Raw genomic sequence first — 230,686 nt, 5'->3', positions numbered from 1 at the left:
TGCTCACCCAGTACGGCGGTAAGACCGTCGAGGTGCTGAACACCGATGCCGAGGGCCGCTTGATCCTGGCCGACGCGATCGTGCGCGCGAGCGAGGACGATCCCGACTACCTCATCGATGTCGCAACCCTCACCGGCGCGCAGATGGTCGCGCTCGGCACCCGCACTCCCGGTGTGATGGGCACCGACGAATTCCGCGACCGTGTCGCGCGGCTGTCCCGGCTGGCCGGTGAAAACGGCTGGGCCATGCCGCTGCCCACCGAACTGCGCGCCGATCTGAACTCCAAGGTCGCGGATCTGGCGAATGTCGCACCGCACCGCTGGGGCGGGATGCTCTCGGCCGCGATCTTCCTCAAGGAGTTCGTCCCGGAGAGCGTGCAGTGGGCACACCTGGACGTCGCGGGTCCGGCCTACAACACCGGTGGCCCGTTCGGCTACATAGGTAAGGGTGGCACCGGGGTTCCGGTCCGCACCCTGGTCTCGGTGATCGAGGACATCGCGCACGAGGATCGAGCCGACGCGGCGCAGTGACCGAATGCCGGTGCGGCGTCGGGATTGCCGGGCGTCGCACCGCGGTCCGCGAACCGATCGAATGAAAAGAACCGTCCTACAAGTCGCCCAATTCGCGTTCCAGCGCCCGCTGGCGCTCGATCCGCTTGCGGGCATCGTGGTCGCGCATCCGTTGCGGATAACCGGTCTTACGGACGTCGTAAACGGGAATCCGCAAATCCCCGGCTAGCCGCTGCGCGCCGCGCTCGCCGACGACGCGGCGGGTCCATTCGCCATCGGCCGCGATCAACACGACAGTGACATCGGTCACGGTTGTCTTGGGCTCCACGTAACCCTCCACCCCGGCGTGGGTGCGCACCCACGCGGCGAGATAGCGGGCATTATCACCACTACCCGAACGCGCACGTAAAGCCCTCCCACCCCGGGTCGCGCCGCCTCGGAAACGATCCAGCAAACCCAACGACGTCGACCTCCTTCCACCGATGACCGAATGCTCGGCACCGGCCATTCCATCTTGCCAGCCCCGTGCAGTTCGCTGCCCTGTGCTACGCGCCTCGCGGGCGAGTGCAAGGATGGATCGCGGTACAAGAACCACCAGATCTCCGGTGCCACGCACAATGACCGGTGGCTTTCGGACACCCACCGCGACCGTGGTGGGTGTCCGCAGTGGGATCAACTGTTGTAGAACCCGTCGAGCAGTCAGAGGAGTCAACGGACATGGCCTTCTCCGTCCAGATGCCGGCTCTTGGTGAGAGCGTCACCGAGGGAACGGTGACCAGGTGGCTGAAGCAGGAAGGAGACACGGTCGAGGTCGACGAGCCACTGCTCGAGGTCTCCACCGATAAGGTCGACACCGAGATCCCGTCGCCGGCGGCGGGTGTGTTGTCGAAGATCGTCGCCGCCGAGGATGACGTCGTCGAGGTCGGCGGTGAGCTCGGTGTGATCAGCGAAGCCGGCGAAGCGCCCGCGCCCGCCGCCGCTCCCGCACCTGAAACCGCACCCGCCCCGGCACCGGAGCCGGAACCGGCCCCCACCCCTGCCGCCGCCGCGGCCCCCGCACCCGCGGCCGCCGCACCCGCGGCCGCCCCCGCCGCCGCGTCGGGCACTCCGGTCAAGATGCCGGAACTCGGTGAGTCGGTTACCGAGGGCACCGTCACCCGCTGGCTCAAGCAGGTCGGTGACCAGGTCGCCGTCGACGAGCCGCTACTCGAGGTCTCCACCGACAAGGTCGACACCGAGATCCCCTCGCCCGTCGCGGGCACCCTGCTGGAAATCTCGGCGCAGGAAGACGATGTGGTCGCCGTCGGTGGACAGCTCGGCGTGATCGGCAGCGGCGCCGCCGCGGCCGCCGCACCCGCACCGGCTGCTCCCGCACCTGCACCGGCTGCTCCCGCACCTGCACCGGCACCGACTCCCGCGGCCGCCGCTGCGGCACCTGCCCCGGCTCCTGCTCCCGCCGCCCCGGCCCCCAAGCCTGCTCCGGTCCCGACCGCCACGGCTCCGGCGCCGCAGGAAACCTCCGGCAACGGCGCCACCCCGTACGTCACCCCGCTGGTCCGCAAGCTGGCCGAGGACAACGGCGTCAACCTCGCCACCGTCACCGGCTCCGGTGTCGGCGGACGCATCCGCAAGCAGGATGTGCTCGCCGCTGTCGAGGCCAAGAAGGCACCGGCACCGGCACCGGCCGCCCCTGCGGCCGCCGCATCGGCCGCGAAGGCGCCCGCCCCCGCGGCCCCGTCGCAGCTGGCGCACTTGCGCGGCACCGTGCAGAAGGCGAGCCGCATCCGCCAGATCACCGCGACCAAGACCCGGGAATCGCTGCAGACCACCGCGCAGCTGACCCAGGTGCACGAGGCGGATGTCACCAAGGTCGCGGCACTGCGCAGTCAGGCCAAGGCCGCGTTCAAGGACCGCGAGGGCGTCAACCTGACGTTCCTGCCGTTCTTCGCCAAGGCGGTTGTCGAGGCGCTCGGCGTACACCCGAATGTGAACGCCAGCTACAACGAGACCACCAAGGAGATCACCTATCACGCCTCGGTGCACCTCGGCATCGCCGTCGACACCGAACAGGGCCTGCTGTCTCCGGTGATCCACAACGCCAGCGACCTGTCGCTGGCCGGACTGGCCCGCGCCATCGCCGATATCGCCAACCGCGCCCGCACCGGCGGCCTCAAGCCGGACGAGCTGGCAGGCGGCACCTTCACCATCACCAATATCGGCAGTCAGGGCGCGCTGTTCGACACCCCGATCCTGCTTCCGCCGCAGGCGGGCATGCTCGGCACGGGTGCGATCGTCAAGCGTCCAGTGGTGGTGACCGATGAGACCGGCAACGAGTCCATCGGTGTCCGGTCGATGTGCTACCTGCCCCTCACCTACGATCACCGCCTCATCGATGGCGCCGACGCCGGTCGCTTCCTGACCACGATCCGGCACCGGCTCGAGGAAGCGGCGTTCGAGGCGGACCTCGGTCTGTAGTCGGAAAGGGGCGTCTGTCGCGCATGAAGGTGGTGATCGCCGGATCGTCCGGTCTGATCGGGACGGCACTCGTCGCGGCGTTGCGCCGCGAGGGGCATGAAGTCGCCAGATTGATACGCCGCTCACCGAATGCGCCGGACGAATACCGCTGGGATCCCGCTCGCGCCGATCTGGACGAGCGGGCCCTGCGGGGCGCCGACGCGGTGGTCAACCTCTGTGGGGCGAGCATCGGCGGGCGGCGCTGGAACGGCAGCTACAAACAGCAGTTGCGCGACAGCCGACTCACCCCGACCGATGTCCTGGCCAATGCGGGCGCCGCCGCTGGTGTGCCGGTGCTGGTGAATGCCAGCGGCGTGCACTACTACGGCGGTGCCACCGGCAACCGCGTGGTCGACGAAACCACTCCCGCGGGAACGAGTTTCCTCGCCACCCTCTGCCGGGACTGGGAGGCCGCGACCAAACCCGCCGTCGACGCGGGCGTGCGCACGGTGCTGCTGCGCAGTGCCGTGGTGCTGTCCCAGCACGGCGGTATGCTCGGCATGTTGCAGCCGCTGTATTCATTCGGACTCGGCGGCCGACTCGGCAATGGACGGCAGTACACCCCGTGGATCTCGATGGCCGACGAGATCGGCGCGATCATCTTCGCGCTCACCCACAACAGCCTTGCCGGGCCGGTCAACTCGGTCGGTCCGGCACCGGTCACCAATGCCGAATTCAATCGGGTACTCGGCCGGGTACTGCACCGGCCGACCCCATTTGTGGTGCCCGCATTCGCATTACGCGCGCTGATCGGCGAATTCGCCGATGAGGCGATCCTGAACGGGCCGCGCGCGATTCCGACGGCGCTGGAAGAGGCGGGGTATCAGTTCCAGCACCAGACGATCGGTGCGGCGCTGGCGGCCGCCGTCGGCCGTGATGACGACCGTTGACGCGGAATCCGAAGACCGACCATGGAGTAGTTCGATGACCGAGCTCGACACCCGACCCGCCACCGTCATCCGTGACGCGCACGAGGGCGATCTGCCCGAGATCATGGTCATCCACAACGCGAATATCGCCACCTCCACCGCCATCTGGGACCATGAGCAGGTCGATCTCGACGATCGACGGGCCTGGTTCCGCGGCCGCACCGCCGCCGGGCTGCCTATTCTGGTCGCCGATATCGGCGGCGAGGTCGCTGGTTACGCCGGCTACGGCCCGTGGCGGACCCGATCGGGTTACCGATTCACCGTGGAGAATTCCGTCTACGTGGCCGACCGTTTCCACCGTCGCGGTATCGCGAGCGCTCTGCTCACCGAACTGATCGAACGCGCCCGCCGAGCAGGCGACGTGCACGCGATGGTCGCCGCCATCGAATCCGGCAATTCCGGATCCATCGCACTGCACAAGCGATTCGATTTCCGCACCGTCGGGGAACTGCCGGAAGTCGGCCGCAAGTTCGGTCGCTGGATGAACCTGACGCTGATGCAGTTGACCCTGCCGATCCAGGGCGACTGACTGACGGTCGCCGAACCCCTGCACCAGGGCACACACTTGCCCTGGACGCCAAACCCGGCAACCCTGTGGCATCGCCCACACCGGGTTGGTTTATCGAATTGTCACACTCGGCGTACCGTCAAGGACGTGAACGACACGCGTACCACTTGGTCCGCCAGATTCGATGTGACCCCGATCGTGGTCGAGGATCTCGGACTCATCGATTACCACAGCGCCTGGGACCTGCAGCGGTCGATCGCCGCGCAGCGGGCCGAGGGCCGGGGAGCCGACCATCTGCTCCTGCTCGAGCATCCGTCGGTCTACACCGCGGGTCGCCGCACCGGGGCCGAGGATCTGCCGATCGATGGCAGCCCGGTGGTACAGGTCGATCGCGGCGGCAAGATCACCTGGCACGGGCCGGGCCAGCTCGTCGGCTATCCGATCGTGCGCCTGGCCGAGCCGGTGGATGTCGTCCAGTACGTGCGCAGGCTGGAAGAAGCGCTGATCACCGTCTGCACCGACCTCGGCCTGGGGTGCGGCCGGGTCGAGGGCCGCTCCGGTGTCTGGCTGCCCGCCACCGAGCTCTACTCCGAGCGCAAGGTCGCCCAGATCGGCGTGCGGGTACAGCAGGGCGTTGCGCTGCACGGCATCTCGCTCAACTGCAACTCCGCCCTCGACGGCTTCCAGGCCATTGTCCCGTGTGGCATCCGCGACGCCGGGGTCACCACGCTGACCCGCGAGCTCGGCCGCGAAGTCACGGTGGCCGAGGTGAAGCCGCTCGTCGCGGATGCGATCACCCGCGCACTCAATGGCGAACTCCCGGTGACCGCACGCGATATCGTCCGCGCCGCACCAGCTGTGGAGCCTGCGAAAGCCGAATGACTCGGCTGTTGCGGCGTTGCCCGGGACAGTGATGGACTGCATCCGACGGCGGCGCGGCGCAAGCGTAAGGTCGATCGGGTGACCTCAGCTTCAGCACCGGCAGGACGCAAACTGCTACGCATCGAGGCGCGCAACGCGGAGACCCCGATCGAGCGCAAGCCTCAATGGATTCGGACCCGAGCCAAGATGGGCCCCGAGTACACCGAACTCAAGGGCCTGGTGAAAAGTGAGGGCCTGCACACGGTGTGCGAGGAGGCGGGTTGTCCCAATATCTTCGAATGCTGGGAAGACCGTGAGGCCACCTTCCTGATCGGCGGTGAACAGTGCACCCGCCGCTGCGACTTCTGCCAGATCGACACCGGCAAACCCGCCGCACTCGATCGCGACGAGCCGCGCCGGGTCGCCGAAAGCGTGCAGGCGATGGGCCTGCGCTACTCCACCATCACCGGCGTCGCCCGCGACGATCTCGATGACGGCGGCGCCTGGCTTTACGCCGAAACCGTCCGCGCCATCAAGGCTTTGAACCCGAACACCGGCGTCGAACTGCTCATCCCGGACTTCAACGCCGTCCCTGAGCAGCTCGCCGAAGTCTTCTCCGCGCGCCCGGAAGTACTCGCGCACAACCTGGAGACGGTGCCGCGTATCTTCAAGCGGATCCGCCCGGCATTCCGCTACGAGCGCTCCCTCGCCGTGCTGACCGCAGCCCGCGAAGTCGGCCTGGTCACCAAGTCGAACCTGATCCTCGGCATGGGCGAAACCCCCGAGGAGGTCACCCAGGCCATGCGTGACCTGCACGACGCGGGCTGCGACATCCTCACCATCACCCAGTACCTGCGGCCCTCCCCGCGCCACCACCCGGTCGACCGCTGGGTCAGGCCGGAGGAATTCGTCGAGCACTCCCGCATGGCCGAGGAAATCGGCTTCGCCGGTGTCATGGCCGGACCGCTGGTTCGCTCGTCCTACCGCGCGGGCCGCCTCTACGCCGAGGCCATGGCCCACCACGGCCGCGAAATCTCCCCCGCCATGGCACATCTCGCTGAGGAGGGCACTGCCTCCCAGGAGGCCAGCTCCGTCCTGGCACGGTTCGGCAGCTAGACCGCGACTCGGATCCCCACACACCTTCCGCCGGGTGTGCGGGGATCCGTCTCATTACGCGGTAGCACCTCCATTCGGCCGGGCACCACCTCCAGAGGGACCGGTACTGCCCGCGCGCCGACGATGTCGACAAAACACCGACCCGTTGAAGCCTGCTACCTCGGGTCCGCGTAGCCCCTGGCTGAACCGCCGGTGCACGCCACCCCACGCGCACCTGAACACACCGGATCGCCCGATCTGCACACGCGACGGGACCGCTGGTGGGAAGCTCGAAGGACCGTAAGTGTCGACCGAGAAAGCGAGACACATGGTCGAGAAAGCGAGTGCGTCCGCAGGGACCAACGGTAGGGCTGTGACGGCGCAGCGGCCGGAGGATATCCGGAATGTGGTGCTGGTCGGGCACAGCGGTTCGGGAAAGACCACGCTGGTGGAGGCGTTGGCGCTTACCGTCGGCGCGGTGAATCGCGCGGGCCGGGTGGAGGACGGGACGTCGCTATCGGATTACGACGAGATCGAGCACCGCCAACACCGATCGGTGCAGCTGTCGGTGGTGCCGATGGTGTGGCGCGGGATCAAGATCAATCTGCTGGATACGCCCGGATACGCCGATTTCGTCGGTGAACTGCGCGCGGGTCTACGGGCGGCGGATGCGGCCCTGTTCGTCATCTCCGCGGCCGAGGGCGCCGAGGCCGTGAGCGGCGCGACGCGCGCGCTGTGGGAGGAGTGTGCGGCGGTCGGGATGCCGCGGGCCATCGTCATCACCCACCTCGATACCGCTCGTGCCGATTTCGAGGAAATGACCGAGACCTGCCGGCAGGTACTCGGCGGCGGATCCTCGGAAAACATTCTGCCGCTGCATCTTCCGGTGTACGGGCCGAAGAGTCCGGACGGTCATCGCCCGGTGACCGGCTTGGTCGAGCTGCTGCCGCACTGCATCGCGGACTACTCCTCCGGCGAGGAAGTCCAGAGCGAACCGTCCGCCGATCAGCTGCCACTGCTCGAGCAGGCGCGCGACCGGCTGATCGAGGGCATCATCGCCGAGAGCGAAGACGAGACCCTCATGGAGCGCTATCTCGGCGGCGAGGAGATCGAGCTGGCGACGCTGGTCGAAGACCTCGAGCGCGCGGTCGCCCGCGGCAGCTTCCATCCCGTGCTGTTCGGCGCGCCCGCCCCCGAAGGCGCCAAACAGGGCCTCGGCACGATCGAGCTGTTGGAACTGATCACCGGCGGATTTCCCACGCCGTCGGAACATGCGGTCACGGCGGTCACCACATCCGACGGTGCGGCGCCGACACCGCTGCGCTGCGATCCCGACGGCGCGTTGGCCGCCGAGGTGATCCGCACCGCTTCGGATCCGTACGTCGGGCGAGTCTCGCTGGTCCGCGTCTTCTCCGGCACCCTACGACCCGATGACACCGTGCACGTGTGCGGTCACGGGCTGGAGGACCGCGGCCACGAAAGCCACGATGTGGACGAGCGCATCGGCGCAATCACCGCCCCCTTCGGCAAACAGCAGCGCCCACTCGGCCAGGCCATCGCCGGTGATATCGCCTATGTCACCAAACTGAGCCGGGCGGAAACCGGCGATACCCTGTCCGGTACCGCCACACCGCTGCTGATCGAACCATGGCAGATGCCGGATCCTCTGCTGCCCATCGCCATTCGCGCACACAGCAAGGCGGATGAGGACAAACTTTCCAACGGCCTGGGGCGACTGGCGGCCGAGGATCCCGCGATCCGGCTGGAACAGAATCCCGATACCCATCAGATCGTGCTGTGGTGTCTGGGTGAGGCACACCGCGACGTCGCGCTGGAGCGCTTGCGCACCAGGTTCGGCGTGCAGGTGGACGTGATCGACCACCAGGTCGCGCTGCGAGAAACGTTCGCGGGCAAGGCAACCGGTAAAGGCAGGCACGTCAAACAGTCGGGCGGGCACGGACAGTACGCGGTCTGCGAGATCGAAGTGGAACCACTGCCGGGTGGTTCGGGTATCGAATTCGTCGACCGGGTCGTGGGCGGAGTCGTACCGCGCCAGTTCATTCCATCGGTGGAGAAGGGGGTGCGCGCCCAGGCCGCGCGCGGGGTGGCGGCCGGGTACCCGCTGGTCGATATGCGCGTGACACTCTTCGATGGCAAGGCGCATTCGGTCGACTCCTCCGATGCCGCATTCCAGACCGCGGGCGCGCTCGCATTGCGCGAGGCCGCGACCGCCGCCGGTATCGACCTACTCGAACCGATCGCCGAGGTATGGGTGGTGGTAACCGATGATTACGTCGGCCCGGTACTCGGCGACCTGTCCGGACGTCGCGGACGCGTCCTCGGTACTGAACCGCACGGCACCGGCCGCACCCGAATCCACGCCGAGGTGCCAGAGCTCGAACTCACCCGCTACGCAATAGATCTGCGTTCGATCTCACACGGCACGGGTGATTTCACGCGGTCGTATATCCGGCACGAGCCGATGCCGAATGCGCTGGCGGGCGCCGTCCGCGCACAGGCGGGGAAGTCTGGCTGATACCAAGCGCCACAGGATATTTCGCCAGCGTCGAAGGAGCCGGGTGGTCAATCCAGAGCGTTTCGTTGTCGATACCGAGCATTTCGGCAAGATCGTGATCACACGGACCGACGAAAGGGTGGTCACCACACCGGTATTCGACGATGCCACCGTAGTGACTATCGAACGCATCGGTCCGCGCACCCGTCAGCGTGTTCCCATCGGTACGCGTAATGCCAAGCGGCTACGGGCAATGCTCAATGATCGCCCCATCAGGCTGACGGTCGGACCCGGGCATTTCTACCACCGGCGGACCTATCGCGCGGTCGCCGAGGTGGATGGCAAGATTTGGCGGCTCATGCCGACGAATCTGCACTCCAGCACAGTGATACTGGGACAAAAACACCAGGGCGATCATGTCCTCGGCGAATTCATGCTGACCGGGACGCACCACATCGAAGTGGTGTGGGCCTTGCCGTTCACCTCCCGCGATCCCGAGCTCACTGTTCGACAGCCGACCGCACAGGACGCGCTCATCGCCTACGCCTTGGTCACGGCATTCGGCACGGGTGGTGTCTCATTGTGGGAGATCGTCCACATGGTGCTCCCGATCTGAATCTCTGCTGCCGCACAACCTCCGAGGAGTTCGCGCAGGCTATGCGATGTGCGCGGTCGTGACAGATTGTGCGTCGCCGTGCCAGTCGGTGTCGCCCCAAAGATCAGTGGATGCGGCACCGACAGTGTGAGCAGTTATGGGTCGATGAGCTTTTCAGCATGCGGCCGGATACGGACGAGTCCACCCGCCGAGTGATCGCGGCTGTGATCACTGAGCGGATGGACTCGGAACCGACTACTGCGTACCCACTGCGTACCGAACGCCGGAATTAACGGCATTCGCGCAGGTCAGTCAGGCTTACACGTCGAAGTAGAGCTCGAACTCGTACGGGTGCGGACGGAGGTTCACCGGCGCGATTTCGTTTTCGCGCTTGAGGCTGATCCAGGTCTCGATGAGGTCCGGGGTGAAGACGTTGCCTTCGGTCAGGTAGTCGTGGTCCTGCTCGAGGCGGTCGATGACCGAGGCCAGGCTGGTGGGGGCCTGCGGGATGCCCTTGGCCTCCTCCGGCGGGAGCTCGTAGAGGTCCTTGTCAACCGGGGCCTTCGGCTCGATCTTCTTCTTGATGCCGTCCAGGCCGGCCATCATCATGGCGGCGAAGGCCAGGTACGGGTTACCCGAGGAGTCGGGCGCGCGGAACTCGATGCGCTTGGCCTTCGGGTTGTTGCCGGTGACCGGGATGCGGACCGCGGCGGAGCGGTTGCGCTGCGAGTACACCAGGTTGATCGGGGCCTCGTAGCCCGGGACCAGGCGGTGGTAGGAGTTCACGGTCGGGTTGGTGAACGCCAGCAGCGACGGCGCGTGGTGCAGGATGCCGCCGATGTAGTGACGCGCCAGGTCCGACAGGCCCGCGTAACCGGCCTCGTCGTGGAACAGCGGCGTGCCGTCCTTCCACAGCGACTGGTGCACGTGCATACCCGAGCCGTTGTCACCGAAGAGCGGCTTCGGCATGAAGGTGACGGTCTTGCCCTCGGCCCACGCGGTGTTCTTGACGATGTACTTGAACAGCTGCAGATCGTCGGCCGCATGCAGCAGGGTGTTGAACTTGTAGTTGATCTCGGCCTGACCGGCGGTACCGACCTCATGGTGGCCGCGCTCGAGTTCGAAGCCCGCGTTCTGCAGGTTGGTCGAGATCTTGTCGCGCAGGTCGACATAGTGGTCGTACGGCGCGACCGGGAAGTAGCCGCCCTTGTTGCGGACCTTGTAGCCGCGGTTGCGGGTGCCGTCCGGGTTGAACTCCTTACCGGTGTTCCAGGAGCCCGAGATCGACTCGATCTCGTAGAAGGCGCCATTCATTCCCGAGTCGTAGCGGATCGAGTCGAAGATGTAGAACTCCGCCTCTGCGCCGAAGTACGCGGTGTCGGCGATACCGGTCGAGCGCAGGTACTCCTCCGCCTTGCGCGCGATGTTACGCGGGTCGCGGCTGTAGGCCTCCCGGGTGAACGGGTCGTGCACGAAGAAGTTGAGGTTCAGCGTCTTGGCCTGACGGAACGGGTCGAGGCGCGCCGTGCTGAAGTCGGGGAGCAGCAGCATGTCCGACTCGTCGATGGACTGGAAGCCACGGACGGAGGAGCCGTCGAACGCTAGCCCTTCCTCAGCGAGGTCAGCGGTGAAAGCCTTCGCGGGGATCGAGAAGTGCTGCTGCACACCGGGAAGATCACTGAAGCGGATGTCGACGTATTCGACTTCTTCTTCCTTGATGTGCTGGATGACCTCGTCGGCCGTGCTGAACGTCACTTGTTCTCCTTACGGATCGGTTCCCAGCCAGTGTCGATTGCATGGGTTCGTCGCGTCCAGACGGTATGGACGCGATGTTTCCCAGCAATCAAGGCTATGTTTCGCCAGTGTTACACGTGCGGCTGAGCGGGTGGTGAACGCCACCTGGGCTCGAACAGCATGGTAATCGTGCGATTGTTTCCCGCGCTCGCCGAGGTCACCTTGGGTCGATGTGGTGTCCTACGACCGGTCGTAGGGGCCTATCCTGGGGGTCATGGCACGCATCAGCGGATCCTGGCTCTCCGGACCTTCGGCGGACCCAGGTGATCCGGCAACCCCCGAGTTCCCCGGTCAGCACCTGGGTCTGCCGCGCTCGGGCGCCGGGTCGCTGGTCGGCATGCTGCGACGCATCGTCGCGCTCGTAGTCGACTGGTTCATCTCGCTCGGTGTGACCACGATCATCATGCGACCCAACCCGGACAAGATCATCGACCGGATGAATATCCCGGCCGGGCAGCCGCGTCCCTCGAACTTCGAGGCGATTGTGAGTGTACTCACGACGCCGAATCTGCTCGTCTGGTTCGTGATCGGTGTCGTCGCGGTGTCGTTGTTCGGCTACACGCCCGGCCAGTACTTCCTCCGGCTGCGTGTCATCCGCATCGATGCGCCGGTGGCCGTCGGATTCGTGCGTGCGTTGGCCCGCCAGGTGCTGCTGGTCTTCGTGGTTCCGGCCCTGTTCACCGACGCCGACGGTCGCGGCATGCACGATCGCGCCACCGGCACCGCGGTCGTCCGCTCGCGCTAGCCCCCGGAGCGGAGGCCGGAGCAGTGCGTGCCGGCGGCGTCATCGAATCCGGTCATGCCGACGATGCGGGCCCGAAAACCGATCAGCGCCGACGGATGCTGCGCTGCACCCCGCGCATCTTGGCGCCCGCGGGCATGGGTCCCTTGGGCAGTGCGGGACCGCTGCGCGAGCTCAGCGCGGTCAGCCGGCCCTCGATGAGGTCCATGCGCTTGGCATCGATATTGCGGGGCAGCTTGGTGAGGTGCTTCTGCAGCTCCTTCAACGGGATCTGGCCCTCGTCATTGCCGATGATGATGTCGTAGATCGGGGTGTCGCCGATGAGCCGCGCGGTGCGCTTCTTCTCCTGCGCCAACAGTGACTTGAGCCGCTGCGGGGAACCCTCGCCGATCAGGATGACGCCCGGCAGGCCGATCACCCGATGTACCGCATCCAGCTGGGTGGTCGCGGCGATGCCTTTGCTGACCCGCCATTTGCCCTGCAGGTTGTCCAGCACCCAGGCCGCGGCACCGGCCTGGCCCTCGGCCTTGGCATAGACATTCCGCTGCACCCGGCGACCGAAAATGATGAACGCGACGAGCACACCGAGCAGCAGACCGAGCGGCAGCAGGAACCACTGCAGTCCGAAGATCAGGCCGACGACCAGGAAAACGACGGTGATGCCGACGACGGCGCCGATCATCAAGGGCAGCAGCAGCTTGTCTTCCTTGCGCTGCATCTGGAACGCCTGCCAGAGCTGCTGGCGGCGTTCTTTCGACTGCTGCCTGCGGGCCGCCTTCGCCGCGGCCTTCGCTTCCTTGGACGGCGTACCGCCCTTGCCTACTGCCATGTTCACAGAATAGTGCCACGTCGGGTGGGTCTTCCCACCGCGTCAGTTCACGCCGCGACGCCCGATTTCGCCCAATGTGGTGAGATCCAGATCACCCGAGGACTCGGTCCAACCCATGGCGCGCAGCTCCGCGGGCGCGCCGACACCGAGCACGTCGTGTAGGCCGACGGCGACCGAGCGCGCGAGGCCGAGCAGGGTGTTCGACGACAGTGGCCAGAGCAGGGTGCGGGTCCAGTTGTCGATCTCGCGTCGCGCGACGGGTTCGCGCCAGCCGAGATCGCGCAGCGTGCGTTCACCGGTCGGCGAGATGGGCTGCGCGAGATAGGAATTGCCCGCCAGTTCGACGGACAGTTTGATGTCGTATTGCACGAATTGGACGTATCGATTGCCGGGCGCGCCGATAATCAGCGTTGCCCGCGAAGGCAGTTCGGAAAGGCATTGCGCCAGCGACCGCACGAATGGCTCCCAATCCGTGGTCACCGGCTCACTCATACTCCCCCCGGGGACTCGCACTGGCCCGATCATACGCCGCGCCTGAGGCACCAGCCGAATCTTTTGGCCGAGCGTGTCCTTCGTCCTGGGGCGATACCTAGCAGGTTCGCGCCCTCGGACCCGACGTGTTGAACAATGCAGTGATGCCCATGAATTTGCCAACCGAGACCGGCCCTCGATGACCGGTAACGCCACGCCGACCCACACCACGCCGGTGGCCGTCGATAAGCATGTCGCCGAACGCCTCGCACAAGCCCTGCGCTGCGCGACGGTGTCCTACGAGCCAGCCGATACCGCCGAGCTCACAGCGATCGATACCGAACCCAGCGACGCCGAATTCGTCCGACTGGGCGCGCACCTGGAACAGTCGTTCCCGCTGGTCCACGCCGAACTGGAAGTGGAGCGGTTCGGCCACAGCAGGCTGTATCGCTGGCCGGGCGTCGAACCTGATCGGGTGTCGGCGATTCTGCTCGCCCATCAGGATGTGGTGCCGGTCGATGATCTACAGCGGTGGACGCATCCGCCCTTCGCGGGTGTCGTGGATGACGAATTCATTTGGGGCCGTGGCGCAATCGACGACAAGAGTCGGTTGATCGCGACTCTGGAGGCGGTCGAATCCGCACTCGCCGCGGGAATTCGCCCGCGGCACACCATCTATCTGGCATTCGGGCACGACGAGGAGGTGTTCGGGGATCACGGCGCGGTGCGCATGGCGCAGCGGCTGCGCGAAGCCGGCGTGCGCGCGGATCTGCTACTCGACGAGGGCGGTGTCATTGTCGACGATATCGCCGACGATATCGACCGCCCCGTGGCTTCGATCATGGTGGGCGAGAAAGGCTATGCGACCGTTCGCCTTTCGGTATCGGCGGTCGGTGGACATTCGTCCATGCCCGGCAGACAGACCGCGGTCGGCCGGATCGCCCGCGCGGTGGGCCGGATTCAGGACCATCCGATGCCGTTGCGGTTGACGCCGGTGGTATCCGACATGGTCACCAGGCTGCGGGAGGTCATGCCCGAATATCGCCGCCGCTTGCTCCGATTCGCCGGACTGGCCACACCGGTGATCACCCGGATACTCGCGGCCCGTCCGCAAACCGAGGCGCTGGTGCGCACCACGACCGCGCCGACGGTAATCCGCGGCGGCATCAAACCCAATGTGCTGCCACAGCAGGCCGAGGCCCTGGTGAATTTCCGCATCCTGCCCGGCGATTCGGTCGCATCGGTGCTCCAACACTGCCGCAAGGTGGTGCGCGATGCGGAGGTACGGATCGAACTAGTCGGCATGACCTCCGAGCCCTCCCCCGGTAAACCACCCGGCCCGGCCTTCGACATGATCGCGAGACTGGCCGAGTCCGTCGTCCCGGGCATCGCGGTGACCACCGGCATCGTCCCCGGCGCCACCGATTCCCGGCATTACGACGATCTCGCCGCGACCCGCTGCAACTTCGCCCCGATCCTGCTCAGTAAGACCGACGTGGACACGATCCACGGAACCGACGAGCGCATCTCCCTGGTGAACTACGCTCGGCTCATCGAGTTCAATCGGCGGCTGATCGATCAGCTCGCAGCGCCGCCACGCACCCAAGGAGCCGATGTATGACAAACGATCCGACCATCGGCGAGTCCCCTGAGCCGACACCGGCCACCGAGGGCGAATTCGACGGCATCGGCAGCCGAATCGCTTGGCGCGCATGGCTTCCCGGTAACACCGCACGCGCGGTAATCGTGCTCGTGCACGGCGTCGCCGAACATTCCGGCCGCTACGCCCATGTCGGAAAGCGCCTCGCGGACAACGGTTTCGCGGTCTACGCACTCGACCACCTCGGCCACGGCAAGTCGGCGGGCAATAATGCGAATATCGGTTCGATGTCGGGCGCCGCCGATAATGTCGCGGAGATGCTGAAGATCGCGAGCCGAGAGCATCCGGAGGTGCCGCGGTTTCTGCTCGCGCATTCGATGGGCAGCCTGATCACGCTGTATCTCGCGGTCCGGGCACCGATCGACGTCGCCGGAATCGTATTGTCGGCGCCGCCGCTGGATATCGCCGTCGGCAATCCACTGCAGCGCCTGGTCGGTCCACTGCTGTCCCGCTTCGCGCCGAATATCGGTGTGTTGAAACTGGATTCATCGATGATCAGCCGGGATCCCGAGGTGGTTCGCGCCTATGACAACGATCCGCTGGTCTTCCGCGGCAAGCTCCCGGCCCGCACGGGTATGGAAATGCTGAACGCCACCGAATTCGTCAAGAGCCGTCTGGACAAGCTCACGGTGCCGCTGCTGGTGCTGCACGGCACGGCGGACACCATCGCGGCACCGTCGAGCAGCGATCTGATCGAGCGCGGCGCGGGCTCGAAGGATCTCACGGTGATCCGCTACAAGGGCCTCTACCACGAGGTTTTCAATGAACCAGAACAGGACAAGGTGCTCTCCGATGTCCTGGAGTGGCTGCAGGCCCGCGTAGCGCAGGAGTGAGTCGCGCTAGCGGTAGTTCTTCAGGCAGGTCTGCTCGCCGTCGAGGACTCCGGTACGGAACGCCTCCAACCGCTGGAAGCCACTCGCTACCACCTTGCCGTCCACATCGCTGGCGACCAGACCGTCGGAGAGCAGTCCGGAGACGGCCTCGTCGAGATCGTTCGCCGACAGGCGCGGATCGCTGCCGGGCTCGCTCAGTTTGGTCGTCACCACGCCGGTGAGGCAAGCGGTGCGCAGTCCGGCGGTCTCGGCTCCCGAGATCGAGAGCTTGCGTTCCTGTTGCACCGCAAGGACATAGCGGGAGATGAAGACGGCGAAGGCGTTGTAATCACCGTCCACCACCGCCGAGAGCGGTTGATCGTCGCCCTTCATCGCCCCGCCGCGTTTGGCGAGTTCGGGCACATCGGTGCCGATCTTGTTCGAACTCGGGCAGTACGAAACCGGCTCGGTGGCGGTCACCTTCGAGCAGTTCTTGACGATCCCGCTGTAGTCGTACTGCGGTGCCTGCCGCAGTGGGAAGATCTTCGCCAGCGCGTGGCTCAGACTGGTCAGCGACGCCACGTCGACCGGAAGCTGGGCGTCCTGTTCGCCGTCCTCATATGTCGTCGGCAGGGTGCCTCTGCGCTGCTCGATCTCCTTCTTATTGATCTTCTTGCAGCCCTGGGTGCCGTCGGTGTAACCGATCTGCACCGCGGTCACCCGCTCGAAGGCGGAGCCGTGCACATTCTTCGGGTTGTCCGGATCGGTATCGCGCACCGCGATGGTGGCGCCGAGGACCGCATTGAGCCCGTCGGTCATATTCAGCGTGAAATGCGCCGAACTCCCTTCCGCTACATGGCGCAGGAAGACACCGGCCAGGCAGTCGGCCTGCTGCTCCTTCACCAGTGTCCCGGTGAAGAATCCGGCGAGCTTGGCCTGGCCCTGGATGGAGTGACCGTATTCGTGCGCGAGCACCATCACGATCGCCATATCGCTGTACTTCTGCCGCAGCAGCGGCAGCAACACACCGCGGTCCCAGCCGATGGTGTGGTCCAGACCGCAGTAGGCCGCGTTCACCAGGTGATAGGTGCTGGACCTGCAGAACTTGATCGCCTGCTCTTCGGATGCCCTCGCATCCCAGGAGATGTAGCGGCTCACCGGCTTGAAGGTGCCGGGAAAGTTCTTGCCGTACTCGGTCTTCCAGAAATCTTCCAGATCGGCGATGGTGTTGAGGGCGAGTTTGTCGACCGCGCCGCCGTCGCCGTTGTCCGCGGTGAGCGGTGCGTCCGGCACACCCTTGCGCGGGCCGCTCGGCCCATTGTTGGAGACCGCGCCGGTAAGGTCCCACGGATTATCCGCGGTCACCGCGCTCGCCCCCGGCTGGCCCGCCTTGCCGTCGCAGCCGACCAGCGCCGCGCCGACCAACATCAATACCGCGACCACCCCGATCCGCAGCCGTCTAGTCCTCATCAGGTCTTTCCTCCCCGCACTCACAGTGGGTCCGTCCTCGGCGAACCCCGACCCGATAGGTGCGGCGCATCGCGTGCGCCGGCCCGTCGAGCGATCACATGGTAATCGCACAAACCCCTGCGCGCGTATACGTCTGCGCGTATTCGCCCGTCAGGCGTTGAGTTGCACCTGCGCCAGTATCGCGCGATGATCCGATCCGGGAATGGTGAGCGAGCGGACATCGGCCGCCGTGCCGTCGGCGACCAGAATGTGATCGATGCCGATCACCGGACCCCACCGGCGGTCGCCGGATAGGTGAACAGCGGCCCGGCACCCGCCTGGTCTGCCGCCGCGACGAACCGCCCGCGCAGCAGATCACGGAATGCCGAATGATCGCGTGTGGCATTGAAATCCGCGCCGACGATGGCGGGCCCCTGTTGCGCGTCCAGTATTTCGCGAACTCAGCCCCCGAAGACGCGCTCCACCACCGCTTTCGCCCGCCGCGTGACGCGCATGTAGTTGTCCAGGAACTCGCTGCCGTCATCGTTGGGCCACCCCGCGACCCGCGCGACGGCCGATAGCAGACGGCCCGGGCCGGGTAGTTGATCGGCGGGCTTGCCACGCACCAGCACCAGTGCGTTGCGCGCCTTGGTCGCGGTGATCCAGGCTTCACGCAAGAGCGAAACGTCTTCGACCGCAAGCAATTCGGTCTGCTCGATGACATCGAGGGCTTGCAGCGTCGAGGTGTTGTGCAGTGCGCCCACATCGTGGGCGTAACGCAGCTGCATCAGCTGTACGGTCCACTCGATATCGGCGAGGCCACCGCGCCCGAGTTTGGTGTGGGTCGCCGGATTCGCACCGCGCGGCAGGCGTTCGGCATCCACTCTGGCCTTGATCCGACGGATCTCGCGCACCGCCTCCGCCGATACCCCGCCCTCGGGATAGCGCACCCTATCGATGGTGTGCAGGAACCGGACACCGAGGTCCTGATCGCCGGCCACCTGATGTGCGCGCAGCAGGGCCTGCACCTCCCACGGCTGCGCCCACTGCTGGTAGTAGGCGGCGTAGGCGGCCAGCGTGCGCACCAGCGCGCCGTTGCGGCCCTCCGGGCGCAGTCCCGCGTCGACCTGCAGCGGCGGATCCGTACTCGGCGCGCCGAGCAGTCGTTGTACCTTCTCCGCGATGCCGATCGCCCATTTCACGGCAGTGGTCTCGTCCGCGCCCGGACGCGGATCACAGACGAACAGCACATCGGCATCGGAGCCGTAGCCGAGTTCCAAACCGCCCAGTCGCCCCATGCCGATCACCGCGAAATCGGCCGGTGCCGGTGCCCCGAGTTCGGCCTCGCTGGCCCGAATCACCGCGCGCAGTGCGGCTTCCAGCACCGCGACCCACACCGTCGACAGTGCCCGGCACACCTGCGGGACATCCAACATGCCCAGCAGATCGGCCGAGGCGACCCGCGCCAATTCGTGTCTGCGCAGCGAACGAGCCGCGGCCACCGCACGTTTCGGATCCTCGTAGCGCGCCGCCGCGGTCAGGATTCCGCGCGCGACGTCTTCTGGCTGCGGGCTGAGCAACAGCGGCCCACCCGGGCCGTCGGCATACATCCGAATCGTGTCCGGCGCATTGATCAGCAGATCCGGCAGATACTCCGAGGAGCCGAGCACGATCATCAGCCGCTGTGCGATCGCGCCTTCGTCGCGCAATTCGCGCAGGAACCAGATCTGATCGTCCAGTCCCTCCGAGACCCGCCGGTAGGCGAGCAGTCCGGCATCGGGATTCGGTGTGTCCCCGAGCCATTCGAGCAAAGTCGGCAACAGCAGCGCCTGAATCCGGCCCTTGCGCGATACTCCGCCGGTGAGCGCTTTCAGATGGCCCAGTGCGTTTTCCGGCGCCGCGTAGCCGAGCGCCGCCAACTGCCGGATCGCCGCGTCCGGGCTCAGCCGCAGCGCGTCCGGATCCATCTTGACCACCGATTCCAGCAGTGGCCGATAGAAGAGTTTGGCGTGTAAGCGCCGCACCCGCACCGCATTTCGGCGAATCTCGGTGCCGAGCACGCCGACCGCGTCCTGGCGACCGTCCGGGCGGATATGGGCCGCGCGGGCCAGCCAGCGCATGCCCTCCTCGTCATCGGCGGCGGGCAGGGTGTGGGTACGCTTGAGTCGCTGCAACTGCAGCCGGTGTTCGAGCAGGCGCAGGAATTCGTAGGAGGCGGTGAGGTTCGCGGCATCGTCGCGGCCGACGTACCCACCCGCGGCCAATGCCGTCAGCGCTTCCACGGTGCCCTGCACGTGCAGTGTCTCATCCACCCGGCCGTGCACCAATTGCAGTAGCTGCACGGCGAATTCGACATCGCGCAGGCTGCCGTGGCCGAGTTTGAGTTCACGCTCGCGCAGATCGGCGGGCACCAGATCCTCTACCCGACGCCGCATCGCCTGCACATCCGCGACGAAGTCGGGACGCTCGGCAGCGGTCCACACCATCGGCATCAACGCGCCGCGGTACTGGTCCCCCAGCGCCAGATCGCCGGTCACCGGCCGCGCCTTGAGCAGCGCCTGGAACTCCCAGGTCCGGGCCCAGCGCTTGTAGTACGCGATATGCGAGTCCAAGGTGCGCACCAGCGCACCCGCCTTGCCCTCGGGCCGCAGGGCCGCATCGACTTCGAAGAAGGCCGCGCTGCCCACGCTCATCATCTCGGCGGCCAGCCGAGTAGCCGTGGCATCGGCCGGTTCGGCCACGAAGACGACATCGACATCGCTGACGTAGTTGAGTTCGCGGGCACCACTCTTGCCCATGGCGAGCACGGCCAGCCGCACCGGCACCGGCCCGTCCTTGCAGACCCGGGCCACCGCCACCGCCAGTGCGGCGGTCAATGCGGCATCGGCGAGATCGGTGAGATGGCGACCGACCACCTGATACGGCAGCACCGGCTCGTTCTCCACGGTCGCCGCCAGATCCAGCGCGGCCAAGAGCATGAGCTGATCGCGATACCTCTTGCGCAGCAGTGCGATCGCCTCGGGACCCGACAACTCGGCCCGGTACAGCACGGCATCCGCGTGCGGACTCTGCGCCGGTAGGGCCCGCACCGCCGCCAATAGGTCCGCGATCAGCTCCTCGCGCGCGGGTAGCTTGTCCCGCAGCAGAATTCGCCATGCGGCTGGGTCGGCGACCAGATGATCAGCGAACGCACTCGACGAGCCGATGAGCGCGAAAAGTCTGCCACGCAAGGCGGTATCGCCGCGCAGTGTCGAATCGAGCTCGGACCAGTGCTCGCCCAGCGCGGCCTGCAACCGCGTCAGCGTCAGCAGTGCCAGGTCGGCATCGGGCGCGCGCGACAGCGCCCACAGCAGCGGAATGCTGTCGATATTGTCCCACGCCAACTCTCGTAACGAGGCGACGGCGGTCGGCTCGAGCAAGCCGAGCCGACCGACACCGGGGATAGCTGAACGAGCAGACGGCGGCCGGACCATGAGTCCAACTTAGTTGCCCGCTCATCCGTTTCCACCCGGCACGGTCGAAAGGAGTCGTAAACGTAGCCGACGCGCCGGTTTAACCGGCTAGAGGCCGAGGTACTCCTTCAGCTCGAACGGCGTCACCTGACTGCGGTAGTCCGCCCATTCCCGACGCTTATTGCGCAGGAAGAAGTCGAAGACGTGCTCGCCGAGCGTTTCGGCGACCAGTTCCGAGCGCTCCATCGCGTGCAGCGCCTCGTCGAGCGTGCCGGGCAACTCGCGGAAGCCCATGGCGCGCCGCTCGGCGGCGGTCAGCGACCACACGTCGTCCTCGGCCTCCGGCGGCAGCGTGTAGCCCTTCTCGATGCCACGCAGACCGGCTGCGAGCAGCACGGCGAAGGCCAGGTAGGGGTTGCAGGCCGAATCCGGGCTGCGGATCTCGACCCGACGCGAGGATGCCTTGTTCGGGGTGTACATCGGCACTCGCACCAGAGCGGAACGGTTGGACCGGCCCCACGAGGCCGCGGTCGGCGCCTCGCCGCCGTGGATGAGTCGCTTGTAAGAGTTCACCCACTGGTTGGTGATCGCGCTGATCTCCGAGGCGTGCTCCAGGATGCCCGCGATGAACGCTCGCGCGGTATCCGAGAGGTTGATCGGATCGTCGGGATCGTGGAAGGCATTGGCCTCACCCTCGAACAGGCTCATATGGGTGTGCATGGCCGAGCCCGGGTACTGGGTGAACGGCTTGGGCATGAAGGTCGCGCGCACACCCTCGTCGATGGCCACTTCCTTGATCAGGTAACGGAAGGTCATCACATTGTCGGCCATGGACAGCGCGTCGGCGTAGCGCAGGTCGATCTCCTGCTGCCCCGGGGCGCCCTCGTGGTGGCTGAACTCCACCGAGATGCCCATCGACTCCAGTGCGTCGATGGCGTGGCGACGGAAGTTGGGGGCCGAATCGTGGACGGCTTGATCGAAGAAGCCGCCGGTATCGGCGGGGGTCGGCGTGGAGCCGTCCTGCGGGCCGTTCTCCAGTAGGAAGAATTCGATCTCCGGGTGGACATAGCAGCTGAACCCGACGTCACCGGCCTTGTTGAGCTGACGGCGCAGCACGTGGCGCGGGTCGGCCCAGGACGGCGATCCGTCGGGCATGGTGATATCGCAGAACATGCGCGCGGAGTGCTGGTGGCCCTTGCTCGTCGCCCACGGCAGCACCTGGAAGGTCGAGGGATCCGGCCGCGCCACCATATCGGCCTCGGACACTCGGGCGAACCCCTCGATGGCCGAGCCGTCGAAGCCGATGCCCTCTTCGAAGGCGCCCTCCAGCTCCGCCGGAGCGATGGCAACGGACTTCAGATAGCCCAACACGTCGGTGAACCAGAGACGCACGAAGCGGATATCGCGTTCTTCGAGCGTCCGCAGCACGAATTCCTTCTGGCGATCCATGCCGCCGAGCGTAAGCATCCGGCGTTAAATCCGTGTTACATACACGCTTAGGGATTGCAATCCCATCCTCCGGAATGAAAAGCGCAGGGTACGAGATCGCGTTGTGCGCGAGCGAACCACCAGCACAGCACGCTCCCAGGCACGACAGCGCCGAGCACGACGAGGCGTGGTCGTGAGCGGAGTCAGCAGGTCAGAGCGGGCTCCGGGATCTTCAGATCGACGAGATAGGAAATCACCGCGTCGTCCAGGCACTGATCCCCGGCGACCAGTGCCGCGGTGTGTCGGGTACCACGGTAGGTGATCAGTGCGGCGCCGAGTTGGTTGGCGAGATCGACACCAGCCTGATACGGCGTCGCGGGATCCTCGGTGGTCGAGACCACCACTGTCTTCGGCAGACCCGGCGCCGACACCTTATGCGGTGTGCTCGTGTTCGGCACCGGCCAGACCGCGCACAACTCCAGCGGGGCCGCCCCGGTGCCGCGACCGTCATCCAGGAACGGTGCCGCCTTGCGGTATTCGGTGTCCTGCCGGCCCGCCACCGCACGATCGTTGATCGGCGGATCGTCGACACAGCGGATGGCGTTGAAGGCCTCCTGCGTGTTGTCGTAGTTGCCGTCCTCGCGGCGACCGTCGTACAGATCGGCGAGCTTCAGCAGCGTGTCGCCGCGTCCGTCCCGCAGTTCGGACAGGCCGAGGGTGAGTACCTTCCAGAAATCATCGGAGTAGAGCGCCTGCTGCACACCGGTGATGGCGTCGCCGTAGCTGAGTCCGCGCGGATCGGTGGTCGCGGCCGGCTTGGTCTCCAGCGGATTCACCAGCGCGCGGAACCGCGCGACCGCCTGGGCCGGATCGGTGCCGAGCGGGCAGTCCGCCTGCTTGACGCATTGCGCGGCGTAGGCGTCGAACGCCTGCTGGAAGCCCGCCGCCTGCCGCAGCGATTCCTGCACCGGATCCTGGGAGGAGTCCACCGCGCCGTCGAGCACCAGTGCGCGCACATTGTCCGGGAACTTCTCGGCGTATGCCGAGCCCAGTTTGGTGCCGTAGGAGTAGCCGAGGTAGCTGAGCTTCGGATCGCCGAGCACGGCACGGATCACATCCATGTCCTGTACCACCTCGCGGGTGCCGACATGGGCCAGAAATTCGGTGCCCGTGCGCTCGACGCAGTGGCCGACGAGCTGATGGTTCTCGTCCTCGGCCTTGGCGATACCCGCCGGGGAGTTGTCGGTCGGCGGTTCGGCGCGCTCGGCATCGTTCTGCTGCGGGGTCAGACAGGCGATAGTCGGGATCGAGGAGCCGATACCGCGCGGATCGAAGCCGACCCGATCGAAGCGCTCGGCCAGCGGCGTCTTGCCCGCGATACCCGCCATCGACAGGCCCGATACGCCGGGCCCGCCCGGGTTGAGCAGCAGGGAACCGATCCGCTTACCGCCGGCCGGGATTCGGGCCAGCGCGATCTGCGCGGTCGCGCCGTCGGGCTTGGCGTAGTCGACGGGCACGGTGATGCGGGCGCATTCGGTATTGGGCGCGGGGCGCTCGTCCGGGGAACCGAAACCGTCGCAGGAACCCCAGTTCACAGTCTGGCTGTAAAACTTCTCGAGACCCGCGGGTGGTGTGGGCAACGGATTGCCCGGCTCGTCCTTGGACGCGCTACATCCGGCCGCCACCACCGCCAAGGCCACCGCGACCAGAACGCCACGTGACCCACTCCGCACCACAGACATGTGGAAGATCCTGGCACGGTTCCCCGTCCCTTCGACACCTGTGCCGGTCGGGAATTCCGCTGATCTTCGTCGCCGGGCCGACGGGTCGGTGAAATCAGTTCGTTGCGCTGGGATTGTGATGTGACCAATTGCACCGCTCACGGCCTTAAGCGGGCCGTGCGGAGGGTGCACACTGGATGCGTCATACACACCCGGGGACCCGGACGGGCCTCGAGGCGACAACCACGAAAGGGACGATGATGTCCATATCCGAATCGGAAACCCCTGCCTACGGCGCTGCCCCGGCCACAAAGTCGGCCAAGCGCAAGACGCGGGTACCTCATCTGCGGCAGATGAAGGCCGATGGCGAGAAGTGGTCGATGTTGACCGCCTACGACTATTCCTCCGCTCGTATCTTCGAAGAAGCCGGTATTCCGGCCCTGCTGGTGGGTGACTCCGCCGCCAATGTCGTCTATGGCTACGACACCACCATGCCGATCACCGTCGACGAACTCATCCCGCTGGTGCGCGGTGTGGTCCGTGGTGCACCGCATGCGCTGGTGGTGGCCGATCTGCCGTTCGGCACCTACGAATCCTCGCCACAGCAGGCGCTGGCCACCGCGACCCGGTTCATGAAGGAGGGCGGTGCGCACGCGGTCAAGCTGGAGGGCGGCGAGCGGGTCGCCGAACAGATCGCGCTGATCACCTCGGCCGGCATTCCGGTCATGGCGCATATCGGCTTCACCCCGCAGAGTGTCAATACCCTCGGTGGTTTCCGCGTGCAGGGTCGCGGCGACGGCGCCGAGCAGCTCATCGCCGATGCCATCGCGGTTCAGGAGGCAGGTGCGTTCTCCGTGGTGATGGAGATGGTGCCCGCCGAATTGGCCGGCCAGGTGACCCGCAAACTGACCATTCCGACCGTCGGCATCGGTGCCGGCGCGGAATGCGATGCGCAGGTGCTGGTCTGGCAGGATATGGCGGGCTACACCAGTGGCAAGACCGCCAAGTTCGTCAAGCGGTTCGGCCGGATCGGCGATGAATTGCGTTGCGCCGCAGCCGCTTACGCCGACGAGGTGCGTCGCGGGACCTTCCCCGGCCCCGAGCACAGCTTCTGATTTCACGATGAGCGGCCCAGCGGTGCACGCACCGGCGGCGCTGCTCGGCCAACCCGTGCGGCCGATGCTCGACTGGGCCACGCGAGCTCTCACCGATCGCGGCCTGAAAATCGTTGGGACGCCGGAGGAAACGCGACGGCGGGAATGGTCTTTGTGGCGCACCATCGACGCCTCGCCACCTCGGCTCGCACGCGTTCTGAACGGCTTGCTGGACGATCTGCGCGCGGGCTTCGACCAGGTTTGATCGGCGGTTCCCGGTAAACTCGCGCGGGCCACGCGCGGCAAATAATGGCAGACTCGAAACCGACAATGCCGACACGAGCAGAGGTACCGATGCCGCAACCCCGTTGGATTTCACGCTGCACGCTACTGGTAGCGGGCGTTTTCGCCGCCGCGGCGCTCACTGCCTGCGGGAACAACTCGAGCCCTGCGCCCACCGGCAGCTCGAGCTCGACCACCGCATCGGCGACGGCCACCAGCGCGGGTAAAACCACCAGCGCGCCGCCGACGACACTGGAGATCTCCGACGCGTCGGCTACCCAGCTGTGCGACATGATCCGCCCGGAGCTGTCGAATTGGCGTGTGCAGGGTCCGACGCTGGGCCGGATCGGGCTCAACGCGCTGGTACACGAATGGGCGCTGCGCAATGGCGGTATCAACGGGCATGTGCTCGCCGATAAGGCGATGATCGACCGGATCACCACCAAGAGCTGCGCCGATGTGCACCAGCAGGCGATCGAGGCGCTGGAGCTGCCCGATCTGGCTTCGGGGCTTGCCTTCTGATGCGCACTCTCTACCCCGCGATTGCGCCGTACGAAACCGGCATGCTCGATGTCGGCGCGGGCCAATCCGTGTACTGGGAGATCAGCGGCAATCCGGATGGTAAGCCCGTGGTGTTCCTGCACGGCGGACCCGGTGGCGGCACCGAACCATTCCACCGGCAGTTCTTCGACCCGGCCGCTTACAAGATCGTGCTGTTGGATCAGCGTGGCTGCGGGCGGTCCACTCCGCATATCGCGGACGGGGCGAGTCTGGAGACCAATACCACCGGACACCTGATCGCCGATATCGAGGCGCTGCGCATACATCTCGGCATCGACCGCTGGCAGGTATTCGGCGGCTCCTGGGGTTCCACTCTCGCGCTCGCCTATGCGCAGCAGTACCCGGAACGAGTCACCGAACTGGTGCTGCGCGGGATATTCCTGTTGCGGCGCAAGGAAATCGACTGGTACTACAACGGCGCCGCGGGCAATATCTACCCCGACGAGTGGGAAAAGTTCCTGGCCCCGGTGCCCGAGGACCAGCGCGACAGCGATCTGGTGCAGGTGTATCACCGGCTGCTGCACTCCCCCGACGAGAAGGTCGCCGAAGCGGCCGCCGTCGCCTGGTCCACCTGGGAGGGTGCGACCAGTTCGCTACTGCCGAACTCGGATCGGGTGCAGGAGAGCGCCCAGCCGCGGTTCGCGCTGGCATTCGCCAGGATCGAGAACCACTACTTCGTCAATCGCGGATTCCTCGACGAGGGACAGCTGCTGCGCGATATCGACAAGATCGCGCATATCCCGGCCGTCATCGTGCAGGGTCGCCACGATGTCGTCTGCCCGACGACCAGCGCGTGGGAACTGCATCGCGCCTGGCCCGGTTCGGTACTGCACATCGTGGACGACGCCGGTCACGCCGCTGCGGAGCCGGGCATCACCCATCATCTCGTCGAGGCGACCGACGGATTCGCGAAGGTAAGCTGATCATGGTCAAGGCCCGAACCGCTGTTGTCGCCGCACTGCGCGACGACGTCGACCGGCTGCTGGCCGCCGAACCGGACGTCCGCGCCGACGCCTGGGATTCGGTGCACCAGATGCGGGTCGCGACACGCAGACTGCGCAGTGTGCTGCGCTCGTACCGCACGCTGTTCGAGGCCACGCCGGTCGCCGAGATACAGCAGGAACTGAAGTGGCTGGCCGACCTGCTGGGGGTGGCGCGGGACGCCGAGGTGCGGGCGGAACGGTTCACGGCGCTGCTGGACGCGCACGCCCCCCAGAGCGAATTGCCCCAAGGGGAATTGCCACCGGGCGAATTCGCCGGGCTCGCAACGCAATCTGCTGTTGCGCCGAAGACGGCAGACGAGGGCCACGTGCCCGGCGCGGCCGACTCCGTGCGTACCGAACTGGTCGACGCGGAGCGAGACCGGTACCAGAGCGCGCATGCGCAGATCATCGACGCCCTCGATCACCATCGCTATCACGCACTGCGCCACCAACTTTCGGCCTGGCGCACCGAGCCGCCCCTCGCTGCCGACAATTCGAAACGGCCCGCCGCCGAGATCTTCGAACGCATCCTGCGCAAGGACCGCAAGCGCTTGCGGCGGCTGGTCTACGCCGAACCCGCCGTTTCACCCGCTGAGCGCGTCGAACTGCTGCACGATATCCGCAAGGGCGCCAAGCGCCTGCGCTACTCGTGCGAAGGCGCGATCGACGTGCTCGGCAGTGCCGCAAAGGATCTCGGTGCCCAGGCGAAACGCCTGCAAACCGTACTCGGCGACCACCGCGACGCGGTCGAATCCCGCGAAGCGATCCTGGCGCGAGCCGCCGAAACCCACGCCACCGGCGCCAGCGCCACCATCTACGAACTCCTCGCCGACGCCGAAGAAATCGCCGCAGGCGAAGCGCTGGCCAAATATCCCGCCGCAGCGTCGTTCGTTTCCATCTGAGTCGGGTCCCGTCATTCCCGAGGTCGACCTCGCCTCGACTCGAGTGTTGTTCGGATCAGTGCTCGCGCGGATTCACCTTCGGCCGACTGGCCGAGGAGAGTCTGAAATTTCTTCTTCGGGCCGTCAGACGGGGTAGCCGAAGCTGATCTTGCGGGCGGCGGGATCGGCGGCGACCAGGCGGACCTGTACCTGAGCGCCCTCCGGGGGTGCGCCGATGCAGGGGCCGACGACCGGTGGGTCCGCTATGAAGACCTCGGCGGGGCGGGTGCCGTTGGCTTCGCGTACCACCACGGCTTCGAAGATCGAGCCGCTGCGTTCGGCGAGCAGGGTGGATTCGGTGAGGTCGATGCAGGCTCGTTCCACCTTGCCTGCGATGCTGTCGCTGCGCTTCATGGACTCGGCGGTGGAAACCAGGCCATCTCGAACCCATTGCGGCACTTCGGTTCCGGCGCAGCGAGCCAGGCAGATCTCGGTGGCGAAACGGTCGGCGAGGCGGCGCAGCGGTGCGGTGACGTGTGCGTAGGGCGCGCCGATTGCGCTGTGTCGCAGGTTGTTCATGTGCGGGCTGCTCGCCGGCTTGGCACCAGTCCGTCCGACGCCCACCGGACCTGCACCACCGACCACACCCGCGCTGTCCACCGCGCCCGCACCACCAACGGAACCCGCACCACCCACCACACCCGCGCCGCCCGACGACTCGGCCTCACCTGCCGACCGCGAATCGGCGTCCGCACTACCCACCGACGGCGCACCACCCGCCGATCGCGCACCCGCCACCCGAGAACCATTCGTTCCCGCGGCAATCCCACCATCGACCACCGTGTACCCCGCGCCGCGCAGCAACCCGGTCGCCTCGGACATCAGCACCAATGTCGCGGGCGCATTCGGATCGAGCCCGGCCAGCATCCGACCGACGGACTGGTCAGCGGGCCAGACAACCCCCAACGCCGCGGCCGTCCTGCGCATCGAATCGATCGCCGAATCGGCGGGCGGCGGCATAGTCCGCAAGAATGCGATGCGTTCACCGGCACCGGGCGCACCATCGGGTCCACTGCCGTTCAACATGATCCGTGCCGCGCACATGCCGGTCAGCAGGGAAATCTGTTCGTTCCAGTCATCGGCGGCGGTACGCGGTTCCACCACCAAACGCCAGTGCCCGATGGCGTTGTCGTCACGGATAACACTCTGGGCGGGCAAGCGCAGTCCGATCGCACCGCGGGCCAGCCCGGCCTCGATGCGCCGCATGCCGAATTCCGGCAGGGCCGCGATCGAGGGATGCAGGCGGTTCGTGTCGGCGTCGGCCTGGACGCCGGCGTAGTCGAGTCGGGCTCGCGAGCGCACGGTGGCTCGGATCACCGAGAATCGCTGCGGCTGCGCGTTCTCATCGCATTCGATGGTCCACAGAGCGGCCGGTCTGGTCTGTTCGGGGAGCAGGCTCGCGGAATTCTCCGAGAGGATCGGCGGGTGCAGCGGTACGGCGCCATCGGGGAGATAGAAGGTCTGGCCGCGCGTGCCCGCTTCCTGGGCCAGCGGGCCGGCGGGATCCACTACCGCGCCGACATCGGCGATCGCGTAGTGGACGGTGAAACCGGAAGAGGTGCGTTCGATATGCACCGCCTGGTCCAGATCCATGGCACCGGGCGGGTCGATCGTGACGAATGGAATATCGGTGCGGTCGGCGCGAGTGCCCGCGAACGCGTCGATCGCGTCGCGGGCCGCCGCGGTGGCCTCGGCGGGATACGCCGAGGACAATCCGAATTCGAATCGAATGGCGCCGAAATCTACCGGCGCCGACACGATCCGCTGGTGCAGTTCCACGCTGGCGCGGTCGTTCTCTACTGCAGTGCCAACATGGTGCCGTTCAGTTCATTGAACGGGCCGTACACGGTGAAGGTCACCCGCCCACCCGGGACGCTGGCGGAGACGTCCGCCGCCGCGTCCAGCGCCTCCCCGAACGACGCCGCCGACGGATGCGGCAGACCGGCGATGGCCTGCCCGACGTGGTTCTGGTGCACCCAGGCGGTGTCGGCCGCGCTGAGGTCGACCTGGACCCCACCCGCCAGCGGGGTGATCGCGACCGCCGAGGCGGACCCGGTGCCCAGCATGGCGAAAACCGATGCGGCCCCGGCGATCAGCGCACCGGCGACCAGTGAACGAACAATCCGCATAGAGTTGTGACCTGCTTCCATGATCGAAGAATGTGGGGATCGTGGCGGACCGGCAACGGGTCTTACCAACGGCGCCTACTCTATGACGTCGCTCACGCTCTGGGCCAGTTCGACCCGGGTCGCCATGCCGGACACGCCGCACCCGGCGACGTCACACGCCCGGCTGCTATGGTTCCCCGGCGTGGCGGGGTCGAGCTTTTTCCCGTATGCGCAGGTCACCTGTACGTCGACAATTGGGAGTTATCCACTGATGTCAACGATTCTTTTCGATTATCTGATGCCGCTGCTCGGTCCCGAGCAGGCGTCTTATTGGGCGCAGGTCTTCGTGGTCAACCCGCTCTGACCTCATCGTCACCGATGCGGTCTTCGTCGCCTTCCGTTAACCAGACGGGAGGCGACGTTTCCCAAGTGCCGCTAGCATCCCGCTTCGTGACCAGAACTACCGCCGCAATCGCGGCCAGCTCCACCATATTCGCCCTGCTCCTCGCCGGTTGCGGCGATAATAAAGACTCTTCCGCCGCGCCCGCCGCCGCGACGACTTCGGCGGCCAAGGCTGCCGGCGCCGATACCGTGGACAGCGTTAAGGCGGGGACGTTCGTCGTCAGCTACCGCAGCGCCTTCCCCAAGCTCGCCGAGGGCAAAGACGACGCCACCCTGCGCGACATCCTGGTCGAAACCTGCAAGGACATCAAGGGCGGCAAGAGCGAGGACGAGGCCGTCCAGAACGTGATCAAGCGCACCAAGGGCACAACCGAGGCCTCCAAGGAAGAGGCCCAGGCGATCTATCAGATGGCGAAGATGCTCTGCTGAGCCGAAACCCTCAATCCTTCAGCCACGGTAAATAATTGGGCAGGTATTTCAACACATACCCCACGATGATCATGACGATGATCGCGATCACGGGAATCAGTATGGACATCGGCCCGGTTTCCTTACGTTGTACTACCGATGCGGTCGTACGGCGCGGACGGCCATAGCGACCGAGTGCCGGTCGCCACACATGGTCAGCCGTACCCGTATCGGTATACGCCTGTTGTGTTACGGGCGTATACCGTCTTGTTCGGCCGTTGGCGTGTTGCCCCGATCGAGTGCCGGTGTCGGCTCGGGCGGGGTGATCTCCGGTGTGGTTTCGGGTGCGGTCGGGGTCGAATCGGCCGCGGTCGCGTCAGACGGCGTGCCGCGTTCCAGGAACCGCAGCAACTCCACCGGAAATGGCAGCACCAACGTCGAATTCTTTTCCGCCGCAACCTGAACCACGGTCTCCAGCAGCCGCAACTGCAGTGACGCCGGGGATTGCGACATCTGCGCGCCCGCCTGTGCCAACATCTTCGACGCCTGCAATTCGCCCTCGGCGGAAATAACCCGCGCCCGCCGTTCCCGCTCGGCCTCGGCCTGTCGCGACATCGAGCGCTTCAGCGAATCCGGTATCGACACATCCTTGATCTCCACCCGATCGATATGAATACCCCAGCCGAGCGCCGGGCTATCGATCATGATCTCCAGCCCCTTGTTCAACTCCTCGCGGTTGGACAACAGGCTGTCCAGATCGCTCTTTCCGATAATCGACCGCAAGGACGTCTGCGCCACCTGCCCCACCGCGAACAGATAGTTCTGCACCTCCACTACCGCGCAGACCGGATCGATCACCCGGAAATAAACCACGGCATCGACGCGCACCGTCACGTTGTCGCGGGTGATGCCGTCCTGTGCGGGCACCGGCATGGTGACGATCTGCGTCGAAATCTTGCGCATCCGGTCCACGAACGGAATCAACATGCGCAGTCCGGGATCTCGGGTTCCGACCACCCGGCCGAACCGGAATACCAGTCCCTTCTCATATTGGCTGACCACGCGCGCGCTCATCGCGGTGAGCACCCCGCCCGCGATCGCTCCCACCCCGAAAATCGCCCCGATTACGGAAAGAATATCCATGGCTACACCCCGTACGAAGTGCCTGACCGCACCGAATTCCGGCTCAGCGGTCCACTTCCATCATGGCACCGGTGAGCACCGGATTGCAGGGGCGGACGAGTTGGCCTGTAAGCCGGATCCTGTCCCCGGTTTGCACCGGGTGACGGCCATCCATCTGGACACACCGTTGCCGGGTGCCTCGAGCGGTCCACCCGCAGGCTCGGGCGAGCAGCCCTCGAACACCTGCGCAGCCGCACCGCGAACGATGCGACCTTCGACCTTGCTCCGGGCGGGGTTTACCTAGCCGCCCCGGTCACCCGGAGCGCTGGTGCGCTCTTACCGCACCGTTTCACCCTCACCGCATGATCCCGAGGGATCATGGGCGGTCTGTTTTCTGTGGCACTTTCCCGCGGGTCACCCCGGGTCGCCGTTAGCAACCGCCCTGCTCTGTGGAGTCCGGACTTTCCTCGGCGACGGGCTGCGGCACTCGTGTGCCCGTTCCCATCGCCGCGGCCGCCCGGCCAACTCGTCCGCAGCGTTTAGCCTACTGTGATCAAGGGGTACTTTGTTCATCGGCCTGACCTGGTGACCGGTCGGGGGGTAGTAGTTCGGACCGAAACAGTACGGTGAGGTGCCATGGAACGTGTCGAGGTCAGTTTCCCCTCGGGTAGCGAGCAGTGCGCTGCCTGGCTGTATCCGCCCGCCGGCATCCCCAAACCCCGCCCCCTCGTCGTCATGGGGCACGGTCTCGGCGCGAACCGGGAGATGGGGCTGGATCGGTACGCCCGGCGCTTCGCCGCCGCCGGAATGGGTGTGCTGGTATTCGATTACCGGCATTTCGGGGCCAGTCAGGGTGCCCCGCGTCAGCTGGTGCATATCGCCCGGCAGCGCGAGGACTGGCGCTCGGCCATCGCTTACGCGCGCACGCTGCGCGGCTTCGACGCGACCCGAATCGCATTGTGGGGCACCTCTTTCGGTGGCGGCCATGTGCTGTCGATCGCGCCCGACGACGACTACATCGCAGCCGTTGTCGCCCAGGTTCCGTTCACCAGCGGCTGGGCCTCAGCCATGGCGAAAGGGCCGACCAGCCTGACCAAGGTGGCCACCATCGCGGTCACCGATCTGCTCGTCGGTCCGGTCCGGCGCAAGCCCGTTCGCGTCCGGCTGGCCGGTCGCAAGCGTTCCGCGGCGCTGATGAGCGCGCCGGACGCGCCGGAGGGTTACGGCAGGCTCGCCGACGAGAGCGCGACCTACGAATCGAAAGTCGCTGCCCGCGTGGCCTTCTCGACACTGTTCGATTCCCCCGGCCGCCGGGCCAAGGCATTGAAGATGCCGGTCTTGTACGCGGTCGCCGACAACGACACCATCGCACCGCCGAAGCCGACACTGCGGGCGGCCGAACGCACCAAGCACGCAATCGTCAAGCGTTATCCGGTAGGGCATTTCGATGTCTACTTCGACGATATCTTCGAGCAGACGGTATACGACCAGACCGAATTCTTGGTGTCGGTGCTGCGGCCCTAGAAATCCATTCGACTCGCCGATCTGCCCGTCGCGCGCAAACGCACCATGATCGTGCTCGGCCACGAATCCACCGGCATCCCACCCGAAGGGCTGGACCTGCTGGATACGGCCGTCGAGATCCCGGTGCTCGGCACCGGACACAGTCTCGACGTGGCCGTCGCCGGATCCCTCGCGCTCTACAAACTCGCGGGGCTGTGCTGAGTTCGCGCAGATACTAGCCTGAAACCACGATCACCTCCGCGGGAGGCTTCGATGTGGCGGATGAGTTTGGTTTGCGCGGTTGTCATGGTGGCGACCGGGTGCGGTGTCTCCGCGCCATCCGACACACTGCCGCTGCGTCAGGTCGGTCAGCTCAACTTGCCCGGCGCGGCGGTGCGATTCGATTACCTGAGCCTCGATGCCGGACCGGGCCTGCTGTGGGTGGCGCATATGGGCGCGGGTGCGGTTGTCGAGGTCGATCTTCGTGCCCATCGGGTGGTGCGCACCATCTCGGATCTGCCGGATGTGCACGGGGTGCTGGCGGTCCCGCAGCGTCGGCGGGCCTATGCGACCGCGACCGGACGCAACGAACTCGCGGCCATCGATTCGGAGACCGGCGCGATTGTGTGGACCACACCGACCGGCGACTATCCGGACGGACTCGCCTACGATCCGCGACGCGGTGCGGTGTGGACCACCAATCAACGCGCCGGGACCGAGACGGTTGTCGACGCGGATACCGGAACCGTCCGTGGCACAGTGCCATTGGGCGGGGAGGTCGGCAATGTGGTCTATGACGCCGATGCCGATCGCATGGTCGTCGCGGTGCAGGGCAAGGACGAGCTCGCGGTCATCGATCCGCAAACACTGGCGGTGACCGATCGGATCCCGGTGCCCGGCTGCGCCGGACCACACGGCCAGGCATTGGATGCGGCCGATCGGCTGATGTTCGTGGGGTGCGAAGACAATGCCCGGCTGGTCACGGTTGATCTCACCCATCGGCGCGTGGCCGACGCGAACAGCGTCGGCAAGACTCCCGACGTGCTGGTCTACGACGGCTCGGTTCGGCGGCTGTATGTGGCCGCCGAAAGTGGTTGGGTGAATCTGTTCGAGCAGCGTGGTGGGCACACCACCGCGCTGGGATCACGCCATCTCGCTGACGGCGCGCATACGGTTGCCGTCGATCCGGATACCCATCACAGTTACTTCCCACTTCCGAAGGGGCGCGGCGGTGGACCGGTGCTGCTGGAGTTCGAGCCCTCGACCTAGGTCGCGGTAGATTGCGATGGAGTTCACCTCGGAAGTGGGGAGCATGCGATGACGGATCCATCGGCACTGGAGATGCGCCGGCAGCGGCTGTTTCATCGGCTGCGGGAGCTGCGCGGGGAGTTGGCCGAGCTCGATGCCGATTACGGTTCGTTGCAGGCCTCGGGGATATTGGTCGACACCGAGGGGATCGGGGCCCTCACGACTGCGGCCTACTGCATCGCCGGTGCGCGAGAAGTCTTCGCGGAGACCACGATCGAACTCGACGCTGCCGCCGATGCGCTCGATCGCGCCGGTGTCTACACCACCCGGCTACGCCCGGTCGTCCTCGAGTAGTCCGCGCTGGGCAAAACCTGTCGGTGCCTGCGGCTACAGTCGCCTGTCATGAATCTCGCGACCGCTACCGTCGCCGATATCGTCGACGGGATCACGCCGCTCGATGCGCTCGAGCGGCAGCATATCGAGGACACCAGGGCCTGGCTGGCCTCGACCGATGATGTGTTCCGGCGCGCCGAACCCGACACTCCCCCACGGCATCTGGTCTCGTATGCGGTGCTCGTCGACCCGCGAGCGCACAGCGTGCTGCTCGGCCGACATCTGCTCGCCGGACTGTGGCTGCCGACCGGCGGACATATCGCGCCGGGGGAACATCCGCTGGCCGCTGCCGGACGCGAGGCGGCGGAGGAATTGGGTATCGATCCCGAATTCACCGTCATCGGGACCGAACCGCTGTTGCTCACCGTCACCACGACGGTCGGCACGCACAGCGGTCATCAGGATGTCAGCCTCTGGTATGTCATCCGCGGCGACCGCACCCGCGAATATGCCTTGGACCCCGGTGAATTCGGCGCGGCACGCTGGTGGGATATCGACACGTTCGATCGCACCGACGCCGATCCGCATTTCGCGCGCTTCCTCGCGAAACTCGAACCGCTACTCCCCGAAAGGGTTCCGGAACTTTGAGCAGCTACCGATCGGTCGCTTCCGGCCCACGTACACTCGATTTCGGTGACGATATCGCAGGAATCTGGGGTCACGCGATCACCCGCACCGACCGTGCGAGCGGGCAAAAACTGTTGATAGTACGCGATTTCGTGTTGGTCGCGCACGTCGATAGACCCTCGCCGGGAAGTTCCCCTGGCGAGGTGGAACGCCTCGCCGGGACAGACCCACACTCCCCGGGGCGGGCAGGGTCGATGAAGCGGGAGCAGTCCCAGCGAAACGATCGCTGAGACTCACGCAACGGGTCCCGAAACGTGGCCAGCAATACGAATCAACGACTCAGGAGGATTTCGATGCGCGACGATGTGCGGTCGAGCTCGCGGACCGACGCCCGCGTAGGCAGCAGCCGAGGCCCGTGGCATAGGCCACGACGATCACTCGGCCCCACCAAGGAGCTATCCGGAACCGGTGCCGCGTTGGGCGATTCCAGCGATCGGCTGCTGCGCCGTCTCCTCGATACCGGGCTGCGGCTGCACAAACTCCGCATGGTTTTCGATCGGCCGGATCCGAGCCCCACCGAATTGCGGACGGCCAGCGATGCGATTGCCGTGATGCTCGACGATCTGGATGGGCTGATCCGCGAAACCGGACTCGCCATGCTGGCTCTCACCCATGAACGGGATGCGGAGACGACCGAATCGCTGCACAACCAAGCGATGCACGATCGACGACTGACGAATCGTCGGGGCCGACTGCGTTGAGCCCGAGGGTGCGGCAGTGGGCCCGGACGAGTGGACGGTCGCCCAGGCCCGGCGAACTTCGTCGCCGTCTACAGTCGTTAGCCTTGGACGAATTGGTAGGCGTAGAAGACCAGGCCCTCACCGAGCTTTCGTGTGTTGACCAGGTGCAGCGGCTTCTTGTCGCTGGTCTCGTCGAACAGGCGTAGGCCGGATCCCACGACGACCGGGAAAACTACCAGCCGCAGTTCGTCGAGCAGGTTGTGTTCTATCAGTGTGCGCGCGAGCTGATAGCTGGCGTAGATCAGGATTTCCCCGTCCACTTTCCGCTTCAGCTTCGAAACCTCCTTCACCACCTCGCCGCCCAGGACTGTGACGTTGCCCCAACGCGGATCTTCCAGAGTCGACGACACGACGTACTTGGGCATGCTTCTCACCCTGTTCGCCCACTCGGGGCTCACACGGCCCTCCGCCACATTGCGCTCTGTCATCCGGTCCGCGAACCACTCATTGGTACGCCCGCCCAGCAGCAGCACCTCGGCATCGAGGGCTTCCTGCGTCTCGCGGGCGGTCCAGTCTTGGAGGTCCCCGGCCCCGACGAACTGGTGGAACCAGCCGCCCCGCTCGAAGCCCTCCGCGCCGTCCGGGTCTTGGACCACTCCATCGAGTGTCAGATTCGAGGTGAGGATGATCTTTCCCATTTCCATGCTCCTTTGACAATGTTGTCGGCTGTCACGGGTATGGACGCCGCAGCGTCTGAAAAGGGGGCGCTGCGCGACCGCCCCGTTCGCGCCTTGTCCGGCGTCCATACAGGATGGAACCGCATACAGGGAATGAGGTGGCGGGAGTGGAGCTGGCGAGAACGGACCTGCTGTCCAGGGCGCGGGCCGGCGACGGCGAGGCGTTCCGAGCGCTGACCGAGCCACACCGTCGCGAACTACAGGTGCACTGCTACCGGATGCTCGGATCGTTTCAGGATGCCGAGGACGCTCTCCAGGACACGATGCTCGCCGCTTGGCGGGGTCTCGAACGATTCGACGGGCGCGCCTCGGTTCGCACCTGGCTCTACCGCATCGCCACCAACCGGTGCCTCGACGCGCTGCGCTCTGCTCGCCGACGCCCTGCCAAGCAGTGGGACATCCCGGGAATGGAACCACCGGAACCCACCGGACTCGGCGAAATCCACTGGCTCGAGCCCTATCCCGACGCCCTTCTGGACGGTGCGATCAGTGTGCCGCTCGGTCCGGAGGCGCGCTACGAGCAAACCGAATCCATTTCCCTGGCCTTTGTGACCGCCCTGCAGATCCTGCCGCCTCGCCAGCTCGCCGTCCTCATCCTGCGTGACGTCCTCGGATTCCACGCGAACGAAGTCGCCGACATGCTGGACACGACCGTCGAATCGGTCAAAAGCGCCCTCAAACGCGCGCGTGCGGGAATGCAGCGCCCACTGCCGGTGGCTGCTGCCCGAGAGCAGCCGCCTGCCGGCGACTCACCCGCCGAGCACGCGATCGTGGCGAAGTTCGTCAGCGCCTACGAATCTGCCGACATCGACGCGTTGGTGGCACTGTTGACCGACGACGTCTTCATGTCGATGCCACCGATACCGCTGGAATACCAGGGCCGAGACAACGTGGGCCGCTTCTGCGCCTTCATCTTCGGCTCGATACAGAGATTCGAACTGATGCCGACGCGAGCCAACGGCCAGCCGGCATTCGGCGTATACCGACATACCCCCACTGGCATCCACGGAGCCGGCCTCGTCGTCCTCGCTCTCGCCGGCGACCGAATCGGCGCCATGACCATCTTCGAAAACACTGTCCTGCCCACGTTCGGCCTGCCGCAAACCCTCCCGCCGCCCAGTTTTACCGGCGCGGGGAATCTGTCTGGGTGACGAGTCATCCGGCTGCACGCGCCGCCGTCACAAACCGACAGGAGCTCGTATGACCCCGCCCAGATGTCGCCCATTCCGGTCAGATATTTCACGGACAAACTCGACCTCGAAACGTTTCACGAGCTGGTTGCTTCCGGAGGACCGCAAGCCAGTTACGTGAATCCGATCAGCGACTTCGCGCTGCCGCCCGGCGAATACGCCTCCTTCGCGCGGTTCGCCCAGCGATTGGGTCCACTTGCCCGGACCCTGCAGATTCCGGGCTCCCACTACGTGATGTTCAGCCGACACGCAGAACTGGCCGATACCCTCGTCTCGGCAGGCCGCGACCGAGCCCGACGCCCGCACCGAATCCGTCACCGACCGCTACGCCGCACTGGTCGGCCGACTCGAAACGAGGACGATGCGGTGACAGCAGAGTTGATCGCCAGGTGCCGGGCCGGTGACGCCGAGGCGTTCCGCGAGCTCGTGGCACCCTTCCGCCGGGAACTGATGGTGCATTGCTACCGGTTCCTCGGTTCGATGCACGACGCCGAGGACGCCCTGCAGGAGACCTTGCTGGACGCCTGGAAGGGACTCGGCGCGTTCGAGGCGCGGTCCTCGGTCCGGACTTGGCTCTACCGCGTCGCGACGAACCGCTGCCTCAAAATGTTGAGGACGGCCGACAGGAGGCCTCGAATCGCGATTCCCGGTGAAGGCTCAGCCAGGTTCGATCTGCCCGAGCCGTCCGCCCACGGCGAGGTGGTGTGGCTCGAGCCGTATCCCGACGTCCTGCTCGAGGGCCTCGGCGACCCAGCTCCCGGCCCCGAAGCACGCTACGAGTCCAAACAGGCGATATCCCTAGCCTTCGTGACCGCCGTCCAGTATCTGCCGCCACGTCAGCGCGCCGTGCTGATCCTGCGCGACGTGCTGGGCTACCGCGCCGCCGATGTCGCCGAATTCCTCGACACCACAGAGGAATCGGTCACCAGCGCCCTCAAACGCGCCCGCGCGGGCATGCAGCAGCGGGCACCCCGACTCGGCGCACAGCAACCACCCCCGCCGCCCGACTCACCAGCCGAGCGGCGGCTCGTCGACCGGCTCACCCAGGCCTTCGAATCCTGCGACGTCGACGGTGTCGTCGCTTTACTCGCCGACGACGTCCGACTGACGATGCCGCCGCTGCCGGTCGAATACCTTGGGCGCGAGGCGGTCACCCGCTTCCAGTCCGCCGTTTTCGCCCAAGCCCGCAACTATCGTCTGGTCGCGACGCGAGCCAACGGCCAACCCGCCTTCGGCGTTTATCTCCTGGACTCCCGCACGTCCCTCTGGCACGCGACGGGTCTGATGGTCCTTACCCTCGCCGCCGACCGCATCACCGCCTTGACCCGGTTCGACAACAGCATCCTGGCCCGATTCGGCCTTCCCCGCACACTCGCTGGATAAGCACCCGAATGCGCATGATGGCCCGGCGCAGTAGCACCGCCCAGTTCTGCCCAACGGTGGGATCTGAACAGATGACGCGCACTCCACAGTGCACCGAACCGTCCAGACGAGATCGAAGGAGCCGACAATGGCCAAGTTGGTGTTCACCTACCGGATGCCCCCAGAATTCGCGCCCGGCAAGCCCGAAACTCTCTCGGCGTGGTTTGCCTGGTTCGGCGGCCTGGGAGACCATGTCATCGATCAGGGTCTGCCGACACATGGAACTACCGCCGTAGGCGAGTGCGGGACAGGCAGCTCGCCCAGCGGCTATTCGGTCGTGGAAGCCGAGAATCTCGATGCGGCGGTCCCGATCGCCGAGAGCTGCCCGGCATTGGCCGAGGGCGGCGGAGTCGAGGCCGGCACAGCGGTGGAGTTCGACGCGGGCGCCGCACCGGCCGGTGGTGCGGCATGACTACCGACAGGGCTTCCGGCGCGTCGGAAGGTTCCACCACGGAGGCAGGCGCTACGCGGAAAGTGATCGAGTACGTCCTGGTTTCGGCCGACGGCGTCTACGAAGACCCGGTGGGCATGGGGGTCGGCGAGTACCAGGACGAGGCATACCTGCGCGACGGCTTGGGCTTACTGACGGCATGCGACGCGATCCTGTTCGGCCGTCACACCTATGAGGCGTTCGCCAAGCTCTACGGCAGCGGGAACCACAAGCCGATGTGGGCCGACCGGCTCAACGCAATCCCGAAGTATGTGTTCAGTTCCACGCTGGAAAAGGCCGATTGGGGCAATCCCACCATCGTTCGAGGCGACGTCGTCGTCGAGGTCACCCGGCTCAAGCAGAAGGACGGGGGGAACCTGCTGATCCTGGGCCACGGCCTGTTCGGGGAGACGCTGCTGCGGGAGCGGCTGATAGATGTGATAGACCTCACCATCTACCCCCTACTGCTGGGACGCGGTAAGCAGTACTTCCAAGAAGGTCAAGACGCCAAACTGAAGCTCACAGCCGTCAAGACCTTTTCAAAGGTCGTGAAACTGACCTACGAGACAACGAGCTGAGATCCGCGTCCGTCGCCGCGCCACCGACGACGGGCCTGTCCTCGGCTGCGATCGTGGCGGGGTCGGTCATGATCCAGCTGACCACGCGGCGGACTGTCGGTGGTTTCGGTAGTGCCCTCGCTGATCGGGTCCGCGGTCATCTCGTCCATGGCGGCGGTGACGTGGAACGAGAACCGCCCGGCCGGAGTGGTGGTGGAGTCGATGCCCTGTTGGCGGACGATCAGATCGATTCCGCGCTCATCGAGCTGGGCAGCGAACTCGGTTATATGCCAAGGTTGGCGCGCCACGTCCTCGATGCCACCGGACACGGAGACGGTGAGGACTACGGTCCCTGATCGTCTCCCGACCGTTACGCGGATCGCATCTCGTAACGGTCGGGCCACACCGATCAGGCGTCCAGCATTTCGGCGCCCAGCTCCCGGTCCAGATCCGGATCGGCCGCCGCGAGCGCCGAATCCAGCTGCACCGCGACCTCGCGAACATGCGGTTCCGTCATCATGTGCAGGTGATCACCGGGCACCGGGACCAGTGTGAAGCGCCGGGCCGCGTATTGCTCCCACCCGTTGTTCGCACTGTCGAACATGCTGCCGACGGCCTGGTGCGCGAGATCCACACCAGGTGGCAGCCCCTCTTCGGCACGCAACAGGGTGATATCGCGGTCGTAGGGTTCGAGCTGGTACTCCAGCAGCGCCGTGTAGTTGGCGTAGAACACCTCGTAGAGCCGCCGGATGGCCTGCGGTGAACTGTCGGCGGGCAGGATGCCGGACCGGATCGCCTCGGCGAGCATCGCGTCGAAAAGCTCCTCGCAGCCGTGCACGTCGGGTTCGAAATCGACGAGCGCGGCCTGATTTCCGCGGGCGTACCACAGCAATTCCAGGAAGAACCAGCGAATGAGCTGTTCCTCGGCAATGGGTTCGCGGGCCTGCTGACGCAATGCCATGGTGTCCAGCAGCGTGACGCTGGCCACCTCCCGCTCGGGCAGTTGGCGCGCCATCTCGAGCGCGACATTGCCACCGAAGGACCAACCGGCCAGGTGATACGGCCCCTCCGGATGCACTCGACGCACCGCGGCCAGATACGACTCGGCCATCGCGACGACCGACTTCTCCGGTGTACTGCCCGGATCGGCGCCGGCGGCCTGCAGGCCGTAGATCGGGCGGTCCGGATCGAGGTAGCGGGCAAGTGCCAGGTAGCACAGCACATTTCCGCCGATCGGGTGCACCAGGAACAGCGGCGACTTATGTCCACCGACGGTGATCGGCACCAGCGGATCGAAGGTGCGCCCGGTATTTCCGGACCGGATCAGCGCCGCGAGTTGGGCGGCCGTCGGCGCGCTGATGAACGAATCCAGTGGTACGTCGGTGCCGAAGCGCCGGGACAGCCCCATCACGACACGCATAGCGCCGATGGAGGTGCCACCCGCGGCGAAGAAATCGTCGTCGAGACCGATCGAACGTAGTCCGGCGTATTCGGCGAGCAGTTCGACCGCGCAGTGCTCGTATTCGTCGGCCGGTTCCCGCTGTGCGGTAACCGAGGCCGGTGCCGATTCGACCATCGAACGCAATGCGCCGTCGTCACGCTTACCGCTGGGGGTGCGGGGCAGTTCGGCGAGGAAGACGAATCGAGACGGCACCATATGCATGGGCAGCACGCCGCGCAGATCATGGCGCAGCGCGGCCAGATCGGTCTGCTCGGCGTCGCCGACCAGGAAGGCGATCAGCGCGCCGTCGATGCCGCCGAATCCCCGTGCCACCACGGCCGCTTCGGTGATGGTCGGATACTTCTCGACCAGTCCGAGGATGCACAGCTCCACCTCGGCGGGCTCTACCCGGAAGCCGCGGATCTTCACCTGAGTGTCACTGCGGCCGAGGCAGACGAGATCGCCGGAGGCCAGCCGTACACCAAGATCACCCGTGCGGTAGAGGATGCCACCGCCATGGGTAGCCACGAATCGCTGTGCGGTCAATGCCGCCCGGCCCTGGTAGCCACGGGCGAGAGAACGGCCGCCCAGATAGATCTCACCGATCACCCCCTCGGCCACCGGACGCAGCGCGCTGTCGAGCAATTCGACGGTATCGCCGTCGACCGGGCGTCCGATGGGCGGCAGCGCCGGATAGTCGTCGGGTGCGCCTGTGAGTGGGAATATGGTCGCGACGTGGGATTCCGTTGGGCCGTATTGATTTTCCAGCAATAGCCCCGGCACCGCCTTGCACAGTGCGCGGATCTCATCGGTGATGCGCAACTGCTCACCGGAGGACGAGAGCACTTTGAGGTTGACCGGGAACGTGCGCCGCGCGACCACGGCCTCCGCGAAGGCCTGCAGTGCGACATAGGGTAGGAACAGCCGCTCGATGCCCTCGGCGACAACGATATTCAGCAGTTCTTCGACATCGGCGCGCAGATCCGCCGAACTCACCCGCAGCGTAGAGCCCGCTGCCAAGGTCGTGAAGATCTCCTGGAACGACACGTCGAAACTCAGTGGCGCCAACAGCAATGTGCTGGCCAGGTTCACTCCTGATGGGCTGCGGTTCTGCCAGTCCACCAGCGTGGTCAGGCCGCGATGCGGCATGGCTACGCCCTTGGGCTCGCCGGTGGAGCCGGAGGTGAACAGCACGTAGGCGAGCGCATCGGGCGAAATGAAGTCGGGGACAGCGAATTCCATCTCGCTGTCGTCGGTCGGATCGAACAGCTCCGCCGTATCCAACACCAATCGAGCGTTGTCGACGATCTCGGCATAGTTGGCATCGGCGATCACCCGGTGCGGGCGTGCCCGGTCGATCATGAGATTCAGCCGGGCCCGGGGGTAGCTGACATCGAGCGGCACGCACGCCGCGCCGATGCGCATGAGTGCCAGCACCAGCAGCACCAATTCCGGACGACGACTCATCAGAATGCCGATCCGGTCACCGGGCCGGATGCCGAAACCAGCGAGCCGCCGGGTGAGTCGTTCGCCGCGCTCGATCAGATCGTCGTAGGTGATGCTGGATTCGTCACCGCGCACGGCGATAGCGTGCGGATTGAGCGCGGCCACGTCGGCGACCAAGGTGCCGACATCGCGCGCGGTCGCCGGACCGGCGCCGCGATCGATCGCCGCATCCGGATCCGTGACGATCGCCGCCAACATCCGCAGCTGAGTCACCGCGACGGTCTCGCATTGATCCTTGGTCAATGTGTGATCACCATTGACCCGCACCCACATTCGGCCGTCGCGCGGATCATGGGCCGCCGTTACCAGCAGCTGGAAATTGGTGTTCTCGCGAACGTCGAACTCGCGCAGGGTCACTCGGTCCGCACCGAGAATCGGTGCGAAGACGTGGTAGTTGATGAAGTTGAATGCCGTTTCGAAGGCGGGGCCGCCATCAGCCAGGATCGACCGCAGCGGATAGCGCCGGTGCGGGTAGGCGTCGCGATCCCGGCGCGCTACCTGTTCGACGGCCGCGCGCCAGGTTGTGGCGGTGTCGTCCAGCCGCATCGGCAGCGTGTTCAGGAACAGGCCCGCAATGCTTTCCGCGCCCGCTCGATCCGGTCGGCCGTGGCTGACCACACCGGTGGTGATATCGGCGCGGCCGGTCATCGTGCGCAGGGTCAGGCAGTGTGCCGCCAGGTAGACCGCCTTCTCGGGCACCTGGTGCCGGGCCGCGAATGCGGTGACCCGCTCGGCGAGCCGGCGCGGCACCACGGCGGCGGCCTGCGGTTCGTCAGCGCCCGCACCCTGGTGGACCCCCAAGGCCGTCAGCGCGGTCGGCTCGGCTCCGGCCAGTGCCGCCCGCCAGAATTCACGGGCCGAATCATCCTGCACCGCGGCGATTTCGGACTGGGCGTACTCGGCGAGGACGGTGGCCGCGTGCGACGCGTCATCGATACCGGACTCGAGCAGTCCGAGCTTGTTCAGATAGTCGACCAGCAGTTCGAGCACCGAGGTCGCGACGCTCCAACCGTCGAGGATCGCGTGGTGGAAGCTGAGCACCAGATCGACGGTCTGTAGCGCACTTTCCGACGGCCGTAGGAATACCCGGACGGCATGTAGCGGGGCTCGGGTGAGGTCGTACTCGGCACGCCTGCGGTCCTGGATGTAGTCCTCGACCTCCTGATCGGCCAGCACCGGAACTTGATCGGAGACATCGACGATATCCAGCTCGTACTCGATCGCGGTGTGCACGACCTGTAGGGGCACCGAATACTTGCTGAGGTCGAACGAGGAGCGCAGTGCGGGCTGACGGCGTACGAGCCGGTCGAATGCGGCGCGGAATTCGGCGGCATCCCACGGCATCTCGAAACGGTAGCGGAATACGTCCTTGTAGGTCACCGAATCCGCGCGCTCGATGCTGTGGAAGAGCATGCCGAGCTGCAGTGCGGTGGCCGGGAAGGCATCCTCGGCGCGGTGCAGTGCGGCGCGATCGATCAGTGGCACGGTCGCCAACCGATCGGCAATGCGAATCCGGTTGCCGTCCGGGCCATCCGAAACGATCCGGGCCAATTCGGCAATGGTCGGACGCTCGTAGAAGGCATCCACATCGAAGAACAGGCCGGCGCGTTCGGCGGCGGTGCGTACCGATAGCGCGAGTATGGAGTCGCCGCCGTGGGTAAAGAAGTTGTCGTGTACACCGATGGAGTCGATACCGAGTACGGTCCGCCAGACCTGCGCCAGCTCGGCCTCGACCGGTGTCCGCGGTTCGATCGGCACCCCGACGGAGTCCGCATGCTCGGAAACCGCCGCCGCACGCGCCAAGGCCTTGCGATCGGTTTTGCCATTGGGTGTCAACGGAATCCGGTCGACGCGCAGCAACCGAGTCGGAATCATATAGCGGGGCAGGCGAGTCGCGATCTGGTCGGCGATCTCGTCACCGGTCACGGTATCGCCGACGAAATATCCCACCAGATGCAGTCCATGCGTTTCGGACTGCTCATCGACGACAACCGCGGCGCGCACCCCCGGGCAGCCGAGGATGGCGTTGTGGACTTCGCCGAGGGTGATCCGGTTGCCCCGGATCTTGACCTGATCATCGAATCGGCCCAGGTATTCCAGGGTGCCGTCGGCCAGCCAGCGCGCCAGGTCACCGGTGCGATAGCGGCGACGGCCCGGCACGGTCAGATCGTCGACGAAGGCGGCCGCGGTCAGGTCGGGCCGGCCGCGGTAGCCGCGCGCGAGGCCGACGCCGGCGATATTGAGTTCACCGGGAACACCGATCGGCATGCGGCGACCGGACTCGTCGAGCACCAGCAGGTCGATATTGTCGATCGGACGGCCGATCGGCACCAGATCGATCGAATCGTGTTGCGTGCAATCGAAATACGAGACGTCGACGGTGGCCTCGGTGGGACCGTAGAGGTTCACCAACTGCGGCGGCCGCTGGCCGACCGCGGCGAACGCGGCGTGGAAGCGCCGGACCAGCGCGGGCGGCAGCGCCTCACCGCTGCAGAACACCCGCCGCAGACCCGCGATGCGCGCCACGACGGTGCGATCGGCCTCCAACTCGTCTACGAACGCCGCCAGCATGGACGGCACGAAGTGCATGACGGTCACCGCATTCGCCTCGATGGCCTCGACGATGCGGCGCGGATCGCGCTCAGCGCCGACCTCGAGCAGAGCGACCTTGGCTCCGGCGACGGCCCACCAGAACAACTCCCACACCGAAACGTCGAAGGTGACGGGCGTCTTCTGCAGGATCACGTCATCGGCGGACAGTGGATAGCGGCGCTGCATCCAGGTCAGCCGATTGACCACCGAACGGTGCTCGACCATCACCCCCTTGGGCACACCGGTCGAGCCCGAGGTGTAGATGAGATAGCTCAAATCGTGTGGATGCGAGACATTTTCGACGGTGCCGGACGCAGTGTCGGCCACCGTGACCCGGGTGACGCCGAGGTCCTGGTAGACCGGCGCATGCTCACTTCCCGCGACCACGAAGCGCGCTTCGCAGTCCGCGAGAACCGTTTCGATACGCGCCGCCGGGTAATCCGGATCGAGCGGCACATATGCGCATCCGGCACGCAGGATGCCGAGGATCGCGATGAGCATGTCGGTCGAACGGGGCAAAACCACCGGAATGCACTCGTTGCCGGTGGCACCGAGCTCATGCAGCCGAGCGGCGAAACCGTCCACCAGACCCGACAGTCGGGCGTAGGTCAGTTCGCTGGTGTCGGCGGACACGACCGCCACTCGGTCCGGATGATCGGCGGCCGTTGCCGCGAAGAGCCGATCAATGGTGGTGTAGGGGAACTCGATGCGCGGTCCCGCTTCGAAGGCCGCCACTTCGGCACTCGCCCGCTCCGAAAGCAGCGCAAGTGCACGCACCGGGGTGTCCGGACGGTCCAGCGACGCGGTGACAATCTCGCCGACGCTGCGCAGCGCCGATTCGATCGGGAAGCTCGCGTCGAAAATATCTTTGTCGTAGAACAATTGGACGCTGAACGAGCCGTCCCGGCCGTTTTCCGCGGTGACGATGGTCAGTGCGTTGGTCACCGAACCCGGATTGTGCACGGTCCACTTCGAAAGCAGCTCGTCGACGTAATCGGCATCCGGCAGCTTCGTGTGGGAGAAGGCGACATCGTAGAGCGGCGGCGCGGCCGGATCCGGGTTCAGCGCGCGGGCCAGCTCGCCGTACGGGAAACGCTGATGCTTCTTCAGCTTTCGAATCTGCTGAGTGACCTGCTCCGCGATCCGCGCGAGCGGCACATCACGGTCGACACGCACCGGCAGCGGCACGACATTGGCGCGATGGCCCTGTGTGCGATAGGTCTCCGCGGAGTGCCGGTTCAGCATCGGGACGCCGATCACCACCTGATCGGTGCGGTGGATCGTCGCGAGATAGGTCGCCACCGCGGCGGTCAGATACGCGAAGACGGTGACACCGGTGGCGCGGACGCGATCGAGGTACTCCCCCGAGATCATCGTGCTGTAGTGGCCACGGGCGATTCTCGGCGAGCTGGTCCGGTTCGGGAAAAGCGCGGGTTCGATGCCGTCGAGTGCGGCGAGCAGACCGTCACGGTCGGCCGTGTATTGCTCGGAGGCCCGATACGCCTCGTCGTCCTCGATGATCCGCCGGTAGGTCGCCACCGAACGATCGCTGTGCTCGTTGGCGGGCTCGGGCACGGCGAGCTGGTCGAGCGGAACGTCTTTCATCTTATAGCTGGTATCGAGCGTGGCGATGATCGTGTTCATGCCGTAGCCGTCGGCCAGTGCGTGATGGAAGGACATGAACAGGAAGAACCGATCCGGCCGGTCCACCACCGCGGCCAGCCGCGCGGGCCGATCCGGTCGCTCGGGCGCGCCGACCTCGCGCCACAACCACTCCTGGGTCGCGGCCTCCGGATTCGGTGCACCGGTCAGGTCGACGACCTCGACCGGCGGAATCTCATTCGAGATCCATTGGCGGAATTCGCCGTTATCGAAGGCGAAGCGCAATCGCAATGCGTCATCGCCCATCAGGGCCCGCTGCAAGCACGCCTGCAACCGCTCGATATCCAGCGGCTCGTCCATGCGCAGGCTATAGGTCTGTTGCGCTACCGGTTCCGGGGCCAGACGGAATGCCAGGCCGAGTACGTCACGCTGATACGCGCTGACCGGCCATGCCTCGATGGGGCTTTCGGGATTTGTGCTGGGTTCCGACGTCACAGTCACTCCTATCGCGACAGTCGCGGCACAGACCGTGCGCGAACTGTCCAGGACCCACCCTCGACGACGCCGAAACGCAAAGCTGTTACCACTTGTATCCAGTTTTCAGATAGCGCGAATAACCGGCGTCGACATCGATACCGGGATTCGCCCTCGTCAATCGGTGCTGACCATTTCCAGCGATCTGCGAACAGTCGCTACGGCCGCGCCCGTCAGATCACCGACAGCAACGCGCGCACACTCTCATCGGCAAGGAGCTCGGCCCGCTGGCGGGATACCGCGGGCTCGACATAGCCGACGTTGAACGACAATTCGCCGTGCGTGGCATTGGCGGTGGCCATGATGAAACCGCTCACCGACATGCCCGAGACGAATTGCGCGCCCGAGAGCTGCCACGCGCCGATCTTGTCCGGGAATGCGTAGCGACCCAGGTAAGTCATACACAGGTGACCTGGACCGCGGGTGTCCATCAGCTTGACCGTGGATGCACTGGCGGCGACCGATTTCGGCCCGACCACCTCGAGCAGGCTCAGTGCCGCGAGATGGTCACGACGGTCCATCCGTGCGCCGTACTCGCGCTCGATCTCCCCGGCGATCTGCCACAGCGACGACCACGGCGCGTACTTCGCCGGGGTCGCGATCATGCCCTGGTAGGTCCCGACCTCGGTATCGGCGACCGCGCCGTCGAGATGGCCGCGGAAGTTCACCGAACTGCCGACGGTGTACCAGGATTCGGTGTATGTGCCCGACTCACGGGCCGCCGCGATGAGCAGCGCCGCCGAAAGCGCGGCCTGCAAGCCGACGCCATGGCGTTCACAGCCCGCGATCAATGCCTCGAGTCGATCGGCGTCCAGGCTGCGGTGCACAACCCGGCTGCGTCGCTGCGACGGCGGCGCAAGCCTGGTCGGCTCCAGCCGGTGCGGGCGCTTGAGCTGCGACTTCTGGTCGCGCAGCAGCGATCCCACGGTGCGGCCGAAACCCTTGACGCCCCGGAACTTCGCCGGGAAAAGGTCCTCCGGACCCGGCCGGACCGGGGCGGGTTCGAGCCCGGTGTCATCGCCGGCGGCGACCTGCAGCACCTGCTTGGCCACCGACATCGCGCTCTCGCCGTCGGCGATCGCGTAGTGCAGGGTGACGATCAGATCGCTGGTCTCACCGGTCGCATCGGTGATGAGCACGGCGCGAGCGAGCGGGCCGCAACGCCAGTCGAAGGGCTCGCGCAATTCGACGTCGTCGATCTCGGTCAGCCACGCATCCGGATCGGCGGATTCGACGAGGCGCAGCGGAATCGGTGTCGCTACCGGCACGAAACGCGGTGCGGTGCCGTCCGGTTCGGCGGCCACCGCGACCGCGAGCAGCGGATGCCGGTGCTGCACTTCGTCCAGGCCGGTACGCACCTGCTCCACGCCGATCGAGCCGTGCACCCGCACGCGGGCCAGAATATGCAGCGGCGCAAGCTGATCCGCGATCCAGTGCCAGCGCTCCACCGGGGACAGTTGGCGCGGCAGCTGCGCGGTCGGTCCCGCCAGCGGCGGGAACGACATCGGCTTACCCAATTCCCGCAGGAAGAATTCGGTAGGTGCGTGCCGGAAGTAGGTGTCGCGCACCTTCACCAGCCTGGGGTCGGTCGCCTGCTCGATCTTGCCGAGCGACCACGAGCCATTGACGAACATGGCGGTGCGCTCGGCACGTAGCTGCTCGTAACGACGCAGGCCCGCAACGGGATCCAGCGACGTCTTCAAGCTGTGGGCGAGTACGACCGCGTCCTCGATAGCCGAGTTGGCGCCCTGACCGAGGCTGGGCAGCATGGGATGCGCGGCATCACCGAGCAGGGTGACCCGGCCGCGGCCCCAGTCCGCCAGCGGCGGACGGTCCTGGCAGGGCACGGCGAGCACATCGGCCCATTCGGTCTGATCGATGCAGGCGCGCACCTCCGGTGCCCAGTCGGCATAGATCCGCTGCAGATCTTCCTTGGTGCCCTGCCAATCGGCGGCCTCGTCGCCCGGCATGGTCATGGTGCCCCACCAGTACACCCGGCCGTGGCCGATGTCGTGGATGCCGAAACGCGTTCCGGTCCCCCAATAGTGGGCCGAATAGCCGCGCGGCACGGCTGGGTGTTCGAACGGGATGCAGGCCAGCCAGGCGACGAAATTGCCGGGACGCGGTTCGGCACGACCGTGTAACTGGGCGCGCACCACGGAATGGATACCATCGGCACCGATCAGCAGATCGCCCTCGGCGACCCGGCCGTCGGCGAATTCGACGCGCACGTGCTCACCGTCGTCGGTGAACCGAGTCGCGTGTGCGCCGACATGAGTCGCGGTATCGCCGATCGCGCGCAGCAGGACCGCGTGCAGATCCTTGCGGTGCAGGGCGACGCTCGCCGCGCCGAGCCGGTCGTCCTGGCGGTGCACCGGAAGCACCCGGATGACAGTGCCGTCCGGGTTGTTGAAACGGAAGGTCTCGACCTTGCCGCCACGCTCGAAAAGTTCCTCCTCGATACCGAGGCCGAGTGCGCGCAGCGCCTTGATTCCATTGGCCTGCACCGAAAGTCCGAATCCCTGGCCACGCAGTTCGGGCGCGGCCTCATAGAGTTCGACCGCGAAGCCCGCCTGTCGCAGTGCGGCGGCGGTGGTGAGCCCTCCGATCCCCGCACCGAGCACGATAACCTTGATCGGACTACTCATTCGAACCTGCGCTTCCATCGACACACTCGACGGCACAGGGCGCCTTCATCTTTCGAAGCGACCATCGAGCGACACTGCTCGCCGGTTCTCATCCCCCCGAGCAGCACTGTTCGAAGACCTTCGTCATCCCCGACCAGACAGGCGGGGCGGGATGCCTGTGCCTGACCGATCCGAAGCCTACCGCTATAACCGTGTCTGAAACGTTACCGTGTGAGATTCGCCGCAATGGAGCCGATTCGACAGGCCGAATCCATTGCTATACGCCATAATTCGCGGTTCGCGGAAACATGCGGGTTGGTCCGATGACCGAGTCCCTCAGAGGTAGGACGTGTCGTTGACCAAGCGAACCGACGAACCGCCATCCGGGTAGAACTCCGCGATCGACAGCGACGCCAGGTCCAGATGCAGGCGATACAGCAGCGACGGACCGACGCCGAGTGCGAGCTGCAGCAAGGTTTTGATCGGGGTCACATGACTGACGACCACGATGTTCTGGCCCGGATACAACGCGACCAGATCGCGGCGGGCCGCCTCCACCCGCTCGCGGACCTGGTCGAAGCTCTCACCGTTCGGCGCGGGCAGCGAGGGATCGCCGAGCCAGCGCGCGTGCAGCTGCGGATCTCGTTGTGCCGCTTCCGAGAAGGTGAGACCCTCCCAAGTGCCGAAGTCGGTTTCGGTGAGGCCATCGACAATACGCATCGGCACGTCGAGTGCGGTGGCGGCGGCGTCGGCGGTCTCACGAGCCCGGCTGAGCGGGGAGGTGACCACCGCGGCGATACCGCCCTTCGCGGCGAGCATTTTCGCGGCGCGGGCGGCCTGTTCGCGGCCGTGATCGGTGAGCGGCGGGTTGCCGCGGCCGGAGTAGCGGCGCTCGAGCGAGAGCGCGGTCTGGCCGTGGCGCAACAGCAGCAAGCGGGTCGGGCGGCCGGCCGCACCGGTCCAACCGGGGGCCTTTTCGGCGGCGGTCGGCGTCGGAGCTTCGGCGGCTCGAGAATCGGCCACGGTCGACTGCGCGTCCCTGACTTCATCGATCCAGCTCGGCTGCGCGTCGGTAGCGCGCGCGGACGCCGGGGGTTCGTCCGTCCAGCCGAGCAGTTGTTCCTCGACCTCGCGCACCTCCCCCGCCATGGTCGCGGCGACCGCGCCCGCATCGAGCAGCTGCCGTTGCGCGGCATGCACCTCGCCGATCAGCGTGCCGTCATCCATCGCCTCGTTCGCCAGCCGATCGGCATGCGCGTTCTCGGCGCGTGGGATCCAGGCGAAGGTGACCGTGTCGAATCCGGCGACCAGTCCGCGGGCCCGTTCCGCCAGCGGAATCATGGACGCGTGCTTGACCTTCCAACGTCCGGACATCTGCTCGACGACCAGCTTGGAATCCATACGCACCGACACCACCCGCGCGCCCAACTCCGCCGCCGCCTCCAAGCCCGCGATGAGCCCACGGTATTCCGCGACATTATTGGTGGTGATGCCGACGTATTCCCTGCGTTCGGCGAGGATTCGGGTGTGATCGGCAGCGAAGACGACCGCGCCGTAACCGGCCGGACCCGGATTGCCCCGGGAACCGCCGTCAGCCTCGACGATCACCTCGCGCTCGGTCATTGTTCCCCTCGTCCTCTTCGGCGGCCGGCCATCCGTCGCTGGGAGCGGACCGCCGCGAGTACTGATACCCGCACCGGAAACCTCACAAACCCGACTCTTTGGTGCGCACCAGGATCGCACCGCATTCCGGGCACCGCACGATAACGTCGGGCGCCGTCTTGGTGATCCGCGCGATCTCACCGCGACCCAGTTCGATCCGGCACGCACCACACCGGCGGGCCTGCAGCAGCGCGGCGCCGACACCGTGCTGGGTGCGCTGCCGGTCGTAAATGCTCAGCAGTTCGTCCGGGAACAGCGCGACCAGACCCTTGCGATCGGAATCGCAACGGCCCTGCGCGACATCCAGATCCGCCAGCGCCTCATCGCGCAGGCGCTCGGCACCGGCCAGCTCCTGTTCGGTCTTGCTGAGCCGCGCACCCGCGTGATCGTGATCGGATGCCGACGCCTCGCGCCGCTCCATCACCTCGAGCAGCTCGTCCTCGAGCACCGAACGACGCCGCTGCAGACTGCCCAGCTCGTGTTGAATCTCCGAAAGCTGTTTGGCACCCACCGAACCGGCGGTCAACATGCCGCGGTCGCGCTCCTCGCGCTTGCGCACCGCCTCTATCTCGCCCTCCAGCTTGCGGATATCGCGGTCGAGATCGTCGAGCAAGATCTCGACCGCCACCGCCGCATCCTTGTGCGTATTCCGCTCGGCTTCGAGCCGCGCGACCTCCTGCTGCTCGGGCAGCACGGTGCGCCGATGCGCGATCCGCGTCAGTTCGGCGTCGACGGCGGCGAGCTGGAGCAGCTTGGCCTGGACAGGTGGTTCGACATTCAACGCGGATAAACTCCTGGACGCTGTGGACGGATGGAGGCATGCGAGGTGGCGATGCCGGTCTTCAACCGTACCCCGGATCGCCGGTGATTCGGTCCGGGCCACGTGTGGCGGCGCGTAAGCGCGTGGAATCGAGGGGGCTTACCCGGCGTTCGTAGGCATTGGACCTGTCGACCCGCCCAGCCGCGAGGATGTTGAAACTGCAATCTCGCATCGACGCGACGATCAGCTCGTCCGGCGGTGGTAGCCGCGGCGGTCAGTTGCCGGGGGCGCGGGTTTTGATGGCGTCGCGGGAGATGAAGACGTCGTAGGTGCCGGGGGTGGCGATGACGGCGTTGCCGTAGGCGGAGCGGACGAAGGGATCGGTCCACCATGTGTGGTTGCGCATATCGTTGAAGAAGTCTTGGTCGTCACCGTTGACGAAAATCTGATTCTGGGTGGTGGCGACGCCGTCGAGGCGTTGGCCGTACAGGCGGGTGACCTTGTAGCCGGAGTGAAAGCCGAGGGCGTTCACCCAGGGCTCCAATTCGACGATATCGGCCTGCAGCACCCACAGGTCACCCTCGACCTGTACTTCTCGTGTTGGTCGGGATGGTGGTCGTCGCCGTAGAGGGTGAGGTCGACCTCGAGCCGATGGTCTTGGCCCTTGACCTGATTCACCACTACGTGCGCCGCTTTGATCTCTCCGCTCAGCCCTAGGAATGTCTGCATGAGCGTCACCACCCACAACAGCAGTACCGCGACGATCAGCAACGCGAATCCGCCCGCCCCGTGCCCGATCAAAACCCGCAATCCGACCTGGCGCACCCTGACGAGCGCCGATATCAGCAACGCGACCGCGACCACGATGATCAGCATCAGGCCGATCTGCACGATCCCGAAGTCCACCGGGAAACTCATGGGGTAGTTGTACCCTGAGCGGGAGTGTCAACTCACCTGAACCAGCTCCCCCTTCGGCAATCGATCACGACACGCGCCGAACACGCCGTCACACAGGATGGTTCGGCGCTGCCGTGCACCGCAACCGATGCGGCCCCGAAGGCGTACATCCGTTGCGTGAACCGCACATTCGGTATCGGGGATGCGGATCCGCGCACTGATCAACGGAGTTCACGCAGGCGATCAGAGATTCACTGGGCGGCGCTGATCGTCCAGGGATCGGTGCGCAGGGTGCAGACTCGAGTTTCGAGGTCGGGCAGCGCGGTGCGGACCACCGTCTGTGCCTGTGCGCACCAAGGGAATTCGGTAGCCCAATGGGCCGCATCGATCAGGGCGGGACCATTGCGCCGCAGGTGTTCGTCGACCGGGTGGTGGCGCAGATCGGAGGTGAGGTAGGCGTCGACACCGAGGCGCGCCACCGTAGTCAGATAGGAGTCGCCCGCGCCGCCACATACCGCGACGGTCTGGATCATGCGGTCCGGGTCACCGGCTGCGCGAACACCCCAGGTAGTCACGGGCAATGCGGCAGCGACCCGTGCGGTGAACTCGCGCAAGGACTCCGGTTCGGCAAGCGTGCCGACCCGACCGATGCCGAACCCCGATGGCAGCGCGGCGCGCTCGGTGACGTGATAGGCGGGGTCTTCGTAGGGATGGGCCGACCGCAGCGCCGCCAGCACGTCCGTGCGCGCCGACGGCGGTGCGATCACTTCGAGGCGGTCCTCGTCGACCTGTTGTAATTCCCCGATGGCGCCGATAGCCGGATTCGCCCCGTCGACCGGACGAAACTGCCCGACGCCCGGCACCCGTAAAGCGCAGTCACGGTAGGTCCCGCTCCCACCGGCACCGGCCGCGAACAGTGCCGCGAGCACTGCATCCGCATGCGAGCGCGGCACCTGGACCACCCAATTATCCACGGCAGCTTGTGGTTTCGAGTCCAACGGGCCCGTGACAGTGAGCCCCAGCGCATCGGCCAGCGCATCGGAAACCCCCGGATCAGCAGAGTCCGCATTGGTGTGCGCCGCGAACAGCGCACACCCGGATCGGATGAGCCGATGCAGCAGAGCACCTTTGGGTGTATCGGCTGCGACAGTGTCCACCCCACGCAGCAGCAGCGGATGGTGCACCACCAAAGCCTGTGCCCGCCAATCGATCGCCTCATCCACCACGGCCGCAGTCGCGTCCACCGCGAATAGCACCCGAGTCACCTCGTCGGCCGGGTCGCCGCAGACCAACCCCACCGAATCCCAGGACTCCGCCAACTTCGGCGGATAAGCCGCGTCGAGCACCCCGATGAGATCCGCCAGCGTCGTCGCCATCCGCCTACCTCCATATCGTCTGGGCCGACATCAAACTCCTGCCGCGCGAATTCCGGCTACCAACCGATCGACCTCGGTGCGACCGCGAACGGCAACGCGCACGTAATCTGGTCCCAGACCTGGGAAGGTGTCGGCGCGGCGGACCGCGATTCCCCGGTCTGCCAGGTGTTTTCGCAGGAGTTCACCGTCCGGCACACGCAGCAACAGGAATGGTCCGTCCGCGGGAGTATGAACGTGTACCCCCAGCGCGGTCAGTCGCTCGATCATCGCATCGCGGTCGACGGCGATCGCGTGTGCTCGCTGTTGTGCCGCTGCAACCGCATCCGGCTCGGCGGTCGCGGTGATCGCTTCCAGTTGCAGTGTGCCCAGCGGCCAGTGTGCGCGGCCGCGATTCAGACGGGCCAGCAGTTCCGGTGCGCCGAGGAAGTAGCCGCAGCGCAGGCCCGCCAACGCCCAGGTTTTGGTGAGGCTGCGCAGGACGAGGATGTCCGGGGTGGCCGAAGCGGCCAGCGACTCCGGTTCGCCGGGGACCGCGTCGGCGAAGGCCTCGTCGACCACGATGACGCGGCCCGATCGGCGCAGCGCGCGAATCGTGTCGGCGGGGTGCAGCACCGAGGTGGGGTTGGTCGGGTTGCCGAGCACTACCAGGTCAGCGGCGGCGGGGACGAGCGCCGGGTCGATGGTGTACGGCGGTTCGAGTACGACGCGGGTCACCGGGATATCGGCTTCACGCAGCGCCAGTTCGGGCTCGGTGAACGAGGGGTGCAGCACCGCGGCCAGTCGCGACGCGAGTCTGGGCAGCATCGCGAACCCCTCGGCCGCACCCGCCAGCAGCAGTACTTCCTCGGTGGTGCGGCCGTGGCGGGCCGCAACAGCCCTGCGTGCGGCGAGTTCGTCGGCCGCGCTCGGATATTTGCCGAGGTCGTCGAGCCGCGCGGCCAAACGGTTCCGCAGCCGGTCCGGCGGCGCGCTGCCCTGCACATTGACCGCGAAGTCGAGCATGCCGGGGCGTGCGTCGACGTCACCGTGGTGACGCAGTTTCGCGTGATCGACACTGTCGGCTGACACGAGAAAACACCCTACGTGGCGGTCCATCGGGACGACCGGCCAGAATGGCTGTCGTGGGTGAGTTGCACGTGTCGTTCGTCTGTACCGGCAACATTTGTCGATCGCCGATGGCGGAGAAGATGGTCGCGGTACACCTGTACCGTGCGGGGCTCGCCGACCGCGTGCGGGTCAGCAGCGCGGGCACCGACGGCTGGCACACCGGAGCCGACGCCGATGCCCGTACGAATGCCACCCTGCGCCGCCACGGCTACCCGACCGGCCACATCGCCGCGAAATTCGGCGACCAGCACTGCGATGCCGACCTGCTGGTCGCCCTCGATTCCGGCCACGAGCGCCGCCTCGCCACGCTCGGCATCCCGTCGGACCGCCGCCGCCTGCTCCGCAGCTTCGACCCCGATGCCGACACCCTCGATGTCCCTGACCCTTACTACGGCGACACGGCCGACTTCGACCTGGTCCACGATCAGATCGCCGCCGCCATTCCAGGACTGTTGGACTGGGTCCGCACCGCCCTCGCCGCGCGAACGACCCCCGCCGATGAGTCCGCAGACAGATCAGACCACGCAGTTTCTTACGAACCCCTTCCCGACGGACGCCCGTGATACGCCGACTGACCTTCCTGCTGCGCCCGAGCTGGCTGATCCTGGCCGTACTCGTGGCGGCCTTCGCCTACCTCTGCTTCACCGTGCTCGCACCGTGGCAACTCGGCAAGAACACCACCACCGCACACCGCAACCAGCTGATCGCCGATTCGGTGGACGCCGCTCCGATCGATATCACCACCGTCCTGGACGACCAGCGCACCGATTCCCATGCCGAATGGCGACGCGTCACAGCGAAGGGCAGCTATCTGCCGAATTCGACCGTGCTGGTCCGTCTGCGCCACCTCGACGGCGCGCCCGGCTATTCGGTACTGACCAGCTTCGAACTCGACGACGGCCGCATCCTGCTCATCGATCGCGGTCTCGTCGCGGCCGTCGACGGCTCCCGCCCGCCGCACATTGCGGACCCGCCCGCCGGGCCGCAGCGGATCGAGGCGCGAATCCGGATGTCCGAGGGCGTCACCCCCGGTAAGGACCCGACGGTCGAGGACGGGTACCGCCAGGTGTACTCAGTGGACACCACCCAGGAAATGGCCGTCCTGCAGGAGCCCCTCACGGTCATCCCCACCGGTGAACGCGGCGGCTACCTGCAGCTCAGCGAGAACCAGCCCGGCGCCTTCACCCCCACGCCCCTCCCGCAACTCGATGCGGGTCCGTATTTGTCCTACGGCCTGCAATGGCTGGCCTTCGGCATCATGGCTCCCCTGGGCCTCGGCTATTTCATCTACGCCGAGATCCGCGAGCGCCGCAAGGAAAAGTCCACCGCGACCTCGAAAACTGCGCCGAGCGAAACCCCGGCCCCCGCACCGGTATCTACCAATGAGCAGCGCCTGGCCGACCGCTACGGCGGTACTCGCTGACCTCACGCCCGAAACGAGGTCCGGTGGCGGATTGTCGCCGGTGCCGGACGAGGAAGTGAGCCGGCCAGCTGAAATCTGCTCCGAACCGATGAACGCGTCCGAAGGCGCAACTCCATCCGCGCGAAGTGCGTCAACGGAATGGGCACACCCAGGACCGGATCGACGGTGAACGGGGTCAGCGGCGCAAGATCGACCAGAGCGCGGCGCTCAGCACCGCACCCAACTGAATTGCCTCGGACATGCGTACAGCACGACGCAGATCCGCCACCTGAGGTGCAGGCCCGTCGCCGAGAGTTGGCCGCAGTTCGGTGCCATAGCGGTACTGGGTCCGCCCCCCGAGACGCACGCCGAGCGCACCTGCCATCGCAGCCTCGGCGACTCCGGCATTCGGGCTGGGGTGCTTGCCCGCGTCCCGTCGCCACGCATGCAGCACGTCGGCCGGGTGGCCACCCACCACAGGGGCCAAAGCAGCAGTGAGCATGCCGGTCATACGCGCGGGCAACAGATTCGCCAGATCATCGACACGAGCAGCGGCCCAACCGAAGCGCAGGTACCGCTCGTCGCGGTAGCCGATCATCGCGTCCAACGTATTGATCGCGCGATATCCCAGCAGCCCGGGTACCCCGGCGACCGCACCCCACAGCAAGGGCCCGACCGTCGCATCCGAGGTGTTCTCGGCGATGGATTCCAATGCGGCACGGGCCAACCCGTCCGCATCCAGCGCCGCCGGATCCCGCCCGCACAGCGATGGCAGCAGTGCACGTCCACCTGCCACATCACCGGACTCGAGCCGGTCGGCCATGTCGCGCCCGGTGCGCACCAGACTGCGCCCGCCGAGTACCGTCCACGTCGCCAGCGCGGTTGCGACTACGCCGCCGCGCCGTAGCCCGAACCCGAATGCCGTTGTCGCACCGACCAACACCAGTTCGTGCACCACCCCCGCCGAGCGCCGATCGGCATAGGTCACGCGTTCCAGCGCATTCGCCGCCGCTCCGAATCCGGCCACCGGATGCCACCGGCGTGGATCACCGAGCACACGGTCGAGCACGAATCCGAGCACCAACCCGGCCGCCGTCGAAGTCCCCATTCGCACCCGGCGAGGGTAGCCGGTCGCCATGACAACCGCGACATGTCACATTCGCCAGCCCTGCTTCGTCATCACGACGACGACGCATAAGCTCGCCCCTGACGGGGCCGCACGACCGAACGGCGAAACCAGTGACTACAGACCAGCCCTCCTCCGAACCCATCGACCAGGCCGAATTGGCTCGACGTTTCGAGGAGCACCGGTCGTATCTGCGCAGGCTCGCCTACAGCACGCTCGGCAGTCTCACCGACGCCGACGATGTGGTGCAGGAGGCGTGGCTGCGGCTGCAGCGCCAGTACGAGGCGGGGACCGCGGGCGAAATCGAGAATCTGCGGGCCTGGCTGTCCACCGTCATCGGGCGGTTGGCCCTCGATCAGCTCGGTTCGGCCCGTGCCCGGCGCGAGCAATACGTCGGCGAATGGTTGCCGGAGCCCGAGGTCACCAGCTGGGATGATCCGGCCGACCGGATCACGCAGGACGAGCGTGTCACCACGGCGCTGCTGGTCGTACTGGAATCCCTGTCGCCCGCCGAGCGCACCGCATTCGTGCTGCAGGATGTGTTCGGTATGAGTGGCCCCGAGGTCGCCGAGGTCGTCGGGCGCACACCGGCGGCGGTGCGGCAGCTCGCCTCGCGCGCACGCAAGCGCGTCGAGGACGGTACCCCCCGCTTCCCCGCCTCACCCGATGAACAGGAGAAGGTCGTCTCTGCCTTCGCGGTCGCCTGGCGATCCGGCGATCTGAGCGCACTACTCGGCGTGCTCGACGCGAATGTCAGCCTCACCGCCGACGGCGGCGGCAAGGTCCCCGCCATCCGCCGGCCGGTGCGCGGCGCCGAACTCATCGCGAAGATGCTGCTCGGCTGGTACCACGCACCGTCCGCAGTGGGCGCTTGGGGCCGCGCGGTACTGGTCAACGGCGCTCCCGGTCTGGTCGTCTTCGACGGCACGCATACCGGCGTCTTCTCCTTCACCATCGATAACGGCCGCATCGTCGCCATCCATGTCGTCCGCAACCCGGACAAGCTGCACGACCTCCCGACCAAGGGCGCCCCCGACTGGTACCTCGGCCCGAACGCCGAATAACTTACGCGGCCCGCACATTTCGATGTGCGGGCCGTCGGCTAGGCGGGGGCTCGGGCCACGGGTGCTGCCGACTCGACCTCGGTCCGGGATCGGTTACGCCGCAACACAATGAGCCATGCACCGCGGGCGATGAGTACGCATACGCCCATCAACGCGGCACTGCCGAGGAACACCACGAGTGCAGGCCAAACGTAGGTCACCTGGAGGAAGGTTCCGGCTCGGCCGCGGAAGACCAGACCCGCCAGCTGCGGTAGTGTGATCAGAATCGCGATCGGGACGAGATAAGGCAATTGGCGCAGGACGATCTGCCAGGCGGGGCGGCTCTGCCGATCGGCCCAGCGGCGCGATCGCACCAGGCATAGCACCCCGAGAGCCACAGTTCCGAGCGTCAGCAACGCCATTGCCCAGTCGGCGTAGATGCTCCACGGTCGGTGCACATCCGGTGACTCGCCCCGGGTGAGATCGGCCAAGCCCTGCGCGATAATTCTGGGATCGTCCTCGAGTGCCATACCGGTATCGGCGATGACCGCGATCCCGTACCCGGTGTCGGGCACCAGGACCTGTGCGGCGGTGTAGGTGAACCAGTCGCCGTAGTGCGAAATCTGATCGGATTGCCCACGCTGCCAACCCATTGCGTACGCGTCGTCGCCGACTCCCGAGGGTGTGCGCATCTCGGTTACCGCCCCCGCGGACACCACCCGGTGCCCGTCCGGGGCCACGCCGGCGTTGTACTGGGTGATCAGCCACGCGGCCAGATCGGTGGCCGTGGTGATCACTCCGTGGCTACCGGCGACGAACCAATCGGGCTCGGGCACCGGTATCGCGAAACCATATGCCCGGACGTACCCATGCGTCACGTCCTCGGCGTCGCGCGCCGAATTCACCGTCGTGGTGTCACGCATCCCGATGGGCCCGAATACATTTCGCCGCATGTAGTCCGCGAACGGTTCCCCACTCACCACCTCCACCAATCGAGCGGCGACCTGATAGTTCGGATTGTGATAGTGGAATTCCGTCCCCGGATCGGCGGCCAGTTTCGCGGCATGTAGTCGCTCGACCGCCCCGGCCAGCGAATCCGCCTGCGGCCGCCGCAGATCCGGAAACGCGGTATCCGACATTCCGGACGTCTGATTCAACAACTCCCGCACGGTGATCCGATCACCGCGCGGATCGGCCAACCGAAAGTCCGTGACATACTCACGCACCGGTGCGTCGAGACGCACCTTCCCCACATCGACCAACTGCATCACGGCCAACGCCGTCATGGATTTGCTCACCGAGGCGATCGGCATGCGCGTCGTCGCGGTGATCACCGCACCGCTCGAATCGTGACCGTACCCCGCGACGTACACCACCCGATCCCCGTGGGTGAGAGCGATCGAAACCCCCGGCAACCGGGTCCGGGACAGGTATTCGGACATATACCGATCCACGGCCGCCGGATCGACGCCGTCGGCCGCCGGTGCCGCGACCGCCACGCCGACCGACGGAAACAGCACCAGAAATAGTGCGATTATGACTGTCCGCCGCAGATATTCCGCAGTCACCGCGTTCGCCCTTCTCATCGCGCGGCCGCGGGTCCACACCGGAACCACTCTCGCACCACGTCAGCCCGCAAGCCCAACCCGTTCGGGTATCGAATATCCGTGCGCCGCCGCAACCTCCGCCGACAACAGCCGTCCGTTATCCGCGGTGACCCCGCGTGCGAGATCGGGGTACGCCGCACATGCCTCCCGCCAACCGTGATCGGCGATCGCCCGAACATACGGCAGGGTGGCATTGGTAAGCGCCACGGTCGCGGTATGCGGCACCGCACCCGGCATATTCGCCACACAGTAATACAACGAATCGGCCACGCGGAAAGTTGGATTCGCATGCGTCGTGGGATACGAACCGGCGAAACACCCGCCCTGATCGATGGCGATATCTACCAGCACCGATCCGGGCCGCATACCGCGAACCAGTTCCTCGGACACCAGCTTGGGCGCCCGCGCCCCCGGAACCAGCACCGAACCGATGACGAGATCCGCCGCCAGCACGGCCCGCTCGATCTCGACCGCATTCGAGGCCACCGTCGAGACGCGTCCTTCGAACCGTGCGTCGAGTTCGCGCAGTCGCGTCAAATTCGTATCCAGCACAGTGACTTTCGCACCCATCCCGGCCGCGATCGTGGCCGCGTTCATCCCAGCGACCCCACCGCCGAGCACCACCACATCGGCCGCAAGGACCCCCGGGACCCCGCCGAGCAGTAGCCCGGCACCGCCGAGCGGCGCCATCAGGTGATACGCGCCGACCTGTGGGCCGAGTTTGCCCGCCACCTCACTCATCGGCGCGAGCAGCGGCAATGACCCATCCGCGGCCCGCACGGTCTCATAGGCGATCGCGGTGATTCCGGACCGCAGAACCGCATCGGTGCACTCACGCGACGCGGCCAGATGCAGATAGGTGAACAGCACCTGCTCGCGCCGCATCCGCGGATACTCCGGGACGATCGGCTCCTTGACCTTGAGTACGACCTCGCCCTCCCACCACACCTGCTCGGCGGCGGGCACCATCCGAGCCCCCACGGCGGCATAATCCGCATCCGAAAATCCGGACCCCACCCCGGCGCCGGCCTGGATCAGCACCTCATGCCCGTGCCGCACCAGTTCCCTGGCACCGGCCGGGGTCAGCGCCACTCGAAACTCCTGCTCCTTGACCTCTCGTGGAACTGCGATCCTCATATCGCCATCGTGGCCCACCAACGGTCCCGGCGCCATGAACGCCGCGCGAGCGCGCCGTAGTTTCACACGGCGAACGTTTCACCCAGCTTCGGAATCCGGAGCTGGTCACCCCGCCCGGCGTACCCGAAGTTCCGCTCCAGGCGCTCGAGCGTCTCGCTGAAATGCGCCCACCCCAGCAATGGCTACGGCACCAACCGCACCCACCGCGCCCGGTTACTCCTGGAATCCACCACCGACACCATGGATCACATTGCCGCCGAAACCGGCTTCGGCACCGCGGTGAGCTTTCGTCATTACTTCCACCGCTTCCTCGGCACCAGCCCGACCGCAGATCGCGCACTGTTGGTCATCGGCACGGGCAGTCTGATCGCCGCCGAATTCTGGAGGGTGCCCAGATTCCGACCGGGTCACTGGTCGCGGGCGTGTCCGGCCAGGTGCGCCGCGAACCGAGCGAGGCCGAGCCGGACCGGATCCGACTCAATGGTGCTGTGTACCTCCACAACATGACCAACCACCGAGACGCGAAACGGGTGTGAGACAGCACACACTGATCAATTGACCAGCTTGAATCGCTGATAACATTTTGCCAGCGTGCCCGGTATCCCGGGATCTCCCGCCGACACTGCTGTCGAATCATCTGTCATGCAGACGGCGAGCCCACCGGGATGGTGGCCGCGCAGCATGCAGGTAGGAGGTATCACGGTGGCGTACGTGCACCAGAGTATGCACCGGCCGTCGGGGCGGATCAGCGTGGCCGATATCGCGGCCCAACCGGGCGGGATCGAGGCACTACAGCGGCGAGTACACGAACTACGCTCCAGTGGAGTGGATTTCGCCGCCAATGCGATCGAAAAGGAGATGGCGGAACTGGATCTGCCGCGCACCTGACGCGCTGTTGCCTGTAGTCGGTCGAGCTCTGGTGCCCAGCCGCGTCGAACCGTCGCGACCCGGTGAAATAATGAACGGCACGCACCCGCACCGTCGCGACGCCCAGGCACCATCGGCGTCCCGAGCAGATTTCGACTGGAGCCTTGATGCCGACCGTTCCGCCCATCCTCCAGCGCATCCTGGAAAAGCCCGTCAGTGACGGCGAGAAGCTGCTGGAGAGCGCGCTGTCGGCATTTCTGGACTTCGGCATCAAACGCACCAGCATGGGCGAGATCGCGCGCCGCGCCGGAATCAGCCCAGCGACCCTCTATCGCCGCTTCGAATCGAAGAACGACCTCGTCGAGGCGGTCAGCGTGCGCGAGGCGCAGCGTTTCGTCGCCGAGATCGATAAGCGGGTGCAGAAGGTCGAGGGCGTCGAGGAACAGTTGATCGAGATCTTCGTCGCGGTGATCACCGAAATCGCGGGCAACGAACTCTTGCGGCGGCTGCTGCGCACCGAACCCGATCTCATCCTGCCCCGACTGACCACCGAGGCCGCTCCGATCGTCGAGGTCGGGCGCACCTATCTGGCGGAGAAACTGCGCGAACTGCGTAGCGGTGGCGATGACGACTTCGACCTCGTCGCCGAGATCATGGCGCGACTGGCACTGTCGCTGGCCTTGACGCCCGACGGGCTCATTCCGATCGATGACGTGGCGGCGGGTCGGGATTTCGCGCGACGCACACTGCTGCCGATGGTCGGTGTCCGCGCCACCGCATAACGGGTTTGCCGACTCAACGCATTTCGAATATCCGGGTGCCGAATGCGGCCGCCACCCACTCATCGAGCAGCCGCAGCGAATTCGGGTCGGGCACCCTGCCGCCGTCGACGAAATCCCGAACCAGTTCGACGACGCCACCCGCCCGCATCGTGGTCGGATCCGGCAGCGGCAGCCGCGACACATACTGGGTGATCCACCGCCGCCTGCCCGAATACAATCGGTTCCCACACACCGCGTCGTAGAACCGCAGCCCGAGCGCCGAATTCGCCACGCCCATCAGCAAATACGCCAGCCGCTGCGCGGCACCGTCCACACCGAGATCGGCCAGCGACATCCAATAGCAATCGCCGTTTACCACCGCTCCGGATCGATCCAGGGCGAATCGCGGCCGCTCACTGATATCGGGGAAGACCACTTTCGGTACCCGCCACAAATTCGGCCGCTGCGGCACCCAGATCTCGAACCACTGCCGGCCGCTGTCGATCAAATATTTGCGGCCGGCCAACGTCTCCCGATGCATCTCCAAATATGCTGCGGCCCCGGGAAATTCCCGCAGGTCGACCGGCATCCGCGCGGATTCCGCCGTATTGTACGGATACAGCACCTGCACGTCGCGCTCTCGCGAAATCCGCCACGGATCGACATCGTGATGGGTAATCAAATCGAATAACAACTCCCCCTCCGGCCGCGGCCGCACCTGCGCCCACCGGTCGGAAATGAATACCCGATCCGCGGTTGTCTTGATCCCCACGCGAATCCGCCCCACAGCACCGAATGTCCGCCAGGTCCCCGCCTCCACCTGCGCCAACCATCTGTCGACCTCCGGCCGCGACATTCGCCAGGCGCCACTGTCTTTATCGACGTCGACAACGGTTTGCGCCGACCGCGCGTCCAACTTGTCATCCCGACCCGATACGTCGACGTGCCCGACGACCATCGGGCGCACCCGGCCTGCTACCTCCGGATCGCCGCGCATCGCTCGCTTACCGGGAGCCGCCGCTGCCCGATCACCGGGAGCCGCGCGAATCACCGCCCGATCACCCGTCGCCAACGTACCTACCTCGACCGCGAAGGTGCGCCCACAGTGCTCGACGTAATGACTGTGCTCGGCCGCCAGCGCCTCGAAAAGATCGGTTCCGCCGATGATTTCGGCGCTGTCCACCTCGTAGGCGGAAACGTAGCGGCAGACCGCGCGTGCTGCCGCGCGAGTGGCGATGGTGACCGCGGGCAGCACCGCCGCCTCGAACAACCTGGTATCGCCGAGGTCGTACAGTTCGACCGGAGCCAATTCGGTACGCAACAGGCTCCGGATATTGGCACCGGCCTTGGTGGTGAGAAAGCGGTTGGCACACAGCAATCCGAGCACTCCACCCGACCGCAGCAGCCGCGGCGCCGCGGCGACGAACGGATGGGTGAGATCTATTCGCCCCTGCAACCCGAATCGCCTGCTGAGCAACTGTGCGGTCGGCCCACCCAACTGCTGAGTCCGCACATACGGCGGATTGGTAATGATCGCATCGAATGCCCCTGCCGCGATCCCCGCCGATTCGCTCAGGAAATCCCCGATATGCCACTCGACCGCGACCCCCGCGGCCTGCGCACGCTCTCGCGCCACCGCCACCCCGGCCGCGTCCAGGTCGTAGCCGACCAACTCCACCCGCACCCCCGGCGAGAACTCCCGCACCACTTCATCCAGGGACAGCAGCAATTCACCATCACCGCAGGCCGGATCGAGCACCCGCAACACTGCACCACCCGGCGCATGTTCGAGCAGCCGCCGCGCGAGAAAGCGCGCCAGGGCGGGTGGCGTGTAATGCCTACCGTGCCGTTTGCGGTCGCGCGCAGCCGACTCGCCGGGATTCATGCCTGGGATTCTGCCTCGTCCCGGCGGTAATGGCGGGCGATCCGCTCGCGCGCCGTCGCGGGCGAGCCCCGCGATGCGCGGATCCCGAGGCCCGCGCTTGCCGCCGGATTTACAGCGGAATGTTCTTGTGGTGACTCTTGCGCACCGGCGCCGCCGCCAATGCCGCGGCAATGGTGCTGCGGGTCTTGGCCGGGTCGATCACCTCGTCCACCACACCGATCGCGATCGCCCGCTCGACACCACCGGCAATGCGCTCGTGTTCGATCGTCAGCCGCTCGTGCAGCGCCGCACGCTCTTGCTCCGGCGCGGCCGCCAGGGCCTTCTTGTGCAGGATGCCGACCGCGGCCTTGGCGCCCATCACGGCGACCTCGGAGCCGGGCCAGGCGTACACCGCGGTCGCACCGAGCGAACGGGCGTTCATCGCGATGTAGGCGCCACCGTAGATCTTGCGGGTGACCAGTGTGACCCGCGGCACCCGGGCCTCGGCGAACGCGTGCAGCAGCTTCGCACCGCGCCGCACCACACCTTCCCACTCCATGCTGACGCCGGGCAGGTACCCGGGGACATCGGTGAGCACCACCAGCGGAATGCCGAACGCGTCGCACAACCGGACGAAACGCGCGGCCTTCTCGGCACTTTCGGAGTTCAGGCAGCCACCGAGGCGGATCGGGTTATTGGCGAGCACACCTACGGTGCGGCCGCCGAGCCGACCGAGACCCGTGACAATGCTGCGTGCGTAACCGGCCTGCAATTCCTCGAACGAGGACTCACCGTCGACGTTGTCGAGCAGTTCGCGGACGATCGGCTTCACATCGTAGGCGCGCTTGGCCGATTCCGGCATCATCGCCTTCAGATCGACATCACCGTGTGCGGCCGCGACCAGATCGAATTCGCCCTGTTCGGCGAACATCGACACCAAGCGCCGACCACGGTGCAACGCGTCGGCCTCATCGTTGGCGACGATATGCGCGACACCGGACTTCTTACCGTGGGTCTCCGGACCACCCAGGGTGGCCATATCGACCTGCTCACCGGTCACACTGCGCACCACATCGGGGCCGGTCACGAAGACCCGTCCCGCCGGCGCCATGATCACGATGTCGGTCAGTGCGGGACCGTAGGCGGCGCCACCGGCGGCGAAGCCGAGCACCACCGAAATCTGCGGTACCAGACCGGATGCGCGGACCATCGCCTCGAAGACCAGACCGACCGCGTGCAGCGCCTCGACACCCTCGGCGAGACGGGCGCCGCCGGAATGCCAGATGCCGACCACCGGAATGCCGGAATCGATGGCGGTGTCGATCGCATCGACAATGTGCTTACAACCTTCCACGCCCATCGCGCCACCCATGACGGTGGCATCGGAGCAGTAGGCAACGGTACGGACACCGTCCACCTCGCCGATCGCGGCCAGCACACCGGACCTGTCGCGCGGGTGCAGTGGCAGCACGGTTCCGGGGTCGAAGAAGCATTGGAGCCGACCGAGCGGATCACGCGGATCGGTCGCAGCTTCCGGTCCGGACGCGGGAGCCACAATCGTCATCGCGTTTTCTCCTCACCTCGAGCAAGTACGCCGCTACCGCGGCTGCGTATGTCGAACACCGGTGGGGTCGACCGACTCTGGCGTTGGTCGACCCCACCGGTGTTCGTTGTGCAGTCTGCCCGGTCTGTGCGGTCGAGCCCGGAGAGGCAGCGCACGTAAGCGCGGGAGGGCTTCGCACAGACCAAATCGGATACCGAGCGGCTATGCCCGACCGAAGGCGAGCGCGACGTTGTGCCCACCGAAACCGAACGAGTTGTTGATGGCGTACTCGATCTCCTGGCGGCGGGCTTCGCCGTGCACCACATCCAGATCGATCTCCGGATCCTGGTTGTCCAGGTTCAGCGTCGGCGGGACGAGGCCGTCACGGATACTGAGCACGGTCAGCACGGATTCGAGCGCACCGACGGCGCCGATCGAGTGACCGAGTGCCGACTTCGGCGCGTACACCGAAGCATGGTTGCCCACGGCCTTGTTGATCGCGTTCGCCTCGGCGGTATCGCCGATCGGGGTAGCGGTCGCATGTGCGTTGATATGGGTGATGTCCTTGGGCGTCAGACCCGCGGTCTGCATCGCCCGCGTCATCGCCCGGGCGGCGCCGTCACCGGTGGGATCGGGTGCGACCAGGTGGAAGCCATCGGAGGTGATACCGGCGCCGAGCAGGCGCGCGTGGATCGTCGCGCCACGAGCCTTGGCGTGCTCCTCGGTCTCGATGACCATCAGCGCACCGGCCTCGCCGAAAACGAAACCGTCGCGATCGGAGTCGAATGGACGCGAGGCGCCCTTCGGATCGTCGTTGCGGGTGCTCATCGCGCGCATCATGGTGAAAGCCGCGATCGGCACCGCGTCGATGAAACCCTCCACGCCACCGGTGACGACCATATCGGCGTCACCCATGACGATCATTCGCCATGCGTTGGCAATGGCCTCGGAGCCCGATGAGCATGCCGAGACCGGAGTGACCACTCCTGCCCGGGCCTTCAATTCGAGACCGACTACAGCCGACGGGCCATTCGGCATGACCATCTGAACGGCCAGCGGCGAAATCTTGCGATAGCCACCGTTCTTCAGCTTGTCGACCGAGTCGATGAGCGCGTCACCGCCACCGAGCCCGGTGCCGATCGCCACACCCAGACGCTCCGGGTCGACCTCGGGGCTGCCCGCGTTCTGCCAGACCTCGCGACCGAGTACGGTCGCGAGCTGCTCGACGTAGGCCATGCGCCGACATTCGACACGGCTCAACAGGGTCTCTGGCCGTACCTTCAGGTGACCGCCGATACGGACCGGAAGGTCGTACTCCTCGACGAAGGAGTCCTCGAGAACGTCGATACCGCTCTCGCCGTTGAGGAGGCCCTTCCACGTCGCATCGACATCACCAGCGATCGACGTGGTCGCCGCCAGGCTTGTAACGACGACGTTGGGGAAGTTCCCGTTCAAGGTGGAAGGAGTGGTCACAGTGTCGGCCCTACTCGGCGTCGAACTTGGCCTTGAGCTCAGCGGCCGCCTCAGCGTTCTCGGCCTCGAGCTTCTGGATGTAGGCGACGGCGTCGCCGACCGTCTTCAGACTGGCCAGATCCTCATCCGGGATCTTTACGCCGTACTTGTCCTCGGTCTGAACCGCGATCTCGACCATGGACAGCGAGTCGATGTCCAGGTCATCGACGAAGGACTTCTCGAGCGTCACTTCGGAGGGCTCGATACCGGTCACCTCTTCGATGATCTTGCCGAGTTCCTCGACGATTTGTTCCTGGGTCAGAGCGGCCACTTCGTGGCTCCCTTCTTATCTACTTTGTAGGGCTTCACTGTTGTTTTTCGAATCGAGCGAGTCGATGGTTACCGTCTGCTCGGTCACGATCGTGTATTGGGTTACACAGTCGCCGGGGGAAAGCTAGCCGGAAATGGTGAGCCCGGCCAACGCGGGGAGGTCTTCGGGGGTCTTCAACGCCAGTGTCGGTGTGCCCTTCAGTTCCCGTTTTGCGATGCCGACGAGCGTGCCCGCCGGCGGCAGCTCCGCCACTGCCGAAACCGCCGCTCGTCGGACAGTCTCGGTGCACAGGTCCCACCGGACGGGCCGGGTGACCTGCGCCGCGAGCTTAGCGACCGCATCGGCGCCGGAGGCAACCGGCTTGCCGTCGAAGTTCGACAGCAGGGTCCGAGTCGGGTCGTTCGGCACGATCATTGCTATGGCTTCCGTCACAGCGTCCTGGGCCGGGGCCATGAACGCCGTATGGAACGCACCCGCGACGGGCAGCGCACGCACCCGCGCCTTCTCGGGCGGGTTCGCGGCAAGTTCCGCGAGGGCGGTCAATCGTCCGGCGGCCACGATCTGCCCCGCGGCATTGCGGTTGGCCGGGACGAGTTCGAGCTGTTCGAGCCGTGCGAGCACGGCGGCCTCATCGCCACCGAGCACCGCGGACATACCGGTCGGCTCCAGCGCGCACGCCTTGGCCATCTCCGCACCGCGGATGGCGGCCAGCCGCACCGCATCGTCGGCGGAGATGACTCCGGCGACTGCGGCGGCGGCGAGCTCACCGACCGAATGTCCAGCGACGATAATATCGGCCGGAAGCGAATCCGGCTCGATTTCCGCGAAGGCCAGCAGCGCTGCGGCGACCACAAGCGGCTGGGTAACGGCAGTATCGGTGATCTCCTCCGCGGTCGCGGTGGTGCCGAGGCGAACCAGGTCCAGACCAGAGGCCTTGGACCAGAGGGCGAGGCGATCAGTCGCGCCGGGAAGGTCGAGCCAAGGCGCGAGCATGCCGGGTGTCTGGGACCCCTGTCCAGGGGCGAACAACGCGATCACACCTCTAGGAAACACTGTGAGGTGCGCCGCACGAGATGTCGACGCGAATGAACCTTGCGGAGCGCTTTTGTGGAGGTTCCACAAAAGCGCATGTGGGTTTTCCGGATCGACCGTCTCCCCCGATCTGTTACACGCCTTCGTGACCCACTGAGAGTTGAGTGACTTCTGGGGTAGAAGTTGATGATTCGTTACGGGTTCGTGTCAAACGACCCACTGTGGCGGCGATCCGGAGCACGTACGCATCCCTCGGATTCATCGGATCACGGCCCGTGATCTCGGCTATCCGCTTGAGTCGATAGCGAACGGTATTTGGATGAACGTACAGTTGACGTGCACAAGTCTCGACCGCGCCACCGCAATCCAGATAGGCCTCGAGCGTGTCGGCCAGCGCGGATCCCGCAGCGGCCAACGGAAGGACAAGGTACTCGTTCAGCGCGTCGATTGCAGCTCGGTCACCCAATAGGGCCCGCTCCGGTAACAATTCCGCAGCGTGCACCGGTCGCGGAGCCCCGCGCCAGCCGACGACGGCCTCCATTCCGGCCAGTGCCTCCACCGCGCTGGCATGCGCCGCGCCCAGAGTGCGCGTGGTCGGGCCGATGACCACCGGACCGTCGGAGAACACCTCGGCCAGCAGATCGGCGAGAAATGGTGAGACATACGAGGTATCGCCCAGATTCCCGCTGACCACCATCACCAGCCGGGAACCCTGGACGACGGCCAGCGCCGCGCGACCGTGCCGTGCGGCGATGGCGTGCACCGAGCCGACCATCGAGACGCCCTGATCCCCCGGTGGCGTACCGACCAGCACCGTCGCCGGTGCGGTGGCGTCCCAGTTCAGCGTCGCGGCCCGCGACAGCATGTCCGGGCCGGTATCGCCACGGACCACGGCATCCACGACCAGCGCCTCGAGCCGGGTATCCCAGGCGCCACGGGATTCCGCGGCGCTCGCATACACCGAGGCGGCGGCGAATCCGAGCTCGCGCCCGTAGCGCAATACCGCCTCGGTGAGTGCGACCAGCTGCCGGTCGTTGCGCGCCAGCGCGGGCAGCCATTGTTCGAAGAACTCCATGGCCACGCGGACCATGTCCACGGTCTGGCGCAGCGTCAGCCGCCGCGGCAGATCATGCGGGATCACCTGGAAGGCGTCCAGGCTGAACCGGATATCGCTATCGGGATCCTGTAGCCATTCCAGGAAGTTCACCACCGCGGTCTGCACCAGCATCTGCACGCCCGCGCGTTGCGCGGCGTCCAGATCGGCGAAGAACGGCAACCGATCCTGCATCGACCCGACCGCCTCGGTGGAGAGGCGTCCGGAGAACTGCTTCACCCGTTTGAGCAGCGTGTCCGGCAGTGGGTCGCGGGTTTGCCGGTTCGGGGACAGTGCGCCCGTCGGCAGATACACCTCGTGCTCGGAGGAGCCATCGGTGATCCGACGCGGCCGCGGCGGTTTACGTTCCACCATCCAATCGTCCGCTATGCGAGTTCATCTTCGGTGCCGGGAGCCGACTTCGGCGCGGCGCCGACATCGTCGATGCGGTATTCGGCCGCCGCCTCGACAGCCTTGGCCGGATCGATCTTGCCGGTCCGGCCGAGTGCGGCCAAGGCCGCGACCACGATCGACTGCGCGTCGACGTTGTAGACCCGACGCGCGGCGGGGCGGGTATCGGAGAAACCGAAACCGTCCGTGCCGAGTGTGGTGAAGTCGCCGGGCACCCACTTGCGCACCTGATCCGGCACCGCACGCATCCAGTCCGTCGCGGCAATATACGGACCCTCGACCCGCGCCAGCGCCTGGGTGACGTACGGGACACCCGCATCGGTGCCCGGATCACGCAGCTGGGCGACCTCCTTGTCGAGTGCCTCCTTGCGGAGCTCACCCCACGAGGTCACCGACCACACATCGGCCTGCACACCCCACCGCTCGGCGAGCAGCGCCTGGGCGCGCACACCGTCGGGCACCGTGACGCCCGAGACCAGGATCTGGGCGCGCACCGTGCCCTCGCCGCCGCGCTTGTACATATAGATGCCCTCGAGCAGTCCGGCGATATCGAGATCGTCGGGCTCGGCGGGCTGCACATACGGCTCGTTGTAGAGGGTGATGTAGTAGAAGATGTCCTCGCCGCCGAAGCCGCCCGCCGATCCGTGCGGATGCGTGCCGGGCAGCGCGCCGGGACCGGGCTCCCGGGTGCCGCCGCCGTACATCCGACGCAGACCATCGCGCACGATGTGCGCGATCTCGAAGGAGAACGCCGGGTCGTAGGTGACCACCGCCGGGTTGGTGGATGCCAGCAGCAGCGAGTGGCCGTCGTTGTGCTGCAGCCCCTCACCGGTCAGCGTGGTTCGCCCGGCTGTTGCGCCGAGTACGAAGCCGCGGGCCAACTGGTCCGCCGCCGCCCACAATCCATCGCCGGTGCGCTGGAATCCGAACATCGAGTAGAAGATGTACAGCGGGATCATCGGCTCGCCGTGGGTGGCGTACGAGGTGCCCGCCGCGGTGAACGATGCGGTCGATCCGGCCTCGTTGATGCCCTCGTGCAGAATCTGCCCGACAGCACTCTCTTTGTAGGCAAGCATCAATTCCGCATCGACGGAGGTGTACAACTGCCCGTTACGGTTGTAGATCTTCAACGAAGGGAACCACGAGTCCATACCGAAGGTACGGGCCTCGTCCGGAATGATCGGCACGATCCGCTTGCCGATCTCCTTATCCCGCAGCAGCTCCTTCATGAGCCGAACCAGAGCCATGGTGGTGGCCACGTTCTGCTTGCCGGAACCCTTGCGCACCGACTTGTACGCCTCGTCCCCGGGCAGTTGCAGCGGCTTTGCCGTGGTGCGTCGTTCGGGCAGGAAGCCGCCGAGCGCCTTGCGCCGATCGAGCATGTACTGGATTTCGCGCGCCTGCATGCCCGGGTGGTAGTACGGGGGCAGGTACGGATCCTTCTCCAGTTCGGCATCGGAGATCGGAATCCGCTGCAGGTCACGGAAGTCCTTGAGGTCCTGCAGAGTCAGCTTCTTCATCTGGTGCGTGGCATTGCGGCCCTCGAAATGCTTGCCGAGGGTGTAGCCCTTGATGGTCTTGGCCAAGATCACCGTCGGCTGACCCTTGTGCGCCATCGCGGCCGCATACGCGGCATAGACCTTGCGGTAGTCGTGACCACCGCGCTTGAGGTTCCAGATCTCCTGGTCCGAAAGATCCTGGACCAGGGCCTTGGTGCGTGGGTCACGGCCGAAGAAGTGGTCGCGGACGTAGGCGCCGTCATTAGCCTTATAGGTCTGGTAATCGCCGTCAGGAGTTGTGTTCATAAGGTTCACCAGCGCGCCGTCGCGATCGGCGCCGAGCAGCGCGTCCCACTCCCGGCCCCAGATGACCTTGATGACATTCCAGCCCGCGCCGCGGAAAAACGACTCGAGCTCCTGGATGATCTTGCCGTTACCGCGCACCGGGCCGTCGAGGCGCTGCAGGTTGCAGTTGATCACGAAGGTGAGGTTGTCCAGCCCCTCGTTCGCCGCCACCTGGATCAGGCCGCGCGACTCCGGTTCGTCCATCTCGCCATCGCCGAGGAAGGCCCAGACGTGCTGATCGGAGGTGTCCTTGATGCCACGGTCGTGCAGGTAGTGGTTGAACCGCGCCTGGTAGATGGCATTCATCGGGCCCAGGCCCATCGACACCGTCGGGAACTCCCAGAAGTCGTTCATCAACCGCGGATGCGGGTACGACGGCAGGCCGTGGCCCGGACCGCCGTGGCTGTACTCCTGCCGGAAGCCGTCCATCCGATCGGCCGACAGTCTGCCCTCGAGGAAGGCACGGGCGTAGATGCCCGGCGAGGCGTGCCCCTGGATGAAGATCGAATCGCCGCCGCCGGGATGGTCCTTACCGCGGAAGAAGTGGTTGAAGCCGACCTCGTAGAGCGCCGCCGAGGAGGCGTAGGTCGAGATATGGCCGCCGACACCGATGCCGGGACGCTGCGCCCGGTGCACCATGATCGCCGCGTTCCAGCGGATCCAGGCCCGGAAGCGACGCTCCACCTCTTCGTCGCCGGGGAACCACGGCTCGTTCTCGGTGGGGATGGTGTTGACGTAGTCGGTGGAGGTCAGGGATGGAATGGCGACTCTACGCTCACCGGCACGTTCCAACAGCCGGAGCATGAGGTAACGCGCGCGGCCCGGTCCTTCCCGGTCGAGCATGTCATCGAACGATTCGAGCCATTCGGAGGTTTCCTCCGGGTCGATGTCCGGTAGATAGGACGCCACCCCTTCGCGGATAACCCGCACCCGCCCGCCCGTGGGCGGAACGTTCGATCCGTTCGGATCCCGCGGCGCGGAGTCGGTGCCAGCGGATTTCACTGGCGCGGAAGAGTGGATCAGGTCGGTCAAATCTGCTCCTCGTACAGGGGTGGACAAGCTGATGGGCGTCTGTTCCCCGGGCGGCACACTTGATTGGCGGACCACCCGTTTTACGAAAGGTTCGGGCGCACCTCCATCCTTGCGGAAGTTGTGGCCCAGGTCATCATGTCAGGGGCATCTGCAGTACGGTTCCGCAGGGAACGTGAGTCGGGGACCGCCGGTGACACAGAGAGGCACGGAGGACGATGAAGGTGCTGGACCCACGCGGGTTCGGAGCGGTATGCGCGGCAGTGGCGGTCGTGGTCGGCCTTACCATCGCCGGATGCGCGAAACACGTTGACGGCGTTGCCAATCCGAATCCGTCGGAGCTAGCTGCCTACAAGACCGCGGCCGCCTCGTCCTCCGCGGCGGCGACCTCCTCGCGCAAGGCCGCGGCCCAGGCGCAGGCGATCAGCGACAACTGTAATCAATTCCCCACGACTACGGGTGTCGGCGTTTCGAAGTACAACGAATTCGTAGACGCCCACGATGCGAACGCCGCGGACTACAACGCCAAGCGCGATACCGCCGCCAAAACCCTCGAGGACGCCGCGACCAAGGTCGAGAGCGGAGTGAACAACGCCAACGGCGCACTGCCCGCGGACCTGCAGGCGAAGTTCGCCGAATACGTCGCCGCCGCCCGCCAGCTCGCCGCGGAGACTCGCAAGATGACCTACACCGCCCCCGTCGGCGCGCTCAACGATGCGAGCAAGCGGGTCAACGACGCGCGCAACGCGGTCAAGGACGCCTGCCCGAAACGGTGAATTCGTCCCACGAACCGGGATGAGTGGCGAAAATCAGCCTACGACACGAGATTGTCACGCGACATTCCATGGGTATTTCGTCCGATCAGCTTGCGCTCGAGGCGATAACCATGTTCGCTTGCAACTACCTATTGTCTGGAGTTGAGGAGGACACCACCGTGGTCGCCGCGGCGGACGCGCAGAATTACGCTCAGAAGCTTGGCATTACACACGGCATGGTTGTCCAGGAGCTGGGCTGGGATGAGGACACCGACGACGACCTGCGGGCCGATGTCGAAGAGGCCAGCGGTGGGGAAATGGTCGACGAAGACTCCGACGAGGTTGTCGACGCCGTCCTGCTGTGGTGGCGAGAAGGCGACGGCGATCTGGCGGATGAGCTGATGGAGATCATCAGTCCGCTGGCCGACGAAGGCTTCATCTGGGTTCTCACCCCCAAGACCGGACAACCTGGTCATGTCGATCCGAGCGATATCGCCGAAGCGGCACCCACCGCGGGTCTGACGCAAACCTCGGCGATCAGCCTCGGTGCCTGGTCGGGCAGCCGCCTCGTGCAGCCCAAGGCACCCTCGAAGCAGCGCTGACCGCTTTCGCTATGGTTTCGCCGGGCGGTGCACCACCGCCCGGTGTAGCCCGACACGATGGAGGATCAGTGATGCCAGTCAAGGTTGGCCCGCTGGAAGTCGGCACGCTCGCGCCGGATTTCACGCTCAAGGATCAGAACAACCAGGACGTCACGCTCGCGGACTACCGCGGCAAGAAGAACGTGCTGCTCGTGTTCTATCCCCTCGCCTTCACCGGGGTCTGCCAGGGCGAGTTGTGCAAGGTCCGCGACGAGTTGCCCAAGTTCCAGAACGATGATGCGGAAATCCTGGCCATCTCGGTCGGCCCGCCACCCACTCACAAGATCTGGGCCGCCGAGCAGGGCTACATCTTCCCGCTGCTGTCCGACTTCTGGCCGCACGGCGCCGTTGCCCAGTCCTACGGCGTCTTCAACGAGAAATCCGGCTACGCCAACCGCGGCACTTTCGTCGTAGACCGCGCCGGCATCATCCGCTTCTCCGAAATGAACGGCCCCGGAGAGCCCCGTGACCAGGCGGCTTGGGAGAAAGCGCTCGCCGCGCTAGAGTCCTAGACCGGCCCGTCGGTTACCCGCCGACGGATCCCGGGCGTATAGCTCAGTGGTAGAGCTCTGGTTTTACACACCAGCGGTCGGGGGTTCGAACCCCTCTGCGCCCACAGACGTAGCAAGCAGTCAGAGGCGTAGTTGCTCGCGCAGCCCTCCCTACACCCGTGCCATGGAGCAAATGTGGTCAGGCGCCTGCGGCTATCTTCGCCCCTGCTGCAGGCCCGAGTCGATGTAGCCGCTCTGTATCGAAGTCGGTGGGTGACGAACCGGCGCCCCTACTTCTGCGCATCCGATCGGAATAATGGAACTGGCACAGGAATCCTGAGACCCCGACCGGCTCGTGCACGGGCTGAGTTCACCGCGTGCGTGGGCCTGGAATACGGAGACCGGCCCGAGGCCGCCGCCCTCTCTCGGATGTCGCGCCGGCCGCGCGTGCTGCGCATCCCCTGATTCGGATTTTCGAAGCACTTCCAGCGTGCCCGTATTCAGAGCCATGCGAAGTGCAGCACCGTGTAGCAATGGCTGATCGGGTAGCGGGCCATGGCGTTTTGGAAGAATATGAGGATGGGACCAGCGTCGGGATACGCGTTCCTCGACTGGCCGACGCCCATCGCCTTCGCGCATCGCGGCGACGCCACTCAGGCACCTGAGAACACGATGCTCGCGTTCGAGGCCGCGGTGGATTCGGGCTATCGCTATGTGGAGACCGATGTACACGCGACACGAGACGGAAGGCTGGTCGTATTCCACAATCGCGATCTCGACGGTGTCACCGACTCGCACGGAACGATCGAGCGGCTGCCGTGGGCGTATGTCGCCCGTGCGCGGGTCGCGGGAGGCGAGCCGATCCCGCTGTTGGAAGAACTCCTGGGGACCTGGCCGCAGCTGCGGGTGAACATCGATCCCAAAAGCGATGCCGCCGTCGCGCCCCTGATCGACGTGATCCGCCGCTGCGGCGCCATCCATCGAGTCTGTATCGGATCGTTTCGTGAGCGTCGCCAGATTCGGGCGCGAGCGGCGCTGGGCGAACAGCTCTGCACCTCGATGGGGCCGGTTGCAGCGATGCGGTTGAGCGCGTCGTCGCTGCGCTGGCCGGCTGGACGGCTGGTTGCGCCCTGTGCGCAACTGCCCGCGCGGCTTGGTGGACTTGCGTTCGTGAACGCCCGGCTGATCGGCGCCGCCCACCGGCGCGGCATCACGGTGCATGCCTGGACCGTCAACGCCGAGGCGGAGATTCGTGGGCTCCTGGATATCGGCATCGACGGCATCATGACCGATCGGCCGACGGTATTGCGCGAAATACTCGCGCAACGCGGGCAGTGGACCCCGGCGTAGCACCCACCACCTGAGGCCGATCTCCAACGTTTCCGCCCGCTGCCGCGTCGACCGCACAAGAGGGGAGCCGATTCTTGTGCTGACGCGGCCCTCGATAGCATCAATGGCCGTACCGATCGAGGAAACGCCGAGGGGTTTTTGTTGACTACCGACCATCTTGACCGCTGGAACGCTCACGAGGCTTCGGCGGAAGCGATGATTCCGATCATCGGCAGGCTGTATCGCGAGAAGGGGGTGACCATCCTCCTGCACAGTCGGTCGCTGGTGAATAAATCGGTGATCAGCATTCTGCGGACACATCGGTTCGCGCGGCAGATCGAGGGTGAGGAGCTGTCGGTCGAGCAGACGCTGCCGTTCCTCGAAGTGCTCAGCGCGCTGGATCTGGGGGCATGCAAGATCGACCTCGGCCGGTTGGTGATGGCCTATCGCACCGACGATCGCGGGCTGTCGATCCCCGAGTTCACCGCCGCGGTCCTGGCCGATGTCACCGACGGCAACAAGGCCGAGCCGCAAGGGCCGCGCGACGTGGTGCTGTACGGCTTCGGGCGGATCGGCCGGCTGGTCGCTCGGCTGCTCATCGAGAAGGTCGGTTCCGGCAACGGGCTGACCCTGCGGGCCGTGGTGGTGCGCAAGGGCGGTGAGGGTGATCTGGCCAAGCGGGCGTCGCTGCTGCGGCGGGATTCGGTGCACGGACAGTTCAATGGAACGATCAAGGTCGACGCCGAGAACGACACGATTATCGCGAACGGCAACGTCATCAAGTTCATCTACAGCGATGATCCGACGACGATCGACTACACCGAGTTCGGGATCAACGAGGCGATCCTGATCGACAACACCGGTAAGTGGCGTGACCGTAACGGCCTGTCGCAGCATTTGCGTCCTGGCATCGCGAAGGTTGTGCTCACCGCGCCCGGCAAGGGTGACGTACCGAATATCGTGCACGGCGTCAACCACCGCGACCTGGATCTGTCCGAGCAGATCTACTCGTGCGCTTCATGTACGACCAATGCGATCGTGCCGCCGCTCAAGGCGATGGATGACGAGTTCGGCATTGTGCGCGGTCATGTCGAGACGGTGCATTCGTTCACCAACGACCAGAATTTGCTGGACAACTTCCACAAGGCCGACCGTCGTGGTCGATCCGCACCGTTCAATCTCGTGCTCACCGAAACCGGCGCCGCATCCGCGGTCGCGAAGGCGATGCCGGACTTCAAGGCCAAAATCACCGGTAACTCGATTCGCGTTCCTACCCCGGACGTCTCGGTCGCGATCCTGAACCTGCAGCTCGAGCGGGAGGTCACCACGAGCGAAGTGCTCGAGTACCTGCGCCGCGTATCGCTGTCCGGACCGCTGAGCCGCAACCTCGACTACACCGCGGCCACTGATGTGGTCTCGAGCGATTTCATCGGATCCCGCGCGGCGTCCATCGTCGACGCCAATGCCACCATCGTCGACGGCGACACCGCGATCCTGTACCTCTGGTACGACAACGAATTCGGCTATTCGTGCCAGGTGGTGCGGACGGTGCAGTACATCTCGGGCATCGAGTACCCGACCTATCCGCAACTGGGCGCACCGGACCGCGCGGACGTTCCCGTGGCCGCCGCCCGGTAATCCGCACGGCCACACGCTCGGCGTCAACCCGATGCGGCCGCGGCGTCGGGTTGCGCGGCGGAGATTTGCCGACCTCGCGCCTACGAAGCCGAGCGTCTGCGCACCCGACTGACGGTGAAGACACCGACGGTTTTCCGGAAGGTGGGCAACCTCTCCGGCGGAAACCAGCAAAAGGTCGTACTCGACCAATAGATCTTCACCGAACCGATTTGCTGATCCTCGACGAGCCGACCCGCGGGATCGACGTCGGCGCCGAACAAAGATTGAATCCGACGTCAACTTCAACTACCCTCTGAGCCATCCGGCGGCTCGCGCCCCGGCGCGGGACCCGGCCAGCGCGCATGAGCATGGAGGTTTCTGGTCGTGAAGAGCCGAGAGGTACATCTGGTGGCCCGGACCACCGGGATCGACAACACGGTCGATGCCTTCCTCGGCCTGCTGCGCGGTGCCAATACCGGCAAGATGCTGATCCGGCTGAATGCCGAGGAGAACTGATGCGCGTGGCGAACACGGTCGCGATTGTCACCGGCGCCGCGGGCGGCATCGGTGCGGCCATCGCGCAACGCATGCTCGAACACGGAGCCCGGGTCCTGATCACCGATCGCGACGCGGACCGGCTCGCGGCAACCGCACGTCAACTGGCCGAGGCATTTCCCGGCGCAGTCTCCGGACAGGCCGCGGACGCCGCATCCGAATCCGATCTCCGCAAGCTCATCGACCGATCCGGACAGCAGCACACTGCTACGAACCCCGAGCTGATACACCTATCTTGCGGCGCAGTCGCTTTCGACAGCTCGCACCGACGATCGGAGTCTCGATGGACCTGTTCACCACGTCCGAACGCACCCAGAAATACCAACACGATCTGCGCGCCTTCATGGACGAATGCGTGTACCCGGCCGAGTCGGAGTACGAGAAGCAGATGACGGCCGCCGGCGATCCGCACCACCATCCGCAGATCGTCGAGGACCTCAAGGCCGAGGCTCGCGGCCGCGGCCTGTGGAACCTTTTCCATCCGCATCCCGAATGGGGTCCGGGCCTGACCAATCTGGAATACGCCCCGCTGGCCGAGATCATGGGCCGCAGTGCGCAGCTGGCACCGGAGGCCTGCAATTGTTCGGCACCCGACACCGGCAATATGGAGGTGCTCACCCTCTTCGGCACCCGGCAGCACAAGCAGCGCTGGCTGGAACCGCTGCTGAACGGCACCATCCGTTCCGCATTCGCCATGACCGAGCCCGCCGTCGCCAGCTCCGACGCCACCAATATCCAGCTGCACATGGTGCGCGACGGCGACCATTATGTGCTCAATGGCCGGAAGTGGTTCGCCTCCAACGCATTACACAAGAACTGCAAGGTGCTCATCGTCATGGGCAAAACCGATCCGGACGCGCCGACGCACCGCCAGCAGTCGATGATGGTCGTCCCCATCGACGCACCCGGTGTCACGGTCATGCGCAATCTGCCGATCTTCGGCTACGCCGACCGCGAGGGCCACGCCGAGATCGATTTCACCGACGTGCGGGTTCCCATCACCGATGTATTGAAGGGCGAGGGTGAGGGTTTCGCCATCAGCCAGGCCCGGCTCGGCCCGGGCCGCATTCACCACTGCATGCGTGCCATCGGTATGGCCGAACGCGCGCTGGAGCTGATGTGCGCCCGCGCCGAATCGCGAACCACCTTCGGGCAGAAGCTGAGTGAGCGCGCCAATATCCAGGACTGGATCGCCGAGGCCCGCATCGATATCGAGCAGGCGCGACTGCTCACGCTCAAGGCCGCCTGGATGATGGATACCGTCGGCAATAAGGCGGCCCGGACCGAGATCGCCGCGATCAAGATCGCCGCACCGGAGATGGCGCTGCGGATCGTGGACCGGGCGATCCAGGTGCACGGCGGTGCCGGCGTCACCGACGACTTCCCACTCGCCAGCATGTACGCGCACCTGCGGACATTGCGTCTGGTCGATGGACCGGACGAAGTACACAAACGGGCCATCGCACGCGCCGAACTCGGTAAGTTCCGGGCCACCGTCGGCGGCGGCGCATAGGTGCATACCGTCACATTCGCACCTCAGACCGTCGGCGCACCGGCGACATAGAGCACTTGTCCGGTGATATACGACGCGCCCTCGCTGACGAAGAACGACACCGTATGCGCGATATCCTCGGGCTTGCCGACGCGTCCCACCGGAATCTGCGCGACCAGGGTCTTGCTGAAGTCCTCGAACGAAACACCCATGCGCTCGGCGGTGGCGGCGGTCATCTCGGTTTCGATGAATCCCGGCGCGATGGCATTCACGGTCACGCCGAACTTGCCGAGTTCGATCGCGAGCGTCTTGGTGAAGCCCTGCAATCCGGCCTTGGCCGCGGCGTAATTGGCCTGACCACGATTGCCGAGCGCCGAAGTGCTGGACAGATTGATGATGCGCCCCCATTTCGCCTCGGTCATGTACTGCTGGGCCGCGCGGCTCATCAGGAAGGATCCGCGCAGGTGCACGCCCATGACCGCGTCCCAGTCGTCGACGGACATCTTGTAAAGCAAGTTGTCGCGGATGATGCCGGCATTGTTCACCAGGACGGTCGGTGCGCCCAGTTCGGTGGCGACCCGCTCGACGGCCGCGGCGACGGCCTTTTCGTCGGCGACATTCGCGCCCACGGCGAGTGCCCGGCCACCCGCCGATTCGATCGCAGCGACAACGGTTTCGCAGCCAGCCTCGTCGAGATCTAGGACGGCGACCGCGAATCCGTCCGCGGCCAGCCGCTTGGCGGTGGCCGCGCCGATGCCGCGCGCGGCACCGGTCACGATGGCGCTACGGGTTGTCCGACTGCTCATTACGGTTCTCCTTGTCGAATTCGATTGGCACCGTTCATGGTTCGAAGATCAACCGGCCGGCGCTCGCTCAGTCGGCTGCTTTCAGCTGAAGAGCGTTGAACCACAACTGATTCAGCGTTTTCACCAGTTTCTCGAAGGAGACGTCGCGACCCTCGACGAAGACGAAGTACGCCATCCGGCTCACCATGCTCGACAAGGCCAGGGACGTGGCCTCGGGATCCAACTCGGCGTCGGCCAGACCCCGATCCTGCAGATTCCGGATCATCTCGGCATTGCGCTCGACGAATGCCACGGCGCGCTCCAAGCGCAGCACCCGAAACTTCTCATCGATCTTCGACACTTGCTCCAGCACAGCCATCAGCCGCGCATTGCGCCGATACGTGAGCAGATACTCGCGATTGGCGGCAGCGATCAGCTCGCGCGGGTCGTCGATGCCGACCCGCGCGCGGACGTGCGGGTGCAGCATTTCCTCGCGCACCTGCTCGACGACCGCGGTGAAGATCTCTTCCTTACTGTCGAAATAGGTGTAGAAAGATCCGGAAGCGACCCCGGCGGCCTTGGAAATGTCACTGATCCTGGCATCGAGGAAACCGTCGCGTTCGAACACCTCGCGCGCCGCGGCCACCAGCGCGGACCTGGTGCGCATGCCACGCTTACTCCGCGGGGGCACCCGACCGGGCGGGTCCTCGGTGGCTTCCTGGGCGTTCACTGCCTCACTCGCTATCGTCCGGCTCGCTGACGTGGTGGATCGTAACAGCGCACGCGGCTCCCGGGACCCCGCAGTCAACGCGGATCGGCACAAGATCCACGGATCGTCGTCGCCTGGCACGACGCGCAGCAGGCCGCACCGGCGGCGGCCGCCGAACGAAATCTGCCCTTGCTCGTACTCGCGCCGGGCGCACCTGGCGATCCCGCCGGGCGGCGTCGTGGGCCTCGGCACTGTCCACCGCGATATCGTTCGCACGCGACTTCCACACTGCGCAGACCATCCAGATGGAGCTGGCTCGTCCGGCGCCTGCGCGCCGCCCTCGGCTCGGAGCTATCCGGAATTCCCAGGGCGGCAATCGAATTCAGGCCGATACCGCAGCCCGGATATTCGGCAGACCGAGGTTGTCGCGCAGCGTGGTCCCGCTGTACTCGGTGCGCAATACACCGCGGTCCTGCAGTAATGGCACCACCTTGTCGACGAATTCATCGATACCCCACGGCACCAGGTGCGAACCGAGGATGAAGCCGTCGGAGCCATCATTGTGGACGAAGGTGTCGATCTGTTCGGCGACCTGGGCGGGAGTGCCGACCAAGGGCCCGCGTTCGAACTGATCGATCACCACCTCGCGCAGGCTGAGCTTCTTCGCCTCGGCCACCTGGCGCAGGCGCTCGACCGTGGCGAAACGGTCCTGATGGAGGAAGGCGCGCCCCTGGATGATCGGTGGCGCATCGGGATCCGGATCGATATCGGGTACCGGGCCTTCTGGGTCGTAGCCCGATAGATCGCGGTTCCAGATCTGTTCCAGCAGAATCAACGCGGTCTGTCCGGTGACCTGCTCGTCGCGCACGGCGTGGAACTTCTCGATCGCCTCGGCCTCGGTATCGCCGAGTACGAAACTCGCCGACGGCAGGATCTTGATGTCATCGGCCGCACGTCCCGCCGCGACCGCGCGCGCCTTGATATCGCGGTAGAAGTCCGCCGCCTCCGGCAGCTTGCCGTATGGGGAGAAGATGGCATCGGCATTGGCAGCGGCGAAGGCACGGCCCTGCGGTGAGACACCGGCCTGCAGGATCACCGGCCGCCCCTGCGGGCTGCGCGGTACGGTGAACCGCCCGGAGATGTCGAATTCGTTGCCGTGGAAGGCGAATGCCCCGGCATCCGGGCGGGCCAGGAACCGGCCGGATTCCTTATCGGCGACGATATCGGCGGCGTCCCACGAATCCCACAGGGCGCGAACGGCATTCAGCGTCTCCTCGGCCCGCACATAGCGATCGGCCGGATCGAGGAAGCCGCCGCGGCGGAAGTTCTGGCCGGTGAAGGCGTCGAAGGAGGTCACCACATTCCAGGCGGCACGACCGCCGGACAGGTGGTCCAGGCTCGCGAACTGGCGGGCCAGCTCATAGGGCTCGTTGAAGGTGGCGTTGATCGTGCCGGCCAGCCCGAGATGTTCGGTGACCGCGGCGATCGAGGCGAGCACGGTGAAGGTATCGGGGCGGCCGATGATGTCCTGATCGAAGATCTTGCCCGCCCGTTCGCGCAGGATGAGACCTTCGGCGAGGAAGAAGAAGTCGAATTTGCCACGTTCGGCGGTGCGCGCGGTGTGTTCGAAACTGCTGAAATCGATCTGGCTGCCCGCCTCGGGATGCCACCAGGCGGTGTGGTGGTTGACGCCGCCGAGGTAGGCGCCCAGGATGACCTGCTTACGTGGAGTACTCATGCTGACCTCGCAGTCGCGTAGCGGTTGGGAACGTCGGTGGGCAAGCCGAGCAGTGCGCGCAGCGAACCATCCGGATAGCCGGTGCGGAACACACCGCGGCGTTGCAGGACGGGAACGAGGCGGTCGGCGATGGCGCGCAGATCGTCGAGCGCGACACCCGGCCGCAACCGGAAGCCGTCGATCCCCCGCTCGCTCCATTCGGTGAGCAGTTCGGCGAGTTCGTCGACGCTACCCGCGAAAATTCCTGCATCCGAAATGAATTCGGCACCGGCGAGCTCGTTCAACCGCGCTAGCCGCTGCGGACCGGTCGCTTCGTCGGTATCGAGGAACACCACGATATCGGCATAGACCCGCAGCGGTTCGCCGGCGCGATCGACGCGCGCCGCGGCAGCCGCGATCTGCTCCACAATCGCGCCGGGCCCCGCCTCACGACTCGGCGTCACAAAGGCCAGATCCACTGAGCGAACCGCGAATTCGTAGATCAGCGGACCGTGTGCCAGCGCCGCGACTACCGGCTGGCCCTGGGGCGGACGCGGTGTGATGGACGGCCCGCGGACGTCGAAGAAGCGGCCCTCGAAATCGATGTAGTGCAGTTTGTCGCGATCGATGAAGCGGCGGGTGGCCACATCGCGGATTTCCGCATCGTCCTCCCAGCTGTCCCACAGCCGTCGTGCCACCTCGACCGCATCGGCCGCCTCCTCGAACAGATCGTGCAGTTGACTCGGAAACGCGCCCGACGCAACAGCTTCCGCGATCTCGGCGGCGGTAAGTTTGCGCACTTCGCGTCGGCCGAAGTGCGCGGCCTCCTCGGCGCTGCCGGAAATCCGCACCTGCCAGCCCGCCCGGCCGCGTGAAGTGTAGTCGAGGGTGGCGATCGCTGTGGAGACGTGGAACGGTTCGGTATGGGTGACCGTCACGGTCGGAATGAGTCCGATGTGCCGAGTGACCGGCGCGACCCGCGCGGCGATCAGATTGGCATCGATCCTGGCCCGAACCTGGTCCACGGCGTCATCGGACGGCTCGTGCGGCGTACCCGGAATCCGCAGGGTGTCCTCGATGCTCACGAAATCGAGCAGTCCGCGCTCGGCGGTGGCGACCAGATCCGTCCAGTAGCTGGGACTGAACAGTTCGTCGGGTCGGGAGTTCGGCTCCCGCCATGCTGCCGGATGCCAGCCCGCTCCATCGAGCGCGACGCCGACATGTAGTTGTTTCGGTGCCATCGTCTCCCGTTCCTGTGCATGAGCGAATGTCATGTCCTCCCAACGCGCGCGACCACGGCGAGCCGCACTCGAGCGTTGGTCGTCGGTGCCGCCGACCGGTGGCCGCGCTGCCGCTCATGACTCCGCGCAGTCCGCATTTCGCCTGGCCACGCGATAATCGTGGTGGCGGACAGGTGGCGTGATCGCGCCCGCTCCGGGTGGCGTCAACGGTTGAGATCAGCTCGAGCGCTGGGAAATACGTTGCGAGCGGGTGGAATCCATCGGATAGAAATTCGGCTGAGCACAACCGGTGCCGATACTCGTGCGCCACGCTAACGTTCTCCGTCGGACCTGTTGCGGAGGAGTGCGCGATGACCACCGAGTCGACCATCGACATCAATACCCGACTGCACCCGCTCGACGATCCGGTGCGGGCATCGCTGCGCGGCGTGCACCGCCGCTTCGCCAAGTGGGTGGGCCGTATCGGCCGCTACGACCCGGATGTCGCCAGGTTCATCGGCCATCCCCCGGTATTGGACAAGCAGGACTGGGCCGATCTCGCCACCCTGCTCGGACCGGGCGGTAGCACCGCACTACGCGGCGAGGGCCACGTACCGCCGGATGGGTGGACTGTGTTGAACGAATTCGGTTCGGTGCAAATGGACGGCACCGCACTACGCGTTGCCCACGATCCGGAACTGGAGGTACTCACCGCCGTGAATGTGCCGGAGATTCTCGAACTGATCGCCCGCACCGAACCCGGTCCGTATGCGCCTCGAACCATTGAAATGGGCACCTATCTGGGGATTCGGGTGGACGGCAAGCTGGTGGCGATGGCGGGCGAGCGCCTGCACCCGCCGGGCTGGACCGAGATCAGCGCGGTATGCACCGACGCGGAATTCCGCGGCCGTGGCTTCGCCTCCCGGCTTACCCGCGCGGTCGGCGCGCGGATCCGGGCTCGCGGCGAGACACCGTTCCTGCACGCCGTCGCCCACAACGCGACAGCGATCAGTTTGTACGAGACGCTGGGATTCACGCTGCGCAAGCGTTCGCTGTTGACGGTCGTGCAGGCGCCATCGTCCACCGGCTCCGCGTCGACGCCGAACTGACCACCTACAGCGCGCGGCGATGTTCGGCGTCGACCACGCATTCAGCGCGCGGGTAGCGCAGGCAGTGCCAGATTCTCGCGGACATCGTCGAACGCATCCGCGCGCCCACCCCGAGACGGAACATCACTCGTAGTGTGCGGCCGAGTCGGGTCCTACGCGTTCTGGGCGGATCAGAACCGGCTGTCGATCAATTTCGTTTCCGCGATGGCGAATACGGTGTCGCTGATCTTGCCCAGCGCAGCCAGCAGCACAATCGCCAGCAGCATGATGTCGGCGCGGCCGCTGTTCTGGCTGTCGATCAGCAGGAATCCGAGTCCTTTCGACGAGGCGATCAGTTCGGCCGCGACCAGGAACAGCCAGCCATTCGCCAGACCGAGTCGCAGGCCGTTGACGACCGCGGGTGCCACCGCGGGCAACTGGATCGTGCGCAACAGCGCGGCCGGGCGCAGTCCATAGGCCCGGCCGAGTTCGGTCAGGTGCGGATCGACCTGTGCCAGTGCCGATGCCGTTGTCGTATAGATCGGGAAGAACGCACCGATGGCCACCAGCACGATCTTGGGTTCCTCACCGATACCGAGCCACAACAACAGCAGCGGCACCCACGCCAGCGAGGGCACCGTACGGAACAATCCGACGGTCGGCGCCAGTAGGACGCGGGCTATATCGAACAGCCCGACCACCGCACCGAGCACCAGTGCGATGAGCGCGCCACTGGCGAATCCGAGCAGCACGCGCTGGATGCTGATCGCCAGATGACTCCATAATTCATCCCGCCGCAACAACTCCCGCAGTGCGGCAAGCACTTGCGCGGGCGGCGCGAGCTGGCTCGACGAATACAGCCCGGCCGACGTCACCCCTTGCCACAGCAGGAGCAGTAGCACCGGCACGACCAGACCGAGTGCCACCCGGTCCCAACAGATCCGGCGCGTAGCACGCGGCGGGGCGGTCGCGGTCACCGAATGGCCTGCTGCTGTGCGAATTTCGGCTCGAAGAGGGCGGCGAGTGCGGCATCGGCGGCCTCCTTCGAGCGCACGTCACCGTCGGCCACGATGATCGGCACGATCGGGGTGAGCACCGCCCGCTGGGACTCGCCCGGCACCGGGTCGACCTTCAGCACGGTCCGCTCGAGGGTTTCCTCGGCGACATCCAGGGAGGTCTTCGATTCGGTCGCCAGCAGCTGCGCGAGTTCATTCGGATGCGCCAGCGCCCAAACCCTGGCTTGCTCATAGGCATTGACGACGGCCTGCACCCGATCCGGATGCTGTGCAATGAAATCGGCTCGGGCATTGAGCACGCCATAGGTCTGAAAGTTGGCGTTGCGGTATAGCAATCGCGAACCCTGCTCTTGACGGGTCTGCGCCATATAGGGATCCAACCCTGCCCAGGCGTCGACATCGCCGCGTTCCAGCGCGGTCTTGCCATCGGCGTGCTGTAGGTTGGTCACTTCCACATCCTTGGCGGTGAGCCCCGCCGTCTGCAGTGCTTGCAGCAGTGTGAAATAGGCGTCGGTGCCCTTCGTCGCCGCGATCTTCTTCCCCTTCAGCTCGGCCACCGAGGTGATGGGTGAATTCTTCGCGACGACCAGCGCGGTCCATTCCGGCTTGCTGTAGACCGAAATGGTTTGCAGCGGTGTGCCATTGGCCTTCGCCAGCAGCGCCGCCGAACCCGCGGTCGAATTCACGTCGATCGCATCGGCGCGCAGGCTTTCATTGGCCTTATTACTGCCCGCCGAGAATACCCAGCTCACCTTGGCACCGGACTTCTCCAGCAGGTGCTGATCCCGGATGACCAGGCTCAGCGGGTTGTAGTAGGCGTAGTCCAGCCGCACCTCGTCCGCACCCGGCCCGGCCGCACCGGACTTTTCACCCTCCGCGCAGCCCGAGAGCAGCGCTACCACAGTCGCCGCGACGGCTGCCAGGACGATGGTAGGTCTCATCAGAGTGTCTCCTTGACGGTGGCGCGGCGCGCAACGCCGAGTCGATCGAGTAGGTCCAGCCGCAGGGCGGCCAATCGGGGGTCGGTATCGTCGCGGGGCCGGTCGGCGGCGATCTCGAGCGTCGCGCCGATCGTGAAACCCGTTGCACCACTGGCGGTCTCGAGTACCACAACGCGGTCGGCGAGACGCAGCGCCTCGTCCACATCATGGGTGACGAGTACGACCGTGATGCCCGCCGCGCGCTGTACCTCGTCGAGCAGGTCCTGCATCCGCAGCCTGGTCAGCGCATCCAGCGCCGCGAACGGCTCGTCGAGCAGCAGCACACCCGGGTGGCGAACCAGCGCGCGGGCCAATGCCGCTCGCTGCGCCATACCCCCGGATACCTGGCGCGGCCGATGTCCTTCGAATCCGGCTAGGCCGACGATCTCGAGCCCGCGCCGCACCTCGGCCTCGCCCTCGGCCCGCGACACGGTCGGCGGCAGACCCAGTGCGACATTGCCCGCCAGATCGCGCCACGGCAGTAGCCGCGGCTCCTGGAAAACCACCGCGCAGCGCGGGTCGATACCGCGCATCGGCCGACCGTCGAGCACCACCTCGCCCGCGGTCGGCTCGTCCAACCCGGCAATGACCCGCAGCAGCGTCGACTTCCCGCTGCCGGACGGACCGACCAGCGCGATCACCTCACCCGGCGCGATCTCCAGTTCGATATCGCGCAGGACGGTATGGGCGCCGAAACTACGGCCGAGGCCGCGCAACGCGACCCCGGCCGCACGACTGGCAGTGGGCAACACGGATACGCCGCCTACTGCGCGGCCGCGAATCCGGCGCGGAGATCGGCGAGGATATCGTCGATGCCCTCGATGCCGACGGCGAGGCGAACCAGGCCCGGGGTGACACCCGCCGCCAACTGCTCCTGCGGGGACAGCTGGGAGTGGGTGGTCGAGGCCGGATGGATCACCAGCGAACGCACATCGCCGATATTGGCGACGTGGCTGTGCAGCGTGAGCGCCTCGACGAAGCGCTTACCCGCATCGACCCCACCGGCCAATTCGAAGCCGATCACCGCGCCGACACCCTTGGGCGCGAGGGTGCGGCCGCGCTCGTACCACGGGGAGGACGGCAGCCCGGCGTAGGACACCGTGGTCACCTCCGGACGCACCGCGAGGAAGTCCGCCACCGCCTTCGCGTTCTGCACATGCCGTTCGATCCGCAGGCTCAGCGTCTCCAGGCCCTGGCTGATCAGGAAGGCGTTGAACGGTGAGACGGCCGAGCCGAGATCGCGCAGCAGTTGCACCCTGGCCTTGAGGGCATAGGCGGGAGCGCCGAGGTCGGCGTACACCACACCGTGGTAACTAGGATCCGGCGTGGTGAAGCCCGGGAAGCGGCCGCCGGTCCAATCGAAGGTGCCGCCGTCGACGATCACGCCGGCGATGGCCGCACCGTGACCGCCCAAATACTTTGTCGCCGAATGCACCACGATGTCGGCGCCGTGGGCGAGCGGCTGGATCAGGTACGGCGTCGCGACGGTGTTGTCGAGGATCAGCGGAACGCCTGCGGCATGGGCGATTTCGGCGATGCCGGGAATATCGAAGATGTGATTCTGCGGGTTGGAGACGGTTTCGCCGTACAGCGCCTTGGTATTCGGCCGGATCGCCGCGCGCCACTGGTCCAGATCATCCGGATCGTCGACGAAGCTGACCTCGATGCCCAATTTCGGCAGCGAGTAGCGGAACAGGTTGTAGGTGCCGCCGTACAGCCGCGGGCTGGACACGATGTGATCGCCCGCACCGGCGATATTGAGGATCGCGAAGGTCTCCGCGGCCTGTCCGGATGCCAGCAGCAGCGCAGCGACACCGCCTTCCAATGCCGCGATGCGCTGTTCCACGGCATCTTGAGTCGGGTTCATGATGCGGGTGTAGATATTGCCCGGCTCGGCGAGACCGAACAGCGCCGCCGCATGCGCGGTATCCCGGAACGTGTAGGAGGTGGTCTGGTAGATCGGCAGCGCACGGGCATTGGTGGTGCCGTCCGGCGCCTGTCCGACATGGATCTGCTTGGTTTCGAAGCTCCAGTCGGCGCTCGGGTCGGCCTGGTTCTGGTCGCTGGTGGTCACAGCGACAGACACTAAGTAGCGCCGTGCATGCCGTCGAGAATTACACTCAGCCGGAACCGAACCCGGGCCGCGATCACCGCCGCGGATCATGGTCGCAATCGACTGGGATCCGTTATCGGATACGGCTCCCGTACCCGAATCGACGGAAGCGGACAAGGTGACAGATGCAGTGGGCAACCGCATCGACCGGCGGCGCGAGCGCGGGCACCGATGAACTCGAAAGCCGTTATGACATCGTGATTCCTGATCTATGCGAACCCGCCTGAGCCCGCGCCCGGATAGCATGGATACCACGCGGGATTCCCCCTGCGTCCGGGTAGCCACCGTTTAGCGGACGGTCCAGTGGCAACCCGCACAATGACGCTGCTCGGCGAGTACGAGGCAACAGCGTGGACCTCGGATCTCCGGGCGGCTTCACGTCAGCAAGCCCGTCGACGGGAGGAAAACGATGCCCAAAACCACCAGCAACCAAAGCAAAGCGCAGCGGACGCCGGTACGCGCGGAACTGCACAGTGCCGCGTTCTCCGACCACGCGACCATCCCGGACCGCTACTCCTATGACGGCGGCAATGTGGCCCCTCCGCTGGAGTGGAGTGGTATCCCCGACGACGCCGCAGAGCTCGTCCTGCTGTGCGAGGACGAGGACGCACCGGGCCGACCGTTTACCCACTGGCTGCTGACCGGCATCGCTCCGACCGCGACCAGCATCCGGGCCGAGGCGCCACCGCCCAGGGCCGTCGCGGGTCCCAACGACTTCGGTGAAATAGGCTGGAGCGGTCCGCGCCCGCCGGTCGGCGACGGGCCGCACCGGTACTTCTTCCGTCTCTACGCCCTGGACCAATCGCCCGGATTCACCGAGGACACCACGGCCGACGTGGTCCGCTCCGCCATTACGAATCACGTCATCGCGAGCGGCACCCTGGTCGGCTTGTTCGCCGCCTGATTGTTCAACCGGATTCGCGCGCGGACCCGCCGCCACAGCTGAACCGGTTTGCTTCGATGCTGCCCGGTGCGCGAGATGCCCATGGCGGACAACGGTCTCCTCGATTCGGGTCGCGGCCGCGCTGGCGAATCCGAGTTCGGTGAAGACGCGCACCGTGCGGCGGTGGCGCGGCGGTGTCGGCCGCGTTCGCGCCGTATTGCTCCTGTAGTCACAGATCGTTTTCGAATAGTTCGATGCCGTCGAAGCCCGCGACAACCGTCGTGCCGAGATGCCGCGAGGGTTCTCGACGGGCATACGGTGGCGATGGATCGTCGAGCGGTCCCCGATATCGCCTCGATGCGGACACGGCGGTTCCTAACTCGAGTCGCCACTTGAGTCGCGGTCGAATCCCCCTTACTATGTTCGCATATCAACCATTTGTACGGATTTCGCACGCTTTCCGTATCAACCAACTCGCCCGCGAAATGCGGCTCGGCGGCAGCCGGTGGGGACTGGCCGCGTTATGTATCGACCTCGGCCGGGGCCTGGCCGTTGTTCTGGAGGCGACATCATGAAAACCCCTGCGCCACAAGGCTATCGGAGAGATCCGGCGGATACCCATCCGCCGCTGGACTACCTGGGCTACAAGTCCACCGGCCTGCGTCATCCCACACAGCCGCTGGTGCTCCTACCGCAGCGGCTGACCGAACTCACCGGTCCGGTGCTCGGCGCCGACCGGCTCGCCGATACCGATAACGACCTGACCGCGCAGCACCGCGAAGAACCTCTCGGACAGCGCATCATCGTGCACGGCCGACTGCTCGACGGTGATGGCGAGCCGATTCCGAACTCGCTGATCGAGATCTGGCAGGCCAATGCCGGTGGCCGGTACCGCCATGACCGGGACCGGTGGGACAGCCCGCTGGATCCGAACTTCGACGGTGTCGGGCGCACCCTCACCGACAGCGCGGGCCGCTACGAGTTCACCACGATCAAACCCGGCGCCTATCCGTGGCGCAATCACCACAATGCCTGGCGGCCCGCGCACATCCACTTCTCGCTGTTCGGGCGCGCCTTCACCCAGCGGCTGGTCACCCAGATGTATTTTCCGGACGATCCGTTATTCGGCCAGGACCCCATTTTCAACTCAGTGCCCGAGGCCGCTCGCCCACTGCTGATCAGCCGCTTCGATCTCGAGCGCAGCGAACCCGAGCGGGCGCTGGCCTTCGAATTCGACATCGTATTGCGTGGCCGCGATGCCACGCCTTTCGAGGACGACGAGGACGATGAGTAATCTGCCCACCACGCCTTCGCAGACGGTTGGCCCCTATCTGCACATCGGACTCACCTGGGACGACGGCGCGTACGCCGTACCGATCGGCACGCCGGGGGCGGCGTGGATTCGCGGCCGGGTGTTCGACGGCGGCGGCGCGCCGATCGATGACGCCATGGTCGAGATCTGGCAGGCCGATGCGGATGGGCATTTCGCACATCCGGATGACGGTCGCGGTGTCCGCGAACATTTCCGCGGCTTCGCGCGCAGCGATACCCGAGCGGGCGAATTCGCGGTCTACACCGTCGTTCCCGGCGCGCTGGGCGATGGGCAGTCCCCGCATATCGACGTCTCGGTATTCGCGCGTGGTCTGCTGCATCGAGTGGTCACCCGCATCTACTTCCCCGAGCACGCCGATCAGCACGCGACCGACCCGGTCCTGGCCACGGTACCGCCGCAGCGGCGGGCCACCTTGATCGCCGCGAACGGCCCCGATGGCTATGTTTTCGATGTGCACCTCCAGGGTGCGCACGAGACAGTGTTCTTCGATGCCTGACGGATTGTTCGACAGTGTGCTCGCCGCCGGTCCGGTTGCGGCGCAGGTCGGCGACCTGGCCTGGGTGCAGGCCATGCTCGACTTCGAAGGCGCGCTGGCGGCGGCTTCGGCCGCGGCCGGAGTCATACCGCCCGAGGCCGCTTTTGCGATCCAAAAGTGTTGTGACGCAGCTGATTACGATATCGCCGAGCTCGGCGCGCAGGCGGTCGGCATCGGGAATCCGGCCGGGCCGCTGGTGCGGGTGCTCACGACTCGTGTCGCGAGCGCCGCGGCCGGATATGTGCACCTCGGCGCGACCAGCCAGGACGTGAGCGACACCGCCGCCATGCTGGTGACGTACCGGGCGCTCACCGTCCTCGATGGCGACTTGCGCACGTGCGCGGCACGACTGGCGCACCTCGCCGAAATCCACGCCGATACCGTGCTGGCGGGGCGCAGCCTGCTCCAACAGGGGCCCCCGGTCACCTTCGGCCTCACCACGGCGGGCTGGCTCGCTGGTCTGATCGCGGCCCGGGATCGGCTCGACGACATTCGGCAGTACCGTCTGGCGGTGCAGTTCGGCGGGGCGGTCGGCACGCTGGCGTCCCTGGGCGACAACGGGATCGCCGTCCTCGGCGGACTCGCACGCCACCTCGGCCTGACCGAGCCGGCCCTTCCGTGGCATACCGAACGCGGCCGTATCGCCGAGATCGCCGGGGCGCTCGGCCAGACCTGCGCGGCGGTGGCCAAGATCGCCCGCGATATCACACTGCTGGCGCAGACCGAGGTCGCCGAGGTCTACGAGGAGGGCCCGGCAGGCACGGGCGGCTCCTCGACCATGCCGCACAAACGCAATCCGGTAGCCGCCGTCCTGGCCACCGGATCCGCCGGGCAGGCGCCGGGCTTGGTCGCCGCACTGCTCAGCGTCGCCGCGCACGAACATCAGCGCGCGGCCGGCTCATGGCATGCGGAATGGCGGCCGTACCTCGAATTGCTGCGCACCACCGGTTCCGCGGTGCATTGGCTGCGCGTCAGCCTGGAACGACTTCGCGTCGACCCACCGCGCATGCGTGCCAACCTCGACCTCACCGGCGGCCTTGCGCTCGCGGAAAACGTAGTGACCGAACTGGTTTCGGCATCCAACGGCGAGGTGGGCAGGCATACGGCGGGTGATGCCCTCGCGCGGTGCTGCCAGGCCGCACTCGCCGGTGCGGGCCCACTCGCCGATCTGCTCGCCACCGATCCACTGGTCGGTGCATATCTGGACCGCGAGCGGCTCGACAGACTGCTCGACCCGACGCGCTATCTGGGGTCGGCACGCGAGTTCATCGAACGGGCACTCGAGGCTTGGCAGGACAGATCATGAGCGCCGTCCAGGTGAACTGCCTTATGACCGCTCCGGACCACGGCGAACCGGTCGTGCTGAGCGGATCGCCGGGCAGCGACCTACGGATGTGGGATCCGCGGCTCACCGCTTCGACCACCGCCGGGTACCGAGTGCTGCAGTACCACCATCGCGGTCACAGCGCATCTCCGGTACCCGTGGCATTGAATTGAAGGATGACTCATGAACGAACGAGCAGATAGCGGCATGGCGGTCCGGCGCGAAGTGCTCGGCGACGATCACGTCGACCGCGCCGTCGCCAGGACCACCGAATTCACCAAGCCGTTCCAGGAGTACATCACGGAGTCGGTGTGGGGCTCGATCTGGACCCGTGAGGGCCTGGACCGGCGCACTCGCAGCTGCGTTACCCTTGCGGTGCTCACCGCCCTGGGGCGGCACGAGGAGATCGCGATGCATGTGCGCGCCGCGATCACCAACGGTCTCACTGCCGCCGAGATCGCCGAAGTACTGCTGCACACCGGTGCCTACGCGGGCGTTCCCGCGGCCAATGCGGCCTTCGCGATCGGGCAGCAGGTCCTGGCCGAACTCGGGGACGACACCGCCCTGTAGCACCCTGTCGAGGAGGACGACCATGACGACCGGCGGTACCGACGACGGCGAACAGCGCGGCACCCATTACGTGCAGTCGCTCGAACGCGGCCTCGCGGTCATCAAGGCATTCGACGCCGCGAACCCGCAGCTGACACTTTCCGATGTCGCGCGCCTGACCGGACTCACCCGCGCCGCGGCGCGCCGGTTCCTGCTGACCCTCGCCGATCTCGGCTATGTCCGCACCGACGGCAAACGCTTCTCGCTCACCGCCAAGGTGCTCGAACTGGGCTATTCGTATCTGTCCAGCATGAGCCTGTCCGAGGTGGCGCGGCCGCACCTGGAACAGCTCTGTGCCGATGTACACGACTCCAGTTCGGTATCGGTGTTGGACGGTCCGGATGTCGTCTACGTCGCCCGTGTCGCCGCATCCCGGATCATGACCGTCAGCATCAATATCGGCACCCGCTTTCCGGCCTACGCCACCTCCATGGGCCATGTCCTGTTGGCCGGACTCTCGACGGCCGAACTCGACGCCTATCTGGCGTGTACGCCATTGACCCGGCTGACCGCGAACACCATCATCGATCAGGACGCCTTGCGTGCTGCCCTGGAACAGGTTCGCGCACAGGGCTATTCGATCGTCGACCAGGAATTGGAGGAAGGTCTGCGGTCGGTCGCGGCCCCCATCCGCGATCGGTCGGGCGTGATCGCCGCGATCAATATTTCCACGCACGCCTCCCGCCGCAGCATCGAATCCATTCGGGCCGAACTGATTCCGCGCCTGCAAACCGCCGCCCACCGAATCGAAGCGGATCTCACCGCCGCCAAGCCGATTACGCGACTGGGCTGACCGTCGCCAGATTCTCCATCGCCGCCCGAATCACGGCCAAGAACCACCCCTGAGCCGCCGCCCGACCAGGTGTGCGCCGGGTATATGCCGCCACTTCCACCGGCTCGACCCGCCACGGCAGGGTGAATACGCGCACGGGATGGGTACGTGCCAATACGTGCGCCACCCGTTCGGGCACGATCGCTACCAGCTCACTGTCCTGTACCACATAGGGCAGAGTGGCGAAGCGAGTGACGCGCACGGCGACTCGATCTTCGAGATCGTGCTCGCGCAGCGCCTTGCGGGGGCTGGAATGGCCCGTCACGCCCTCGACGACGATATGCCGCTCGCCGTCGAGGTCGGCACGGGTCGGTGCGTTACCCCGCAGTCGTGGGTGCTGCGCCGCGACCAGTCCGGCATAGCCCTCGGTGAACAGCGGTGTCCGAGTCAACCGGGGTGAGTCGAGGATCGGACTGGCCACGATCGCGTCGACCTCGCCGCGGGCCAGCCGATCGGCCGCGGTATCGACATCGAAGGCCTCGACCTGCAGGGTCACCCGCGGTGCCCGTGCGGCCAGTTCCGCCAGCACCAGCGGTAGCACCGTCACCTCGCCGAGATCGGAGAGTCCGAGCGCGAAGCGGGCCGGTCGGCTCGGGTCGAATTCGGTTGCGGCGCCGAGTGTTTCCTCGACACCGGCGATGGCCGCGCGCAGCGGCGGATACAGCCGCTCGGCCTCCGCACTCGGCACGAGACCACCCGGGCCGCGCACGAAAAGTTCATCGCGCAGCCGCCGCCGCAATTTGGCGAGCCCGTAGCTGACCGTCGGCTGGGTGACCCCGAGCAGGTCCGCGGCGGCTGTGACACTCCTGGTCTCGTACAGCAGCACAAACGTGCGCACCAGGTTCAGATCGAACTCGGCTGCCATAGATCTCCTCTATGTGGATCGTGAAAAATATCAATTGGATTTCTGATTGGCGGTCATCTTAACGTGAGAGTCATCGCAATCAGGGCCCGCTATGACCCGGCCCGAATCCGCAGAAACGAATCATCATGAACAAGCTGTCGTCGTGGCCGGCTGTACTGTGCTGGCTCATCGTCGTGCTCGAGGGCTACGACCTGGTCGTGCTCGGCCTCGTCATTCCCACCCTCATCGAGCACCACCACATCGGATTCACCACGACCATTACCGGCTGGCTCGTCGTCGCCGGATCCGCCTACCCGTGGGGCCTCTACTCTTTCGCCGCGCTGGCGGGCATCGGCGTGCTCGCGATGTCGACGGTGTTCCGGCTGACCCGGTCGACGGAAACAGCCGGCGCCGATCTGGACAGTTCGAAGGGTTTCGCACTATGAGGACTACTCGCACACAAGTCGCCGTTGTCGGAGCCGGGCCCGCGGGTCTGCTGCTCTCACATCTGTTGCACCGCTCCGGAATCGAGTCGGTCGTCATCGATATCCGCACGCGCGAGGAGATCGCGACCACCATTCGCGCGGGCATCCTCGAGGCGGGCTCGGTGCGCATGCTGGTGGATTCCGGCGTCTCCGATCGCGTACTCGTCGAAGGCGACCGGCACGACGGTGTGGTGTTGCGCTTCGACGGTGACAATCACCGGATAGATTTCCGGGAACTGGTCGGCGAATCCGTGTGGCTGTATCCGCAGACCGAGGTGTTCATCGATCTCGCCGACCGCTGTGAGATCGATGGCGGCGATATCCGCTATGGCGTCCGGGATACCGCTGTCTCCACCGATCCGCCGGTGGTGACGTTCACCGAGGCGGACGGTCGCCCGGCCCAGCTGGCGGCCGATCTCATCGTCGGCGCCGACGGTTCCCGTTCGATCTGCCGACGCGCATTTCCGGCGGGGCTGCGTACCGAATGGTTTCGCGAATATCCCTTCGCCTGGTTCGGATTCCTCGCCGAGGCACCACAATCGCATCCGGAACTGATCTACGCGCGCTCCGAATACGGCTTCGCCCTGGTCAGTCAGCGCACCTCGACGATGCAGCGCATGTATTTCCAGTGTGCGCCCACCGAGCGCCCCGAAGACTGGGATGACGAGCGGATATGGGCCGAGATGCGCAAACGCGTCAACGGCAATGGGTTCGAGCTGCAAGAGGGGCCGATCAGCGGGAAGACGGTGCTGCCTTTCCGCTCGTTCGTCACCGCGCCGATGCGCCACGGCAGACTGCTGCTGGCAGGCGATGCCGCCCACACCGTTCCCCCGACCGGCGCCAAGGGCCTGAACCTCGCGCTCGCGGACGTGCGCGTGCTGCACGAGGTCATCGAGGAATACTTCACCCGAGGCTCTGAAGAATCATTGCGGCGCTATACCGACCGCGCACTCGATCGGGTGTGGAAGGCACAGCATTTCTCCTATTGGGTGACGACCCTGCTGCACTCGATCGACGGTGCGTCCCCCTTCGATCTGGAAAGACAACGCGGGGAACTGGCGATGCTCACCGGATCCCAGCGCGGCGCGGCGTACTTTGCCGAGGGGTACACCGGAATTCGAAGCCCGTCATAGACACAGCTGGACGTGGCCGCCGAACGCGACTTCGGTTTCGTCCGACTGCAGCAACTCGCGCTCGAGCACCTGATCGGCTGAGGCATACGTCCGTCGGACCGCGGCACGCTCGTCGCCGCGGCCGAGGGCTGCCGCGTATTCGATTCGGCGGTCATCAGAAAGGCCACCGACCGATCAGCCGACGTCGCGACGCAGCCACGTCACCTCGGCGCCGGATTCGGTGCCCCAGCGGTAGATCTCGAGATCCTCGTCCCATGCGGTACCCAGGGCATGGTCGAGTTCGATAGCCAGGTCATAGCCGGTGTAGTTGCCGAGTTCCCGGTTGGCCTGCAGCATGGCGCGCAGTCGCATTTCACCGATCGTGACATCGCCGTTGGCGGAGGTGGAGCCGTGCCAGAGGCCGAGGGTCGGCACGAAGCTGTAGCGTTCGCCGTCGACGCCGTCGCTGGGGTCCTCGGTGACCTCGAAGCGCAGCACCGGCCAGGACCGCAAGGATCGGGCAATCCGCGATGCGGTGCCGACCGGACCGATCCAATCGGTGGTCGCACGGAGCTGACCGTCGGCGGGTTGTGCGGTCCAGCGCAATTTCGCGGGTGAGCCGAGAGCCGAGGTGAGTGCCCATTCGATATGCGGGCACAGCGCAGCCGGCGATGAGTGGATATAGACCACACCCGCCGTCGCGTCCGCGAACTGACTCGATGCGCGCACCACTGACACCTCCAGATTCGACGAGAAACGTCTTCCCCAACGATCCGTCGCTCTGGCGTTGCCCGAGTGTACTGGAGTGCCCCGAGTTACACGTGTTACTTCGGAGGCGTGTCCAACCTGTTACTTCGGAACCGCGTTCCGAGCGAGCGTCACCTCGGCGATCACCGCATCGGAAAAGGCGGGCCATGCCTCCCGTGCCCAGTCGCCGAAATTCTCGTCGCTCAAAGCGATACTCGCCACCCCTAATTCGGGATCGACCCACAGAAATGTGCCGGACTGCCCGAAATGGCCATAGGTACCTGCGGAATTGGATCCACCGGTCCAGTGCGGTGATTTCGAGTCGCGTATCTCGAATCCGAGTCCCCAGTCGTTGGGACGCTGCGATCCGTAACCGGGCAGCACACCGTTGAGTCCGGGAAACTCGACCGTGGTCGCCTCGGCGTGGGTCTGCGCCGAAATCAGCTGGGGATCCAGCAGTTCCGCGCCGAAGCGCACCAGATCCGCTGCGGTGGAACGGGCCGCGTGTCCGGCTGGGCCGGCCAGCACCGAGGCCGTCATGCCGAGTGGCTCGAATACGGCCTCGCGCAGGTACTCCGGGAACGCGATCCCGGTCTGTTCCGCGACGAACGCCGCGAGGATTTCGAAACCGGCGCTGGAGTAGATGCGTCGAATACCGGGCGCGGCGATCACCTCGGTGGTATCGAAGGCGATGCCGGAAGTGTGCGCCAGCAGATGCCGGACGGTAGCTCCCGGTGGGCCGACGGGCTGATCGAGTTCGATCGCACCTTCCTCCACCGCAACGAGGACCGCATAGGCGACCAGCGGCTTGGTCACCGAGGCGAGCGGAAATACCCGCCCGGCATCACCCGCCGTTCGCGCCCCGTCCCGGGTGACGACACCCACCGCCGCATGCCGAACCGGCCAGTCCTTGATCTGCTCGAATGCACGCACGAATTGAGCGTACGAGACGCCCATTCCTGGCATGCTCGCACCGCCCTGAAGAGAATGGCAGGGACACGGCATTTCCGCTCGGCACGCCGGTTCGTACGAACTGATTACCGATCGCGACCGGGCTCACCGAGCAGTAACCCGGCGGATTACCAGTCGGCCTCGGTGTACTTGATGATGCCGCGAATGTTCTTGCCGTCCAGCATGTCCTGGTAGCCCTCGTTGACCTGCTCCAGGGAGTACTGACGGGTCACCATATCGTCGAGGTTCAGCTGGCCCGACTTGTACAGCGACAGCAGATGCGGCGCGTCCTGGCGGGCGTTGCCACCGCCGAAGATGCAGCCCTTGACGGTCTTCTGCAGCATGGACAGCAGGAAGCTGTTCAACTTGACGTCGTTGTCGTCCATGCGGCCCATGGAGGTGACGACCAGGGTGCCCGCCTTCGCGGTGAGGATGAGGCCCTCTTCGATGTATTCGCCGCGCATCTCACCCATGGTCAGGATGACCTTCTGGGCCATCCGGCCCGCTGTGGCCTCCATCAGCGGCATGATGGCAACGGCCATGCTCTCGTAGGTGTGTGTCGCACCGAACTTCTCCGCCTGCTCGCGCTTCCACGGATTCGGGTCGATGGCAACGACTTTGGACGCGCCGGAGAGCACCGCGCCCTGCAGCGCGCTCATGCCGACACCGCCGATTCCCGCGATCACCACGGTCTCGCCCGGCGTGACCTGGGCGACGCGGGTGGCGGAACCGAAGCCGGTGGGGACGCCACAGCCGACGAGGCAGGCGACCTCGAACGGAATGCTCGGGTCGATCTTGACAACTGAGGTGTGGTGCACCGTCATATACGGCGCGAAGGTGCCCAGCAGGCACATCGGGATGACATTCGCACCGCGCGCCCGGACGCGGTAGGTGCCGTCGCTGATGGCCTGACCCATCAGCAGGCCCGCGCCCAGATCACACAGCGCCATATTGCCGCTCACACACGCCGGACAGCGACCGCAGGCCGGGATGAACGACAGGATCACGTGGTCGCCGACCTGCAGATCGGCGGGGCAGTTCGGTCCGAGCTCGGTGATCACCCCCGCCCCCTCGTGGCCGCCCATGACGGGGAATGCCGGCATCGGTGTCGCACCGGTCACGATGTGGTGATCCGAGTGGCACAAACCGGCGGTTTCCATCCGGATCTTGACCTCACCGGCTATCGGATCGCCGACCTCGATCTCCTCCACCGACCACGGCCGCTCGATCCCCCACAGGATCGCGCCTTTCGTCTTCATTCCTGTCGACCTCTCGCGTGCACGGGCTTGCATGTGATTGCACTCACACTACGAGATAACTGGAACGCGTTCTAGTGTCGGATCGAAAATTGGGATTCCGACAGACGACACCGGTCCATTCACTCCATCAAACGATGCGCCCGCTCGAAGAGCTCCAGCGCGACGGCATGCAGGAAGTCACCGACCTGCTCGGGCGCCTTCCCGGCGAATGCGCGAGCGTACGTGCCCTCCAGCACAATTCCCAGCTTGAAGCAGGCGAGCACGGTGTACCAGGTGACATTGCTCAGATCGCGATCGGAGAACTTGCCATAGTGCTCGATCATCTGCGCCGGCGTCGGCAGACCGCCGACGGCACCGAGCTTGCCGATCAGCGCCGCGCCGGCGGTACCGGGTTCCGGACGGGTCGCGATCTGCCAGCCGAGATCGAGCAGCGGGTCGCCGATGGTCGACATCTCCCAGTCCACCATGGCGGCAACCTCCGGGCCGTCGTAGGAGAACATCATGTTGGCCAGGTGGCAGTCACCGTGCAGGATGCCGGGCGTCCACTGCGCGGGCCGATTCCGATCCAGCCACTCCCCGACCTGCTGCACACCGGGAATCTCGGGGCCCGGATAGCCCGCATTGGCCGAATAGGACTCGAGCTCGCCGAGCCAGCGCGGTACCTGACGTTCCAGGAACCCCTCCGGTCTGCCGTAGTCCCGCAGGCCGAGCGATTGGTAGTCGAGCGAGCCGAGGCCGGCGATGGCCTCCACCGCGGACAGGCCCATCTGCCTGCGGATCTCCGGATCGCCCGCGTGTAGCTGCGGCATTTCGTTCTGCGGATTGAATCCGGTAATGGGCTCCATCAGGTAGAACGCCGCACCGAGGACGGATTCGTCCGGACAGGCGGCGATCACCGTGGGCGCGCGCACGCCGGTTCCGTCGAGCGCGCCGAGCAGCCGGGCCTCGCGACGGATGACGTCATTGCTCTTGGCGCGCAGATGTTTCGGCCCGCGGCGCAGCACATAGTGCCGGCCGCCGCGCGCGAAGCGCAACATGATGTTCTGCGTACCACCGCCGAGCGCGGTCACCTGCTCGAACTCGCCGGCCGGCAGGCCCTGCTCATCCATCCAGTTACCGACGACGGCAAAGTCGACGGCTCCCGCGCCTCCCCGAGCCTCTGGCCGATCGGTGGGCACCACACCAGTCCCGTCGCGGACCGGCGGTTCAGCGGGTTGCTCGCTTCTGGACGTACCCGATGAGTCACCCATGTTCTCTCCAAATCAGTTGTCGCCTGAGAGCATGAATACCTACAGCCATCACGATCTCACTTCGGCGCAGCGCTGCGGCCATAGTAGGGCGCGGGCACGCGGCACACCCGACTGAAGGCACATGACCACAATTGTCCACGACCGGCGCGGCGTAGGGTTCGGTACACGATGCGCACGCTCTTGATCGACAACTACGACTCGTTCACCTACAACCTGTATCAACTGATCAGCGAGGTGAACGGGGAAGAACCCACGGTCGTGCGCAATGACGAGGTCGACGATGTGGCGAGCCTGCTGCTGGAGCGCTTCGACAATGTCGTCATATCCCCCGGGCCGGGTCGCCCGGATGTCGGCCGGGATATCGGCATCTCGGCCGCGGTGATCCGGGAGACGGAGTTGCCGCTGCTCGGTGTCTGTCTCGGACATCAGGCCCTCGTCGTCGCGGCGGGCGGCATCGTGACGACCGCACCCATCGCGCGGCACGGCTATCTCGATCACATCGAGCACGATGGCGACGAGCTGTTCGCCGGGCTGCCCGAGGGTTTCACCGCGGTGCGATACCACTCGCTGTGCGCCCAGCGGCCGCTGCCGGACAGCCTCGAGATCACCGCCGTCGCGGCCGACGGGGTGATCATGGGTGTGCGCCACCGGAGCAGACCGCAGTGGGGGGTGCAGTTCCATCCCGAATCGATTGCCAGCGAGTACGGTGCGGCATTGCTCGGAAATTTCGCGAAAATTACTGCGGGCCAACGGATTCGGTCCAGCATCATCGCACCGTTCGAGCATGCCGAGCCGCTGACGGGCAGACACGAGTTCCGCGAATCCCGGCGCTCCTGGCAGCTACGGCATTCGGTGATCGAGCGGGCGATCGATACCGAAGCCGCGTTCGTCCGGCTATACGGCAACTCCCCCACCGCATTCTGGCTCGACAGCGAACATGTCGAACCGGGACTGGATCGGTTCTCCTTCCTCGGCGATGCGAGCGGGCCGCTGGCTGAGGTGATCCGCTACCGGGTCGGGGAGAACACCGTGACGGTGGAATCCTCGGACGGGAATCGGCGGACCGTACCCGGCGGAATTCTCGACTATCTCGCCGGGCAGCTGCACCTGAGACATACCGAACTACCCGATCTGCCTTTCGATTTCGCATGCGGGTACATCGGATACCTGGGCTATGAGGTGAAGGCCGATTGCGGCGCTGATGCCGCGCATCGCGCCGCGACACCGGACGCGCAGTGGATCTTCGCCGATCGAATCGTAGTGGTGGACCATGTCGGCGGGCGCACCCATCTGCTCGCTCTCACCGATCCCACCCCGGAGGCCCTTCGGGCGGGCGCGGATTGGTTGCGCGACACCCGCGAGATCCTGGATTCCCTACCGACATGGGCGAATCCGCCGATGCTCCAGGTGCCCTCGGATACCGCTGCCGTCGCACCGCTGTTCAACCGCGGGCGGGAGCGGTATCTCGCCGATATCGCGATCTGTCAGGAGCGGCTGCATGCGGGCGAGTCCTACGAAATCTGCATAACCGATACCGCGTCCATGACGGCCGCCGAATCGGACGGTCTCGATTTCTATCGCACCCTGCGCCGTTGCAATCCCGCACCGTACGCGGCGTATCTGCGCTTCGACGATCTCGAAATCGCCTGCTCCTCACCGGAACGCTTCCTCAAGGTCGACCGCGCCCGCATGGTCGAGAGCAAGCCGATCAAGGGCACCGCACCGCGCGGGGCCACGGCCGCCGAGGACGAACGTTTGCGCCGCGAACTGGCCGACAGTCCGAAGACCAGGGCCGAGAATCTGATGATCGTCGACCTGTTGCGCAACGACCTGGGGCGGGTCTGTCAGATCGGCAGTGTGCACGTGCCGAAATTGATGGCCACCGAAACGTATACGACCATGCACCAATTGGTTTCCACCGTGCGCGGCACACTGCGACCGAATGTCGATGTGATCGATTGTCTGCGTGCGTGTTTCCCGGGCGGCTCGATGACCGGGGCACCCAAGTTGCGGACCATGGAGATCATCGACGAACTGGAAACCGAAGCGCGCGGTATCTACTCGGGCACCATTGGCTTTCTCGGCCTGGCGGGCACCGCCGACCTCAATATCGTCATCCGCACCGCGGTCCGCCACGACGGCCACTGGCGCATCGGCGCGGGCGGCGCCATCGTCCTCGACTCGGACCCCGAGGACGAATACCACGAAACCCTCCTCAAGGCCACCGCCACCCATCGCGCCGCACGCCACTGAGCCCGGCTATTTGCGCCCGCGACGTTTCGGGGGGTCGGGGGGCGCGGGCGGTTGCACGGGTTTACCGGTGATGCGGCCGAAGAGGGAGAAGCCCGGAAGTTTGGCGAGGGCGGAGAAGAGGTCCTCACCGAGGCTGATCATTGCCTCCAGGCGGGGCAGGAGTCGGTCGTAGGCGGCGAAAGCCGGATCCGCCAGCGCCAAAGTGCGGTCCAGCCGATCGATGGTCGAGTTGAGCCGGTCGATGGCGATCAAGAGGCTCTCGATCAGATCCGGAAGTTGCGCCGCCAGCTGCGCCGAGGCCGGTGGCAGGCGCACCGCCGCATCGAAGGCCTGACCAGCCGTGACTTGTGCGGCCTCCAATGCCTGACTCGCTGCCGACTGTGCCGCCTCGACCGCCGATTGCGCGGCCGACAGAATATCGCCGGGACCCGGCACGCGCCCACCCGGCACCTTCGGAGTCGAGGCCCTGCGGCCCGCTCCCTTCGGGGAAGTCATCCCTCCACTCTGCCGCACCCGCGGCTGTTCCGATCGGATATCACCGACCGACCGGTGTGTGTCGCGATCCACCGGTGTCGGTCAGCGCTCGCTCGCATCGCCGAAGATTTGGACCGCCGGATTCGGCGTGTCGGTAGTTCGTGGCATAGTTCGAGCACGATGAAACTCAGTAAAGGGGCCAATGCGGCGGTGCCGACTTCCCTTCTTGCCGTGGTTATTTCATGGCAATCGGGGCATTCGGTGGATGCGCACGCGCTGTTGCTGGCAGCGGCGGGAACGGTGCGCACGGATCGGGATCTGGTGTTCTTCAATGCGCCCCGCCATATGTCGCAGGCGGTGACGCTCGATCAGGAGCCCGCACCGAACACCGCGCGACTGAGCGTATCGCTACCGCGCACCGAATCGGATGTGACCCGGATCGTGGTCGCGGGCTCGCTCGAGGATGGCAGCTTCGGCGACATCACGGGTCTGACCCTCACCATCGAGGCCGCGCAGGGGCCGATTGCCCAGTTCGAGATCACCGATTCCGATGCGGTGTCGGCCATGATGTTCGGCGAGTTCTACCGCCGCGAAGGCCAGTGGCGCTTCCGCGCGATCGGCCAGGGTTGGGCCAGTGGACTCCCCGGCCTCGTCACCGAATTCGGTGTCACCATCGACGACCCCGCCGACCACAGCTCGCGCGCACCAGCCCGGATACCCACTCTCCCAGTGCGGCAATGTGTCTCGGCCGCTAACGGGACCGGCACTGCCCTGGCGGGTCCCGAGCAAATCGACCCCGCACCCTGGAACCAGGACAGCCCTCGACCCGACCGGAACGCGCGGCAGCATCATCCGGTCGAGGCAGCTGCCGCAGCGACGACACTCGGGTCACCCCGGGCAGATCACGCCACCCGGCCGCCGGACCGATCCTCCAGGCGCACCGATACGGACGAACCACCCGTCCGGCCACGACCGGGCCGGCCGGTCGACCTCCAACGCCAGTGGCACGAGGTCGAGCCGCCGACACCACCACCACCGAATCCCCAACGCGCGCAATGGCATTCGGATCCACAGGATCCCTCACGAATGCGGTGGTGGGATGGGACCGAATGGACCGGCGCCACCTACGATCGCCGCCCGCCGGGCCCGCGCGGCTGTCAGCGGTGCGGAAATCCACTGCGCCGCAAGCTGTTCGGCGGCATCGCGCGGTGTCAGAGCTGCGCGCGAGACATCGAGGAATTCCTGACGCACTGGCATACCCAGGCCTGGCGGGCGCTGACCGCGGCCGGTCCGCGTGGCACGCAATGGGATGCGCTGTGGGCGTCGTTGCGGTATCAGCGAATTGACGAGGGTCTGGGCCGGGCGGCGCTGCGCGAGGTAGCGCTCACCTATGTCGAGCGACTGGTCGCCTTCGCATTCGCGGATGGCGAGATCGAGCAGTCCGAGTTCGAGGCGTTCGAGTACGCGATCGAGGAGTTGGCACTCAACGGACCGCTGGTCGAGGATCTGCGCAGACGAATGTATCGCGGCCGCACGCTGTCGCGATTGCGTGGCGGGGAGCTGCCGGTGGTCCGTACGCCCGGCCTGCATCTGGATCCGGAGGAGAAGGTGCATGTCGATGTGCCCGCCGTGCACGTGCGCCAGCTCGCCAGGGGACCGAAGCTCACCGACGGCAGGCTGATCGCCAGCAATAAGAAACTGCGCTTCGTCGGCGCCGATACCGGCACCGAATTGCCGTGGAACCGGGTGGTTTCGGTACATATCGAGCAGCGTTCGGTGGTCGTCGCGGCAACCTCGGCACGCGGTGGCGCCACCTTCGATGTCGACGATCCGGATTACGTCGCGGCCGCACTGGAAGGTGCCCTGCGCGTCGCCAAACGCCTGGTCCTCACGCCCGGCCAACGCGATACCCGCAGCATCCCCCAGGAGGTCAAGGCCGAGGTGTGGCAACGCGACGGCGGTAAATGCGTCGAATGCGGCGACGGTCACTACCTCGAATTCGACCACATCATCCCGCTCAGTCGCGGTGGCGCGACGAGTGCCACCAACCTGCAGATACTGTGCCGTGCCTGCAACCGTGCCAAAGGTGCCCGGATCTGATCCGAATCGCCGATTCCGCCCGGCCTGCGCGCCGAAACACCGATGTGGCGAAAAATACCTATGCGAACCAGCACGTTGAGCGGCCCGGTGTGTCGCCGTAGCGTGCGATACCGAACAGCGTCGTGTGGGAGGATCAATGCAGGTAGCGGTGATCGGCGGAACCGGGGTACTGGGGGCCGCGGTGGTACGGGAGTTGAGCGCACGCGGACAGCAGGTCCGGGTGGTGAGCCGAACCGCCCCGGCGGATCGCACACTGGAGCACCGGTCCGCGGATCTGGCCACCGGTTCCGGTCTGGAATCCGCGCTCGACGGCTGCGATACCGTCGTAGACGCGGTGAGCGCCCGCAGCCGGACCCGATCGGTCATGGTGGATGGCGTACGCCGACTGCTGGCCGCCGAAAAGCAGGCGGGCATCGGCCACCACGTCGAGATCTCCATCGTCGGTTGCGATCTCGTACCCTTCGCCTACTACCACACGAAGGTGCACCAGGAACAGGTGGTGACCACCGGCGCGATTCCCTGGACACTTTTGCGCGCCAGCCAATTCCACGAACTCGTCACCGAAATCCTCGCCGCCGCAGCGCGCTGGCGGATCGCGCCGCGCTCGACCGCGAAGGTACAGCCGATCGACGTCGACGCCGTCGCGACACGACTGGCCGACGCGGTCGAACACGGCCCGGCCGGGCGCATCCCGGATATCGCCGGACCCACCGTGCACACGCTCACCGAACTGGCCGATATCTACCGCGAACACACCGGCCGCAAGCTGCTGCCGCTCCCTCTACCCACTCCGGGTCGCGCCGGCCGTGCCCTCCGGTCCGGCGCCCTCTGCCTGAACGGAAACGGCGACGCGATCGGCATCGGCTACGCCGATTGGCTGTCCCACCGACTCAATCGCTGACCAACCCGGCCGTGCGCCCCAGATCGGCGAGCATCGCATCGAACAGGATCTCCGGTTTCGACAGGGGGATCGGATAATTCCCGAACACCTCGAGCGTGACGTGCCCGTAGAGCCGAGCCCAGATCTGGATCATCAGATACGTCACGCCGAGATCGAGCTTTTCGGCCGGAAACTTCTGCCCGGACTCGGAAAGCGCTGCCAGCAGTTCGGTTTGGAACAGCACGAGGTCATCGCGCAACTCCGCCGGAATCACATCGGTCGGCGGCGTCACGACATCGTAGGTGGCCAGCAGCCGACCGGCGGCCGCGAGGAAGATCCGCCCGAAGGGTTCGTCGAATCGGCGCAGCATACGCGCGCGGTCCGCGCCGGGCGAGGCGAACACCAGGGTGAATTCCCTCGTGTGCGCCAGCGCCCAGCGCCGGAATCCCTTACAGATGGCGAAGAACTGCACCGCCCCATCGTCGGGCAACGTAGCGATCTGCTCGGACAGCTCGGCCGCGAGGTCCGCGCAGAACTCCATGCGCAGACTCTCCAACAGGTCCTCGCGCGAGTTGTAATACCGATACAGCGCGGGCGCGGTAATGCCGAGTTCGCGCGCGATGGCTCGCAGCGTGAGCGCGTCGGGACCGTGCTCGACCAGCAGTGCGCGGGCCACCCGGCGGATATCCGCATCCGAGACCACCGGCGCCCGTCCCCGTGGTTTGGCGCTGTTCATAGCGGAATTCAAGCGTATTCGACCTCCCAGCGCTTGATTCCGTTCAACCAACCCGAGCGCAACCGCACCGGATCACAGACCTGACGTAGATTCGGCATCACATCGGCGATGGCGTTGAACATCAGATCGATCTGCAGCCGGGCCAGGTTGGCGCCGACACAGTAGTGCGTGCCGGTGCCGCCGAAGCCGACGTGCGGATTGGGGTCGCGCAGCACATCGAAGGTGAAAGGATTCTCGAATCCGTCTTCGTCGAAATTGGCCGAGCTGTAGAACAGCCCGACGCGCTGCCCCTTCGTGATCTCCTGGCCACCGACCTCGGTGTCCTGGGTGGCGGTGCGCTGGAAGGCAATCACCGGGGTGGCCCAGCGCACGATCTCGTCGGGCGCGGTGCGCGGGCGCTGCTGCTTATAGATTTCCCACTGGTCGGGATTGTCGACAAAGGCCTTCATACCGTGGGTGATCGAGTTGCGGGTGGTCTCATTGCCCGCGACCGACAGCAGGATCACAAAGAACGCGAACTCGTCCGAGCCCAGGTGCTCGCCGTTGATATCGGCATTGATCAGCTGGGTGACGATGTCATCGGCCGGACATTTGCGCCGCTGCTCGGCCATATTCCAGGCGTAGCCCATGACCTCGGCGGTGGCGGCGTGGTGATTGCCGTCGAACTCCGGATCGTCATAGGAGATCATCTGGTTGGTCCAGTCGAACAGCTTCTTGCGGTCGTGCTGCGGTACCCCGATCAATTCGGCAATGGCCTGCAATGGCAATTCGCAGGCGACCTGTTCGACGAAGTCACCACGACCGGTCTGCTTGGCCTCGTGCACAATTCGGGCCGCACGCTCGGTGAGCGCCGCGCGCAGGCGCTCCACCGCGCGCGGGGTGAAGCCCTTGGAAATGATGCGGCGGGTCTTGGTGTGCTGCGGCGGATCCTGGTTCAGCATCAGCATATTGCCGAGCATGTCGATCTGCTCGCGGGTGGTTTCCTCGTTGAACCGGATGATCGCGGTGTTCTCGTGTGAGGAGAATACCTCGGGATTCTTCGAGATCTCCTTGATGTGGTCGAGCTTGGAGATGACCCAGTAGCCACCGTCATCGAAGCCGCTTGCCCGCCCGGACTGGGCGCACCACCAGACCGGGGCGGTGCGACGCAGCTCGGCGAATTCCCGGATGGGTAGGCGGGTGGACAGCAGCTCCGGGTCGGTGAAGTCGAATCCCGCGGGAATCGATGGCGTGGTCACGGTCACGGCTATCTCCTACCGGTCTGACTTGGGCTGCAGACCTCACGACGCTCGGGATGGCGGCCGGCGGGGTGGGCAAACGCTGTGTGGACATGTTCCGAAGCCGATAAAACCACACAACCGAGGTTTTGTGAATAGTGTTTAGTAAACTCCGTTAACATCAGCTTGGATAGCCGCCCATCAGACACCATGAGATAGCCGTCTGCAACAGCGCCACCTATCCCGTCACGCGCGCCACCAGAGCCAGGACCAGATACGGCAAGGTGGCAACGACATCGTCGGTCTGCTCCTCAGGTGTGCCGTGGGTATGCGCCGCGACCGCGAAACCTTCGCCGAACGATGCCGAGGCCACCTCCAGCGGTCCGCTGTCGGACCAGCCCCATTTGGTGCCCTCGACGCCGGGCAGGCGCGCGGTCCCCCAATTCTGTGAGGTGCCGTCGGCCGCCCGCTCACTCGCCTCTGCCATCCACCGGAAGATCGGCGAACCGGGGTCGGTGCGCTTCTTGGTCGCCAGGAAGCTGGCCACATCGGCGGTGCTGGTGTACGACATACCCCAGGCCGGACCCGATCTGGTGCTGGTCAGGCGGTACTCCGCGGCGATCGCGTCGATCGCCTGTGGATACTTCGCGCCCAGCGCGCTGGCCGCGGAATCGTCGGAATCGCGAATCATCCGTTCCGCCAATGCCAGATCAGTCGCCGATCCGTCGCCCCGACGCAGCGCGTAGTCGACCATATAGAGCTTGACCAGCGACAAACCGGTGCGCATCTCGTGCTCGTTGCCGGTGCCCCACTGGATGCCGGGCACCACCGACCGGAACGAGAACGCGGTCCGTGACGGTACCCCGTCCTGATCGATCACGTCCGCGGCGGCAGCGGGCGCGGCGAATATCAGCACCACCGCGGCGGCTACCGAGATCGGGAAAATCAAGCGGCCCATCGTATCTCGCCTCCTATGGCACTACCATCAGCACGGGCGGCCGCCAACGCCCGTCGATGGCAACGTCTTTCAGGATTGGCGGCCACCGGCAGTTGATATCCGATCGCGTAGATGGCCGGTTCGTCCGCCCGACGCGGCGGATTCACCGCTGGCACGGCGCACATCCGCTCGGAGAAGGTGGCGGCCAGCTCGATACCGGTCACGCCAAGCCCGCGCGTGGTTCTGCGCGAGACGTTCATGCCTGTCTTCATCCGACGCGGATCAGACTCGGCGGTTGCCAGCGACCATCGAGCGCCGACTCCTCGGGCACGTACAGGCGAAGCGCGAGCCGGAAGGTGCCGGTTTCCGGGATCGGCAACCAATTGCCGGATGGCACATCACTTCCCGGATCCGCGGCCTGGATGGCGAGTTCCAGCGAGCCGTCCGGCAGCGGCACGACCGGACGCTCATGACCGACCGAGTAGATACCCGCCGGATTCGACACCAGAAAGCGCTCCGCGGTGTAGGCGGTCAGCGACCAGAAGGCCCGCGCGGGCGGCGTCTGACCCGCGGGGAAATGCAGCCGGTACGAGCGCGGCGCACCCAGCTCCCCCGCATTCGCACTGATCTCCGGATAGACGGTGTCTTCCGGCAGATTCGCACCGAACGCGGTCCACGCGGTCGAGGCACGCAGCGCGAAATCGGTGCCATAGGTCCCGAGGTTGGTCGCGAAACCCCAGCCGTTCTCATGTCTGGCCTCGGGATTGGCGTAGTCCGGGATGCGCATCTGGCCCGCCGCCACCGCCGCGTCGAGATCGGCGACCGGGATATCCGCCGTGCCGCCCGGCCCGATGCCGATCTGCGAAAACCGCTGCAGCGCGGGGGCATCGTCGCTGGCGGGCGAGTTGGTGAGCATGAGCGCGCAGAGCCGGTCGAAGAAGGTGCGCCCGTCCATCCGCGCAACCTGTTGCGGAGGCGGGATCGGGGCGGTCATGACGGGATTGATCACCGGGGACGGCCGTTCACCACGCAACCAGGCGCTCAGCGGTGCGAGCAGCACCTGTTGCTGCACGCTCTCGGCGGCGACGAGATCGGCCTCGCCGCGCAGTTCGATGCGACCGATCAGCCATGCGGTCGCGGTGGGCATCGCCAATTTGGTCAGGTTATCCGGCAGCGCGCCAGACCAATTGGGACCGGTGATCACATAGCCGTACGGCGGGTCCTGACCGGCGCGCACCTGTGGTGCGACACTGCTGGGATTGTGCGTGGTATTGGTCCAGGCATCCATGATCTGCATGAGCCAGTACCGGTCGCCATCCATCGGCGGAACCTGCAGCACCACCGGTTCGTCGCCCACGTCGAGCCAGGCTGTGGCATAAAGGGTGTCGATATTCGGCATGACCACTGTATTCATCCCGGGATTCACCCGGCTGACGGCCCAGATCTGATTGGCCGGTACGGCGGCGGTATTCGACTGCAGCGTGACATCCATCAGCACCAGCGGATATCCATAGATATAAGCGTCGGTCGCGATCGAACGCGGATCGCTGGGCGGCACACTGCCGGAACTCACCACGTTGCCGGAATCCGTCGATTTGCCGCACGCGACCAGGCCCGCGCCCATAACGGCGCCGGACAGCAGCATAGATCGCCGCGACATACTCATGCCTTTCTCCCTACTTCCCGACAGGTCGGACCTTCGAGAGAGATCAGCCGGAGTATAGCCATAGGTTTGCTGTAAATCGGGTAACCGGCGACTCGGCCGGGTTGGGGGAATCAGCCGGTGCCGATAATCGAATTCATGATGGTGCCCGCACTGGTGGCGACAACACCACCGATCAAGGCCCCCGCCACCATTTTCGGCGATTGCAGCGCACTGCCCGACCATTTCTCCCAGGCGAATCGACCGCCCGCATAGATGATGCTGACTATTCCGGACAGCAGGGCGAACCAGGTGAGATAGCGCACCAGCTGCAGCAGCTTGTCCGATAGTGGCGGAGCTTGCGGCGTCGGATTCTGGATCTGCGCCAACGTCGCAGAGGCATCGCCGATCGACATCAGAAGGATGCTCATCGTCTACTCCTCGACCATCACGCTCTTTCCATGATCCGCAGATCGCGCGCTCGCGCAAGGTCGACATCGTGACTGCATGGTCGCCGAGAAACCGATACCATCCTCGGAGAGTGAGTTAACCCCCTGTCCCGCATCCAGAATGAGCAACACGAGATGATCCTGGCCGCCGTTTACGACACTTGGGCGCAGCTCGGCAATCCCACCCCCGAAGCCCCACCGGTGTCCGACAAGATTCTCCAACTCGTCCGCTACTTCACCTGGTTCGTGCTGCTCGCCGGCATCTGCGCCATCATCTACGCAGGTGGCCGGTTCGCGTGGGAGAAGTGGAGCGGCGGCGGTCTGGAGTCGCCGAAGATGGTGGCCGGAGCCATGATCGGCGGTGTTGTCGCCACCAGTGCGGGCACGATCATGAATGCCGTCATCGGCTGAGTCCGCGACTTCGACTGCGGACCGGCATGGTTCAGCGCAGGATGCCTGCCTGCCCGGCCACCCGTAGCCAGTCCGGGAATTCGCCCAGCAACCGAGCGTACAGCTGCGCGTCGTCCACCTGGTCTATGTCGTCGAGGGCGAAGAAGCCCGCATTGTCCACGACCCGATCCGGCATTTCGTCGAGGGTGCGCAGCAGGCCGTAGTTGGCCCGGCCGAGACCGACGAATTGCCAGAAGGCGGGCAGTCGCGACGCTTCGCGCATGAGTGCGGCGATCTCACACTTCTTCGCGAAGCCGCCATCGGTGAAGAACAGCACCAGAGTCGGCGCATCGCCGGGGCGCAGCGACGCGATGATGTCGCGCATAATCGGCAGTTCGTCATTGCGGCCACCGATCTTGGCGTAATCGATGCCCTGGTGCGTACCGGTGAGATGTAGGAAGGTCTGGGCCCATTCGTCGCCATGCTCGACAGTGATATCGGGCAGCTTCGCGAAGGACAACGCGTAGAGGTAGGCCTCCAGGGTGCCGTCCTCGTCGAGCTGGGTCGCCACCGGGATCATGCGCTGCACGACGCGGTGCACGACCTGTTTGCTGTATTGCCTGCTCATACTGAGGGTTTTGTCGATGACCAGGATGACGCGGGCACGAATTCCGAAGGCGTTCTTGTCGATCAGCACCTTGGCAACTTCGCGTTTGCGCAGGTCGAGCTCAGCGCGCTTGTCGAAGGAGAGTCCGGCCTCACCGGGGACGGTGCGGACCTGGGTGCTGGCGGGTGCGGCGACCGGCGCGGGCTCGTCGTCGACGCTGACCCCGTGATCGGTGACCAGCGCGGCGAATCCGCCCGCATAGCCCTGTCCGACCGCCCGGACCTTCCAGTCGGAATTACGACGATACAGTTCCAGTGCGATGACAACGGATTCGCGGTCGAGCCCGTTGATCACATACTCGTAGAGCGTATTTCCGGCTCCGTCGGCAACAGTCGCCACCGGCGGCGCGAATTGCCCGAAGGTTGCCCTGGACTCGTCCAAGGTGATGACAACTCGTATCTGGGCAATGTCGGCGGGTACCTGGGCCACGGAAACGGCCAGCGCCGCAGGAGTTCCCGACCGCAGCTCGACACCGGGTGCCTGCGGCTGATTGAAGAAAACGAAATCGGCGTCGGTGCGAACGCGGCCCGCCGCGGTCACCAGTAATGCCGAGACATCGGCTGCGGCGGTGGATCGTACCGAGACAACGACGTTCGACGTCGCCAGCGGACCGTTCTGCCCTTTGACCAGTGATATGCCCACCGCGACTCCTTGCCGTACCGACCGAAACCGTGCAGACTAGGCGTCTCACAAACCCCGCAGCAGTGTCAATACATCCAGCGCGGCTTCGACAGAATCGCTGAGCAGCCGGATCTCCGCCGCGGTCGTGTCGCGCAGTCCCGGATCCTGTAATGCCAGGCCATTTCCGTAGATCACCACGTTGTATCCGAGATCGGCGGCACGCAGCAGCGGACCGGTCGCCACGCCCGCGCCGAGCAACAGGTCCAAACCCTCGCCGACGAAATAGAACCGCCACAGCGGACCGAGATCGCCGTTGTAGATCTGCTTGGTCCGATCGATGATCACCTGACCAGAGGCGGCGATGGTGTCGACAATCTTGAAGTAATCGGCCGAGTTCTCCGGCGCGCTCGCCACCGTCGCCACCGAATACGCGAGATCCACGGTCAAATGCGCGTTATAGCCCACCATGGCAATGCGGGCGGGCGATACGTCACATCGGCGGGCGAGTTCGAAATACCGCGCCCAGTGCGGCTCGAGCGGTGCACCGGTGAATGCCGCATGCACATTGACCAGGAACCGCTGTAGTAATTCCAGGCTGATCGCATGCGCGTATTCCTGGTTCGAGAACGCGGCGGGATCACGCTGCATTGGCATCACCGCCGACTGCTCCACACCATCGAGCCCAATCGGAAACAGACCGCGCCGATCCCGGTGCGCGACCAGGATTTCGGTGATCTCATGGTGGCGCGCTGCCGCGGTCTCCAAGCGCTGCAACGGATCTCCGGTCAGCGTGCCGATATCGGAGAGCCGCGCGATGGTGTCCAGTTCGTCCGCCGACAGCGGCGTGCCACAGAACGCCGGATCAACCGGTGCCGCGATGGCCACCGGCGTCGCCCCGGCGGCCATCGCGATTGCCGCGGTGATCAGTCCGAGGACGGCCGTTCGCATGGAATCTCGCACCGGCGAAGTCTAAAGCGCGATTCAGGTTTTCACCGAGCGTGACACTGGTATCCGATAGCTGGTCCTATGGGTCATGCATACGGGCCGCGTGTCGCTGCAACACTCGCAACCCGGCCTGCGCGGCGGCGCGTGGTTTCGGTGCCGAGACTCGCTCGATCTCGGTTCCGTCGGGTGCGGCCATCACCAGCGGATCCTGCACACCGACACCGACATCGACACCAACCACCGGATCCCGGCGGACTCGGAAAAATTACCCTAACGCGTATTCATCCGGAAGATGGGCTGTTCCGAATGTAGGTAAGGAAGCGTCTCACATTCGGAATGAGGTTATTTATGGGCAAACATCGAGCGCCAGCACGGATTCGACCAATAGGCCGACGAACCGCCGCACTCACCATCGCAAGTGCGGTTCCGCTGTCCGCTATCCTGATCAGCGCCGGACCAGCGAGCGCTGAATCGCAATCACTGGGCAATGGGTTCGTCGTCGAGCCATCGGCTCCGGTCGACGACAACATCGCATTCGCTGCCTGGTCGCTGTGGAGCACCGCCGCACCGGTGGCCGATCCGAACTCCGCCGCGCCCGACAGCGTGGACGCGACACCGCCCGACCAGGAACCACAGCTGCCCGTCACCGACAATCGCATCCACATCGGCAATCTCCAGATGGATCGCCCGGACTGGCTGCCGGCCGAATACGCCGCCCAGATCAACGACGCGACCGGGGGTGCTAAATCCGCATTGTCCCAGGGAATTCAGTCGACGGGTATCGACCGCGCCCGCTCCGACCATATGGCCGACACGATGATCGGTGACGCCGTCATCGGCGCGTCGGTGGGTAGCACCCTTGCGTCCCCGCTCGCCGCCACCAGTGCGGTTGTCGGCGCGGCCTCAGGTTTAATCGCCGGAATCCCCTTCCTCCCCGCGGGACTGGTGGTCGTCCCCGTCATCGGCGCGGCCATCGGCTACGCGGTGATCGCCGTACCGGCCGCGGCGGCCGGCGCGGCCGTCGGTGCGGCGGTCGGCGCGGTCGAGGGTTCCGTGACCCCGATACCGCTGCAGGAGCAACCGGCAATCGCATAACGTACGTTGCGCGGCAATTGCCGGATGTAACCGTTGCCGCGGGTGGACAATCCTCGCGTGAGCCCGTTACGCCGTATCAGTCGAGCAGTGCTGGCATTCCTGCTGGTAGTGCTGGCCGGCACCGTCGGCTACCTGATTCTCGGGTTCGGGTTGCTCGATGCGCTGTACCAGACGGTGACGACCATATCCACCGTCGGCTTTCGCGAGGTCCACCCGCTCACCGGTGCGGGTCAGGTGTTCACGATGCTGCTCATCGTCGTCGGCGCGGGCACTGCGCTGTATATGTTCGGTGTCCTGCTCGAGACGCTCATCGAAGGACACCTCCGCGAAGACATGGAGAGGCGACAGATGGACCGCCGGATCGATCGGATGTCCGGTCATATCATCGTGTGCGGCTGGGGTCGCGTCGGCCGCTCGTGCGTGCAATACCTCACCGGGCTGGGCAAACAGATCGTCGTCGTCGATCGCGATCCGGCGCGGCTACAGGATCTCGAGTATCCGAATGTGCTCGGCGATGTCACCGATGACAGTGTGCTCGAGGCCGCCGGTATCCAACGTGCCCAGGCCTTGATCGCGGCACTGGACGCCGATGCCGACAATGTCTACGTGACCTTGTCGAGCCGGGCGCTGCGGCAGGACCTGGTCATTATCGCCCGGGCACGCACCGAGAGTTCGAAGTCGAAACTGCTTCGCGCCGGGGCGAATCGGGCAGTGAACCCACAGTTGATCGGCGGGCGCCGGATGGCGGCCTTCGCGCTGCAACCCAATGTCTCCGAATTCCTCGACGTGGTCATGCACGACGACACACTCGACTACCGGATTGAGGAGTTCGATATTGCCCCGGACTCGCCACTGATCGGCCGCTCCCTCGCGGACATCGCTGTGCGCCAGACGACCGGCGCACTGGTGCTGGCCGTTCGCACACCCAACGGACAGTTCATCGCCAACCCCACCGGCGAAACCGTACTAGCGGCCGAAACGATTCTGATCGTGCTCGGCACAGCGGACCAACTCGATGCGATCCGCGGGCTCGGCGACCGTTAGTTCGCGCTCGGCCGGCGAGGCATTCGTTTCGACCGAGCGGGGTGCCCACATGCGGCACCCCGACAACGATCTACGCCGGGTCCAGGAAAACCGGCAGCGTGCGGTGTCCGTTCGAGATGAAACTGCCGATCGGCGCCAATTCCGCCGGATCCACGGCCAGCCGCATATTCGGGAAGCGCTCGAAGATGGCCGGCAGGGCAATCGTCGCCTCGAGCCGAGCGAGCGGGGCACCGATGCAGTGATGCGCGCCGTGCCCGAAGGACAGGTGCTCCTTATTGACCCGATGCAGGTCGAAGGTCGCGGCGGTCGCACCGTGCAGGTTCGGATCGCGGCCCGCGGCTGCATAGGACGCCAGAATCGCTTCGCCCTTGGGAATCCGGATCTCACCGAACTCGATATCTTCGACCGCGTAGCGCAGTGGCAGGTGCGCGACCGGCGCCTCATAACGCAGCGTCTCCTCGACCAGATCCGACCACGGCACCCGGCCCTCGACCAGATCGGCGCGCTGCTCGGGATGGGTGAGCAGGACGTAGATCGCCTGGTCGAGCAGATTGACCGTGGTTTCATGGCCGGCATTGATGACCAGCATCAGCGTATCGACGAGTTCTTTCTCGCTCAGCTGCGAGCCGTCGTCCTCGTCGCGCGTGGCGATGAGGACACTGGTGACATCGTCGCCCGGGGCCTCGCGCCGGTAGGCCACGAGTTCGCTGACAAGGCGGTGCATCTCGAGGTAGTTGGCCTGTGCCTGCTCGGGCCCGAACGAGGTGTCGAAGAAGCCGTCAACGCATGTGCGCATATCGGTTCCGAGATGTTCGGGCACGCCCATCATTTCGGTGATGATCTCGATCGGCACCGGATACGCGTACCCCTCGCGCAGATCGGCCGCTTCGCCCTTCGGCGTGGCCGCGAGCTTGTCCAGCAGCCCCTCGGTGATCGCCTCGATGCGCGGACGCAACGCGGTGGTGCGACGGTGCGTGAATGCGGGCGAGACCAGCCTGCGCAGGCGGCGGTGGTCCGTGCCGTACGCGCTGAACATATTATCGACCGCGATCCACGGCAGCAGCGGCCAATCCGCGGTGATCTCGCCATTGATGAACGAAGACCAGTGCTGCCGAGGATCTTTCGACACCCGTGGATCGGCCAGCAGACTCTTGAGCACGGCAGCGTCGGTCACCGACCACGCGGACACGCCTCCAGGCAGGCCGACCAGTGCGATCGGGCCGCGCTGCCGGATCCGCTCGTTCTCGCCCTGGATATCGGCACCGGTCAGATCCAGGACTATCGGTTCATGCTCCATCGTTATCTCCTTAACGGCATCTGAGAACTCGGTGGCTGGTCGGCGTGTGTCACATGGTTTGATGGCGCCGATACGGCTGGCTTCGACGCCGAGCCGTCACCTCCGAGAGTCCCTGTGCCAGTGTCGCTTACGCGCTCTTGCCCGTCTTGTCCGGCCCCGGCACACCGCCCATCTGCCTCGCCGAAATGCGCGTGCTACCGTCCTCGTCACCGACCGACTCCGAGTGGGACCTCGTGGAAACGCCGCGGTCGACCTTGCTAGTCGGGGCGAGCAGCTGGATCTGTGCCCCAGTCCGAGAGCCCCAGTCCGAGAGCCCGAGTCCGGGAGCCCGAAGCACGAGCCCCGGATAACAACGACCGCCGACGGGAGGGCTCCGACACCCACCCAGATGTGTGAAACCAGCCCGGATGACGCACGAACCGGTGCCCACATCACATCGGAATGGACACCGGACTTCCGAGAAGGACAGCGTTACAAACTCCTCCGGAAGTTCATGGACGCGCTATCAGAACACGGGCAGCGGAGGGGATTGAGGGAAGACGACCGGCAGTGCCGCCAGCGCCCGGTGGAATGGTCCGGGCCGCCAAGTCAATTCCTCGGCGGGCACGGCCAGTTCCATCTCGGGGAGTGCGTCGAGCAGCTGATCGATGGCGTCCTGAACAACCAGGTAGGCAACGGATTTCGCGGGGCAGGCGTGCGGGCCGGCACCCCAGGCCAGATGCGAGCGGTTGCCGGTGTGATCGCCGCCGCGGATGGCCGGATCGTTATTGCAGCCCGAGAAGCTGACCACGACCGGCTGATGCGCGGGCAACCAGGTGTTGTCGATGAGGATCGGCTGGCGCGGGTAGGTGATGCTGAAGTTGGCCATCGGCGGGTCGTTGAACAGAACCTCGTCGAGTGCGTCGCGGGTGGAAAGGCTACCGCCGAGCATATCGCCGCCGAACCGATCGTCGGTGAGCATGAGCAGCAGGGTATTCGCTATCAGATTCTGCATCGGTTCGATGCCCGCACCGTAGAAACTGATCAGCTGGCACAGGATTTCGGTATCGTCGAGCTCGGCCGGGTGGTGCGCCATCCGCGAGGTGACGTCGTCGCCGGGTTCGGCCCGGCGTAGCTGCACCAGCTCCATCAGCGCCTCGCTGAGCATTGCCATACCCGCGGCGGCCTCGACGGTGTCGAACAGCATCGCCATACCGGTCGCGACTCGCTGCCCCAGTTCGGTCGAGCAGCCGACCATCTGGTTGAGGACCTCGAAGACGACCGGTAGCGCGTACCCGGTGACCAGGTCGACCTCACCGGCCTCACAAAAGGTGTTGATCACCGGGATGGCGATCTTCTCGACCGTCGAATGCAGCTCGTGCAGGTCGATTCCGTCGATGCTGCCGGTATAAGTCTGCCGGTAGCGGGCATGCGCCGCACCGGCATTGCGCAGCGCGTTCGGGTACCACATCATCATCGGCTTGACGGGTGAGTCGTCGGGAACCGTCTGTTCCCAATGCCGCGGATCCGCCGGAAAGTGTTCCGGATCATTGAGGATGCGCACCGCGGTGTGATAGCCGACCACCAGGGTGGCGGGCACACCGGGCGCCAACTCCATCGGCACCAGCGCCCCGTACCGGCTGCGCGCCTCCCGATAAGCCCGATGTGGATCGGCGGCGAACTCCGGGGTATGCAACAGCACTCGAGGTTCACCGGCATCCAAGGGTGAGCCGTGCCGGGCGGGGCAGACTCCGGTCGCGGTGGGGTGGGTTGACGGTGGTGTGGTCAAAGACGTGACTCCAGACGTTGGATCAGCGAGGAGGCCAGGATCAATGGGAGCACCGCGGCGGTAACACGGCCTGCGGCCACAGCACTCAGTTCAGCCCTCCTCGCGATGCCGACCGTATTCGACCCCGGCCATGAGGTCCGCGTCGAGAACTCGAACCCTGGCGAGGCAACCGCAGCCGACCGCAGTCCCTGCAGGACAGGCGATTCGACACACAATCACCGGACGCCCTGCCAGCCGCCCAGAACTCGACGACTCGCCCAACTTATCAGCATCGACGCAGAACGCTCGCTCGATCCGTCAGGCATCGGCGTCGGCAGCCCGCAAACCTCACGCAACCTGGAAGTATGTTCATCTGCTATAGATCGACATAGCTATGGCGGTTCGACGATGCGCCGGTTCGACTGGCCACCGTCGAGTCTGGGCGGAACCACCTTCACCCCGGGCATCCGGTCGGCGCTGGGGCGTTCGGCTTCGCCTGCGAGGTGACGGGCTGCGGATGCGATGAGTTCTGTGCGCTGGGGTGCGCGGACGGCGATGCCTCGGGCAGTACACATGTTAGAACTCGAGCTGGACCCTGCGTACCGACTCGCGCACCGGAAGCCCGGCGCGCCATCGCGAGCCCGACTCGGATCGGTACTCGGCCTTACCCGCGGCAGTACCGCGCGATGAATCGGCTCAGAATCGCACTGGGCACTGTGACCGATTCCCGATGACCGAGCTCGATCAGATCCTCGGCCTCATGCGGTTCGAAATAGCCCGCGTGCCGGTAGACCTCGATGCGCAGCGCCAGTCCGTCGCTGTCCAATTCGGGATGGAATTGGGTCGCGTACACGTGTTGTCCGACGCGAATCATCTGTACCGGGCACTCGGGCGATCCGGCCAGCAGCACCGCACCGGGTGGCACGTCCTGACAGGCTTCCTTATGTCCGACGAAGGCACGGAAGGTGCTCGGAATACTCGCTAGCAGCGGGTCCGCGCGGCCGTGCTCGGTCAGATCGATGGTCTGCGCGCCGACGGCCTCACCGTACTGCTGGTCGCTCACCTCGCCGCCGAGCGCGTCCGCGAGGATGCCCAATCCATAACAGGCGCCCAGATACGGGAAGTCGCGGCCGACGATCGCGGTCATCAGCTTCTTCAGCTTGGGTTCGAATGTCCTTTGGTATCCGTATTTCTCCGCGTCCGGACTGCTGACATTGCTCGGCCCGCCGCCGACGATGACCGCCGAGTAATCGTCCAGATCGATATCCGGGAATTCCTGGTCCATCTGCACCCGCACCGTGTCACGCACATCGAGGTCGGCCATACGCAGAACGGCGCGATATTCGTCATCCGCGGCGGGACGCTCCGGCCGCAGCTGCAGGACTAGACACGGCTTGGTCATGCATCAAATTGTGGAAGATCGGCTGTCAGTTTTCATCCAATACCGCCGGTAAGAATTCGCGCGTCCGATCGTGGCGGGGGGACTCCCACTACCAGGCTGGCCGCGGCGGCAGCAGCGGAGGCGGCCATGGCGCGACGCAATCACCCGCGCGCACCCCTGAATTCGAACTTCATGACCCAGTCCTTCCGCAAACACGCGAGTCGACTCATGGTCTCGGATGAACTTGCGATCGCCCTGCCGAATTCTTTGCGGTCACATGACGATGCCGGTCCAAGGTTGCGCGAATACCGAACCGGCCTCGATCAATTCGGTCGCGCGGCGGGCGATGGCACCGCCCAGCTCGCCGGTCGTCGCGGTGCCGCCGAGATCCGGTGTCCGAATTCGACCTTCGCGCAGGACATCACAGACCGCACGATCCACTGCCGCGGCGGCGGTGTATTCGCCCAGGTGCCCCAGCAGCATTGCTCCGGCGAGAATCTGCGCGACCGGATTCGCAATGGCCTGCCCGGCGATATCGGGCGCACTGCCGTGTACCGCCTCGAACATCGACGGCGCCGTGCGCTCGGGATTGATATTGCCCGACGGTGCGAGGCCGAGGCCCCCGGTTACCGCGGCGGCGAGGTCGGACAGGATATCGCCGAACAGATTCGATGCGACGATCACATCGAGCCGATCCGGATGCAGCACGATTTCCGCGGCCAGCGCGTCGACATGCAGTTGCCGGGTCGCCACCTGCGGATATTCACCGGCAATGCGCTCGAAGATGCTGTCCCAGTATGGCATGGAGTGCAGCAGCCCGTTCGATTTGGTGGCCGAGCACAGGCGGCCTTCGCGTTCGAGGGCCCGTTCGAAGGCGTATCGGATGATCCGTTCGCAGCCGACCCGCGTGAAGATCGATTCCTGCCGCACGAATTCGTCGGTGCGGCCCGGATGGTGCATGCCGCCGATCGCGGAGTATTCGCCCTCGGAATTCTCCCGCACGATCAGGATGTCGAGATCCTCGGCGGTACGGTCACGTAGGGCCGATTCGGTGCCGGGCAGCAGCCGGACCGGCCGCAGATTCACGTACTGTCCGAACGCGCGACGCAGCGGAATCAGCAATCCCCACAGCGAAATATGATCCGGCACACCGGGAAAGCCGACCGCGCCGAGCAGGATCGCGTCGAACGCGGCCAGTTGCCCGGGTGCGTCGGCGGGCATCATCGCTCCGGTGCGCAGGTAGTTCTCACAGGACCAGTCGAATTCGGTCCACTCGATGCCGGGCAGCACCGCGTCGAGTACCGCGACGGCCTCGGCGGTGACGTCGACACCGATACCGTCGCCAGGGATGGTCGCGATCCGATAGTTCGCCCGACTGCCACCCCGCATGGAATCGCCCAGCGCTGCGTTCACAATTGCACTCCGATGTACTTGGTCTCCAGGAATTCGTCTATGCCGAGGTGTCCGCCCTCGCGACCGAGCCCGGATTCCTTTACGCCGCCGAATGGTGCGGCGGGATTGGACACTACTCCCTGATTCAGCCCGACCATGCCGGTTTCCAATGCTTCACACACTCGTAATCCACGCCGCAGATTTTCGGTGAACACGTACCCCACCAATCCGTACGGGGTGTTATTTGCGCGTGCGACGACCTCGGCTTCGGTGTCGAATGCGGCGATCGCCGCGACCGGTCCGAAGATTTCGGTGTGAGACATCTCGGCGTCATCGGGTACATCGGTCAATACGGTTGCGGGATAGAAGTTTCCGACCCCCTCCAGTGCAGTGCCACCGGTGCGCACGGTGGCACCGCGGCCTACGGCGTCACCAACCAGATCGGTCACCTTCGCCACGGCATCGGCGTCGATGAGCGGACCGACAACCACTCCCGCCTCGGTTCCGCGCCCCATCGGCAGGGCCGCCAGCCGGTCCGCGAGTCGAGTCGCGAATTCGTCAGCGATGCGGCGCTGCACGAAGATTCGGTTCGCGGCGGTGCACGCCTGCCCGATATTGCGCATCTTCGCCGCGAGCGCACCCTCGACGGCCGCATCGAGATCCGCGTCATCGAAGACAATGAACGGCGCATTGCCACCGAGCTCCATCGAAGTGCGCATCACGGTCCGCGCACATTGTTCGAGCAGTAGCTTCCCGACGGCGGTCGAACCGGTGAACGACAGTTTGCGCGAGCGGCTGTCCAGAATCAGCGGCGTCATGACGGCCCCGGGCTCAGATGTGGTGATCACATTGACCACACCCGCCGGGACGCCGACCCGGTCCAACACATCCGCCAGGGCGAGCATCGAAAGTGGTGTCTGCTCGGCGGGTTTCACGACGCAGGTGCATCCGGCGGCCAGTGCCGGACCGATTTTGCGGGTCCCCATGGCCATCGGGAAGTTCCACGGCGTGATGAGCAGGCTCGGACCGACCGGCTGCCTGGTCACCAGGAAGCGCGAACCACCCTGCGGGGCAGGCATATACCCGCCGTCCAAGCGCACGGCTTCCTCGGCGAACCATCGGAAAAACTCTGCCGCATAGGCGATTTCACCACGCGCCTCGGCCAGTGGCTTACCCATTTCCAGCGTCATGATCAGCGCGAGGCGTTCGATATCGGCGAGTAGCGCCTGGTGCGCGTCCATGAGGATCTCGCTGCGCTGTCTCGGCGTCGTTCGCGCCCATTGCCCCTGTGCCCGGTCGGCCGCGGCCAGCGCAGCCAGCCCGTCGGCGGCATCGGCATCGGCCACCGCACACAGCAGCTGACCGGTCGCCGGATCGCTGACCGGCAGCGTAGCGGCTGCCGCGCGCCATCCGCCGTCGATGAACAGTCCCGTCGGAACAGTGTCGATCGCGGCGCGTTCGGCTGTGGTCAGGGCGGTTTCGGTGAGCATATGGGCTCCTTTTCCTTGCCGACGCCATTGCTGCGAACCCCGTGCCCATGTTATGCATATTGTCAACAATCCGACAATAGACAATCAGCGGATACGCGCCCCTGGAGGCGGATCATGACCGAGCTATCCCCCGTTCTCAAGCAGGCCACCCCGGTAACCGTCGATCACGGATCGGGCTGCTACCTGTATGGCATCGACGGCCGCCGCTATCTCGACTTCACCGCGGGCATCGGTGTGACCAGCACCGGCCACTGCCACCCGCACGTGGTGGCGGCGGCCCAGGCCCAGGTCGCCAAGCTGATCCACGGGCAATACACCACCGTCATGCACCGGCCACTGCTCGAACTCACCGAGCGGCTCGGCGCGGTGCTGCCCGAAGGCCTGGACACGCTGTTCTTCGCCAACTCCGGCAGCGAGGCGGTCGAGGCCGCGCTGCGCCTGGCCCGCCAGGCCACCGGACGGCCGAATATCGTTGTCTTCCAGGGCGGATTTCACGGTCGCACGGTCGCGGCGGCGACCATGACGACCTCAGGCACCCGCTTCTCCGCCGGGTTCAGCCCGTTGATGTCCGGTGTGCACGTGGCACCGTTCCCCACCGCATACCGCTACGGCTGGACCGAGGCCGAGGCCACCGACTTCACACTGCGCGAACTCGATTACCTGTTCGCCACCGTCACCTCCCCCACCGAAACCGCCGCATTCGTGGTCGAACCGATGCTCGGCGAGGGCGGCTACGTCCCCGGCAACACCGCGTTCTTCCGCGGGCTGCGCGAACGCGCGGACCAGCACGGCATCGTGCTCATCTTCGACGAGATCCAGACCGGCTTCGGCCGGACCGGAAAGTTCTTCGGACATCAGCACTTCGGCGTCCGACCCGATGTCATCACCATCGCGAAGGGCTTGGCCAGTGGGTTCCCGCTGTCCGGAATCGCGGCGCCGCGTGAGCTGATGGTCAAGGCCTGGCCGGGTTCGCAGGGCGGCACCTACGGCGGCAATGCGGTGGCCTGTGCGGCGGCGATCGCCACGCTCGAGGTGATCGAATCGGAGGGTTTGGTGGCCAATGCCGCCGCGCGCGGCGCGCAACTGCTGACCGGCCTGCGCGCGGGCGCGACCAAGGCGATCGGTGATGTGCGCGGTCTCGGATTGCTGTGTGGCGCCGAATTCACCACCGCGACAGGCGAACCCGATACCGCGACCGCAGTCGCGGCCCAGCGGCTCGCGGTCGAGAAGGGGCTGCTGCTGCTCACCTGCGGCGCGTATATGAATGTGGTGCGAATGATCCCGCCGCTGATCGTGACCGATACCCAGATCGATGACGCGCTCGCGATCTGGTCGACCGTGCTCGCCGAACTCGCCACATGATCAGGAGGGGAGAACCGATGGCCCGCTACCTCACGATCACACTGACCAAGGCAGGCGTGAGCTGCCGAGCCCGGCTGCTCGATGCCGAAGCACCGCGGACCTGCGCCGCGGTGTGGGACGCGCTGCCGCAGGAGGGCAACGCATTCCACGCCAAATACGCCCGCAACGAGGTGTACACGCTGCTGCCCCGGATCGTGGCGGCACCGCGTCGGGAGAACCCGACCGTCACCCCCATTCCGGGAGATGTCTGCCTGTTCGATTTCGAAGCGTGGGAGATCGGCAACCCGGCCTACGGCTACGAGCCCGGCACGGCGGCGCACCACGAACAGGGCGCCACCGACCTGGCTTTGTTCTACGGTCGCAACAACTTGCTCATCAATGGCGATCTGGGCTGGGTGCCCGGCAATGTCTTCGCCACCATCGAAGAGGGTCTCGCCGATATCGCGACGGCCTGCAACACGCTATGGCTGCAGGGCGTCCAAGGTGAGACCCTGGCCTTCGCCCGCTGTGATTGATTTGCCGCGCCTGCGGCACGGCGTGTTCGCACGACTCGCTTCCTCGGGGCTGGGAGAGGCTTGAAAGGGGCGAGTGGCTAACCGAGGACGTATTCGGCGTAGCGGGCGAGCGCGAGGACCAGATCATCGGAGTGGCGCGGCCCGATGATCTGCAGGCCGACCGGCAGCCCGGCGGCGGTGGTGCCCGCCGGGATGCTGATCGCGGGTTGCTGGGTCATATTGAACGGATAGGTGAACGGCGTCCACTGCGGCCATCCGTCGAGCCCGCTGCCGGGCGGCACATCGTGCCCCGCCTCGAATGCGGTGATCGGCATCGTCGGGGTGATCAGCAGGTCGTAGGTGTCATGGAAGGCGCCCATGATGATACCGAGTCGCGCGGCTACCGCGCGGGCGTCGAGATAGTCGACGGCACTGATGGTTTCGCCGAGTTCCCAGACCGCGCGCAATCCCTGGTCCACCTTTTCGCGCGCGCCGTCCGGGAATTTCGCCAACATGGTCGCCGCACCGGCGGCCCACAGCAGTTCGAATGCCTCGCGCGGGTCCTCGAAGCCCGGATCGGTCGCGATGATCCGCAACTCGGCCTCGGCCAGCCGCCGCACCGCCGCATCCACGATCGCGGCGACTTCCGGATCGACCTTCGCATAACCGAGCGTCGGCGAGTAGGCGACGGTGAGCCCGCGCACCTCACGCGACATCTGGCCGCGAAAGGTGGTGACCGTGGGCGGCAGCGCGGTCGGATCGCGCGGATCGGGCAGCGACAGAATGTCCATGAGCAGTGCGGCGTCCTCGACCGTCCTGGTCATCGGGCCGGCGTGGGCCAGCGGACCGAACGGGCTCGCCGGATACAGCGCAACTCGACCGTGCGTCGGCTTGAAGCCGACAATGCCGCAGAACGCGGCCGGAATGCGGATGCTGCCACCACCGTCCGTGCCGACCGATACCGGACCCATCCCCGCCGCCACCGCGGCGGCGCTGCCGCCGGAGGAGCCGCCCGCGGTCGTCGTGGGATCGGCCGGATTGCGGGTGACGCCGGTCAGCGGGCTGTCGGTGACCGCCTTCCAAGCGATTTCCGGAGTGGTCGTCTTGCCGAGGAACACCATGCCGTCCTCGCGCAGCCGGGCCGCGACCGGGCTGTCCACCTGCCAGGGCCCACTCGGATCGACCGAGGTGCTGCCGCGCCGGGTGGGCCAGCCCTCGGTCAGGAAAATGTCCTTGATCGAAATCGGCACACCGTCGAGTAATCCGCGGGCATAGCCCGAATTCCAGCGCGCTTCCGAATCTTTGGCCTGCACCAATGCCCGATCCGGATCGACCAGGCAGTAAGCATTCACTTCGCCATCGCGCGCGGCGATGGTGTCGAGAATTGCCTCGGTCGCCTCGACCGGAGAAAGGGTGCCGGCCGCGTAGGCCGAGACCAATTCGACAGCGGTCATCGCGGCCGGTTGCGTATTGATGTCCGGGTTCATGGCAGGGCTCCTTCAGCCGGGCACGTACCCCAGCTCTTTATCGACCACGTTGTCCAACGGCCGGTCGGCGATCCAATTGTCGAAATTGTGGGTGAACGCCGCGACGACTGCGGTTCGCCAGCCGCTGAAATCACCCGAATTGTGCGGTGTAATAAGCACATTCGGCATATCCCACAGCGGATGGCGCGCCGGTAGCGGTTCCGGATCCACCACATCGAGTGCCGCCCCGGCTATCGATCCGGTGCTGAGTGCGGCAAGAAGGTCGTCGGTCACTACGAGTTCCCCACGTCCGACATTGACAAACCTGGCATGTGGTTTCATCGCGGCGAATGCCTTGGCATCGAACATTTCCCGGGTCTGCGGCGTCAGCGGCGCGACTGCGACGACGTAATCGGCGATGGGAAGTTCGGCATGCAGGTCGGTGCTCACGGTGCCGAAATCCGGGTCGATGGCCCGCGCGCGGCGGCCCACCGCTCGCACGGTCATTCCGGCGGCGCGCAACAATCGCGCGGTGGCGCGACCGATCGAGCCGGTTCCGACTATCAGAACGGAGGCGCCCGCAATGCGTTCGGATTCGCGGTGCCGCCATTCGTGCCGTTGTTGCAAGCGCAGCGATCCCGACAGATCCTTGGCGAAACCGAGGATCTGCCCCAAGACGTATTCCGCGATGGCCGTATCGAATACGCCACGTGTATTGGTGACCACGACCTCGCTTTCCCGCAGTTCGGGGAACATCACCGGATCCACCCCGGTCGAGCCCATATGCAGCCAGCGCAGCCGATCGGCCGCGTGCCAGGCGCCGGGAACCGCGCGAGTCAGGAAGTCGTAGACGAATAACGCGTCGGCGCCGCGCAGTGCGTCGGCGAGACCGGGCGCTTCCGTGTACCGCACTTCGGCTCGATCGGCCACCGTGGCCATGAGGTCCGAGTCGGGCACACTGTCACGATGCAGGACGGTGACAATCGGGCCCTGTTCCACATTGACACACTAAAATCACATCGTATGATTGTCAACAATCCGATCGTTCTCGGAGGTCCGACGGCTGAGCGCGAGAGGGGCCGCATTGGAACTCGGCTTGCCCGATATCGAAGGGCCCGTCGCACAACGGGGTATCGGGATCATCGCACCGTTCGACCTCGCGCTCGAACGCGAACTCTGGCGCTGGGCGCCGCTGGATGTCAGCCTGCACCTGGCCCGCACACCCTATGAGCCGGTGCCGGTTTCGCTGGCGATGGCCGAGCTGGTCTCCAATCCGGTACATCTTACGGCGGCGACGCGCGATGTGATGCACGTCGAGCCGGAAGTCGTTGCCTACCTGTGTACTTCGGGCAGCTTCATCAGAGGGCTGGCCTACGAGAAGTCACTGCGCGACACCATCTGCCGGGCCGGAGCGCTGGACGCCGTCACCACCTCCGGGGCCCTGGTGGAGGCGATCCAGCATCTGGATATCAGCAGAGTTTCGGTGCTCACCCCCTACGACGAAATCCTCACCCACAAGTTGCACGACTTCCTCGCCGAGGCGGGCTGCATCGTAATCCGCTCGGACCACTTGGGTTTGGGCGGCGGCATCTGGAAGGTCAACTACCGCACCATCGCCGAACGCATTCTCGGCGCCGACGACCCGCGGGCTCAAGCCATCTTCGTCAGCTGTACCAACCTGCCCACCTACGACGTCATCGAGCCGCTCGAACAGGCCCTCGGCAAACCCGTACTCACCGCGAATCAGCTCACCATGTGGGCCTGCCTGGGCCGGATGAAGCTGCCCATGACCGGTCCCGGTAAGTGGCTACTCAACGTTTTCTGATCGGAAGTAGAGGTATGCAGGCACCCACCGTCGGTTTCATCTACCCGGACCACGCGGCCGAGGACGACTACCCGCTCGCCGCCTCGCTGCTCGGCGTGCGGTTGCCCGTCGCCCATATCTACGGGACCGATCTGCACGCCATTGCGGAGCTGCTCGAGCTGGGCAGTCCGGACAAGTTACGCCACGGCGCCGCCTTGCTCGCACCGGAGCGGCCCGACGCCGTCGTATGGGCCTGCACCTCAGGGAGTTTCGTGTACGGGCCGCAGGGTGCGCGGGATCAGGTGCGCGCGCTCGCCGCGGCCGCGGGGGTTGCGGCGTCGAGCACCAGCCTCGCCTTCGTCGCGGCCGCGCAGGCGCTCGACGTGCGCCGCGTCGCGGTCGCCGCGAGCTATCCGGACGAGGTCGCGCGGCTGTTCGTGGAGTTCCTGGCCGATGCCGGAATCGAGGTGGTCGCATGCGCCAGCGCCGGTATCGATACCGCCGCGGAGGTCGGCACCCTGACCGCCGCGCAGGTACGCGAACTGGCGGTCGCCAACGATCATCCCGATGCGCAGGCGCTGCTGATTCCGGATACCGCTATGCACACCCTCGGGGTACTGCCGGAACTCGAGGCGCGCTTGGGCAAGATTGTGTTGACAGCCAATCAGGTCACCATCTGGGAGGGTCTGCGGCTGACCGGCAACGCGATGGCGTCCGCGGTGCTCGGCTCCCTCTTCGCGGAAAGGCATATCCATGTCGGTCGTTGATTTCGAGCCGGTGAATCGGCAGTCGACGGCGGAAATGATCGCCGATCGGCTCCGCGAGTCGATCATGCGCGGCAACCTCGCCCCCGGTGCCCAACTCGGCGAAGCCGACCTCGCCACCCGATTCGGCGTATCGCGCGGTCCGGTCCGCGAGGCCATGCAGCGCCTGCTCACCGAGGGCCTGCTGTACAGCATCCGCAACCGCGGCATCTTCGTCATCGAACTGACAATCGACGACGTCACCGATATCTACCGTGCCAGAACCGCCATCGAAGGCGGCGCCCTCACCCTCATCCTCGACGGCCGCCGTGCCATCGCCTACACCGCCCTCGAACCCAGCGTCACCGCCATGCGCACCTGTGCCGAAAACGGCGACGCCGCAGGCGTTTCCGACGCCGACCAAGCCTTCCATGAAGCCCTGGTCGACAGCGCGGGCAGCCCCCGCCTCGTCCGAGCGGCCCGCACCTTGCTGATCGAAACCCGAATGTGCTTGGGCGCCTTACAAACAACGTACACCGACCTGCGCGAACAAGCCCAAGAGCACGTCGACCTGCGCGACGCCATCGGCTCGGGTCCGGTGCGCCGAGCGCGGACCCTACTGGTCGAGCACATGGACGACGCGGTCCAGCGCCTCCGTCTCCAATACCGCCTCGACGAGCAGGCGACGTAGTCGACGGGTCAATCCATCCGAGCCCGTCCATTGGGCAGACTCGGTCGCCGCGCACGCCTTTGCCAAAGCCGCGCACGCACTTCAACTTGCAACCATTCTGATCGACCAAGACATGCGCGAGGCCCTGACGCCCCTGCCTTGTCAGCGGCTCTGGCAATAAACAAGCCGACCAGCGTCCCGATGGGGCGGTTCCGTCAGGAGCGTCCCGCAGTTCCCACGCCGTTGTCGCGGGCTTCGATAGCCTTGACGGTCTTTTCGAAGGCGCTTTTCAAGACGCCTTTACCGATGGTCCCGACAACGACTCCGAGAATACGTCCTTTGAGGTTCTTTCCCTCGCGCACCACGACAACATCCACGTCGGTCGTCCCATCCGGCCGACGCGTGAAGGCATATGTGTGACCCGAGTGGCCGCCCCACAAGTTGGAGTCGGTGGTTGTCATGACCACACGGCCGGGATCCGACCAGTCGTAGTGCAGACGTTCCCAGATGCCGTGCGAGCCCTCGGTGACGTCAGCCTCACATCGGCCCTGGTCATGCACCTCGAGATAATTGTCGGCACTGTTGCCGAACAGTTGTGAGCGGCCGGGCCCGAAATCGGTGAGCGCCGCCACGAACTGCTCCGGTGTCGAGGTCGTCGTCTCGTTCAAGTGGATGGTGGACATTGTTTGCTCCTTCGCTTTGGGACGACTGCTTCAGGGCGGCGAGCCCGGGCGTGGCATCCGCAGCCGTCAATCCCCTGGGGCTGGCACAGCCTCGGCCTTGTTCCCGTCGACAGTGACGGCGCTGGTTCGACGCCAGGAATGAGAACGATCTGAGCGAGGGCGCGGTGGTTCCTACGATGAGCATGAACTTCGGCACATGTCAGCGCAAGGGCACGGCGCGAACCTTGGTCGAGCTGCGCACGCACCCGCGACCACTCGAACCAGCCGGACCGCCTGACGGGTAGCGAAGATCGGCAGCGGGCGACGATAATCGAAGAGTCGCGGTTCTGTCCGGGACGCCAGAAACCGATCGAGTGAGCCGACGATGAACACGCAGTTCGGCGCCATATCACAGCAGAATGGCGGGGAGAACGCGCAGGCGACGCGGACTGTGCTGGCCCAGGCGGTGGCCGATTTCGCGGGTGAGTGGGAGGCCGCGAGCGAACCGCCCGAACTGGCCGCACACCTCCCGGCCGTGGGTGCTTTGCGGCGATCTACGCTGATCGAACTCATCAAAGTGGATCTGCAGCATCGCTCGGTACGCAAACAGGCGGGCAAGCGCCTCGACGAGTACCGGGCCGAATTCCCCGAACTCGATATCGCCCCACTGCCTCCGGACCTGATCTACGAAGAGATCACCGCGCGCCGCCAACTCGATGACGATGTCGATCTCACCGAATACGTGCAGCGATATACCCAGCAGATGGCGCGGATCGCCGACCGCCTGGATGCCGATCATTCCCGGACCACATTGTTGGCCGATCCGGCCGCGCTCGCCACCCTCGACACCATCAATCCCGGTGCGACCGTCGACGATTTCGACATGTTGATCCTGCTCGGCCAAGGCGCATTCGGCCGGGTGTTCCTGGCGCGGCAGCGTTCGATGCAGCGGCTCGTCGCGGTGAAGATCTCCCATGATCGCGGCAGCGAGGGGCAGACGCTGGCCCAACTCGACCACGAGCACATCGTGCGTGTCTTCGACCAACGCCAGATCGCCGACCAGCATCTGAAACTGATGTACATGCAGTACGTGCCTGGCGGCACGCTACTCGGTGTGCTGCGGCTCCTGCATCGCACGGGAGTCGAGGGCAAGACCGGTCGGCTACTGCTCGACGCCGTCGACGAAGCGGCCACCAGCGGCGGGGTGCTCGAACCGCAGCCATCCCCCACCCGTAGCCAACTCGCACGGCTGAGCTGGCCGGAAACGGTTGCGTGGCTGGGCAGCAGACTCGCCTCGGCGTTGGATTACGCCAACCACGCCGGAGTGCTGCATCGCGATATCAAGCCCGCCAACGTCCTGCTCACCGTCGATGGGCAACCCAAACTCGCCGACTTCAACATCAGCTTCAGCCGTCACATACCCGGCGCCAGCCCCGCGGCTTACTTCGGCGGCTCGCTGTCCTACATGTCCCCCGAACAACTCGAGGCCTGCCATCCGACGATGGCCACCACCGCCGCCGACCTCGACACCCGCAGCGACCTCTACGCGCTCGCGGTCGTGCTGTGGGAACTGCTCACCGGCCGACGGCCCTTCGACGACGAATGCGGTGCGGGTGAATCGGATACCTCACTCGAGCGGATGATCGAACTACGCCGCCGGCCGCTCGGCGATCGGTTTGCCGCCGATATCCCACCGGACTGCCCGGCGGTTCTCCGGCATGCCCTGCTCACCTGTCTGTCCCCCGATCCGGCCGAGCGATTCGCGAACGGCGCCGAACTCGCCAACCAGCTCGACCTCACCCTCGACCGGGGCGCCCGCGACCTCGTCGATCCGCCGGCCCACACCATCCGCGCGAAACTACGGATGCGGCCGATGCCGGTGGTGACGCTGTCCAGCGTGCTCGGGCAGGTCCTCGGCGTACTGTACCTTTGGGCGCACAACGCACGGCTGCTCAACGGGGTACTCACCCCCGACGACAGCGCCCAACTCTTCCGCCTCACGGTTATGCTCGGCGTGATCGGCTACCCCATCGGCATTGCCGTGCTGCTGTACTGGTGCCGACGGGTGTACCTCGTGCCCTACGGACTGCGGCGCGGCAAACACTTCGACGACCAGACCCTCGCACACGCCCGCGCCGACACCCTGGCCTGTGGTGACCGCATCGCGATGGTCGCGTTCACCGGTTGGGCCTTGTCACTGCTGATCTTCTTGCCCGAATTGGGATTCCACGAGGACCTCACCACGGAATTCACGATCAACCTCGTCGCATCCGAGATCGTCGCGGCCGCGGTCGCGGTCGTGTACTCCTATTTCCCCGTCACATTCTTCGTGCTGCGCTGGTACTACCCTGGTTTGCTCGGCACCGGGCAGACCTTCCCCGACGACGCGGTACGGCTGCGACGGCTGGCCAGGCGCAGCCGGATATATCTCGGCATCGCCGCATCGGTACCGCTGTTCGGTGTCGCGGCCGGTCTGGTCTACCTCGATACAGCTCAGCAGCAGACGGTGATCGGTCCGACCGTCATCTTCTGCGCTGTCAGCCTTTTCGCATTCGTCGGCGCGCTGCGCATCTTCTACGCACTCGAATCGGACCTGTACGCCCTCGAACGGATCGTCGATCCACGATCCCACCGACCCGAGAAATAGCAGCCGGTAGAGATGTTGTCGGCGATTGCCGACAACAGGATCGACACGAGCAAGATCAGTATGGTGGCCGACAGCGCAAATTGACTGCAATAGCGCGCTCTTGCCGACACTCGGCGTAGCGGCACAAAAGAAATCCAGCCCACGAGGGGCGAGATGGACGAAGCGGTGATCTACCGAGACCGAATCAGGAGGCGGGCTTGGGCTGGCTCAGGTTCTGGACGCCGGTGATCACATCGATGATGTTGACGATGGCGTGGGTGCCGCCGTCGACAGCCGAACTGCCGGAGTCGAGCATCGCGGAACCGGAGGACGAGCCAGCCGAACCCGTGGATGAGCCGCCGTCGGCCGAACCCGAGCCCAGGCCCGCGGAACCGGTCGCGGGGGATTTGGCGGCGGAGGCGACCGCGACCGGGCCGAAGAACAGGGCGGCGGCGGAGACGGTGGTGACGGTGACGGCAAGGACCTTACGAGAGAACATGTACAGAGCTTCCTTTCGCATACAGATAACGACGCCATCACGGCGTGCACCACAAATGTTATGAAGAAGAAATCTGCAAATCCACTAATCTTGCTGTGCGAATAATCACGGTTAATAATGGGCTAACGGCACATTTTGTCGAGGTGAAACAATTTGATCTTAATCCCGGATGTGAATTCGAAGATCAAATTCCGTGATCAAATTCGGTCAATTTCTCGGACGGTGCCGCGTATCCGTATGCGGCGGACCCGATTTCGCAGGGGACCCTCGATCCCGGCACAGCGCGACCTCGAGCCGACGACGCGCTCGGGGCCCGCTGGCCGGCCACAGCCCGCGTCGAGATCACCGGTCAGCCCGTCGAGTGGATCGTGCCGCTGGGCGCTGCGGTCAGTTGTCGGGGAGATTGTTGGTGTCGCGTTGGCAGGTGAGGTCGGCATCGGGGAGGATGCCGTCACGGAAGTAGGTATTGACGACCTCGTTCACGCAATGGCTCAGGTTGGAGCCGAGGAGGCCGTGAACGCGGGTATCTGCCAGGGTGACCATTCGTGACGCTGTCAGGTCCTGGTGCAATGCAAGGCCCTCCTGGTAGGGGGTGCGGGTGTCGCGGGTTGCCTGCAGGATCAGGGCTGGTGTCAGGTTGTGCACGGCGGTGGGTGGCTCGACTGGGTCCGGCCAGAACGCGCATGCGGTGATGTTGTTGGCGAACGCGCCGAACACCGGTTGGGCCGCCCGGACGCTTTCGATATTGCGGCGATACCACGCCAGATCCCGGGGTGCGGCCTTGTCGCCGCACATGACCGCGGCCATGCCCGAGGCATCCAGTGGAACGGGGCCGCTGACTTTCGCTTTCAGCTGCTCCATGTCGATGGGCAGCCCGGACACTGCGTCAGCCAGGGTCCGCACGAGCCCGGCGAGGCTGGCGTTCTTCTTCGGATTCGACAACAGCGACAGCAGCATCATCGGAACGGTGTGTTCATCGATGAGATAGCCGTTGCCGATGACCGGATGCGCGGCGGCACGTCGGATCAGGTCCTCGACAAAGGCCCGGACCTGCGATCCGCTGTCGCCGAAGTGGTAGTCGGCGTCGTGGCGGGCCGCCCAGATCGCCCAGTCGTCGAGCCCGGCCTCGTTGACCGCACCCATGTCCTGGTACGTGCCGATCCAGTAGCGGTCCGGGTCGATGGCGCTGTCCAGCACGATCCGGTCACTGTGCTGAGGGAACATCTGGGTGTACACCGCGCCCAGGTAGGTGCCGTAGGAGTCACCGTAATAGTTGAGTTCGCGTTCCCCGAATGCGCTGCGGATGACATCCAGGTCACGGGCGGTATTGCGGGTGGTGATGGACCGGGCCTTCTCGGGATCGGGTACTACGCAGGAAGCCGCGAGCGCGGCGGCGAGGGTGGCGTCGCGCGCGTAGCCGAAGGCGTCGAAGCCGGCCGAGAACAACATGGTGGGCAGCGGCAGCGCACAGCTCATTCGGTCCGATCGGCCGATACCACGGGGGTCCATACCGACCAGGTCGTACTGGGCACGGACATCCGGTGTGAACCGATCCCGGAGGTCGGCAATCATGCTCAGGCCCGGACCGCCGGGACCGCCGGGGTTGGACAGCATGATTCCGCGCCTGCGGTCCGGGTCGGCGGCCGGGATACGCGAGATCGCGACGGTCAGCGTGCGGGAGTCCGGTCGGGTGTAGTCGAGTGGTACGACGACTCCCGCGCACTGAGCACCCGCGCCGTCGAGCACCGCGTCGTCACACGGCTTCCATTCCAGCTGCTGGTGGTAGAACGACTCCAGCCCAGCGGGGATGTCATCGACCGGATCGGCGTTTGCCGTTCCCACGGGCAATGTCGCAAATGCAGCTGCCGATATGACCCCCAGAACGAGCCATCGAACCCACATTATCGGCATCGCATCTCCTGCCCGAGACCTCCGTGTACGCATCCCTGATTCCGCCGCACAGCCATTTTTCGGGGTCTCGGACCAGCACCCTACTGCGGTTTGCTGAAACCGGCTCGGCGAGGCCCAGATTTCGACGATTGTCACCATGCTTGCGCCTGCCACATCACGGTTGAGCCTCCGACATCAGGTTTTGCGGGGAGCGCCGACGCGTATGGATCGCGGGCTGCCGCGATAGCGGCGTATGCCGATCAATTGCCCGCAATATCGGGGCCGAGTACGCGCGCTGATATCAGCTCGATCCAGCGAGCCTTCTTCTCCTTACCGGGCGGCCTCGACAGCTGTCGGAAACTTTTCAGCTGCGAACCGGAAATCGTTATGTTATCGTGACCCGAACCACAAGTGGTGTGGCCGGTTGGTGCGGGCCCAGAGTGCCTGCGCGTCGGATAGTCGGACGCGGGAGGCGTGATGGAATCCGGGAATATGTTGTCCACGTATTGGAAAAATGCTTACCGCACAGCGTTTTCGGCTACCGACGTGCCCGCTCTGCCGGTCGACGGCGCACCCTGGCAACCAGTCAGGTGGTGGCGGATCGGTCGGCACTGGCTTGCGCCTCTCACGCTCGCCATGATCATGCTGACGGCAGCACTGTCGATGCCCATCGCGCGAGCCGCAGTCGTACCCCCAGGCGACGATCCCTTTTATGCCGCACCCACCGATCTCGCGTCACATCCGAACGGCGCGGTGCTCGGGGCGCGGACGATCCCACTTCTCGGTCTGCCGATACCGGTGGCGGCGTGGCAATTACGGTACCGCACAACCGATTCCGAAGAGCATCCGCAGCTGGACGTGACAACGGTGCTGGTGCCACCGGCGCCCTGGAACGGGCCGCGGCCGGTGTTGTCGTACCAGGTACCCGAGAACAGTCTCGACACCCGGTGCGCGCCGTCGTCCACGCTGCGCGGCGGGCGTGACACCGATATGGCGAGCACTATGCAAGATGCGCCATTCATCGGGGATGCACTGCGCCGAGGATGGGCCGTCGTGATCAGCGATTACGAAGGGCCGCAGTCCCGACTCTTCGACGGCGTGACATCCGGGCGTGGAGTCCTGGACGGAATCCGGGCCGCACAGTCCTTCCCGCCGGCCGGCATCGATACCTCGAGCCCGATCGGCGCCTGGGGATACTCGAGCGGAGCCTTCGCCACGCTGTGGGCCACCCAGTTACGCGGGGAATACGCACCAGACGTGCGATTCGTCGGCACCAGCGCCGGCGGCATCCCCACCGATATCCCGGCCGTGGCACAACGCGCCGATGGCGCAGTGGGGGCGATACTCATCCTGCTCGGGCTGGCCCGCAATGAACCCGGCTCCCGGTTGGCCGACTTGCTGAACGACCGGGGCCGCCGCGCGCTGCTCGCCGCAGACACCTCCGCCTGCGGTGCGGATCTGGCTCAGAAATACGCCGACATTCACGTCGACGACTTGGCCACGGTCCCGAACCTGCTGGCGCAGCCCGCTTTCCGCGACGCCGCAAGGCCAAATGAACTCGGCCGCACCGCCCCCGACACCCCGCTATACCTGTACCACAGCGTCGACGACGAGAAGATCCCCGTCGCCGGCTACACCGCCCTCGTCGATACCTACTGCGCTCAGGGCGCCACCCTCACCGCGATCCACTCGCTGTTCCCGACGCACATCGGAGCCGCCGCGGGCGAAGCCATGGGCGGCATGAACTTCCTCGCCGACCGCTTCGCCGGCACCCCACAGGCCCCGGGGTGTGTGGTGCGGTAAGCGCCCGTCCGCCCGGTACCCCTCGCCGGAGATTTCCGAAACCCCTTCCGTCACACTCCCGATCGATGACCATCGGGCAGGATCATTGTCGGTGAGTCTGTCGTTGGTTGCCGATTCCCTTGCACCCCTGATGCGCTCAGTGGCGCCGAGCTAGGTATTACCCGCCGCTTCGCGCGCCGTGAGCGTCCAGGAGTTGCTGGTCGACGCCGGCGCCAGACGGCTGGAAGAGTACAAGCCCCGTTCACACCGGCGATGAAACGGGGTCCGTACCAACGCAACTCAGCCATTCCGCGCAATCCAGGATCTCGGCTACCGGGATGCAGCCCCACGATCCAGTGCCTCATCGGGCAACATACGGTAGGTAGGACGAGTGCTCCGTGCGCTCACATGCTCGTAGTGGGCCGCAAGGTACAACCCCGACAAGGTTGAAACGACACGCCCGCCTGCCGCCCGCTCGCTACCTCGATGTTGTCTCGATCATGAAAGGACTCCGACTGTGGAATCCGGCTCTCCTGTCGACCTGCGGCAGAATCAGCCGCACACCGCCCGAATGTATGACTACTACCTCGGCGGCAAGGACCATTACAGCGCGGACGAGAAAGCGGCTGAACAGGTCGTGGCCATCTGGCCAGGAGTGCGGGTGGCCGCGCAGAAGAACAGGATCTTCATCCATCGCGTGACACGATTCCTCGCCAACTCGGGCATTCGTCAATTCCTCGATATCGGAACCGGTATCCCGACCGAGCCGAATCTGCATCAGGTGGCCCAACAGGTTGCGCCCGACGCGCGAGTCGTCTATGTCGACAACGATCCGATCGTGCTCGTCCACGCCAGGGCATTGATGGTCAGCTCACCGGAGGGGCGTACCAACTACGTCTCCGCCGACGTCACGACACCCGAAAAGATTCTCAACGCCCCGGGATTGCGCGAGACACTGGACCTGACCCAACCGGTCGCGCTGAGTCTCAACGCCCTGATGCATTTCGTCCCCGACGAGCAGGATCCCTACGGAATCGTCGATGCGCTGATGGACGCACTCGTTCCCGGCTCGTATCTAGTGATGACACACGTCACGCCAGACTTCGATCCGACGGCGATAGCTACCGTGGTCGACATCTACCGCCGCAGCGGCCTGCCATGCCAAGTCCGAAGCCGAGACGAATTCACGCGGTTCTTCCAGGGACTGGAGCTGGTCGATCCCGGTGTAGAGGTGCCGCACCGCTGGCGCCCGGAGGGGATCGCACCCCCGAAGATAATGGACGCGCAGGTGTCCGCCTACGCGGGCGTTGCACGCAAGTAATACACCTCGGCCATCCCCGGACCATCGAGGACGCGCTCGACCGGCTCACCGGCGCGGATACTGCGCCGGGATCGATCATCGCGACGCCCGACGCGGCATAGCCGGCGCATCGGGCGTCGGTACTCCGTGGCGCCGGGGCCGTAGTTGGACCAGTACTGCAGCATCGGTTCACTCGCTAGTTGCGTCGAACTCTGGGTGATGACGAGTGCGTCGCGCGATAGCGAGTACCGCACTCCCGCGTTCGTCACGGCGAACCCGGTCTCGGTGCGTACCGGGTCGTCGATCTCCACCGACGCCCCGTCGCTGAGACGCACTCCCTTGTAGTACAGGCGACCGACTCCGGTTTCACAGATCGCGACGAGCGACTGGGTGGTGCGTCCGATGGCCACCGCCGGATTCGTGGAGTTGCAACGCGCCCCCGAAACACCCACAAACCCCTGACTATCGGTGCCCGACGACTGCGGAAGCGGAAGGCTGGCTGTCGGGTGAGCGGGGGACGTGGTCGAGCTCGTCCATTTCGGATTCGACATGGTTCTTGGCTGCCGCCGCGCGCGGTTCGAGCGGGTCCTGAGGACTTTCGATCACAAGAGTTCTCAGGTTGCGAATGTCTTCGAACGCAACCTTCAGCGCTCGTGGCTTGCCGCTCTTTCCGTACCGGCGGGCTCAGAATCCAAACCGTTCGACATGCTGCGAACAGGGATGCCCGCGCCAGAGTGAAGTGTGCGACAGGCCGATAGCCGACTGCGGGCACGCTTTCCACCAGTAGCCCGAGATTGTCCGTCGCGGAGATCATCCCTTGCCAGGCCATGTTGCTTACTGGCCGCTTAGTCCGATGAATCCGATCATCCCCATACAGGGCACTGGCCGGTGCCGGCGGCTGCAGATCTCGCAGCCACTCGTGCCAGGAAGCAACGGCAGTCCGCACGCGCTCGACGCGAGCGGCCCACGCGGACTCCGAGTCGGAAGGACTGTTCACGAGGAGAAGACGCTAGTCCTGCTGGCGGACTGTCGCATTGGGCTTTCGGTACACACTCGCATGCCGCCTATCGCGCGGTTGGCCTGGATGCGCGCTCATGGTTGCTTAGCCCGTTTCCCATGGATGCACCACCACACCGCGCCAGCGATCGTCAACGCGGAGGAGAGCAGGAGTACCGCTGTGCCGTATCTGAAGTCAGCTCCGGTGATATGGCTGCGGGAGTCAGTCCATATCAGGATGAAGGCGACCGTGGTGGCGAACACGGATCCGACGACTTCGATGCATGCGAGGAGAAGTAAAGCTGCAAGCTTTTGCGGGGTCTGGACTCTCTCGAACATCAGACACGCGGTGAGGAGCAGCAGAACCGCGCCGATGAGCAGCACCCAAACGCCTGGCGTGCCGAACTGACGCGACCCCATCAGCGAGTACGTTGCGTCGAAATGGGGGTCGTGCGCCAGTGGGAGAAAGAGCCCGAAAAGGACTCCGAGACCACCCAACCCCACTATCGCTCGGCCCAAGCTGCGCCCTGCTACCTCGTCACTGGGGAGCTCGGGCAGCGTATGCACAGCCGCGGACTCATCGTTGCTCGACATGGTGATCGAGTCTGCCAGCTGGTTGGTCTGTTGCCGAGTTGTATTGAGCGACGAAAGCTATATCTATTCAGCCCAATTGCGACCCACCGGTCTTGTCTAGGACATGAACGAACGTCCGCATACGCCGCATGGGGCGCTGTACGCGGCGGCCGCGCGGCACGCCCAAAGATCAACGGACCGAGATCATCTCGATAACCGCGCAAACCGAACTTCCGGAACTGCCAATTCGGGACGGATAGGCATGGAGGCATGTGCACCCGCTGCACAGTCGAAGGCCAGGCGACACTCGATTAGGTGTTGCCCGAGTCGAGGACAGCTCTACAGAACCTCGATCTGCGCAGGCTCGGGCAGCGCCCGTGGGCGCACATCGGTATACCAGGCGTACTCGATTCCGCTGAGCCTGCCGTTCTCGACCCACAGGATGACCTCACCGACAGGTGGCCCGTTCCGGTCCGTGACCGCTCCGCTGGCAAAGATCCCGTCCGTCGATCCGGACGTTGGCACCGCACCGGGCAGCACCGACAGGTCAACGCTGGGCGAACCGACACCCCAAGTCGCGACGACCTGCGCGAACGGGATCTGCGACAGGAACTCACCCGCCCCGGCGGCACCGGAGGACAACAGCTTGGTGACGACACCGGACTCGAGCTCGGTGAGCGCCCGCGGCTGAATCGGTGTGGCACTCATCAGCCCTCCTGGTAGGTGGTGTTACTTGAACCGCTTGATCAAGACATCGGCCGGGTTCGGTAGCGACACTGGGCACTGGTCTGTGTGCCACGCGTACTCGAGCCCGTGTAGAAACCCATCCTCTGCCCAAAGGGTGATAAATCCAGTGACGGTCCCGCGCTCGGTCACTTCACCGGATACCGGCAACTCGCCATCTTCAAAGCTCGACTTTGGCGCATCGGAAGAGACATGCAGATAGAGACTCGGCGACCCGTCGCTCCACTTGGCAGCCACTCGAGTGTGCGCGATTTGTGATACGAACTCACTCGCACCGGGAAAGTCGACCGACAACAATTTCCGAATGATTGACTCTTCCAACGAAGAGAGCGGGCGTGGCATTGTCGATGTTCCATTCATATTTCCTTACCTTCCAAAGCGTTAGGGAATGTATGCCGTACTGATCTTGAATACACCGTCAATCATCGCGCCGCGTAGATGTATCGTATGCCCATCTATTGTTCGCACCAAAGCATTGCCCGGCCCATAGACCCCTTCGGGAACCCCCTGAACACTCTCAATCAATTTTCTCATAGCTTGTTCCCGGCTACCGGATTGCTGGACAAATTCGTCTAGATTATGCTTCGAATAGTCGAATACATGTTTCATCGGTTCGTCCTTGAGCGCGTAGTCAAGCGAACTCTTCAACTTGTCGCGCGCGATCCTGGCGATATCGGCCGTGCGCTGCGCCATGAGGTCGGCGATGCGCTGGAGCGCCGCCCGTCTCGCGACGAGATCCTCGCCGGTTTCGGTCACCTTGTCGACGAATTTCGCTAACCGTTTGGCGGCAAGCACCCGGTCGACATACTTCTTCATCTTCAGCGCGAGCTTGCCCGCTTTGGCGGCGGCGATCGCCGCAGCACCGAACCCGGCCGTCAATGCACCCGCTACCACGCTGAGGACGACGGTCTCGGCGATTTCCTGCGCGAGATCCTTGGCGAGATCGACCAGCAGCTGGCCCAATTGCGTCCGGAACTCCAGAATCGCGGAGCGATGGTCGCGGCAGGATTTGGCGAGGTCCTTGTAGAGGGTGAGCACGCCCTCGGCGGACGCCTTCAGCTCCCGGATGTCCTCGTCGACATGGGAGGCATCGGGAGCGGTTTCGCTCTCGAATGTCTTCGCCAGCTGGTCCAGCAACGTCGGCAGGTTGCCCACCCCCGATTCAGAGGAGGCGAGCTTGTCCCATGCATCGGCGGCGGTCTGCAAGTGGTGGGGTTCCCCGTCGGGCATCGACACGCCGAAATCCTCGAGCGCCGACACCGCGAACCCGACATCGTCGAACAGGCCACTACCGGGCCCACCTGCCGAGGGCGGCGGTGTCACGCATACCGACCATACCGGTAACAAATCCGCTCGTTTCGTCGGTTCCGGTCGGCCGGCTCCCGCAACGTAATCCGCGAGAGCGTGGTTGTAGCCGAGCTGACTCAGTATGCCCGCGTAGTTGCCCATCGCGGTGACGAGCAGCTCGGTCATGCTCCTCGCCGTGGTGACGGTCGAATCATAGGACGTGGCCCACGCTTGGGATTCGCCCACATTGCCGCCCATATTGGCGGTTTCGCTCAGCGCGGCGATCTGTGTGGAGAAGATCCGCTGGCACGCGGTGGCGTACGAATACAGTGTCTTGCCAGCCGAGGAATACACCGCGGGATCGACTACCAACGTTGTCATCGAGTCCTATGACCTGCCCAGGATCGCAAGATTCGCGGCGATGGCGGCCGTGTACCGGTCGTGCGCATCCCGGACGGCTTGGCGCATAGTGTCGATACCCTCGGAAACATCGGTCGCGCCGGTGTGCCACTCGCGAAAAGCCTCGGCCTGCGCATCCGCGGCGGCACCGTTCCAGTTCTGCTGCACCGTGGAGATGCGCTGCTGCAACCCGTCGAGACTTTCGTTGAGGAAACCGATGAACCCCGAGACCCGGGCAACCATTTGTTCGAGCTCGTCGAGATCGACACGGAAAGGCTGTGAGTTCTCGACCATCACAACTCCGGAAGGTCCAGCGACCCGGTGAACGCGCGGGTGGTGTCTGCCCGTGTCCTGTCCTGATCGTCCAGGGTCTTGCTCGTGACACCGAGCAGTTCGGCCATATCGGCCAGCGCGTCGAGGATGGTGTCGGCGCCCTGCTTGGTTTCTGTCCAACCCGCGCTGAACGAATCGGCGGAGGTGCCGCGCCAATTGGACAGCAGTGCTGCGATGTCGGTGTCGATCGAGTTCAGGCCGTTGACGAGCGATTCGGCGACCTGCTGGACGTACCGGCCGGCGTCGGCGACTTCGTCGGGGACCACCGCGAAATCGTTGGGGGTCGAGCCGGGTTGGCCTGTCATGCAGCCTCCTCGAACGTTGGTGCGGATCAACAGGTTAGACGCGAGTGGGTATTGGTCGTTTCCCTGGTCGGGATGTGCCTTCGGTCACGCTATGGACGGTGTAGAAATGGGCAGTCTTGTCGTCACATGTCGGAGTGGCGTTCGGGTTCGATGCAAATCGTGGTATACAAGCACAAGACCCCAGATCCCCGCCATCACTGTTAGCGTCGCGGCGATACCGAGTAGTGCGATTGCGAATGACTTCACGGTTTCCGGCCCCCACAGCTTGCTATCGATAGCTGAATCTTATTGCGGCTATGGTGATTATGACTGATTCTGTGCCAGCCACCTCAGCTTTCGGCTCCGGTGATCAGCGCGTGGTCACACATGACGACGGCGCGCGAACTGCATCATTGGACATGCGCGATGTCGCGCACTGGTCTGGTATCACACTCGAGCTCGATGAACCGTTCGTCGCACCACCAGAAGCCGCCCTCCTCGGCCGCGAACAGCGCAAGCTCGTGTCCGATCTCATCTGCGCGTTGGCCGCGACGAACCGACATCCCCGGCCCCCATTGAAGATCAGACGAGCCGGGTGGTCGCAACATCGACAGATTGCAAGCAATAACAATCTATTCCACTGTATGAGCGCGTCACAAACCGCGTAATTATCTGCCTCCCAGTAGAATTGGAGTGCACACGTCGGGCTAGCACCCGGAATTGATATCTACGGGAGTACAAATGAATAATCGCGCTGTCGCGCGCGGAAGGCGAGGATGCCTGATGCCGCGCGAACGAATCAAGCCCGGACGGCACGGGAAGATCGCAGTCACTGTCGTTCGGGATGCAGCCGGAAAACCGATCCGGCACATAGCAAAGACCAGGCTTCGCGACCTCGATGGTGCCCTGCGGAAGGTGGAAGCGACCGGGAAATCTAAGAGCAAGGCGATAGCAGCGCTCGAGGAAAAGTTGGCCCTGCGGGCCGCGCCCTCGAAGTCCGAAATCACGGCGGATACGCTCGTGCACCGCCTTGCCGAGCGATGGCGGATAAAAGTCGAGCGCTCCAAGCTATCGGCGAACACCAAACGCCGATACGGGGAGATACTGGACCTCCACATCGTCCCCAGAATCGGCAAGCTGACCATCGCCGAGTGCACCACCCAGGTGCTGGAAGGGTTACTCGAAGACATTGCCGATGAGGTGGGCAGGCCGACCGCGAAACTCGCGAAGACGTGCTTGTCCGGACTGTGGACGCTCGCAAGCCGATACGGCGCCAGTGCCGGAAATATCATCAAACTGCTCGCACCGATCCAGGTCGAAGACAAACCGGTTGTGGCGTGGTCGCTGAACGAGGTGCAACGCATCCGCAGCGGGCTGCGTAGCGACAGGCGCGCCGTCGCGAACGGTATCGCCGATCTCGTCGATACCGTCGCGAACGGTATCGCCGATCTCGTCGATCTCGTCGATCTACTGTTGGCCACCGGATGCCGAATCGGCGAGACGATGGCGTTGAAGGGGAAACACCTCGACCTCGACGCCAACAAGCCCACGGTGCTCGTTGAGGGGACCGTCGTCCGTATACGCGGCGGCGGGATGATCATCCAACCGCATCCCAAGGGTGGCCCGAACGGTAAACGCCGACTTCTGCTGCCTGAGTGGGCCGTAGAGAGACTGACCGCCCGCCGCGACCTGATACCGCATGAGCCCGAAGATCTCGTGTTCCCCTCCCGAGCAGGGACCCTGCGCGATCCTCGCAATGCCCGCAAGCAACTACAGCGGGCACTCGGCCGCATCGGAGTCACAGGGATACCCCAGAACCCCCATGCAGCACGCAAGACCGTCGGCACGCATCTGGCCGAAGACGCCGATGGCGGACAATCCGATATCGGTGTCGCGGCCGCCCAACTCGGCAACACCGAAGCGGTGACACGAAGGCACTACGTCCAACGAACCCACCAAGGTCCGGACGCCAGGAATCGCTTCGCAGCCTTCGCTCTGCCAGACGAGCAAGACGGGACGGCCACGACGAGCCGAACGTGCCCCTCGAGAGCGACCAGAGACGCCCGGCGTCGGTCACCACGGGATAGCAAACAGCGAGCTCTCGATGCCCTGGTCGGACAGGGTGTCGGGAGGCGGAGCGAGCAAGATGTACTCGCAATTTGAAAAAGGTGAGTAAGTGGTGACCTGGGCGGTCAAAGCACAGCCCGAACCTCGACTGCAAGCCCCTGACCAGGGGGTTTGTGGGGCGGGCGGGGCTCGAACCCGCGACCAATGGATTATGAGATCAAACACTCCGAGCACTGTCCTGACCAGGCAACATCCTGGTCAGGGGTATGCAAAATCGTAGAATACATTGCTGTCGGACGACGGTTCGGATGATCTTTCTATGCCTTCAAATGGCAAAGGTTCAATCCCAGTATCGCGCACCACCTTTTCACCAGATCAGACATCACGGGGTCGGACCATCCCGCGTGCGCGGGGCCGATCGGGACACTCCGCCAGCGTCGGAATAGTCGGGTGGACCATCCCCGCGTGCGCGGGGCCGATGTCGTACATCGTGTGGCGTCCCGGTTCTGTCGGGGACCATCCCCGCGTGCGCGGGGCCGATCAGACCGCCGTTCGACGAGTCGCTCGTGCCGTTCGGACCATCCCCGCGTGCGCGGGGCCGATCCAGCATGTGTTGACAGTGGGGGGCTGTTATCAGGGACCATCCCCGCGTGCGCGGGGCCGACACCGAGCAGGGACAGGCCAGAGTCGAGCATCTCGGACCATCCCCGCGTGCGCGGGGCCGATGGATGGCAAGCCGTGATCATCGACTCCGAGGTAGGACCATCCCCGCGTGCGCGGGGCCGATTCGTCAGCGACGTGGTAGACGTCGCGCAGATAGGGACCATCCCCGCGTGCGCGGGGCCGATGCATCCTGCAACGTCACCAGATCATGCATATGCGGACCATCCCCGCGTGCGCGGGGCCGATCTGTTATTGGAGATGACCACGCAATATCCGGCAGGACCATCCCCGCGTGCGCGGGGCCGATCTCGGCCAGCCGCATGAGCGCTGACTCCAGGTACGGACCATCCCCGCGTGCGCGGGGCCGATACTTGTTCACCTGCTGGTTTTCCCGCCGGGACCGTTGTTTTTATTCACTTGGATCGCCGACGGGCCGACAGGATCAGGCCGTCGAAGTCGATGGGGCGCCAGCGTTCGCGGCCCGCGGTGCGGACTGTCCAGCCTTGTTCGTTGGTGGCGGGTTCGACCATAACGGCTTGGCCGTCGCGGACGCGGTCGGCGAGCAGTTCCCAGAGCCGGTCGCGGATGCGGCGGCTGGGGTTGCCGACGAAGACGCCAGCGTCGACTTCGACGAGCCATCGGGTGAGATGTCCTCGCAGGCCGGGGGATACGGCGATGAGCACGACCACAGTCATTGCCTCACCAGTCCACGGGGTGTTCGAGTTCGGGACCGGTGATCGAGATGTGGCCAGTGCCGAATCCGGGTGAGATGAGGTCGGCGTCGGGGTTGATTTTGGCCCAGTTGGTGCCGCCTGCGACCGAACCGGTCTTCTCGTCCCAGAGCCTGGTCGCCTCGCCGGTGTTGTCGGGGTCGGTGTCAACGGCAAGCAGGGCGATCACGTCGTCGACGATCCGGCCGAGCAGCCGGGTTTCGGTGATGCGGTCGCGCAGGCCGACGCGGGCGTCGCGTTCGTCGGTCAGTCCGTCGGCGGCCAGGTCGAAGGCGAGTGGGATGGAGTAGTCGGCTTTGTAGAGGTCGGCAATGTCGAGGACGAATGACAACGCCGAGCCGGTGTGGACGAATCCGAGGCCGGGGCTGGCGCCGAGGCCGGTGATCACGGCGTGGCAGATCCCGTAGAGCGCAGCGTTGGCGGCCGACAGTACCCGGTTGAGGTCGTCTCCGGCTGCCTGGGCGTCACCTGCAACGTATTTGCGGCCGTGCCACGCCACGCCGGTGCGTTCGGAGTGCTGCTTGTACAGCCGCCGCACCCGGGTTCCTTCGCGGCCGCGTAGCTGTTGCATCGTGGCTTCGGAGACGTCCTCGCCTGGGAATCGCATCCCGTACATGGCCCTTGCCACGCGCAGGCGTTCCTTGGGGCGGGTCACCAGGTGCGCCTGGCGCATCAGCAGGCCCGCTCCCCGGGACGGCCCGAGCCCGGCGGCATACATCCGCACGCCGTGCTGCCCTATCCAGCAGATCGCGGTGCCCGAATCACCGAGCAACGCGACCGCAGCGTGGGTGATGCGGGTGCCGGGGCCCAGCAGCAGTACCGCGATCAGCGCGGCCGGGATGCGGACCGTCTCGCGTTTGTTGATCACGGTGACTGCGTTCTCGTCGCGGTCAACGTGACAGCGTTCGACGTACACACTCGACACCCGGTCTTCGAGTCGGTGCAGGTCGTGGGGATGTGCTTTCCACCAGATGTCGGCCATCAGGGTGTCCGCAGCGGGGCTAGGGTCAGCAGCCCGCAGCCGTAGGCTTTCGCGGGCCCGACACCGTCGAGCAGTGCCGTAGTGAGGCGATCGGGGTCGCTCACCTCGAGCCGTCCTTCGAAGGTAACCGGATGCAGTGTCACCGGGTGTCCGGAGCTTCGCTGCCGAGTGTGGTCCTTTTTGCCGAAGGTCAGGCGGTTACGGGTCACGATCCGGATGTCGGGGGCGACGGCGGTCTGCTCAGTTCCGGCCACCAAGTGCGGGTCGTCGATGGCCGACGCGGACAGGTCTGGGGCGGCGGGAATGCGGAATCCCCATTTCTCGGTGCGGCCGAGGAACCATCCGAGCTGTGCTGCGGCAGTGCGGTGACCGATCCGGAACGATCGCCGCCCGCCGGAGGCGGTGTAGTCGGCTTGCGTTTTGGTGCGCTTGTCCGGGGTGGAGGTGTTCTGCACCGGGTTGGCGGTGACGCGGAAGGCGTAGGTGTCTCCGGCGCGGAGGCGACCGAGCAGCGGCTGGTAGTCGGCGACGCGGGTATGTTCACCGTCGGCGGAGGGCCATCCGGCGGATTCGACCAGGTGCGACCAGTCGGGTTTAGTGCGGGTCAGCACGAACAATTCCGGTCGGTAGGGGTTGTCGGTGTCCAGTCGCCACAGGACCCGTTCGGCCAGAGGGTCGCCGGGGATGCCGTGCAGGACCGCGCTGCGCATGGCGCGTGGGTTGCCCAACAGGGGTTGGGCGGCGGCGCGGCGCGGGTTGATCCGGATGCGGGACAGGTAGGTCATGTGCTCACCACCCCAACAGCGCGAACGGGTCATGGCCGGGTTCGTCTGCCGACGGTTCGTCGGGATTGTCGAATCCGCTGGGTATCCGGATCGACAGGTGCCGGACGCGGCGATCGGCGAACTGCCGGGACCGGGGGTCGAACGAGACCGGGCTGTCGTGGCGGACATCGCCGCCGGCGGTGTCGTCGAGGCTGACCGGCACGTCCACGAACGCGGGCTTGTGTTTGCGGCGGCCCTGCAGCTGCTCGCGGGTGCGTTCGGAAGCGATCCACGGCTGCGCTGCCAGCACGTCCAGCAGCGGTGCCCGGTGCACGCCGAGGGACAGCGGCTGTGTGGGTGGGCAGCTGCGTCGTCCCAGGGCGAGCGGGAACGCCGGGCGCCGCACCGCCCGCTCGAGCTCGGTGATCAGAGCACGGGCACCTTCGACCCCGACCAGGAACGCCGCGTCCTGCAGGTAGTAGCGGGTCGTGATGTGGGTGTATTTCGCTGGGCCGGTGGGTTTCTGGATCCCTTTGGTGTTGACCCCGGACTGTTTGAGCGGCACGCCCCGGTAGTCGCTGACGGTGTGGTAGTCGCGTGCGAGGGTGCCGGGCTGGTCGGCGCGCACCCCCATAGTGAGCGCAGCGAGGTCGGTGAGGTCGGCACCCCGGGCGCGACCCAGTGCGGCGGCCACCAGCCCCACGACGCCAGATTTGGTCGGTTCCGGACGGGTGTCGCGCCGGTTGAACCGGCTGGCCTCACCCCAGGATTGCAGTGGCCCGGCCAGGCGCAGCAGCAGCACCGCGGACTCGGTGGACGGCTCGTTCATCCGGCGACATACCCCCGCAGCTGCTCACGCAGACGGGCCCGCAGTTCGGGGAAACTCACCGCGGCACCGAACACGTCGGTCAGCTGGGACGCGACATCGCCGCTGAAGCCGTGGCTGACGGCGGTGTGGGCGGGCTTGTCACCCCATTGGGCGATGCTGCGCCGGTGTTCGTCGGCCAGCCGCAGCGCGGACAGCTCGGCGATCCCGCCGCGCGGGGCCGCCACCGGCTTCTCGAACGCCGAGACCAGGTTGACCGGTTGATCCTCCCGGACCACGACCGCGACCAGCGACGGCAGGGTGCGGTGGGCGAAGGAGTTGCCGTACCCGGTGGGGATCGAGCGGGCGAAGCAGTCGACGAACCGATCGATCGCGTCGAGCACCGCCTCGGCTTCACCGAGGTTGACCCGCAGCTGATCCACGCCGATCGTCGCGTACCGGTAAAGGGTGGCGGAGTTGAACCCGATCGTGCCGATCATCCCGGCCCCGGTTTCCTCGCGTTCGTTCTCGTCGTCGACCGCGGTGAAGTAGTCGAATTCGAGTTCGGTGGCGTGCGTGGACAGCGCGTGCGCGACCTGCACGGCCGCATCGACGTTCAGCGCCGGAATGTCGGCCACCATGCGCCCGAAGATCGCTACGTCGACCGGATGCCCCGCGGCGAACTGTTCGGCGACCGGGAGCGGCTTGACCGCGTCGGCGAGGGCCTGGTCGTCGAGCCCGTCCAGTTCGGCGGCCTGCCCGGCGACCAGCTCGACGATGGCGTCGAGCTGACGGTGTCCGACGAACATCAGATAGGCGAGATCACCGGCCTTCTTCCCAGGCTTGATCCCCAGCACACCGGTCAGCGCGGCCCCCAGCCGGGCCGCGCGATCGGGCCCGAGACCGGTGCGCTTCTCGATCCGCCCGCTGAGCTCCTCGGCGATCTGCTTGGTCCGGGTGCCCAGCTCGGCCTGCGGCACACGGTCGGCGAACCGCTTGCGAGTGGCGCGTTTCCACGCCTGCGACGACACCCGCGAGCGCCGCACACCACCGAACTGCGCTTCCTTCGGGTTGCCTTGATCGTCCCGGTTCAGGTTGGCCGGGGGCACGCTCTGCACGATGTGGATGTCGACGAACGCGCTATCGGTCATGATTCTTCCTTGTTCGAGGTGTTGTCGGTCAGGTCGGTCGATCGTTGCTTCTCGTCGTCCCACCGCTGGTAGCCCTGCGCCCACGTCTTGCGCACCCGCTGACGGCCCTCCGGCCACGGCCACGCCTCCAGATCCCCCATCAACCGGTCGTAGTCCAGCGGCTGATGGATATCCCGCAGCTGCGTCACCAGCCCCCGCAACCGGCCCAGCAGCGCGGGAACCGATGTCGAGGTCACCAGCGCGCTCACACGACGATCGACCGCGTCGGCGCTGCGCCGATCGTGGCGGCGCAGGACCAGCAGCGCGGACCCCAGCCCCACACCGTGGCGGTGCATCGGGGTCTGCTGCGACTGCTGGTGCAGCCCGTAGAAGGCCAGCGCGGCGTGCTCGGCTTCCTGACCAGGGCTGGCCGCCCCGAAACGTTCGAGTTCGGGATCGGGCTCCACGGTGTAGAACGGCCACATCTTCGGCACCGTCAACGCCGGGCGGCCCAGCCCCGCACGCAATGCCGCCAACTCCGCACCCGGCGGGGAGGCATCCTTGACCTTCCAATCGCCGTCCTTGTCGAGGTGCCGTTTCCAATAGCGTTGTGTCACAATGTCATCCCTTGTCCGCCCCGCCGCCCGCCTCAGCGGCGCGCGGCAGGATCCTCTTCACCGCCGCATCGAAGGAATTGGCGGCCAGACCGAGTTTGTAGGGGTATTTCTTCGAAGTCCCGGTGCGTCCGAGGAACGCCGAGGCCGGGACGTTGAGCAGCGGTGCAGCTGTCCGTCGGGTCGCTCGGGCAGCGAGGATCTCCCACGCCAGCTGCCCCGCCTCGAGCTTGCCGGGGTCGTCGGCGTCGGCGCTGACACCGGCCAGCAGGCGCCGCACGAGCGGATCCAGCGCGTAGTACAGTTGCTCCCCTGGACGCTGCCCCTTGTTCCACGGAATCGGCTCGGTCCCGGATGCCTGACGCAGCTCCGCCGACAGCTGGTTGATCGCAATCGCGAGCTGCTCGGCCTGCTGAGCGACCTCGACCACCAGGTCGTACGCCTCGCCCTGACCGCGTAACGCCGCTACCGGCAATGGGATCGCGTCGTGGATCAGGTCCTCCACGACCGCCGACTGGTTGCCGTACTCGATACCGACCGCCTCCACCCGCAGCGGGTAGCTCCGATCGATCAACCCGCGCCGCTCCAGCGCGGCGAGTTGGACGAGCAGTTCGCTCGTGCGCGTCGACACCGTCTTCGTGTCGGTATTGCCCGCTTCCAGCGCCAGCAGCGCGCGCACGCCCTGCCACACCGCCCGGCCCGGCACATGTCGTAGCGGCCTCGCTGAGCGCACCTGCGGTGTGTCCTTCGCTGGCTTGTCCAGCCGCCACGCGGTATGGGTCTCCCAATCCGGAGTCCCGTCACCCAACCGGTCACCGGCCGCGACGATCACCCGATCGACGACCGTCCCGGCCTCGGTTGCCGTCGGGAACAACCGGATTCGGCGCGCCTGCAACGTCCACAGATCCAGCAGGCCATCGGGGGTGTAGGTGGCCGACCACTGCGGCCCCCCTGCCCACCTCGGGTCGCCCTCATCTCGTCTCCACTGGGGCGTGCCGAGTCGATCCTGCACGCCCACAGGTGTATTGAGCATCAGCGTGTCGTAGAGCGTGACCCCGACCGGCATGACGACACCCAGATTCCCCAGTGGCCCTGTCGGATTACCTGAGGTCTTCCCGTTTTTGACCCGGTCGTCACCGACGACACCGGTTTTGATCGCCGCGGTGTCCCAGGCATGTGTGTGCATCAACCAGCGCGCAGCAGCACCAACCGGCAACGCGAGAGGGTCCGCCTCCGTATGGGAGGCGAAGAACGGCACGTTGTTGCCGGTCGGCTGCGTCGCGACCAGCAACGCCGCACCCTTCGTTTCCCCCTTCGCGGTGCGCAGGCCGGCTACCTGCGCGAAAGGGCGTTCGAGATGGAACAGGTTGAAGCGACCGGACCACTGGCCGAGATAGCCTGTGAGCCAATCGAGTTCGTCTTTGCTGAACCCACCCCGCTCGAACCGCGCCTGCCAATCCTTCAGGGTCGGCGGGGACCCGAGCGCGTCCATCGTCAGCGGCAGCAGCAGATGCCTCAGCACGGCCGCGAACATGGTCGGCACTTCGAAGACCACATCGACGATCTCGTGGCTGCGTTGCAACGCCGGCCAGACCGGCAGGGACTCGGCGGAACCGTCACGAAAAACGCAGGGCAGCAACGGCACTTCGTGCAGAAGATCTCCCCCGTATGCCATCGGACTCCAATCCATGAATGCTGTACGTGTAATCCAACCCCATCGGGGGTAACCTTAGCTCACCGGGCATAGTGCTGTCAGAGGAACTGGTACGCAATCGATCCCGCGTTCGTGGGAATGGTCCAGCTGTTCGTGTGGACTACCGGTTGGCCCCGCTGTGCGGGGTTCGGATCGGTGGGGCTCGGTCGAGCCCCACCAATTCATTCGACGATCAACCCGAGTTCGTCGTCGTAGCGCACACTTCGTGACCCGACAGTCGCCGCGTCACCGGCCCCGAGAATCAGTGTCCGGCTATAGCGCAGCCACGGATGGTCGCGCCATCCGTCCAGCGGCCGGCACTCCTTGGTCGCTGCGGCAGTGAGAGACGCCGGTAGTCGCACGGTTCCCCCGAGGAGGTCGTCGAGTAGGTCCGGTGATGCTTCGCCGTGGATGCCTAGCCATCGGCCGGTCATCGTCCGATATCCGTTGCCGTCGTGGCGCACCAGCACGACTTCCACGGTCTTGTCACCGTCGCGGACGAACACCTGATCGTCAGGGGCGTCCGCTGGGGCCAGCCGGTGCAGCCCGTCGAGGGTGGGGCGGGCGTGTTCCCCGAGTCGGGTCAGCAGGTAGCGGGCCGCCGCGTCGGCGCGCGTGCGCTGATCCTCCCTCCAGACCTCGTATGCCGCCCTGGTCGAGTCCTCCCATCCCTGCGGCACCGAGGCGGCCGGGTCGTAAGCAGCGCGCACCAGGTCGGGGACCGCCGACGGGATCGCCCAGCCCTTTTCGCCCGATCGCACGACCGCGGCGGCGCTGCCGAGCAGCGGCCAGCGACCGTAGATCTTCTCACTCGCTGCGACGAACGACGAAGCAGCAGCGGGTCGCGGCGCGAATCCGGTCACGATCACCGTGGGGACGCGTAGCAGTGGCGGGCGCGCGATCCCGTCGTGGCGGAACATCCGACCTATCCGCTGCAACAGCAGATCCATCGGCGCCAGATCGGTCACCAGCAGATCGACATCGACGTCGAAGGACTGTTCGGCGATCTGAGTCGCGACGAGGATCAACCGTTCCGGGCGGCGGTGCCCGCGCCCTGGAGGGCCCAGCAGATCCAAGCATTCCGCGGTGCGGTCTGCGCGGTGGCGCACATGCATCCGCCCCTGCAGCAACCGCACATCCTCACCGAAGGTCTCGCGCAGCACCCGGACGGTCTCCTGCGCCCGGGCGACACTGTTCCGGACGACGAGAACACAGCCGCCACCGGCCAGCCGATCCGCCAGCAGCCGAGCAAGGACGGGATCGCCAGGCGCCTCATCCGTCTCGGGCAACACCTCGACCGCCACGTCGAGATCGACACTGCGCCACGACCGCGCCACGCGGGCCTCGATCCGGGCATCGCCATCGCTGCCGACCCATGCCGTCGTAATCCGCGGATAACCGATCATCTCCGGCAGTTCGTAGGGCCCGGCCTGCTCGGCACCACGCGCACCGGCGATATACGACTCGATCAGCTCGTACTGCTGACCAGCGGTCAACGTCGCCGACAGCAGCACCACCGGGACCCCGGCCTGCGCGAGCCAGCGCAAACCCTCACCCAGGAACTGCGACATGTAGACGTCGGCGGCGTGCACCTCGTCAAGAACGACGACCTTGCCCGCCAGACCGGCCATCCGCAGCATCACATGCCGGGACCTGGTCGCCGCGATCAGCAACTGATCGATCGTACCGACCGCGAACGGGGCCAGCAGACCCCGTTTGTTACCCAGAAACCATTCCGCCGGCGCACTGCGCTGCGGACGGCCCACTTCCCCGACCACACAGTCGTCGCACGAATACGGGTCGATCATCCCGAGCTCGTCCTCCCCCACCGTCGAGTACGCGGCATCCGGATCGTCGCCGCCCTCCAGGAGTTGCTGCCACTCCTTGTTGAATCGGCGCTTGCCGTGCAGCAGCGCGACCTGGTCCGCCAGATCCGGGCCCAGCTCCGACAACCAGCGCCGCACCGTGGTGAACATCGGATCGCTCGTCGCCTGCGTGGGCATCCCCACGAACACCCCGTCCATCCCGAAACGCGCCGCCAGCACCTCCGCCATCAGCAGCGCTGCCTTCGTTTTCCCCTCGCCCATCGGCGCCTCGACGATGATCAGACCGGGCCGAGGGATCCGTGCCGCGCACTCGATCGCTACCCGCTGCGAGTCGCGAGGCAGGTCACCGAAACGACGCTCGAAATCGGCAATCGACGGTTCCGGCAACCGGCCCCACCCCCGGCGCAACCCCAGCTTCGCCCACGCCCCCGCCGCACGCACCCGAGCCTTATCGATCCCCACCTCCCCGAGATCATCGATTCCCGGAAAGTGCTCCTCGTTGCTGGCGATCCAATCGGCCATCACAACGAACCCGCTCAACTGCAACTGCAATGCCCGATCCGGCACCGCGACCGGAGCGACCGCCGCCACGCCCGGGAATCCCAGGGCACAGGTGAAACGCTCGATCAGCGCCCGCTGAACCGTCGCCCAGTCGCCCGAACCACGCAACTTCCGTTCCGACGGCACCTGCAACTCACCCTCGGCCGGGAATGCCCCGTGATGCCCTGCGATCAACGGCCACACCCACTGCCACTGCTCCTCCGGCCACCCCGACTCCGACAGCAGATCGATTGCCAACGCCGCACCGGCCTTGTCATGACGCCACCGATGCTTGGACACCGCGGCCCGATCCCAGCTCAACCCCGCCGCACGCACCACCGCCGCACCATCGGCATCCAGGTGCTGGAAGGCCGGCGTAGCCTTACCCCAATCGTGAACTCCGCACAACCACACGAAAAACCGTCGAGTATTCCCTCGATCCCCCACCAGCGCTTGCACTCTCGCTCGTACGGACTCAGCCAGGTATGAATCCCAGATCAGCTCCGCGACCGCAGCAGTATCGAACAAGTGCTGCAACAACAGATTCCGACGGCCACCCGCCTTCCCCGCAGACTTCCCCCACAACACCCCCAACCACCGATCCCCCTCAGAAGACCGCTCACTCGCCCGGGAACCGCCATGCGACAACAAGCTTCGATCCACGTCCACGCCACGCACACTAAACCCAGCCACAGACAAGTCCCAGAAACTGGTGAACCAGCAGAACGAAGTGAATGAAAAACCGGGTATCGCACCGAGAAGACGCAGGTCAGGAAGTGTCGGCCCCGCGCACGCGGGGATGGTCCGAGCTTGTTCGCGAACACTCTCGGCGAAAACGCGTCGGCCCCGCGCACGCGGGGATGGTCCGATCTCGCCGTAGACCCGGGCGGCGTGGGGGCGGTCGGCCCCGCGCACGCGGGGATGGTCCGAGACGACGACCCCATCCGAGTGGTGGCGCTACGTCGGCCCCGCGCACGCGGGGATGGTCCCGCGGGCACAGCGCCCGCACCTGCCATCGCGACGTCGGCCCCGCGCACGCGGGGATGGTCCGCCAACGTCCAGCAGGACCTGCAGGGGTTCAAAGTCGGCCCCGCGCACGCGGGGATGGTCCTCCATGCGCGCGGAGCTGGACGAGCTGCGAAAGGTCGGCCCCGCGCACGCGGGGATGGTCCGAGATTAATGGGCCGGGCGGACACCCCGAAAGGGTCGGCCCCGCGCACGCGGGGATGGTCCGCTTTCCACCGAGGACGCGTCCCTGGGCGTGGCGTCGGCCCCGCGCACGCGGGGATGGTCCGCGCATCGACGGTGTCCCGGCCGCCATCTTGGCGTCGGCCCCGCGCACGCGGGGATGGTCCTCGACGCCTGAGCATAGAGCTCGTCGGCCTCGGGTCGGCCCCGCGCACGCGGGGATGGTCCGGTTCGGGGTTGCGAGAGTTTCCGCCGCCGTATGTCGGCCCCGCGCACGCGGGGATGGTCCGGCTGACGAAATCACGCTCAACGGCGCAGGCATGTCGGCCCCGCGCACGCGGGGATGGTCCGTTGCTGTCAGCCTGCCTATCGAACAGTGGCGGGTCGGCCCCGCGCACGCGGGGATGGTCCTACAAGGACGCGCTCGTGGCGCTGCAACAGGGCAGTCGGCCCCGCGCACGCGGGGATGGTCCGTAGCCATCGCCGACCTCACCGGCAACGCCGAAGTCGGCCCCGCGCACGCGGGGATGGTCCGTAGGTTTGCGGGCCGTCTTCGCCGTCTTCGTAGTCGGCCCCGCGCACGCGGGGATGGTCCGTCGCGGTACCGGTGCATCTGGACCACTTGCCGGTCGGCCCCGCGCACGCGGGGATGGTCCGTTCGCTGTATTTATGCGCCGCTGGTCTCAAGAGTCGGCCCCGCGCACGCGGGGATGGTCCGGCCCGTGTCACCGAATGATGAGCACGACGCCCGTCGGCCCCGCGCACGCGGGGATGGTCCGCAATCGGCGCACTGCGAGCACTGATTGTTGTTGTCGGCCCCGCGCACGCGGGGATGGTCCCTGAGTCAGAAACGCCGACTCGGCCGCCTGGTTGTCGGCCCCGCGCACGCGGGGATGGTCCGAATGGATAGCCGACCAGTGCGCCGAGCACCTTGTCGGCCCCGCGCACGCAGGGATGGTCCGGCTTGCGCGTCCTGCATCAGTGCGGCGACAGCGTCGGCCCCGCGCACGCGGGGATGGTCCGAGACCAAACCTGTCGGCACCGTCGTGGACGTAGTCGGCCCCGCGTACGCGGGGATGCTCCGTCCTCGAAGGCTTCCGCCGCCAGGCATCTCGGTCGGCCCCGCGCACGCGGGGATGGTCCACCCGACTATGCCGACGCTGGCGGAGTGTCCCGATCGGCCCCGCGCACGCAGGGATGGTCCGATTCTCGTGGATGCGGCATTCCGGGTTTTGATGTCGGCCCCGCGCACGCGGGGATGGTCCGATCCTGCACTCCCAGCTCGTCACCGGGGGTGCGTCGGCCCCGCGCACGCGGGGATGGCCCTGAGTCGGTGTCGCCGTCGTGCTCGTCGAGTTGGTCGGCCCCACGTACACGGGGATGGTCCTCGATGGCATGACCTCGACCCGGCTTCGTGTGAACCTTGACGTGAGCACCCGCGATGAGGCGGCGGCCCCATCCCACACAACGCCTCTGCCGTGACACCAACTCCCACGATCAGCCGGTCTAGCGAACACGCTGCGCTGCAACCTAATCGGCACCGAGGGCACTTCGGCCGGTCACCGAAAGTGGGCCAGATCCACTTTCTCATGGCTACGGACACCCCTCCCCCTCCTTGTGGTCCCCTGTCCGGAACTTTCGCCTGCCAGCTCGACTCGACCACCGCACTGAGCGCGTCCTGACGCGCGAACACGCCACCGGAGGTGGCGCCGCTCTAGGCGTGACGTACCCACCTGACGCAACCCCGCTCCCAACCCTACTTTTGTGGTCCTCTCTTTGTGGTCTTCTTTTTCTCTTCCTCTTGTCCTTGATCTTTGGTTCTTTGTGTTTTGTGTTGTCTCCTGCCCTGCCCGTCCCCCACTCTCTATGAACAGCGAAGCCATAGAGAGTGGGGGACGGGCAGGGCAGGAGGCGGCGCAAAACGCCCCAGGTAGAAGCGTTTTCGGGTTCGGAGTAATCGGATTTTGATCCGACTCTGAATCCGGATCAGGTCCGCATCAGGATCGGATCAAGTCCGCATCAGGTCCGCATCAAAATTCGCCCCCGAACATGCCAGTAGGCCCGCCTGACGGGTGCCTGGCGGGCCTACTTTTCGGATGGTTGTTCGGTTGTCAGGGTGCCGGGTTCGTAGGGGATTTGATAGCGAAGCGGCATGCCTACACGCGCGGTTCTGGCTACGCTTGCTTGAAAACGTTGTGAGGCAAGGGGGTTGCCGATATGCCAGTCGATGGGCCAGTGCCGTGGCCGCGGGTGGAACACACTGCCGCCAAACATGACATTTACGACCGGTACCTGCGTCGATGGTTCCCGATCATTCTCAGCGACAACTCATGGAGTGCGGCCACCTACGCCGAGGGGTTCTCCGGCCCTGGCGTGTACGACCGCGGCGAAGACGGTTCGCCGATCATCGCGGTCCGGGCCTTCGTCGAAGAGGTCTCCAACCCTTCGAAGAAGGCTCGCTTCCTGTTCATCGATGACGATCAACGTTGCGTCGCGATGCTCCCTGAACAGCTGAAGCGCGCGTTCCCCGATCGACCGCGACCAGAAGATCAGATGCCTGTAGCGATCAAAAAGGGCAAGTGCGAAGAGCTTCTCGAGCAAGAACTCGACAACGTCAGAGCATGGGAATCGCCGATTCTTGCGGTTTTGGACTCGTGGGGCAACGCGCCAGTACCGTTCCGATTCCTGCAGCGCATCGCCAACAACAGCGGCTCAGAGGTGATCGTCACCTTCAAACCGCAGCACTTCGTGCGTTTCGTGTCCGATCTTGGTGACGGCGCAGATGATGTATTCGGCGGCGACCGGACTTGGCGCCAGGCAGGCACGGTCGATAGCAGCGAGAAACGTCAGTTCATCCTCACCTGCTACCGCACAGCACTCAAAACCGCAGGATTCAAGTACCTGCTCGACTTCGAACTGGTCGACCGTCGCGGCGACGCACTGTATCTGGTGTTCGGGACAAACCACCGACTCGGTGTCAAGAAGATGAAGGACAGCCTGTGGGAGGTGGATCGCACCTTCGGGATCGGCTTCCGAGATCCTCGCGACAGCCAACTCGAAGCACTCTTCGAATTCGTCGATCCACAGCTTGGTCCGCTATCGCGCCTGCTGCTCGACCAACTGAAAACGCGGGGCCCGACCCGAGTCGAGGCCCTACGCGACTTCGCCCTGTTCGACACCGTGTTCCGGGCCGAGCACGTCATCAAGGCATTGCGGCCCCTTGTACACTCCGGCGCAGTCGAGGTGGACAGCGGGGGTCGCCAGATCCAACTCAAGTCATTCGTCCGAGCCGCAACCCGCCAAGCCAAAGGCGCGTAGAACCATCTCAGCCAGCGCATTCATCCAGGTCAAGCAGGCCCAAGACGCAGCAAGACCCCTACCGATTTCGGTAGGGGTCCAGGAGATTTCAGCTCATGCGATCAATGCGGGCATACCGTCCCACAGTCGACCATCGAGCTCGCGTCCCATCGCTTTCGGGGTCCGACCACCCCACTGCTTGAAGAAGAACGGCACCGACATGTCTTGGCACACATCACGAATGCCACGGACCCAGGTCGGATCCATCGGCCGATGCCCTACCCCGGATTCCCCGCCCGCGATAACCCATCCGATGCCGTCGAGCTTCAATCCGTCCAGCGGCCCCAGAAGCGGCTCACACGACAGGAACCGCACCGCTGCGGGGACTTCGCGCAGGTGGTCGACGCGGTCGAGGTAGTCGGTGTTCTCGACCGACACTCCCATCCACACATTGGCCGGCCAGTCCAAACCATCGGCGAGGCGCTTCAACCGCAGTGAGCGTTTCGTCAGCACCTGGTAGGTGTGCTGCGGGGTCTCTCGCATCACGTCGAACACATCGCGGATGAATCCGACTGGCACCTTGGCGTGGAACAGATCCGACATCGAATTGACGAACACCACGCGCGGCGCGCGCCACCGTCGCGGCACATCCAACGCCTGCGGGTGGATGGTCACGCCGAACCCCGGCCCGGACGTGCGCACATCACCATCACGCTGGTACTTGTCCGCACCCATCGCTTTCAGGCGTTTCGCCAGCACCATCGCATAGCAGTGGTCACACCCAGCCGAAACTCGGTCGCAGCCCGTCACCGGGTTCCACGTCGCCTCAGTCCATTCGATGCCCGACTTGTCCGACATGACACCTCCTCCCGAATCTTGTCGACACTACGTCCACACCGCGTATTCGTAGTCCCACACGCTGCATCGTGTGACTCCTTTCTCAAACGTCATCGCCAGCCACACCGGATTTGGTGTGCTCCTGCGCCGCGGCCAGAGTCCGGGTCACCGAGGAGGCGCTGAGTTCGACGTGCTCGGCGATACGCGCATGCGACCAACCCTCCTCATGCTTCAGCCGCAGAATCGCGGCGACCGTGCCCGGGTCGCGGCGCCCGGATGGGTCGGCGCTGCACACCATCTCGGCCACCGTCACCCATCGGTCGGTGCGTGGCTGCTGATCGGTGTCGCTGGTGCGCACGGGTGCTTCGATCTCGACGTGCTGCGCACCATTCAGCTGCTGTGCGCGGTGGTGGGCGGTCAGTTCGCTGGTAGTCGATCGGGTCTCGGTGTGGACTTCACGCACCGAGACGGTGCGTACCGCTTCGGGCTTACGCACCGGCTCGGCATCGGCGCGCACGGCTGGTGCGTGGTGGTGCTCACCGATGATCATGTGCGCCAACGCTGCACCCATGCCGAGGACCACAACAGGGAGGCAGGCGACCAGCACGGTGACCGGCCACGGCGCCACGGTCACACCGGCGGCTTGCATGAGGTGGTAGGCAACCTGCCCGACCGCACCCAGCGCGAGGCTGCCGAACGCCGAATACTTCGCGTAGCTGCGGGTTCGGTTCGAACGGATCCGCCCCGACAGCCACAACGACAGCGCGTAGGAGGCGTATGCCTCCATGCCGATCGGCAGGGTGATCGCGGTGTTGATCTCGAAGTCGTCGGCGATTCCGGGTAGCGGGTGCACCGGACCGAAACCGGTCAGCTCGCCGAGTCCGACCCAGCCGGACCAGATCGCGACGAACGCGGGCAGCGCCAGCAGCAGCACCGGCCACGCCCGCACCGGCCGTCTCGATGCTTGCGCACCGGGTTGTGCATCGTGTGGTGCGTGGTGGTGCGCAGCGTCGTTGCTGCGCACCAGGTTTGCACCGGAGTCGTGTCCGGTCACGGTTCACGCACCGTTCTGCTCGGTGGCGGGGGTGTAGACGGCGGTGAACAATCGGGCTTTCGGGTAGTCGGGGTCGGGTCCGGTGTAGGTGACCGACAGCAACGCACCGATCGCGAAGTCCTCGGTGCCGGCGTTCTCCAGGGCGAGGCCGATGGCTTGTTCCATGCGCCAGGACACATACAGGTTCCGGGGGCCGCTGCTGGTGTCGAGGGTGATCACCAGTTGCATGACGGGCTGGCCGTGCTCGTCGAGTTCGACCTCGTCGGGAGCGCCGCCGTATTTGAGCTTGGGCTCCTCCACGATCGCGGTGATGCGCCCGTACACGGTGGTGCCTGGGTTGCTGGTCTTGCTGAACGCGGAGGTGGGGCGTGCGGCGCGGCGGAAACGCTGTCCGAAGGTGCTGGTCATGATGATGGGTCCTTCCTTGTAATGAGTGAAATCGGCTCAGCGGCTTCGGGTTCGGCTCACCGGCCGAAACCGCTGCTGCTGTTGTTGTTGGGGTCGATCGAGGTACTGGACCGGTTCGAGGTCTTCGAGCATGTGACCTGCGGCGAAGTGGTCCGACAGGTCCTTGCCGTCGCGGGCTTGCATGACCCGGACCTCGCCGACCTGGCCGGTGAGGGTGTCGGCGACTTTGGCGGCGTGCAGGTAGCCGGGGCGGTCGCGGTCGGCGACCACGATCACCCGGCCTGCCCCGCGCAACCATTTGGCGTGTTCGAGGGTCCAGGATCCGGCGCCCATCGCGTTGCAGGTCGCGATCAGCCCGGCCCGGTTCGCGGCTTGCACGTCCTTCTCGCCCTCACACACGTAGATTTCGCGGCCGGTGTCGAGGGCTTCCCGGATATCGGCGAGTTTCCATGGGATCGGTGCGAAACCGCCTTTCTCCCACCCGGTTCCGGCCCATTTGGCTTGCCAGAACGATTTGGCGTACCCGTGTTCGTGCGGGGTTCGCGTCCGGAACACCGCACCCTCGATCTGGTCGGTGTGCCACCGGTAGACGTAGGTGTCGACGTTCTCGCCTGGCCCGGTCTGTGCCCCGAGGTCCGGCTTGTTCAGGATCGGAAACCTCGCGGCGGCGATCGCCCGTTCGGCCGGGGTCAACGCCCGCCGCTCGCTCACCCCGAAACGCTGGCCGTGGACACCGTTGCTGGTGCGGCGGTTCGGGTCACGTTCGGGCAGCCGGTCCCACAGGTCCCGTACCCGCAACCCGATCCGGTCCAAGACCTCTTCGTCGTTGCACTTTGCCCAGCACCGCACCATCGTCTTGCCTTGGCGGGGGTCGTAGCGCACACCGAGTGACGGGTTGTGGTGCTGACCGTCGCTCTCGTGTACCGGGCACAGGTAGTTGGTCCACTGCTCGGGGCCGCGTGGATACGGGGCCGGACCCATCCTGCGGGTCAACGCGTCGGTGACGACCTCGTAGGAATGCCCGTGTGGCTGTTGCGATTGCATCCTCACCGCCCCCGCTCGATGCCGGGACCAGTGGAGTCGGCGAGGACCCGGCCCTGTTCGATGCTGCGGCGCTGCACCGGATCCCACTTCGTGCCTGCGCTGCGCAGGGATTCGACCAAGCTGCGCCGCATCGCGGTGGGGTCGCATTCCCATTGCGAGCGAGCGTGTTTGAGGAATCCCCACTGCTCACGGTGCGGGCCGTTGTGCCAGCCCTGATCGATCGCGGCGCCGTCGGTGTAGAGGCGGTGGATATCGGTCTGCGTCGCCTCGGGCCGGTATGCCATGCGGGTGAGCCGGTCGAGTTCGGTGAACGCCTCGCGCATCGCTTCTTCGTGCTCGATGTGCATGATGTTCACCTGCCTCGCTGGATCCGCGGGCGTGGCCGGTCGTTGCCGGTCAGCTCACGGGCCTGCTGTTGGCTGCGGTGCTCGATATCGGTGAGCCCGTATCCGCCGTTGTGGTCGACGTTGTCCATGAACCGGGACATGCTCGCGGGCGAGTGTTCCCAGTCGTGCTGAGCGTCGGACAGGTAGTCCCAGTACTCGGCGTGCGGGCCGTGCTGCCACCGCTTCTCGATGTGGATCCGGTCCTCGTCGAGCCGGTCGATATCGGCTTCGGTGACCCCATCACCGAACATGTCCCGGCCCAGCTGGTAGTGCTGCTGGTAGTCGGCGCGCATCGCTTCCTCGTGTTCGTGTTCCATCTCAACGGCTCCTGTCGATGCCATCGCGGCCGTGACCGTTGCGTCCGGGCTGCGGCCATGACTGGGTGTCGGGACCGGAGTGCTCATCGCCGGTGTCGGTAAGGTCGTGCAGGTAGCTGGCGCGCTTGCCCACCGGCCCGGTACTGCCGGTGTCCTCGCCCGGCCGTTGCTGCCCGGCGCCGCCCGATTCGTTGCCGCGGGAGCTGGTGTCGGTGCGCGTGCGGCTGCCGTAGCGTTCGTGTTCGGGTGTGGCCTGTGCGAGTTTCTGCACGGCCTCGTCGCGTTCACGCTGGTAGCGGTCGCGTTGCGCGGCGACCTGATCCACGGTCGGGCGGTCACGCAGTTCACCGATCTCGTGGGCGAGTCGCAGGTTTCGGTTCTTCAACTCCTCGATACGGCCCTCGGCGGCGTCGAGCGTGCGTTTCATCTGGTCACGGTCGGCGGTGACGGCGTCCAGACCGCGCTGCAACGTCGCGACCCGGTTGTTCAACCGGTCCCGATCATCGGAGATGTCGCTCAATCGACGTTCGATTTGAGCGAACCGATCCGGATCGATCGACGTGGCCGACTGCTGCTCGGCGGGACGGGTTTTCGGCTGCTCGGTAGCGTGTCCACGCTGGGGACGCAGGTGCTGTTCACGCAGCGCGCGGACTTCGTCGGTGACCATCCCGAGCGGGCCCTCGACAACCTCAGCACTGCGTGCGCGGCCGTGTTCGCCGATGGTGACGGTGAAGTCCTCACCACGGCGAGTGCTCGTTTCGCTGAGGATGTCGAGCTGGTTCAGTGCCCACTCGTAGGCCTCGTCGCGGGTTTCGAAGGTGCTCAGCCGCGGAAGGTCCTGGTACGGGATCCTGGCGTATTCAGCGTCGTCGAGGTGCCCCACACCGCAGGGACCGACGTTGACCGCGAACGGTTTCGCTGGCTGCTGGGGCGGACGCTCGGCGGCCGGATGCCGCTGTTCGGCGTGCGCGTCGGCGACGGTGCGCTGATGATCAGCGACAGTGTCGGCGTCGGCGAAGAATCCCGCGCTCGGGTTCTGCCGGTACCCACCATCGGGGGCACGGATGATGCCGAGGGGCTGTTCGAGCTGTTCGGCCACCGTTTCCGGGTCGCCGTGGCGGTGATACACCTGGCGGCCGGCCGGATCGCGCAGGCTGGCGTCCACGGTTTGCCCGTCGCCCCACATCGCGTGGTCGATATCGCGGTGCATCCATTCCAAACCCTCACGCGCAGTGTCGAAACCGCGGGTTTCGGTGATCGGATCCTGCCCGGTCCCGCTCATCCACGCCAGCCTGGCCTGGTAGGTCGGGGCCTGCCGCTGCTGCTCACGTGCCGGGGCGGCGTGTTCGCGGATGGTGCGGGCGACCTGCGCCCGGTACCGCAACGCGTCCACACCACGCACCTTGTGCGCGTTGGTGAACAATCGGCCCGGCTCGAACCGCGGGAACACCGTGGCCGCGTCCACACCATCGAGGGCGATGCCCTGTTCGACCCGCGTCAAGCTGGCGTTGCCGACGATGCGGGACTGCAGATCATTCGCGTGGCGCGACAGAGCCTGCGAGTCGCGGAAGCGGCGCTGATGATCGACACTCGGGTCACTGGCACGGTCGGCCACGGCCAGTGAGTGCGCACGGTAGCGGTCGATCATCTGTTGGGTCCACACCAGCTGGTTGTTGCGGTCGGCCTGCTCGCTGCGGCGCTGCTCGCGCAAGGTCAGGTTGATCTGTTTGCGGATCCGGCGACGCTCGAGCCAGTTCCCGGCCTGGGCGTGCAAACGCAGCATTTCCTTCATCGCGTACCCGAACTTGCGGGCCTCGGCGATCAACTCGTCTTCCGGGCTACGGTCAGTCATGGTGTTGTATTCCTTTCAGTGGTAAGGGAATTCGGGTTATCGGGTGCGGCGGGGACGTTGGGTGCGCTCGGCAAGGCGGTGGTCGCGCTCCTCGCTGGCCTGATCGGTCAGCGACAACCGGCTAGAGAATGTGCGGGCGTGAGCCAGCTGCTCCTGGGCACGTTCGAGGGTGGTGTCGGTATCGCCGAGCCATGTCCGCGCGAATTCGGTTGCGGCGGCGGGGGAGATCGGTTTGCCGAGGTTGTCGGTGCGCAGTGATTCGGGCGACTGGGCCAGCTCGCGATAGCGGCGCTGCAGCTCGAGCGTCATCCGCCGTAGGTCTTGCAGCTTCTCCTGCACCTGCCACACCTGGTCATCGAGGTCGCTCGGGATCGGCAGGATCGGCTCATTTGCGTTGTTGGACATGGGATTGCATTTCCTTTCGGGGTTTACCGGGTAGCGGGCGCGGTTCGGTTGTCTTCGTGCCGGGTGCGGGCGGTGTCGATGCGGTCGACCAGCCCGCGCACGATCGCGGCGATAGTGGTCATGACGACGACGAATGCCGTGCTGACGCCGCTGGTGACGGTGCTCAGGACCTGCGGGATCGAAGGCCGCAGGGCGGCGTTCCACCACAGGTAGACCAGCCAGCCCGTGCCGTAGGCGGCCAGTGGTCCGGCCACCAGCCATGGCTGCCCCCACGCCGCGAACGCGGTCGCGGTGACCACAAGAGCGGAGGCTCCCGCAGCGCCGCGAGTTACCCGCCGTCGTGCGGCCCGCCCGGCCGCGACGGCTACCCCCGGGTCGGTGGGTGTGTCCCAACCGTGCGCGTCGTCGCGGTCGGTGGCGTCGTTCTTCACCAAGCGCAGCACCGGGCGATCGGTGGATTCGGGTTCGCTGCTGCGGGCTCGTGTGGGCGGGTTGTCGACGGCGGCAACCGCGGCTGCGAGGAACTCGGCGACCTCTTCGGCCAGCTTCTCGCCCTGCAGTTTCGGGTCGGTGGGTTCGCGGCCCTCGTCGGGGTCTTCCCCGTTGTGGTCATGGTTGTGGTTGCGGATACGCATGATGTGTTGCCTCTCAATCGATTTCGGGATGACGGGGTGGTCAGGCGACGACGGCGGCACCTGATGAGGGGTTCGGCTTGCCTGCGGCGTTGTCGGCGGCGGCTTGCGCGGCCGGTGTGCCCGGTATCGGGGTGAGTTCGTTCCGCTCGACGCGCACGACGCGGCCCCACTGGGCGCGACGACCGCGGGCGTAGACGAATTCGCCAGTGTCGAGCTGGCGCAACAGATCCGGGTCGACCAGCCACATCTCCCCGACCGACACTTGGCCTTCGTCGCCGTGGCGTTGGCCCTTGATCAGGTGACGCGATGGGAGCATCCCGCGCACGGAACCGAGGTGTTTGCACAGGTCTCCGGCGTTCTCGTTGTAGCCGAGCAGCAACCCGCCCGCGCACGCCTTCAGCAGCCGGTTCAAGCTCCACACGTCCGCGGCGAGACCTTCTTGGGATTGGGCAGCGAACAGCAGCGCGACGTTCTGGGAGCGGCCCCGCTCGCACACGTCGATCACACCGATCGAGCCCTTGGTCGTGGTCAGCGCCGAGATTTCGTCGATGATCGCGGTCACGCTGCGCCGCTGATCTTTTGCGGTGCGCCCGGCGCGTTGCATCACCATGCGCAGGATCGCGGCGACCTGCGCGCGGGCGGCGTCTTTGTCCAACCCGGGCACGGTCACATACAGCACGTCGATGTCGTCAAGGCTCTTGCCGCCGTCGAACACGAACTGCCCGTCGTGGTCCTGCAGCAGGTCGAACAGGTTCGATGCCTTGATCAGCATGTCGTCGAGCTGGGGGACCTTTTCCGCCTGCAACGCCTCGACCATGCGCTGCACGTCGGGGGCGTTGTTCCAGATGTCGAGCAGTTTCTGTTCGGAGATCCGTTCCAGGAACTCCGCCGACGAGCGCGGCGGCCCGACCGGAGCGTCGACCACGAGAGAGACGATGCGGCGGCGCATTTCGTCGAAGTGCTGGCCCTCGCTGGTGGTGGCCTCGCCCGCGTTGAGCATGTCGCCGATCACGCCGCGCATGTCTCGGGCGGGCATGTCCCATACGTCGAGCCGGTCCACTCCCGGCATCACCATCGCTATCCGTGCCGGGTCGATCCCCATCCGCCCCGCGTAGTCACGGATCTCGATACCCAAATCGCGGTCGTCCTCGCCGCCCTTGCACGAAATCACCGCCAGCAGCGGACGCGGGTGACGGCGCCGCATCGCGGGCACGTCCTTCCACTGCTGAAAAGCCCGCCACTCGTAGTCGAGCATCCCGACGAAATAGCGTTTGATCAGCTCGGTTTTCCCGGAACCGGTCGTGCCGACCGCCGCGCAGTGGCGTTTGGCCTGCTTGTGCGGGATCACCATCCACGACTGATGCCGCGTCGTGAGTTCCTGCCACAACCCAGCTGGTTTCGCAGTCGTGCGATCCGCGAGCGGGCCGAGCACGATGCCGTCGCCCACGCTGTAGGGGGCACCAAGTTTCGCGGCGTGGGCGGCGCGGGCGAACCGGCGGGCGACCATCGCGTCCTTGACCCGCTCAGTACGACCGAGGGACTTCAACCCGACGGTGTTGGTCTTGTGCACGAACTTCGCCCACACATATGTCGCGGTCAACGCCGCGAACGGCACCCCGAGCGCGAGCATCATCCGCAGCCCGGACCAATCACCAGCAGCGAGCTGGGACGCCCCCGACCACAACAAGGCGGCCGGCGTGGTCCACGAACCACCCGCCAACGCCGACGACGCAGGCAGCAGCAAGGATCCGATCGCGAAGTTCCGCAACCGGTGCGGCGCCAACGGCCACCGCGCCGCCACGGCCACGATCATGACCAGCATCGCGACTACCACCACCCCGCACACCGTCGCGGTGCCCGCGACATGCGTGACCGTGCTCAGGTCGGGAAAGTCGATACCGTCGAGCTGCTTGATCGGCGGCTTGACCGGATGCACCTCGATCGACGGCGGCGGGTCCTGCACGATCGATGGCGGCGCAGCCGGTGGGGCGGCCGTGGTCGCCCCGAGTGGGTCGCAGTCGGTGGGGGTCAGGATGGGTTGGCAGTTCTGGTTGGTCATGATGCTTCCTTGGAGATGTGAACTCCGTTGCGGGCGCGGCGTTTCGCGGCGCGGGCCTGGTTGCGAGCGGCCAAGAACTTGGTCCACTCGTCGTCGAAGTCGCCGGTGGCGAACAGCAGCGACAGATCCGTCAGCTCCCGTGGGAGCCGGTCGTAGGCGGCGTTGACCACGTCCTGCACTCGTGCCGAGCGGCACAGGTACAGCAGCCCAACCACCGATTCCTCGACGCTGTCGCGCGCTGCCCGCAGCGCGCCGGCCAGGGCGGCGTCCATCTGGGCGCGGTCTTTCTTCTCGGTCAGCTCGATTTCCAGCGCCCACCAGCCGTGTTTGCCGTCGACCTCACCGAGGAACCGGCCGTCGTGAACGTGCGGGCGGTCCCGCTTCGGGACACGGCCGGTGCTGAACATCAGCTGCCCGGAACGGGTTTCGCTGGCTGCGATCTCGGCGCGACGGCGCAGGATCCGTTCCGACACCCACAGCTGCGGGTCCGAGCCGACGAGCATGATCCGGGCTTGGGCGACCGCACGGTAGTGGTTGGCATACATCAGCGGCGGATTCCAGTCCTTGGGCCGCCAACTCAGGTAACGGGCTGCCGTGTCCGGCTTCGGGTACACCCACGCCCGACCCGGTTGCACCTCCACCAGCGGATGTACCAACCCCCGCTCGATCAAGATGGCGGCGAGGTCGTAAGCGCTGCTCAAGCTGGTGTTCAAAAACCACGCCAGCACATCGACCTGCATCCCGTGCATGTCGGTCAACGCGGCCAGCGCCGCGTCCTGACGGGCAGTGACCGTCTTGCGGTGCGGCACCGCCAACACCCGCCCCAACGAGCCGTACGGGACACCGATCTCCTCGGCGACCTCCCGCTTGGTCAACCCCTGACCACGCAACGCCGCGGCCTCACCCACGCACCGCTCCACCTGCCGCAACGAGACACCGAGCAACTGCGCAATCTCCCGATAGGTCAAAGGCTTCGGCAGATCACGCAAACCGCCGACGATTTGCGCGCGGTGGCGGCGCTCCAACGACGCGTACCGCCGGTCCTTCTGCTTGTGGTTCATCGGATTCGCTCCCTTCCCCGCCCCCGGGTTGATTGGCGACGGGCCGCTATATCGGCGCGAGCCCGCTCGATCACCTCCCGCATATCGGCGGCGTCGATCCCGCGGCGCTCACACGCCCGCACCGAGCGCTCCATCCGCGCCAGCTCCAGGGCTTCCAGCTGCGCCGCAGTCGGAACTCGTTTCGGCACAGCGGTTTCCGCGTCATACAGGTACGCCTGCAAGGGCCCCTGCGAGCCACCACGCGGCCGCAACACCTGTCCCTCGTAGTCGGCGCCCGGCCGCTGACCGCCGCGGGCTAGTTGACGACGAGTCCGCAAATGTTGTGGCGCGAAACCCCACGGCCACGTCGGGATGCCGTACTTCTCCCCGTCCGGGTCATGAAACCGGCTCATCGCGAGCGCTCGATTCCACGGCGCGGCCGGTTCTCCGAACGACCGTCGCGGGCCTGCACGATCTGGTCGACCACCGTGTCGAGGTCCTTGCGCACCGACAACGCGGTGATCGAACCCATCCAATGCCGGTGCTCTGCCCGCCTGACTTCCTCAGGGCTGGCCGACTCCGACGTCGCCACCGAGTTCGCGGCGGCATGCATGTCCTGAGCCACCTGCTCGATCAGCTCGAGTCGCCGGTACTCGGCGACCAACGCAGCCAAATCGACAGGTTCGCGGCCATCGCTGGTCATCGCGCCACCTCCGGCACCTGCGATGCCGGGACGCACGAGCCCGGCTTTTCCGGTGGCACACCGGAATTCGCGGAACGGCAGATGTTCGGCGCGGGCGTGTAGTGCTGGTAATCGACCATCGCAGCCGTGCACCCGGCCATCCCGATTAGCAGGATCACCGCGAAGGCTGCTATCCGCACGGGCGGCGGCAACAACCCAAGCGGGGAATAGACCGCTCCGAGCCCGGTGAACTCCTGCCCCGCCATCGAATGCAGCGCCGTATGCCCACGGCCACGGTCGAAATGGGTGACCGTGTACCCCTGCGGCATCGGTCCCTGCGCCCACGGCGCGCTCATCGCCGCACCCCCCACCGACGCGACGCTCCCCAGAACGCGACCGCACCCAGCAGCATCACCGTGAAACCGACAACCGCGGGATGCGTCAGAACCAGGTAGCCAATCGACACGGCCGCCACCGCGAAACCGAATGTGCGGGCGCGCATTACGAATCACCACCTGCGTGGCTCTTGCCACCACGGCGCCGACGAGCCTGAGCCGACTTCAACGCCAGCCGGGTGTAATGAGCCTTCCGTGCTTGCGCCGCTCGGTAAGCCCGCTCTTCTGGGCTGAGCAGCCCATCAGGATCAACGAGGCGATCGAATTTGGTTAGCAGCGCATCACGGGCCTTCGCCGTCCGGGCGGCTCGATCCGACGTCTTTGCCCAGGACTCGTGCGCAGCGATCCGCGCCTGCAATGTCCTCTCGACCGGAGTACTCAAGCCGCACCGCCAGCGACAGAAGGAGGCGCATCAACCGGTTGAACGAGAGCAAGCACCGCCGCGCGACGAACACGCCACCGGCGACCGTTGACCAGCCATCCCTGGAGGTCACCGGCCTTGATCCAGTTCTTGATGGTTTTGGCGTCGACGTCGACAAGGGACGCCGCGGTCCTGACAGTGATGAGGTCCTCGGGGACCTGGATAGAAGGGAGATTGATCGTCATCGAGAGTCCTCCTGGGAAATCCGGAAAGTTCTTCCAAGACAGGCTCTCTCGATACAAAGTCCTATTAAAGGCCAAAATATGGGCCATTGATGGGACAAATCATGGACTCTTTTGCTGCAACGGCCGCTCGAAGGCACTAGACTGTCCTCATGTCAACCGCAGGTAACGCAGCACTTCGCGCCGCCAGGCAGGCCCTCGGCATCAGGTCTCAAGCCGATCTGGCGAAGGCGCTGACCGACACGGCCCGCGAGATCGGGCTGCGTGCTGAGGTCGCTCCCCGGACCGTGCGCAGATGGGAATCGGCGGAACCGCCATGGCCGCACCACGATCACGTGTCGGCGCTTGAGGCACTGTTTCGACGTCCGATCACCGAGCTTGGATTCACCCCTCCATGGGCAGATGAACGCCAAGCAACCGATCGCAGTGGGCTGCCTGAGCCCCGAGTCTCAGCCAGTCAACGGCTACACAATGCGGCGTCGCATCAGCTTCCGCCTTCTGTTGCAACGGATTTCGCAGCCGTAACTGTCTCGCATCGCCACATGTATTGGTCCATCCCCACAGCGCGACTTCATAGGCTTGTTGCCGAGCACGCGCAGCTCGGAATCGATCTCCTGCCACAGGTGCCTGGCGCTGCGAAAGAGGTCCTCGCCCGCGCGGTTTCAGAATCAAACCTGCTCGCTGGCAGGTTGGAGTTCTTTGACCTTCAGCAGCCAGAGTCAGCGCACACAAGCCTCGTTCTTGCTCTCCAGGCCGCGCACGAGGCGTCCGACTCTGTTCTCGGCGCGGCAGCGCTCGCACACATGGCCTTCGCTCCCGCCTTCTCCGGCGAACCGGCACGCGCGGAGGAAGCGCGTGAACGACTACGCGCTGCCCGAGCCTTCGCGCGGCGCGGCGGCGCAAACGCCGAATTCACGGCATGGCTTGACGCTGTCGAGGCCGAGGTTGAAACCCGGTTCGGAGATACGCGACGCGCGCTCACGCTGATTCACCACGCCGAAGAGGCATACAAAAGCTACAGCCCTGACACCGATCCGTCTCCATCGTGGATGGACTGGTTTTCGCCGACCCGACTGGCTGGCTTCAAGGGCAACACGCTACTCACTGCTGGGAGAGGCCGTGAAGCGCGCGAGACGCTGGCAAGCGTCATCGGCGATCTGCCTCCGGAAGAGGTCAAACAGAAACCGATCTACCTCGCAGATGCCGCTGCGGCGTGTGTCCTGGAGAAGAACCCAGAGGCCGCGTGTGGTCTTCTCGAGGAAGCACTCGACCTCCTTGCCCGAAATTGGTACGCCACCGCGCTTGATCGAATCAAGGCGGTGCGGCAGTCACTTCGTCAGTGGGACTCGTTGCCCGCGGTCCGCGCGCTGGACGAACGTCTGTACGACTGGCACACGACGGTGAACTCACTGGTCAGCTAGTTGTAGTACTAGATATGGCCTCATGAGCCTGAATGCGCCAGCGCTTTCGGACCCGATGGTCCGGCTGCGCAGGTCCAGGTTGTTGTCGGCGCGCTTGCGTACGCTGGCCGCCGTGGTCGATGTTGTCTCGGCTACACATATTCAGCTAAAGGAGGGGAATCGATGCCAGCGTGGGCTTTCAAGTCGGTGGGCGAGGATCGGGACTGGCACAGCAACGACGGGTACCCCGATATACCGGGCTTGCAGTATGTCCATTCCGGCCGAGCCGCAGCCGAAAACTCGTGTGCGCAAGGCGGTGATGTCTGCTACCCATGAGCGAATGCATACGAATTCGGACGAGACCAGTGCGGACCAGACTCTGCTTGCTCTGCAAGAGATGGTGCTCAACGGTATTACCAACGGCGCCTTAGCTCGGATTGACCAGCGGGTAGAACGCGGTCAGACCCTGCGCCCGTGGGGCGTAAACCTACATGGTCCGATACCCGGCAGCCCGCTCGCCGCCGCTGACGGCGCCTTCCAGGCTACATATCCGGACGCGGTCCTCAGCAATAATCCGGTTACTGAAGCTGCGCTGTTCCCGGTAGCAACTGCGACCGAGAGCCTCGCCGCAGTCGGTGTTTTGGCGAAGGAGCGGAAGAATCGTCAACTGTTCGCAAGCGCGACCATGCAGTTGTGCCGATCGGCAATGGAAGGATCCGCGCGAACAATCTGGCTGCTGAGCGACAGTTCCAGCCAAGAGCGCATCAGCCGGTGCCTCACCCTGTTGGCTCACGAACTCGGTGAGCAGAAGAAGTTTCTCGGCCATGAAGACGCTGTACTTCGTGCGGCCGCGACTCCACCGCCCCCCGAACGGCTCACGGAGTTGACGGACCATCGCCAGAAGGTTGACGCGTTCCTGACCCATCTCACGGCCACCTACAGGCCCACGAATTTCAAGGGGTTCACCAAGACCGTGTCGCGCGCCGCGACCTGGATCGATGGACACCAGCCGGCGCATGACACAGGCGAACTGGCGTCGGGCCCTATCACGCCGGCTGCAGACGCGTTCTACTCGTACGGCTCAAGCTTCGTGCACGGGCTCCAGTGGGCGGTCGACTACGCGCGTGAGAATCATCTGTACGGCATGATCGGTGATGGTCTCTTCAGCGCACTGATCATGACCGAATGTGCAGTTGCCCTCTTTGAGGCGCTGTCCCGGGATCCCGCGGCGGCCGGCACTCCGCACAAGGACGCGAGCGTGCCCGCTTACCTGGAACCGACGATCCGAGCTTGGGCACAGATGTACAGCTTGCCCTGACTCAACATCAGCGCTCTGGGGACCTTCATCAATCGACGACTCCGAACTAGCACTCGGCGCAATCAATCTCATGAGACACCACAGCTAGGTCGCCGCGTTCTCAACGCCGACGATTCCCGGCAGCTCGTTGAGGTCACGGATTCTCCAATCGGAGAGTTCCGTGACCTCTTCTTTTTCGCGATGGATCCAACCCCACGGACCGCGCTGTATGTATGCAGTCCGCATCCCGACTCGCTTTGCTGGTGCTACGTCGTTGTCAATCCGATCCCCCACATAGACAATTTCAGCCGCAGCACAGCCCGCCGCCTCGATTACCTTGTGGAAGAACTCAGGGTCCGGCTTCTGGATTCCCCAATCATCTGACGTGGCAATGAAATCGGTCGGCAGATCCAGCCCGCGCAGCAGACCTCCGGCGCGGACTGTCTGATTACCGACGACTCCAACCCACACGCCCATCTCACGGAGCTTCGACAATGCAGGCCGCACGTCGGGGTACAAGTCGTCTTCTCCGAACCACTCGGGCTGGCCAGCATCAGCCCGGGCCTGCCGCTCGAGGTCGAGATCGAACCCAGGCCGAAAGACCTGGAAGGTCTCGCGGTAGTCGAGACCGGACGAAATGACGGCACCGAAAACTGCGGCGAACGTGTGCCGCGGCACACCCAACCAGTCAGCCCAAGTGCCATATTCCCGGGTCTCGTCGACCAGCGTTTCGCCCACATCGAAGACCACAGCACGGATCACGTCTCTACCCGTTCCTTCCATCAAGTTCGAACTCCCAGGATCTCACCATGCCCGACGTATGGTCCTGTCCGCCCCCGTCCTCGTACGGGCCGGGTGACCATTTACCGGCGCGATGAGCAGCGTCCATGGTCCGTGTGCCTGCGGCCAGCAGTTCCGGCGCAGCCTCGATTACGGACCGCGAGACGACGTGGTCTGGTCCGTAGCGCTTGCGCACTTCGGCGAGGCGGCTTGGAATATCGGTGGTATCGCCAGTCGGCGTGGTGGTCATGTCAGCCCACCAAAGGGCATCGCGAAGCGGACTGCACTCGTCCGGCCACGGCAAGGGAATCTCGCGGTTCCGCGCCTCGACTCGTGCACATGAGTGATTTGCGACGAGCGCGCACAGCCGGGGCGGCGCCCCCTGGTTCCGAAGAAACTCCGCACCATCAACAGGATGAAACCCTATGTGCGCCAACTGCGGCGAATAACCGACATCGTGTAGCCAAGCCGCAGCGATAAGCAAGTCGCCATCATCGACCAAGTCTGCAACAAGCTCGGCGTGACGTGCGACGCCCGCGACATGCGCGAGCCGAGTGGGGAGGTCGCTCAGCAGCTCTCGCGCGGTCCGTTCAGCCCATTCCACAAGCTCTCCAGCCATACCGTCACCGTAGCCGCTTCGATGGCGACGGCCAGGCGTCAAACCCAACTCGCACACTCCGCCGTACGGGAATCTCACAGCTTGTCGCCGAGCCGTGCCCGTCGGTGTGCAGACTTCGCCCGGCTGTCCGCGACGGCTGCGCCATACCGTGCGAGCATCTGCCGCGACCGCCATCCGGCGAGCATCATCAGGTCTTGCTCCTGGCCACCGCTGTCGAGCCATGTGTGCGCGAAGAAGTGGCGGAGCTGGTGCGGATGCAGGCGCTCGATTCCCGCGGCGTCGCACCGACGTTCGAGCATCTGCCGGATTCCGGAATCCGTCATCTGGCCCTTGTACCCAAGCCACAGCGCAGGGTTGTCGTTCTTCGCACTCGTATGCTTCGCCCGGACTCGTAGGTATCTCCGTAGCGCCGTCCGGGTCTTGTCTCCGAACGGGCACGTCCGCGGCCGGTTGCCCTTGCCGATCACAAGCACGGTGTTCTCGTTGAAGTCCAGCGAGTCCACCTCGAGCGGTGCGAGTTCGCCGCACCGCATCCCGGTGTCGGCGAACAGCCGGATGATGGCATTGTCGCGTCGGTCGGCGAAGTCGGCACCGTCGCACTCGGCGAGAAGAGCTTTCACCGCGTCCATGCTCGGTACTGGCACTTGCTGATCGGGGACCGCCGGCGGGCTCATCTTGTCGAACGGATTCGCATCGATGATCTCTTCCGCTGCGAGGTACTTGAAGAACTGTTGCAGCGATCGGTACTGGCCGCGTGCGTACTCGGGCGACAGCGGTTCACCGGTGCGCTGATTGGGCCGCGTGAGCAGGTCCTCGATGTAGCCGCCGATGTGGGCGCGGGTGATCTCCGGCGCCGTGGTCGGCAGCTCACGCTGCTGGAGGAAGCTGGCGAAGTACCTGATCCGCGTGAGGTAGCCGTCGATGGTCTGCTTACTCCGGTTCTTGCGACGCAGCTCCGTCGCAAAGTCCTCCGCAAGCTCCCTTATGTCATCCAGATCCATCCCCATGACTGGATTTTACCGGCAAAGTACATTGCTGTCGGAGCGTTGTTCTGGATCAACTCGGCTGTTGCGTTCAGCGTTTTCGCTGGTAGATGGGGGTTTGTGGGGCGGGCGGGGCTCGAACCCGCGACCAATGGATTATGAGTCCACGGCTCTAACCGACTGAGCTACCGCCCCTTGCATGGTGGATACCGACAGCGTTGGGGATGGTACCGGGTGGGGTGGGGTGGGCACCACTCGGATGGGGTGGCGTGGTGGCGAAGGGCGGGAGGAGAGCGCGGCTAGGGTGGGGTGCAAACCGGAAACAGACTGGAGGGTGGGCTGTGGCGAGTGTGTTTGCGAATGTGCTGAAGGCGCATCAGTGGGTTTACGAGAACAGCGGCGGGGTGGTCGGGCATCGGTTGTTGTTCGGGAATCCGACGTTGTTGTTGCGGACGGTGGGGCGCAAGACGGGGCAGGCGCGGACGTCCGCGCTGACGTATGGGCGGGACGGGGCGGATTACTTGGTGACCGCGTCGAATGGTGGGTCGCCGCGTCCACCGGGGTGGTTGGCGAATGTCAAGGCCAAGCCGGAGTGCGAGATTCAGGTCGGGCGGCGCAAGCTATCGGTGATCGCCCGGGCAACGCTGCCCGACGATCCGGATTACGCGCGGCGCTGGGCGATCGTCGACAAGGTCAATCAGGGGCGCTACAGCGCGTACCAGAAGCTGACCAAGCGGCCGATCGCGGTGGTGGTGCTGACTCCGGTCGGCTGAACTCAGTCGGCTTCCCACGCTTCGTAGTCGTCCTCGATATCGCCACGGCCCCCAAGGGACTCGCTCCGGGGCGGGCGACTGGCCCAGTGCACGATGAGCGCGACGAGACCGAGCACTACGAGGACGACGACAACGACGATCAGTGTTTCCACGCGGGGCACCCTAGCGCCCCATGAAGGTACCCGCAGGTACGTACGGCAAGGTGTCACAGATGGCCGTTCAGACCGTAAGAAGTGTGCGTCCCACCGCGGTTCGCGATTCGATTGCCACATGCGCGCGATCGGCCTGTTCGAGTGGGAAGGATTGGCCGATGACGACTTCCAGTCGTCCGGCCGCCGCATCGGCCAGCGAACGTTCGGTCAGGGCGAGCCAATCGATGTCATCCTTTCCGGTCAGATCGAAAAGCCCGAGTACGCTCACTCCCCTCTCCGCCACCGCTTCTCGATCGAAATCGGCGAATTGTCCTGCGGCAGCGCCATATCCGATGAAGCGCCCGCCATCGGCTGCGACTTCGATCGCGCCCGCCCCCAATGCGCCACCCGCGCCGTCCAATACGACCTCGGCACCGGGCCCACCTGTCGCGGCACGCGCCTTGGCCGACCAGTCGGACTCGGAGTAGTCGATGACCACATTCGCGCCGAGTCGTGTCGCGAGCTCTAATTTGGTGCTGCCGCGGGCGGCGGCAACCACATTCGCTCCGGCCGCACGGGCGAGCTGAATCAGCAGGGTGCCCAGTCCCCCACCCGCCGCGGTAATGAGCACCCACGCACCGGGCCGGATCGCGGCTCGATCGAAGATGGCGAGCGCGGTTTGCCGTCGTGGGCGAGTGCCACCGCAGCCGGCAGACTCAGCCCCTCGGGCACGGCGACGAGGGTTCGCTCCTTGGCAAGTGCCTGCTCCGCGTAGCCACCGATCGGCCGGCCACCCCCGATACCGCTCGCGGCGGTATCGGTGACAACGCGCTTGCCGACCCAGCTCGGGTCGACCTGCGGACCGACCGAAGTAACCACTCCGGCGACCGCGCCACCCGGCACATACGGCGGTTCGACCCGGAAAAACTCTCTGCCCCAACCACTTCGGAGCTGCACATCCAGAAACATCACATCGGCGGCCGCGACATCGACGACCACCTGCCGCGGCCCGGCAACGGGCTCCGGCACCTCACACACCGAAAGAACCTCGGGCCCACCGAATTCCGTAGCCTGCACAGCGCGCATGATGACAACCTCCATCATTTCCTGACTCGATCCGACATGGACCACCCTGAAACCTGAAGCAGAGTTGAGGTCAAGTCCAGCATGCGGATTACGCTGAGCGCGGAACTCGGAACGAATCCGACGAATACCCTCGCGGGACCCGAGATCCAGCGAAGCCAGTTGGATCAGGAACCGCCACCGCCGCAACTGCTGCCGCCACCGCCACAACTGCTACCGCCACCGCCACAACTGCTACCGCCACTACAACTGCTACCGCTACCACCGTCGTGGCCATGATGTCCGTGTCCGTGTCCGTGACCATTGCCGTGCCCATGACCGCCACCACTGCCCGGGTCGAAACCCACACCCGAGTCGAACCCGGTGGCGCCGTAAGCCCACGGCGAGTCACTGGAACTCCCATACCCCACCTGTCCGGGCGGCAACGGCCTGCTGGTCGCCCGCGCGATCAAATACACGACCAATGCCGTGATACCACCGCCGATCACGAGGATCACCAGCAGGACAACGAAGAAAACCGCCATTTCGAAATGATATAGGCGCACTCCCCCGCGCTGAACCCATGAAAAGCAACGGCTCGCCGAACAGTCGCCCATTCGCCGTACAGTGAATCGTGTCCCTCATACGTCGCGGAAACCGGACCCAGCGCCGAATCGACCTGCGTAATGTCGACCGGGTGGTGGCCGCACTCGAATTTCCCGATGCGGTTTTCAAAACCAGCCCGTGGCAGCGTTTATCCGCCCCGCCGACCCCGGCGAGTGCCATCCCCGAGCCGCGGGAACTGGTGGAATCCGGGCTGCGGCAATGGTTGCGCTGCTGCGGTGCGGCCATGCGCGACGGCCAGGTCATCGGCATGCCCTCCCATGCGGTGGACGAGGCTTGGCACGGATTCATTCTGTGCACCGAAATGTATGCCGCGTTCTGCACCGCGGCATACGGCCGGTTCCTCCATCACTTTCCGGAAGGCGTTGCGACGAAAGGTAGTTCGCACGGATCCATGGGCGAACAGCTCGGCCGCACGGTGGTCGCGTGGTCGATGGTGGCGAAGCCCGGTGAGACCTGCGTGCTGTGGGATCTCGACAGCAAGGTGGGCGTCGAGCACCCGTGGGGCATCGGAGCCGAGCGAGTAGCGGCCATCGAGGCCGGACTCGCCGACATACCTTCCTGATTCTCAGGTGAGCTTCACCCATTGCGGCGCAATGCCACACTCATAGATCGCACGTAGCGCCGAGTTCTACGGGCTGATACAGAAACGAGAGTGGGTTGACAGTCCTCTGTAACGCGTTTCAGTAAATCCGACGATCGAGAGGAGACCGCGATGGGGCGGTTGACCGGCAAGGTGGCACTGATCAGCGGCGCGGCGCGAGGTATGGGCGCCGCACATGCGCGGGCGCTGGCGGCCGAGGACGCCCGGGTAGTACTCGGCGACATCCTCGACGAGGAGGGCGCCGCACTGATCAAGGACATCGGCGACAATGCCGCCTACGTCCATCTCGACGTGCGCGAAAAGCGGCAGTGGCAGGATGCGGTCGCCGAGGCCGTGCAGCGCTTCGGCGCGTTGCACGTCCTGGTGAACAATGCCGGAATCGTCAATGGCAATCTGCTGGTCGACTTCGAATTGTCCGAGTGGCACAAGATCATCGATATCAATCTGACCGGCACCTTCCTCGGCATGCAGGCCGCTACGCCCGCGATGATCGAGGCGGGCGGCGGTTCGGTCATCAATATTTCCTCGGTCGAGGGCATGCGCGGCAGTCCCGGCCTGCACGGGTACACCGCCACCAAATTCGCGGTCCGCGGACTCACCAAATCGACCGCACTCGAGTTGGCACAGTACGGAATCCGAGTGAATTCGATTCACCCCGGGCTGATCCGCACGCCGATGACCGAGGGCATTCCGGAGGATTTCCTGCAGATCCCGCTGGGACGCGCCGCCGACCCGTCCGAGGTATCGGCGCTGGTAACCTACCTGGCCAGCGACGAATCGTCGTATTCGACGGGAGCGGAATTCGTCATCGATGGCGGTCTGACCGTGGGAGTTCCACACAAGACGTTGTCCTGATCGCTACCTCTGGGCGTGCGAGCGGAGTTCGGATCCGCAGGACATATCGCGAATCAGGCATCAGTGCGTGCCGGATTCGAGTCACAACCGTCCCAAATCTGCCGGAGCCGCACCACCAACTGAGCCGGAGAGGCAGCCGGTAGTCTTGTCGCCACCAGTGCGGTGCGCACCGAGGGAGGCCATCGAGTTGTCCAATCCAGTGACCGATTCCCCGCTGCCCGAACGTATGACATGGGACGAGCTCAACGCGCTGCCCGCCGGACAGGCAGAGCGAATCGAGCTGGTCAGGGGCAGACCGGTCTGGGTCAGGACAGGACCGCCGGAGCACCTGCGATTCGCCACTCGGATGCGCAACGCCCTCGAGGTATGCGCACGCGACAGCATGCGGGCACGGTCGAGTGAATGCTGGCAGGTGGACACTGAAACCAATGTCTTTCTCAGCCACACCAAGGACGACTTCCTCACCCCCGATTTCATGGTCTACCGCTGCCCGGAAGAGCCTTGGAAACCAATCTTCGCCGAGACCGTGCTGATCGTCGGCGAAGTCCTGTCGCCGTCCAACCACATCGGTCAGATGCGCGCGAAGCAGGCACGCTATGCCGAAGCCGGTATCAGTGAATACTGGGAGGTCCTGCTGGACCGCGAAGGCCGACGAATCGATACGATCCTGACCTACGTGCTGGCAACTCCCAGCGACCTTCCCGAGGGCGTCACACCACTGCGGCCACGGCAATACGCCCAGGTTGGTGAGTGGTCTCCGAAAGTCCACTCCGAGATCGCACTCCCATACCCATTCCCCATCGCACTCAGTTGGACAGACCTCGAATACTGATCCGACGTCGCATAGCGGCCGTGCGCGCCAGCTTCGGCTCGCCGGGTAAGTCCAGCTGATCGCTACCGCTGGGGCGGACTTACCAGCCGCGAGCCGGATGCCGGTCGATGCCGAGTTCGGCGCCTCGGCTCCCCTTCGATGTCACCAACGTTCCCCCAGAGTCGGTGTCGCCGTGCCGAATCGGGGTGGATTCGGCCCGCCGCCATCAGCATGTCGGATGCGATCGGCGACCGAACTTCAGCTCAAACACCTTGTGCCGAAACAGCTCTGGGAGCTACCGTCGATCACTTGAGGAGTACATGGACGGTATCGCGGTTATGCAAGGGGTTTCGCGGATCTCCGGCGCTCGGAGGGCACACTCGCGGCTCGTCGCTATGGCTGCTCCAGTACGTCGAATGGGATGGTCGCCTCAACCGGGTCGTCGAGCAGCAGCACACGGCGGTGGACCGTATGCGCTCGGTAGCGGCGACCGGACCAGTCGAGGCGGTATTCCTCGATCTCCTCGATGCGTTCTTCCTTCTGATCCAGCCGGACGATCAGATAGCGAGGGATACCCGCGGCTGCGTATTGAATTCGCTTGTCGGTGATATCGACATCGATGGTTGATTCGGAGGTGACCTCTACCACCAGCAGAATGTGCTCACGCACGGTGTTGACGTCGTAAGGTTCGCAGTCCCGGATCCAGATGTCTGGATAGCGGATGTTCAACCGCCGATCCGCCACTGTGGATTCCGCATCAGCGAATCGTGCGGCTATGTCGGAATCCACCACCATGCACGGACCGCCCTCGCGCCGGGCTGCTTCCAGCATCCCGGCCAACCGCCGGACCACACGGCTGTGCACCGGGCTCTGGGCCATTAGTCGGACCACGCGCCCGTCTACGATTTCGATGTCACCGAGCCCAGCAGTCGCCCCTTCGGCGAACTCCTCGGCCGTCACCCGCAGTAACCGTTGCTCGTCGGGAGCGCTCATACCGGACATCATTGCAGTCCGAACCGGACCGGACCACCAGGTCGCACCAGCGCGGGATTTACCTATAGCGCCAAGTCGCGTGCACTGGACGGTCGCTGTTGTCGCTGTGCACGTCCACTCTGCCGGCAGAGACTATCTACGCCACCCCAGGTCAGGCCTCTGATCGCGGCGATACGGACACCCGACGGTTCTCCTCCGCCCATTGGACGACCGCGTCGGGGGACACATCCTCGCCGAGCACATTATCGATGACCACCCGGCCGATACAGATCGAACGCATCACCCGATCGGCGAACGCCTCCACATCACCCCACGGCAGATAGGGTTTCGCGATCAGCAGCGAGGCGATGCCGTGCGCGCTCGTCCACAGCTCCAAAACGACCGGCACCGGGTCGCCCGGCCTGACCACGCCGAGGTCCATGCACTCGGTGACGGTCGCCGCGAGGTGGGCAAAGGCACTGCTGGTCAGCACCTGATCGACAGCGCCCGCCGTCTCACCGGGCGTCATGGCCAGGCGGTACTGCTCGGGATGCTCCCTGGCGAAACGGACATATGCCAGGCCCTGTTGCCGCAAACGCTCCATCGGCGAGTCGTTAGGATCGGAGGCGGCCAGCATTTCCGCGTCCAGAGCCTCGAACACCTGGGCCACCACCGATTCGATCAGCTGATCCTTATCCGCGAAATGGCGGTAGATCGACGGCGAGCTGACACCCACTATCTTGGCGATTTCCCGGATAGATACCGCATCGACATGACCGGTCCGTGCCAGCAGTTGCTGTGTGGCATCGATGATTTCGGCACGCAGCTCCGAACCGGAGCCACGTACCGAACGCTGCCTTCGAGTAGAATTCACGTGCGCCCGGCTAGTAGGTGTTTATCGGATTCGGTTGTGCCTGATGCGGTTTCGTCTTCACGCAGCCCGATCTTGGCGTGCAGCCGGGCGAGTGGCGCGGGCGCCCACCAGTTCGCGGTGCCGAGCATCCGCATGAGCGCAGGGGCGAGGAGACCGCGGATCAGGGTTGCATCCGCGAGCACCGTCAAAGTCAGCCCCAGGCCGGTCATCTGGATGAACGATACCTTCGAGGTGACCATGGCGGCCATCACGATGGCCATCAATAGCGCGGCCGCGGTGAAGATTCGCCCGGTGCGCGCGACACCCAGCGCCACCGCGCGCGTGTTGTCCGCGGCGGTGCGTCCCGAGGCGAGCCACTCCTCACGGATGCGCGAGAGCAGGAATACCTCGTAGTCCATGGACATTCCGAAGGCGAGGCAGAACATCAGGATCGGCATAGTCGGGACCAGGTATCCGGTCGCGTCATTGCCGAAGATGCTGGACAGGTGGCCGCCCTGGAAGATCCAGACCATCGCACCGAAGGCGGCGGTCAGCGAAAGTGTATTGAGGGCAAGGGCTTTCAGCGGCAACAATACACTTCCGGTGAACAGGAACAGCACTACGAAGGCAGCGAGTGCGATCAGGGCGGCGGCCAGGGGCAGTCGCGCACCCAGTGCGTCGAGGGAGTCACGGTCGATCGCGGCGCTACCACCGAAGAGCGCCGGTCCCGGGCTCGCGATATGGCGTAGCCGGTCCAGTTGCGTTTTCCCTTCGGTGGTGAAGGGATCGACCGTCGTCGCGACCGTGAGGAAGGCACCGGTGTCGTTCGTCATCTGCGGTGATCCGGCGGACACCTTCAGGCCGCCGGCGTAGAGACCGGCACCCGAGAGTACTCCGGACACGCCATCCACCTTCGACAGCGCGGCGGCGTAATCGCCTATGGTGGCCGGGTTTCCGTGATAGCCGTCGAGCACAATCGTGACATTGGTCGCGGCATTGGATGGGAAGTCCGCGCGCAGCGCGTCACCGACCGTACGACTGGTGGCGGATGTGCCCGCATTGAGCACGCGATCGTCCGGATAGCCGAATTTCACCCCGAGGAACGGGGACCCGATCGCCAGCATGAGCACGATGATCGCGATGGCGACCGGTGCGGCATGGCGCATCACCCACTGCACCGTGCGGTACCAGAAGGTCTGCTCCGGCACGCGCTGCGCACCCGAGTCGCGACCGAGCAAACGCCCCACGGGCTTTCGCAGATCCGCCGCATTCACCCGGTGTCCGAGCAGCATCAGCACCGCGGGCAGGATCAGGATCGATGCGGCGGCGGCCGCCGCGACCACCGCGACGCCCGCGTAGGCAAAGGATTTCAGGAAGTACAGATCGAAGACGCCGAGCGCGGCCACCGACAGCGCGACGGTCAGCGCGGAATACAGCACGGTACGTCCCGCGGTCTGCACCGCGCGCACGACGGCCGCCTCGATATCGAGTCCATTGCCGAGTTCCTCGCGGTAGCGGCTGACAATGAACAGGCTGTAGTCGATCGCGAGTGCGAGACCGAGTGCCGTGGTCAAATTCAGCGAATAGATCGACACATCGGTGAAGACGGTGAGGGTGCGCAAGATCGCGAGGGTGGTCAAGATCGCGAAGATGCCGACGGCCAGCGGCAGGAAGGCCGCGACCAGGCTGCCGAACACCAGGATCAGCACAATGAACGACAGCGGGATGGCCACTCCCTCGGCGATCGCGAGGTCGTGGGTGATCTGCCCGTTCACGTCATGGTAGATGGAGCTCAGCCCGCCCTGATAGATGGTGACGCCGTCGACGGTTCCGGTGACCTCTTCGGCGATCGCACCGGCAGTCCGTTGGGCCACCGTCTCCTCGCCGGTGATGTAGCCGACCACGAGCGCGCTCCTACCGTCCTTGCTGCGCAATGCGGCCGATAGTGGCTGCGGAGCGTTCCAATAGGACTGAACGCCGATCACGTCGCCGCGCGAACGCAAGGTGTCGACCAGCTTCGCGGCGGCGGCCTTGGCCGCCGGACTGTCCGCGCCGGCATCATCGCGAACCAGCAGGATGAGATTGGGTTCCGCGCCCCCGAAGTTATCCGCGATCAACGTGGCGACCTGCGACGATTCGGCATCGCCGGGAATGAAGCCACCGGTTTTGGTATGTGCGGTCACCGAGGCACCGAATGCGCCGCAGAGCACGGCCAACAGTGCCGCGGCGAGCAGGATCGTCCGGGGATGCCTGGTGGCCAGATGTGCGATCCGCATGAGCATGAGCGACTCCCCTATTCGACCGCTCTCGGGTAACAGCGTTAGCGTAACGCCGTTAACTCATCGGCGATAGGGACGCACCGCTAACAATCAGTGACCCCGATCACACATCCGGACGACCGAATCGTCACCCCAGGAACGCGACGATCCCATCGGCAATGGCGGTCGCGTACCTCGCTCGCCCGTCGGGCGATTCGATGAGCGCGGCGTCACCCGGATCACGCATATTTCCGCATTCCACAAGCGCGACCGGACGTTCGGAGAGATTGAGACCCGCCAGATCGGCGCGCGGGTTCATCCCATCGGAACCGACATAGGTCGACGGGACGAAGCCGGATCCGATCATGGTGTCGCGCACTGTCGTTGCCAGTCGCCGCGACGGCTCCTCCTGTGCCGGATTCAGTGGCGGCGACGAGTACGCGACATGGAAGCCGTGCGCACCCGCGGCGGCGCCGTCGGCATGGATCGAGACGACAGCCGCTGCGCCACTGCGGTTTCCGAGGGCGGCGCGTTCATCGACGCACGGCCCGACGCCCGCATCGTCGTCGCGAGTCAGCACGACATGAATGCCACGGGCAGCCAAGGTATCCCGGACCCGGGTGGCCACGTCCCAGGTGAATTCGTGCTCGGTGTAGCCGTCGGTGGCCGAGGTGCCGGTCGTATTGCACGCCTTGGTTTTGCCGCGGCCGTCCGGCACCTGACGGTTGATCGCACCGGGCTGCCCGGCATTGCCACCATTGTGTCCGGGGTCGATGACGACCACGCGGTCATCGGCGATGAGGCGCGGCGGGTTCGTTGTCGGTTCCTCGACGAGCCGCGGCGCCGTGCTGGGCGCCGCTGAACCGGGTGCGTCATGCGCGCATCCCCCGAGCAGTAAGCCCCACGCGCAGATCGCGGCGGTCGTCTTCCAGCTTCGCAATCGCATGTCACCGACACTGCCATAGGCTCGCGTGCGGTTCATCGCGTCGGCGGTCGCTATCGGAACGCCAGCGCGCCGAGCGTGTCCGCGTGCAGGTACTGCAGATATTTCTTGGCCGTGTCCGCGGCTACGGCCGCATTGGCGGTGGCCACCGTCACCACCACGAACTCCTTCTCGGTCCCGTCGCGCCATTTGCCGGTGACGAAATTGTCGATGTAGGTCCCCGGTCGCAGGTGCAGGTCCGCATCGGTGAACTTGCCGAGCGCGGCGGTGGCCTCGCCCTCGCTCGACATGGCGATGACAAATTGGGTGATCTTCAGCCCGCCGCCCTCGGCCCGGTACTCCATTTCGGCGGCGTACTGGCAGCCCAGGCCGGTGAGCTTGCCGTCGACCTCGAAATCGCGGCAGTTGGCGTGGTCACGGCCCTCGACCCAGTCGGCATGCAGTTCCACGCTGTCGAATGTGAAATTCCAGTCACCGGCGAAGTCGTTGTAGCTGAGCTTGCCCGAAGACGGCTGGCCCGGACGCGGCGCTGTCGTGGTTGTTCCCGCGGTGCTCGTTGCCGGGACGACGGTGACGGTGGCCTCCGATGCCTGCGACGGGTCCTTATCGCCTCCGGTGAGGACGACCAGACCGACGCCGACCACGGCGAGCACCGCAACCAGTCCGAGCACCGCGGCGGCGATTATGCCGGACTTCGATTTCGGCGGCGGACCCGACGGCGCCGCGCTGGGATACACCATCGGATAGCCGGTCGGACCCCAGCCCCGGTGCGCCGGATAGTCCACCGGCTGCCCCCACGGCGTCGGATCCTGTCGCGGCTGCTCCCCGTGGCCGTCCGGATAACTCACTGCCTGCCCACCTCTCCCGCCGGGCGTCGACCCCGACCCTGCTACGGCCGAACCCGATCACGTGCTGATCGCGATCCCCCTCGTTGCAGGTTGAGCCAGTTTAGCCGGTGAGCAATAAGCCCAGCGCAAGGCCGAACATCACGGCCGCGATCACCGAATCGAGCTCGCGCCAGGCGCGCGGTGCCGACGGTTATCGTGTTGATTGTGCGGTCGGGTTCGGGGTCGCGGGCGTCGGGGATGGCGCCGTGGTGGTATCCCGACCATGCGAATCCGGGGTTGGTGCGGTGGTTCGATGGGTATCAGTGGACGAATTACACGCAGCCGCGGCAGTAAGGGGTTGGGCGAGCTGGGTTCGTTGGGGCTAGCTGTCGACGTGGACGTGCGGGCGATCCGCAGGGTTCGGGACGGCGCGGCGGATGATTTCGCGGGTTACGGGGGCTACCTCGCCCTCGCCGACGAAGAGGAACTTCAGTAGGTTGACCAGCGGATTGCCTTCGCTCCATTCGAAATATACGTGCGGTTCCAGGCCGGTGCGGTCGCGGACGGCGAGCAGGATGGCGGCAATGGAGTTGGGGATGGCGGTGGCTTCGACGCTGAGGATGCGGTAGCCCTCGAGTTCGAGGCCGGTGACACGTAGGTCGGTGCTGAAATCGGAGGCATCGCGGACGATGACCTCGAGGAACAGGATCGGTGCGTCCGCCGGAATGTGGCTCTCCAGGCGCTGATCGGCTTCCTTCTCCCGGTATTCCTCAGGTCTGCGCTGGTCGATGTCGTGGGTGACGATGCGGATCATGCCTTCGGCCGCGGCCTGGTCGATCATGCCGGCGGCGGTTTCGTCGAAAGTCACCTCGATGGCGCGCAATTCGAAGGAGCGGCGTGCACGGGAGGCGAACGATACGACGATGATCGCCACGATGAACAGCGAAGCCAGTTGCACGCCTTCGGGGCGTTCGAAGATATTGGTGATGGTCGTGTAGACGAAGACCGCCGATATCAGACCGAAGCCGATTACCTTGGTGCGCTCGCCCTTCCGCGCGGCCGACAGGGTCACGGCAACGGCGGCGGAGGTGATGAGCACGAGCACGCCGGTCGCATACGCACCGCCCTGCGCGTCGACATCGGCGTCGAAGTACCACGTGATACCGAAGGCGATGACCGCGAATACCAACACCAGTGGCCGCACCGAACGCGCCCACTCCGGCGCCATGCCGTATCGCGGTAGATAGCGCGGCACCAGATTCAACAACCCGGCCATGGCCGATGCACCCGCGAACCAGAGGATCGCGATGGTGCTTACGTCATACACGGTGCCGAACACATCGCCGAGATATTCGTGCGCCAGCCAGGCGAGTGCTCGACCGTTCGCGGAACCACCCGCTTCGAACTCCCGTTCCGGAATCAGCACGACCGTAATGAAACTGGTCACGACGAGAAAGGCGCTCATGATCAGGGCGGACGTGGTCAGCAGCTTGCGCGCCCCCGCAATGCGGGCGACCGGGAGCTCCTCGGAATCTCCTGGCGCACCCTTGATTTGCGGCATGACGGCGACACCGGTCTCGAAACCGGACAACCCGAGCGCCAGCTTCGGGAACACCAGCAGCGAGACGCCGATCATCGCGGCGATATTGCCGTGCTCGGCGGTCAGCGCATGCGCCCAGTCGACGACCAGATCACCGGCGGTGATCACGTGATACAAACCGACAATGGCGACGACGACATTCAGCGATAGGTACGCACCGACCAGCGCCACCGCGATCTTGATCGCCTCGGCGAAACCCTTCAGGAAGATCGCCGCGAGCAATGCCAGCAGGGCCAGCGTGACGAGCAGATTGTGATTGTGCAAAGCCGCAGGCACATAGGAGTTTTCGACGATATGCGCGGCACCGTCGGCGGCCGACAACGTCATGGTGATAACGAAATCGGTGGCCGCGAAACCGAGCAGCACCAGAATGAAGATCTTGCCGGTCCAACGCGGCAGGTGCTCGCCGAACATGGCCAGCGAGCCGCCGCCGTGCGGGCTCTCCCGCGCCACCCGTCGATATACCGGTAGCGCACCGAGCAGCGTCAGCGCGACGAGCACCAGCGTCGCCAGCGGCGACAGCACCCCGGCCGCGATCGCCGCGATACCCGGCTGATAGCCGAGGGTGGAGAAGTAGTCGACACCGGTCAGGCACATCACCTGCCACCAGGACCGCTCGTGTTCGGCATCGCCCGGCTTGCGCATGGGGCCGGCGTGCTGCGAGTAGCGCTCATCGGTCGCGCCCTGAAGTAGCCAGGCCGAGAAGGGTGAGCGCGTGCGCTCGTCGGTTGTGGTCACAATATTCCCTTGCGAGGTTCGTCCGGTGCTGCCGGATTATCTCCGACCCGGGCGAATCTACGGGAGACGTCAAACAGCTGACGAGGCCCGCCATCCTGTCGATCCGATCACTCGGCCGAGTTGGCAGACCTCACCACTCGGCGAAGGAACCATCCTTGCGGTGCCACACCGGATTTCGCCAGCGATGGCCCTGTTCGGCGGCGCGCGCGACTGCCGCTTCATCGATCTCGATACCGAGGCCAGGGGCTCGGAGCAGGTCGACGTAGCCGTCGCGGTAGGCGAAGACCGTCGGGTCGGCCAGGTAGTCGAGCAAATCCGAGCCGGTGTTGTAGTGGATACCCAGGCTCTGCTCCTGGATGAGCAGGTTGGGGGTGGCGAAACCCACCTGGAGGCTGGCGGCGAGAGCGATGGGTCCGAGCGGGCAGTGCGGGGCGAGGGCGATATCGCGGGCCTCGGCGAGGGCGGCGATGCGGCGGACCTCGGAGATGCCACCCGCGTGCGAAAGATCGGGTTGGACTACCGCGATGCCCTGATCGAGGACGGCGCCGAAATCCCAACGCGAATAGAGCCGTTCGCCGGTAGCGATCGGGATGCTTGTCGTGCGGGTGATCTCGCCGATCTGGCTACTGCACTCGGGGACGAGCGGTTCCTCGACGAAGAACGGCAGATACGGTTCGAGCAGCGGCAGCACCCGCCGCGCCATCGGCATCGACAGGCGGCCATGGAAATCCACGGCGATATCGAAATCATCGCCGGTCGCCGCACGTACGGCCGCGACTCGATCGACAATGCCGCGGGTCGCGCGCGGCGTATCGATCAGCTCCAACTCGGCGGAGCCGTTCATCTTGACCGCGGTGAAGCCCTGCTCCTTTCGCTCCACCGCGGCGCGCGCCACGTCATCGGGGCGATCACCACCGATCCAGCTGTATACCCGGATCCGATCGCGCACCGCACCGCCGAGCAACTGCCAAACCGGCACACCCAGCGCCTTTCCGGTGATATCCCACAGCGCCTGATCGATGCCCGCGACCGCACTCGACAGGATCGGCCCGCCCCGATAGAAGCCCCCCTTGGTGAGCACCTGCCAGTGTGCTTCGATGCTCATCGGGTCCTTGCCGACGAGGTAGTCGGCCAGTTCGTCGACCGCGGCGGCCACGGTGTGCGCACGGCCCTCCAGCACCGGCTCACCCCAGCCGGTAATGCCCTCGTCGGTCTCGACTTTCAGCAAGCACCAGCGGGGTGCGACCAGGTAGGTGGTGAGCGCGGTGATCTTCACCGGGACTCCTTTCGCACGCTCCAGCCGCCGTCGACGACCAGGTTGGCACCGGTGATGAAGGATGCGTCGTCAGAGGCGAGGAAGGCGACCGCGGCCGCCACCTCCTCGGGCGCGCCCATCCGGTCCAGGGCGGTGGCCTGGGCGGATAGCCGCCGACCCGCCTCGTCCACGTCATCCCATACCGGGGTGAGAATCGGGCCGGGCAGGACGGCGTTGACCCGCACGTGAGAGCGCCCGTATTCCACGGCCAGCTGCCGGACCAATGCGGTCAACCCGCCCTTGGCGGCGGCGTAGACCGGATATCCGGGTAGTCCGAATTGGGCGTGCACACTGGATACCGCGACCACATTGCCGCTGCGACTGCGCAGATCGTCGACGAAGGTATGCAGGCCGAGGAACAGCGGGGTCAGGTTGACCGCGAGACCGTCATCCCATGCCTGCCTGGACAATTCGTGCGCCGGGATGGTGGCCTGCCGGGATGCGTTGCTGCACAGGAAGTCCAGCGGTCCGAACACGTCGTTGACGCGGTTGCGCAGCGCATTCCAGGACTCCTCCGAAGTTACGTCGCAGTGGACGAATTCGGCTCGATGACCGGCCGCGCGGATCTTCGCAGCGACCTCGCGTCCCTCCGGTGCGGCGATATCGGCGATGACGACCGCGGCACCCTCGCCGGCGAGGCGATGGGCAGTGGCCGCACCGATGCCGGATGCGCCCCCGGTGATGACCGCGACCCGGTCTGCCAGACGAGTCATGCCCTTCCCTTCATCGGTTGATATCGGCACCGGTAAGTAGGCCGAGTTCGTGCCGGAACGGCAGACCGGCCCAATCACCGGGTACGGAGACGGCGAACGCACCGCACGTCGCGGCCAATTGCAGGCTGTGTCTCACCGAGCCGTTGTCGAGCAGACCGGCGAGGTAGCCCGCGACGAAAGCATCGCCCGCACCGACCGGGTCTACGCTGCGGATCTCCACCGCAGGCTGTCGGATCAGCTCGCCGGCGTACAATGCGAGTGCGCCTTCGGATCCGAGTTTGATCACGACTTGCGCAGGTCCCAGTGCGGCAAGGGATTGCGCCATTGCGGCCGGAGTCGCCCCCGGTACGAGGATTGCCGCCTCATCCGTACCGGCGAAGACGATGTCGGCGCGGGAGACCAGCTTCGAAAGTTCCACGGCCGCATCCGATTCCGACCACAGCGCACGACGGTAGTTGAGGTCGACAGAGATGATCGCCCCGGCATCGACGGCGGCATCGAGTGCGGTGTGCACGGCGTCGCGGGCGGATGTGCTCAGCGCCGGGGTGATGCCGGTAAGATGCAGCACCCGCGCCGCGGCGATCTGCGTGGTATCGATATCGGCGGCAGACAGCCGTGATCCCGCAAAACCCTTGCGGTAGTAGGTTATTCGCATATGCGCGGAAGTTCGCCGCTCGCGCAGCATCAGGCCACTCGGCAACTCTGGATCGATTCGGCACCGCGAGATGTCGACCTGTTCGGCGCGGAGCCGATCGAGCACCATCGTGCCGATGGCGTCGGCACCCACGCTGCCCACCCACGCACTCTCATGGCCCAATCTGCGGACACCGATGGCGACCGTCGCTTCCGCGCCCGCGAAATCCACGCGCATCGCCGCACCGGGAGCGAATGGACCGGGTTCAGTCGCGGCTACAACACCGAGTGCTTCACCCAGAGTCACCAATCCGCGCACAGCAAAGCCTTCCGCACCGCGGACGCGCGCTCCCGCAGCGCATCCAAATCACCACCGGCACACGCGTCACCGACGAGCGGCGAGCCCATGCCGAGTGCCCTGGCCCCCGCATCCAAATACGCTCTGGCATCGGCGAGCCCGATACCGCCGGTCGGCACCAGCGGAATCACGTTCAGTGGCCCGCGAATCGCCTTCAGATAACCGGGACCGCCGACCGACGCCGGAAAGACCTTGACCATGGTCGCGCCCGCCTGCCACGCACGGTGGATCTCGGTGGGCGTGAACGCGCCGCAGATCACCGGGACACCCAGACGGCGACCTTCCGCGATCACCTCGGGGCATACCGTCGGGGTGATCAGATATGCCGCACCCGCATCCACGGCCTGGGCCGCGTCAACGGCGGTGAGCACCGTGCCCGCACCGACCGGGTAGGTCGATCCGGCGCAGTCGCGCAAAGCGTGCAATGCCCCGGGGGAATTGAGGGTGAACTCCACCGCGGTGATGCCCGCCTCGTGCAGTACGGCGGTCACCTCGGCGAATCGAGCGGCCGTGGGGGCGCGCAGGATTGCGATGACCGGTGGATCCAGGGTGAGTCCGTAATCAGCGGTCATGGGTTGCGCACCAACCTCGCATCGGAGTAGGTATTCGTCGGCAGACCGGTCACACCCGGTCTGCAGGTGAACAATCGCCCCGCATTGATATCGGTGGAACCTTGTGCGGCTGTGGTGATTACGAGAACATCCAGATCGGTTCCGGCAAAGGTGCAACTGGAGACCTGTGCCGGGCCGACATCGATCACCGCATGCGGCCGACCCGACGGATCGAATGCTCGGACCTGCCCGGCACCCCACACCGCGACCCAGACGAAACCGCGTGCGTCCACGGTCAATCCGTCGGGTAGACCGTCCCGGAATTCGGCGAAGGTGCGCCCACCGCTGAAAGTACCGGTGGCGCTGTCGTAGTCGAAGGCATCGACTCGACGGGTCGGGCTGTCCGCGTAGTACACGGTGGCACCGTCCGGGCTCCAACCGAGACCGTTGGAGATCGTCACCCGCTGCCGCACCGTACTCAGCTCTCCGTCGGGGTCGAGTCGATACAGCGCGGCGGTGCCCGGGATTTCGTCCTCGGACATGGTGCCCGCGAACAGTCGCCCGCACGGGTCGGCCTTGGCATCGTTCATGCGCCACCGATGTCCGTCAGCGGGCAGCGATAACGATGCGACCTCGGTCATTGTGCCGTCGGAGATATGCAGGAAGGTATCGACGGCTGTCGCGATCAGCCCGCCCGATGCGCACGGCACCACCGCGCTGACCCGCGTGCCCACCGCCACGGTGGACCGCCCTACGAGGTCACCGTCGCGCAGTGTCGCGCGGTGGATGCGACCGGCCGGAATGTCCACCCACAGCACCTCATCGGTATGGTCATCCCACACCGGTCCCTCACACAACCTGCCCGGCCGTGGCGAGCACCGGTGCGCTTTCAGTTCGATCATCATTCGCTCCTGACGGGTGCTACGTCGGCAATCCGACCGCACGCTCCCCACTGCGCCGCTGCTGAATGACAACCGCCGCCACCAGCAACGAGCCCTGAGCGACGTTCTGCCAGAATGTATTCACGCCAACCACATTCAGCCCGTTGTCCAGCGCGCCGAGCAGCACAACGGCCAACAGCGTGCCGCCGATCGTGCCCTTACCGCCCTTCAGCGCACACCCACCCAACGCGGCGGCGGTAATCGCCTTCAGCTCGAGCCCCTCACTACCGGAGACCGGCTGCCCGGAGCCGGTGCGCGCGGTCAGGACGATCCCGGCGATCGCCGCCACCGCACCCGCCAGCACGAATACCGCAATCAGGTACTTGTTGATATTGATGCCGGAAAGCCTTGCGGCCGTGTCATTTCCGCCGATGGCGTAGATATTTCGGCCGATATCGGTGTACTTCAGCAGCACATGCATGCCGATTGCGACCACCGCGAGAATGACCACCGGAACCGGCAGACCCAGAATCTTGCCGCGGGCGATGAAGATGAACACGTCGTCGCCCAGTACGAAACCCTGTGCCTTACCACCAGATATCAACTGCGCGACGCCCTTGAACGCGGCCAAGGTGGCCAGTGTCGCGATCACCGGATTGACACGGCCGTAGACGATGATCAGCCCGTTGATCGCCCCGAGCACCAGCCCGACACCGATCGCGGCCAGAATGCCCAGCCAGGCATTGGAGCCGGTGGCGGTGAAGGCCATCGCACTGATCACCGACGCGACGCCGGCTTGCGAACCGACCGAAATGTCGAGCGCGCCACAGATGATCACGACCGTCTGGACAACCGCGAGCAGACCGAAAACCGTAACCGCTTCACCGATTCCGGCCAGATTCGCCGGATCGAGATAGCCATCGTTGAGCCAGGCGAAGATCGCGACGATCACCACCAGCGCACCGAGGAGGCTGAGGTTGCCGGTGCCTATCGCCGGTATCAGCCGTCCAAGCGTGAGGGCGGCCGCACCGCGCGCCGCTACCGATGGCGCCGCCCCGGCGACGGCGGGCTCCGCTGGAATCGAAAGTTGTTGGTCTGTCATGGGTTTCCTCGCGATGTATGCGACAGGTCGGCGGCCATGGCCAGTGCGAGAATCGCCTCCTCGCTGGCCGCTTCGCGGTCCAATTCGCCGGTGACCCGGCCGTGCTGCATGACAACGATCCGGTCGGCCAGGCCGAGCACCTCGGGTAGCTCCGAGGAGATCACCAGTACCGCGACGCCGGATTCGGCCAATTCCTCGATGATGTGGTAGATCTCGACCTTGGCGCCGACATCGACGCCACGGGTGGGCTCATCCAGGATGAGCACCTTGGGTTTTCGGGCCAGCCAACGAGCCAGCACCACCTTCTGTTGATTGCCGCCGGAGAGCTTGCGCACCTCTTGCTCGATGGAAGGTGTTCGCACCCGCAGTGATTCGACATGCTGGCGCGCCAGCCGCCGCTCCTCGCCACCTCGGACGAACCGCAGCCGCCGTAAGCGGTCGAGCATCGCGAGCGAAATATTGTCGCGCACACCGCGATGCAGCAGCAGCGCTTGTGCTTTGCGCTCCTCCGGCGCGTACCCCATTCCGGCCCGCACCGCGTCGCGCGGTTGACGCAGACGCAGTCTCTTGCCGTCCACCCGCACCTCGCCGGAGCGGATCGGCAGATCACCGGCGAGCGCCCCGGCCAGTTCCGAGCGACCCGCCCCGACCAGCCCGGCCAGTGCGACCACCTCACCGGCACGCACCCGCAGACTCACGTCCTGGACATCGTCGGTGGTCACCGCGTCCGCCTCGAGCAGCACCCGGCCCGGCATACTGTGCTTGCGCGCGAACAACGTCGACATATCCCGGCCGACCATCATCCGCACGATTTCGCGATCGGTGGTGTCGGCGGTGGCCCGCGCACCGACGAGCGCGCCATCGCGCAGCACCGCGACCCGATCGGCCAGCCGGAAGATCTCCCGCATCCGATGCGACACATAGATCACCGCGAGGCCCTGCTCGCGCAATCGACCGATCAGCGCGAACAGCGATTCGGTCTCATGATCCGACAGCGACGAGGTCGGCTCGTCGAAAGCGATCACCGTGGCGTCGGTGGTCAGCGCCCGCATGATCTCCACCAATTGCCGTTGTGCCGCAGTGAGTTTCGATCCGATGGTGTTCGGATCGAGATCACGGTCGAAGCCGAGTCGGGCGAGGTCGGCGCGCATCCGTTCGCGTAAGCCGACCCGGTCGAGCAGTCGGCCGCAGCGCCGCGGCAGCGACCCGAGATAGACGTTCTCGGCAACCGAAACATGCGGCACGATCTCCGGTTCCTGGCCGATCACCCGGATCCCGGCCGACCGCGCGTCGGCAGGGGTGGCCAGTTCGAGCAACTCACCATTCAGCTCGAGCCGGCCACCGTCCGGGCGGTGGTCGCCGCCGAGGATGCGGATCAGGGTGGATTTACCCGCTCCGTTCTCACCCATCAGGGCGGTCACCGCACCAGCGGGAAAGTCCAGGCTCACTTCGCGCAGGGCCGGCACCCCGGCGAAGCTCTTGCTCAGCCCGGATACCCGCAGTCCGGTCAACTGCATGTGACGCCAGCCTGCTGCCAGTTGGTCGAGTCGACCATCTTGGTCGGCGCGTAGGCCTCGGGCGGCATCTGCTTGCCGTTCTTCAGGTAGTCGTAAATCGTCTGAACCGAGAGTGCGCCAACGTCTTTGCCATTGATGAACAGCGCCGCCTTGAAGCCGGTCGGCTTGCCGCCGCGCCATTCCTTGCAGGCCAGATAGGCGCCGAGGCCGACGCCGAGCACATTGTCGGCGGAGTATCCGGCGTTCTGGATCGCGGCGACGCCGCCGCTGACGTTCTCGTCGTTGCAGCCCATGACAATCCAGTTCTTCACCGACCGATTGCCCGACACCGTTGCCGAGATCTTGTTCTGCGCATCCGACGGGGTGTTGTCGGTGCCGACCTCGATCACCTTGACGTCCACACCGGCGGCCTCCTTGAAGGCCTTCTGATTGGCCTTGACCCGGTCGGTGCAGACGGTCACATCCTGTTTCCAGGCGTCGATGATCGCGGTCTCCTCCGGCTTCCACCCGGCCTTCGTGAAGTCCTGACCGGCTCGGGTGCCGACCTCGGTACCCATTTGGGTGCCGCTGAAGCCGACCCGCGGCACCAGATTGTCCTTGGCGCAGGACGACGGATCCGGTCCATTGGTACAAACCTGATCATCGGAGGTCAGCAGTGCGACACCACCGGCCTTCGCGAGCTGGGCGACCTGCGGACCGACCGACGGATCGGGCACCACCACGATCACACCGCTGGCCTTCTGATTCACCGCGTTCTGCACCTCGGTGACCGCCTTGTTCGCGTCATTGCCGAGATTCACCACCTTCAGATCGATGCCCACCTCGGTGGCCTTGGCCTTCGCGCCCTCGGCCTCACCGATGAAGTACTCCTGATCGCCCTGCTTCTGCGCGTAAACGAGGCTGATCGCGTCCGTGTGGTGCTGCGGACCGGTCGCCTGCGAATCGTCCTTGCCCGATGAGCAGGCCGACGCGGCTAGCGCGAGCGATACCCCGCAGAAAACGGCTCTGGTCCAACGGCTTCGGTGGGTCCAGGACATTGGGTGCTCCTCTGATGCTGCGCCGGGCACTCGGCGCCTGGCAGTGACCTGGGTTACATTATGACTTCGGATAACTGTTGTAAATAGTGTTGTCAGAACTACTCGGGTAGCGTCTGCGAATATCAATCGGAAGGAGATGGCCCGAACCGTGTACCAGCTGACCGCGCGCGATATCCGACGGCGGAATCGGTTCTACGTACTGCAGGCGGTCTACGCCGCCGCGGGCCACACCAACCGTCAGGAGATCGCCCGCGCCACCGGGCTTTCGTTCGCGACGGTGGGCAATCTGCTCGCCGAACTACTCGATGTCGGGGTGCTCGCCGAACTCGGCTACGACGCGCCGGGCATCGGCCGGCCGCGTGCGCAACTGGCGATCAATCCCGCGCGCGGCATGCTCGTCGGCGTCGATATCGCCGAAACAACCATCCATTTCGACCTTTTCGACCTGGCCATGTCGGTGCTGCGATCCGTCGAAATACCCGTCGACCCCGCGGCCACCCAGCCCGACGATGTCGCCGAACTCATCATCCGCGGCATCCTCGAACTGATAGCCGGCGATTCCGACAAGGTGCTCGGTGTCGGCTTGAGCGTGCCGGGCCTGGTCGAACCCGAAGGCGGGGTCTCGGTGTTCTCGCCGTACTGGCACTGGCGCGACGTTTCGCTCAAGGCATTGCTCGCGCGGCGATTGCCGCATCCGCTGTACTTGGACAACCCACTGAAAGCCAGTACGGCAGCGCATCTTTGGTTCGGCGCCGGGCGGGATGTGGACGATCTGATCGTCGTCACGCTGCGCGCCGGAGTCGGCATCGGTGTCGTCATCGATGGCGCGCTCTATCGCGGCGTGACCAATAGCGCGGGCGAATGGGGGCACACCAACCTCGTCATCGACGGACGCGAATGCCGCTGCGGACGCAACGGTTGCGTCGAGGCCTATGTGAGCGCGCGCGGCATCGTGCAGACCCTGCGCGAACTCGCACCGGCCAGCCCGCTGCTCGCGGCCGACGATGCCACCACCATCGCGGCGATTGCCGCCAGCGACGACCCGATCGCCGACGAGGTCATCGAGAAGACCGGCAATTACCTGGGCGTAGCGGTCGCCAACCTGGTCAACCTGTTCAACCCGCGCACCATGGTCTTCGGCGACCTCGTCGCGAACGTCCTCGGCGAACGACTGTTGGCAGTTACCCGCCGGGTAGCCGCCCACCACGCCATGTCCGACCCCTTCGCCGCGGTCACTCTCCAACTCTGCACCCTTCCCCACAACCCCGTCAGCCTCGGCGCTGCCACCTTCGCCCTCGAAGGCTTCCTGGCCGACCGCGAAACCTTCGGCTCCATCGCCGAACGCCGTGCCATCCGCACGTCGAGTTCGTAAGTTGATTCGGTTGTGCGACAACATCTCTGGATCGCCGGGGCATGAGGCCCGGTCGACAGCTCGACTGCGCCCCTGCCATGTGAACCAGCCGCCCAGCGGCATCGCTGCTATCACAGCCTGTGGATAGCCCGCGAAGCTGATGTACCTGCTCCTGCAGCGCCACATTGTCAATGCGTTCGAGTGGTCGGGGTTGAGGTAAACCACCACGCCGATGGGTCGGCGTAACCCGGCATTTGCTCGGTGGGCGGCTACGGTGGGCGAAATTTCCTTGCAGTACAGCCACGCACTTTCCCCGTGACGATAGCGAGGATCCGTGTCGAACCGCCCGCATTTCCCCCGACGTCTGGTGACGTCCATAATGATGGCCGCGGTCGTGGCCTGCGGCGCCGCGCCCACCGCGGCCGAGCCGCCGGACCCGACACCCGCGGTGCCGCCCCCTCCGGTCTGGACCCCGTGCCCCGACGCCGCCGGTTTCGAATGCGCCACCGTGGCCGCACCGTTGGACTATCAGCATCCGGAAGTGCGCACGATCGAGCTGGCGGTCATCCGGCACCTGGCAACCGATCCAGCGCATCGGATCGGCAGCCTGCTGTTCAACCCCGGTGGGCCGGCACCGGCTATCGACCTGTTCATCGGGGAGTATCCGTTCTTTCCCCAAGAGATGCGGGAACGGTTCGACATCGTCAGCTGGGACCCGCGCGGGTTCGGACGCTCGACCGCCGTCCAATGTTTCGACACCGCCGCGGAGTACGCGGCCTGGTCCGCACAGTTGCCTGCGGGGTTTCCCGTCGGCCAGGAGGAACAGCGGCGGTGGATCGAACTCAATGCCGAACTGGGTCGGCATTGCGAACAACGTGACCCGGTCTTGCTGCGGTTCGTCTCGACCACAGATTCGGCACACGACTTGGATTTGCTGCGTGCGGTCCTCGGCGACGAGCGGTTGACCTACATGGGGGCCTCCTATGGGACGCTGCTCGGCGCTACTTACGCCAACCTCTTCCCCGACCGGGTGCGGGCGATGGTGCTCGACGGCAATGTCGATCCCACCGCCTGGTATCACGACAACTCGGCGCTGCCGACCTTCCTGCGCGAAGGCTCCGACCTGGGGACGGCCGAAACGCTGAAGCAGTTTCTCGATCTGTGCAGCCGAGCCGGCCGCGGCGCCTGCCCCTTCGCGGCCGCCGACCCCTGGGCGACCCGAGTCAAATACGAGCTACTGCTGCACCGCCTGCTCATCCACCCACAGGGCATCTTCACCTACGCCCTCACCGCCTCCCTCGTTCGAACAGCCCTACAACTCGTCCATCCCGTGGACGCGGCCCCGAACTGGTCGTCGCTGGCCGAGCTGCTGCAGGACCTCTGGCTGGGCCAGATGCCACAGAGCACCGCTTCGATGGCCTCGGTTCCGACGATGCCGAGCGAGGTCCGGCCATCCGCGGTGAGCGACTCGTCGTCGGCTGCCCCCGTCCAGCAGCAGAGCTACTCGGGCATCGAGCAGGTATATGCGCTGGTGTGCAGCGAGAGTCCCAACCCACGCGATCCACAGGTGTATGGCCCCCTGGCCAAATTCGCCACCCTGCGATCCGGGACAGTCGGGCCCTTCTGGTCGTGGGTGACCGAGGCGTGTTCCACCTGGCCGGGAAAGGCGGCCCACCGCTACACCGGCCCGTGGAACCGTTCCAAGACGCCGATCCTCACGGTCAACACCGTCTTCGATCCCGCCACCCCGTATCGAGCCGCCCTGGCCACGACCGCCCAACTCGGCAACGCTCGACTGCTCACCGTCGCCGGATACGGGCACACCACCTTGAACAACCCGAGCAGTTGCGCGAATGCCCACGAAAGCGACTACGTCGTGCGAGGCGTGCTACCCCCACCCCACACCGTCTGCCAGCAGGACAGCCCACCATTCACCTAACGCGTTTCCAACGAGTCCGCACCGGCGTCCGCCCATCCGCCGTCGCGGTGCGCCGCCCGACCCGCAGCCCGATCCCAACCGGCGAATCGGGCCAGGTGAAATCAGCAAGGGAAATACTCGGTCGCATGAACCGAGCCTGGACGACCCGCACACGCCGGGCAGGCACCGCCGGTTCTAGTACAACAGGGGCGGGGACGGCGGGAAGGCGATGGGAAGTGCGGTCAGCGCCCGGTGGAACGGCCCCGGCCGCCACGTCAGCTCGCTGGTCGACACGGCGAGGCGGATCTCGGGGAGTGCGTCGAGTAGTTGGTCGATGGCGTCCTGTGCGATCAGGTAGGCCATCGAATTCGCGGGGCAAACGTGCGGTCCAGCGCCCCAGGCCAGATGGGAGCGATTGCCCATGTATTGATTCGCGATGATCGCGGGATCGGTATTGCAGGCGGCGATGCTGATGACGACCGGCTGGTGGGCGGGTAGCCAGACACCGTCGATCAGGATCGGCTGGCGCGGAAAGCTGATGCCGAAGTTCGCCATCGGCGGATTGTTGAACAACACCTCGTCGAGCGCGTCCCTGGTCGATAGGCTCCCCCCGAGCACGCTGCCACCGAACCGCTCATCGGTGAGGATCAGCATGAGAGCATTGGCGATCAGATTCTGCTGCGGTTCGATGCCCGCGCCGTACAGCGAGCCCAACTGGTGCACCATCTCGGTATCGCTCAGCGCCGCCGGATGCCGCAGCATCCGCGTGGTGATGTCGTCGCCGGGCTCGGCGCGCTTGAGCTGGACCAATTCCAGCATCGCCCCGCCGAGCAACTGGTTGCCGTGCTCGGCGTCCACGCCCTCGACCATCGCGGCCAGACCGGTCGCGGCCCGCTGCGCGATATCGGCCGGACATCCGAGCGTAGCGTTCAGTACCGCGAAGGCGAGCGGAAACGCATACTGGTGCACCAGATCGGCCGAACCGTCGCCACAGAACGAATTGATCAGCGGGACAGCGAGTTTCGCGACCGTATCGTGTAGATCGTACTGATCGACCTGGTCCAGGCTCTCGACAGTGGTCTGCCGATACCTGGCATGCGCTTCACCGGCATTGCGCAAGGCATCCGGCCGCCACTGCATCATCGGGAGCACCGGGCAGTCGGCGGCCACACTCTGCTGCCAGGTGCGCGGATCGGCTGGAAAATGATCTGGATCATTCATGATCCGCAGGGCCGTGTGATAGCCGACCACCAAGGTGGCGGGCACCCCCGGCGCCAGATTCACCGGCACCAACGCCCCATACCGCTCGCGCATATCCCGATACGCCCGATGCGGGTCCGCCGCGAACTCCGGCGTGTACAACGCCATCCGCGGCCCATCCGTATCGATCGGCGAAGTGAACGGTGCACCGCCGTGCGCCGAAGACGACATCGTCATCGAAAAACTCCAGCATTTGAACAAACAAGCCCTGTGAGCCTAAGCACCCACACCGCCCCACCGCACCCCAACCGAATAACAGGCCCACGGACTGGTCAGATGCGCACGTGTGCTGCGCGGAGACCACCTCCACCAGCGCATGACGATTATGTGTGCCTGGACACGGCCGACGTCGAAACGGGGTTCCTCGATCTCGGAACGGCAGGAGCCGGGTTCGGCGATTGATCTCTGTACCTGGGGCCGCCGCTCGACGCCGCGCCATGGTGGTCGTTGCCAGTTAAGGTGTAGCTGCACGGTTCCCGGCTGCGGTGATCGTTATTCAGTAAAGGGAGTCCGAGCGGATGGATCGCCCGAATCAGGGGATCAGCCGGCGCAGTGTGCTGCTGGCGGCCGGGGCCTCGATCGCACTCGGCCCACTGGCGCAGCCGACGCGGGCAGGGACGATCACGCGGCGAGTGCCAACCGGTCCCGAGGAGCCCGGGAAGCGGGCTGACCTGGCAGAACAGGCGATTATGCGGCGGCACGTGCGCACGCTGTGGGGCCAGCCGGGGCTGCGGCTGGGCCTGCTCGCCTGGCCGGCATCCCTGCTGGACCAGTCGTTCGTGCGATGGTGCTACTGGTGGCAAGCCCACCTTCTCGACTGTGCGGTGGACGCCGCGTACCGCGCCCGCACCCCCGAACGCATCGACCAGGTCGTCGCCCTCGCACTCGGTATCCGGACGCGCAATCTCACCGGCTGGACCAACCGGTACTACGACGATATGTCGTGGCTGGTGCTGGCGCTCGAACGCACCGACCGGCTGCTCGGTGTCCGGTTCGGCGGCCCCATCGGGGACCTGCGGACCGCCTTGCTCGACGGCTGGAACCCGGTCGTCGGTGCGGTGCCCTGGCGGTCCGGCGACGATTTCTACAACACCCCTGCGATCGGTCCGACCGGCATCGCTCTGGCGCGTTTGGGCGAATTGTCGCGCGCTCGGCAACTTGCCGATTTCTTGCACACCCGATTGCGCGATACCGACAGCGGCCTGATCCTCGATGGTGTCCACGAGCCCGGCGACCGAGTGAACCGGACTATCCACACCTACAGCCAGGGCGTGACCATTGGGCTGGAAACCGAGCTGGCAGTGCGCACGGGCGAATCGAGCCATCACCGGCGCGTGGCGACACTCGTTGCCGCAACCGAAGACCGGCTCACGGACGCGGGAGTGATCGCCGGGGCCTCCGGGGACGACTCCGGGCTGTTCATGGGAATCCTCGCCAGGTATCTCGCCGAAGCAGCACTGGTATTGGACAACACCACCGCCGCGGATATCGTGCACGCGTCCGCGCGGGCGGCCTGGGAACACCGTGCCGAGGTGGACGGGCTACCCCTGTTCGGTCCGGACTGGACCCGCCCGGTCACGGTGCCTGAGCATCCGGGAACCTTTCCCCCGCTCACGCACTCGTCGGTCACTTCGTCAGCGAACCTGAGCCGGGATCTGTCGGTACAGCTGAGCGGGTGGATGCTGCTCGAAGCGGATTACCAGCTCACCGCCGCGGGACGCTGAACCCAGCGCAGCCGAGCCACGACGTGGGCAATGGCGCCCAAGCCGGACAGGCGCGCGACGTTATTGGGGTGCCGCGGAGCGCGGGAAGCGAAGGGTGACGAGTTGGAAAGGTCGTAGCCGCAGGCGAACTCCCGCGTCCTGTGGTGCGGCGCAGGTGTCACCTTGCAGTGGTCGTTCCAGCAGATCGCAGATCTGGAATCCGGCGATATCGAAGCCCGGGGTGACCAGCGCCGACGCCCGGCCGCCGTGGGCCTCGTAGACGCGCAGCACAACATCGCCGCTGCCGTCGTCCGCGAGTTTGACGGCACTGGTTACCACAGCGTCGTTGTCGATAATAAACAGTGGCTCAACGGGTTCGGCGACACGTGGACGCGAGGTGGTGAGGTTGATCCGGTAGCCGGCACGCACCGCATCCCCGATCGAAGCGCCGGGGATGAGCCCGTGCCGGAAGTGATGTGTGCCGTGATCGGTTGCCGGATCCGGGAATCGTGGTGCCCGCAAGAGCGAAAACCGTAGTGTCGTCGTCGTTGCGCCATCGGTTCGAACGGTGCGGGTGACGTCGTGCCCATAGGTCGAGTCATTGACGAGCGCCACACCCCAGCCGGGCTCGGCGAAGTGGACGAATCGGTGATTGCAGGCCTCGAACTTCGCATACTCCCAGCTGGTGTTGGTGTGGGTAGGCCGAAAGACGTGCCCGAACTGGGTCTCGGAGGCGTAGCGGTCGGCGTGAATGTCGAGGGGGACGGCGAGTTTGAGGAACTTCTCGGTCTCGTACCAGTCGACCGTGGTGTCGATATCCAGTCCGGGTGCACCCGCCCGCAATGTCAGGATCTGCTCGACCGTGGAAGACCCGAAGTAGCGGCCGACCCGCACCACGGCGGCACCTTTCGAATCCATTTCTGCCGCCACGAATTCCGCTTCGGTCAGGTCGGTAACCCGGTTTCGGTAGAAACGGTCGACATCCCATGCGTCCCAGGAGTTCGGCAGATCCGGATGCAGCTGCAACAGATTCGCGGCCGAACCCGGTGCCAGCGTCTCGCGCTGATGCGCGAGGTCGAACACCGATACGACAAGCCCGCGCACATCCACTTCGACCCGCACCAGACCGTTGTCGAGGACGAACCCGCCACCCGCGCGCTCGCCCACCGAACACCGGCCGCCCGAATCCACCACGGCCGCCGCACCGGCCCGAACCGATCGCCAGGTGTGCGGCGTCGAGTTGAACTCATTCGGTCCCACCCGCTCACCGCCGAGCACCCATTGCGCCCGCTCGATGATGGCCGTCAACTCCTCGGCCACCGTCGCATACGTCCGCTCCGCCTCCCGGTGCACCCATGCGATCGACGAGCCGGGTAGAATATCGTGGAACTGGTTCAACAGCACCGTCTTCCAGATCCGGTCCAAGGCCGCGTACGGGTACTCGAATTTCTTCCGCACCGCGGCGGTGGCGGCCCACAGCTCGGCCTCCCGCAGCAGGTTCTCGCTACGCCGGTTGCCCTGCTTGGTCTTCGCCTGACTCGTCAATGTGCCGCGGTGCAACTCCAGATACAGCTCCCCCACCCACACCGGCGGATTCTCGTATTCGGCCTCGGCCTTGGTGAAGAAGCCGGATGGCGAGTCCCACAATACTTTCGGTGCGCCCTCGAGGTCGGCCATCCTGGCGGCCTTCGCGATCATCTCCCGCGTCGTACCGCCACCACCGTCGCCCCAGCCGGTCGGCGCGAGTGAAATCGACGCGCGGCCTTTATCCCTGAAATTCCTTGCGGCATGGGCGATCTCGTTTCCGCGCATCGAGCAGTTGTAGGTATCGGCCGGCGGAAAGTGGGTGAAGATCCGGGTTCCATCGATACCCTCCCATAGGAAGGTATGGTGCGGAAACCGGTTGGTCTGGCTCCACGAAATCTTTTGCGTCAGTAGCCATTTCGATCCCGCGGCCTTGATTATCTGCGGCAGTCCGGCAGCGAAACCGAAGGTGTCGGGCAGCCACGCCTCCTCGTTCTCGACACCGAATTCCGTGAGAAAGAACCGCTTACCGTGCACGAACTGCCGCGCCATGGCCTCCGAACCCGGCATATTCGTATCCGACTCGACCCACATGCCGCCGGTGGGCACGAACCGTCCCTCCGACACCGCCTGTTCGACCTGCGCGTAGACCTCGGGACGATGCCGCTTGATGAAGTCGTATTGCGCGGCCTGGGACATCGCATAGATGAACTCGGGCTCCTCGGCCAGCAACGCGGTCATATTCGAGGTCGTGCGCGCGACCTTGCGCACTGTCTCACGCAGCGGCCACAGCCACGCCGAATCGATATGCGCATGCCCGACAGCGGAAATGACGTGCGCGGAAGGCGCCGCGGGCTTGGCGAGCACCTCGACCAGACATGCGCGCGCCGCCGCCGCGGTGGCGTTCACATTCTGCAGATCGACGGCGTCGAGCGCGCGCTCGATCGCACGCACGATGTCGTAGCGGCGGGCGGGTTCCTCGGGCATCTCGTGCATCAGCTCGCCGAGTACCTCCAAATCCTGTACCAGCTGCCAGACCGCATCGTCGAAAACCGCGAGATCCAGTCGGCCGAGCCGATACTGCGGCTCGGCACCGGCGGTGGACTTGTCACCGAGAGCGGTCGGCGAAAAGAAGGGAATGATCGGGTTCGATGCCGCCTCGACGTGCAGCAGCACCCGCTCGCCGCCGACCGCCGGGGACGCCACCGGCACCCACTGGTTACGCGGGTGCAGACCCTTCACCGGCGATCCATCCGATCGATAGACCAGACCCTCGCATTGGAAACCCGTCATATTCCGGTCGAACCCGAGATCGATGATCGCCTCCACGATCTTGCCCGCCCACTCGGCAGGCACCGTGCCCTCGACCGTGAGCCAACTGGTACCCCATGGCGCGCCCCACCTGGCACCGGATTCGATGGGCGTGCGGGGTGCGGCCAAGCCCTCGGCGACCGGCACCGGTTCATCCGGCGCGACCCAGATCGATGCCCGCAATGGCACCGACTCCGGGTAGATCGCCGGAATGATCCGCTCTGTGAGAACTCGCCCCAGGCGGTCTTCGATCAACCGTCGGTCATCGTGCACGGCGCTGGCTCCCATCGGGACCGGAGGAGTGATCATCAGCCGCCCCCATTGTCCGTTAGCACAATGAATTCCGGGCGATCCCAGCCCCTTGCATCATTCCATCATTCGATGTACCGTTATTTAACGGCTCAATATATTTGGTTCATCAGGTCGGCGGACCGGACTTCGGCGACGCCGACGGACATGCGGCTGTGCGCGCTCGGGAGGCGAAATGCTCAGTCTGGAAGGTCGACTGGCCCAGCTCATCGAGGAAGCAAGAAACCTGGAACCCGGGGCAACCGTCGAGACAGTAGGTGGCCTGCAATCGGTCCTCGGCTCCCTGGATCAGGAACTCGCGATAACGGCACCCGACATCGAGCAGCGCCGTGCACTCGGCAAGCTCCGCCGGGAAGCCGGATTGCTGTTGGCCGATGCGCGCGCCCGCGCTGTGCTGGCGCGCGATTTCGGGTGATCCGACACCGACCGCCGTTCGCGGTACCGGCTTCGGGTTCCGGGTCCAAGATCCGGAAGCTGCGCCCACCCGCCCCGTGAACCCCCTGGTCCACGGGCCGACCGGAATTGCGGACCGGATACAAGATCAGCCGACCGGGACTACGATCACAGGACACACATCACACGCGGACAACGCCCAGGCAGGAGTCCCATGTGTCGTTTGTTCGGGTTATCGGCCGCACCACGACGAGTGCGGGCCACATTCTGGCTACTCGATGCGCCGGACAGTCTGTCGATACAAAGCAGACGCGAACCCGACGGCGTCGGCCTCGGCACCTTCACCGCCCACGGCCCGCCCCTGGTGGAGAAACAACAGATCGCCGCGTACGAGGACATCCAATTCGCTCGGGAGGCGCGCGAACGCGAATCAATGACGTTCGTCGCACACATCCGCTACGCCACGACCGGCGGCCCGCAACCCCGCAACACTCACCCGTTCGAGCAGCGTGGCCGCCTGTTCGCCCACAACGGTGTGTTGCACGGCCTCGACGAATTGGACGGCGAACTCGGTGACTATCTCGATCTGGTGCACGGCGACACCGATTCCGAACGCTTCTTCGCCCTGATCACCCAGCGCACCGACCGGCACGACGGCGACGTCACCGCGGGCATCAGCGACGCGGTCGGGTGGATCGCGGACCGACTACCGGTCTACGCCCTCAACCTGGTGCTCACCACGGCAACAGACCTGTGGGCACTTCGATATCCGGATACGCACAGCCTCTTCGTCCTCGAACGCGCGGCTGGCGGCCCGCAGGGCGATCGGCACCTGGACCAGGCCGGACGGGCCGGAATCCGAACCCGCAGCGGACACCTGCGCGACTTCCCCGCGGTCGTCGTGGCCAGCGAGCGCACCGACGAGGACCCACGCTGGCGTGCACTCGCACCCGGCGAACTGATCCACGCCGACAACCAGCTGCGCGTGCGATCCAGCACCGTCCTGGATTCCGCACCGCGCCATCGGCTGACGCTGGCACAGCTCGACAACCGTGCGGCGGCGGCGCAGTCGGGGCGCTGACCCACGGCAGCAGATGACCGCCACATTCCCAGACGTCGTCAGGTGCCGCCGGGCCTGCGTCGTGCGCTGCCGCACGCTGGGCTCCGCGCCGCACTCGTCTTGTTCCAGCACGACTATCGGGAGGCCAAGTGAGAATCAGGCCGCGGGAGACTCCCACGTGAATCCGTCGAGGTCGGTGCTGGGCCCGATATTGCCGCCGATGACTATCCGGTGCGACCCAGTGCCTTCCGCGGGAACGCCCGCATCCTTGGCGGCGGCCCGGCGGCCGTAGAGCGCAAGCTTGACCGACGACGGCGCAGTGTCGAATTCGACGTACTTGCTGCCGAAACTCTTCGCCACGGTCAGGCCACGATCGACGTAGAACTGCTTGGTCGCCTTCACATTGTCGACCCCGAACAGAACGACGAAATCGTCGATCTCGCGGGTGGCCGGACCGGTGTCCTTCTTCGCCGACGTCGCGATCTTCCAGATCGCCCCGTCCGGAGCCTGGACGACGCCGCCGTAGCCCCAGAAGCTCTTCTTGGCGGGCTTCACTGTCGTCGCGCCCGCGGCGACAGCGCTGCCGATGAGGCTGTCGACCGTACTCGGCTGTGATACCACGAGCGACAGGACGAAGCCACGGAAACCGGTCGTCGGCGCATCCGAGGCGCGCACGCGCAGCTTGTCGCCGAGACCGAACGCGGCGGTGTAGAAAGCCGCTGCGGCCGCGGTGTCGGAAACCTCGAGGATGACGGATTCGATGGCGGCTTGGTTAACGGTGATGTTCATGGCAATCACGTTATTTCCCCCCGGTGACCAGCGCTTCTCGATTCCTGATCGCTTTCGGGCACTCGGTCGGCGCGGGCCCGTCGATGCTCGTGCGCGCACTGCCGCGGCATTCGCCCGCTACTGGCTGGACCACAAGCACGCGGCACATCGACACCGGAACCGGACCCAACGTGAAACAGTTTGCCGCCCAAACATTCCTGATCCGTCCATCGCCGATGGCGATCGAGTTACCCTGAGGTGATGCGATCTCGGTTCCATCGGTGTTTCTTGGCCGCGCTCGCCGCCGCGATATCAACCGTGCTGCTGTGCGCGCATTCCTCGGCCGTCCCGCCGATCCGGTCGAATGCCGCCCTACCGGTATTGGATTCGAATTTCCTCTGGGGTGTCGCGTCCTCCGGATTCCAGTCCGAAGGCCATGCGCCCGACAGTAACTGGACGCGTTACATCGCGAACTCCGGAGCCGACGAGCTGCACGATTCGGTCGACTTCTACGACCGATACGACTCCGACATCGACCTGGCGGCCGCGCTGGGTGTCAAGGTGTTCCGGATCGGAATCGAATGGGCTCGCGTGCAACCCGCGCCGGGCACCTGGGATGACGCCGCATTCGGTTTCTACGACGCGGTGATCGCAAAGATCGTGCGCGCCGGAATGCGACCGATGATCACCCTGGACCACTGGGTCTATCCCGGCTGGGCCGCCGACCGCGGCGGCTGGCGAAATCCAGGTATGGTCGGGGATTGGCTGGCCAATATGCGCAGGGTCGTCGACCGGTACGCGTCCCGAAATCCGTTGTGGGTCACTGTGAACGAGCCGGCCGCCTACATCGCGCACGAGACCGGTCGGGGTGGCGCGAGCGGACCGGAGATGCTCGAGCGGGTCGCGCAGGCCCACAACACCATCTACGACTACATCCACCAGGTCCAGCCCGGCGCCCAAGTGACCAGCAATGTCGGCTACGTGGCCGGGTCGGAGGCGCAGGTCAACGGCGCGCTGGTCGATCGCATCGCGGACCGGCTCGACTATGTGGGCGTCGATTACTACTTCGCCTACGATCCGGCGCAGTCGCTGCTGAGTTCCATTACCAGGGCCATCGGGTCGGCGATGCCGCAGCTGCCGGGTCAGCGCATCTGGGAGCTGCCAGTGCGTACCGAAGGCATCTACTATGCGCTGCAATACTATTCGCGCCGCTTTCCGAACAAACCGCTCTACATCGTCGAGAACGGCCTGCCCACCGAAAACGGCATGCCCCGCGGCGACGGTTACACCCGCAGCGATCACCTTCGCGACACCGTCTACTGGATCCAGCGCGCTAAGGCAGACGGCATGAACATCATCGGCTACAACTACTGGAGCCTCACCGACAACTACGAATGGGGCAGTTACACACCACGATTCGGCCTCTACACCGTCGACGTGCGTACCGACCCGTCGCTCACTCGCCGCCCCACCGATGCTGTCGGCACCTACACCCAGATAGTCGCCGAGGGCGGTGTCCCCGCCGATTACCGCCCTACCCGCGGCCCATCGCTGTGTGTGTTCGTCGACCCACCGGCCAGCTGCCTGAGCCCGGTCGCGAACCCGTAGTGTGCCGGCTCATCGACGATCTCGTTGCAGTACACGACCATTGCTCGACGACAAGCGAGTCGCGGCTGAAGTAGTCAGCAGGTCAGCTCGGGCTGGGCTGTGGGAGATACGGAGTCAGGGCGTGGGCGAGGTTGCTGATGGTCAATGATTGCAGCCAGACACGTCCGGGACCGGTGAGCGCGGCCAGGAACAGGCCGTCGCCCCCGAAGAGGATATTACGGATGCCGCGCAGCAGCGTGATGTCGAATCCGACAGTAGCGTCGAACATTCCGACGTGGCCGGGATGCACGCGCAGCGTTTCACCGGGCGCGAGGGTGTATTGCACAACTTCGCCGGACAACTCGACCCAGGCGTGGCCCAGCCCGCTCAAACGCTGCAGGGTGAATCCGGCGCCACCGAAGATGCCGGCACCGAGGCGCCGCTGGAAGCTCAGTGTGACGCGCACATCACTTGTGCCGCAGAGGAATCCGTGCCGGTGCACCATGTACTCGGACCCGGGCCCCAGTCCGATGGGCAGGATCTGGCCGGGCAGTTTCGCCGCGAACGCGACCCGGCCCGGATGCTTGGACGCGGTGTACTCGGTCATGTACCAGCCCGCCCCGGCGGCCGCGCGTTTGACCGCCCCCAAGAGCCCGCCCGAATTCGACAGCCGAGATGAGGTATGCAGCCGGATCGAGTCGGTCATCCACGACAACTGCCCGGCCTCGGCGACCAGCCCCTCACCTGGGATGAGGGAAACCTCCAGGACCGGCATCACCGTGCCGATAATTCTGGTATCCACCCGATGCTCCGGTCCCGTCGAGGCATCGTGATGCCTTGGACAACAACGACATCCACCAGAGTAGGCGCTCAACATCCACCGCGCTGCCCTGCCGTGGCAGCGCGGTCGGTGTGACCTGGGCCGGGCTCGGGAGCTGGCGGCATTCGCAAGACCGTGCCCGCTGAATCATGTTCACATTCCGTTGAATTCGACGATCGGCGGCGGGTAGTCGGTCGCGCGGACGCCCGCCCGCCACGGTCGATGGATCTCCGCACCGGGCAACATCGCCAGCTCGGGCAGCCAGCGCCGCACATAGTCGCCTTCGGGATCGAACCGCTCGGCTTGGCGCAGTGGGTTGAGCACCCGACTGGAGCGGGTGTCGGTGCCCGTACCCGCCATCCACTGCCAGTTCAGCCGGTTGTTCGCGACATCGGCATCGACCAGCCATTGCTCGAAGTGTTCGGCCCCGGCCCGCCAATCCACCCGCAGCGTCTTGACCAGGAAACTCGCGGCAATCAAGCGGGCACGTCCCGGCATCCAACCCTGGATGAGCAGCTGTCGCATCCCGGCGTCGACCATCGGGTATCCGGTGCGCCCGGCCCGCCAGGCCGCCTCGGCCCAGGGATCCGACCGCCACGGTTCGCGCATCGCCTTGTAGTCGGACACGGCCACATCGCGCCGGTCGGCAAGCACCTGGTGATAGAAGTCGCGCCAGGCCAATTGCCGCACGAAGGCGTATCCACCCGGATCGGCCGTATCGGTGCGTGTCACCACCTCGGCAGCGGACAAACAGCCGAAATGCAAGAAGGGCGACAGCCCCGAAGTGCCATCGGCGGCGGGCACATCTTTGTCCTCGGCGTAACGATGCACCGGCCCGGACAACCATTGCTCCAATTCTTTCCGACCGGTTGTCTCGCCGCCGACTGCCAGTTCAGGTGAACCCGCATCGACGCCGGCGGGGTCCGGTATCGGGTCACTGGTTATCCGCGGCGCCGTGACCGTGCCCGGCGCGGCGAGCGATCGCCGTTTCGGCGTATCGAGCCACCGGCGGAAGTACGGCGTGAAAATCGCGTAGTGACCGCGCCCGGTATCGGGCCGAATCGCACCCGGATCCACGGCGGTGATCGAGGCCGCGTGGCTGCACAAGCCGCAGCCGATGCGCGAAAGCCGCTCCCGCAGCGCGTGTTCCCGATCCCTGCTGTAGCGGGTGACGTCCATGGCGAGGTGCAGGCTCCGCGCACCGGTATCGATCGCAACCCGCTCGACCTCGTCGGCCACCCCGCCGTGGCGGATGATCAGCCTGCCGCCCCTTGCCCGAAGCTCCTCATCGAGCTCACACAGCGCTGCTGCCAGAAACCGCATCCGATTGGGCGCGTTTCGCACCCTGGCCAGGAGGTCGGCATCCAACACGAACAGCGGTACCACCGACTCGGCTTCGCGGCACGCAGCGGTCAGTGCCGGATTGTCGTGGACACGCAAATCTCGGGTGAACAACACGATCGAGGCGGCCATGTCCTCACTGTAGAAGCTGTTCGATATACAAACGGTCCCGCCAGTCATAGCGGCTGGGAGCGGTGTTTCTTCTACAGTGGAAGCAGGCGGTGTCGGTGACCGGGAAGGGTGGGCATGTCATCGATTTTGGTGAAGGGGCAGAACGGCCCGCTGACCGCCAGCGAGGTAGTGATCCGGGTACAGGTCGCCGCGCCGGCCGATGTGTCGGCGTTGTTGGTGACCGAGCAGGGGCGGGTGCGGTCGGATTCGGATTTCGTGTTCTACAACCACCCTGTCGGCCCGGGTGTGCGTGTGCAGCCCGGACAAGCGGGGCAACCTGGAGCGTTGGTGGTGTCGCTGGGTGCGGTGCCCGCCGATATCGCCGAGGTCCGGGCAGTCGTCACGCTCGACACTCCGGGTAACGTGTTCGGCCGCATTCCCGTACCGATCGCGATCGTCGAAGATGCGGCGGGGAACCGGTTATACGAGTACCGCATCGAGGGCCTCGATGCGGAGTCGATCGTGATCGCGGTCGAGGTATACCGACGCCACGGCCGCTGGAAGGTCCGCGCGGTCGGGCAAGGCTACGCGGGCGGGTTCGCCGCCCTGGTCACCGACCACGGCGTCACCGTTGACGACCCACCTCGCCCGACCACCCAACCCACAGCGACGGCCTATCCTGCGTCCGCGCCGAGCTACCCACCACCGGTCACCCCGACGTATGCGCCTGCGCCGCAGCAGTATTCACCACCAGCGTTCCCCCCGCCTCCCGCACCGGGCCCGAACGACCCCGCCGCCGACCCGGGGCATCCGCCCGCTCGCGCGGGTCGCGCGACGCCGAGCAGCCCGCAGCCGCAGCAGGCGGGTGAGGTGAATTTGTCGAAGAGCCGCCCGGTCAACCTGGCCAAGGGACAGCGGGTCACGTTGCGCAAGGACGGTGGCGTCGCGTTGACCCGCATCATGATGGGATTGGGGTGGGATCCGGTAAAGCGGGGCAGTTTGTTCGGGCCCCGTCGGGTGAACATCGATCTCGACGCGTGGGTGGCACTGTTCGCGCAGCGAAATCTGGTGGATGTCGCCTACTACGGGCAGTTGTCGTCCAAGGACGGATCGATTCGTCATCAAGGCGACAACCTCACCGGCGAAGGTGAGGGCGACGACGAGGTCATCCTCGTCGATCTCACCCGGGTACCGGCCCACATCACCACGCTGCTGTTCGTCGTGACCTCGTATGAGGGGCACACCTTCGAGCAGGTCTCGAATGCGTTCTGCCGCTTGGTCGACAGCGGCACCGGCGCCGAACTGGCCCGCTATACCCTCGCCGGTGGAATGCCGTTCACCGCGATCGCGATGGCGAGAGTGTATAGGGTCGGCGGGGACTGGAAACTTCACGCGCTCGGCGAGGGCTTCCACGCCAAACACCCCGGCGAGGCCGTACCGCACCTGGGCCGATTCCTCACCCCACAGTGACTCCGAACGCGGCGCAGCGGAACCGATGCCCGGTCTGCCGGTTGCCAGCGAATCTGTTGGGCCGCAGTGTATTTACTCAGCCGTCCAGGCCGTTGGTGGGACCGGTGCGGCTATTTCCGGCCGCGGAGCACGAGGAAGGCCATCCAGGCTGCGCCGGCGAGCACCAGCGCACCCCCTATACCGACGACCGACAGCAGAAAGTCCATGGCTTCGAGTGTAAGCCGAGTGCGCCGGCGTGCGGGGCGAACCAGAAGGTCCTCTCGGACCGGCATTCCACCGGACGCCTCGACCAGGACTCCGCTCGGCGATGTCGACGGTGCTACTGGACCCGGCCCCGAGCCGGAATCGACTCGGGGCCAGATATATCGACAGGGAGGATTACTTCAGTCGGAGGCTGCCGAACAGGCCGTTCTTCTCGTCATCCGGGCCCGCGGTGAAGTAGAGGGCGTCGGCGTCGCCGAGACCCTCGCCATTGCCGAACATCAGGCCCCACAGGCCGTCGATCTCGGCGGGCTTACTGTCGGCGTCGCGCAGGTAGTCGACGAACTTGCCCGAGGTGTCGTCGAGAGCAAGGATGCGGCCCGCGCCGCCGAAGTTGCCGATCAGGAGCTTGCCGCTGAGCGAGCCGAAGCCCTGTGGGGCGATGGTGACGGCCCAGGGGGCGTTGAGGCGGCCGTCGGCGTCGAAGGTGCGGACCAGCTTGCCGTCCTTGTCGAACTCGGCGACCTGGCCCATCTTCGCCTTGTTGGCGGCTTCCTTCTCCTTATCCTTGTCGAGCTTGTCCTCTTCACCCGCGCGGATCTTGGTCTTGTTGTTCTCGTCGGCCTGGGTGACGGCGTAGGTGACGAAGACGCGGTTGCCGATGGTGGCCACGTTGAACGGGGCCGGGTCGCCGATCTTGACCTTCTTGCCCTTCGCTGCATCGGCCGGGTCGACGGCGTCACCGGTGGCGAAAGGGTTGGCGAAACCGGTGGTGGGCACCAGCTTCCAGTCCTTGTCGAAGGTGCGCACCTGCGGGTCGGAGCCGAAGTCGGCGGCCAGCAGCTTGGTGCCGGACGGGTCCAGGGCGATGCCCTTGAACTTCATTCCCTGTGCGGTGCCGTCGAATTCGAGAACGGCGGGGCCGTCATGGCGCACGATCTCACCGCCCGCGCCCTGCTCGGTCCAGGCCGAGATCTTGCCGGAGTCGGCGGCGAAGATGAATCGCGAAGAGCCGGTGAGCTTCTGCTCCTTGCCGTCGACCGTGACGGGCTGGTCCTTCACCACGAAGATGTCGGAGGTGATGGGCGCGGGGTTGAAGACGACGCCGGTGGTCTTGCCTTCGCTGTCGTCGCCGTCCTCGTCCGGAATGGAGTCCGCACCCGGGATCTTCACAAGCTTCAGCGGATCCTGGAACATCTTCTGATACTTGACATCCGGCGACTTGGTGACGTCACCGACGAACTGGTAGGAGTTGCCGCCCGCGCCGACCCAGAAGTGGCCGCCGGCGCCCTTCGGACGGTCCGCGATGCCCCAGGCGTTGATGAAATCGGGGAAGGTGAACTGCGCCTTGTCCTCCGCCTTGTTGGAGGCGATATTTATCTGGGCGTAGTGATTGCCGTCGAGCGCCTTGACGTCGTCATTGTCCGACGTCGTATTGCTGCATGCAGCCGCGACCACCACCGCCGCGCCGAGGGCTGACACGCGCAGCAGCGTCTTAGGCGTCGGCATGCCGCCAAAGCGTCCGTTCATCACAGGTCCTTCCGACTAAACGCCCAGATGCGGCGTTAGGTGATGCTAACCATAGCTGGAAAGAGCCGGAGTGTCGTCAGGGGACCCTAAGTTGGTGCGTTCCGCACCTACTTGAATAGGCCGATCGCGCGGGCGATGACCAGGGCGATCGTTATCAGCGACACCGCCGACTGCACCATCATGATCATCTTGGCGCGGATCGTATATGGCATTACGTCAGTGGGGCTGAACGCTGTCGCATTGGTGTAGGCGAGATACAGGTAATCAGGGAAACTCGGCGCCCAGCCCAGCAGCGCGGGGTTCGGATCCTCCTGCTGTGGGAACACGAAATCGCGATGAGAGATCGCGGCCCGGGACCCGAGCGGCCCACCACGGTCGAGTTGCCAGTACCACAGGCCGAACACGATCACATTGGTTGCCCAAATCGCGGCGCCGGAGATCAGCAGTACGAACGCGTCTTCTTGCTGCCCGTGCACGATCTGGGTGACGAGCCGGATGGCCGACCATCCGTTGGTCACGGTGATCATCGCGGTGAGCAGGACCATCGTCCGGCGCAGCCACAGTGTCGGACGGGCCTGTCCGCGCGGATCGGCGACCACCAAGCCGGCGAGAAGCACGAGTTCGAGTCCGGGTACCAAACGGTGCCCGGGTGCGAAACTGTTCGGCAGGCAGACCTGTAGCGCGACCGCGGCCACTACCGCCGCCGCCACCGGCCATCGAGACTGCACGATCCGGGTCAATGCCGGTGAAGGTTCCTGCTCTTCGGCGATATCGAGCAGCCGCTCGGTTTTGCGCAGCTGTTCCTGCAGCTGCCGCAGCGCCTGCCGCGCCGTCAAACCGCCAGGGTCGGCCGAGCCGGACCGTTCTAGTTTGTTCACCGAGTACCTCCTCTGACCGGACGGCGTCGCTTCACACGCCGACATCATCGTCGATAGACGAACAACCCGCACCATCTCGGCGATGAACTCCCGGACAAACCGGAACCAGGAACCGGCTTCGATCTCGAGATTTTTTCCACCGTGGTTCGAGCGTCGGCGCCGTCTCGGTGGGAATCAGTTTTCGGAAACGAGCCCCGGCCGCATGTCGTCTCCCACCGGTCGGATCAGGCAGGTCAGGAACCTGGGAAGTCCGTGGGGTAGTCGTATGCAGTAAAGCTCGACGAATTGCCACTCGTGTTCGAGCGTGAGCAGCCGAACGACCGATCGGGCCGATTTGATCCGGCCTTTCACCAGGTCCAAGAACGGCGTGAGGTAGTACGCAAGGTCGTCGGGGTGGATGAGATGCGTGGTCGTCAAGTTGAATTCTTTGCGATCCGCCGACGGGTCGGTGCCACGGGATGCTGGATGATGCCGCCAGGCGATTCCGGTGAGCGGCGGCGTCAGCCACTCGACAATCTGCAGGGTTTCGGTGTCGATCAATGCGATGGTTCCGCCGAGCAGCGCGACGGCCGCGTCGCCGTGATAGGTCGGCAGCACGATGCCGGGTTGACGATCCTGCTCCACTTGGAGCAGTAGCCCGCGCAGGGAATGCGGTGAGTGGTAGCGGAAGAATCCGAAGACACGAGTTGTCTTCTCGTCGTCGGCCGTCAGGACCCGCATCGGTCCCTGCCACTGTGTTCCTGGTTGCGCGTCGAGCGCTGCGGTTATCAGCCGGTCGCGTTCCTCGCACTCGATGATCCGCGACAGAAACCACGCTCCGTGCAGTAGTGGAAATCCCTCGGGCAGAACCGCCCCACCCCGCCCGCTGCTGCGCACGGTCCATTGCTTGCCGTCCCACACCAGGACATCGATCGGGGGCGGGTTCGCAGGGGTATCAGCCTGTAGACCGACCCACATCTGAACCGCCAGCGGCCCTCCGTCCGGTCCGGGCACCGGCAGTGCGAAGACCTTGTGTGTCTCGCCGCGGATCCGGATTACACGGGCGCACATCTGGTTCGATGCGATGGCGTCCGTGATGGCCGAACAGGCGATACCAGCCAAGGAGTTCGGACGGATCGCGCGATGCAGGGCCCGCTCTCGGGGCATGCCTTCCTCCGGCACGTGGCGGATGACCATGCCCGGTGTCGCGGCATCGATCAGATACCACACGTTTGCGATCCCCCTGTTCACTCGACTGTCCGGCGGCCCTTCGTCGCCTGCTGTGGTCACACGTCGCAACTATCCGACTGGGCGTCCGCGGTAGTCGAATTCGGAGTTTACTACCAGCAACATCTGTTCCGGTTGAGCCGCATCGGCGCCCTCAGCGCTATGGTGGCAGCTGGACGTGGGGTCGCGCTGTGGGTCACACTCATCCGGCACAGCGCAAACCGCAACCTCCCACCGGCAGTGGCACACTGCAGCTCATGGATGACGTCTCGCCCCGCGACCCGACGAACCCCACCATCGCCTGCGGAACCCGTACACGTAACCAGCACGACGCCCAGAACCGAGCCGGCCGCGTCGCCGCCGCCTTCGTCGCCGAAGGTATCAACCGCGGCGACCGCGTCGCGGTCATGCTGCGCAACGACATCGAGTTCCTGGAGACCTCCGTCGCCATCGCGGCATGCGGGGCGAATCCCGTTCCGATCAACACCCGATGGCAGGCACCCGAGGTCGCCCACATCCTCACCGACAGCCGCGCGCGAGTCATCGTCGCCCACACCGAGTTCATCGACACGGTCGAACGGGCAATCGCCCGATCCGGCGTCGACGCGCACATTGTCGAAGTCGCCATGCCGGTCGAACTCCTCGACGAGGCGGGCCTCGACCGGTCTTTCGCGCAGCCGACGCACCGCCACCCCACCCTCGAGGAGTGGATCAGGGATCACCTCGAACCCCTGGGCTACCTGGAGGGCGCCATCGCGGACTCGATGGGACTGATATACACCTCGGGCACCACCGGCGCGCCCAAAGGCGTTCTCCGCGAACGCATGACACCGCATCAACTGCTCTCCATCGCGGGCGGCACCGCCAACCGCATGGGACTCGCGCCCGGCGGGCAGATGCTCGTGGCCGGTCCCCTGTATCACACCAGCCCGAACGCTGTCGCGGTGCTCGCGCTGCGGATGGGCACCAACATCACGATCATGCCGCGCTGGGACGGCGAGCGATTCCTCCAACTCGTCGACGAACGTCGCATCACCCAGGCCAAAATCGTCCCGACAATGCTCTCCAGGCTCCTGTCGCTTCCTCCCGAAATCCGTAGCCGCTACGACGTTTCCAGCCTCACCCATGTGATCCACTCCGCCGCCCCCTGCCCACCGACGGTCAAACGCGCCGCGATCGAATGGTTCGGCGACGCCCTGATCGAGTTCTACGGCTGCACCGAAGCGGGCACCATCACCTGGATCACCGCCTCCGAATGGCTCGCACACCCCGGCAGTGTCGGCCGCGGTGCCGACGGCTCAGCCGCCGTGGTCGTCAATGACGACCGAACCCCCTGTCCCCCAGGCGAAATCGGGCACGTATTCGTCCGGGGAGCCGACTACTGGCCGAGTTTCACCTACCTCAACCAGGACACCGTGCCCGCGGGCTCGGTCCCCGGATTCATCACCGTCGGCGACACCGGATACCTCGACCACGACGGTTACCTGTACCTCACCGGCCGCTCGAGCGAGATCATCATCTCCGGTGGCGTCAACATCTACCCCGCCGAAATCGAAGCAGCCATCGCCGCGGTCAACGGTGTCGAGGACGTCGCCGTCTTCGCCATCCCCCACCACGGAGACCTCGGCGAATCCGTTGCCGCCCATATCGTCCCCCGACCCGGCACCCAGCTCACCGAAGAAAACATCCGGGCGAGCCTGGCAGGGCAGATCGCCAACTACAAAATTCCGGCCGATATCCGCATCGTCAGCATGCTGCCGCGTGACGACTCGGGCAAGATCTACAAACGGCAACTGCAGGCCCGATACCAGAGCTGACCAAGCCCCACGATAGGCGCGTTGGGCCACTCAGCGCCATCACCGGGTTCGATCAGCCGCGCTCGGTCATCTGTTGATCCAAGCCCAGCACCACCGGTCACGATCGGAGGTTTCGATCATGACCTGCGCCGCATCACCGCGCCGACGCCGGTCAGCAGACCGAGCGCGCCGAGCACGATCCCGATGACGCCGAGCCAGCGTGCGGTGTCGTCGCTGGGGGACCCGCTGCTGGTCGACATCGCCGAAATGTCGCCGTGGTTCTCGGCCCCACCGGATTGTTTGGCCGCCAAAGCCACAGTCGGGGCGGGGTATTCGGGTTCACCCTTATCGGTGGCGGACTGATCCCACTTGACGACCTGCCCGTCAGCGTAGGTCTGCACCGCGGGCATGGTGAGTTTGTCCATATCGGGCAGCCCATTGGCGAGCACCGAGAACTCCCCGAACTGTCCCGGCCCGATCCCACCACCGGAGTCGGCGGTCCAGGTGACTGCCGTGACATTGCCGTCCTTGCGAGCTACTGTCTTCCAGCCCGGCACCGCCTCGGTGTCGACAGCGGTCACCCCCGGAATCTGCACCACCAACTCGACGGTCGGACTATTGGTCACCGATTCGTTCGGTACCCGAAACACCAGTACCGCCGAACCGCCACGCGCCGCATCCGGCGCCGACACCGTGACATGAGCCGATGCGGGAGCCGCGGCGATCATCACGGCGGCGGCTGCGGCAGCGACAGCGGTCCCGCCCGCACGTCCCAACCAAGATTTGTTCATCGTCGAGATCACTCCTTCGGGTAAAGGAATCGAACGCAACTGATGCTCAGCAGTGACGATAGCCCCGCGATGCCCGTTTACCAGGGATATCGACATATCCGACGCCCCAGCTGGTAGGAGTCGGAATATGCCTCAGCCGATACTGAACGGCTCGCCCCACACGGTGACCCACGTGACCACGTTGGCGGTCTCCACCTCGACGCCCACGAAGGAGCGGGCCTGGGGATAGCCGGTGCAAGGTCGAGGGTTTCATCGCTCCAGGACACACCGCCGCTGGAGCCACGGACCCGGTGGATCTCCTGGCCGAAATCATCGGCCTGCTCGAAATCGAGCAAAGTCCTGCTACTCCACCGACGAGACAACGCACTCCACCCGCGTACCGCGGTCACAGACGCGAATCCACCGGTGGGCGCCCGAGTCCATCGGCTACCTCGTCACTGCCACGCGCGCAGTAGGTCCTCAGGCCCCCAATGGGCAGCGAGCGGCAGGTCAGCGTCCACCCCGGACCGCGAGACCGCCACCAGCGACGTATCGAATCGCGTACCGGGAACAGCGAGGAAACCGCGGGTGAGGGCGTCGTAATCGTGGCGGTCGAACGGCCGGTCCTCGAGCCATTTGATCGATCCGACGAAATGCACCGCGCCCGCTACAGGTTCCCGGTCGGCACCGATCAGGTCGAGTTCCGGGTTGTTCTGCCGGTTCCACCAGCCGCCCACCGCTTCGGTCTCAGGCCAGCGGTCATCGGGCAGCAGGCGCGCGAGCGCTTCCCGGATCACCGGTTCTACCGCGCGACCGCGCCACGACGTCCACGAACGCTCGATCCGCTCCAACGCCAGATCGCCCCGGCCACGTTCGATGAGCGGAACTCCGCGCTTCAGGAACGCGAGCCAGAACCTCACATAGGAGTCGGCGATGCGGTAGCGCTTGTTCTTGCTGTCCGGTTTCGTGGACAGCGGCAGATCCGCAGCCACTATCCGCTTGGCCTGCAAGGTGTTCAGCAGTGGCGTCAAGGTTCCGGCCGGCAAGGCGCCCCTGCTGCCCGCGGCGGCGGCGATGGCGCTGTAGGTGCGTTCGCCGTTGCCGATCGCCTCCAGCACGGCTCGGGAACGCGACGCCTCGGGGAACTCGCCGAGCAGTGATAGTTCGCCTGCCACCAGCAACGGCGAGAGCGAATTCGCCGTAGCATCGCGCAGGAAGTCCCTGCGGCTCATACCCGGTCGCCAGGACTGGACGATTTCCGGGAATCCGCCGGTCATCAACAACGCGTCTAGGGCCTCGGCCGCTGACAGTTCCGTCATAGCCTGCACATCCGCCAGATGCAGCGACCGAACGGTCATCTTCGTCGCACGCCCGAAGAAGGGCCGGCCGTGCGACTGCAACGCTTCCATCACCGAGATGTCACTGCCCACCAGCACCAGCAGGACCGGCTTGGCCGAAAGGTGCCGGTCCCACACCGTTTGCAGTGCCCCTTCGAACTCGGAGTCCTGCCCTACCAGCCAGGGCACCTCGTCGATCACGACGATGCTCGCGGCATCGTCCGGCAAGGCGATGGCCAATGTCCGCAAGGCCTGGTTCCAATCCGCTGCCGATATCCCCGAGACCAATTCGGCCTCCCGCAACGGCGAATGAGCCAGGGCAGCAACGAAATCCTCCCGCTCGGCGAGCGGGTTGCGGCCCCGTGTCGCCTGAAAGACGACATATGGCAGACCGGAGCGATCACAGAATTCCTGAACCAGCCGCGACTTCCCCACACGCCGCCGACCAGTCACGATCACAGCACGCCCCCGAGTCGCACCGGTCCCATCCGTCACAAATTCCAGCTGTCGCCGCAGCTGATCAAGATCCGCCACACGCCCCTTGAACTCCACCAACCCACCTTCCGTCAAAAAAGACAGTTCCCATCTTACATAGATTCAATCTAAGTAAGATTAGATCTATGCAAATTGGCAACGGTATGCGTGGGCTATGTCCCTTTCTACGGGTGGAGAATCTGCGACCAAGGCGACTGCTCGATCTCAGCGAGCGGCAGTCGCGTGCCGCCGATCCGGACCCTCGAGTCCGCCAGAACCGGTCGCCGCTCCTACACCACGGCGTAGACGGTGTTGAGGTCGACCAGCATGGGGCTGTCGACTTCCTTCGGCCGCCGCCCGAGAGCGATGCCGACAGCCTGCAGGTTCTCATCGAATCCCGCTCCGCTGTAGCAGGTCAGGATGGTTTGACTGGTGTCATATCCCTTGGCCGCCAATAATTCCCGCGCACGCCGCAAGCGGTCCACCTGCCCGACGGTCATCGTGCGGTCCCATTTGACCTCCCCCAGAGACAGGATGCGTCGCGGCTGCCCGGTCTCCTCTGGCGCCAGCACCGCGACATCGACCTGAATCTGCCGCTTGTCACGCGGATCGCTGACTGTCGCGGCCGCCACATGCCCGGGCAGTTCACCGAACACCTCGGGCCCCACCGACATCGCCCAGTCCCGGCAGATTCCCTCGAAATGCGGGCCCACCACCTGCGACAGGAATGTGGTACGCGAATTGCGCCATGCCGCTTCGGGATTCCCACGCTCCAACTGGGTCCATTCCCGCCGCATGATCGCCTCGTAGAACACGATCAGCGGCTCAGCCACTCGATACACAGATTTGCCCCGATTGAACGGATCCGCCTCCCGGATTACCAGCTGAGCATCTTCGAGCACCGACAACGGATGCCCGATGTCGGTGGAACTGCGGCCGATGGTGTTCGCGATACCGCCCCGTGTCGTGTGCCCGCCCGCGATTCGCCCAGCACCGCGTGATACAGCGCCACATCCCGGATGTCGGTCTCCTCCGCCAACAGATACCGCGCCTCGCGGAACAGCGGCACCTGCGGATTGAGCACCGTCGCAACACCCAGGAATCGAAATCCTGAAGAGACGCCGGTGCATCACCCGCGACGAACTCACGCCGATACGCCGGCGTCCCACCCACGATCGAATGCACCAACACCGCCAACCGCGGATCCTTGGGCTCGTTACGCACCGTCTCTTGTATACCATTGTTAATGTTACTTTCCGTACGACGGCTTCCCAGATAGTCACGAACATTAGGAGAAAATAAATCCGCGCCATAGGTTTGAAACATGTCGTGCAACCAATTCATTGGAACACTGGTGCATAGCGCAGTCCATTGGTCCCCCTTCTCCTCAAATGCTCCCGGAACAGAAACCTTGAAGGCTTCTGCCACGAGGATCGGGGTCCTTGAGTTCTGATATCGGGAGGACAGAGTGTCGCGGCCAAGCTCAGCGTAGGAGACTTCGATGGCACTGCCCGGATAAGCTTGCGCAAGCTGCCGATGCGCGGCGTCGCGAGCTGCCGAGAGTTCTGTGGCAACCTGGTCGCACTCCGGAAGATTATGGACATACCAGATCTCAACGCCATGAATTACGTTGTCTTCTAGCGCCTCGTGCAGTTCTCGCCAAGCGGCAAGTAGGACGTCCGGCACACCGACTGGCTCACTCTTTGCAAGTAGCCAATTGATGGCCTGATTGAGTGCGGATGCCTTACTGGAGGGAGCCTGCTGTTTTTTTAGAATTGCTGGCCGCCTCAAACCCCTGGGCGAGGACTACCCGCCCGGCATCACGATCAATATAGAGTAAATCGCAAGCTTTGTCATTGGGGCCATCTGTTAACGATGTAGCCGCGATAGTGTCGATGTCCTCTATCTCAAACGTGAGTTGCAATGCGAATAACAACCGCTTGTTGGGACCGTACTTTTCCAGGTCGCTTCGCTCCTGAAGTGCCACATCGAGGCTATCTGTCACGGGCGTCAGACTACTCCGCCCAACCCTAGCCGCATAATGCAGCCTCCACACTCCAGAGGACCGACAGAACCGGACCTACGTTTCTGAGCGCGGCCCAGTCGTGATCCTCAGTGACATGCCTGCTGCGGCAAGGCGCCTCAGAAGCCGAGGATCGAAATACATAGACGGAAAACTTCTGCCAGCCAACGCGGCCTCCACCCGAAGCTCGCCGCCGGGCTCGCTGTGCATCGCCACCGACCTACCGCCAGCACTCATTTCATCCAGGAAAGCATTGACCTCGTCTTCCAGGCTCCAACTCGCGCCGACCCGGTGGAAACGATTTTCTCTCAGCCCATTTTCGGGATGCCGGGCCACCTCGGTACGAATTACCGGAATTTCGCGGTCTGAATCATCGATCACGGTCGACTCCTAGATGACATCGATATCGAGTGACAGCCCTAATGACGCCAGAAACGCCAGCGTCGCTGCCGATAACGTGATGGTTGGCCAAATCTCCTCGCCGGCATCCACAGCAACGGTCAGGCACCCGGTTACTCCCTGATTCGAGAGAACGTGACCCAACCGCGTGGAAACTTGCGCAAGTTTCTCAACGGCACGGTCTACCTGCTCGCCGACCTCTCCGAAGGACACCTCCAGTCGGACAACCCAGCCATCGGAACTCCTACGCAGTTTGGGAGCCGCCCCTTGTTGCCCCGCCCGCCAGTAATTTAACGGTGCCAGTCCTAGCGCCGCGGTCACCTCGTCTGGATCGAATGTGCCGGTCAATTTCAGCGACACGGTCACTTCGGAAAGCTCCTCAGCAGTCATCGCAATCTGATCCCCGTCGATTCTCCTGCACCCGCCCCGCCTTTTGGCTTATAATACACATTTCCCTTTCCATCTTTGTATAGATCGCATCGGGACGGAGGGTCTGGCTTTATATCGTGTGGGTCATGACCGCGAGCCTTGAGTTCCCTTATGTCCCTATTGGTCAGGGGTTTGTCCTGCGCAGGGTTTCGCGTCCGTTCCTCGGTTTGATCCCATTCCGGCTCGCCTTCGGCGGAGTCATCGATCGATGTTATCAGGACTCCAAGACCTGCGATGGTAAGCAATCCACCGGTCGCGAGCGCCCCAGTCGAAAATCCGATTCCTGACAACCCGCCCAAAAAAGTTCCGACTGCCCTGGCGATCGCGGCGGCGGCCGTTTCGAGAGCCACTCCTTCCAACGTCACCGACTGGGGATTGCGGATTACCACTGCTGAGACCGCGATGACCACAGATGCACTTACAACGACAGCCGTAAACTGGGTATTGATATCCGTCCGCATCGTCGATAATGCAGCAGATAGTTTCTCGGTCGATGCGGCGAAATCAGAGGAGGCCAACTCGATATCGCCTGCACTGGTCGCGAGAGTGCGCAGGTGGTCTACCAGATATGGGATATCCTCCGGAGCGTCGGAAGAATATGTTTGTTCCAGGCCTTCGGCTACCAATCGCAAGCGGGTCTGCGCGCCGAATACGCTGGTGTGAGAGGAAAAGGTTTTCCACGCCTTCGCTACCCTGTCGAACTTGTCAGTGTCGCTGTCGGGGATCTCGCCACTTGCGACCTGAGCAACCACTTTTTCGTACAAGCCGGGAAACTCTGATTCGAGCCCGCGACTATTCACGTGTGCCGAGGCGACGCCGATCACCGAGCCAGCGCCGTACGGCAACTCCGTGGGAAGCGCCCTCGGAAGCGTCGGCCTGTCATCCTTGTTTGGGCTCCGATTTGCCTTATACTCGCCGCAGGCCCAATTGTAACCAGCGGCCGTCAGCACGTCCCCGAGTCGCTGCAAAGCGCGGGCAAAATTCGTTGCAAACAGGGTGAACGCACCGACCCGCTCATCGTATCCTGACGCCCAGGCCTTGATCGCTTGATAACCACCCGCCATCCCGCCCGTGGTAAGCAGGACCTTTTGCAGGGGGTTGTACACATCCTGGAATGCCTTGGATACGGCATAACATTCGTCGGCGGCACTATAGTAGGTTTGCGGCGCGACGCCTACCACGTCATCCCCTTGCCATTCGCAGATTCAATTCTGACGCTTCGGAATACGAAGAATGGGCCGTCTGCGCCGCCCGCTGCATCTGCTCCAGCCCTTCGACCAGTTCGCGTGCTGCCGTCATCCATTCCTGGTGTTCCTCGGCGTAGGCTGTCGCAGCTGTACCTGCCCACTGCCCGCTCTGTATTAGGCCCTGCACTTTGCTTTCGAGTTGATCCAGATTGTCGGAAACGAACTCCTTGAAGCCACGGGCACGCGCCGTCACATTCTCGATGTGGTCGAGGTCGAACTCGAATTCCGAGGACATGACGTCAGTCCAACTGCAGCGAGTTGTACGACGATGCGTTCGTGCTGTCACGGTCCTGGTACGTCGCCGCAGTGACGCCGAGCTTCTCCGCCAGGTCGGTGAGCGAGTCCCACACCTTCAGCGCGCCGTCCTGCATCTCGTCCCAGCCGGTGCGATAGGCATCGGCCGCACTGCCCCTCCAAGTACCAAACAGCGCCTGAACCTCCCGGTCCAACGACGTGGAGCCCGACTTCAGTTGCTCTGCAATGTTATACGCGAACTTGCCGACGGCCTTGACTTCGTCCGGCACCACGTTCAGCGATGGATCACCTGTGGTCATGCCCCCTCCCCATTCGATGGCCAGCACCTGCGAGCATACTGACAACCTCGAAGGTCGACAATTTCATCACCGACCGTCGCGATCGAGGTCGCAAGGATCGC

Annotated in this window: 213 protein-coding genes, 2 tRNA genes, 1 other RNA gene and 2 CRISPR repeat arrays (1 of these 218 cut by a window edge); of the genes, 83 read left to right on the top strand and 133 right to left on the bottom strand. The window is 65.4% G+C overall.

Features of this window, described 5'->3' with window-relative positions; all coding sequences use genetic code 11:
* A protein-coding gene (locus tag ACW2Q0_RS15255) for a leucyl aminopeptidase (protein ID WP_457190484.1) crosses the window boundary here: on the top strand, positions 1–530 show its 3' portion. 1,015 nt of this gene lie to the left of the window's left edge; the window shows 530 of its 1,545 coding nt (coding positions 1,016–1,545); its start codon lies beyond the left edge, outside the window; it ends in the stop codon at positions 528–530.
* Between the two features lie 76 nt (positions 531–606).
* Here ACW2Q0_RS15255 and ACW2Q0_RS15250 read toward each other — a convergent pair whose 3' ends face one another.
* Positions 607–969 (bottom strand): oxidoreductase, encoded by a 363-nt coding sequence (locus ACW2Q0_RS15250; RefSeq protein ID WP_457190482.1) that lies wholly within the window; start codon positions 967–969, stop codon positions 607–609.
* A 257-nt stretch (positions 970–1,226) separates the two neighbouring features.
* Here ACW2Q0_RS15250 and sucB point away from each other — a divergent pair, with 257 nt between their 5' ends.
* The 7 genes from sucB to ACW2Q0_RS15215 all read left to right on the top strand — a co-directional run bounded on the left by sucB (position 1,227) and on the right by ACW2Q0_RS15215 (position 9,547).
* Positions 1,227–2,984 (top strand): 2-oxoglutarate dehydrogenase, E2 component, dihydrolipoamide succinyltransferase, encoded by a 1,758-nt coding sequence (gene sucB / locus ACW2Q0_RS15245; RefSeq protein ID WP_457190480.1) that lies wholly within the window; start codon positions 1,227–1,229, stop codon positions 2,982–2,984.
* Between the two features lie 23 nt (positions 2,985–3,007).
* A complete protein-coding gene (locus ACW2Q0_RS15240; RefSeq protein ID WP_457190478.1) occupies positions 3,008–3,913 on the top strand; it encodes a TIGR01777 family oxidoreductase in 906 nt (301 codons plus the stop codon).
* A 34-nt stretch (positions 3,914–3,947) separates the two neighbouring features.
* Positions 3,948–4,481, top strand: a complete 534-nt coding sequence (locus ACW2Q0_RS15235) for an N-acetyltransferase family protein (RefSeq protein ID WP_457190476.1) — start codon at positions 3,948–3,950, stop codon at positions 4,479–4,481.
* Positions 4,482–4,607: 126 nt separating this feature from the next.
* Positions 4,608–5,342 (top strand): lipoyl(octanoyl) transferase LipB, encoded by a 735-nt coding sequence (lipB, locus tag ACW2Q0_RS15230; protein WP_457190474.1) that lies wholly within the window; start codon positions 4,608–4,610, stop codon positions 5,340–5,342.
* A 78-nt stretch (positions 5,343–5,420) separates the two neighbouring features.
* A complete protein-coding gene (lipA, locus tag ACW2Q0_RS15225; RefSeq protein ID WP_457190472.1) occupies positions 5,421–6,437 on the top strand; it encodes a lipoyl synthase in 1,017 nt (338 codons plus the stop codon).
* A 307-nt stretch (positions 6,438–6,744) separates the two neighbouring features.
* Complete coding sequence (locus ACW2Q0_RS15220) at positions 6,745–8,952, top strand: elongation factor G-like protein EF-G2 (protein WP_457190470.1); 2,208 nt, start codon at positions 6,745–6,747, stop codon at positions 8,950–8,952.
* Between the two features lie 43 nt (positions 8,953–8,995).
* On the top strand, positions 8,996–9,547 hold the full coding sequence (locus ACW2Q0_RS15215) for a hypothetical protein (protein WP_457190468.1): 552 nt from the start codon (positions 8,996–8,998) through the stop codon (positions 9,545–9,547).
* A gap of 297 nt (positions 9,548–9,844) precedes the next feature.
* On the opposite strand, the gene glnA is transcribed toward ACW2Q0_RS15215, so the two are convergent.
* A complete protein-coding gene (glnA, locus tag ACW2Q0_RS15210; protein WP_457190466.1) occupies positions 9,845–11,281 on the bottom strand; it encodes a type I glutamate--ammonia ligase in 1,437 nt (478 codons plus the stop codon).
* 253 nt (positions 11,282–11,534) lie between these two features.
* Between glnA and ACW2Q0_RS15205 the strand changes: the two genes are divergently transcribed.
* Positions 11,535–12,065 carry an RDD family protein gene (locus ACW2Q0_RS15205; protein WP_457190464.1) on the top strand — a complete coding sequence of 177 codons (531 nt, stop codon included), beginning with the start codon at positions 11,535–11,537 and terminating at the stop codon, positions 12,063–12,065.
* An 82-nt stretch (positions 12,066–12,147) separates the two neighbouring features.
* Here the strand turns inward: ACW2Q0_RS15205 and ACW2Q0_RS15200 are convergent, their stop codons facing one another.
* Both ACW2Q0_RS15200 and ACW2Q0_RS15195 read right to left on the bottom strand, forming a co-directional pair.
* The gene (locus tag ACW2Q0_RS15200) at positions 12,148–12,891 is read right to left on the bottom strand and encodes a DUF4191 domain-containing protein (protein ID WP_457190462.1); all 744 of its coding nucleotides are present in this window, start codon (positions 12,889–12,891) and stop codon (positions 12,148–12,150) included.
* A gap of 42 nt (positions 12,892–12,933) precedes the next feature.
* Entirely contained in the window at positions 12,934–13,371 is a 438-nt protein-coding gene (locus ACW2Q0_RS15195) for a TY-Chap domain-containing protein (protein ID WP_457190460.1), read from the bottom strand.
* 190 nt (positions 13,372–13,561) lie between these two features.
* Here ACW2Q0_RS15195 and ACW2Q0_RS15190 point away from each other — a divergent pair, with 190 nt between their 5' ends.
* Both ACW2Q0_RS15190 and ACW2Q0_RS15185 read left to right on the top strand, forming a co-directional pair.
* A complete protein-coding gene (locus tag ACW2Q0_RS15190; RefSeq protein WP_457190458.1) occupies positions 13,562–14,983 on the top strand; it encodes a M20/M25/M40 family metallo-hydrolase in 1,422 nt (473 codons plus the stop codon).
* Complete coding sequence (locus ACW2Q0_RS15185; protein WP_457190456.1) at positions 14,980–15,855, top strand: alpha/beta hydrolase; 876 nt, start codon at positions 14,980–14,982, stop codon at positions 15,853–15,855. Before ACW2Q0_RS15190 ends, ACW2Q0_RS15185 begins: the two co-directional genes overlap by 4 nt.
* Positions 15,856–15,861: 6 nt before the next feature.
* Here ACW2Q0_RS15185 and ACW2Q0_RS15180 read toward each other — a convergent pair whose 3' ends face one another.
* From ACW2Q0_RS15180 to ACW2Q0_RS15160, 5 genes are all read right to left on the bottom strand, one after another.
* Positions 15,862–17,304, bottom strand: coding sequence for a metallopeptidase (locus ACW2Q0_RS15180; protein WP_457190454.1), 1,443 nt, complete (start codon positions 17,302–17,304; stop codon positions 15,862–15,864).
* Between the two features lie 263 nt (positions 17,305–17,567).
* Entirely contained in the window at positions 17,568–17,708 is a 141-nt protein-coding gene (locus tag ACW2Q0_RS15175; RefSeq protein WP_457190562.1) for a hypothetical protein, read from the bottom strand.
* A 36-nt stretch (positions 17,709–17,744) separates the two neighbouring features.
* Entirely contained in the window at positions 17,745–20,756 is a 3,012-nt protein-coding gene (locus ACW2Q0_RS15170) for a bifunctional [glutamine synthetase] adenylyltransferase/[glutamine synthetase]-adenylyl-L-tyrosine phosphorylase (protein ID WP_457190452.1), read from the bottom strand.
* Between the two features lie 87 nt (positions 20,757–20,843).
* Positions 20,844–22,184: a glutamine synthetase family protein gene (locus ACW2Q0_RS15165; protein WP_457190450.1), complete on the bottom strand. Its 1,341-nt coding sequence runs from the start codon at positions 22,182–22,184 to the stop codon at positions 20,844–20,846.
* 182 nt (positions 22,185–22,366) lie between these two features.
* A complete protein-coding gene (locus tag ACW2Q0_RS15160) occupies positions 22,367–23,905 on the bottom strand; it encodes an alpha/beta hydrolase (protein WP_457190448.1) in 1,539 nt (512 codons plus the stop codon).
* A 239-nt stretch (positions 23,906–24,144) separates the two neighbouring features.
* Between ACW2Q0_RS15160 and panB the strand changes: the two genes are divergently transcribed.
* The 5 genes from panB (at position 24,145) to ACW2Q0_RS15135 (ending at position 27,706) form a co-directional block, all read left to right on the top strand.
* The gene (gene panB / locus ACW2Q0_RS15155; protein ID WP_457190446.1) at positions 24,145–24,999 is read left to right on the top strand and encodes a 3-methyl-2-oxobutanoate hydroxymethyltransferase; all 855 of its coding nucleotides are present in this window, start codon (positions 24,145–24,147) and stop codon (positions 24,997–24,999) included.
* 7 nt (positions 25,000–25,006) lie between these two features.
* Complete coding sequence (locus ACW2Q0_RS15150) at positions 25,007–25,243, top strand: hypothetical protein (protein WP_457190444.1); 237 nt, start codon at positions 25,007–25,009, stop codon at positions 25,241–25,243.
* 89 nt (positions 25,244–25,332) lie between these two features.
* The gene (locus tag ACW2Q0_RS15145) at positions 25,333–25,782 is read left to right on the top strand and encodes a hypothetical protein (protein WP_457190442.1); all 450 of its coding nucleotides are present in this window, start codon (positions 25,333–25,335) and stop codon (positions 25,780–25,782) included.
* A complete protein-coding gene (pip, locus tag ACW2Q0_RS15140) occupies positions 25,782–26,744 on the top strand; it encodes a prolyl aminopeptidase (protein WP_457190440.1) in 963 nt (320 codons plus the stop codon). The genes ACW2Q0_RS15145 and pip overlap by 1 nt, the downstream gene beginning before the upstream one ends.
* A gap of 2 nt (positions 26,745–26,746) precedes the next feature.
* A complete protein-coding gene (locus ACW2Q0_RS15135; protein ID WP_457190438.1) occupies positions 26,747–27,706 on the top strand; it encodes a CHAD domain-containing protein in 960 nt (319 codons plus the stop codon).
* A 123-nt stretch (positions 27,707–27,829) separates the two neighbouring features.
* On the opposite strand, the gene ACW2Q0_RS15130 is transcribed toward ACW2Q0_RS15135, so the two are convergent.
* Positions 27,830–29,524, bottom strand: a complete 1,695-nt coding sequence (locus ACW2Q0_RS15130; RefSeq protein WP_457190436.1) for an RNB domain-containing ribonuclease — start codon at positions 29,522–29,524, stop codon at positions 27,830–27,832.
* Between the two features lie 17 nt (positions 29,525–29,541).
* On the bottom strand, positions 29,542–29,874 hold the full coding sequence (locus tag ACW2Q0_RS15125; protein ID WP_457190434.1) for a hypothetical protein: 333 nt from the start codon (positions 29,872–29,874) through the stop codon (positions 29,542–29,544).
* A gap of 429 nt (positions 29,875–30,303) precedes the next feature.
* Here ACW2Q0_RS15125 and ACW2Q0_RS15120 point away from each other — a divergent pair, with 429 nt between their 5' ends.
* Positions 30,304–30,684 carry a hypothetical protein gene (locus tag ACW2Q0_RS15120; protein ID WP_457190432.1) on the top strand — a complete coding sequence of 127 codons (381 nt, stop codon included), beginning with the start codon at positions 30,304–30,306 and terminating at the stop codon, positions 30,682–30,684.
* Positions 30,685–30,912: 228 nt separating this feature from the next.
* On the opposite strand, the gene ACW2Q0_RS15115 is transcribed toward ACW2Q0_RS15120, so the two are convergent.
* Entirely contained in the window at positions 30,913–31,806 is an 894-nt protein-coding gene (locus ACW2Q0_RS15115) for a slipin family protein (RefSeq protein ID WP_457190430.1), read from the bottom strand.
* A gap of 92 nt (positions 31,807–31,898) precedes the next feature.
* Positions 31,899–32,314: RNase P RNA component class A (gene rnpB / locus ACW2Q0_RS15110), an RNA gene on the bottom strand.
* A 107-nt stretch (positions 32,315–32,421) separates the two neighbouring features.
* Here rnpB and ACW2Q0_RS15105 point away from each other — a divergent pair.
* From ACW2Q0_RS15105 to ACW2Q0_RS15080, 6 genes are all read left to right on the top strand, one after another.
* Positions 32,422–33,309, top strand: coding sequence for an alpha/beta hydrolase (locus ACW2Q0_RS15105; protein ID WP_457190428.1), 888 nt, complete (start codon positions 32,422–32,424; stop codon positions 33,307–33,309).
* Positions 33,310–33,315: 6 nt separating this feature from the next.
* Complete coding sequence (locus ACW2Q0_RS15100) at positions 33,316–33,510, top strand: TrmH family RNA methyltransferase (protein ID WP_457190560.1); 195 nt, start codon at positions 33,316–33,318, stop codon at positions 33,508–33,510.
* Positions 33,511–33,570: 60 nt separating this feature from the next.
* A complete protein-coding gene (locus ACW2Q0_RS15095) occupies positions 33,571–34,557 on the top strand; it encodes a YncE family protein (protein WP_457190426.1) in 987 nt (328 codons plus the stop codon).
* 48 nt (positions 34,558–34,605) lie between these two features.
* Entirely contained in the window at positions 34,606–34,890 is a 285-nt protein-coding gene (locus ACW2Q0_RS15090) for a hypothetical protein (protein WP_457190424.1), read from the top strand.
* Positions 34,891–34,938: 48 nt separating this feature from the next.
* The gene (locus ACW2Q0_RS15085; RefSeq protein WP_457190422.1) at positions 34,939–35,517 is read left to right on the top strand and encodes an NUDIX domain-containing protein; all 579 of its coding nucleotides are present in this window, start codon (positions 34,939–34,941) and stop codon (positions 35,515–35,517) included.
* Between the two features lie 332 nt (positions 35,518–35,849).
* Positions 35,850–36,257 carry a hypothetical protein gene (locus ACW2Q0_RS15080; protein WP_457190420.1) on the top strand — a complete coding sequence of 136 codons (408 nt, stop codon included), beginning with the start codon at positions 35,850–35,852 and terminating at the stop codon, positions 36,255–36,257.
* A gap of 77 nt (positions 36,258–36,334) precedes the next feature.
* Here the strand turns inward: ACW2Q0_RS15080 and ACW2Q0_RS15075 are convergent, their stop codons facing one another.
* Positions 36,335–36,934 carry a dihydrofolate reductase family protein gene (locus ACW2Q0_RS15075; protein WP_457190418.1) on the bottom strand — a complete coding sequence of 200 codons (600 nt, stop codon included), beginning with the start codon at positions 36,932–36,934 and terminating at the stop codon, positions 36,335–36,337.
* Positions 36,935–37,080: 146 nt separating this feature from the next.
* Between ACW2Q0_RS15075 and ACW2Q0_RS15070 the strand changes: the two genes are divergently transcribed.
* The 4 genes from ACW2Q0_RS15070 (at position 37,081) to ACW2Q0_RS15055 (ending at position 40,593) form a co-directional block, all read left to right on the top strand.
* A complete protein-coding gene (locus ACW2Q0_RS15070) occupies positions 37,081–38,124 on the top strand; it encodes a sigma-70 family RNA polymerase sigma factor (protein ID WP_457190416.1) in 1,044 nt (347 codons plus the stop codon).
* A 156-nt stretch (positions 38,125–38,280) separates the two neighbouring features.
* On the top strand, positions 38,281–39,546 hold the full coding sequence (locus tag ACW2Q0_RS15065; RefSeq protein ID WP_457190414.1) for a sigma-70 family RNA polymerase sigma factor: 1,266 nt from the start codon (positions 38,281–38,283) through the stop codon (positions 39,544–39,546).
* Positions 39,547–39,673: 127 nt separating this feature from the next.
* On the top strand, positions 39,674–39,997 hold the full coding sequence (locus ACW2Q0_RS15060) for a hypothetical protein (protein ID WP_457190412.1): 324 nt from the start codon (positions 39,674–39,676) through the stop codon (positions 39,995–39,997).
* 62 nt (positions 39,998–40,059) lie between these two features.
* Positions 40,060–40,593 carry a dihydrofolate reductase family protein gene (locus ACW2Q0_RS15055; protein WP_457190410.1) on the top strand — a complete coding sequence of 178 codons (534 nt, stop codon included), beginning with the start codon at positions 40,060–40,062 and terminating at the stop codon, positions 40,591–40,593.
* Here ACW2Q0_RS15055 and ACW2Q0_RS15050 read toward each other — a convergent pair.
* The 9 genes from ACW2Q0_RS15050 to cobC form a co-directional block, all read right to left on the bottom strand.
* A complete protein-coding gene (locus ACW2Q0_RS15050; RefSeq protein ID WP_457190408.1) occupies positions 40,575–40,880 on the bottom strand; it encodes a recombinase family protein in 306 nt (101 codons plus the stop codon). The two genes, ACW2Q0_RS15055 and ACW2Q0_RS15050, sit on opposite strands and share 19 nt — an antisense overlap.
* A gap of 101 nt (positions 40,881–40,981) precedes the next feature.
* Positions 40,982–48,208, bottom strand: coding sequence for an amino acid adenylation domain-containing protein (locus ACW2Q0_RS15045; protein WP_457190407.1), 7,227 nt, complete (start codon positions 48,206–48,208; stop codon positions 40,982–40,984).
* A 212-nt stretch (positions 48,209–48,420) separates the two neighbouring features.
* Entirely contained in the window at positions 48,421–50,895 is a 2,475-nt protein-coding gene (locus tag ACW2Q0_RS15040; protein WP_457190405.1) for an FAD-dependent monooxygenase, read from the bottom strand.
* A 315-nt stretch (positions 50,896–51,210) separates the two neighbouring features.
* Complete coding sequence (locus ACW2Q0_RS15035) at positions 51,211–52,497, bottom strand: bifunctional RNase H/acid phosphatase (RefSeq protein WP_457190403.1); 1,287 nt, start codon at positions 52,495–52,497, stop codon at positions 51,211–51,213.
* 82 nt (positions 52,498–52,579) lie between these two features.
* Positions 52,580–53,317, bottom strand: coding sequence for a zinc ribbon domain-containing protein (locus ACW2Q0_RS15030; RefSeq protein WP_457190400.1), 738 nt, complete (start codon positions 53,315–53,317; stop codon positions 52,580–52,582).
* A 253-nt stretch (positions 53,318–53,570) separates the two neighbouring features.
* A complete protein-coding gene (locus ACW2Q0_RS15025) occupies positions 53,571–53,864 on the bottom strand; it encodes a hypothetical protein (RefSeq protein WP_457190398.1) in 294 nt (97 codons plus the stop codon).
* Positions 53,825–54,214, bottom strand: coding sequence for a hypothetical protein (locus ACW2Q0_RS15020; protein WP_457190396.1), 390 nt, complete (start codon positions 54,212–54,214; stop codon positions 53,825–53,827). The genes ACW2Q0_RS15025 and ACW2Q0_RS15020 overlap by 40 nt, the downstream gene beginning before the upstream one ends.
* 230 nt (positions 54,215–54,444) lie before the next feature.
* Entirely contained in the window at positions 54,445–55,569 is a 1,125-nt protein-coding gene (locus ACW2Q0_RS15015) for a Nif3-like dinuclear metal center hexameric protein (protein WP_457190394.1), read from the bottom strand.
* Positions 55,570–55,599: 30 nt separating this feature from the next.
* Positions 55,600–56,637 (bottom strand): Rv2231c family pyridoxal phosphate-dependent protein CobC, encoded by a 1,038-nt coding sequence (gene cobC / locus ACW2Q0_RS15010; protein ID WP_457190392.1) that lies wholly within the window; start codon positions 56,635–56,637, stop codon positions 55,600–55,602.
* Positions 56,638–56,681: 44 nt separating this feature from the next.
* Here cobC and ACW2Q0_RS15005 point away from each other — a divergent pair, with 44 nt between their 5' ends.
* Both ACW2Q0_RS15005 and ACW2Q0_RS15000 read left to right on the top strand, forming a co-directional pair.
* Positions 56,682–57,239, top strand: a complete 558-nt coding sequence (locus ACW2Q0_RS15005) for a low molecular weight protein-tyrosine-phosphatase (RefSeq protein ID WP_457190390.1) — start codon at positions 56,682–56,684, stop codon at positions 57,237–57,239.
* Positions 57,239–58,099 carry an SURF1 family cytochrome oxidase biogenesis protein gene (locus tag ACW2Q0_RS15000; RefSeq protein WP_457190558.1) on the top strand — a complete coding sequence of 287 codons (861 nt, stop codon included), beginning with the start codon at positions 57,239–57,241 and terminating at the stop codon, positions 58,097–58,099. Before ACW2Q0_RS15005 ends, ACW2Q0_RS15000 begins: the two co-directional genes overlap by 1 nt.
* 175 nt (positions 58,100–58,274) lie before the next feature.
* Here ACW2Q0_RS15000 and ACW2Q0_RS14995 read toward each other — a convergent pair whose 3' ends face one another.
* Positions 58,275–59,186 (bottom strand): cobalamin biosynthesis protein, encoded by a 912-nt coding sequence (locus ACW2Q0_RS14995; RefSeq protein ID WP_457190388.1) that lies wholly within the window; start codon positions 59,184–59,186, stop codon positions 58,275–58,277.
* A 131-nt stretch (positions 59,187–59,317) separates the two neighbouring features.
* Here ACW2Q0_RS14995 and sigJ point away from each other — a divergent pair, with 131 nt between their 5' ends.
* Positions 59,318–60,268 (top strand): RNA polymerase sigma factor SigJ, encoded by a 951-nt coding sequence (gene sigJ / locus ACW2Q0_RS14990; RefSeq protein WP_457190386.1) that lies wholly within the window; start codon positions 59,318–59,320, stop codon positions 60,266–60,268.
* 38 nt (positions 60,269–60,306) lie between these two features.
* Here sigJ and ACW2Q0_RS14985 read toward each other — a convergent pair whose 3' ends face one another.
* Positions 60,307–61,815 carry a serine hydrolase domain-containing protein gene (locus tag ACW2Q0_RS14985; RefSeq protein ID WP_457190384.1) on the bottom strand — a complete coding sequence of 503 codons (1,509 nt, stop codon included), beginning with the start codon at positions 61,813–61,815 and terminating at the stop codon, positions 60,307–60,309.
* A gap of 60 nt (positions 61,816–61,875) precedes the next feature.
* Positions 61,876–62,991, bottom strand: a complete 1,116-nt coding sequence (ald, locus tag ACW2Q0_RS14980) for an alanine dehydrogenase (RefSeq protein WP_457190382.1) — start codon at positions 62,989–62,991, stop codon at positions 61,876–61,878.
* 240 nt (positions 62,992–63,231) lie between these two features.
* Between ald and ACW2Q0_RS14975 the strand changes: the two genes are divergently transcribed.
* From ACW2Q0_RS14975 to ACW2Q0_RS14965, 3 genes are all read left to right on the top strand, one after another.
* The gene (locus ACW2Q0_RS14975) at positions 63,232–63,498 is read left to right on the top strand and encodes a hypothetical protein (protein ID WP_457190380.1); all 267 of its coding nucleotides are present in this window, start codon (positions 63,232–63,234) and stop codon (positions 63,496–63,498) included.
* Between the two features lie 195 nt (positions 63,499–63,693).
* Positions 63,694–63,879 carry a hypothetical protein gene (locus tag ACW2Q0_RS14970; RefSeq protein WP_457190378.1) on the top strand — a complete coding sequence of 62 codons (186 nt, stop codon included), beginning with the start codon at positions 63,694–63,696 and terminating at the stop codon, positions 63,877–63,879.
* Between the two features lie 146 nt (positions 63,880–64,025).
* Complete coding sequence (locus ACW2Q0_RS14965) at positions 64,026–64,640, top strand: TetR/AcrR family transcriptional regulator (RefSeq protein WP_457190376.1); 615 nt, start codon at positions 64,026–64,028, stop codon at positions 64,638–64,640.
* Positions 64,641–64,653: 13 nt separating this feature from the next.
* On the opposite strand, the gene ACW2Q0_RS14960 is transcribed toward ACW2Q0_RS14965, so the two are convergent.
* The 7 genes from ACW2Q0_RS14960 to aceE all read right to left on the bottom strand — a co-directional run bounded on the left by ACW2Q0_RS14960 (position 64,654) and on the right by aceE (position 75,221).
* Positions 64,654–66,504, bottom strand: a complete 1,851-nt coding sequence (locus ACW2Q0_RS14960; protein ID WP_457190374.1) for an Eco57I restriction-modification methylase domain-containing protein — start codon at positions 66,502–66,504, stop codon at positions 64,654–64,656.
* Positions 66,505–66,613: 109 nt separating this feature from the next.
* Positions 66,614–68,047: an acyl-CoA carboxylase subunit beta gene (locus tag ACW2Q0_RS14955; RefSeq protein WP_457190372.1), complete on the bottom strand. Its 1,434-nt coding sequence runs from the start codon at positions 68,045–68,047 to the stop codon at positions 66,614–66,616.
* A 201-nt stretch (positions 68,048–68,248) separates the two neighbouring features.
* Entirely contained in the window at positions 68,249–69,499 is a 1,251-nt protein-coding gene (locus ACW2Q0_RS14950; protein ID WP_457190370.1) for a KasA/KasB family beta-ketoacyl-ACP synthase, read from the bottom strand.
* Between the two features lie 10 nt (positions 69,500–69,509).
* A complete protein-coding gene (gene acpM / locus ACW2Q0_RS14945) occupies positions 69,510–69,809 on the bottom strand; it encodes a meromycolate extension acyl carrier protein AcpM (protein ID WP_457190368.1) in 300 nt (99 codons plus the stop codon).
* Positions 69,810–69,932: 123 nt separating this feature from the next.
* Positions 69,933–70,847 (bottom strand): ACP S-malonyltransferase, encoded by a 915-nt coding sequence (locus ACW2Q0_RS14940; protein ID WP_457190366.1) that lies wholly within the window; start codon positions 70,845–70,847, stop codon positions 69,933–69,935.
* 127 nt (positions 70,848–70,974) lie between these two features.
* Positions 70,975–72,309 carry a PucR family transcriptional regulator gene (locus tag ACW2Q0_RS14935; protein WP_457190364.1) on the bottom strand — a complete coding sequence of 445 codons (1,335 nt, stop codon included), beginning with the start codon at positions 72,307–72,309 and terminating at the stop codon, positions 70,975–70,977.
* Between the two features lie 11 nt (positions 72,310–72,320).
* On the bottom strand, positions 72,321–75,221 hold the full coding sequence (gene aceE / locus ACW2Q0_RS14930; protein ID WP_457190362.1) for a pyruvate dehydrogenase (acetyl-transferring), homodimeric type: 2,901 nt from the start codon (positions 75,219–75,221) through the stop codon (positions 72,321–72,323).
* A 215-nt stretch (positions 75,222–75,436) separates the two neighbouring features.
* On the opposite strand from aceE, the gene ACW2Q0_RS14925 reads away from it, so the two are divergent.
* From ACW2Q0_RS14925 to ACW2Q0_RS14885, 9 genes are all read left to right on the top strand, one after another.
* Positions 75,437–75,994, top strand: a complete 558-nt coding sequence (locus ACW2Q0_RS14925; protein WP_457190360.1) for a hypothetical protein — start codon at positions 75,437–75,439, stop codon at positions 75,992–75,994.
* A 158-nt stretch (positions 75,995–76,152) separates the two neighbouring features.
* Positions 76,153–76,575 (top strand): DUF3052 domain-containing protein, encoded by a 423-nt coding sequence (locus ACW2Q0_RS14920; RefSeq protein ID WP_364390159.1) that lies wholly within the window; start codon positions 76,153–76,155, stop codon positions 76,573–76,575.
* A gap of 71 nt (positions 76,576–76,646) precedes the next feature.
* On the top strand, positions 76,647–77,126 hold the full coding sequence (locus ACW2Q0_RS14915; protein WP_457190357.1) for a peroxiredoxin: 480 nt from the start codon (positions 76,647–76,649) through the stop codon (positions 77,124–77,126).
* 32 nt (positions 77,127–77,158) lie between these two features.
* A tRNA-Val gene (locus tag ACW2Q0_RS14910) sits at positions 77,159–77,230 on the top strand.
* Positions 77,231–77,684: 454 nt separating this feature from the next.
* Positions 77,685–78,455, top strand: coding sequence for a glycerophosphodiester phosphodiesterase (locus ACW2Q0_RS14905; protein WP_457190355.1), 771 nt, complete (start codon positions 77,685–77,687; stop codon positions 78,453–78,455).
* 141 nt (positions 78,456–78,596) lie between these two features.
* On the top strand, positions 78,597–80,072 hold the full coding sequence (locus ACW2Q0_RS14900) for a glyceraldehyde-3-phosphate dehydrogenase (RefSeq protein WP_457190353.1): 1,476 nt from the start codon (positions 78,597–78,599) through the stop codon (positions 80,070–80,072).
* 363 nt (positions 80,073–80,435) lie between these two features.
* Positions 80,436–80,567: a hypothetical protein gene (locus tag ACW2Q0_RS14895; RefSeq protein WP_457190351.1), complete on the top strand. Its 132-nt coding sequence runs from the start codon at positions 80,436–80,438 to the stop codon at positions 80,565–80,567.
* Entirely contained in the window at positions 80,567–80,998 is a 432-nt protein-coding gene (locus tag ACW2Q0_RS14890; protein WP_457190349.1) for an SDR family NAD(P)-dependent oxidoreductase, read from the top strand. The genes ACW2Q0_RS14895 and ACW2Q0_RS14890 overlap by 1 nt, the downstream gene beginning before the upstream one ends.
* Positions 80,890–82,119: an acyl-CoA dehydrogenase family protein gene (locus ACW2Q0_RS14885; protein WP_457190347.1), complete on the top strand. Its 1,230-nt coding sequence runs from the start codon at positions 80,890–80,892 to the stop codon at positions 82,117–82,119. Before ACW2Q0_RS14890 ends, ACW2Q0_RS14885 begins: the two co-directional genes overlap by 109 nt.
* Before the next feature lie 23 nt (positions 82,120–82,142).
* On the opposite strand, the gene fabG is transcribed toward ACW2Q0_RS14885, so the two are convergent.
* From fabG to ACW2Q0_RS14865, 4 genes are all read right to left on the bottom strand, one after another.
* On the bottom strand, positions 82,143–82,904 hold the full coding sequence (gene fabG, locus ACW2Q0_RS14880) for a 3-oxoacyl-ACP reductase FabG (RefSeq protein ID WP_457190345.1): 762 nt from the start codon (positions 82,902–82,904) through the stop codon (positions 82,143–82,145).
* A gap of 67 nt (positions 82,905–82,971) precedes the next feature.
* A complete protein-coding gene (locus tag ACW2Q0_RS14875; RefSeq protein WP_457190343.1) occupies positions 82,972–83,550 on the bottom strand; it encodes a TetR/AcrR family transcriptional regulator in 579 nt (192 codons plus the stop codon).
* Between the two features lie 424 nt (positions 83,551–83,974).
* Positions 83,975–85,330, bottom strand: a complete 1,356-nt coding sequence (locus tag ACW2Q0_RS14870) for an NtaA/DmoA family FMN-dependent monooxygenase (RefSeq protein ID WP_457190341.1) — start codon at positions 85,328–85,330, stop codon at positions 83,975–83,977.
* Positions 85,327–86,550, bottom strand: coding sequence for an LLM class flavin-dependent oxidoreductase (locus ACW2Q0_RS14865; protein WP_457190339.1), 1,224 nt, complete (start codon positions 86,548–86,550; stop codon positions 85,327–85,329). The genes ACW2Q0_RS14870 and ACW2Q0_RS14865 overlap by 4 nt, the downstream gene beginning before the upstream one ends.
* Positions 86,551–86,900: 350 nt before the next feature.
* Here ACW2Q0_RS14865 and ACW2Q0_RS14860 point away from each other — a divergent pair, with 350 nt between their 5' ends.
* Entirely contained in the window at positions 86,901–87,638 is a 738-nt protein-coding gene (locus tag ACW2Q0_RS14860; protein WP_457190337.1) for a GNAT family N-acetyltransferase, read from the top strand.
* A 170-nt stretch (positions 87,639–87,808) separates the two neighbouring features.
* On the opposite strand, the gene ACW2Q0_RS14855 is transcribed toward ACW2Q0_RS14860, so the two are convergent.
* The 4 genes from ACW2Q0_RS14855 to ACW2Q0_RS14840 all read right to left on the bottom strand — a co-directional run bounded on the left by ACW2Q0_RS14855 (position 87,809) and on the right by ACW2Q0_RS14840 (position 91,687).
* Positions 87,809–88,507 (bottom strand): ABC transporter permease, encoded by a 699-nt coding sequence (locus ACW2Q0_RS14855; RefSeq protein ID WP_457190555.1) that lies wholly within the window; start codon positions 88,505–88,507, stop codon positions 87,809–87,811.
* An 83-nt stretch (positions 88,508–88,590) separates the two neighbouring features.
* Positions 88,591–89,574 (bottom strand): aliphatic sulfonate ABC transporter substrate-binding protein, encoded by a 984-nt coding sequence (locus ACW2Q0_RS14850; protein ID WP_457190335.1) that lies wholly within the window; start codon positions 89,572–89,574, stop codon positions 88,591–88,593.
* Complete coding sequence (locus tag ACW2Q0_RS14845) at positions 89,574–90,365, bottom strand: ABC transporter ATP-binding protein (RefSeq protein ID WP_457190333.1); 792 nt, start codon at positions 90,363–90,365, stop codon at positions 89,574–89,576. The genes ACW2Q0_RS14850 and ACW2Q0_RS14845 overlap by 1 nt, the downstream gene beginning before the upstream one ends.
* A gap of 11 nt (positions 90,366–90,376) precedes the next feature.
* A complete protein-coding gene (locus tag ACW2Q0_RS14840) occupies positions 90,377–91,687 on the bottom strand; it encodes a bifunctional o-acetylhomoserine/o-acetylserine sulfhydrylase (protein ID WP_457190331.1) in 1,311 nt (436 codons plus the stop codon).
* Positions 91,688–92,135: 448 nt separating this feature from the next.
* Between ACW2Q0_RS14840 and ACW2Q0_RS14835 the strand changes: the two genes are divergently transcribed.
* The 7 genes from ACW2Q0_RS14835 (at position 92,136) to ACW2Q0_RS14805 (ending at position 97,203) form a co-directional block, all read left to right on the top strand.
* Positions 92,136–92,630, top strand: coding sequence for a YbhB/YbcL family Raf kinase inhibitor-like protein (locus tag ACW2Q0_RS14835; RefSeq protein WP_457190329.1), 495 nt, complete (start codon positions 92,136–92,138; stop codon positions 92,628–92,630).
* Between the two features lie 550 nt (positions 92,631–93,180).
* Positions 93,181–93,903: a protocatechuate 3,4-dioxygenase subunit beta gene (gene pcaH / locus ACW2Q0_RS14830; protein ID WP_457190327.1), complete on the top strand. Its 723-nt coding sequence runs from the start codon at positions 93,181–93,183 to the stop codon at positions 93,901–93,903.
* On the top strand, positions 93,896–94,438 hold the full coding sequence (gene pcaG / locus ACW2Q0_RS14825) for a protocatechuate 3,4-dioxygenase subunit alpha (protein WP_457190325.1): 543 nt from the start codon (positions 93,896–93,898) through the stop codon (positions 94,436–94,438). Before pcaH ends, pcaG begins: the two co-directional genes overlap by 8 nt.
* The gene (pcaB, locus tag ACW2Q0_RS14820; protein ID WP_457190323.1) at positions 94,431–95,783 is read left to right on the top strand and encodes a 3-carboxy-cis,cis-muconate cycloisomerase; all 1,353 of its coding nucleotides are present in this window, start codon (positions 94,431–94,433) and stop codon (positions 95,781–95,783) included. The genes pcaG and pcaB overlap by 8 nt, the downstream gene beginning before the upstream one ends.
* Entirely contained in the window at positions 95,780–95,974 is a 195-nt protein-coding gene (locus ACW2Q0_RS14815; protein ID WP_457190321.1) for a hypothetical protein, read from the top strand. Before pcaB ends, ACW2Q0_RS14815 begins: the two co-directional genes overlap by 4 nt.
* Positions 95,975–95,984: 10 nt before the next feature.
* Positions 95,985–96,371, top strand: a complete 387-nt coding sequence (gene pcaC, locus ACW2Q0_RS14810; RefSeq protein ID WP_457190319.1) for a 4-carboxymuconolactone decarboxylase — start codon at positions 95,985–95,987, stop codon at positions 96,369–96,371.
* Positions 96,372–96,393: 22 nt separating this feature from the next.
* Positions 96,394–97,203, top strand: a complete 810-nt coding sequence (locus tag ACW2Q0_RS14805) for an IclR family transcriptional regulator domain-containing protein (protein WP_457190316.1) — start codon at positions 96,394–96,396, stop codon at positions 97,201–97,203.
* Here the strand turns inward: ACW2Q0_RS14805 and ACW2Q0_RS14800 are convergent.
* Positions 97,187–98,107, bottom strand: a complete 921-nt coding sequence (locus ACW2Q0_RS14800) for a LysR family transcriptional regulator (protein WP_457190314.1) — start codon at positions 98,105–98,107, stop codon at positions 97,187–97,189. The two genes, ACW2Q0_RS14805 and ACW2Q0_RS14800, sit on opposite strands and share 17 nt — an antisense overlap.
* Before the next feature lie 125 nt (positions 98,108–98,232).
* On the opposite strand from ACW2Q0_RS14800, the gene ACW2Q0_RS14795 reads away from it, so the two are divergent.
* Together ACW2Q0_RS14795 and ACW2Q0_RS14790 are read left to right on the top strand one after the other, a co-directional pair.
* Positions 98,233–98,532 (top strand): hypothetical protein, encoded by a 300-nt coding sequence (locus ACW2Q0_RS14795; protein WP_457190312.1) that lies wholly within the window; start codon positions 98,233–98,235, stop codon positions 98,530–98,532.
* Positions 98,529–99,704: a 4-hydroxybenzoate 3-monooxygenase gene (locus ACW2Q0_RS14790; RefSeq protein ID WP_457190310.1), complete on the top strand. Its 1,176-nt coding sequence runs from the start codon at positions 98,529–98,531 to the stop codon at positions 99,702–99,704. Before ACW2Q0_RS14795 ends, ACW2Q0_RS14790 begins: the two co-directional genes overlap by 4 nt.
* 174 nt (positions 99,705–99,878) lie before the next feature.
* On the opposite strand, the gene ACW2Q0_RS14785 is transcribed toward ACW2Q0_RS14790, so the two are convergent.
* The 4 genes from ACW2Q0_RS14785 to ACW2Q0_RS14770 all read right to left on the bottom strand — a co-directional run bounded on the left by ACW2Q0_RS14785 (position 99,879) and on the right by ACW2Q0_RS14770 (position 103,749).
* On the bottom strand, positions 99,879–100,412 hold the full coding sequence (locus ACW2Q0_RS14785) for a DUF3145 domain-containing protein (protein ID WP_457190308.1): 534 nt from the start codon (positions 100,410–100,412) through the stop codon (positions 99,879–99,881).
* Between the two features lie 120 nt (positions 100,413–100,532).
* On the bottom strand, positions 100,533–101,363 hold the full coding sequence (locus ACW2Q0_RS14780; protein ID WP_457190553.1) for a serine hydrolase domain-containing protein: 831 nt from the start codon (positions 101,361–101,363) through the stop codon (positions 100,533–100,535).
* A 146-nt stretch (positions 101,364–101,509) separates the two neighbouring features.
* A complete protein-coding gene (locus ACW2Q0_RS14775; protein WP_457190306.1) occupies positions 101,510–102,640 on the bottom strand; it encodes an NDMA-dependent alcohol dehydrogenase in 1,131 nt (376 codons plus the stop codon).
* 119 nt (positions 102,641–102,759) lie between these two features.
* Positions 102,760–103,749 carry a phosphotransferase family protein gene (locus tag ACW2Q0_RS14770; protein WP_457190304.1) on the bottom strand — a complete coding sequence of 330 codons (990 nt, stop codon included), beginning with the start codon at positions 103,747–103,749 and terminating at the stop codon, positions 102,760–102,762.
* Positions 103,750–104,058: 309 nt separating this feature from the next.
* On the opposite strand from ACW2Q0_RS14770, the gene pabB reads away from it, so the two are divergent.
* Positions 104,059–106,143 carry an aminodeoxychorismate synthase component I gene (gene pabB, locus ACW2Q0_RS14765; RefSeq protein ID WP_457190302.1) on the top strand — a complete coding sequence of 695 codons (2,085 nt, stop codon included), beginning with the start codon at positions 104,059–104,061 and terminating at the stop codon, positions 106,141–106,143.
* Positions 106,144–106,149: 6 nt separating this feature from the next.
* Here pabB and ACW2Q0_RS14760 read toward each other — a convergent pair whose 3' ends face one another.
* Positions 106,150–106,638, bottom strand: a complete 489-nt coding sequence (locus tag ACW2Q0_RS14760; protein ID WP_457190300.1) for a hypothetical protein — start codon at positions 106,636–106,638, stop codon at positions 106,150–106,152.
* A 159-nt stretch (positions 106,639–106,797) separates the two neighbouring features.
* Between ACW2Q0_RS14760 and ACW2Q0_RS14755 the strand changes: the two genes are divergently transcribed.
* Complete coding sequence (locus ACW2Q0_RS14755) at positions 106,798–108,717, top strand: TerD family protein (protein WP_457190298.1); 1,920 nt, start codon at positions 106,798–106,800, stop codon at positions 108,715–108,717.
* 136 nt (positions 108,718–108,853) lie between these two features.
* Positions 108,854–109,618, top strand: a complete 765-nt coding sequence (locus ACW2Q0_RS14750) for an SDR family oxidoreductase (RefSeq protein ID WP_457190296.1) — start codon at positions 108,854–108,856, stop codon at positions 109,616–109,618.
* Here ACW2Q0_RS14750 and ACW2Q0_RS14745 read toward each other — a convergent pair.
* From ACW2Q0_RS14745 to ACW2Q0_RS14725, 5 genes are all read right to left on the bottom strand, one after another.
* Complete coding sequence (locus ACW2Q0_RS14745) at positions 109,608–110,333, bottom strand: TetR/AcrR family transcriptional regulator (protein ID WP_457190294.1); 726 nt, start codon at positions 110,331–110,333, stop codon at positions 109,608–109,610. The two genes, ACW2Q0_RS14750 and ACW2Q0_RS14745, sit on opposite strands and share 11 nt — an antisense overlap.
* Before the next feature lie 8 nt (positions 110,334–110,341).
* Positions 110,342–111,571, bottom strand: coding sequence for a cytochrome P450 (locus tag ACW2Q0_RS14740; protein WP_457190551.1), 1,230 nt, complete (start codon positions 111,569–111,571; stop codon positions 110,342–110,344).
* A gap of 217 nt (positions 111,572–111,788) precedes the next feature.
* Positions 111,789–112,508: a hypothetical protein gene (locus ACW2Q0_RS14735; RefSeq protein WP_457190292.1), complete on the bottom strand. Its 720-nt coding sequence runs from the start codon at positions 112,506–112,508 to the stop codon at positions 111,789–111,791.
* 247 nt (positions 112,509–112,755) lie between these two features.
* Positions 112,756–114,147 (bottom strand): DUF1254 domain-containing protein, encoded by a 1,392-nt coding sequence (locus tag ACW2Q0_RS14730; protein ID WP_457190290.1) that lies wholly within the window; start codon positions 114,145–114,147, stop codon positions 112,756–112,758.
* A 116-nt stretch (positions 114,148–114,263) separates the two neighbouring features.
* On the bottom strand, positions 114,264–114,560 hold the full coding sequence (locus tag ACW2Q0_RS14725; RefSeq protein ID WP_457190288.1) for a hypothetical protein: 297 nt from the start codon (positions 114,558–114,560) through the stop codon (positions 114,264–114,266).
* A gap of 153 nt (positions 114,561–114,713) precedes the next feature.
* On the opposite strand from ACW2Q0_RS14725, the gene ACW2Q0_RS14720 reads away from it, so the two are divergent.
* Positions 114,714–114,989, top strand: a complete 276-nt coding sequence (locus tag ACW2Q0_RS14720) for a hypothetical protein (protein ID WP_457190286.1) — start codon at positions 114,714–114,716, stop codon at positions 114,987–114,989.
* A gap of 31 nt (positions 114,990–115,020) precedes the next feature.
* Here the strand turns inward: ACW2Q0_RS14720 and ACW2Q0_RS14715 are convergent, their stop codons facing one another.
* Together ACW2Q0_RS14715 and ACW2Q0_RS14710 are read right to left on the bottom strand one after the other, a co-directional pair.
* Positions 115,021–116,277, bottom strand: coding sequence for a vWA domain-containing protein (locus tag ACW2Q0_RS14715; RefSeq protein WP_457190284.1), 1,257 nt, complete (start codon positions 116,275–116,277; stop codon positions 115,021–115,023).
* 45 nt (positions 116,278–116,322) lie between these two features.
* Complete coding sequence (locus ACW2Q0_RS14710; RefSeq protein WP_457190282.1) at positions 116,323–117,204, bottom strand: DUF5995 family protein; 882 nt, start codon at positions 117,202–117,204, stop codon at positions 116,323–116,325.
* 345 nt (positions 117,205–117,549) lie between these two features.
* Here ACW2Q0_RS14710 and ACW2Q0_RS14705 point away from each other — a divergent pair, with 345 nt between their 5' ends.
* Positions 117,550–118,296 (top strand): hypothetical protein, encoded by a 747-nt coding sequence (locus ACW2Q0_RS14705; RefSeq protein WP_457190280.1) that lies wholly within the window; start codon positions 117,550–117,552, stop codon positions 118,294–118,296.
* A 57-nt stretch (positions 118,297–118,353) separates the two neighbouring features.
* The gene (locus ACW2Q0_RS14700) at positions 118,354–119,340 is read left to right on the top strand and encodes a potassium channel family protein (RefSeq protein WP_457190278.1); all 987 of its coding nucleotides are present in this window, start codon (positions 118,354–118,356) and stop codon (positions 119,338–119,340) included.
* A 70-nt stretch (positions 119,341–119,410) separates the two neighbouring features.
* Here ACW2Q0_RS14700 and ACW2Q0_RS14695 read toward each other — a convergent pair whose 3' ends face one another.
* The 5 genes from ACW2Q0_RS14695 to ACW2Q0_RS14675 all read right to left on the bottom strand — a co-directional run bounded on the left by ACW2Q0_RS14695 (position 119,411) and on the right by ACW2Q0_RS14675 (position 126,647).
* Positions 119,411–120,637: a cytochrome P450 family protein gene (locus ACW2Q0_RS14695; RefSeq protein ID WP_457190276.1), complete on the bottom strand. Its 1,227-nt coding sequence runs from the start codon at positions 120,635–120,637 to the stop codon at positions 119,411–119,413.
* 505 nt (positions 120,638–121,142) lie between these two features.
* The gene (locus tag ACW2Q0_RS14690; RefSeq protein ID WP_457190274.1) at positions 121,143–122,405 is read right to left on the bottom strand and encodes a cytochrome P450; all 1,263 of its coding nucleotides are present in this window, start codon (positions 122,403–122,405) and stop codon (positions 121,143–121,145) included.
* Positions 122,406–123,048: 643 nt separating this feature from the next.
* Positions 123,049–123,786 (bottom strand): glutamine amidotransferase, encoded by a 738-nt coding sequence (locus ACW2Q0_RS14685; protein WP_457190272.1) that lies wholly within the window; start codon positions 123,784–123,786, stop codon positions 123,049–123,051.
* 252 nt (positions 123,787–124,038) lie between these two features.
* Entirely contained in the window at positions 124,039–125,154 is a 1,116-nt protein-coding gene (locus tag ACW2Q0_RS14680) for a tartrate dehydrogenase (RefSeq protein ID WP_457190549.1), read from the bottom strand.
* 20 nt (positions 125,155–125,174) lie between these two features.
* A complete protein-coding gene (locus ACW2Q0_RS14675) occupies positions 125,175–126,647 on the bottom strand; it encodes an NAD-dependent succinate-semialdehyde dehydrogenase (protein ID WP_457190270.1) in 1,473 nt (490 codons plus the stop codon).
* 114 nt (positions 126,648–126,761) lie between these two features.
* On the opposite strand from ACW2Q0_RS14675, the gene ACW2Q0_RS14670 reads away from it, so the two are divergent.
* Complete coding sequence (locus tag ACW2Q0_RS14670; protein WP_457190268.1) at positions 126,762–128,009, top strand: aspartate aminotransferase family protein; 1,248 nt, start codon at positions 126,762–126,764, stop codon at positions 128,007–128,009.
* A gap of 17 nt (positions 128,010–128,026) precedes the next feature.
* Positions 128,027–128,524 (top strand): DUF3830 family protein, encoded by a 498-nt coding sequence (locus ACW2Q0_RS14665; RefSeq protein WP_457190266.1) that lies wholly within the window; start codon positions 128,027–128,029, stop codon positions 128,522–128,524.
* A 77-nt stretch (positions 128,525–128,601) separates the two neighbouring features.
* Here the strand turns inward: ACW2Q0_RS14665 and ACW2Q0_RS14660 are convergent, their stop codons facing one another.
* Positions 128,602–129,990, bottom strand: a complete 1,389-nt coding sequence (locus ACW2Q0_RS14660; protein WP_457190264.1) for an amidase — start codon at positions 129,988–129,990, stop codon at positions 128,602–128,604.
* Between the two features lie 12 nt (positions 129,991–130,002).
* Complete coding sequence (locus tag ACW2Q0_RS14655; protein ID WP_457190262.1) at positions 130,003–130,968, bottom strand: D-2-hydroxyacid dehydrogenase; 966 nt, start codon at positions 130,966–130,968, stop codon at positions 130,003–130,005.
* 85 nt (positions 130,969–131,053) lie between these two features.
* Between ACW2Q0_RS14655 and ACW2Q0_RS14650 the strand changes: the two genes are divergently transcribed.
* Genes ACW2Q0_RS14650 through ACW2Q0_RS14640 form a run of 3 tightly spaced genes read left to right on the top strand, consistent with a single transcriptional unit; the run spans position 131,054 to position 133,207 of the window.
* Positions 131,054–131,794 carry a maleate cis-trans isomerase family protein gene (locus tag ACW2Q0_RS14650; RefSeq protein WP_457190261.1) on the top strand — a complete coding sequence of 247 codons (741 nt, stop codon included), beginning with the start codon at positions 131,054–131,056 and terminating at the stop codon, positions 131,792–131,794.
* Between the two features lie 14 nt (positions 131,795–131,808).
* Complete coding sequence (locus tag ACW2Q0_RS14645; protein WP_457190259.1) at positions 131,809–132,540, top strand: maleate cis-trans isomerase family protein; 732 nt, start codon at positions 131,809–131,811, stop codon at positions 132,538–132,540.
* Positions 132,527–133,207: a GntR family transcriptional regulator gene (locus tag ACW2Q0_RS14640; protein WP_457190257.1), complete on the top strand. Its 681-nt coding sequence runs from the start codon at positions 132,527–132,529 to the stop codon at positions 133,205–133,207. Before ACW2Q0_RS14645 ends, ACW2Q0_RS14640 begins: the two co-directional genes overlap by 14 nt.
* 194 nt (positions 133,208–133,401) lie before the next feature.
* Here the strand turns inward: ACW2Q0_RS14640 and ACW2Q0_RS14635 are convergent, their stop codons facing one another.
* Positions 133,402–133,869 carry a hypothetical protein gene (locus ACW2Q0_RS14635; protein WP_457190255.1) on the bottom strand — a complete coding sequence of 156 codons (468 nt, stop codon included), beginning with the start codon at positions 133,867–133,869 and terminating at the stop codon, positions 133,402–133,404.
* Positions 133,870–134,233: 364 nt separating this feature from the next.
* Here ACW2Q0_RS14635 and ACW2Q0_RS14630 point away from each other — a divergent pair, with 364 nt between their 5' ends.
* Positions 134,234–136,495, top strand: coding sequence for a serine/threonine-protein kinase (locus tag ACW2Q0_RS14630; RefSeq protein ID WP_457190253.1), 2,262 nt, complete (start codon positions 134,234–134,236; stop codon positions 136,493–136,495).
* Between the two features lie 184 nt (positions 136,496–136,679).
* On the opposite strand, the gene ACW2Q0_RS14625 is transcribed toward ACW2Q0_RS14630, so the two are convergent.
* A complete protein-coding gene (locus tag ACW2Q0_RS14625; protein WP_457190251.1) occupies positions 136,680–136,973 on the bottom strand; it encodes a hypothetical protein in 294 nt (97 codons plus the stop codon).
* Between the two features lie 387 nt (positions 136,974–137,360).
* The gene (locus ACW2Q0_RS14620; RefSeq protein ID WP_457190249.1) at positions 137,361–138,815 is read right to left on the bottom strand and encodes an alpha/beta fold hydrolase; all 1,455 of its coding nucleotides are present in this window, start codon (positions 138,813–138,815) and stop codon (positions 137,361–137,363) included.
* Positions 138,816–139,499: 684 nt separating this feature from the next.
* On the opposite strand from ACW2Q0_RS14620, the gene ACW2Q0_RS14615 reads away from it, so the two are divergent.
* Complete coding sequence (locus ACW2Q0_RS14615) at positions 139,500–140,666, top strand: lipase family protein (protein WP_457190247.1); 1,167 nt, start codon at positions 139,500–139,502, stop codon at positions 140,664–140,666.
* Positions 140,667–141,162: 496 nt separating this feature from the next.
* Positions 141,163–141,966 (top strand): SAM-dependent methyltransferase, encoded by an 804-nt coding sequence (locus tag ACW2Q0_RS14610; RefSeq protein WP_457190245.1) that lies wholly within the window; start codon positions 141,163–141,165, stop codon positions 141,964–141,966.
* Here ACW2Q0_RS14610 and ACW2Q0_RS14605 read toward each other — a convergent pair.
* The 6 genes from ACW2Q0_RS14605 to ACW2Q0_RS14580 form a co-directional block, all read right to left on the bottom strand.
* Positions 141,942–142,355, bottom strand: a complete 414-nt coding sequence (locus ACW2Q0_RS14605) for a hypothetical protein (protein ID WP_457190243.1) — start codon at positions 142,353–142,355, stop codon at positions 141,942–141,944. The genes ACW2Q0_RS14610 and ACW2Q0_RS14605 overlap by 25 nt on opposite strands.
* Positions 142,356–143,037: 682 nt before the next feature.
* Positions 143,038–143,535, bottom strand: a complete 498-nt coding sequence (locus ACW2Q0_RS14600) for a hypothetical protein (RefSeq protein ID WP_457190241.1) — start codon at positions 143,533–143,535, stop codon at positions 143,038–143,040.
* Between the two features lie 318 nt (positions 143,536–143,853).
* Complete coding sequence (locus ACW2Q0_RS14595; RefSeq protein WP_457190239.1) at positions 143,854–144,222, bottom strand: hypothetical protein; 369 nt, start codon at positions 144,220–144,222, stop codon at positions 143,854–143,856.
* Between the two features lie 417 nt (positions 144,223–144,639).
* Entirely contained in the window at positions 144,640–145,731 is a 1,092-nt protein-coding gene (locus ACW2Q0_RS14590; protein ID WP_457190237.1) for a hypothetical protein, read from the bottom strand.
* A 201-nt stretch (positions 145,732–145,932) separates the two neighbouring features.
* Positions 145,933–146,238 carry a WXG100 family type VII secretion target gene (locus tag ACW2Q0_RS14585; protein ID WP_457190235.1) on the bottom strand — a complete coding sequence of 102 codons (306 nt, stop codon included), beginning with the start codon at positions 146,236–146,238 and terminating at the stop codon, positions 145,933–145,935.
* The gene (locus tag ACW2Q0_RS14580) at positions 146,238–146,582 is read right to left on the bottom strand and encodes a WXG100 family type VII secretion target (RefSeq protein WP_457190233.1); all 345 of its coding nucleotides are present in this window, start codon (positions 146,580–146,582) and stop codon (positions 146,238–146,240) included. Before ACW2Q0_RS14580 ends, ACW2Q0_RS14585 begins: the two co-directional genes overlap by 1 nt.
* A 762-nt stretch (positions 146,583–147,344) precedes the next feature.
* Here ACW2Q0_RS14580 and ACW2Q0_RS14575 point away from each other — a divergent pair.
* Positions 147,345–148,724: a tyrosine-type recombinase/integrase gene (locus ACW2Q0_RS14575; protein WP_457190231.1), complete on the top strand. Its 1,380-nt coding sequence runs from the start codon at positions 147,345–147,347 to the stop codon at positions 148,722–148,724.
* 356 nt (positions 148,725–149,080) lie between these two features.
* Positions 149,081–149,660: direct repeats of the CRISPR family, unit length 28 nt; unit sequence GGACCATCCCCGCGTGCGCGGGGCCGAT.
* Positions 149,661–149,704: 44 nt separating this feature from the next.
* On the opposite strand, the gene cas2e is transcribed toward ACW2Q0_RS14575, so the two are convergent.
* The 8 genes from cas2e to cas3 form a co-directional block, all read right to left on the bottom strand.
* Positions 149,705–149,986, bottom strand: a complete 282-nt coding sequence (gene cas2e / locus ACW2Q0_RS14570; RefSeq protein WP_457190229.1) for a type I-E CRISPR-associated endoribonuclease Cas2e — start codon at positions 149,984–149,986, stop codon at positions 149,705–149,707.
* A gap of 4 nt (positions 149,987–149,990) precedes the next feature.
* Positions 149,991–151,004: a type I-E CRISPR-associated endonuclease Cas1e gene (gene cas1e, locus ACW2Q0_RS14565; protein ID WP_457190227.1), complete on the bottom strand. Its 1,014-nt coding sequence runs from the start codon at positions 151,002–151,004 to the stop codon at positions 149,991–149,993.
* Positions 151,004–151,822, bottom strand: coding sequence for a type I-E CRISPR-associated protein Cas6/Cse3/CasE (gene cas6e / locus ACW2Q0_RS14560; RefSeq protein ID WP_457190225.1), 819 nt, complete (start codon positions 151,820–151,822; stop codon positions 151,004–151,006). Before cas6e ends, cas1e begins: the two co-directional genes overlap by 1 nt.
* Positions 151,794–152,597 carry a type I-E CRISPR-associated protein Cas5/CasD gene (cas5e, locus tag ACW2Q0_RS14555; RefSeq protein WP_457190223.1) on the bottom strand — a complete coding sequence of 268 codons (804 nt, stop codon included), beginning with the start codon at positions 152,595–152,597 and terminating at the stop codon, positions 151,794–151,796. The genes cas6e and cas5e overlap by 29 nt, the downstream gene beginning before the upstream one ends.
* Entirely contained in the window at positions 152,594–153,724 is a 1,131-nt protein-coding gene (gene cas7e / locus ACW2Q0_RS14550; RefSeq protein ID WP_457190221.1) for a type I-E CRISPR-associated protein Cas7/Cse4/CasC, read from the bottom strand. The genes cas5e and cas7e overlap by 4 nt, the downstream gene beginning before the upstream one ends.
* Positions 153,721–154,320 carry a type I-E CRISPR-associated protein Cse2/CasB gene (casB, locus tag ACW2Q0_RS14545; protein WP_457190219.1) on the bottom strand — a complete coding sequence of 200 codons (600 nt, stop codon included), beginning with the start codon at positions 154,318–154,320 and terminating at the stop codon, positions 153,721–153,723. Before casB ends, cas7e begins: the two co-directional genes overlap by 4 nt.
* Positions 154,321–154,324: 4 nt before the next feature.
* Complete coding sequence (gene casA, locus ACW2Q0_RS14540) at positions 154,325–155,992, bottom strand: type I-E CRISPR-associated protein Cse1/CasA (RefSeq protein ID WP_457190217.1); 1,668 nt, start codon at positions 155,990–155,992, stop codon at positions 154,325–154,327.
* 200 nt (positions 155,993–156,192) lie between these two features.
* Complete coding sequence (cas3, locus tag ACW2Q0_RS14535; RefSeq protein WP_457190547.1) at positions 156,193–158,964, bottom strand: CRISPR-associated helicase Cas3'; 2,772 nt, start codon at positions 158,962–158,964, stop codon at positions 156,193–156,195.
* A gap of 190 nt (positions 158,965–159,154) precedes the next feature.
* Positions 159,155–160,951: a CRISPR direct-repeat array (repeat unit 28 nt; unit sequence GTCGGCCCCGCGCACGCGGGGATGGTCC).
* Between the two features lie 830 nt (positions 160,952–161,781).
* Between cas3 and tcmP the strand changes: the two genes are divergently transcribed.
* Positions 161,782–162,882, top strand: coding sequence for a three-Cys-motif partner protein TcmP (gene tcmP / locus ACW2Q0_RS14530; RefSeq protein WP_457190215.1), 1,101 nt, complete (start codon positions 161,782–161,784; stop codon positions 162,880–162,882).
* 93 nt (positions 162,883–162,975) lie between these two features.
* Here tcmP and ACW2Q0_RS14525 read toward each other — a convergent pair whose 3' ends face one another.
* The 15 genes from ACW2Q0_RS14525 to ACW2Q0_RS14455 form a co-directional block, all read right to left on the bottom strand.
* The gene (locus tag ACW2Q0_RS14525) at positions 162,976–163,719 is read right to left on the bottom strand and encodes a DUF5131 family protein (RefSeq protein WP_397032933.1); all 744 of its coding nucleotides are present in this window, start codon (positions 163,717–163,719) and stop codon (positions 162,976–162,978) included.
* An 82-nt stretch (positions 163,720–163,801) separates the two neighbouring features.
* Positions 163,802–164,752 carry a hypothetical protein gene (locus ACW2Q0_RS14520; RefSeq protein ID WP_457190213.1) on the bottom strand — a complete coding sequence of 317 codons (951 nt, stop codon included), beginning with the start codon at positions 164,750–164,752 and terminating at the stop codon, positions 163,802–163,804.
* 3 nt (positions 164,753–164,755) lie between these two features.
* Complete coding sequence (locus ACW2Q0_RS14515; protein WP_457190211.1) at positions 164,756–165,160, bottom strand: hypothetical protein; 405 nt, start codon at positions 165,158–165,160, stop codon at positions 164,756–164,758.
* A 36-nt stretch (positions 165,161–165,196) separates the two neighbouring features.
* A complete protein-coding gene (locus ACW2Q0_RS14510; protein WP_457190209.1) occupies positions 165,197–166,204 on the bottom strand; it encodes a toprim domain-containing protein in 1,008 nt (335 codons plus the stop codon).
* A gap of 2 nt (positions 166,205–166,206) precedes the next feature.
* Entirely contained in the window at positions 166,207–166,551 is a 345-nt protein-coding gene (locus ACW2Q0_RS14505) for a hypothetical protein (RefSeq protein ID WP_457190207.1), read from the bottom strand.
* Positions 166,552–166,556: 5 nt separating this feature from the next.
* Complete coding sequence (locus tag ACW2Q0_RS14500; protein WP_457190205.1) at positions 166,557–166,907, bottom strand: hypothetical protein; 351 nt, start codon at positions 166,905–166,907, stop codon at positions 166,557–166,559.
* 1 nt (position 166,908) lies between these two features.
* Complete coding sequence (locus ACW2Q0_RS14495) at positions 166,909–168,759, bottom strand: hypothetical protein (protein WP_457190203.1); 1,851 nt, start codon at positions 168,757–168,759, stop codon at positions 166,909–166,911.
* 36 nt (positions 168,760–168,795) lie between these two features.
* The gene (locus tag ACW2Q0_RS14490; protein WP_457190201.1) at positions 168,796–169,164 is read right to left on the bottom strand and encodes a hypothetical protein; all 369 of its coding nucleotides are present in this window, start codon (positions 169,162–169,164) and stop codon (positions 168,796–168,798) included.
* 23 nt (positions 169,165–169,187) lie between these two features.
* Positions 169,188–169,799, bottom strand: coding sequence for a hypothetical protein (locus ACW2Q0_RS14485; protein ID WP_457190199.1), 612 nt, complete (start codon positions 169,797–169,799; stop codon positions 169,188–169,190).
* A gap of 40 nt (positions 169,800–169,839) precedes the next feature.
* Positions 169,840–171,858 (bottom strand): hypothetical protein, encoded by a 2,019-nt coding sequence (locus ACW2Q0_RS14480; protein WP_457190197.1) that lies wholly within the window; start codon positions 171,856–171,858, stop codon positions 169,840–169,842.
* A complete protein-coding gene (locus tag ACW2Q0_RS14475) occupies positions 171,855–172,919 on the bottom strand; it encodes a hypothetical protein (protein ID WP_457190195.1) in 1,065 nt (354 codons plus the stop codon). Before ACW2Q0_RS14475 ends, ACW2Q0_RS14480 begins: the two co-directional genes overlap by 4 nt.
* Positions 172,916–173,311 carry an RRQRL motif-containing zinc-binding protein gene (locus ACW2Q0_RS14470; protein ID WP_457190193.1) on the bottom strand — a complete coding sequence of 132 codons (396 nt, stop codon included), beginning with the start codon at positions 173,309–173,311 and terminating at the stop codon, positions 172,916–172,918. The genes ACW2Q0_RS14475 and ACW2Q0_RS14470 overlap by 4 nt, the downstream gene beginning before the upstream one ends.
* The gene (locus tag ACW2Q0_RS14465) at positions 173,308–173,601 is read right to left on the bottom strand and encodes a hypothetical protein (RefSeq protein WP_457190191.1); all 294 of its coding nucleotides are present in this window, start codon (positions 173,599–173,601) and stop codon (positions 173,308–173,310) included. Before ACW2Q0_RS14465 ends, ACW2Q0_RS14470 begins: the two co-directional genes overlap by 4 nt.
* On the bottom strand, positions 173,598–173,936 hold the full coding sequence (locus tag ACW2Q0_RS14460) for a hypothetical protein (RefSeq protein WP_457190189.1): 339 nt from the start codon (positions 173,934–173,936) through the stop codon (positions 173,598–173,600). The genes ACW2Q0_RS14465 and ACW2Q0_RS14460 overlap by 4 nt, the downstream gene beginning before the upstream one ends.
* A gap of 417 nt (positions 173,937–174,353) precedes the next feature.
* The gene (locus tag ACW2Q0_RS14455) at positions 174,354–174,581 is read right to left on the bottom strand and encodes a helix-turn-helix domain-containing protein (protein ID WP_457190187.1); all 228 of its coding nucleotides are present in this window, start codon (positions 174,579–174,581) and stop codon (positions 174,354–174,356) included.
* 149 nt (positions 174,582–174,730) lie between these two features.
* On the opposite strand from ACW2Q0_RS14455, the gene ACW2Q0_RS14450 reads away from it, so the two are divergent.
* A complete protein-coding gene (locus tag ACW2Q0_RS14450) occupies positions 174,731–175,999 on the top strand; it encodes a helix-turn-helix transcriptional regulator (protein WP_457190185.1) in 1,269 nt (422 codons plus the stop codon).
* 247 nt (positions 176,000–176,246) lie between these two features.
* Positions 176,247–177,296, top strand: coding sequence for a hypothetical protein (locus ACW2Q0_RS14445; protein WP_457190183.1), 1,050 nt, complete (start codon positions 176,247–176,249; stop codon positions 177,294–177,296).
* Positions 177,297–177,380: 84 nt separating this feature from the next.
* Here the strand turns inward: ACW2Q0_RS14445 and ACW2Q0_RS14440 are convergent, their stop codons facing one another.
* The 4 genes from ACW2Q0_RS14440 to ACW2Q0_RS14425 all read right to left on the bottom strand — a co-directional run bounded on the left by ACW2Q0_RS14440 (position 177,381) and on the right by ACW2Q0_RS14425 (position 179,852).
* Complete coding sequence (locus tag ACW2Q0_RS14440) at positions 177,381–178,037, bottom strand: HAD family hydrolase (RefSeq protein WP_457190181.1); 657 nt, start codon at positions 178,035–178,037, stop codon at positions 177,381–177,383.
* A 4-nt stretch (positions 178,038–178,041) separates the two neighbouring features.
* Entirely contained in the window at positions 178,042–178,674 is a 633-nt protein-coding gene (locus ACW2Q0_RS14435) for an HD domain-containing protein (RefSeq protein WP_457190179.1), read from the bottom strand.
* 74 nt (positions 178,675–178,748) lie between these two features.
* A complete protein-coding gene (locus tag ACW2Q0_RS14430) occupies positions 178,749–179,681 on the bottom strand; it encodes a tyrosine-type recombinase/integrase (RefSeq protein ID WP_457190177.1) in 933 nt (310 codons plus the stop codon).
* Between the two features lie 97 nt (positions 179,682–179,778).
* A tRNA-Ile gene (locus ACW2Q0_RS14425) sits at positions 179,779–179,852 on the bottom strand.
* Between the two features lie 146 nt (positions 179,853–179,998).
* On the opposite strand from ACW2Q0_RS14425, the gene ACW2Q0_RS14420 reads away from it, so the two are divergent.
* Complete coding sequence (locus tag ACW2Q0_RS14420) at positions 179,999–180,430, top strand: nitroreductase family deazaflavin-dependent oxidoreductase (RefSeq protein WP_457190175.1); 432 nt, start codon at positions 179,999–180,001, stop codon at positions 180,428–180,430.
* A 2-nt stretch (positions 180,431–180,432) separates the two neighbouring features.
* Here the strand turns inward: ACW2Q0_RS14420 and ACW2Q0_RS14415 are convergent, their stop codons facing one another.
* The 4 genes from ACW2Q0_RS14415 to ACW2Q0_RS14400 all read right to left on the bottom strand — a co-directional run bounded on the left by ACW2Q0_RS14415 (position 180,433) and on the right by ACW2Q0_RS14400 (position 182,168).
* On the bottom strand, positions 180,433–180,582 hold the full coding sequence (locus tag ACW2Q0_RS14415) for a hypothetical protein (RefSeq protein ID WP_457190173.1): 150 nt from the start codon (positions 180,580–180,582) through the stop codon (positions 180,433–180,435).
* 67 nt (positions 180,583–180,649) lie between these two features.
* Positions 180,650–181,192 (bottom strand): zinc-binding dehydrogenase, encoded by a 543-nt coding sequence (locus ACW2Q0_RS14410; protein ID WP_457190171.1) that lies wholly within the window; start codon positions 181,190–181,192, stop codon positions 180,650–180,652.
* Positions 181,150–181,647, bottom strand: coding sequence for an alcohol dehydrogenase catalytic domain-containing protein (locus ACW2Q0_RS14405; protein ID WP_457190169.1), 498 nt, complete (start codon positions 181,645–181,647; stop codon positions 181,150–181,152). The genes ACW2Q0_RS14410 and ACW2Q0_RS14405 overlap by 43 nt, the downstream gene beginning before the upstream one ends.
* Before the next feature lie 164 nt (positions 181,648–181,811).
* On the bottom strand, positions 181,812–182,168 hold the full coding sequence (locus ACW2Q0_RS14400; protein WP_457190167.1) for a hypothetical protein: 357 nt from the start codon (positions 182,166–182,168) through the stop codon (positions 181,812–181,814).
* Between the two features lie 86 nt (positions 182,169–182,254).
* Here ACW2Q0_RS14400 and ACW2Q0_RS14395 point away from each other — a divergent pair, with 86 nt between their 5' ends.
* The 3 genes from ACW2Q0_RS14395 (at position 182,255) to ACW2Q0_RS14385 (ending at position 184,538) form a co-directional block, all read left to right on the top strand.
* On the top strand, positions 182,255–182,812 hold the full coding sequence (locus ACW2Q0_RS14395) for a hypothetical protein (RefSeq protein ID WP_457190545.1): 558 nt from the start codon (positions 182,255–182,257) through the stop codon (positions 182,810–182,812).
* A gap of 150 nt (positions 182,813–182,962) precedes the next feature.
* On the top strand, positions 182,963–183,706 hold the full coding sequence (locus ACW2Q0_RS14390; RefSeq protein ID WP_457190165.1) for a glucose 1-dehydrogenase: 744 nt from the start codon (positions 182,963–182,965) through the stop codon (positions 183,704–183,706).
* A 187-nt stretch (positions 183,707–183,893) separates the two neighbouring features.
* Entirely contained in the window at positions 183,894–184,538 is a 645-nt protein-coding gene (locus tag ACW2Q0_RS14385; protein WP_457190163.1) for a Uma2 family endonuclease, read from the top strand.
* Between the two features lie 372 nt (positions 184,539–184,910).
* Here the strand turns inward: ACW2Q0_RS14385 and ACW2Q0_RS14380 are convergent, their stop codons facing one another.
* The 5 genes from ACW2Q0_RS14380 to ACW2Q0_RS14360 all read right to left on the bottom strand — a co-directional run bounded on the left by ACW2Q0_RS14380 (position 184,911) and on the right by ACW2Q0_RS14360 (position 190,391).
* On the bottom strand, positions 184,911–185,510 hold the full coding sequence (locus ACW2Q0_RS14380; protein WP_457190161.1) for a Uma2 family endonuclease: 600 nt from the start codon (positions 185,508–185,510) through the stop codon (positions 184,911–184,913).
* 151 nt (positions 185,511–185,661) lie between these two features.
* Positions 185,662–186,363 carry a TetR/AcrR family transcriptional regulator gene (locus tag ACW2Q0_RS14375; protein ID WP_457190159.1) on the bottom strand — a complete coding sequence of 234 codons (702 nt, stop codon included), beginning with the start codon at positions 186,361–186,363 and terminating at the stop codon, positions 185,662–185,664.
* On the bottom strand, positions 186,360–188,624 hold the full coding sequence (locus tag ACW2Q0_RS14370; RefSeq protein WP_457190157.1) for an MMPL family transporter: 2,265 nt from the start codon (positions 188,622–188,624) through the stop codon (positions 186,360–186,362). The genes ACW2Q0_RS14375 and ACW2Q0_RS14370 overlap by 4 nt, the downstream gene beginning before the upstream one ends.
* A 124-nt stretch (positions 188,625–188,748) precedes the next feature.
* Positions 188,749–189,546, bottom strand: a complete 798-nt coding sequence (locus tag ACW2Q0_RS14365; RefSeq protein WP_457190155.1) for an N-acetylmuramoyl-L-alanine amidase — start codon at positions 189,544–189,546, stop codon at positions 188,749–188,751.
* 50 nt (positions 189,547–189,596) lie between these two features.
* On the bottom strand, positions 189,597–190,391 hold the full coding sequence (locus ACW2Q0_RS14360; protein ID WP_457190153.1) for a hypothetical protein: 795 nt from the start codon (positions 190,389–190,391) through the stop codon (positions 189,597–189,599).
* Between the two features lie 237 nt (positions 190,392–190,628).
* On the opposite strand from ACW2Q0_RS14360, the gene ACW2Q0_RS14355 reads away from it, so the two are divergent.
* Positions 190,629–190,724, top strand: a complete 96-nt coding sequence (locus tag ACW2Q0_RS14355) for a DUF2510 domain-containing protein (protein ID WP_457190543.1) — start codon at positions 190,629–190,631, stop codon at positions 190,722–190,724.
* A gap of 28 nt (positions 190,725–190,752) precedes the next feature.
* Here the strand turns inward: ACW2Q0_RS14355 and ACW2Q0_RS14350 are convergent, their stop codons facing one another.
* From ACW2Q0_RS14350 to ACW2Q0_RS14310, 9 genes are all read right to left on the bottom strand, one after another.
* Positions 190,753–192,615 (bottom strand): amino acid transporter, encoded by a 1,863-nt coding sequence (locus tag ACW2Q0_RS14350; RefSeq protein WP_457190541.1) that lies wholly within the window; start codon positions 192,613–192,615, stop codon positions 190,753–190,755.
* A 223-nt stretch (positions 192,616–192,838) separates the two neighbouring features.
* Entirely contained in the window at positions 192,839–193,984 is a 1,146-nt protein-coding gene (gene dgoD, locus ACW2Q0_RS14345; protein WP_457190151.1) for a galactonate dehydratase, read from the bottom strand.
* Positions 193,981–194,736, bottom strand: a complete 756-nt coding sequence (locus ACW2Q0_RS14340; RefSeq protein WP_457190149.1) for an SDR family NAD(P)-dependent oxidoreductase — start codon at positions 194,734–194,736, stop codon at positions 193,981–193,983. The genes dgoD and ACW2Q0_RS14340 overlap by 4 nt, the downstream gene beginning before the upstream one ends.
* A 10-nt stretch (positions 194,737–194,746) precedes the next feature.
* Positions 194,747–195,688, bottom strand: coding sequence for a sugar kinase (locus ACW2Q0_RS14335; RefSeq protein ID WP_457190147.1), 942 nt, complete (start codon positions 195,686–195,688; stop codon positions 194,747–194,749).
* Positions 195,673–196,299, bottom strand: a complete 627-nt coding sequence (locus tag ACW2Q0_RS14330) for a bifunctional 4-hydroxy-2-oxoglutarate aldolase/2-dehydro-3-deoxy-phosphogluconate aldolase (RefSeq protein WP_457190145.1) — start codon at positions 196,297–196,299, stop codon at positions 195,673–195,675. Before ACW2Q0_RS14330 ends, ACW2Q0_RS14335 begins: the two co-directional genes overlap by 16 nt.
* Positions 196,296–197,180 carry an SMP-30/gluconolactonase/LRE family protein gene (locus ACW2Q0_RS14325; RefSeq protein ID WP_457190143.1) on the bottom strand — a complete coding sequence of 295 codons (885 nt, stop codon included), beginning with the start codon at positions 197,178–197,180 and terminating at the stop codon, positions 196,296–196,298. The genes ACW2Q0_RS14330 and ACW2Q0_RS14325 overlap by 4 nt, the downstream gene beginning before the upstream one ends.
* A gap of 19 nt (positions 197,181–197,199) precedes the next feature.
* Positions 197,200–198,261: an ABC transporter permease gene (locus tag ACW2Q0_RS14320; protein WP_457190141.1), complete on the bottom strand. Its 1,062-nt coding sequence runs from the start codon at positions 198,259–198,261 to the stop codon at positions 197,200–197,202.
* Positions 198,258–199,778 carry a sugar ABC transporter ATP-binding protein gene (locus ACW2Q0_RS14315; RefSeq protein ID WP_457190139.1) on the bottom strand — a complete coding sequence of 507 codons (1,521 nt, stop codon included), beginning with the start codon at positions 199,776–199,778 and terminating at the stop codon, positions 198,258–198,260. Before ACW2Q0_RS14315 ends, ACW2Q0_RS14320 begins: the two co-directional genes overlap by 4 nt.
* Entirely contained in the window at positions 199,769–200,815 is a 1,047-nt protein-coding gene (locus ACW2Q0_RS14310) for a substrate-binding domain-containing protein (RefSeq protein ID WP_457190137.1), read from the bottom strand. Before ACW2Q0_RS14310 ends, ACW2Q0_RS14315 begins: the two co-directional genes overlap by 10 nt.
* Positions 200,816–200,951: 136 nt before the next feature.
* Between ACW2Q0_RS14310 and ACW2Q0_RS14305 the strand changes: the two genes are divergently transcribed.
* Both ACW2Q0_RS14305 and ACW2Q0_RS14300 read left to right on the top strand, forming a co-directional pair.
* Complete coding sequence (locus ACW2Q0_RS14305) at positions 200,952–202,187, top strand: ROK family protein (protein WP_457190135.1); 1,236 nt, start codon at positions 200,952–200,954, stop codon at positions 202,185–202,187.
* Between the two features lie 358 nt (positions 202,188–202,545).
* Positions 202,546–204,105: an alpha/beta hydrolase gene (locus ACW2Q0_RS14300; RefSeq protein ID WP_457190133.1), complete on the top strand. Its 1,560-nt coding sequence runs from the start codon at positions 202,546–202,548 to the stop codon at positions 204,103–204,105.
* Between the two features lie 174 nt (positions 204,106–204,279).
* Here the strand turns inward: ACW2Q0_RS14300 and ACW2Q0_RS14295 are convergent, their stop codons facing one another.
* Positions 204,280–205,521 (bottom strand): cytochrome P450, encoded by a 1,242-nt coding sequence (locus ACW2Q0_RS14295; protein WP_457190131.1) that lies wholly within the window; start codon positions 205,519–205,521, stop codon positions 204,280–204,282.
* A 341-nt stretch (positions 205,522–205,862) separates the two neighbouring features.
* On the opposite strand from ACW2Q0_RS14295, the gene ACW2Q0_RS14290 reads away from it, so the two are divergent.
* On the top strand, positions 205,863–207,068 hold the full coding sequence (locus tag ACW2Q0_RS14290; protein ID WP_457190129.1) for a glycoside hydrolase family 76 protein: 1,206 nt from the start codon (positions 205,863–205,865) through the stop codon (positions 207,066–207,068).
* A 60-nt stretch (positions 207,069–207,128) separates the two neighbouring features.
* Here the strand turns inward: ACW2Q0_RS14290 and ACW2Q0_RS14285 are convergent, their stop codons facing one another.
* Positions 207,129–210,155, bottom strand: coding sequence for an alpha-mannosidase (locus ACW2Q0_RS14285; RefSeq protein WP_457190539.1), 3,027 nt, complete (start codon positions 210,153–210,155; stop codon positions 207,129–207,131).
* A 211-nt stretch (positions 210,156–210,366) separates the two neighbouring features.
* On the opposite strand from ACW2Q0_RS14285, the gene ACW2Q0_RS14280 reads away from it, so the two are divergent.
* Positions 210,367–210,606, top strand: a complete 240-nt coding sequence (locus ACW2Q0_RS14280; protein WP_457190127.1) for a hypothetical protein — start codon at positions 210,367–210,369, stop codon at positions 210,604–210,606.
* Positions 210,607–210,798: 192 nt separating this feature from the next.
* On the top strand, positions 210,799–211,665 hold the full coding sequence (locus tag ACW2Q0_RS14275; RefSeq protein ID WP_457190125.1) for a class II glutamine amidotransferase: 867 nt from the start codon (positions 210,799–210,801) through the stop codon (positions 211,663–211,665).
* Positions 211,666–211,800: 135 nt separating this feature from the next.
* Here the strand turns inward: ACW2Q0_RS14275 and ACW2Q0_RS14270 are convergent, their stop codons facing one another.
* On the bottom strand, positions 211,801–212,433 hold the full coding sequence (locus ACW2Q0_RS14270; protein WP_457190123.1) for a glyoxalase: 633 nt from the start codon (positions 212,431–212,433) through the stop codon (positions 211,801–211,803).
* A 240-nt stretch (positions 212,434–212,673) separates the two neighbouring features.
* Between ACW2Q0_RS14270 and ACW2Q0_RS14265 the strand changes: the two genes are divergently transcribed.
* Positions 212,674–214,020 carry a family 1 glycosylhydrolase gene (locus tag ACW2Q0_RS14265; RefSeq protein ID WP_457190121.1) on the top strand — a complete coding sequence of 449 codons (1,347 nt, stop codon included), beginning with the start codon at positions 212,674–212,676 and terminating at the stop codon, positions 214,018–214,020.
* 82 nt (positions 214,021–214,102) lie between these two features.
* On the opposite strand, the gene ACW2Q0_RS14260 is transcribed toward ACW2Q0_RS14265, so the two are convergent.
* Positions 214,103–214,801, bottom strand: coding sequence for an AIM24 family protein (locus tag ACW2Q0_RS14260; RefSeq protein WP_457190119.1), 699 nt, complete (start codon positions 214,799–214,801; stop codon positions 214,103–214,105).
* Between the two features lie 171 nt (positions 214,802–214,972).
* Positions 214,973–216,292 carry a cryptochrome/photolyase family protein gene (locus tag ACW2Q0_RS14255; RefSeq protein WP_457190118.1) on the bottom strand — a complete coding sequence of 440 codons (1,320 nt, stop codon included), beginning with the start codon at positions 216,290–216,292 and terminating at the stop codon, positions 214,973–214,975.
* A 114-nt stretch (positions 216,293–216,406) separates the two neighbouring features.
* Between ACW2Q0_RS14255 and ACW2Q0_RS14250 the strand changes: the two genes are divergently transcribed.
* Positions 216,407–217,741, top strand: a complete 1,335-nt coding sequence (locus ACW2Q0_RS14250) for a TerD family protein (RefSeq protein WP_457190116.1) — start codon at positions 216,407–216,409, stop codon at positions 217,739–217,741.
* A gap of 378 nt (positions 217,742–218,119) precedes the next feature.
* On the opposite strand, the gene ACW2Q0_RS14245 is transcribed toward ACW2Q0_RS14250, so the two are convergent.
* The 3 genes from ACW2Q0_RS14245 to ACW2Q0_RS14235 all read right to left on the bottom strand — a co-directional run bounded on the left by ACW2Q0_RS14245 (position 218,120) and on the right by ACW2Q0_RS14235 (position 221,619).
* Positions 218,120–219,472, bottom strand: coding sequence for a TIGR03118 family protein (locus ACW2Q0_RS14245; RefSeq protein WP_457190537.1), 1,353 nt, complete (start codon positions 219,470–219,472; stop codon positions 218,120–218,122).
* Between the two features lie 107 nt (positions 219,473–219,579).
* Positions 219,580–220,350, bottom strand: a complete 771-nt coding sequence (locus ACW2Q0_RS14240; RefSeq protein WP_457190114.1) for a hypothetical protein — start codon at positions 220,348–220,350, stop codon at positions 219,580–219,582.
* Between the two features lie 174 nt (positions 220,351–220,524).
* Positions 220,525–221,619: a GAF domain-containing protein gene (locus ACW2Q0_RS14235; RefSeq protein ID WP_457190112.1), complete on the bottom strand. Its 1,095-nt coding sequence runs from the start codon at positions 221,617–221,619 to the stop codon at positions 220,525–220,527.
* A gap of 128 nt (positions 221,620–221,747) precedes the next feature.
* On the opposite strand from ACW2Q0_RS14235, the gene ACW2Q0_RS14230 reads away from it, so the two are divergent.
* On the top strand, positions 221,748–223,373 hold the full coding sequence (locus tag ACW2Q0_RS14230) for an AMP-binding protein (RefSeq protein WP_457190110.1): 1,626 nt from the start codon (positions 221,748–221,750) through the stop codon (positions 223,371–223,373).
* Between the two features lie 116 nt (positions 223,374–223,489).
* Here ACW2Q0_RS14230 and ACW2Q0_RS14225 read toward each other — a convergent pair whose 3' ends face one another.
* The 10 genes from ACW2Q0_RS14225 to ACW2Q0_RS14180 form a co-directional block, all read right to left on the bottom strand.
* Entirely contained in the window at positions 223,490–224,143 is a 654-nt protein-coding gene (locus tag ACW2Q0_RS14225; protein ID WP_457190108.1) for a DUF1775 domain-containing protein, read from the bottom strand.
* A gap of 132 nt (positions 224,144–224,275) precedes the next feature.
* A complete protein-coding gene (locus ACW2Q0_RS14220; protein ID WP_457190535.1) occupies positions 224,276–224,338 on the bottom strand; it encodes a hypothetical protein in 63 nt (20 codons plus the stop codon).
* A gap of 239 nt (positions 224,339–224,577) precedes the next feature.
* Positions 224,578–225,918 (bottom strand): ATP-binding protein, encoded by a 1,341-nt coding sequence (locus tag ACW2Q0_RS14215; protein ID WP_457190106.1) that lies wholly within the window; start codon positions 225,916–225,918, stop codon positions 224,578–224,580.
* 305 nt (positions 225,919–226,223) lie between these two features.
* Positions 226,224–226,766 carry a hypothetical protein gene (locus ACW2Q0_RS14210; protein ID WP_457190104.1) on the bottom strand — a complete coding sequence of 181 codons (543 nt, stop codon included), beginning with the start codon at positions 226,764–226,766 and terminating at the stop codon, positions 226,224–226,226.
* Between the two features lie 911 nt (positions 226,767–227,677).
* Entirely contained in the window at positions 227,678–227,938 is a 261-nt protein-coding gene (locus ACW2Q0_RS14205) for a hypothetical protein (protein WP_457190102.1), read from the bottom strand.
* A gap of 75 nt (positions 227,939–228,013) precedes the next feature.
* Positions 228,014–228,337: a hypothetical protein gene (locus ACW2Q0_RS14200; protein WP_457190100.1), complete on the bottom strand. Its 324-nt coding sequence runs from the start codon at positions 228,335–228,337 to the stop codon at positions 228,014–228,016.
* Between the two features lie 9 nt (positions 228,338–228,346).
* Positions 228,347–228,745, bottom strand: a complete 399-nt coding sequence (locus tag ACW2Q0_RS14195) for a DUF4279 domain-containing protein (protein ID WP_457190098.1) — start codon at positions 228,743–228,745, stop codon at positions 228,347–228,349.
* Positions 228,742–229,965: a polymorphic toxin type 33 domain-containing protein gene (locus ACW2Q0_RS14190; RefSeq protein WP_457190096.1), complete on the bottom strand. Its 1,224-nt coding sequence runs from the start codon at positions 229,963–229,965 to the stop codon at positions 228,742–228,744. The genes ACW2Q0_RS14195 and ACW2Q0_RS14190 overlap by 4 nt, the downstream gene beginning before the upstream one ends.
* Position 229,966: 1 nt before the next feature.
* On the bottom strand, positions 229,967–230,266 hold the full coding sequence (locus ACW2Q0_RS14185) for a WXG100 family type VII secretion target (RefSeq protein WP_457190094.1): 300 nt from the start codon (positions 230,264–230,266) through the stop codon (positions 229,967–229,969).
* A gap of 4 nt (positions 230,267–230,270) precedes the next feature.
* Positions 230,271–230,612, bottom strand: coding sequence for a WXG100 family type VII secretion target (locus ACW2Q0_RS14180; protein ID WP_457190092.1), 342 nt, complete (start codon positions 230,610–230,612; stop codon positions 230,271–230,273).
* Positions 230,613–230,686: the final 74 nt, after the last annotated feature.

The sequence above is a fragment of the Nocardia citri genome (genome assembly GCF_054065835.1).
Note: the sequence above shows the minus strand (reverse complement) of the source record. Positions and strands in the feature narration are given on the sequence as shown.

Excerpts from the sequence above, each read along its gene's own strand:
- sucB (WP_457190480.1), top strand. The coding sequence starts at position 1,227 with ATGGCCTTCTCCGTCCAGATGCCGGCTCTTGGTGAGAGCGTCACCGAG.
- ACW2Q0_RS15240 (WP_457190478.1), top strand. The coding sequence starts at position 3,008 with ATGAAGGTGGTGATCGCCGGATCGTCCGGTCTGATCGGGACGGCACTC.
- ACW2Q0_RS15235 (WP_457190476.1), top strand. The coding sequence starts at position 3,948 with ATGACCGAGCTCGACACCCGACCCGCCACCGTCATCCGTGACGCGCAC.
- ACW2Q0_RS15220 (WP_457190470.1), top strand. The coding sequence starts at position 6,745 with ATGGTCGAGAAAGCGAGTGCGTCCGCAGGGACCAACGGTAGGGCTGTG.
- ACW2Q0_RS15205 (WP_457190464.1), top strand. The coding sequence starts at position 11,535 with ATGGCACGCATCAGCGGATCCTGGCTCTCCGGACCTTCGGCGGACCCA.
- ACW2Q0_RS15200 (WP_457190462.1), bottom strand. The coding sequence starts at position 12,891 with ATGGCAGTAGGCAAGGGCGGTACGCCGTCCAAGGAAGCGAAGGCCGCG.
- ACW2Q0_RS15190 (WP_457190458.1), top strand. The coding sequence starts at position 13,562 with ATGACCGGTAACGCCACGCCGACCCACACCACGCCGGTGGCCGTCGAT.
- ACW2Q0_RS15185 (WP_457190456.1), top strand. The coding sequence starts at position 14,980 with ATGACAAACGATCCGACCATCGGCGAGTCCCCTGAGCCGACACCGGCC.
- ACW2Q0_RS15180 (WP_457190454.1), bottom strand. The coding sequence starts at position 17,304 with ATGAGGACTAGACGGCTGCGGATCGGGGTGGTCGCGGTATTGATGTTG.
- ACW2Q0_RS15170 (WP_457190452.1), bottom strand. The coding sequence starts at position 20,756 with ATGGTCCGGCCGCCGTCTGCTCGTTCAGCTATCCCCGGTGTCGGTCGG.
- ACW2Q0_RS15165 (WP_457190450.1), bottom strand. The coding sequence starts at position 22,184 with ATGGATCGCCAGAAGGAATTCGTGCTGCGGACGCTCGAAGAACGCGAT.
- ACW2Q0_RS15160 (WP_457190448.1), bottom strand. The coding sequence starts at position 23,905 with ATGTCTGTGGTGCGGAGTGGGTCACGTGGCGTTCTGGTCGCGGTGGCC.
- panB (WP_457190446.1), top strand. The coding sequence starts at position 24,145 with ATGTCCATATCCGAATCGGAAACCCCTGCCTACGGCGCTGCCCCGGCC.
- ACW2Q0_RS15150 (WP_457190444.1), top strand. The coding sequence starts at position 25,007 with ATGAGCGGCCCAGCGGTGCACGCACCGGCGGCGCTGCTCGGCCAACCC.
- ACW2Q0_RS15145 (WP_457190442.1), top strand. The coding sequence starts at position 25,333 with ATGCCGCAACCCCGTTGGATTTCACGCTGCACGCTACTGGTAGCGGGC.
- pip (WP_457190440.1), top strand. The coding sequence starts at position 25,782 with ATGCGCACTCTCTACCCCGCGATTGCGCCGTACGAAACCGGCATGCTC.
- ACW2Q0_RS15135 (WP_457190438.1), top strand. The coding sequence starts at position 26,747 with ATGGTCAAGGCCCGAACCGCTGTTGTCGCCGCACTGCGCGACGACGTC.
- ACW2Q0_RS15125 (WP_457190434.1), bottom strand. The coding sequence starts at position 29,874 with ATGCGGATTGTTCGTTCACTGGTCGCCGGTGCGCTGATCGCCGGGGCC.
- ACW2Q0_RS15115 (WP_457190430.1), bottom strand. The coding sequence starts at position 31,806 with ATGGATATTCTTTCCGTAATCGGGGCGATTTTCGGGGTGGGAGCGATC.
- ACW2Q0_RS15105 (WP_457190428.1), top strand. The coding sequence starts at position 32,422 with ATGGAACGTGTCGAGGTCAGTTTCCCCTCGGGTAGCGAGCAGTGCGCT.
- ACW2Q0_RS15095 (WP_457190426.1), top strand. The coding sequence starts at position 33,571 with ATGAGTTTGGTTTGCGCGGTTGTCATGGTGGCGACCGGGTGCGGTGTC.
- ACW2Q0_RS15090 (WP_457190424.1), top strand. The coding sequence starts at position 34,606 with ATGACGGATCCATCGGCACTGGAGATGCGCCGGCAGCGGCTGTTTCAT.
- ACW2Q0_RS15085 (WP_457190422.1), top strand. The coding sequence starts at position 34,939 with ATGAATCTCGCGACCGCTACCGTCGCCGATATCGTCGACGGGATCACG.
- ACW2Q0_RS15080 (WP_457190420.1), top strand. The coding sequence starts at position 35,850 with ATGCGCGACGATGTGCGGTCGAGCTCGCGGACCGACGCCCGCGTAGGC.
- ACW2Q0_RS15075 (WP_457190418.1), bottom strand. The coding sequence starts at position 36,934 with ATGGGAAAGATCATCCTCACCTCGAATCTGACACTCGATGGAGTGGTC.
- ACW2Q0_RS15060 (WP_457190412.1), top strand. The coding sequence starts at position 39,674 with ATGGCCAAGTTGGTGTTCACCTACCGGATGCCCCCAGAATTCGCGCCC.
- ACW2Q0_RS15040 (WP_457190405.1), bottom strand. The coding sequence starts at position 50,895 with ATGAGTAGTCCGATCAAGGTTATCGTGCTCGGTGCGGGGATCGGAGGG.
- ACW2Q0_RS15035 (WP_457190403.1), bottom strand. The coding sequence starts at position 52,497 with ATGACCGAGCGCGAGGTGATCGTCGAGGCTGACGGCGGTTCCCGGGGC.
- ACW2Q0_RS15020 (WP_457190396.1), bottom strand. The coding sequence starts at position 54,214 with ATGAGTTTCCCGGTGGACTTCGGGATCGTGCAGATCGGCCTGATGCTG.
- ACW2Q0_RS15015 (WP_457190394.1), bottom strand. The coding sequence starts at position 55,569 with ATGGCGACGACGCTGGCGGATCTCATCGGGGTGCTCGACGCGGCTTAT.
- ACW2Q0_RS15005 (WP_457190390.1), top strand. The coding sequence starts at position 56,682 with ATGGCTGTCGTGGGTGAGTTGCACGTGTCGTTCGTCTGTACCGGCAAC.
- ACW2Q0_RS14995 (WP_457190388.1), bottom strand. The coding sequence starts at position 59,186 with ATGGGGACTTCGACGGCGGCCGGGTTGGTGCTCGGATTCGTGCTCGAC.
- ald (WP_457190382.1), bottom strand. The coding sequence starts at position 62,991 with ATGAGGATCGCAGTTCCACGAGAGGTCAAGGAGCAGGAGTTTCGAGTG.
- ACW2Q0_RS14975 (WP_457190380.1), top strand. The coding sequence starts at position 63,232 with ATGGATCACATTGCCGCCGAAACCGGCTTCGGCACCGCGGTGAGCTTT.
- ACW2Q0_RS14965 (WP_457190376.1), top strand. The coding sequence starts at position 64,026 with ATGCCGACCGTTCCGCCCATCCTCCAGCGCATCCTGGAAAAGCCCGTC.
- ACW2Q0_RS14960 (WP_457190374.1), bottom strand. The coding sequence starts at position 66,504 with ATGAATCCCGGCGAGTCGGCTGCGCGCGACCGCAAACGGCACGGTAGG.
- ACW2Q0_RS14955 (WP_457190372.1), bottom strand. The coding sequence starts at position 68,047 with ATGACGATTGTGGCTCCCGCGTCCGGACCGGAAGCTGCGACCGATCCG.
- ACW2Q0_RS14935 (WP_457190364.1), bottom strand. The coding sequence starts at position 72,309 with ATGGTGGAACGTAAACCGCCGCGGCCGCGTCGGATCACCGATGGCTCC.
- ACW2Q0_RS14925 (WP_457190360.1), top strand. The coding sequence starts at position 75,437 with ATGAAGGTGCTGGACCCACGCGGGTTCGGAGCGGTATGCGCGGCAGTG.
- ACW2Q0_RS14915 (WP_457190357.1), top strand. The coding sequence starts at position 76,647 with ATGCCAGTCAAGGTTGGCCCGCTGGAAGTCGGCACGCTCGCGCCGGAT.
- ACW2Q0_RS14905 (WP_457190355.1), top strand. The coding sequence starts at position 77,685 with ATGGGACCAGCGTCGGGATACGCGTTCCTCGACTGGCCGACGCCCATC.
- ACW2Q0_RS14890 (WP_457190349.1), top strand. The coding sequence starts at position 80,567 with ATGCGCGTGGCGAACACGGTCGCGATTGTCACCGGCGCCGCGGGCGGC.
- ACW2Q0_RS14885 (WP_457190347.1), top strand. The coding sequence starts at position 80,890 with ATGGACCTGTTCACCACGTCCGAACGCACCCAGAAATACCAACACGAT.
- fabG (WP_457190345.1), bottom strand. The coding sequence starts at position 82,904 with ATGAGCAGTCGGACAACCCGTAGCGCCATCGTGACCGGTGCCGCGCGC.
- ACW2Q0_RS14875 (WP_457190343.1), bottom strand. The coding sequence starts at position 83,550 with ATGCGCACCAGGTCCGCGCTGGTGGCCGCGGCGCGCGAGGTGTTCGAA.
- ACW2Q0_RS14870 (WP_457190341.1), bottom strand. The coding sequence starts at position 85,330 with ATGAGTACTCCACGTAAGCAGGTCATCCTGGGCGCCTACCTCGGCGGC.
- ACW2Q0_RS14865 (WP_457190339.1), bottom strand. The coding sequence starts at position 86,550 with ATGGCACCGAAACAACTACATGTCGGCGTCGCGCTCGATGGAGCGGGC.
- ACW2Q0_RS14860 (WP_457190337.1), top strand. The coding sequence starts at position 86,901 with ATGACCACCGAGTCGACCATCGACATCAATACCCGACTGCACCCGCTC.
- ACW2Q0_RS14850 (WP_457190335.1), bottom strand. The coding sequence starts at position 89,574 with ATGAGACCTACCATCGTCCTGGCAGCCGTCGCGGCGACTGTGGTAGCG.
- ACW2Q0_RS14835 (WP_457190329.1), top strand. The coding sequence starts at position 92,136 with ATGCCCAAAACCACCAGCAACCAAAGCAAAGCGCAGCGGACGCCGGTA.
- pcaH (WP_457190327.1), top strand. The coding sequence starts at position 93,181 with ATGAAAACCCCTGCGCCACAAGGCTATCGGAGAGATCCGGCGGATACC.
- pcaG (WP_457190325.1), top strand. The coding sequence starts at position 93,896 with ATGAGTAATCTGCCCACCACGCCTTCGCAGACGGTTGGCCCCTATCTG.
- pcaB (WP_457190323.1), top strand. The coding sequence starts at position 94,431 with ATGCCTGACGGATTGTTCGACAGTGTGCTCGCCGCCGGTCCGGTTGCG.
- ACW2Q0_RS14815 (WP_457190321.1), top strand. The coding sequence starts at position 95,780 with ATGAGCGCCGTCCAGGTGAACTGCCTTATGACCGCTCCGGACCACGGC.
- pcaC (WP_457190319.1), top strand. The coding sequence starts at position 95,985 with ATGAACGAACGAGCAGATAGCGGCATGGCGGTCCGGCGCGAAGTGCTC.
- ACW2Q0_RS14805 (WP_457190316.1), top strand. The coding sequence starts at position 96,394 with ATGACGACCGGCGGTACCGACGACGGCGAACAGCGCGGCACCCATTAC.
- ACW2Q0_RS14800 (WP_457190314.1), bottom strand. The coding sequence starts at position 98,107 with ATGGCAGCCGAGTTCGATCTGAACCTGGTGCGCACGTTTGTGCTGCTG.
- ACW2Q0_RS14795 (WP_457190312.1), top strand. The coding sequence starts at position 98,233 with ATGAACAAGCTGTCGTCGTGGCCGGCTGTACTGTGCTGGCTCATCGTC.
- ACW2Q0_RS14790 (WP_457190310.1), top strand. The coding sequence starts at position 98,529 with ATGAGGACTACTCGCACACAAGTCGCCGTTGTCGGAGCCGGGCCCGCG.
- ACW2Q0_RS14775 (WP_457190306.1), bottom strand. The coding sequence starts at position 102,640 with ATGAAGACGAAAGGCGCGATCCTGTGGGGGATCGAGCGGCCGTGGTCG.
- ACW2Q0_RS14770 (WP_457190304.1), bottom strand. The coding sequence starts at position 103,749 with ATGGATGAGCAGGGCCTGCCGGCCGGCGAGTTCGAGCAGGTGACCGCG.
- pabB (WP_457190302.1), top strand. The coding sequence starts at position 104,059 with ATGCGCACGCTCTTGATCGACAACTACGACTCGTTCACCTACAACCTG.
- ACW2Q0_RS14760 (WP_457190300.1), bottom strand. The coding sequence starts at position 106,638 with ATGACTTCCCCGAAGGGAGCGGGCCGCAGGGCCTCGACTCCGAAGGTG.
- ACW2Q0_RS14755 (WP_457190298.1), top strand. The coding sequence starts at position 106,798 with ATGAAACTCAGTAAAGGGGCCAATGCGGCGGTGCCGACTTCCCTTCTT.
- ACW2Q0_RS14750 (WP_457190296.1), top strand. The coding sequence starts at position 108,854 with ATGCAGGTAGCGGTGATCGGCGGAACCGGGGTACTGGGGGCCGCGGTG.
- ACW2Q0_RS14745 (WP_457190294.1), bottom strand. The coding sequence starts at position 110,333 with ATGAACAGCGCCAAACCACGGGGACGGGCGCCGGTGGTCTCGGATGCG.
- ACW2Q0_RS14735 (WP_457190292.1), bottom strand. The coding sequence starts at position 112,508 with ATGGGCCGCTTGATTTTCCCGATCTCGGTAGCCGCCGCGGTGGTGCTG.
- ACW2Q0_RS14730 (WP_457190290.1), bottom strand. The coding sequence starts at position 114,147 with ATGTCGCGGCGATCTATGCTGCTGTCCGGCGCCGTTATGGGCGCGGGC.
- ACW2Q0_RS14725 (WP_457190288.1), bottom strand. The coding sequence starts at position 114,560 with ATGAGCATCCTTCTGATGTCGATCGGCGATGCCTCTGCGACGTTGGCG.
- ACW2Q0_RS14720 (WP_457190286.1), top strand. The coding sequence starts at position 114,714 with ATGATCCTGGCCGCCGTTTACGACACTTGGGCGCAGCTCGGCAATCCC.
- ACW2Q0_RS14710 (WP_457190282.1), bottom strand. The coding sequence starts at position 117,204 with ATGCGAACGGCCGTCCTCGGACTGATCACCGCGGCAATCGCGATGGCC.
- ACW2Q0_RS14705 (WP_457190280.1), top strand. The coding sequence starts at position 117,550 with ATGGGCAAACATCGAGCGCCAGCACGGATTCGACCAATAGGCCGACGA.
- ACW2Q0_RS14695 (WP_457190276.1), bottom strand. The coding sequence starts at position 120,637 with ATGGAGCATGAACCGATAGTCCTGGATCTGACCGGTGCCGATATCCAG.
- ACW2Q0_RS14685 (WP_457190272.1), bottom strand. The coding sequence starts at position 123,786 with ATGACCAAGCCGTGTCTAGTCCTGCAGCTGCGGCCGGAGCGTCCCGCC.
- ACW2Q0_RS14680 (WP_457190549.1), bottom strand. The coding sequence starts at position 125,154 with ATGCGGGGTGGCAGTCGGGCGAACTATCGGATCGCGACCATCCCTGGC.
- ACW2Q0_RS14675 (WP_457190270.1), bottom strand. The coding sequence starts at position 126,647 with ATGCTCACCGAAACCGCCCTGACCACAGCCGAACGCGCCGCGATCGAC.
- ACW2Q0_RS14670 (WP_457190268.1), top strand. The coding sequence starts at position 126,762 with ATGACCGAGCTATCCCCCGTTCTCAAGCAGGCCACCCCGGTAACCGTC.
- ACW2Q0_RS14665 (WP_457190266.1), top strand. The coding sequence starts at position 128,027 with ATGGCCCGCTACCTCACGATCACACTGACCAAGGCAGGCGTGAGCTGC.
- ACW2Q0_RS14660 (WP_457190264.1), bottom strand. The coding sequence starts at position 129,990 with ATGAACCCGGACATCAATACGCAACCGGCCGCGATGACCGCTGTCGAA.
- ACW2Q0_RS14645 (WP_457190259.1), top strand. The coding sequence starts at position 131,809 with ATGCAGGCACCCACCGTCGGTTTCATCTACCCGGACCACGCGGCCGAG.
- ACW2Q0_RS14640 (WP_457190257.1), top strand. The coding sequence starts at position 132,527 with ATGTCGGTCGTTGATTTCGAGCCGGTGAATCGGCAGTCGACGGCGGAA.
- ACW2Q0_RS14635 (WP_457190255.1), bottom strand. The coding sequence starts at position 133,869 with ATGTCCACCATCCACTTGAACGAGACGACGACCTCGACACCGGAGCAG.
- ACW2Q0_RS14630 (WP_457190253.1), top strand. The coding sequence starts at position 134,234 with ATGAACACGCAGTTCGGCGCCATATCACAGCAGAATGGCGGGGAGAAC.
- ACW2Q0_RS14625 (WP_457190251.1), bottom strand. The coding sequence starts at position 136,973 with ATGTTCTCTCGTAAGGTCCTTGCCGTCACCGTCACCACCGTCTCCGCC.
- ACW2Q0_RS14615 (WP_457190247.1), top strand. The coding sequence starts at position 139,500 with ATGATCATGCTGACGGCAGCACTGTCGATGCCCATCGCGCGAGCCGCA.
- ACW2Q0_RS14600 (WP_457190241.1), bottom strand. The coding sequence starts at position 143,535 with ATGTCGAGCAACGATGAGTCCGCGGCTGTGCATACGCTGCCCGAGCTC.
- ACW2Q0_RS14595 (WP_457190239.1), bottom strand. The coding sequence starts at position 144,222 with ATGAGTGCCACACCGATTCAGCCGCGGGCGCTCACCGAGCTCGAGTCC.
- ACW2Q0_RS14590 (WP_457190237.1), bottom strand. The coding sequence starts at position 145,731 with ATGACCGAGCTGCTCGTCACCGCGATGGGCAACTACGCGGGCATACTG.
- ACW2Q0_RS14585 (WP_457190235.1), bottom strand. The coding sequence starts at position 146,238 with ATGGTCGAGAACTCACAGCCTTTCCGTGTCGATCTCGACGAGCTCGAA.
- ACW2Q0_RS14580 (WP_457190233.1), bottom strand. The coding sequence starts at position 146,582 with ATGACAGGCCAACCCGGCTCGACCCCCAACGATTTCGCGGTGGTCCCC.
- ACW2Q0_RS14575 (WP_457190231.1), top strand. The coding sequence starts at position 147,345 with ATGCCGCGCGAACGAATCAAGCCCGGACGGCACGGGAAGATCGCAGTC.
- cas2e (WP_457190229.1), bottom strand. The coding sequence starts at position 149,986 with ATGACTGTGGTCGTGCTCATCGCCGTATCCCCCGGCCTGCGAGGACAT.
- cas1e (WP_457190227.1), bottom strand. The coding sequence starts at position 151,004 with ATGGCCGACATCTGGTGGAAAGCACATCCCCACGACCTGCACCGACTC.
- cas6e (WP_457190225.1), bottom strand. The coding sequence starts at position 151,822 with ATGACCCGTTCGCGCTGTTGGGGTGGTGAGCACATGACCTACCTGTCC.
- cas5e (WP_457190223.1), bottom strand. The coding sequence starts at position 152,597 with ATGAACGAGCCGTCCACCGAGTCCGCGGTGCTGCTGCTGCGCCTGGCC.
- cas7e (WP_457190221.1), bottom strand. The coding sequence starts at position 153,724 with ATGACCGATAGCGCGTTCGTCGACATCCACATCGTGCAGAGCGTGCCC.
- casA (WP_457190217.1), bottom strand. The coding sequence starts at position 155,992 with ATGGCATACGGGGGAGATCTTCTGCACGAAGTGCCGTTGCTGCCCTGC.
- tcmP (WP_457190215.1), top strand. The coding sequence starts at position 161,782 with ATGCCAGTCGATGGGCCAGTGCCGTGGCCGCGGGTGGAACACACTGCC.
- ACW2Q0_RS14525 (WP_397032933.1), bottom strand. The coding sequence starts at position 163,719 with ATGTCGGACAAGTCGGGCATCGAATGGACTGAGGCGACGTGGAACCCG.
- ACW2Q0_RS14515 (WP_457190211.1), bottom strand. The coding sequence starts at position 165,160 with ATGACCAGCACCTTCGGACAGCGTTTCCGCCGCGCCGCACGCCCCACC.
- ACW2Q0_RS14510 (WP_457190209.1), bottom strand. The coding sequence starts at position 166,204 with ATGCAATCGCAACAGCCACACGGGCATTCCTACGAGGTCGTCACCGAC.
- ACW2Q0_RS14505 (WP_457190207.1), bottom strand. The coding sequence starts at position 166,551 with ATGCACATCGAGCACGAAGAAGCGATGCGCGAGGCGTTCACCGAACTC.
- ACW2Q0_RS14500 (WP_457190205.1), bottom strand. The coding sequence starts at position 166,907 with ATGGAACACGAACACGAGGAAGCGATGCGCGCCGACTACCAGCAGCAC.
- ACW2Q0_RS14495 (WP_457190203.1), bottom strand. The coding sequence starts at position 168,759 with ATGACTGACCGTAGCCCGGAAGACGAGTTGATCGCCGAGGCCCGCAAG.
- ACW2Q0_RS14490 (WP_457190201.1), bottom strand. The coding sequence starts at position 169,164 with ATGTCCAACAACGCAAATGAGCCGATCCTGCCGATCCCGAGCGACCTC.
- ACW2Q0_RS14485 (WP_457190199.1), bottom strand. The coding sequence starts at position 169,799 with ATGCGTATCCGCAACCACAACCATGACCACAACGGGGAAGACCCCGAC.
- ACW2Q0_RS14480 (WP_457190197.1), bottom strand. The coding sequence starts at position 171,858 with ATGACCAACCAGAACTGCCAACCCATCCTGACCCCCACCGACTGCGAC.
- ACW2Q0_RS14475 (WP_457190195.1), bottom strand. The coding sequence starts at position 172,919 with ATGAACCACAAGCAGAAGGACCGGCGGTACGCGTCGTTGGAGCGCCGC.
- ACW2Q0_RS14470 (WP_457190193.1), bottom strand. The coding sequence starts at position 173,311 with ATGAGCCGGTTTCATGACCCGGACGGGGAGAAGTACGGCATCCCGACG.
- ACW2Q0_RS14465 (WP_457190191.1), bottom strand. The coding sequence starts at position 173,601 with ATGACCAGCGATGGCCGCGAACCTGTCGATTTGGCTGCGTTGGTCGCC.
- ACW2Q0_RS14460 (WP_457190189.1), bottom strand. The coding sequence starts at position 173,936 with ATGAGCGCGCCGTGGGCGCAGGGACCGATGCCGCAGGGGTACACGGTC.
- ACW2Q0_RS14455 (WP_457190187.1), bottom strand. The coding sequence starts at position 174,581 with ATGACGATCAATCTCCCTTCTATCCAGGTCCCCGAGGACCTCATCACT.
- ACW2Q0_RS14450 (WP_457190185.1), top strand. The coding sequence starts at position 174,731 with ATGTCAACCGCAGGTAACGCAGCACTTCGCGCCGCCAGGCAGGCCCTC.
- ACW2Q0_RS14445 (WP_457190183.1), top strand. The coding sequence starts at position 176,247 with ATGTCCATTCCGGCCGAGCCGCAGCCGAAAACTCGTGTGCGCAAGGCG.
- ACW2Q0_RS14435 (WP_457190179.1), bottom strand. The coding sequence starts at position 178,674 with ATGGCTGGAGAGCTTGTGGAATGGGCTGAACGGACCGCGCGAGAGCTG.
- ACW2Q0_RS14430 (WP_457190177.1), bottom strand. The coding sequence starts at position 179,681 with ATGGGGATGGATCTGGATGACATAAGGGAGCTTGCGGAGGACTTTGCG.
- ACW2Q0_RS14405 (WP_457190169.1), bottom strand. The coding sequence starts at position 181,647 with ATGCGCGCTGTGCAGGCTACGGAATTCGGTGGGCCCGAGGTTCTTTCG.
- ACW2Q0_RS14400 (WP_457190167.1), bottom strand. The coding sequence starts at position 182,168 with ATGGCGGTTTTCTTCGTTGTCCTGCTGGTGATCCTCGTGATCGGCGGT.
- ACW2Q0_RS14390 (WP_457190165.1), top strand. The coding sequence starts at position 182,963 with ATGGGGCGGTTGACCGGCAAGGTGGCACTGATCAGCGGCGCGGCGCGA.
- ACW2Q0_RS14380 (WP_457190161.1), bottom strand. The coding sequence starts at position 185,510 with ATGAGCGCTCCCGACGAGCAACGGTTACTGCGGGTGACGGCCGAGGAG.
- ACW2Q0_RS14370 (WP_457190157.1), bottom strand. The coding sequence starts at position 188,624 with ATGCTCATGCGGATCGCACATCTGGCCACCAGGCATCCCCGGACGATC.
- ACW2Q0_RS14365 (WP_457190155.1), bottom strand. The coding sequence starts at position 189,546 with ATGCGATTGCGAAGCTGGAAGACGACCGCCGCGATCTGCGCGTGGGGC.
- ACW2Q0_RS14355 (WP_457190543.1), top strand. The coding sequence starts at position 190,629 with ATGGCGCCGTGGTGGTATCCCGACCATGCGAATCCGGGGTTGGTGCGG.
- ACW2Q0_RS14350 (WP_457190541.1), bottom strand. The coding sequence starts at position 192,615 with ATGCGCAAGCCGGGCGATGCCGAACACGAGCGGTCCTGGTGGCAGGTG.
- ACW2Q0_RS14340 (WP_457190149.1), bottom strand. The coding sequence starts at position 194,736 with ATGACTCGTCTGGCAGACCGGGTCGCGGTCATCACCGGGGGCGCATCC.
- ACW2Q0_RS14330 (WP_457190145.1), bottom strand. The coding sequence starts at position 196,299 with ATGACCGCTGATTACGGACTCACCCTGGATCCACCGGTCATCGCAATC.
- ACW2Q0_RS14325 (WP_457190143.1), bottom strand. The coding sequence starts at position 197,180 with ATGATCGAACTGAAAGCGCACCGGTGCTCGCCACGGCCGGGCAGGTTG.
- ACW2Q0_RS14320 (WP_457190141.1), bottom strand. The coding sequence starts at position 198,261 with ATGACAGACCAACAACTTTCGATTCCAGCGGAGCCCGCCGTCGCCGGG.
- ACW2Q0_RS14315 (WP_457190139.1), bottom strand. The coding sequence starts at position 199,778 with ATGCAGTTGACCGGACTGCGGGTATCCGGGCTGAGCAAGAGCTTCGCC.
- ACW2Q0_RS14310 (WP_457190137.1), bottom strand. The coding sequence starts at position 200,815 with ATGTCCTGGACCCACCGAAGCCGTTGGACCAGAGCCGTTTTCTGCGGG.
- ACW2Q0_RS14305 (WP_457190135.1), top strand. The coding sequence starts at position 200,952 with ATGGCCCGAACCGTGTACCAGCTGACCGCGCGCGATATCCGACGGCGG.
- ACW2Q0_RS14300 (WP_457190133.1), top strand. The coding sequence starts at position 202,546 with ATGATGGCCGCGGTCGTGGCCTGCGGCGCCGCGCCCACCGCGGCCGAG.
- ACW2Q0_RS14295 (WP_457190131.1), bottom strand. The coding sequence starts at position 205,521 with ATGACGATGTCGTCTTCGGCGCACGGCGGTGCACCGTTCACTTCGCCG.
- ACW2Q0_RS14290 (WP_457190129.1), top strand. The coding sequence starts at position 205,863 with ATGGATCGCCCGAATCAGGGGATCAGCCGGCGCAGTGTGCTGCTGGCG.
- ACW2Q0_RS14280 (WP_457190127.1), top strand. The coding sequence starts at position 210,367 with ATGCTCAGTCTGGAAGGTCGACTGGCCCAGCTCATCGAGGAAGCAAGA.
- ACW2Q0_RS14275 (WP_457190125.1), top strand. The coding sequence starts at position 210,799 with ATGTGTCGTTTGTTCGGGTTATCGGCCGCACCACGACGAGTGCGGGCC.
- ACW2Q0_RS14270 (WP_457190123.1), bottom strand. The coding sequence starts at position 212,433 with ATGAACATCACCGTTAACCAAGCCGCCATCGAATCCGTCATCCTCGAG.
- ACW2Q0_RS14265 (WP_457190121.1), top strand. The coding sequence starts at position 212,674 with ATGCGATCTCGGTTCCATCGGTGTTTCTTGGCCGCGCTCGCCGCCGCG.
- ACW2Q0_RS14255 (WP_457190118.1), bottom strand. The coding sequence starts at position 216,292 with ATGGCCGCCTCGATCGTGTTGTTCACCCGAGATTTGCGTGTCCACGAC.
- ACW2Q0_RS14250 (WP_457190116.1), top strand. The coding sequence starts at position 216,407 with ATGTCATCGATTTTGGTGAAGGGGCAGAACGGCCCGCTGACCGCCAGC.
- ACW2Q0_RS14245 (WP_457190537.1), bottom strand. The coding sequence starts at position 219,472 with ATGAACGGACGCTTTGGCGGCATGCCGACGCCTAAGACGCTGCTGCGC.
- ACW2Q0_RS14225 (WP_457190108.1), bottom strand. The coding sequence starts at position 224,143 with ATGAACAAATCTTGGTTGGGACGTGCGGGCGGGACCGCTGTCGCTGCC.
- ACW2Q0_RS14195 (WP_457190098.1), bottom strand. The coding sequence starts at position 228,745 with ATGACTGCTGAGGAGCTTTCCGAAGTGACCGTGTCGCTGAAATTGACC.
- ACW2Q0_RS14185 (WP_457190094.1), bottom strand. The coding sequence starts at position 230,266 with ATGTCCTCGGAATTCGAGTTCGACCTCGACCACATCGAGAATGTGACG.